General features: G+C 67.3%; 206 protein-coding genes (1 of these 206 only partly in view). 121 read left to right on the top strand and 85 right to left on the bottom strand.

Annotation, left to right across the window (positions count from 1 at the left end; genetic code table 11):
* A protein-coding gene (locus ABZS29_RS36745; RefSeq protein ID WP_355469380.1) for an aldo/keto reductase crosses the window boundary here: on the bottom strand, window positions 1-636 show its 5' portion. 339 nt of this gene lie to the left of the window's left edge; 636 of the gene's 975 nt are visible here — the first part of the coding sequence; its start codon is at window positions 634-636; its stop codon lies beyond the left edge, outside the window.
* Window positions 637-728: 92 nt separating this feature from the next.
* On the opposite strand from ABZS29_RS36745, the gene ABZS29_RS36740 reads away from it, so the two are divergent.
* Entirely contained in the window at window positions 729-1,451 is a 723-nt protein-coding gene (locus ABZS29_RS36740; RefSeq protein WP_355469378.1) for an alpha/beta hydrolase, read from the top strand.
* 115 nt (window positions 1,452-1,566) lie between these two features.
* Here the strand turns inward: ABZS29_RS36740 and ABZS29_RS36735 are convergent, their stop codons facing one another.
* The 6 genes from ABZS29_RS36735 to ABZS29_RS36710 form a co-directional block, all read right to left on the bottom strand.
* Entirely contained in the window at window positions 1,567-3,273 is a 1,707-nt protein-coding gene (locus ABZS29_RS36735) for a DUF1998 domain-containing protein (protein WP_355469376.1), read from the bottom strand.
* Complete coding sequence (locus tag ABZS29_RS36730; protein WP_355469374.1) at window positions 3,260-6,175, bottom strand: helicase-related protein; 2,916 nt, start codon at window positions 6,173-6,175, stop codon at window positions 3,260-3,262. Before ABZS29_RS36730 ends, ABZS29_RS36735 begins: the two co-directional genes overlap by 14 nt.
* A 307-nt stretch (window positions 6,176-6,482) precedes the next feature.
* Window positions 6,483-8,273: a UvrD-helicase domain-containing protein gene (locus tag ABZS29_RS36725; protein ID WP_355469372.1), complete on the bottom strand. Its 1,791-nt coding sequence runs from the start codon at window positions 8,271-8,273 to the stop codon at window positions 6,483-6,485.
* Window positions 8,270-13,012, bottom strand: coding sequence for a DEAD/DEAH box helicase family protein (locus ABZS29_RS36720; protein ID WP_355469370.1), 4,743 nt, complete (start codon window positions 13,010-13,012; stop codon window positions 8,270-8,272). Before ABZS29_RS36720 ends, ABZS29_RS36725 begins: the two co-directional genes overlap by 4 nt.
* A gap of 179 nt (window positions 13,013-13,191) precedes the next feature.
* The gene (locus ABZS29_RS36715; RefSeq protein WP_355469368.1) at window positions 13,192-13,524 is read right to left on the bottom strand and encodes a hypothetical protein; all 333 of its coding nucleotides are present in this window, start codon (window positions 13,522-13,524) and stop codon (window positions 13,192-13,194) included.
* A gap of 201 nt (window positions 13,525-13,725) precedes the next feature.
* Window positions 13,726-14,841 carry a DNA cytosine methyltransferase gene (locus ABZS29_RS36710; RefSeq protein WP_355469367.1) on the bottom strand — a complete coding sequence of 372 codons (1,116 nt, stop codon included), beginning with the start codon at window positions 14,839-14,841 and terminating at the stop codon, window positions 13,726-13,728.
* A gap of 121 nt (window positions 14,842-14,962) precedes the next feature.
* Here ABZS29_RS36710 and ABZS29_RS36705 point away from each other — a divergent pair, with 121 nt between their 5' ends.
* The 9 genes from ABZS29_RS36705 to ABZS29_RS36665 all read left to right on the top strand — a co-directional run bounded on the left by ABZS29_RS36705 (window position 14,963) and on the right by ABZS29_RS36665 (window position 25,646).
* Window positions 14,963-15,457, top strand: a complete 495-nt coding sequence (locus ABZS29_RS36705) for a very short patch repair endonuclease (RefSeq protein WP_355469365.1) — start codon at window positions 14,963-14,965, stop codon at window positions 15,455-15,457.
* Window positions 15,458-15,969: 512 nt separating this feature from the next.
* Window positions 15,970-18,117, top strand: a complete 2,148-nt coding sequence (locus ABZS29_RS36700) for a Z1 domain-containing protein (protein ID WP_355469363.1) — start codon at window positions 15,970-15,972, stop codon at window positions 18,115-18,117.
* A 5-nt stretch (window positions 18,118-18,122) separates the two neighbouring features.
* Complete coding sequence (locus ABZS29_RS36695; protein WP_355469361.1) at window positions 18,123-19,136, top strand: PD-(D/E)XK motif protein; 1,014 nt, start codon at window positions 18,123-18,125, stop codon at window positions 19,134-19,136.
* Window positions 19,137-19,201: 65 nt separating this feature from the next.
* Complete coding sequence (locus ABZS29_RS36690) at window positions 19,202-20,989, top strand: hypothetical protein (protein WP_355469359.1); 1,788 nt, start codon at window positions 19,202-19,204, stop codon at window positions 20,987-20,989.
* Window positions 20,990-21,057: 68 nt separating this feature from the next.
* Window positions 21,058-21,882, top strand: coding sequence for a hypothetical protein (locus tag ABZS29_RS36685; RefSeq protein ID WP_355469357.1), 825 nt, complete (start codon window positions 21,058-21,060; stop codon window positions 21,880-21,882).
* Window positions 21,882-22,658, top strand: a complete 777-nt coding sequence (locus ABZS29_RS36680; RefSeq protein ID WP_355469356.1) for a DUF6339 family protein — start codon at window positions 21,882-21,884, stop codon at window positions 22,656-22,658. The genes ABZS29_RS36685 and ABZS29_RS36680 overlap by 1 nt, the downstream gene beginning before the upstream one ends.
* Window positions 22,659-22,772: 114 nt before the next feature.
* Complete coding sequence (locus ABZS29_RS36675; RefSeq protein ID WP_355469354.1) at window positions 22,773-24,083, top strand: ATP-binding protein; 1,311 nt, start codon at window positions 22,773-22,775, stop codon at window positions 24,081-24,083.
* Complete coding sequence (locus tag ABZS29_RS36670; protein ID WP_355469352.1) at window positions 24,068-24,442, top strand: TIGR02391 family protein; 375 nt, start codon at window positions 24,068-24,070, stop codon at window positions 24,440-24,442. Before ABZS29_RS36675 ends, ABZS29_RS36670 begins: the two co-directional genes overlap by 16 nt.
* A gap of 196 nt (window positions 24,443-24,638) precedes the next feature.
* Window positions 24,639-25,646 carry a WYL domain-containing protein gene (locus ABZS29_RS36665; protein ID WP_355469350.1) on the top strand — a complete coding sequence of 336 codons (1,008 nt, stop codon included), beginning with the start codon at window positions 24,639-24,641 and terminating at the stop codon, window positions 25,644-25,646.
* Here the strand turns inward: ABZS29_RS36665 and ABZS29_RS36660 are convergent.
* Window positions 25,643-26,239, bottom strand: coding sequence for a hypothetical protein (locus tag ABZS29_RS36660; RefSeq protein ID WP_355469348.1), 597 nt, complete (start codon window positions 26,237-26,239; stop codon window positions 25,643-25,645). The two genes, ABZS29_RS36665 and ABZS29_RS36660, sit on opposite strands and share 4 nt — an antisense overlap.
* A complete protein-coding gene (locus ABZS29_RS36655) occupies window positions 26,236-26,592 on the bottom strand; it encodes a hypothetical protein (protein ID WP_355469346.1) in 357 nt (118 codons plus the stop codon). The genes ABZS29_RS36660 and ABZS29_RS36655 overlap by 4 nt, the downstream gene beginning before the upstream one ends.
* Window positions 26,593-26,680: 88 nt before the next feature.
* On the opposite strand from ABZS29_RS36655, the gene ABZS29_RS36650 reads away from it, so the two are divergent.
* A complete protein-coding gene (locus tag ABZS29_RS36650; protein WP_355469344.1) occupies window positions 26,681-26,998 on the top strand; it encodes a hypothetical protein in 318 nt (105 codons plus the stop codon).
* A gap of 149 nt (window positions 26,999-27,147) precedes the next feature.
* On the opposite strand, the gene ABZS29_RS36645 is transcribed toward ABZS29_RS36650, so the two are convergent.
* Window positions 27,148-28,278 (bottom strand): epoxide hydrolase family protein, encoded by a 1,131-nt coding sequence (locus tag ABZS29_RS36645; protein WP_355469342.1) that lies wholly within the window; start codon window positions 28,276-28,278, stop codon window positions 27,148-27,150.
* A gap of 61 nt (window positions 28,279-28,339) precedes the next feature.
* Here ABZS29_RS36645 and ABZS29_RS36640 point away from each other — a divergent pair, with 61 nt between their 5' ends.
* Entirely contained in the window at window positions 28,340-29,335 is a 996-nt protein-coding gene (locus ABZS29_RS36640; protein WP_355469341.1) for a WYL domain-containing protein, read from the top strand.
* Here ABZS29_RS36640 and ABZS29_RS36635 read toward each other — a convergent pair.
* Window positions 29,332-29,979 carry a response regulator transcription factor gene (locus tag ABZS29_RS36635; protein ID WP_355469340.1) on the bottom strand — a complete coding sequence of 216 codons (648 nt, stop codon included), beginning with the start codon at window positions 29,977-29,979 and terminating at the stop codon, window positions 29,332-29,334. The genes ABZS29_RS36640 and ABZS29_RS36635 overlap by 4 nt on opposite strands.
* Entirely contained in the window at window positions 29,976-31,961 is a 1,986-nt protein-coding gene (locus tag ABZS29_RS36630) for a histidine kinase (protein ID WP_355469338.1), read from the bottom strand. The genes ABZS29_RS36635 and ABZS29_RS36630 overlap by 4 nt, the downstream gene beginning before the upstream one ends.
* Before the next feature lie 152 nt (window positions 31,962-32,113).
* On the opposite strand from ABZS29_RS36630, the gene ABZS29_RS36625 reads away from it, so the two are divergent.
* The 3 genes from ABZS29_RS36625 (at window position 32,114) to ABZS29_RS36615 (ending at window position 34,053) form a co-directional block, all read left to right on the top strand.
* The gene (locus ABZS29_RS36625) at window positions 32,114-32,464 is read left to right on the top strand and encodes a hypothetical protein (protein WP_355469336.1); all 351 of its coding nucleotides are present in this window, start codon (window positions 32,114-32,116) and stop codon (window positions 32,462-32,464) included.
* Window positions 32,461-33,150: a hypothetical protein gene (locus ABZS29_RS36620; RefSeq protein WP_355469334.1), complete on the top strand. Its 690-nt coding sequence runs from the start codon at window positions 32,461-32,463 to the stop codon at window positions 33,148-33,150. Before ABZS29_RS36625 ends, ABZS29_RS36620 begins: the two co-directional genes overlap by 4 nt.
* 66 nt (window positions 33,151-33,216) lie before the next feature.
* Window positions 33,217-34,053, top strand: coding sequence for a methyltransferase domain-containing protein (locus ABZS29_RS36615; protein WP_355469332.1), 837 nt, complete (start codon window positions 33,217-33,219; stop codon window positions 34,051-34,053).
* A gap of 11 nt (window positions 34,054-34,064) precedes the next feature.
* Here ABZS29_RS36615 and ABZS29_RS36610 read toward each other — a convergent pair whose 3' ends face one another.
* The gene (locus ABZS29_RS36610; RefSeq protein ID WP_355469330.1) at window positions 34,065-34,616 is read right to left on the bottom strand and encodes a dihydrofolate reductase family protein; all 552 of its coding nucleotides are present in this window, start codon (window positions 34,614-34,616) and stop codon (window positions 34,065-34,067) included.
* Between the two features lie 263 nt (window positions 34,617-34,879).
* Between ABZS29_RS36610 and ABZS29_RS36605 the strand changes: the two genes are divergently transcribed.
* Entirely contained in the window at window positions 34,880-36,244 is a 1,365-nt protein-coding gene (locus ABZS29_RS36605) for an FAD-binding oxidoreductase (protein WP_355469328.1), read from the top strand.
* Here the strand turns inward: ABZS29_RS36605 and ABZS29_RS36600 are convergent.
* Both ABZS29_RS36600 and ABZS29_RS36595 read right to left on the bottom strand, forming a co-directional pair.
* Window positions 36,241-36,777 (bottom strand): dihydrofolate reductase family protein, encoded by a 537-nt coding sequence (locus tag ABZS29_RS36600; protein WP_355469326.1) that lies wholly within the window; start codon window positions 36,775-36,777, stop codon window positions 36,241-36,243. The two genes, ABZS29_RS36605 and ABZS29_RS36600, sit on opposite strands and share 4 nt — an antisense overlap.
* Before the next feature lie 15 nt (window positions 36,778-36,792).
* Window positions 36,793-37,356 carry an NAD(P)H-dependent oxidoreductase gene (locus tag ABZS29_RS36595; RefSeq protein WP_355469324.1) on the bottom strand — a complete coding sequence of 188 codons (564 nt, stop codon included), beginning with the start codon at window positions 37,354-37,356 and terminating at the stop codon, window positions 36,793-36,795.
* Between the two features lie 96 nt (window positions 37,357-37,452).
* On the opposite strand from ABZS29_RS36595, the gene ABZS29_RS36590 reads away from it, so the two are divergent.
* Together ABZS29_RS36590 and ABZS29_RS36585 are read left to right on the top strand one after the other, a co-directional pair.
* Complete coding sequence (locus ABZS29_RS36590; RefSeq protein WP_355469322.1) at window positions 37,453-40,488, top strand: BTAD domain-containing putative transcriptional regulator; 3,036 nt, start codon at window positions 37,453-37,455, stop codon at window positions 40,486-40,488.
* A 35-nt stretch (window positions 40,489-40,523) separates the two neighbouring features.
* On the top strand, window positions 40,524-42,047 hold the full coding sequence (locus ABZS29_RS36585; protein ID WP_355469320.1) for an LLM class flavin-dependent oxidoreductase: 1,524 nt from the start codon (window positions 40,524-40,526) through the stop codon (window positions 42,045-42,047).
* Between the two features lie 4 nt (window positions 42,048-42,051).
* Here the strand turns inward: ABZS29_RS36585 and ABZS29_RS36580 are convergent, their stop codons facing one another.
* Window positions 42,052-42,678, bottom strand: a complete 627-nt coding sequence (locus ABZS29_RS36580; RefSeq protein WP_355469318.1) for a DUF6308 family protein — start codon at window positions 42,676-42,678, stop codon at window positions 42,052-42,054.
* Between the two features lie 105 nt (window positions 42,679-42,783).
* Window positions 42,784-43,743: a transglutaminase-like domain-containing protein gene (locus tag ABZS29_RS36575; protein WP_355469316.1), complete on the bottom strand. Its 960-nt coding sequence runs from the start codon at window positions 43,741-43,743 to the stop codon at window positions 42,784-42,786.
* 91 nt (window positions 43,744-43,834) lie between these two features.
* Between ABZS29_RS36575 and ABZS29_RS36570 the strand changes: the two genes are divergently transcribed.
* Window positions 43,835-44,191, top strand: a complete 357-nt coding sequence (locus ABZS29_RS36570; protein WP_355469314.1) for a hypothetical protein — start codon at window positions 43,835-43,837, stop codon at window positions 44,189-44,191.
* A 191-nt stretch (window positions 44,192-44,382) separates the two neighbouring features.
* Entirely contained in the window at window positions 44,383-44,997 is a 615-nt protein-coding gene (locus ABZS29_RS36565) for a LysE family transporter (RefSeq protein ID WP_355469312.1), read from the top strand.
* On the opposite strand, the gene ABZS29_RS36560 is transcribed toward ABZS29_RS36565, so the two are convergent.
* From ABZS29_RS36560 to ABZS29_RS36550, 3 genes are all read right to left on the bottom strand, one after another.
* Complete coding sequence (locus ABZS29_RS36560) at window positions 44,994-45,845, bottom strand: serine/threonine-protein kinase (protein WP_355469310.1); 852 nt, start codon at window positions 45,843-45,845, stop codon at window positions 44,994-44,996. The two genes, ABZS29_RS36565 and ABZS29_RS36560, sit on opposite strands and share 4 nt — an antisense overlap.
* A 66-nt stretch (window positions 45,846-45,911) precedes the next feature.
* The gene (locus ABZS29_RS36555; protein ID WP_355469308.1) at window positions 45,912-49,325 is read right to left on the bottom strand and encodes a UvrD-helicase domain-containing protein; all 3,414 of its coding nucleotides are present in this window, start codon (window positions 49,323-49,325) and stop codon (window positions 45,912-45,914) included.
* The gene (locus ABZS29_RS36550; RefSeq protein ID WP_355469306.1) at window positions 49,318-52,401 is read right to left on the bottom strand and encodes a PD-(D/E)XK nuclease family protein; all 3,084 of its coding nucleotides are present in this window, start codon (window positions 52,399-52,401) and stop codon (window positions 49,318-49,320) included. The genes ABZS29_RS36555 and ABZS29_RS36550 overlap by 8 nt, the downstream gene beginning before the upstream one ends.
* A gap of 130 nt (window positions 52,402-52,531) precedes the next feature.
* Between ABZS29_RS36550 and ABZS29_RS36545 the strand changes: the two genes are divergently transcribed.
* The 10 genes from ABZS29_RS36545 to ABZS29_RS36500 all read left to right on the top strand — a co-directional run bounded on the left by ABZS29_RS36545 (window position 52,532) and on the right by ABZS29_RS36500 (window position 60,021).
* Window positions 52,532-52,729, top strand: a complete 198-nt coding sequence (locus ABZS29_RS36545; RefSeq protein WP_355469305.1) for a hypothetical protein — start codon at window positions 52,532-52,534, stop codon at window positions 52,727-52,729.
* 7 nt (window positions 52,730-52,736) lie between these two features.
* Window positions 52,737-53,132, top strand: a complete 396-nt coding sequence (locus ABZS29_RS36540) for a VOC family protein (RefSeq protein ID WP_355469303.1) — start codon at window positions 52,737-52,739, stop codon at window positions 53,130-53,132.
* 116 nt (window positions 53,133-53,248) lie between these two features.
* Window positions 53,249-56,050, top strand: a complete 2,802-nt coding sequence (locus tag ABZS29_RS36535; protein ID WP_355469301.1) for an FtsK/SpoIIIE domain-containing protein — start codon at window positions 53,249-53,251, stop codon at window positions 56,048-56,050.
* A complete protein-coding gene (locus tag ABZS29_RS36530; RefSeq protein ID WP_355469299.1) occupies window positions 56,047-56,724 on the top strand; it encodes a hypothetical protein in 678 nt (225 codons plus the stop codon). The genes ABZS29_RS36535 and ABZS29_RS36530 overlap by 4 nt, the downstream gene beginning before the upstream one ends.
* A gap of 18 nt (window positions 56,725-56,742) precedes the next feature.
* On the top strand, window positions 56,743-57,003 hold the full coding sequence (locus ABZS29_RS36525) for a hypothetical protein (protein ID WP_132414728.1): 261 nt from the start codon (window positions 56,743-56,745) through the stop codon (window positions 57,001-57,003).
* Between the two features lie 69 nt (window positions 57,004-57,072).
* Window positions 57,073-58,275, top strand: coding sequence for a hypothetical protein (locus ABZS29_RS36520; protein WP_355469297.1), 1,203 nt, complete (start codon window positions 57,073-57,075; stop codon window positions 58,273-58,275).
* A gap of 23 nt (window positions 58,276-58,298) precedes the next feature.
* Complete coding sequence (locus ABZS29_RS36515) at window positions 58,299-58,745, top strand: hypothetical protein (RefSeq protein WP_355469295.1); 447 nt, start codon at window positions 58,299-58,301, stop codon at window positions 58,743-58,745.
* Window positions 58,732-59,223, top strand: coding sequence for a hypothetical protein (locus ABZS29_RS36510; RefSeq protein WP_355469294.1), 492 nt, complete (start codon window positions 58,732-58,734; stop codon window positions 59,221-59,223). The genes ABZS29_RS36515 and ABZS29_RS36510 overlap by 14 nt, the downstream gene beginning before the upstream one ends.
* Window positions 59,224-59,443: 220 nt before the next feature.
* Window positions 59,444-59,629: a hypothetical protein gene (locus tag ABZS29_RS36505; RefSeq protein WP_355469292.1), complete on the top strand. Its 186-nt coding sequence runs from the start codon at window positions 59,444-59,446 to the stop codon at window positions 59,627-59,629.
* Window positions 59,630-59,673: 44 nt separating this feature from the next.
* Window positions 59,674-60,021, top strand: a complete 348-nt coding sequence (locus ABZS29_RS36500) for a hypothetical protein (RefSeq protein WP_355469290.1) — start codon at window positions 59,674-59,676, stop codon at window positions 60,019-60,021.
* Window positions 60,022-60,132: 111 nt separating this feature from the next.
* Here ABZS29_RS36500 and ABZS29_RS36495 read toward each other — a convergent pair whose 3' ends face one another.
* Window positions 60,133-60,444, bottom strand: a complete 312-nt coding sequence (locus tag ABZS29_RS36495; RefSeq protein ID WP_355469288.1) for a hypothetical protein — start codon at window positions 60,442-60,444, stop codon at window positions 60,133-60,135.
* A gap of 158 nt (window positions 60,445-60,602) precedes the next feature.
* On the opposite strand from ABZS29_RS36495, the gene ABZS29_RS36490 reads away from it, so the two are divergent.
* Together ABZS29_RS36490 and ABZS29_RS36485 are read left to right on the top strand one after the other, a co-directional pair.
* Window positions 60,603-61,592 carry an oxidoreductase gene (locus ABZS29_RS36490; RefSeq protein WP_355469286.1) on the top strand — a complete coding sequence of 330 codons (990 nt, stop codon included), beginning with the start codon at window positions 60,603-60,605 and terminating at the stop codon, window positions 61,590-61,592.
* Between the two features lie 11 nt (window positions 61,593-61,603).
* Window positions 61,604-62,095, top strand: a complete 492-nt coding sequence (locus ABZS29_RS36485) for a metallophosphoesterase (protein ID WP_355469284.1) — start codon at window positions 61,604-61,606, stop codon at window positions 62,093-62,095.
* Between the two features lie 121 nt (window positions 62,096-62,216).
* Here ABZS29_RS36485 and ABZS29_RS36480 read toward each other — a convergent pair whose 3' ends face one another.
* On the bottom strand, window positions 62,217-62,372 hold the full coding sequence (locus tag ABZS29_RS36480; RefSeq protein ID WP_355469282.1) for a hypothetical protein: 156 nt from the start codon (window positions 62,370-62,372) through the stop codon (window positions 62,217-62,219).
* Window positions 62,373-62,492: 120 nt separating this feature from the next.
* On the opposite strand from ABZS29_RS36480, the gene ABZS29_RS36475 reads away from it, so the two are divergent.
* The 4 genes from ABZS29_RS36475 to ABZS29_RS36460 all read left to right on the top strand — a co-directional run bounded on the left by ABZS29_RS36475 (window position 62,493) and on the right by ABZS29_RS36460 (window position 65,362).
* Window positions 62,493-63,026 carry a hypothetical protein gene (locus ABZS29_RS36475; RefSeq protein ID WP_355469281.1) on the top strand — a complete coding sequence of 178 codons (534 nt, stop codon included), beginning with the start codon at window positions 62,493-62,495 and terminating at the stop codon, window positions 63,024-63,026.
* Between the two features lie 87 nt (window positions 63,027-63,113).
* Complete coding sequence (locus tag ABZS29_RS36470) at window positions 63,114-64,349, top strand: exonuclease domain-containing protein (RefSeq protein ID WP_355469279.1); 1,236 nt, start codon at window positions 63,114-63,116, stop codon at window positions 64,347-64,349.
* Between the two features lie 9 nt (window positions 64,350-64,358).
* The gene (pyrE, locus tag ABZS29_RS36465; protein ID WP_355469277.1) at window positions 64,359-64,889 is read left to right on the top strand and encodes an orotate phosphoribosyltransferase; all 531 of its coding nucleotides are present in this window, start codon (window positions 64,359-64,361) and stop codon (window positions 64,887-64,889) included.
* Window positions 64,890-64,954: 65 nt separating this feature from the next.
* The gene (locus ABZS29_RS36460) at window positions 64,955-65,362 is read left to right on the top strand and encodes a hypothetical protein (protein WP_355469275.1); all 408 of its coding nucleotides are present in this window, start codon (window positions 64,955-64,957) and stop codon (window positions 65,360-65,362) included.
* Here ABZS29_RS36460 and ABZS29_RS36455 read toward each other — a convergent pair.
* The 4 genes from ABZS29_RS36455 to ABZS29_RS36440 form a co-directional block, all read right to left on the bottom strand.
* The gene (locus ABZS29_RS36455; protein WP_355469274.1) at window positions 65,351-65,956 is read right to left on the bottom strand and encodes a DUF6000 family protein; all 606 of its coding nucleotides are present in this window, start codon (window positions 65,954-65,956) and stop codon (window positions 65,351-65,353) included. The genes ABZS29_RS36460 and ABZS29_RS36455 overlap by 12 nt on opposite strands.
* A 9-nt stretch (window positions 65,957-65,965) precedes the next feature.
* The gene (locus ABZS29_RS36450; protein ID WP_355469272.1) at window positions 65,966-66,214 is read right to left on the bottom strand and encodes a hypothetical protein; all 249 of its coding nucleotides are present in this window, start codon (window positions 66,212-66,214) and stop codon (window positions 65,966-65,968) included.
* Between the two features lie 30 nt (window positions 66,215-66,244).
* Complete coding sequence (locus ABZS29_RS36445; RefSeq protein ID WP_355469270.1) at window positions 66,245-66,733, bottom strand: FBP domain-containing protein; 489 nt, start codon at window positions 66,731-66,733, stop codon at window positions 66,245-66,247.
* An 86-nt stretch (window positions 66,734-66,819) separates the two neighbouring features.
* Window positions 66,820-67,212: an SRPBCC domain-containing protein gene (locus ABZS29_RS36440; RefSeq protein ID WP_355469268.1), complete on the bottom strand. Its 393-nt coding sequence runs from the start codon at window positions 67,210-67,212 to the stop codon at window positions 66,820-66,822.
* Between the two features lie 165 nt (window positions 67,213-67,377).
* On the opposite strand from ABZS29_RS36440, the gene ABZS29_RS36435 reads away from it, so the two are divergent.
* Complete coding sequence (locus ABZS29_RS36435; protein ID WP_355469266.1) at window positions 67,378-67,863, top strand: hypothetical protein; 486 nt, start codon at window positions 67,378-67,380, stop codon at window positions 67,861-67,863.
* 96 nt (window positions 67,864-67,959) lie between these two features.
* Here the strand turns inward: ABZS29_RS36435 and ABZS29_RS36430 are convergent, their stop codons facing one another.
* Window positions 67,960-68,511 (bottom strand): hypothetical protein, encoded by a 552-nt coding sequence (locus ABZS29_RS36430; RefSeq protein ID WP_355469264.1) that lies wholly within the window; start codon window positions 68,509-68,511, stop codon window positions 67,960-67,962.
* Between the two features lie 186 nt (window positions 68,512-68,697).
* Here ABZS29_RS36430 and ABZS29_RS36425 point away from each other — a divergent pair, with 186 nt between their 5' ends.
* From ABZS29_RS36425 to pgm, 5 genes are read left to right on the top strand one after another with little or no spacing between them, the layout of a single operon-like run.
* Window positions 68,698-69,192 carry a hypothetical protein gene (locus ABZS29_RS36425; protein ID WP_355469262.1) on the top strand — a complete coding sequence of 165 codons (495 nt, stop codon included), beginning with the start codon at window positions 68,698-68,700 and terminating at the stop codon, window positions 69,190-69,192.
* A 12-nt stretch (window positions 69,193-69,204) separates the two neighbouring features.
* Window positions 69,205-70,386, top strand: coding sequence for a histidine kinase (locus ABZS29_RS36420; RefSeq protein ID WP_355469260.1), 1,182 nt, complete (start codon window positions 69,205-69,207; stop codon window positions 70,384-70,386).
* The gene (locus tag ABZS29_RS36415) at window positions 70,383-71,039 is read left to right on the top strand and encodes a response regulator transcription factor (protein ID WP_355469258.1); all 657 of its coding nucleotides are present in this window, start codon (window positions 70,383-70,385) and stop codon (window positions 71,037-71,039) included. The genes ABZS29_RS36420 and ABZS29_RS36415 overlap by 4 nt, the downstream gene beginning before the upstream one ends.
* A 4-nt stretch (window positions 71,040-71,043) precedes the next feature.
* A complete protein-coding gene (locus ABZS29_RS36410; protein WP_355469256.1) occupies window positions 71,044-71,400 on the top strand; it encodes an MmcQ/YjbR family DNA-binding protein in 357 nt (118 codons plus the stop codon).
* A gap of 34 nt (window positions 71,401-71,434) precedes the next feature.
* Entirely contained in the window at window positions 71,435-73,060 is a 1,626-nt protein-coding gene (pgm, locus tag ABZS29_RS36405) for a phosphoglucomutase (alpha-D-glucose-1,6-bisphosphate-dependent) (protein WP_355469254.1), read from the top strand.
* Here the strand turns inward: pgm and ABZS29_RS36400 are convergent.
* Both ABZS29_RS36400 and ABZS29_RS36395 read right to left on the bottom strand, forming a co-directional pair.
* The gene (locus tag ABZS29_RS36400) at window positions 73,057-73,440 is read right to left on the bottom strand and encodes a DUF3037 domain-containing protein (RefSeq protein WP_355469252.1); all 384 of its coding nucleotides are present in this window, start codon (window positions 73,438-73,440) and stop codon (window positions 73,057-73,059) included. The two genes, pgm and ABZS29_RS36400, sit on opposite strands and share 4 nt — an antisense overlap.
* Window positions 73,437-74,174, bottom strand: coding sequence for a HipA family kinase (locus ABZS29_RS36395; RefSeq protein WP_355469250.1), 738 nt, complete (start codon window positions 74,172-74,174; stop codon window positions 73,437-73,439). Before ABZS29_RS36395 ends, ABZS29_RS36400 begins: the two co-directional genes overlap by 4 nt.
* Before the next feature lie 43 nt (window positions 74,175-74,217).
* On the opposite strand from ABZS29_RS36395, the gene ABZS29_RS36390 reads away from it, so the two are divergent.
* Window positions 74,218-75,267, top strand: a complete 1,050-nt coding sequence (locus ABZS29_RS36390) for a glutamate--cysteine ligase (protein WP_355469248.1) — start codon at window positions 74,218-74,220, stop codon at window positions 75,265-75,267.
* On the opposite strand, the gene ABZS29_RS36385 is transcribed toward ABZS29_RS36390, so the two are convergent.
* The 4 genes from ABZS29_RS36385 to ABZS29_RS36370 form a co-directional block, all read right to left on the bottom strand.
* On the bottom strand, window positions 75,264-77,045 hold the full coding sequence (locus tag ABZS29_RS36385; protein WP_355469247.1) for a glycerophosphodiester phosphodiesterase family protein: 1,782 nt from the start codon (window positions 77,043-77,045) through the stop codon (window positions 75,264-75,266). The genes ABZS29_RS36390 and ABZS29_RS36385 overlap by 4 nt on opposite strands.
* Before the next feature lie 90 nt (window positions 77,046-77,135).
* Complete coding sequence (locus ABZS29_RS36380; RefSeq protein ID WP_355469245.1) at window positions 77,136-77,861, bottom strand: hypothetical protein; 726 nt, start codon at window positions 77,859-77,861, stop codon at window positions 77,136-77,138.
* Window positions 77,862-78,091: 230 nt separating this feature from the next.
* Window positions 78,092-78,706: a hypothetical protein gene (locus ABZS29_RS36375; protein WP_355469243.1), complete on the bottom strand. Its 615-nt coding sequence runs from the start codon at window positions 78,704-78,706 to the stop codon at window positions 78,092-78,094.
* A gap of 28 nt (window positions 78,707-78,734) precedes the next feature.
* Window positions 78,735-79,184: a pyridoxamine 5'-phosphate oxidase gene (locus ABZS29_RS36370; protein ID WP_355469241.1), complete on the bottom strand. Its 450-nt coding sequence runs from the start codon at window positions 79,182-79,184 to the stop codon at window positions 78,735-78,737.
* Between the two features lie 82 nt (window positions 79,185-79,266).
* Between ABZS29_RS36370 and ABZS29_RS36365 the strand changes: the two genes are divergently transcribed.
* The 4 genes from ABZS29_RS36365 (at window position 79,267) to ABZS29_RS36350 (ending at window position 82,331) form a co-directional block, all read left to right on the top strand.
* Window positions 79,267-79,761, top strand: a complete 495-nt coding sequence (locus ABZS29_RS36365; RefSeq protein ID WP_355469239.1) for a MarR family transcriptional regulator — start codon at window positions 79,267-79,269, stop codon at window positions 79,759-79,761.
* 16 nt (window positions 79,762-79,777) lie between these two features.
* The gene (locus tag ABZS29_RS36360; protein WP_355469237.1) at window positions 79,778-80,182 is read left to right on the top strand and encodes a hypothetical protein; all 405 of its coding nucleotides are present in this window, start codon (window positions 79,778-79,780) and stop codon (window positions 80,180-80,182) included.
* Between the two features lie 114 nt (window positions 80,183-80,296).
* Entirely contained in the window at window positions 80,297-81,409 is a 1,113-nt protein-coding gene (locus ABZS29_RS36355; RefSeq protein WP_355469235.1) for a GNAT family N-acetyltransferase, read from the top strand.
* Window positions 81,393-82,331: a potassium channel family protein gene (locus tag ABZS29_RS36350; RefSeq protein ID WP_355469233.1), complete on the top strand. Its 939-nt coding sequence runs from the start codon at window positions 81,393-81,395 to the stop codon at window positions 82,329-82,331. Before ABZS29_RS36355 ends, ABZS29_RS36350 begins: the two co-directional genes overlap by 17 nt.
* A 130-nt stretch (window positions 82,332-82,461) precedes the next feature.
* Here the strand turns inward: ABZS29_RS36350 and ABZS29_RS36345 are convergent, their stop codons facing one another.
* Window positions 82,462-83,601: an LLM class flavin-dependent oxidoreductase gene (locus ABZS29_RS36345; RefSeq protein WP_355469231.1), complete on the bottom strand. Its 1,140-nt coding sequence runs from the start codon at window positions 83,599-83,601 to the stop codon at window positions 82,462-82,464.
* 161 nt (window positions 83,602-83,762) lie between these two features.
* Between ABZS29_RS36345 and ABZS29_RS36340 the strand changes: the two genes are divergently transcribed.
* The 19 genes from ABZS29_RS36340 to ABZS29_RS36250 all read left to right on the top strand — a co-directional run bounded on the left by ABZS29_RS36340 (window position 83,763) and on the right by ABZS29_RS36250 (window position 103,420).
* On the top strand, window positions 83,763-84,752 hold the full coding sequence (locus ABZS29_RS36340) for a LacI family DNA-binding transcriptional regulator (RefSeq protein ID WP_355469230.1): 990 nt from the start codon (window positions 83,763-83,765) through the stop codon (window positions 84,750-84,752).
* Complete coding sequence (locus ABZS29_RS36335; protein WP_355469228.1) at window positions 84,749-85,633, top strand: sugar ABC transporter permease; 885 nt, start codon at window positions 84,749-84,751, stop codon at window positions 85,631-85,633. Before ABZS29_RS36340 ends, ABZS29_RS36335 begins: the two co-directional genes overlap by 4 nt.
* Window positions 85,630-86,463, top strand: coding sequence for a carbohydrate ABC transporter permease (locus ABZS29_RS36330; protein WP_355469226.1), 834 nt, complete (start codon window positions 85,630-85,632; stop codon window positions 86,461-86,463). Before ABZS29_RS36335 ends, ABZS29_RS36330 begins: the two co-directional genes overlap by 4 nt.
* Before the next feature lie 8 nt (window positions 86,464-86,471).
* Window positions 86,472-87,755: a sugar ABC transporter substrate-binding protein gene (locus ABZS29_RS36325; protein WP_355469224.1), complete on the top strand. Its 1,284-nt coding sequence runs from the start codon at window positions 86,472-86,474 to the stop codon at window positions 87,753-87,755.
* Window positions 87,755-88,885 (top strand): ADP-ribosylglycohydrolase family protein, encoded by a 1,131-nt coding sequence (locus tag ABZS29_RS36320; protein ID WP_355469222.1) that lies wholly within the window; start codon window positions 87,755-87,757, stop codon window positions 88,883-88,885. The genes ABZS29_RS36325 and ABZS29_RS36320 overlap by 1 nt, the downstream gene beginning before the upstream one ends.
* On the top strand, window positions 88,882-90,171 hold the full coding sequence (locus ABZS29_RS36315; RefSeq protein ID WP_355469220.1) for an ADP-ribosylglycohydrolase family protein: 1,290 nt from the start codon (window positions 88,882-88,884) through the stop codon (window positions 90,169-90,171). Before ABZS29_RS36320 ends, ABZS29_RS36315 begins: the two co-directional genes overlap by 4 nt.
* A complete protein-coding gene (locus ABZS29_RS36310) occupies window positions 90,161-91,060 on the top strand; it encodes a ribokinase (protein WP_355469218.1) in 900 nt (299 codons plus the stop codon). The genes ABZS29_RS36315 and ABZS29_RS36310 overlap by 11 nt, the downstream gene beginning before the upstream one ends.
* Window positions 91,057-93,045, top strand: a complete 1,989-nt coding sequence (locus ABZS29_RS36305; protein ID WP_355469216.1) for an SUMF1/EgtB/PvdO family nonheme iron enzyme — start codon at window positions 91,057-91,059, stop codon at window positions 93,043-93,045. Before ABZS29_RS36310 ends, ABZS29_RS36305 begins: the two co-directional genes overlap by 4 nt.
* Window positions 93,042-94,229 carry a CoA transferase gene (locus ABZS29_RS36300; protein ID WP_355469214.1) on the top strand — a complete coding sequence of 396 codons (1,188 nt, stop codon included), beginning with the start codon at window positions 93,042-93,044 and terminating at the stop codon, window positions 94,227-94,229. Before ABZS29_RS36305 ends, ABZS29_RS36300 begins: the two co-directional genes overlap by 4 nt.
* A gap of 17 nt (window positions 94,230-94,246) precedes the next feature.
* Window positions 94,247-95,065 (top strand): CoA ester lyase, encoded by an 819-nt coding sequence (locus ABZS29_RS36295; protein WP_355469212.1) that lies wholly within the window; start codon window positions 94,247-94,249, stop codon window positions 95,063-95,065.
* Window positions 95,066-95,097: 32 nt separating this feature from the next.
* Window positions 95,098-95,352 (top strand): type II toxin-antitoxin system Phd/YefM family antitoxin, encoded by a 255-nt coding sequence (locus tag ABZS29_RS36290; protein WP_355469210.1) that lies wholly within the window; start codon window positions 95,098-95,100, stop codon window positions 95,350-95,352.
* The gene (locus tag ABZS29_RS36285; RefSeq protein WP_355469208.1) at window positions 95,349-95,603 is read left to right on the top strand and encodes a type II toxin-antitoxin system RelE/ParE family toxin; all 255 of its coding nucleotides are present in this window, start codon (window positions 95,349-95,351) and stop codon (window positions 95,601-95,603) included. Before ABZS29_RS36290 ends, ABZS29_RS36285 begins: the two co-directional genes overlap by 4 nt.
* 2 nt (window positions 95,604-95,605) lie before the next feature.
* Window positions 95,606-97,201: an NAD(P)/FAD-dependent oxidoreductase gene (locus tag ABZS29_RS36280; RefSeq protein ID WP_355469206.1), complete on the top strand. Its 1,596-nt coding sequence runs from the start codon at window positions 95,606-95,608 to the stop codon at window positions 97,199-97,201.
* Window positions 97,198-97,602 (top strand): TIGR03668 family PPOX class F420-dependent oxidoreductase, encoded by a 405-nt coding sequence (locus ABZS29_RS36275; protein WP_355469205.1) that lies wholly within the window; start codon window positions 97,198-97,200, stop codon window positions 97,600-97,602. Before ABZS29_RS36280 ends, ABZS29_RS36275 begins: the two co-directional genes overlap by 4 nt.
* Window positions 97,603-97,613: 11 nt before the next feature.
* Window positions 97,614-98,639 carry a DUF4037 domain-containing protein gene (locus tag ABZS29_RS36270; RefSeq protein WP_355469203.1) on the top strand — a complete coding sequence of 342 codons (1,026 nt, stop codon included), beginning with the start codon at window positions 97,614-97,616 and terminating at the stop codon, window positions 98,637-98,639.
* 29 nt (window positions 98,640-98,668) lie between these two features.
* Complete coding sequence (locus ABZS29_RS36265) at window positions 98,669-99,904, top strand: sigma-70 family RNA polymerase sigma factor (protein WP_355469201.1); 1,236 nt, start codon at window positions 98,669-98,671, stop codon at window positions 99,902-99,904.
* Between the two features lie 103 nt (window positions 99,905-100,007).
* On the top strand, window positions 100,008-101,312 hold the full coding sequence (locus ABZS29_RS36260; protein WP_355469199.1) for an acyl-CoA dehydrogenase family protein: 1,305 nt from the start codon (window positions 100,008-100,010) through the stop codon (window positions 101,310-101,312).
* A complete protein-coding gene (locus ABZS29_RS36255; RefSeq protein WP_355469197.1) occupies window positions 101,312-102,523 on the top strand; it encodes an acyl-CoA dehydrogenase family protein in 1,212 nt (403 codons plus the stop codon). The genes ABZS29_RS36260 and ABZS29_RS36255 overlap by 1 nt, the downstream gene beginning before the upstream one ends.
* 126 nt (window positions 102,524-102,649) lie before the next feature.
* Window positions 102,650-103,420, top strand: a complete 771-nt coding sequence (locus ABZS29_RS36250) for a hypothetical protein (protein ID WP_355469196.1) — start codon at window positions 102,650-102,652, stop codon at window positions 103,418-103,420.
* Between the two features lie 59 nt (window positions 103,421-103,479).
* Here the strand turns inward: ABZS29_RS36250 and ABZS29_RS36245 are convergent, their stop codons facing one another.
* The 3 genes from ABZS29_RS36245 to ABZS29_RS36235 form a co-directional block, all read right to left on the bottom strand.
* Window positions 103,480-103,854: a hypothetical protein gene (locus tag ABZS29_RS36245; protein ID WP_355469194.1), complete on the bottom strand. Its 375-nt coding sequence runs from the start codon at window positions 103,852-103,854 to the stop codon at window positions 103,480-103,482.
* 115 nt (window positions 103,855-103,969) lie between these two features.
* Window positions 103,970-104,425: a hypothetical protein gene (locus ABZS29_RS36240; protein ID WP_355469192.1), complete on the bottom strand. Its 456-nt coding sequence runs from the start codon at window positions 104,423-104,425 to the stop codon at window positions 103,970-103,972.
* A gap of 20 nt (window positions 104,426-104,445) precedes the next feature.
* On the bottom strand, window positions 104,446-104,628 hold the full coding sequence (locus tag ABZS29_RS36235; protein WP_355469190.1) for a hypothetical protein: 183 nt from the start codon (window positions 104,626-104,628) through the stop codon (window positions 104,446-104,448).
* 518 nt (window positions 104,629-105,146) lie between these two features.
* On the opposite strand from ABZS29_RS36235, the gene ABZS29_RS36230 reads away from it, so the two are divergent.
* On the top strand, window positions 105,147-108,194 hold the full coding sequence (locus ABZS29_RS36230) for an RHS repeat-associated core domain-containing protein (protein WP_355469188.1): 3,048 nt from the start codon (window positions 105,147-105,149) through the stop codon (window positions 108,192-108,194).
* A 1,080-nt stretch (window positions 108,195-109,274) separates the two neighbouring features.
* On the opposite strand, the gene ABZS29_RS36225 is transcribed toward ABZS29_RS36230, so the two are convergent.
* Window positions 109,275-110,366, bottom strand: a complete 1,092-nt coding sequence (locus tag ABZS29_RS36225; RefSeq protein WP_355469186.1) for a serine hydrolase domain-containing protein — start codon at window positions 110,364-110,366, stop codon at window positions 109,275-109,277.
* A 200-nt stretch (window positions 110,367-110,566) separates the two neighbouring features.
* Between ABZS29_RS36225 and ABZS29_RS36220 the strand changes: the two genes are divergently transcribed.
* The gene (locus tag ABZS29_RS36220; RefSeq protein WP_355469184.1) at window positions 110,567-111,328 is read left to right on the top strand and encodes a MarR family transcriptional regulator; all 762 of its coding nucleotides are present in this window, start codon (window positions 110,567-110,569) and stop codon (window positions 111,326-111,328) included.
* A 22-nt stretch (window positions 111,329-111,350) separates the two neighbouring features.
* Here the strand turns inward: ABZS29_RS36220 and ABZS29_RS36215 are convergent, their stop codons facing one another.
* Window positions 111,351-111,668: a putative quinol monooxygenase gene (locus ABZS29_RS36215; RefSeq protein ID WP_355469182.1), complete on the bottom strand. Its 318-nt coding sequence runs from the start codon at window positions 111,666-111,668 to the stop codon at window positions 111,351-111,353.
* Between the two features lie 65 nt (window positions 111,669-111,733).
* On the opposite strand from ABZS29_RS36215, the gene ABZS29_RS36210 reads away from it, so the two are divergent.
* A complete protein-coding gene (locus tag ABZS29_RS36210; protein WP_355469180.1) occupies window positions 111,734-112,087 on the top strand; it encodes a MerR family transcriptional regulator in 354 nt (117 codons plus the stop codon).
* A 15-nt stretch (window positions 112,088-112,102) separates the two neighbouring features.
* On the opposite strand, the gene ABZS29_RS36205 is transcribed toward ABZS29_RS36210, so the two are convergent.
* Complete coding sequence (locus ABZS29_RS36205; RefSeq protein WP_355469179.1) at window positions 112,103-112,534, bottom strand: GNAT family N-acetyltransferase; 432 nt, start codon at window positions 112,532-112,534, stop codon at window positions 112,103-112,105.
* A gap of 70 nt (window positions 112,535-112,604) precedes the next feature.
* On the opposite strand from ABZS29_RS36205, the gene ABZS29_RS36200 reads away from it, so the two are divergent.
* Window positions 112,605-114,407: a ricin-type beta-trefoil lectin domain protein gene (locus ABZS29_RS36200; RefSeq protein ID WP_355469177.1), complete on the top strand. Its 1,803-nt coding sequence runs from the start codon at window positions 112,605-112,607 to the stop codon at window positions 114,405-114,407.
* 41 nt (window positions 114,408-114,448) lie between these two features.
* Here ABZS29_RS36200 and ABZS29_RS36195 read toward each other — a convergent pair whose 3' ends face one another.
* From ABZS29_RS36195 to ABZS29_RS36185, 3 genes are read right to left on the bottom strand one after another with little or no spacing between them, the layout of a single operon-like run.
* On the bottom strand, window positions 114,449-117,184 hold the full coding sequence (locus tag ABZS29_RS36195; RefSeq protein WP_355469175.1) for an alkaline phosphatase family protein: 2,736 nt from the start codon (window positions 117,182-117,184) through the stop codon (window positions 114,449-114,451).
* 5 nt (window positions 117,185-117,189) lie between these two features.
* Complete coding sequence (locus ABZS29_RS36190; protein WP_355469174.1) at window positions 117,190-118,512, bottom strand: ABC transporter permease; 1,323 nt, start codon at window positions 118,510-118,512, stop codon at window positions 117,190-117,192.
* Entirely contained in the window at window positions 118,512-119,429 is a 918-nt protein-coding gene (locus ABZS29_RS36185; protein ID WP_355469172.1) for an ABC transporter ATP-binding protein, read from the bottom strand. The genes ABZS29_RS36190 and ABZS29_RS36185 overlap by 1 nt, the downstream gene beginning before the upstream one ends.
* A 174-nt stretch (window positions 119,430-119,603) precedes the next feature.
* Here ABZS29_RS36185 and ABZS29_RS36180 point away from each other — a divergent pair, with 174 nt between their 5' ends.
* From ABZS29_RS36180 to ABZS29_RS36170, 3 genes are read left to right on the top strand one after another with little or no spacing between them, the layout of a single operon-like run.
* Window positions 119,604-120,914 (top strand): NAD(P)/FAD-dependent oxidoreductase, encoded by a 1,311-nt coding sequence (locus ABZS29_RS36180; RefSeq protein WP_355469170.1) that lies wholly within the window; start codon window positions 119,604-119,606, stop codon window positions 120,912-120,914.
* On the top strand, window positions 120,914-122,701 hold the full coding sequence (locus tag ABZS29_RS36175; protein ID WP_355469168.1) for a glycoside hydrolase family 15 protein: 1,788 nt from the start codon (window positions 120,914-120,916) through the stop codon (window positions 122,699-122,701). The genes ABZS29_RS36180 and ABZS29_RS36175 overlap by 1 nt, the downstream gene beginning before the upstream one ends.
* On the top strand, window positions 122,701-123,762 hold the full coding sequence (locus ABZS29_RS36170; RefSeq protein WP_355469166.1) for a glucose 1-dehydrogenase: 1,062 nt from the start codon (window positions 122,701-122,703) through the stop codon (window positions 123,760-123,762). Before ABZS29_RS36175 ends, ABZS29_RS36170 begins: the two co-directional genes overlap by 1 nt.
* A gap of 10 nt (window positions 123,763-123,772) precedes the next feature.
* Here ABZS29_RS36170 and ABZS29_RS36165 read toward each other — a convergent pair whose 3' ends face one another.
* Window positions 123,773-124,981 (bottom strand): GNAT family N-acetyltransferase, encoded by a 1,209-nt coding sequence (locus ABZS29_RS36165; RefSeq protein WP_355469164.1) that lies wholly within the window; start codon window positions 124,979-124,981, stop codon window positions 123,773-123,775.
* A gap of 42 nt (window positions 124,982-125,023) precedes the next feature.
* The gene (locus tag ABZS29_RS36160) at window positions 125,024-125,980 is read right to left on the bottom strand and encodes an RNA polymerase subunit sigma-70 (protein ID WP_355469162.1); all 957 of its coding nucleotides are present in this window, start codon (window positions 125,978-125,980) and stop codon (window positions 125,024-125,026) included.
* Between the two features lie 75 nt (window positions 125,981-126,055).
* Here ABZS29_RS36160 and ABZS29_RS36155 point away from each other — a divergent pair, with 75 nt between their 5' ends.
* Window positions 126,056-126,997: an LLM class F420-dependent oxidoreductase gene (locus ABZS29_RS36155; RefSeq protein WP_355469160.1), complete on the top strand. Its 942-nt coding sequence runs from the start codon at window positions 126,056-126,058 to the stop codon at window positions 126,995-126,997.
* 6 nt (window positions 126,998-127,003) lie between these two features.
* Here ABZS29_RS36155 and ABZS29_RS36150 read toward each other — a convergent pair whose 3' ends face one another.
* Window positions 127,004-127,492, bottom strand: a complete 489-nt coding sequence (locus ABZS29_RS36150) for a winged helix-turn-helix domain-containing protein (RefSeq protein WP_355469158.1) — start codon at window positions 127,490-127,492, stop codon at window positions 127,004-127,006.
* A 63-nt stretch (window positions 127,493-127,555) separates the two neighbouring features.
* On the opposite strand from ABZS29_RS36150, the gene ABZS29_RS36145 reads away from it, so the two are divergent.
* Window positions 127,556-128,524 (top strand): S41 family peptidase, encoded by a 969-nt coding sequence (locus tag ABZS29_RS36145; RefSeq protein ID WP_355469157.1) that lies wholly within the window; start codon window positions 127,556-127,558, stop codon window positions 128,522-128,524.
* Window positions 128,525-128,556: 32 nt separating this feature from the next.
* On the opposite strand, the gene ABZS29_RS36140 is transcribed toward ABZS29_RS36145, so the two are convergent.
* Window positions 128,557-129,171: a TetR-like C-terminal domain-containing protein gene (locus ABZS29_RS36140; protein WP_355469155.1), complete on the bottom strand. Its 615-nt coding sequence runs from the start codon at window positions 129,169-129,171 to the stop codon at window positions 128,557-128,559.
* Window positions 129,172-129,278: 107 nt separating this feature from the next.
* Between ABZS29_RS36140 and ABZS29_RS36135 the strand changes: the two genes are divergently transcribed.
* The 4 genes from ABZS29_RS36135 to ABZS29_RS36120 are packed head-to-tail and all read left to right on the top strand — an operon-like array spanning window position 129,279 to window position 132,061.
* Window positions 129,279-130,481, top strand: coding sequence for an alpha/beta fold hydrolase (locus tag ABZS29_RS36135; RefSeq protein WP_355469153.1), 1,203 nt, complete (start codon window positions 129,279-129,281; stop codon window positions 130,479-130,481).
* A gap of 43 nt (window positions 130,482-130,524) precedes the next feature.
* A complete protein-coding gene (locus ABZS29_RS36130) occupies window positions 130,525-131,205 on the top strand; it encodes a TMEM175 family protein (protein ID WP_355469151.1) in 681 nt (226 codons plus the stop codon).
* Window positions 131,206-131,223: 18 nt separating this feature from the next.
* Entirely contained in the window at window positions 131,224-131,349 is a 126-nt protein-coding gene (locus ABZS29_RS36125; protein ID WP_355469149.1) for a hypothetical protein, read from the top strand.
* Window positions 131,350-131,386: 37 nt separating this feature from the next.
* Window positions 131,387-132,061 (top strand): HAD family hydrolase, encoded by a 675-nt coding sequence (locus ABZS29_RS36120; RefSeq protein WP_355469147.1) that lies wholly within the window; start codon window positions 131,387-131,389, stop codon window positions 132,059-132,061.
* Window positions 132,062-132,197: 136 nt separating this feature from the next.
* On the opposite strand, the gene ABZS29_RS36115 is transcribed toward ABZS29_RS36120, so the two are convergent.
* Entirely contained in the window at window positions 132,198-132,818 is a 621-nt protein-coding gene (locus ABZS29_RS36115; protein ID WP_355469145.1) for a TetR/AcrR family transcriptional regulator, read from the bottom strand.
* Between the two features lie 145 nt (window positions 132,819-132,963).
* On the opposite strand from ABZS29_RS36115, the gene ABZS29_RS36110 reads away from it, so the two are divergent.
* Window positions 132,964-133,596 (top strand): NAD(P)H-binding protein, encoded by a 633-nt coding sequence (locus ABZS29_RS36110; protein WP_355469144.1) that lies wholly within the window; start codon window positions 132,964-132,966, stop codon window positions 133,594-133,596.
* Window positions 133,597-133,692: 96 nt separating this feature from the next.
* Here ABZS29_RS36110 and ABZS29_RS36105 read toward each other — a convergent pair whose 3' ends face one another.
* Entirely contained in the window at window positions 133,693-134,547 is an 855-nt protein-coding gene (locus ABZS29_RS36105) for an MBL fold metallo-hydrolase (protein WP_355469142.1), read from the bottom strand.
* 120 nt (window positions 134,548-134,667) lie between these two features.
* Here ABZS29_RS36105 and ABZS29_RS36100 point away from each other — a divergent pair, with 120 nt between their 5' ends.
* Window positions 134,668-135,096 (top strand): helix-turn-helix domain-containing protein, encoded by a 429-nt coding sequence (locus ABZS29_RS36100; protein WP_355469140.1) that lies wholly within the window; start codon window positions 134,668-134,670, stop codon window positions 135,094-135,096.
* On the opposite strand, the gene ABZS29_RS36095 is transcribed toward ABZS29_RS36100, so the two are convergent.
* Window positions 135,097-136,008, bottom strand: coding sequence for an SDR family NAD(P)-dependent oxidoreductase (locus tag ABZS29_RS36095; protein ID WP_355469138.1), 912 nt, complete (start codon window positions 136,006-136,008; stop codon window positions 135,097-135,099).
* Between the two features lie 102 nt (window positions 136,009-136,110).
* On the opposite strand from ABZS29_RS36095, the gene ABZS29_RS36090 reads away from it, so the two are divergent.
* A complete protein-coding gene (locus ABZS29_RS36090; RefSeq protein ID WP_355469137.1) occupies window positions 136,111-136,959 on the top strand; it encodes a helix-turn-helix transcriptional regulator in 849 nt (282 codons plus the stop codon).
* Here the strand turns inward: ABZS29_RS36090 and ABZS29_RS36085 are convergent.
* From ABZS29_RS36085 to ABZS29_RS36075, 3 genes are read right to left on the bottom strand one after another with little or no spacing between them, the layout of a single operon-like run.
* On the bottom strand, window positions 136,945-137,367 hold the full coding sequence (locus ABZS29_RS36085; RefSeq protein WP_355469135.1) for a VOC family protein: 423 nt from the start codon (window positions 137,365-137,367) through the stop codon (window positions 136,945-136,947). The two genes, ABZS29_RS36090 and ABZS29_RS36085, sit on opposite strands and share 15 nt — an antisense overlap.
* Window positions 137,364-138,020 carry a response regulator transcription factor gene (locus tag ABZS29_RS36080; protein WP_355469134.1) on the bottom strand — a complete coding sequence of 219 codons (657 nt, stop codon included), beginning with the start codon at window positions 138,018-138,020 and terminating at the stop codon, window positions 137,364-137,366. Before ABZS29_RS36080 ends, ABZS29_RS36085 begins: the two co-directional genes overlap by 4 nt.
* On the bottom strand, window positions 138,011-139,741 hold the full coding sequence (locus tag ABZS29_RS36075; protein ID WP_355469132.1) for a sensor histidine kinase: 1,731 nt from the start codon (window positions 139,739-139,741) through the stop codon (window positions 138,011-138,013). Before ABZS29_RS36075 ends, ABZS29_RS36080 begins: the two co-directional genes overlap by 10 nt.
* A gap of 148 nt (window positions 139,742-139,889) precedes the next feature.
* Between ABZS29_RS36075 and ABZS29_RS36070 the strand changes: the two genes are divergently transcribed.
* Genes ABZS29_RS36070 through ABZS29_RS36060 form a run of 3 tightly spaced genes read left to right on the top strand, consistent with a single transcriptional unit; the run spans window position 139,890 to window position 141,434 of the window.
* The gene (locus ABZS29_RS36070; RefSeq protein WP_355469130.1) at window positions 139,890-140,279 is read left to right on the top strand and encodes a hypothetical protein; all 390 of its coding nucleotides are present in this window, start codon (window positions 139,890-139,892) and stop codon (window positions 140,277-140,279) included.
* Complete coding sequence (locus ABZS29_RS36065; protein WP_355469128.1) at window positions 140,279-140,926, top strand: hypothetical protein; 648 nt, start codon at window positions 140,279-140,281, stop codon at window positions 140,924-140,926. The genes ABZS29_RS36070 and ABZS29_RS36065 overlap by 1 nt, the downstream gene beginning before the upstream one ends.
* Before the next feature lie 13 nt (window positions 140,927-140,939).
* Entirely contained in the window at window positions 140,940-141,434 is a 495-nt protein-coding gene (locus ABZS29_RS36060; protein WP_355469126.1) for an SRPBCC domain-containing protein, read from the top strand.
* A 3-nt stretch (window positions 141,435-141,437) separates the two neighbouring features.
* Here ABZS29_RS36060 and ABZS29_RS36055 read toward each other — a convergent pair whose 3' ends face one another.
* The 4 genes from ABZS29_RS36055 to ABZS29_RS36040 all read right to left on the bottom strand — a co-directional run bounded on the left by ABZS29_RS36055 (window position 141,438) and on the right by ABZS29_RS36040 (window position 143,958).
* A complete protein-coding gene (locus ABZS29_RS36055; protein WP_355469125.1) occupies window positions 141,438-142,142 on the bottom strand; it encodes a GAF and ANTAR domain-containing protein in 705 nt (234 codons plus the stop codon).
* Between the two features lie 202 nt (window positions 142,143-142,344).
* The gene (locus tag ABZS29_RS36050; RefSeq protein ID WP_355469123.1) at window positions 142,345-143,028 is read right to left on the bottom strand and encodes a GAF and ANTAR domain-containing protein; all 684 of its coding nucleotides are present in this window, start codon (window positions 143,026-143,028) and stop codon (window positions 142,345-142,347) included.
* A gap of 79 nt (window positions 143,029-143,107) precedes the next feature.
* Complete coding sequence (locus tag ABZS29_RS36045; RefSeq protein ID WP_355469121.1) at window positions 143,108-143,449, bottom strand: DUF5335 family protein; 342 nt, start codon at window positions 143,447-143,449, stop codon at window positions 143,108-143,110.
* 11 nt (window positions 143,450-143,460) lie between these two features.
* Window positions 143,461-143,958 carry a DUF2231 domain-containing protein gene (locus ABZS29_RS36040; protein ID WP_355469119.1) on the bottom strand — a complete coding sequence of 166 codons (498 nt, stop codon included), beginning with the start codon at window positions 143,956-143,958 and terminating at the stop codon, window positions 143,461-143,463.
* Between the two features lie 159 nt (window positions 143,959-144,117).
* Between ABZS29_RS36040 and ABZS29_RS36035 the strand changes: the two genes are divergently transcribed.
* From ABZS29_RS36035 to ABZS29_RS36020, 4 genes are read left to right on the top strand one after another with little or no spacing between them, the layout of a single operon-like run.
* Window positions 144,118-144,741, top strand: coding sequence for a hypothetical protein (locus tag ABZS29_RS36035; RefSeq protein WP_355469118.1), 624 nt, complete (start codon window positions 144,118-144,120; stop codon window positions 144,739-144,741).
* Window positions 144,662-145,810, top strand: coding sequence for a zinc-dependent alcohol dehydrogenase (locus ABZS29_RS36030; protein WP_355469116.1), 1,149 nt, complete (start codon window positions 144,662-144,664; stop codon window positions 145,808-145,810). The genes ABZS29_RS36035 and ABZS29_RS36030 overlap by 80 nt, the downstream gene beginning before the upstream one ends.
* A 15-nt stretch (window positions 145,811-145,825) precedes the next feature.
* Window positions 145,826-146,392 (top strand): hypothetical protein, encoded by a 567-nt coding sequence (locus ABZS29_RS36025; protein WP_355469114.1) that lies wholly within the window; start codon window positions 145,826-145,828, stop codon window positions 146,390-146,392.
* 57 nt (window positions 146,393-146,449) lie between these two features.
* A complete protein-coding gene (locus ABZS29_RS36020; RefSeq protein WP_355469112.1) occupies window positions 146,450-147,331 on the top strand; it encodes a manganese catalase family protein in 882 nt (293 codons plus the stop codon).
* Here the strand turns inward: ABZS29_RS36020 and ABZS29_RS36015 are convergent, their stop codons facing one another.
* From ABZS29_RS36015 to ABZS29_RS35980, 8 genes are all read right to left on the bottom strand, one after another.
* Window positions 147,332-148,294, bottom strand: a complete 963-nt coding sequence (locus tag ABZS29_RS36015; protein ID WP_355469110.1) for an arabinan endo-1,5-alpha-L-arabinosidase — start codon at window positions 148,292-148,294, stop codon at window positions 147,332-147,334.
* 51 nt (window positions 148,295-148,345) lie between these two features.
* Window positions 148,346-149,845, bottom strand: coding sequence for an alpha-N-arabinofuranosidase (locus ABZS29_RS36010; protein ID WP_355469108.1), 1,500 nt, complete (start codon window positions 149,843-149,845; stop codon window positions 148,346-148,348).
* Window positions 149,846-149,890: 45 nt separating this feature from the next.
* The gene (locus ABZS29_RS36005; protein ID WP_355469106.1) at window positions 149,891-150,718 is read right to left on the bottom strand and encodes a carbohydrate ABC transporter permease; all 828 of its coding nucleotides are present in this window, start codon (window positions 150,716-150,718) and stop codon (window positions 149,891-149,893) included.
* On the bottom strand, window positions 150,715-151,611 hold the full coding sequence (locus ABZS29_RS36000; RefSeq protein ID WP_355469105.1) for a sugar ABC transporter permease: 897 nt from the start codon (window positions 151,609-151,611) through the stop codon (window positions 150,715-150,717). The genes ABZS29_RS36005 and ABZS29_RS36000 overlap by 4 nt, the downstream gene beginning before the upstream one ends.
* A 10-nt stretch (window positions 151,612-151,621) precedes the next feature.
* Window positions 151,622-152,917 carry an extracellular solute-binding protein gene (locus tag ABZS29_RS35995; protein WP_355469103.1) on the bottom strand — a complete coding sequence of 432 codons (1,296 nt, stop codon included), beginning with the start codon at window positions 152,915-152,917 and terminating at the stop codon, window positions 151,622-151,624.
* Between the two features lie 84 nt (window positions 152,918-153,001).
* Window positions 153,002-154,006: a LacI family DNA-binding transcriptional regulator gene (locus tag ABZS29_RS35990; RefSeq protein WP_355469101.1), complete on the bottom strand. Its 1,005-nt coding sequence runs from the start codon at window positions 154,004-154,006 to the stop codon at window positions 153,002-153,004.
* A gap of 22 nt (window positions 154,007-154,028) precedes the next feature.
* Window positions 154,029-154,796 (bottom strand): GntR family transcriptional regulator, encoded by a 768-nt coding sequence (locus ABZS29_RS35985; protein WP_355469099.1) that lies wholly within the window; start codon window positions 154,794-154,796, stop codon window positions 154,029-154,031.
* A gap of 23 nt (window positions 154,797-154,819) precedes the next feature.
* Window positions 154,820-155,671, bottom strand: a complete 852-nt coding sequence (locus ABZS29_RS35980) for a glycoside hydrolase family 16 protein (RefSeq protein ID WP_355469098.1) — start codon at window positions 155,669-155,671, stop codon at window positions 154,820-154,822.
* Window positions 155,672-155,750: 79 nt separating this feature from the next.
* Between ABZS29_RS35980 and ABZS29_RS35975 the strand changes: the two genes are divergently transcribed.
* Complete coding sequence (locus tag ABZS29_RS35975; RefSeq protein WP_355469096.1) at window positions 155,751-156,569, top strand: glycoside hydrolase family 16 protein; 819 nt, start codon at window positions 155,751-155,753, stop codon at window positions 156,567-156,569.
* Window positions 156,570-156,578: 9 nt separating this feature from the next.
* On the opposite strand, the gene ABZS29_RS35970 is transcribed toward ABZS29_RS35975, so the two are convergent.
* Entirely contained in the window at window positions 156,579-157,742 is a 1,164-nt protein-coding gene (locus tag ABZS29_RS35970) for a serine hydrolase domain-containing protein (protein ID WP_355469094.1), read from the bottom strand.
* Window positions 157,743-157,873: 131 nt separating this feature from the next.
* Here ABZS29_RS35970 and ABZS29_RS35965 point away from each other — a divergent pair, with 131 nt between their 5' ends.
* Genes ABZS29_RS35965 through ABZS29_RS35955 form a run of 3 tightly spaced genes read left to right on the top strand, consistent with a single transcriptional unit; the run spans window position 157,874 to window position 161,717 of the window.
* Window positions 157,874-158,635, top strand: coding sequence for an ABC transporter ATP-binding protein (locus ABZS29_RS35965; RefSeq protein ID WP_355469092.1), 762 nt, complete (start codon window positions 157,874-157,876; stop codon window positions 158,633-158,635).
* The gene (locus ABZS29_RS35960) at window positions 158,632-160,815 is read left to right on the top strand and encodes an FtsX-like permease family protein (RefSeq protein WP_355469090.1); all 2,184 of its coding nucleotides are present in this window, start codon (window positions 158,632-158,634) and stop codon (window positions 160,813-160,815) included. Before ABZS29_RS35965 ends, ABZS29_RS35960 begins: the two co-directional genes overlap by 4 nt.
* A gap of 32 nt (window positions 160,816-160,847) precedes the next feature.
* Window positions 160,848-161,717 (top strand): alpha/beta hydrolase, encoded by an 870-nt coding sequence (locus tag ABZS29_RS35955; RefSeq protein WP_355469088.1) that lies wholly within the window; start codon window positions 160,848-160,850, stop codon window positions 161,715-161,717.
* A gap of 7 nt (window positions 161,718-161,724) precedes the next feature.
* Here ABZS29_RS35955 and ABZS29_RS35950 read toward each other — a convergent pair whose 3' ends face one another.
* Both ABZS29_RS35950 and ABZS29_RS35945 read right to left on the bottom strand, forming a co-directional pair.
* Window positions 161,725-164,382, bottom strand: a complete 2,658-nt coding sequence (locus ABZS29_RS35950) for a hypothetical protein (protein ID WP_355469086.1) — start codon at window positions 164,380-164,382, stop codon at window positions 161,725-161,727.
* The gene (locus ABZS29_RS35945; protein WP_355469084.1) at window positions 164,379-166,445 is read right to left on the bottom strand and encodes a glycoside hydrolase family 36 protein; all 2,067 of its coding nucleotides are present in this window, start codon (window positions 166,443-166,445) and stop codon (window positions 164,379-164,381) included. Before ABZS29_RS35945 ends, ABZS29_RS35950 begins: the two co-directional genes overlap by 4 nt.
* 91 nt (window positions 166,446-166,536) lie before the next feature.
* On the opposite strand from ABZS29_RS35945, the gene ABZS29_RS35940 reads away from it, so the two are divergent.
* The 4 genes from ABZS29_RS35940 to ABZS29_RS35925 are packed head-to-tail and all read left to right on the top strand — an operon-like array spanning window position 166,537 to window position 170,669.
* The gene (locus tag ABZS29_RS35940) at window positions 166,537-167,625 is read left to right on the top strand and encodes a LacI family DNA-binding transcriptional regulator (protein WP_355469082.1); all 1,089 of its coding nucleotides are present in this window, start codon (window positions 166,537-166,539) and stop codon (window positions 167,623-167,625) included.
* Window positions 167,622-168,941 carry an ABC transporter substrate-binding protein gene (locus tag ABZS29_RS35935; RefSeq protein WP_355469080.1) on the top strand — a complete coding sequence of 440 codons (1,320 nt, stop codon included), beginning with the start codon at window positions 167,622-167,624 and terminating at the stop codon, window positions 168,939-168,941. Before ABZS29_RS35940 ends, ABZS29_RS35935 begins: the two co-directional genes overlap by 4 nt.
* A gap of 10 nt (window positions 168,942-168,951) precedes the next feature.
* The gene (locus ABZS29_RS35930; protein WP_355469078.1) at window positions 168,952-169,833 is read left to right on the top strand and encodes a sugar ABC transporter permease; all 882 of its coding nucleotides are present in this window, start codon (window positions 168,952-168,954) and stop codon (window positions 169,831-169,833) included.
* Window positions 169,830-170,669: a carbohydrate ABC transporter permease gene (locus ABZS29_RS35925; protein WP_355469077.1), complete on the top strand. Its 840-nt coding sequence runs from the start codon at window positions 169,830-169,832 to the stop codon at window positions 170,667-170,669. The genes ABZS29_RS35930 and ABZS29_RS35925 overlap by 4 nt, the downstream gene beginning before the upstream one ends.
* Before the next feature lie 9 nt (window positions 170,670-170,678).
* Here the strand turns inward: ABZS29_RS35925 and ABZS29_RS35920 are convergent, their stop codons facing one another.
* Complete coding sequence (locus ABZS29_RS35920; RefSeq protein WP_355469075.1) at window positions 170,679-171,425, bottom strand: LacI family DNA-binding transcriptional regulator; 747 nt, start codon at window positions 171,423-171,425, stop codon at window positions 170,679-170,681.
* Window positions 171,426-171,570: 145 nt separating this feature from the next.
* On the opposite strand from ABZS29_RS35920, the gene ABZS29_RS35915 reads away from it, so the two are divergent.
* From ABZS29_RS35915 to ABZS29_RS35900, 4 genes are all read left to right on the top strand, one after another.
* On the top strand, window positions 171,571-172,608 hold the full coding sequence (locus ABZS29_RS35915; protein ID WP_355469073.1) for a glycosyl hydrolase 53 family protein: 1,038 nt from the start codon (window positions 171,571-171,573) through the stop codon (window positions 172,606-172,608).
* A gap of 13 nt (window positions 172,609-172,621) precedes the next feature.
* The gene (locus ABZS29_RS35910) at window positions 172,622-174,103 is read left to right on the top strand and encodes a family 43 glycosylhydrolase (protein ID WP_355469071.1); all 1,482 of its coding nucleotides are present in this window, start codon (window positions 172,622-172,624) and stop codon (window positions 174,101-174,103) included.
* 51 nt (window positions 174,104-174,154) lie between these two features.
* Entirely contained in the window at window positions 174,155-175,186 is a 1,032-nt protein-coding gene (locus tag ABZS29_RS35905; RefSeq protein ID WP_355469069.1) for a LacI family DNA-binding transcriptional regulator, read from the top strand.
* A 110-nt stretch (window positions 175,187-175,296) separates the two neighbouring features.
* Window positions 175,297-175,482 (top strand): hypothetical protein, encoded by a 186-nt coding sequence (locus tag ABZS29_RS35900; protein ID WP_355469067.1) that lies wholly within the window; start codon window positions 175,297-175,299, stop codon window positions 175,480-175,482.
* Between the two features lie 888 nt (window positions 175,483-176,370).
* Here ABZS29_RS35900 and ABZS29_RS35895 read toward each other — a convergent pair.
* The 8 genes from ABZS29_RS35895 to ABZS29_RS35860 all read right to left on the bottom strand — a co-directional run bounded on the left by ABZS29_RS35895 (window position 176,371) and on the right by ABZS29_RS35860 (window position 188,903).
* Entirely contained in the window at window positions 176,371-178,251 is a 1,881-nt protein-coding gene (locus ABZS29_RS35895; protein WP_355469065.1) for a DUF222 domain-containing protein, read from the bottom strand.
* 121 nt (window positions 178,252-178,372) lie between these two features.
* A complete protein-coding gene (locus tag ABZS29_RS35890) occupies window positions 178,373-180,826 on the bottom strand; it encodes a cellulase family glycosylhydrolase (RefSeq protein WP_355469063.1) in 2,454 nt (817 codons plus the stop codon).
* Window positions 180,827-180,835: 9 nt separating this feature from the next.
* On the bottom strand, window positions 180,836-181,717 hold the full coding sequence (locus ABZS29_RS35885; RefSeq protein ID WP_355469061.1) for an alpha/beta hydrolase: 882 nt from the start codon (window positions 181,715-181,717) through the stop codon (window positions 180,836-180,838).
* Window positions 181,718-181,855: 138 nt separating this feature from the next.
* Window positions 181,856-183,727 carry a rhamnogalacturonan lyase gene (locus ABZS29_RS35880; RefSeq protein WP_355469059.1) on the bottom strand — a complete coding sequence of 624 codons (1,872 nt, stop codon included), beginning with the start codon at window positions 183,725-183,727 and terminating at the stop codon, window positions 181,856-181,858.
* Window positions 183,728-183,751: 24 nt separating this feature from the next.
* Window positions 183,752-184,786 (bottom strand): rhamnogalacturonan acetylesterase, encoded by a 1,035-nt coding sequence (locus ABZS29_RS35875; RefSeq protein WP_355469058.1) that lies wholly within the window; start codon window positions 184,784-184,786, stop codon window positions 183,752-183,754.
* Window positions 184,787-184,800: 14 nt separating this feature from the next.
* Entirely contained in the window at window positions 184,801-185,703 is a 903-nt protein-coding gene (locus ABZS29_RS35870) for a dienelactone hydrolase family protein (protein ID WP_355469056.1), read from the bottom strand.
* Between the two features lie 158 nt (window positions 185,704-185,861).
* A complete protein-coding gene (locus ABZS29_RS35865; protein ID WP_355469055.1) occupies window positions 185,862-186,872 on the bottom strand; it encodes a LacI family DNA-binding transcriptional regulator in 1,011 nt (336 codons plus the stop codon).
* A gap of 3 nt (window positions 186,873-186,875) precedes the next feature.
* Window positions 186,876-188,903: a beta-galactosidase gene (locus tag ABZS29_RS35860; RefSeq protein ID WP_355469053.1), complete on the bottom strand. Its 2,028-nt coding sequence runs from the start codon at window positions 188,901-188,903 to the stop codon at window positions 186,876-186,878.
* Window positions 188,904-189,038: 135 nt separating this feature from the next.
* Between ABZS29_RS35860 and ABZS29_RS35855 the strand changes: the two genes are divergently transcribed.
* The 4 genes from ABZS29_RS35855 to ABZS29_RS35840 are packed head-to-tail and all read left to right on the top strand — an operon-like array spanning window position 189,039 to window position 194,419.
* The gene (locus tag ABZS29_RS35855) at window positions 189,039-190,400 is read left to right on the top strand and encodes a sugar ABC transporter substrate-binding protein (protein WP_355469051.1); all 1,362 of its coding nucleotides are present in this window, start codon (window positions 189,039-189,041) and stop codon (window positions 190,398-190,400) included.
* Window positions 190,400-191,323, top strand: a complete 924-nt coding sequence (locus ABZS29_RS35850) for a sugar ABC transporter permease (protein ID WP_355469049.1) — start codon at window positions 190,400-190,402, stop codon at window positions 191,321-191,323. Before ABZS29_RS35855 ends, ABZS29_RS35850 begins: the two co-directional genes overlap by 1 nt.
* Before the next feature lie 10 nt (window positions 191,324-191,333).
* A complete protein-coding gene (locus ABZS29_RS35845) occupies window positions 191,334-192,164 on the top strand; it encodes a carbohydrate ABC transporter permease (RefSeq protein WP_355469047.1) in 831 nt (276 codons plus the stop codon).
* Between the two features lie 41 nt (window positions 192,165-192,205).
* Window positions 192,206-194,419 carry a GDSL-type esterase/lipase family protein gene (locus ABZS29_RS35840; RefSeq protein ID WP_355469045.1) on the top strand — a complete coding sequence of 738 codons (2,214 nt, stop codon included), beginning with the start codon at window positions 192,206-192,208 and terminating at the stop codon, window positions 194,417-194,419.
* A 190-nt stretch (window positions 194,420-194,609) separates the two neighbouring features.
* Here ABZS29_RS35840 and ABZS29_RS35835 read toward each other — a convergent pair whose 3' ends face one another.
* Window positions 194,610-196,241: a cellulase family glycosylhydrolase gene (locus tag ABZS29_RS35835; RefSeq protein WP_355469043.1), complete on the bottom strand. Its 1,632-nt coding sequence runs from the start codon at window positions 196,239-196,241 to the stop codon at window positions 194,610-194,612.
* Between the two features lie 8 nt (window positions 196,242-196,249).
* Window positions 196,250-197,488 (bottom strand): SGNH/GDSL hydrolase family protein, encoded by a 1,239-nt coding sequence (locus ABZS29_RS35830; protein ID WP_355469041.1) that lies wholly within the window; start codon window positions 197,486-197,488, stop codon window positions 196,250-196,252.
* 225 nt (window positions 197,489-197,713) lie between these two features.
* Here ABZS29_RS35830 and ABZS29_RS35825 point away from each other — a divergent pair, with 225 nt between their 5' ends.
* Window positions 197,714-199,369 (top strand): right-handed parallel beta-helix repeat-containing protein, encoded by a 1,656-nt coding sequence (locus ABZS29_RS35825; protein WP_355469040.1) that lies wholly within the window; start codon window positions 197,714-197,716, stop codon window positions 199,367-199,369.
* A gap of 55 nt (window positions 199,370-199,424) precedes the next feature.
* Here ABZS29_RS35825 and ABZS29_RS35820 read toward each other — a convergent pair whose 3' ends face one another.
* Entirely contained in the window at window positions 199,425-199,856 is a 432-nt protein-coding gene (locus tag ABZS29_RS35820) for a VOC family protein (RefSeq protein WP_355469038.1), read from the bottom strand.
* 66 nt (window positions 199,857-199,922) lie between these two features.
* Here ABZS29_RS35820 and ABZS29_RS35815 point away from each other — a divergent pair, with 66 nt between their 5' ends.
* The 3 genes from ABZS29_RS35815 to ABZS29_RS35805 are packed head-to-tail and all read left to right on the top strand — an operon-like array spanning window position 199,923 to window position 203,361.
* Window positions 199,923-200,609, top strand: a complete 687-nt coding sequence (locus ABZS29_RS35815) for a GntR family transcriptional regulator (protein WP_355469036.1) — start codon at window positions 199,923-199,925, stop codon at window positions 200,607-200,609.
* Between the two features lie 40 nt (window positions 200,610-200,649).
* Window positions 200,650-202,878 (top strand): beta-galactosidase, encoded by a 2,229-nt coding sequence (locus ABZS29_RS35810; protein WP_355469034.1) that lies wholly within the window; start codon window positions 200,650-200,652, stop codon window positions 202,876-202,878.
* A 9-nt stretch (window positions 202,879-202,887) separates the two neighbouring features.
* Window positions 202,888-203,361, top strand: coding sequence for a pyridoxamine 5'-phosphate oxidase family protein (locus ABZS29_RS35805; RefSeq protein WP_355469032.1), 474 nt, complete (start codon window positions 202,888-202,890; stop codon window positions 203,359-203,361).
* A gap of 9 nt (window positions 203,362-203,370) precedes the next feature.
* On the opposite strand, the gene ABZS29_RS35800 is transcribed toward ABZS29_RS35805, so the two are convergent.
* Complete coding sequence (locus ABZS29_RS35800) at window positions 203,371-204,384, bottom strand: LacI family DNA-binding transcriptional regulator (RefSeq protein ID WP_355469030.1); 1,014 nt, start codon at window positions 204,382-204,384, stop codon at window positions 203,371-203,373.
* Between the two features lie 181 nt (window positions 204,385-204,565).
* Between ABZS29_RS35800 and ABZS29_RS35795 the strand changes: the two genes are divergently transcribed.
* The 7 genes from ABZS29_RS35795 to ABZS29_RS35765 are packed head-to-tail and all read left to right on the top strand — an operon-like array spanning window position 204,566 to window position 212,725.
* Window positions 204,566-206,230: an ABC transporter substrate-binding protein gene (locus ABZS29_RS35795; protein WP_355469028.1), complete on the top strand. Its 1,665-nt coding sequence runs from the start codon at window positions 204,566-204,568 to the stop codon at window positions 206,228-206,230.
* 3 nt (window positions 206,231-206,233) lie between these two features.
* On the top strand, window positions 206,234-207,223 hold the full coding sequence (locus ABZS29_RS35790) for an ABC transporter permease (RefSeq protein WP_355469026.1): 990 nt from the start codon (window positions 206,234-206,236) through the stop codon (window positions 207,221-207,223).
* Window positions 207,224-207,236: 13 nt separating this feature from the next.
* On the top strand, window positions 207,237-208,184 hold the full coding sequence (locus ABZS29_RS35785) for an ABC transporter permease (protein ID WP_355469024.1): 948 nt from the start codon (window positions 207,237-207,239) through the stop codon (window positions 208,182-208,184).
* Window positions 208,181-209,074 (top strand): ABC transporter ATP-binding protein, encoded by an 894-nt coding sequence (locus ABZS29_RS35780; RefSeq protein WP_355469023.1) that lies wholly within the window; start codon window positions 208,181-208,183, stop codon window positions 209,072-209,074. Before ABZS29_RS35785 ends, ABZS29_RS35780 begins: the two co-directional genes overlap by 4 nt.
* Window positions 209,074-209,880, top strand: coding sequence for an ATP-binding cassette domain-containing protein (locus ABZS29_RS35775; protein WP_355469021.1), 807 nt, complete (start codon window positions 209,074-209,076; stop codon window positions 209,878-209,880). Before ABZS29_RS35780 ends, ABZS29_RS35775 begins: the two co-directional genes overlap by 1 nt.
* A gap of 38 nt (window positions 209,881-209,918) precedes the next feature.
* Window positions 209,919-212,516, top strand: a complete 2,598-nt coding sequence (locus ABZS29_RS35770; RefSeq protein ID WP_355469019.1) for a glycoside hydrolase family 2 protein — start codon at window positions 209,919-209,921, stop codon at window positions 212,514-212,516.
* Window positions 212,517-212,521: 5 nt separating this feature from the next.
* Window positions 212,522-212,725, top strand: coding sequence for a hypothetical protein (locus tag ABZS29_RS35765; protein ID WP_355469017.1), 204 nt, complete (start codon window positions 212,522-212,524; stop codon window positions 212,723-212,725).
* A 4-nt stretch (window positions 212,726-212,729) separates the two neighbouring features.
* Here the strand turns inward: ABZS29_RS35765 and ABZS29_RS35760 are convergent, their stop codons facing one another.
* Window positions 212,730-213,731 carry an SDR family oxidoreductase gene (locus tag ABZS29_RS35760; protein ID WP_355469015.1) on the bottom strand — a complete coding sequence of 334 codons (1,002 nt, stop codon included), beginning with the start codon at window positions 213,729-213,731 and terminating at the stop codon, window positions 212,730-212,732.
* 61 nt (window positions 213,732-213,792) lie between these two features.
* Between ABZS29_RS35760 and ABZS29_RS35755 the strand changes: the two genes are divergently transcribed.
* On the top strand, window positions 213,793-215,466 hold the full coding sequence (locus tag ABZS29_RS35755) for an alpha-amylase family protein (RefSeq protein ID WP_355469013.1): 1,674 nt from the start codon (window positions 213,793-213,795) through the stop codon (window positions 215,464-215,466).
* Here ABZS29_RS35755 and ABZS29_RS35750 read toward each other — a convergent pair.
* Together ABZS29_RS35750 and ABZS29_RS35745 are read right to left on the bottom strand one after the other, a co-directional pair.
* A complete protein-coding gene (locus ABZS29_RS35750; RefSeq protein WP_355469011.1) occupies window positions 215,428-215,940 on the bottom strand; it encodes a DUF6328 family protein in 513 nt (170 codons plus the stop codon). The genes ABZS29_RS35755 and ABZS29_RS35750 overlap by 39 nt on opposite strands.
* A gap of 15 nt (window positions 215,941-215,955) precedes the next feature.
* A complete protein-coding gene (locus ABZS29_RS35745; protein ID WP_355469009.1) occupies window positions 215,956-217,407 on the bottom strand; it encodes a hypothetical protein in 1,452 nt (483 codons plus the stop codon).
* 167 nt (window positions 217,408-217,574) lie between these two features.
* On the opposite strand from ABZS29_RS35745, the gene ABZS29_RS35740 reads away from it, so the two are divergent.
* The gene (locus ABZS29_RS35740) at window positions 217,575-220,364 is read left to right on the top strand and encodes a hypothetical protein (RefSeq protein WP_355469007.1); all 2,790 of its coding nucleotides are present in this window, start codon (window positions 217,575-217,577) and stop codon (window positions 220,362-220,364) included.
* 141 nt (window positions 220,365-220,505) lie between these two features.
* Window positions 220,506-222,437 (top strand): glycosyl hydrolase family 8, encoded by a 1,932-nt coding sequence (locus tag ABZS29_RS35735; protein ID WP_355469005.1) that lies wholly within the window; start codon window positions 220,506-220,508, stop codon window positions 222,435-222,437.
* 55 nt (window positions 222,438-222,492) lie between these two features.
* On the opposite strand, the gene ABZS29_RS35730 is transcribed toward ABZS29_RS35735, so the two are convergent.
* Window positions 222,493-223,638 (bottom strand): hypothetical protein, encoded by a 1,146-nt coding sequence (locus ABZS29_RS35730; protein WP_355469003.1) that lies wholly within the window; start codon window positions 223,636-223,638, stop codon window positions 222,493-222,495.
* A gap of 49 nt (window positions 223,639-223,687) precedes the next feature.
* Here ABZS29_RS35730 and ABZS29_RS35725 point away from each other — a divergent pair, with 49 nt between their 5' ends.
* Together ABZS29_RS35725 and ABZS29_RS35720 are read left to right on the top strand one after the other, a co-directional pair.
* Complete coding sequence (locus ABZS29_RS35725; RefSeq protein WP_355469001.1) at window positions 223,688-223,909, top strand: hypothetical protein; 222 nt, start codon at window positions 223,688-223,690, stop codon at window positions 223,907-223,909.
* On the top strand, window positions 223,909-225,558 hold the full coding sequence (locus ABZS29_RS35720; protein WP_355468999.1) for a hypothetical protein: 1,650 nt from the start codon (window positions 223,909-223,911) through the stop codon (window positions 225,556-225,558). Before ABZS29_RS35725 ends, ABZS29_RS35720 begins: the two co-directional genes overlap by 1 nt.
* Window positions 225,559-225,909 lie beyond the last annotated feature (351 nt).

Raw genomic sequence — 225,909 nt, 5'->3', positions numbered from 1 at the left:
CGACCACGGGATGACGCCAAGCCCGTACTCCTGCGCAGCCGGCAACACCTCGCGCTCGACATCCCGCACGATCAGGTTGTAGATCGACTGCTCGCTGACCAGCCCGTTGAAGTTCCGCTTCTCCGCGGCAGCCTGCGCCTGCGCAATGTGCCACCCCGCGAAGTTGCTGCTCCCGGCGTACAGGATCTTGCCCTGTTGTACGGCGACCTCGATCGCCTGCCAGATCTCGTCCCACGGCGTCGCGCGATCCACGTGGTGGAACTGGTACAGATCCACATAATCGGTCTGCAACCGCTTCAGACTCGCATCCAGCGCCCGCCGGATGTTCAGCGCCGACAACTTGTTCGTGTTCGGCCAGTCCGACCCCATGTCGCCGTACACCTTCGTGGCGAGCACCGTCTTCTCACGGTTCTTCGGATCCTTGGCGAACCACTCGCCCACGATCTCCTCGGTCCGCCCCGGGTAGATCGACCGCCCGTACCCGTTGGCGGTATCGAAGAAGTTGATGCCCTTCTCATGCGCCGCATCCATGATCGCGTGCGAGTCCTCCACGCTCGTATGCGGCCCAAAGTTCATCGTGCCCAAACAAATACGGCTAACAGTGAGGCCGGTCCGGCCAAGATGAGTGAATTCCATACTGTCCAACCTGCTCCTCCGCCGGACGACTGTCCAACAGAAGAATCCACTCAGTCCGATCACTGACCGTTCTGAGTCCTAGGCTCATCACCATGTTCACCGTCGGCGACTACCGCCTCGCAGCCGAGCTCACCGGAGAAGGCTCGCCCACAGTCGTCTTCATCTCCGGCGCCAGCGGCGACCGACACGCCTGGGACGCCACCACCGCCGTACTGCGCTCCTCGACCACCCTGCTCACCTACGACCGAGCCGGCATCGGCGGCAGCGAGACCCCCGACCTAACCTCCCGCACCCTAGGCGCCGCCGCCGACGAACTCCGATGTCTGCTAGCGCACGTCCCAGGTCCCTTCATCCTGGTCGGCCACTCACTCGGCGGCCTCATCGCCCTCATCCACGCCGCCCAATGGCCAACGGACATCGCCGGCCTAGTCCTGGTAGACACCTCCGACATCCACCTCAACCTGGACATCGCCACCCCCATCCGCACCGCCCCCGACGGCACCCTCACCTTCGACCTCCAAGCCAGCGTCCCCGAAGTAACCCGCAGCCGACGCCCCCTCAACATCCCCACCACCGTCATAGCCAGCCGCCCCGGCCACTGGCAAGAAGACAAATCCCTCGACTTCACCCGCTGGCACCCCTTCACCCCCACCGAACTAGACGCCCGCTGGCAATCCCACCAACGCTCCCTAGCCACAGCCCTAAACGCCACCCACAAAATCGCCCGCCAAGGCGGCCACAACATCCAATCCGACGACCCAACCCTCGTCGCCGACTCCATAGACGACCTCGTCGACCTCGCTCGTAAGCACTGAGGACCCGTCGGCTGTTCAGATCGCAACAGATGCCAGATAGGCAATCGATCTGCCTCCGCCGCACGCTCGAACAGTGAGGTCATCGCAACTGATCCGACTGCAAAGTCGCCCGGTGCTACAAGCTGCTCACAAGTCCTCCCGTGAGCGATTCGATGTTGCCGACGAGACTCACACGGTCGAGGAAGATGTTCCGATGCTCGCAGCTGGTCTCGGGGAGCAGGAGGCACGCATGGCAAGCGGCCAGGTTGAGACCGTCGGTGCCGGAAGGTCCGGACTCGCTACAAACCGGGTCGTTGGAGCACCAGCCCGCGCGACTCAGGGCCGCGCTGAGCGTGTCAGCGAAGTGTTGCTCGTCGGCCAGCGCGGCGAGACCGCCGAGGCTCCCGGCCGCGTCCGAGGATGCCGTGTAGATCAGCAGACCGGCCTGGCTTTCCTCCGCATAGATACGCTCACGCAAAGATCCGATCGGATAGCCGGCATCGAGGCTGAGCTCCTGCAGAAGCGCATGCGCGAGGGAATGGATCGCGATGAACCTGGCCGACGGAGCAGACATGATCGGTGCGCCCGATTCGACAGCGCGCCGCTGGAGTGACTGGTCCAGAAGCTGATGACGCTGGCGGGCGAGCGATTGCTCCTCCCAGGTGGTGATTGCGTCCTCGGAAAGGCGGACGAATATCCCTTCGCCAAGGACCTCGGTCGCGGGCAACCACTGGAGATGAGTTTCGCTGAGCCTGGCCAGCCGGGGATTGGTGGTGTCGGTGATCATCGGAGTGACGCGCGAAAAGCCCTGCAATGCACGAACCTCCCGCAGCCTGTTCGCCCTCGACACCTGCGCGACCAGCGCCTGTACGCGCTCGTCCACATCGACAGGCACACACTGGAAGGTATCGAGCGGACCGCCCTCGTTCCCGTCGATAAGAGCCCGGTACTCCTCGTCCCGCAGATCCTGGTCGCTCGGCTGAGTTGTGGTCTCCAGCCCCTTTCGTTGCCGGACGACGTCGACGACGCCCTCGACCGACAGCCCAGGTCTGCCCTCGATCATCGCAGGCAGCGCCGCGGCGAGCGCGCTCTCCGGTACATGCTCGAGGACTGCCCAGTGCTTGGTGACAAACTGGGCGGTCGGACTCGACCACGGCGGAATCGAGATACTCGAGCGTACAGCTCCGAACCAGACGTTGGAGGATCCTCGTTGGAGCGCTCGCAGTGGCTTCTCGCATTGTTCGTCCGGTGCGTCAGGTAGCCATGGCCGCTTGCCATCGCATCCCTTGATCTTGCTCAGCGCGTTGCGGCCGAACGAGCCGTCGAGATCGTGCGCCGGCACGCCGCAGGAGCATCTGATGACGATATCGGCGAGAGAAGAGGAGGCACCTTGCGACTCGAGCATCATCCGATGCGGGCCGTCAGGAACATCGGAGCCGCGATGGGCCCAGTTGAAGTAGGGGAAATCCTCGATGTGACCGTTCTCGCAGCAAGCCACGAAACGCGACGGTGTCAGGTCCCGCAGACAGTCCGGGCACTGCATCTTCTTCGCATCGAACTTCCAGTGCCTGTCGAGTCGCCGACACTGCGGGCAGTAGTGATAGGTCGGAAAGCGGACGACCGGGACGTCGCCGTTCCTCTTTCCGGTGGAGGGGGCGCGAAAAGTGTGCACGCCGAGCGAGCGAGCCAAGCGCGGTTCTTCGACAGGGGGAGACCACTTCTCGTCCCACTCGTCGATCCCGCAGATCATGAAGCTCTGGTCACCGGCCGGAAAGAGGGAACCGACTCCGTAGGTCGTGACGAGCTGGCTCTGCCTCGCCTTCGGACGCTCAGCGGTCGCCATCGTCTGCCACCTTCTTGGTCTTCCTCGGTGAGATGATCTTCAACGTGCTCTCCCGGTCGACATTGCGAAGGCTTGTCAATGTCGGCCACGGTGGCTCGGACGGCGGGAAGATTGCCGCCAGCGGGTCGCCGGTGGATCCGTCCATCGCCGGGCTGCCGGCAGGAACCATCAGGCCTCTGACGTCGTGGCTGCCCTCGACCCAACGGGCGTACTGAGAGACGGTTCCAGCCTCGACAGCATCCCTCCAGCTCTCCACGAGGCCCTCCAGCGACGCACGGACGGCGGGCGCGGCGTCGGGCTCCACCTCGACGGCTCGAGCAACGATGATGTCGACGATCCGGTCGAGTTCGTCGCTCTCGACCGGTACCGTGACCGACTTGTCCCCAGCCGCGCCAGGGAGGAGGTGGCGCGCCAGGACGACAAGCAACCCGTGCAGCCCGCGATCCAGTGATCGGAGGGCGAACGGTGTTGCGCCAGTGGCCTCGACCTGGCTGTACAGCGCCCGGTGGTACGAGGTGAACGATTCGTAGTGCGAGAGATCGCGCGACCGTGACGCGTTGTAGAGAGTGAGCACGAGCCCCGGAAACCGGCGCCCGACACGGCTGGTTGCCTGGATGTACTCGGACGTTGTCTGCGGTTGACCCATCACTGCCATGAGACCCAGACGGTCGACATCGACACCTACCGAGATCATATTTGTCGCAAGTACGACATCCGGACTCCCCGGATCCGTGCACGGCGTCTGGAGCGCCTTCAGTTCATGCGGGATCTCGCTGGACTTCTTCCGGGAAGTCAGCTCCCGTGGATCTCGGATCTGACGGAGCTCGGTTTCCTTCCGACCCGCCACGACCTTGATCCGGTCACGCACGTCGTCGATCGACTGAATATAGGCAGCGCCGAGGACTCTGAGGCTGTTGAAGTAGCCGAGCAGAGTCCAATAGGCGTCCTTCACCTCGTCGCTTGCCTGGAGATCCTTTGCGCCCTGTAGTAGAGCGGCATAGGTACGGACAAGCAAGGTTGCATGACTGGTGCTCGTGGCCATCAACCCGACATATCGGCGGGTTCCCTTCACGCTCGCGGGGGCGTCGACGGCGAAGAACGAATCCGAGGCGTTGATCCCGGGCGGCGGAAACTGCCGTGCTTCCCGAGCGAACACTGCCCTGACCTGCTTGGACGCGCGCCGGATCGTTGCCGTCGATGCGACAAGCTTGGGCCTGGCCCCCGATTCACGGTCGGTCGCGAGATGGTCGACTGCCGTCTCGTAGAGACCGACCAGGGTTCCCAGTGGTCCACTGATCAAGTGGAGCTCGTCCTGCACGATCAAGTCGGGCGGTGCGTCATGTCCCGAGCCGAACAGTCGCCCGCTCTCCTCCCGCCAGGCAAGCATGGCGAACTTGTCGACAGTTCCGATGACGAGCGAGGGCCGTTCGCGGTACACATCGGAGTCGACCAGATGGACAGGGAGACCGTCGTTCTTACTGAACCGACACAACGGATCGGGGCAGCGAACGGTCACCCGATCGCGACGGACATCGGCCTCGTAGTGCTCCGGTCCGAGCTCGGAGCCGCACCACGGGCAGCGCAACAGTTGTACCGGATCACCCAGGTCGCCGGGCTCCTCGCCTCCACGTCGCTTCCTGATCGCCCTCGCTGCATTGGCGGCATTGTTCGGTGTCGCTCCCTGGCCGACCCACAGACCGATCGAGAACGGCTTGCCGTCTGCCAGACCAGGAATCGTGGGGCGCAGATCCTCGAGTGCGCAGATCAACCCTGCGGCGCGCTCGAACTGCTGCAAGGTCAGCAGCCGCAGGGTGTACCGCATGATGACGCCAACTCCGGCGCCGTCACCGTCCGCGCCGGCTCGTCGCAGGCGCCGGTGAACCAGCGCGAAAGCGATCAGGCCGAGGTATGCCTCGGTCTTACCGCCTCCGGTCGGGAACCACAGCAGATCGGCAAGGTCACGATCGGGAGCAGCCGGGTCCGAAAGGCCTTCGAGATTCAAGAGTATGAAGGCGATCTGGAAGGGGCGCCACTGGCCGACCACATCCGTCGGTGGCGTGCCGGATCCACTGCGGATCATCTCCTGACGGAGTCGCTGCTGTTGCATCGCAAGGTTCATGACCCTGAACGCCTGCGCTGCCCGTTGATCGGTACGGAGCAGCTCGATACCTCGACGCATGCGAGCGACAGCTAGTCTCGCATCGCGAAGGTGAGCGCGCGCGGTCGCCGCCTGATCTTTGGTAAGTGTGCCGAGCTCTTGCTCCTGCTCGTCGATCCACTCTGCATACGTGTCGACCAGATGGTTCAGCGGCCCACGCGTCTCTGGCTCGGCGAGCGCGACCATGCTGAGGTCTTCGACATCGTCGCGATCGGCCTGAGCCAACTGAAGGTCGTGCTCCGGAAAGAACGACGTCCCGACCTCGGTGACGTGATCGCTCTCGGTCCATGTGACGGCCACACCGTGCCCGACTGCGAGATGGCGCTGTTTGCGGTAGAGCAGCTCGCCGCCCAGTTCGTCCGCGTCCAGATGTTCGGGCGAGCGCTCAGGACTCCGATCGGCCAGTTCGCCGCCGATCGCCCGCACGCGGATCTGCGGTCGAAACCAGCACAGAGCATCGGTATGTCCCTTCTCAGGCCGTGTGAAGCTGTTGACCAGGACCAGGGTGGCGTTGACGACGCCATGTTGCGCCGGCCGAATCACGATGCGCAGCATCAGACCGTCCGCGATCTTGAGCTCGCCCGACGTTCCCGGGACAACAGTGACCGTCTCCTCCACGGGGCCGATCTGCACCCGTCGCCACAGGCTGGTCTGTTTGGAGCGGGCGCGACTGGCGATGCCCCCAACCGCCGCATCGATCGGACCGGCCTGCTCATCAGGCTCGTACCGGTCGGCGTCGATCACTACCTCGATCTGCTGGGTTCCCTCGGTCAGACCGAAGGTGAGCCCGACTGTCGAGGGGTAGCGGAGGTGGGCGAAGGACACTCCAGGGTCGAAGTCTCCGTCGAGCGCCGCACCGCCCTCTTCGTCGGGTACCTCGTTGGCCATCTCCACGACGGTTTGTGAGCCCTCGGCAGAGCGCGGATGCAGGATTCCGACGATGTACCGCTCCAGCGGCGCCTCGGACAAGGTCTCCTCGTTCGGGCCACCGTAAAGATCGTCGACAACTGCCTCGACCATCCGGTCGCGCGCTTCGTACCACGGGGCGAGGTCAGTCATCTTCCGTCGTTTCCTTCCAGTTGAGGTCGAGCAGCCCGGTCACTGTCGGCGCGAGACGGAACCCGTGTCGACTGGTGGATCCCGGCCGCGGATCGACAACCGCCGTAGCGATGCTCTCGACCTGCGCTTTCCCCAGAGACGGCCATGATCGGCGCCTGCGTTCGAGAGTGCCCGTACGAGATGCCAGGTCCTCACCGAACCGACGTGACGTGCGGCCAACGGGGATCCCGCTGTGTGTGATGACGTAGACCGGCACGGCGAGTGTTGATTCACGACGATCGAGGTTGATCTCGAGCGGGTCGCCGGCCGAAACGGCTGTCGCCAAGTGCAGTTCCGCCTCCGCGGCATCGGTGGAGACGGGCTCGACATCTCCGACCCCGATCTCGAAGCCGGACGTCTGCCAGTCCTTGTATCCGCCCTTGTACCAACGCTCTGCATGAAGACCCGGCTTGCGGAACCGGCGTAAGAACCGATCGTCAGGCCCGTTCGCGCGCACGAGCAGCCGTCGCGCGCGGGTCAGCGAGACGTAGCGAGCACGGAGCCGTTCGCCTGGATCCACGTCCTCTCGCCAGGCGTGCTCGGGGAAGTCGACAAGAACGACGTTGTCGAACTCGAGACCCTTCGCGCGGTGGACGGTCGAGACGACGACAGTCGTCGCCGGTTGATCCCCGAGTTCAGGGGGCAGCGGTCGCGAGCCACGAAGGCGCTGCGCGAGGCGCAACAGATCGATCTCCGTGCCTCTTCCCCGCTCCACTCCACGCAGCGCCCGCCAGATGAGCGCCGAGTCGAGCTCGGGAGAGCGCTCGGCAATACGCTTGTCGAGCTCGCTCCGGGCAATCGTGTCGGTCGCCACATCACCTAGCAGCAGAGCCACCCAACCGGCGATCACCCGCTGCCGAGTACTGCGACGAACCTCGACCACCGTGCGATTGCGCAGAACGCCTGCCACCAGGAGAGCCTGGCCGTTGGTCTCGGTCAAGAAGGCGGTCCGTCCTGTCCAATGCTCGGCGAGATCGATGACATCCTCAACGGTTCCCACCGGCACGACCGCGGCATAAAAGTCTTCGAGCAGGCGAGGGTCGCCACCGGGCAGAGCTGCCGAGCGCAGCGCCGCCGCGGCCTTGGTGTCGCGGCTTGCTGCACGGTACTGCCCGGTCAGGTGTCTGATCTGGATCTCAGGCAGGGTTTCAACGGCGGCCACCAGCGCGGTGGACGACATGGTCGAGAGCGGCTTGCGACCGTTGCCGTTCGCGCGCAGCTGGAAGTCGTAGATCCCTTGTGCCGGATCGCCGAGCAGCGAGAATCCGGCCGCTGCCGGTAACTGTTCGATGATCGCCAACAAGAACTCCGCTCGGACGCCGACGATGTCCTGTACCTCGTCGACGATCAGATGGTCGAGATCGTCGATCCGCCCCCAGGTCTCGTCGCGGAGCAGCCGTGTGGCGAGCGCGATACGTCGGTCGAAGCCGAGGTTCTCGAAATCCTCCGTGCTGAGCTCACGCAGAAGCTCACCTGCCAACGAATCCATCGTCTGAACACCGACCGGTCGCGTACCCACTCGGGCTCGAAGTCGGGCATCGGCAGCATGCACGGCGGCGTTGGAGAAACTGATGACCAGTATGCCGTCGACGGGATCGATGTCCTGGTCGTCGACGAGGTGCTCGATCAGGGCGGATACGACTTCGGTCTTCCCCGAACCGGGGCCGGCGATGACGATCTGACGCGTGTCGGCGGCGATGTCGACAGCTGCGAGCTGGCTGTCGTCCAGCTGGCGCTCGATCATCGCTTGCTCCACAGGTACTCGAACTCGTTGAAGGCGAGCAGATCGCCGTACTTCTCAAAGTTGTCCAGCACGTTGACGATCAGCACTTCCTCGGAGCCGCCGTTCTTCGGCCCACGGAGACCACGTCCGATCATCTGCTGATACACATTCGGACTGAAGGTCGGCCGCGCGACGTACACGGCCTGCACTCTGGGGGCGTCGAAGCCCTGCGTCAGGACGTTGTAGTTCGTCAGCACCCGGATGCGTCCGGCCTTGAACTCCTCGATGTAGTGGCGTCGGGCGGCGGACTCGGTGTCGGCCGACACGGCCATGGCAGGAATTCCCCGGTGCGAGAGCAGGGCGGCGAGAACGCGCGCGTTCTCGACCGACGGCGCGAAGGCGAGCACCGTCCAGTCGGCAGGCTGGGCTGCGATCGACTGCACGACGCGGAGGGTGCGCGTGAGGTCGGCACCGAGACGTTCGACAACTGCCGATGGGAGCCGCCGCGTCTGTTCGATCTCTGCCACGTCCGACTCGGTCAGGTGGACATCCGTCCCATCGAGAATTTCGTGTCGTACCTGGGCAAGTACGCCCATGTCCTGGAGTTCCTCGTACGGATCTTCCTTCCGAAAAGCTCCGCGATCGAGTCGGTTCTTGCCGTAACGACCCGCCAACCGCTCCGTTTGCTCCGCCGAGGTGCCACGGAACGGCGTCGCCGTGAGGCCTATCAACGGTTTCCGCTCTTCGGATCGCACGCGGCTGCTGCGGCCGAGCCATTCCAGCACTCGTGTGTACGACGGTGCGATCGAGGCGTGCGCCTCGTCGACCACGACGACCGAAGCCTCACGCAGCCAGTCGTACTCGTCGCCCGATCTCGTGGTCAACGAATTCAACTTGTCGATGGTCGCGATCACCAACTGAAAGACGCCTGGTTCTTCCGACACCTCGTTGGCCGCCCAGAGCCGACCGAGTCGCATCGGCAGCTGAGGACCGATGGCCCGCCACACGTGGGTCCAGGTTTCGGCAGCCTGCTCGCACAGTTCGTCGGTCTGGGCGATCCAGACCAGCGGAACTCTTGTCGAGACGTCCTGTTCGCGAACGGCGTTGACGAGTGCCTCGACCGTGACCCGAGTCTTTCCCGCACCCGTCGGCAGCGACACCATCCCGCGATCGGGACCTACACGCCGTAGCAGCCCGGTGATGCGCTCGGTGACGAATTCCTGAAAGTCGTGGAGGGGGCTGAGTACCGCCGGACCGTCGATCATCTCGACCGCTGCACGAGTGCCTTCGGGAAAGCCTGCCCAGTCGGGCGGGAACCCCAGCGAGGCGACCCACTGCCGTGTCACACGCCGCCCGGCCCACTCTCGAGGAGGCTCCAGCCCGCGGTCCTCGAGGGCCGGCCGCAGCTGCTTCAGGATGCCGACGCCGTGAACGGCGCGCGCCAATGCCGCGACCTCCATCGGGACGGCGCCGCCGCGATCCTGATCGAGGATCTCCAGCGCCTGTGCAGGCACGCAGCGCCGTAGGGCGTCAGAACCTACCGCGGCTACGAGACGTGCGTCGTCGTCGGCAGCACGCTTGATCTCGTTGCGCAGGTTGTTGGTGGCCGCCTGCTCCATCTGCCCGAGGACCTTCTCGATGCCTGCCTGACCGAGCTCGAGCCCGAGGACCGAGGAGATCTGCGCGAGCTGGTGCGGCGACGACGTTGCGGTGACAAGCAGCGTGTCGCCGTCGCGGCGGGCATGGATCGGGTGTGCAACTTGCCCTCGTGGGGTGGCGATCATTTTCACGATTCGACCCGCAGGCTGGAGCTTGAGTTCCTGGTCGGCCAGATCGAGATGGAGCTTCAGAGGCGGGTAGATGTCGGTGAGGTAGCTCCATTCACCAGATGTCTCGATGAGGATCTCCTCCTGTAGGAGATCCTTGCCCCTGGGCATTTTCCATGCCTCGACGAAGCGCTCGACGTCATCATGATCGACCGCCAACAGTGCAGGGACCTGGGCCTCGAGCATCGACTCGTAGACAGCTGGTTCGTCGGTGACACCGATGTTGCCGACATCGACCGACTGGAGTTGTGTTCCGACCCGAACCACCAACTTGTCGCAGGTCATCCGTCCGGGCAGCCAGGAGTAGAAAGCAGCACGCCGAGCGTCGTCGTCCGGTCCGCGCCATGTGTCAGCCGTCTCCTTGAGCGCCACCCATTCGGTGGTCGGCAGGTCCTCCGGGTCGGACTTGACGGCCAATGCGTTGGCCCATTCCTCGGACAATTCAACGGCCGGCAGAATCGCGGGATCCACGGCATCGCTCGCCCTCAGAACGGCTGCCACGGGGCGGATGCCGAACTTTGTCGGTAGGCGACCGTTCCGGGTGAGGAACCATGTCTCGGGGGCGCTCACCGTGCCTGATCCATACCCGGCGTTCGTCGCGTGGCGTACATGCCATCGAGTCGGAACCGGCCGGGACAGCAGATGTTTGGTTGCCGCCGCAACGCCTTCCAGGCTGAGCGACAAGAGGGGGGCCAGTGGCCAAGGTGGCGGCGCGCCCTTCATCCCAGGAGTGACCTGAATCTTCGAATGCTCCGGTTTGCTTGCGTTGCCGGATTGAGATTTGACGAAGACCTCTCGCATCTCGTCCTCGTAGACGCTGAACCAAGCTTCTCGTGGAGCCTTGTGGCGCCAAACCGGAGCGTCGACCGCTCCGAGCTCGGCCAGCAGATCCGTATCGTGAGCATGGAACCGCGGGTCGATGAGGCGGTCGCGGTCACGGGTGGCGTCCGCGGGGATGATTCGGCCTGCCAGATAGACCTGACCGACCGGGAGCCAGGTCCCGGCTGCAGTTCGTACTCGCACATGCTGTTCGAAGTTTTCGCCGAGATCCTCGCCGAGGATTCGGATCGCGGTCTCCATCGGGATCTCACGCAGCACACCGAAGATGCCGGGCCAGACACCTGCTGGGTTCTTGAGCCCCGCTGACGTCCTGGCCAGGGCGAGCAACCGGTGAAGTTCTCCACTCCGGTCCATGACGACGATTCCCAGCCTTTGCAGCGCATCGCGCACTGCCGGCATCGCAGCCAACTCGGGATCGACGAAGTCCACGTTCGACGTCTGGTCACCGTCGACGCGAACGAACACCTGCCCCTTGGCAGGCGCTCTCAAGTCGCCGTCCTCGAGACGAATTATTTCCGCTTTGCGCACACTGCCGAGCGCTTCAGCAACCCTTGGATCCCTCGCAGCCTGCGCGTCGTCCACGATGCGTGCTGCCAGGAGAATCGCTGCCGCCGAGGCAGCGACACTGCCGTCCGACACCAGGGCCTCGAGCCATTCGTCGACGCCGGTGGCACTCTGTGCGTCGCTGTCGTCCGGACGGTTCGAGAGCATCAGTCTGGCGACTTTCTTGCGACGCTCAGGACTGCTGTAGGCGTTAGGGTGCAGCCATTTGTCGACAGGAGCGTTGTCGATCGCGGCCCACTGTGCCAACCACTCCGCCGGAACGTCGCCGACCCACTTCAATGCCGCCGGCGTCTTCAGGACATTGTTGCCGTCGGGCAGGGACGGAACACTTCGCAGCCGGCGGAAAATCGGTTCGTTGATCTCGCGATCGACCCAGTTGCGAGGTTCCAGGCCTCGTGCCGGCATGGCGTCGATGGCCCCCACCGCCTCGGCGGTTCCGCTCATGACCTGGATCGCGTCGCTGAACAGCTTCGGCACCTTCTCGAGGAGCTCGTGATTGAACGCTCCTTCGAGCAGGCCGGTCCGGTCGTCGCTCAGCTTCCACGGCGCGTTGACCAAGCCTGACAACGTGGTTTCGAAGTGAGTCGGGAAATAGGCCCAGAACCTTCCGAGCCGAGCGCTCGGCGGAATTGGCAAGGCGTACTGCACCTCGACCTGCCGGCGAGCTGCGACATGTCCACCTTCTTCCCGCGCCGCTGGACTGGGGTGGTGAACCTCACGAGTCATCGACCAGCGAGTCGTTCGTCCACCGGATCTGAGCAGCACGGTCCGATCAGGCAGGACCTCCTGATTGATCGTGCGATCTGCCGGGCCGGGTTTCGCGCCGGCAACGGTGTTCCGGTCGCCGTGCGCGAGATTCCGCAGTCGTGCCTGGGCTATGTGGGGAGAGAACAACACGAACTCCGCGGGGAACTGGTTCAAGCGCTCCGACAGCCGGTGGCACGGCACCGACAAGGGAAGCACGATCACCGTGCTCGCCCACTCCATGAAATCGCGCAGATGACTGTCTCGCCCACTCTCCACACCCGGGTCGAGAGTGCGAGCCAGCCGCATCGTCGGATACCGAGGAAAATCGAAGCCGGCATCGCCAAGGGTGCGGGCTGCCCAAACCTTGTCGAAGCCGAACGACACCGTGCGACTGAGGACCGTCGGTCGTTCGGAGATCGCCAGGACCGACTTGAAGCCGATACCGAACTTGCCGATCTTCTGATCGTCCTTCGTGGAGATGTCCGAGGCCATGATCGACCGGACCCCTTGCTCGTCGAATGGCTCGCCGTCGTTCGCGACGTACAGCGTGTCCTCGGTCAGGAGCACCTCCACCCGCGCACCTCCTCGGCGGGCCGCATCGGACGCGTTTTGAAGCAGCTCCTCAAGTTGTCTGGTGGCGTATCCCCCCTCGGAGATGCGGCGCTCGTTGTTCGCGTCCTGGAGGACGCGGCTGCGGTCCTCGGAATACACGCTCAGGCAGGTCTCCGTCTGCTCGCGCACGATTTTCGCCAGTCCTGTACCGCCGCGCTCCCAACCCTGCACGCCGACCTCCGTCTACTACAACGAGCCCGTCACCGACCCCGAATCCTGTGCCCGCCCGGATCGATGACCCGATGCCGGCTCTGACATGAAATGCCGCACCGACGTCACGCGGCGCACACTCGGCCGAGCCCACAAGAACTCGGCATGAAGTCCGGCGCCGACAGGACGCGAATGCCGATCTACTCGTCGTCCGCAACCGCTAAGTTCGCCGGTGCCTCAGAGGCGGATACCGGAGCCTTGGGAGGCAGTGCACCAAGGCCGACTTTGTCGAGAGCCCGATGTATCGTCCCGCGGAGACTCTCCGTCATCTCGCTCACTGCCTGGAAGTAGGCGAGCTGCGCGGCGGCACCCCCGGCAGCTCCTGCCCGGCTGTAGCCGCCCCAGACCTCGAGCTGGTCGTACGTCTCACTCCTCAGGCGGAGCACCCAGAACGTACGACCGTGCTTGCGGACCGTCCAGTACGATCCGTCCGCGGTGTAGTTACGGTATCCGTTGGTCTTCTTCGCGGCCATTTGCTTTCCCCCCACAGGAATCGGCGCGACGGCGAGCGCTGGTCTCGCCGACTACCCCTGGCACTATGCACTGGCTACGTTGTGCTGCCAAGGGGGTAGTCACAGATAGTTATCTTCGACGCCTGGATCTTCTGAAGGGTCGCCGAGCGGCAGATTCGGCCTTCACCGAAACGTGTCCGAGCCCATCGAACACGGAGCTGCTCAACTCCCCGCTGGGGACTCTGCGGACCCGGCGCTCATGGCTGTCGAACGCACCAGTGGCGCCCCTGCTTTCGCGTCGGCCCAACTTCGGGTGACGGCGTCGTCGAGCGATCCGGCATCGATTGTTCGGCCGAGCGCGGAGGCCAAGACATGGACGGCCAGCCGGGGCGGTATCGCGTTTCCGATCTGCTGGGCGATGTCACTTCCCGACCACGGATAGTCGCTCGGGAACGTCTGCAACATCCCCGCCTCCGGAAGGCTGAATCGCTCGATGTTGCCATCAGCCGTCTGCACCCGGTTGCGAGAGATCTTGCCGGTCACGGTCGCTGCCGGCTCGTCGGATCTACGGCGACCGCGGAGCTTCGGATTTCCCCCGGTTCCGTAGTTCGAGATCACGGTGAAAGGTGTCGCCCTGTCCAGTGCCTCGCCCATCGTCTTCCATGGAAGAAGAGACTTGTCGCCTTCGTCGCGAGGAACGCCTCGCCTGTACTGGCGATGTGTCGGAACCGGCATTCTGGCCTCGGCGTTCCGGCGCGCGATCAGGATGGCGCGCCGTCGAGTCTGTGGTACTCCGAACTGTTCGGTCCGAAGAATTTCGCACTCACAGCTGTAGCCGATGTCTCTCAACACATCCCGGACGGCGCGCCAAACCGGCAGGACGGCCGGGACCTGCTCAAGAACGAGCGCGTCGTAGGGAGCGCCGTCCCTGTGCGCTTCGAGGACCCAACGAAGCGGTTCGAGCACCAACCCGGTTCGCTCGTCGAGATTGGTGAACACGTCCGTGACGTCTTTGCCGGACGCCATACTTTCGGCAGCCGTCAGAACCTCGTTCATGGCGCGGCGACCGACACCGCTACCGGCGACAGTGTAGGTCTGGCAGGGTGGCCCGCCGGTCAAGATCCTTGCATCAGGGAACTTCTTCGGGTTGAACTGGCGGACATCGCCCTGTTGGGTCTGAAGGTCGGCCGCGAACCGGGTCGCGCACGCGTTGCCGTCCCACTCGATGCCGTCGACGGCAACGCCGAGCCACTGTGCCGCTACGTCCAGTCCACCGGGTCCTGCGAACAGATCCACCATGTGCAGATTGAGAGGTAGACCGTGCTGATCCCGGGTCATAGCGGGCAAGTATAGGGTCCTTCCGGCGCTCGACGATCACGAAACGCCGGCGAGGGATCCGAGTCGGCTCGGCGGTTTCGAAAGACACATCCCGAGGCATCGTGAGAGGTTGGACCACGTCATGAACGTGGAGCGAGCGAGTGCCGAGGCGACCGGCGGAATCGCCGGTGAACCGCCGACGTCGCCGTTCGCGCTGGTGACCTCGGCGCAGACGTCGGCCAGGATGTCTCGCCAGGCGCGCCGCGACACGAAGCCCGAGGTCGAGCTCCGCCGACGGCTGCACCGTCTCGGCTACCGCTACCGCGTCAACAGTCCACTTCCTGGGATGCCTCGTAGGCGCGCGGACATCACCTTCGGTCCGAAGAGACTGATCGTGTTCGTGGACGGGTGTTTCTGGCACGGCTGTCCGGAGCACGGCACCAGTCCGCGCAACAACGCAGCCTGGTGGGCCGAGAAGCTGAGGAAGAACGTCGACCGTGATCGGGACACCGACATCCGCTTGAGGCAATCGGGGTGGACCGTCCTACGGATCTGGGAGCACGTGGAGCCGGAGGAAGCCGTCCGCCAGGTTGTCAATGCCTTGACTACCGAGGGGGATTCAGGTGACTGTACGTAACGTTCGAGCCTTTGCGGCGATATAGGTGCCGGGGCGTCGCGAGCCGGCGGAATCGTTGGGTGGATGAGAGAGATGTCGGTATGGGCGAGATGATCGATGACCTGGATGCCAAGTACGAGGTCTTCGTCGATCTCCTGGACACCAAAACGCCCGAGGACGCTGTCAAGGCGCTGGAGATCTTCCAGGTCGAGGATCAGGTGATCCAACGGATCATCGAGCGGCACGAGCAGCGGGTCGTAGCGATCCGTGAGATGGAAGAGCCTCGGGCCGTGGTGCTCGACAACCGGTACACCTGGTACACGGGTCTGCGTCCACAGGACAAGTGCTGGCCCGCGCTCGTCAAGCAGCTGGAGATGTCGGGGTGGAAAAAGGATCCTGCGATCGATGCGCTGGACGCTGCGTCGACGCGCGTCGTGTCCTTGCTGAACCACCCACGCGAGAAATTGTTCGCGACTCGAGGCCTGGTCGTCGGGTACGTGCAGTCGGGCAAGACGACGAACTTCACGGCCGTGATGGCGAAGGCGGCCGATCGCGGATACAAATTGTTCATCGTGCTGGCCGGTATCCACAACGGACTCCGACGTCAGACCCAGAAGCGCCTGGTGCAGCAGTTGGTGGAGCAGAATCCGACGCGTTGGGCGCAGCTCACCGACCTGGACAAGGACTTCGTTCCTCCGGCGAACGCTGCTTCCTTCTTCGGAAGGACGAACAAGACGCACGTCCTCTGCGTCGTCAAGAAGAACGCGACCGTGCTCCGAAAGTTCGCGGACTGGCTTGCATCTGCACAGGACTACCTCGCCGACTGTCCGGCGCTGATCATCGACGACGAAGCCGATCAGGCGACGGTCGCCACGAAGTCGATCAATCCGCTGATCCGCGAGATCCTCGGGACCCTCCCGAAGTCTGCCTATGTCGGGTACACCGCCTCGCCGTTCGCGAATTTGCTGATCGACCCGAGCGCCGAGGACCTTTACCCGAAGGACTTCGTCGTCAATCTGCCCAAACCACTGGGGCACTTCGGCACCGAGGTCGTATTCGGCCGCTATGCCTTGGACGGCGAGGACCCGGAGGATGTCGACGACGGGTACGACATGATCAGGACCGTTCCGGCTTCGGATGTGGAATGCGTTCGGCCGCTGAAACGGTTCGACGTCGACGGCTTCGTACCGGAGATCACGGATGCTCTGCGTGACGCGGTTCATTACTTCTGGCTCAGCACGGCCGCCCGCCGTGTCCGCGGCACCGGAGTCCCACACTGCACGATGTTGATCCATACCAGTGTCAACACCGTCGTTCACCAGCGGTTTCGGGCACCGTTGGAGGCACTGCGCTCGAAGCTGTCGGCGGATCTGCGCTCGGGCATGGTGCCAGGTGCCCTACGTACGCTGTGGGAGAAAGAGGTAACTCGGGTCTCCGCCGAAGCGTTCGGCGAGAGGACCATCCGGTTCGACGAACTGCTCCCTGAGCTCGCCGGTGTCCTCGACGACTGCCGCATCATCATGGACAACTCGAGCAGCGAGGATCGCCTCGACTACGACAGCGGACCCGTCGTAGCGATCGCTGTGGGCGGCAACACGCTGTCTCGAGGTCTGACGTTGGAAGGGCTGGCTGTCAGCTACTTCGTTCGAGCGGTATCGGCCTACGACACTCTTCTGCAGATGGGGCGATGGTTCGGCTATCGCGACGGATATGCCGACCTGCCGCGAATCTGGATGACCGAGGAGCTGCGGGACTGGTTCCGCCACCTGTCGACGGTCGAAGCGGAGATGCGTCGCGACATCGACGTCTACATGACCGAGGACAAGAACCCTCTGACATTCGCGGTCAGGCTTCGAAAACATCCTGCGCTCAGGGTGACAGCCGCAGCGAAGATGAAGGATGCGGTCCCGGCAGCGTCGGCGTACGGCGGACAGCGGGTCCAGACGCGCTACTTCCGGCTGGACGAAGCGTGGCTTCTGCGGAACCAGGATGCCGCGAACGAGCTTGTGGAGCGCGCGCTCGCCACGGGACGGCGCGATGCCCCGACCGAGGAGGGTCGCCATGTCATCAGAGGTGTTCACAGCGACGACGTGCTCACCTTCCTCGACGCGTACCAGTTCCACGAAAAATCCCAGGAGTGCGATTCCGGGCTTCTCAGGAAATACATCGAGAAGCGCCGAAGGACAGGGGCGCTTCACGAGTGGAACATCGCGATCGTCGGCAACTCCACCAAGGCGGCGCCGGGGACGTACACCTTTGCTTCGGGCGTTACCACGGGCACGGTGATTCGCGCCCAACTCGGAGCTCAGGACGACGCTGGTTCCAGTCTCGATCGTGCGACAGCTGACATCAAGACGCTGATGAGCCGGCGCGATGCAGCGATCGATCTGGATGGCGATACGAGCAAGTTCGACGAGCAGCGGATCAAGAAGGAGCGCCTGCGGCAGCTGCCCGACACGGGACTTTTGGTGCTGTATCCCATCGATCGGATCTCGCAGCCTGCACCGGGTCGTACATCGCGTTCGGCCTTGAAGGCCGATGTCGACGTCATCGGGGTCGGTCTGGTCTTCCCGCAGCCGGGGGTGGACAGCGAGGTCGAGTGGGACTACATCTCGGCAGATCTCTCCAAGATCGACATCGAGGTCGAGGACTTCGCTCCTCTCGATGCGCCTGCGGAGTGAGAACGATGTCGTTGCGGGCGGTCATGCAGGACCTTTGGATTGCGCTGGGCGGCAGTTCGACATCGAACGCTGATCGTCTACGCGTCGTGGACACTCCCGTCACATCTGCTGCAGGCACGCTTCTCGCCGCCTTGGACGACTCTGGGTGTCGCCACCTTCTAGTACCTGTGTCCGCGGACCGGGTTGTGCGCGGCGGCCTGAACGGCCCCGCGCTGGTCCTGCGCAAGCGCGCGCTCGAGGACGGTGGTGATCGGCAGACCTTTGCCGATCTCAGTTGTCTCCGTAGGGATCTCGACGACGTATTTACCGGCCTGTGCGCAGATGTCCTCCGAAATGTCGAAGAAGACCCACGGGACTCGCTCAAGGTTCTCTACGGGCGACTCGACAGTTGGCGGGCGCTCTTCCGGACATCGAGCCAACTGTTGGGGCCTGACCAACAGGCTGGGCTCTTCGCGGAACTGACTGTGCTCGTGGATCTCCTCCGCCGGGACCCGAGCGCTCACCGGACGTGGACCGGGCCGACGCGGTATCGCCACGACTTCCTCGGAGGCAGTCGCGCGATCGAGGTCAAAGCGACGACGGTTTCCGACGGGCGTCGAATCAGAATTCATGGGCTGGACCAACTCGAAGCGCCGACCGACGGCTTACATCTGTACTGGATCCGCCTCGAGAAAGGTAGCCGATCGGCTCGTAGCCTCAACAGCATCGTCGACGAGGCGCTGAAGCTCTGTGACGACGAGGCCGACCTGCGCACGCGACTGGCGGCTGCCGGCTATCAGGTCGTCGATCACCGGCATTACGACGAGCCACGGTTCGCGGTGGCGGAGCAGCGCCGGTACTTGGTCGGCCCGGACTTCCCCCGGCTGGTTGCTGGTGAGCTCCAGGAAGCCGGGATCTCGGTCAACGTCACCGACGTCCAGTACACGGTCGACCTGTCGAGCGAACCTCCACTTCCGCTGTCGGACGAGCAGGCCGACGAACACGCTGCCGCGATGCTGAAGGACGGCGAGAAATGGTGACTGGTTGGCTGTCCCAGACGTTTCCACCCGACGGCGCCAGCGCTGCCGAAGGGATCAGGAACCAGTTGGGGCGGCCGGAGCTGGACCTTCTGACGATCTTGGTTCGCGAGGCCGCCCAGAACTCGTGGGACGCGCGGGTCCGAGGGCGGAACGAGCCCGTCGATTTCGAGATGGAATTCGGATCGGTCAGCGCGGCTCACCTCGCGTCGTGGCGTGAGCTGCTGTTGCAGAATGCGCCGCTCGAGCACCAGTTGCCGCTCAGAGGCGCGTTGCGGCGCTCCGACATTCGAATTCTCAGCGTTTCGGACAGGGGAACGTCCGGTCTCGGCGGGCCTACGCGAGCGGACGTCGCCCAGGGCGAGAACCATGACTTCGTGTCGTTCGTTCGCAATATCGGCGAACCGCGCGATACCGAGCTGGGTGGCGGGACCTACGGGTTCGGCAAGGGGATCTTCTATCTCGTCGCAAAGGCCGGGGCGGTGCTCCTGCACACCCGATGTGCGACCGACGAGGGTCTGCAGACCCGCCTGATCGGCTGTGCATTGTGGAAGAGTTATATCGGTCAGGAGAATGCCGAGGAGAAGCGCTACACAGGACGTCACTGGTGGGGAGACGCGTCGAGCGGAATCGTCGAGCCGTTGATCGGTGAGGCAGCCGACCAGGTGGCGCAACGCCTCGGGCTGAGGCCGTTCGGCGTCGACGAGACCGGGACGACCGTCGTCATCATCGACCCTGTCCTGGACGATCTCGATCCGCAGCAGGCCGCGGAGTACGTAGCGGAGACGATCGCGTGGCACCTGTGGCCGAAGATGTTGGCAACCGATGGTCGGCGGCCGCCGATGAACTTCAAAGTTCGTTGCGACGGCGCTGAGGTATCTGTTCCCGATCCGGAGAGCACGCGACCGCTCGACCTCTTCGTCGCTGCGTACCGACAGCTCGCGGTAGGAGGGGCGCAGACCCTTGCATGCAGGAGCCCGAAGAGGACTCTGGGACAGCTGGGGCTCGCGAAAAGGCTCGGTCCGACCGTCGAAGCCACCATGGCCTCCTTGACCGCCGGTATCGACGGTCTTGTGCACCACGTCTGTCTGATGCGTCCGGCAGAGTTGGTGGTTACTTACCACAAAGGACCCAAGCCGCCCAGCGAGGTTCTTTCCTATGCCGGCGTGTTCCGTGCCGACACTGGCATGGACGATGTGTATGCCCGCGCTGAGCCGCCGACCCACGACAGCTGGAACCCCCAGTCGCTGCAACTCCCTGAGAGCACGTTCGTGCGCACCACGTTTCGCCGCATCGGAGAGGCCTTGGAAGGACTGCTCGAGTTAGGCGGGGCCGCCCGTGGCGGTTCTTCATCGATCTCCCTTGGGGCAGCAAGCGGCAGATTCTCCTCACTCGTAGCCGGTGCCGATGGCCTTGGTGGTGCATCGGACTTCAAATCCGGCACTGGCCGTGGCGGACAGCCTGCGGGCGGACGAGGATCGGGTGGTTCTGGGGGCGGCGGACGCGGCACGGCCCGACCGAGCCGGGTCGAGTACGTCGGCGACCCGTACCTCGACGAGCGAGCCGGCCGGACGGTGGTCGTTCAGGACTTCCGCCTCCCGGAGCAGGGAGAGTACGACGTGCAGGTCGAGACCGCCGTTCTCGCCGGACCCGGTACTCGGGAGACCGAACCGCCGATGGGCGCGGAGGTGCCTGAGCTTCTCGGATGGGAGCGAACCGACGGTCGGACCGTCGAAGGCCCGGTCCTCCGCGCTGTCGGTGGTGACGGGTCGACGTGGCGTGTACTGGTGCGCCCGGCCTCGGACACGGTGACCGAGCTCGACGTGACGGCACGATCCTCGGCGGGTCCGCGATGAGAAGACTCTCGCTGCCCTACCGACAGCCGCCGGCCGATGTGATTCGGGCCGGCGGATGGATGCTCGTGATGGACGAGGAAGAGATAGAACTGCCGAGCAGTCTGCCGGACTGGGACTATCGCACGAATCTCTGCCTTCGGCGAACTGTCGAGATCGACGCACGAGCACTGCGAGCGGGAGCAGCGCTGGCACCGGATGCACCGATCGCGCTCGCGGTCGTCTGGACGGCGAGTGGGTCCGGCCTGCGGGCATCGGCGTACCGAGCTCCGGTCAAGGCGGTGGACAACGAAACCATCGATCTCGAGGTGCGGATCGCCGGAGCGGACCTGGGAGGGCTGCTGGCGCTCGAGACCGTGGTCGTGCTGGACAACCGGACGGCAGATGCTCCGCCCGTCGCGCCTCGGCGTGCCGGCTCGGTCCTGTGGCGCGATCGTTGCGAACTCCGTCTTCAAGGGGATGCTCCTCAGTTCCCTTTGGCCGTCGTCGACTTCGGGAGAACCTCGTTCCCGAACGATGCCGGTTGGCATCTCCAGATCTCATCGAACTTCGCGGCCGCGACGATGGGCGCCATGTTGCTGCTGGTCAATGAGCGCAACACCGTGGCCATGTCGGCCTTCCGGAACGCTGCGAAACCCCGAGCCGTTGACAAGGTTGTGCTGTCCGCGGTTTACATGGACGTTGCTCGGACAATGATCGAACATGCGCTACGGTCGGATGAGTTCTCGGACACGTCCGAGTACGACGACGACACGTTGGGGGCAACGCTTCTGAGCTTGGTCGGGCAGCTCTTTCCCGGCAGTTCGATCGCTGATCTCAGGCTCCGTATGGAAAGCGCGCCGGCACACTTCGCATCCGAGATCCAGGCCGCGGTCAAAGTGTTCGGAGACGATTAATGGGCATTCTGTATCCGCGTCTTCTCGCAGAGCAGGCCAAGACGCTGCACGAGCTCTACCGGACGCTCGAGATCGTGGAACTCAGCAGACGTCACAGCACCACGCACGACCTGAGCATCTTTGCCGCCGTCGGCGGTGACAGGGCCGGCGCCGATGACCTGTCCGCGCTTCGCACCGGGGTTGTTCAGCTGGCCGCCGAGCACGGGTTCCCAGGTGAGTCATCGCGAGAAGCGCGCCGCGACTTCGACATTCGGCTGGCCGAGTTCCTGCATTCAGGAATGCGCATGGTCCCCGCTGAGGCCGCCGCAGGAGACGTGTGGGCGTTTCTCGCTCTGATCGTCCTCCCAGATGTCGCCTACTGGCGTTATCCACGTCCGCCCGGCGACCGGGTGCTGGCGACGGACATCACCAGGCACGTGTTCGGACGACTCTGGTGGCGAGCCCATTTGGTGTACTCGAGTGACGATTCCGGCCCGTACGACGCGCTGGGAATTCTCGGTGAGGCGGCGTTCGACCAGATCTACGCCCGACGGAGGGCGTTGGGAGGCAGCCCGCATTTGGTCAAGGCGATTCTGCGGACCTGGACAGGTCTCGACCTGGCAGATCTCGACGAACGAGACGTCCTCCGAGGGTTTCTCCAACGGCTGTTGCGACTGAGTCCGTTCCTGGCCTTCGACGCACTGGAGTCGGGCCCGCTCGATGCCGAGCTTCGTGTTGTCGCCCTGGAAACAATTGCCGCGATGCAGGCGCAAGCTGTCGCGGGCAAAGGTGCTTGACACGCCAGAGCGACGTATGTGTGAGATGCCCTTTCGATAGCTTTGGTCCGTCGACGGTGCAGTGGTCGTCGTGATCGGTACCGGAGTGCCTGTCCGAATTCGAGGATGACATCGGTGACTTCCCCTCTGACTCTGCAGTTCGACCCGCTCACCATCGAGCACCTGGGCTACAAGATGTACTCCCATCTGCCGAACGCTCTGGCAGAGTTGATCGCCAATGCCTACGACGCCGATGCGACAAAGGTCAAGATTCGTCTCCGCGACGCGAACGGTGAGCGGGCCGTCGTCGTCGAGGACAACGGGCACGGCATGGGACTCGGCGATCTCCAGGAGAAGTATCTCCGGATCGGTCGGAATCGGCGAGCCGGCGGTGACGATCGGTCCGAGTCGGGGCGCCGAGCAGTTGCCGGAAAGAAAGGGCTGGGAAAGCTGGCGCTGTTCGGTATCGGAGAGACGATCCTGCTGACCACGAAGCGGCAAGGAACGCCGGAGGAACTGCGGGTAGCGCTCAGCTGGTCGGAGATCAAGAACGCGACGGGTACGGAGTACCACCCGCATCTGTCGGCGCATGCGGCCGCGCCGGAGTCGCACGGTACGTCTGTCGAGTTGACGCGGTTGCACCGCCGTACGCCCGTCAATGCGCGTGAGCTTGCACAGAGCCTTGGCAGGTTGTTCGGCTACCTGGACGACGACTTCACCATCGAGGTCATCGACGCCGCAGGGACGAGCAGACCGGTCGACCGGGATGCACGGCTGGACTCGCTGGACCGAGACATCGAGTGGCGCGTACCCGAGGATCTCTCCGACGACCTGAAGGCGAAGCTGCCGAACGACCGGATTCGGGGCCGGATCGTCGCGGCGGCCAAGCCGGTTCCCGCCGAACAGCGCGGCGTCGCTCTGTACGCACACGGTCGACTGGCGAACGAGCCGGAGTTCTACGGCGTTTCCGAGTCGAGCTATGCCTTCTCCTACTTAACCGGCTACCTCGATGTGGACTACGTCGACGACGGTACGGCGGACGTCATCTCGACCGACCGCCGGTCGATCAGTTGGGACGGGGATCTGACGGTCGAGCTCAACCAGTACATCCAGCAGTTGTTGCGCTGGGCCTCGCTCGAGCGTCGAGCTGCGCGCAAGAAGGCGTCGAAGGAGCGGATCGAGGCGCGGCACGATGTCGACCTGGAGGATTGGGTCGGATCGATCCGAACCGAGGAACGTGACGCCGTCGGCCGGGCGGCTGCCGTTCTGACGTCCGCGGACTCGGCACTCGACGACCGGGATCGCGACGTTCTCTTCGAGAGTCTGAGGTCCATCGCGCCCGACTACGCAGATCTCCATTGGAGGCATCTGCACCCTGCGATCAAGCAGGTCTCTGAGGCGTACTACCAGTGGGACATTTCCATGCGGCGATGTCCGAAGCGTTGAAGCGGTTCGTCAACGACATCCGAAAAGCCATCGGGAGCGACGGAGAGAACGCGACAGCCATCGTCAACAAGGCGTTCAAGTTCGACAGCAACCCTCCTCAGATCGACGTTGCAGGTTCCTATGCCGCGGCCGGGTTCGACGGGAACACCTTGACCGCTCTCCGAAACGGACAATGGAGACTGTCCGACGGTGTCGTGGCGGCGTTTCGCAACCCTCTCGCTCATGAGGAGGAGCTGCTCCTGATCGAAACAGAGGCGATGACGTACCAGGACTGCCTGGACGCGCTGAGCATCGTCTCCCACCTCTACCGCCACTTCGAGCGAGCTCGCTCGTCTGCCGCCGACGAACCGTCGACCTGACGGGTTCGATCGTCTACTGGGCCAGCTCCATCTCCCGGCGTTGAGTTCGATCGCGGTTCCGCCTGCAGACCGATGGGACGCTTTCAGCAGGCCGGGCCGGCTTGGTGACGTGGGTGTGAACGGTATCGGCCCACTGCGCCGCGGTCCTAACAGATTGTGGAAGTGAGCTCGCCGCGATGGGTGGGAGGATCGGGCCATGTTGGAGACGTCGGCTCGGTTGTTGCGGTTGCTTTCTTTGTTGCAGGTGCGGCGGGACTGGGGTGGGGCGGAGTTGGCGGGGCGGTTGGGGGTTTCTGCGCGGACGGTGCGGACTGATGTGGAGCGGTTGCGGGTTTTGGGGTATCCGGTGGAGGGGCGGCCGGGGGTGGCTGGGGGGTATCGGTTAGGGGCTGGTGGGGAGTTGCCGCCGTTGCTGCTGGATGACGAGGAGGCGGTGGCTGTTGCGGTGGGGTTGCGGTCGGCGGCTGGAGGTGGGATTGCGGGGATCGAGGAGACGTCTGTACGGGCGTTGGTGAAGTTGGAGCAGGTGTTGCCGGCGCGGTTGCGGAGGCGGGTGCGGGCGATTTCGGCGGCGACTGTGGCGGTAGGTGGGGGCGGGCCGCAGGTGGATGCTGAGGTGTTGACGGCGGTGGCTGGGGCGATTCGGGATCGGGAGCGGTTGCGGTTCGAGTACGCGGGTGAGGCCGCTGCGGGGGCCTGGGGGACGGCGCAGGACGGTAGTAGTCCGCGGGAGGGGGAGAGCGTCAACCAGTCAGCCGCTCAGGAGGTGGAGCCGCATCGGCTGGTGTCGTGGGGTCGGCGGTGGTATTTGGTTGCTTGGGGCAATGAGGGGTGGAGCTCGTATCGGGTGGATCGGATGCGGATCAAGACGCCTAATGGGGCACGGTTCACGCTGCGGGAACTTGGCGAAGAAGAAGCAGGAGATCTAGTACGGCGCTCTGTCGGGGAAGCGTCGTGGCATTACCGGGCTCGGGTCAAGGTCAACGCGTCGAGTCTCTATGTGCAGAACCGGATGCCGATGCCGATCGAGCCTGAGGTTGTCGACGACGACACGTGCATCGTCGAGCTGGGTTCGGACAATCCGCATCAGTTGGCGCTGTGGTTGGGACTCATGGACGCGGACTTCGAAGTACTGGATGCGCCGGAGTTGGCGGAAGCCGTGCGGGCGGTCGGCGATCGATATCACCGGGCCGCGGGAGGTTAGCGGCTGCGCTCGGGTGGGTCGCCGCGGTGGCGGCCTGTCATCGGAGGGCCTGAGGGCTGCGGGCGGGTGACCGCACCTCGGGCAGATGCGACGTCGCCGGCGGCGGCGAGCGCCGTACGGATGTCTGGTGTGAGCGCGAAGCGAAGCGGCGCGGGCGGTGCGGTGTACGTGACCGGCTGCATGGAATGCAGACGAACTCCCCGCTCGCGGCCGAGGCGGTTGGCAGTGACCTCGAACGGGCGGTCGTCCTTGCGAGGTTCGAAGGCTAGGACCTGCCGGTACGGCGGGCCCCCGTCCTCCGCCTGGAACTCGCGGTAGATGAGCCGGTGTGACGGCCCGAGATCATGGTCGCCACGAGACTCGGGAATCGCGGAGAGCTTGATCTCGGCGCAGTCGCTGAGGTCGTGGGTACGAAAGCCGAGACGCTTGCCGGCGAAATGCTCCTCCTGCCCGTTGGCGATGGCTCGGAGCCCGAGTTCGAGGGTGCGGAACTCGCGGTCGCGCAGGCCGCCCGGCTGAGTCTTTGCAGCCAGGCGCAAAGCGGTCAGTTGGTGCAACACCTCCTGGCGGACTAGCAGGCGGTACGACGTCATCGCGGCTTCGGCAGGTCGGATTCGTCGATGGGGTCGAGGTTGAGCCCGAGTTCTTCGGCGACATCCTCGATGGGGATCGAGGGCTGCGGGTCGGCGAGTCGCTGACGAGCGGTCGTGTAGGTCGCGTCGAAGCCGTCCGAGTCTGTGGCCAACGCTTCGAGACGGCGCCAAAGCTCGAACGGTACGACGACCCCCTCCGGCTGGCCGGCGTCGCCGAAGATCAGCGGCTCGGAGTGACCAAGCCGGAAGCGTTCGAGCATCTGCGGGAGCAACCCACCGGCGACCGATGTCTTGATGACCCAGACTCGCTCGCCGTCCGGTAGCAGGTACGGCGTTTCGTCGTCGGTGGCCATGGGGTTCCTTCCAGTCGCGGAGCGTCGTCTCAGCATAGGAGGACCCGGCTGTGAGAGTTTGGAGTTATCCACAGGGTTGGAGGACTGGATGGGTGAAGGGCGCTGGGTGTTGGTGCGGGCGGGGGAAGGGTTGAAGCCGAAGGCGTTGCAGCTGCTGCGGCAGGAGTTGGCTGAGCAGGACTTGCCGACGCAGGCGATGCCGGGGGAGGCGATCGCGGTCGGGCTGGCGGGTGGGGTGGCGCCGACGGTGGTCGGTGTGTTGCGGGACTGGATTCATCGGCGGAAGAGTCCGGAGCTGGTGGTGTTGACGATCGGGGCGGATTCGCTTGAGGTACGGCGGGCCACTGTGGACGACCAGGCGCCGACGATCACGCAATTTCTCGCCGGCAGTCAAGGGAGCGCTTGAACGTTGTGGGGTGACCCACCCCGGCGTAGCGTCGAAGCGACGGCGGGGTGACTCGTCACAGAAAGCTTCGCCCGGAACTCCCCTCCAGATGGGTGGAGCCCAAAGGAGCCCGGAGTGCCATGCACCCCGGGCTCCCTCGTTGAGCGGTCCTACAGGTTGCGGAAGAACTTCCGCAGGTCGGCGGTGACGTCGTCCGGACGCTCGAGGGACGCGAAGTGGCCGCCTTGGGAGAAGGTGGACCAGTGGACGATGTTGGTGTTGTCGCGGTCGGCGAGTGAGCGGATAGTCTTGAAGTCGTCGGCGAAGACGGCGACGCCGGTCGGGGCGTGGTTGAGCTGCGGTTCGGCGGCGGCCTTGGCCTCTTCGTAGTGGTAGCGGCCGGCGGCGGCCGAGGTGTTGGTGAACCAGTAGAGCGAGACCTCGGTGAGGATCTGGTCGCGAGTGACCAGGCTGGTGCCGTTGCCGAAGCTGTTGAAGAGTTCGTTCCAGGCGAGCTGGCCGACCGGCGAGTCGGAGATGCCGACGGCAACGGTCTGCGGCCGGGTCGAGTTGATCGCGTTGTACCCGCCGACCGACTGGAACCACTGCAGGTGCTCCAGCGCCGCGTAGTCCTCCGGCGTGAACTTCTCGAACTCGGCCGGGTCACCCGACGGGAACGAGAACAGTTGCAGGACGTGCAGACCGAGGAAGCCTTCGGGGTTCATCAGGCCGAGCTCCCGGGCGATCATCGCGCCGCCGTCGGAGCCATGGACGCCGTACGACGAGTAGCCAAGCCGGCGCATCAAGGTGTCGAAGGTCTTCGCGGCCCGGGCCATCGTCCAGCCGCGGTCGACGAGCGGCGTACTGAATCCGAAGCCGGGGATCGACGGGACGACGACGGAGAACGCGTCCTCGTCCGAGCCGCCGTGCGCGGCCGGGTCGGTCAGCGGCTCGATCATGTCGAGGAAGTCGACGAACGAGCCGGGGTAGGTGTGGGCCAGCAGCAGCGGCGTCGCGCCCTCGACCTTCGACGGGACGTGGATGAAGTGCACGGTCTGGTCGTCGATCTCGGTCAGGTAGTGCGGGAACTCGTTCATCCGCGCTTCCTGGGCGCGCCAGTCGAACCCGTTCCGCCAGTAGTCGACGGTCTCGCGCAGGTAGTGGTTCGGGGTGCCGTAGTCCCAGTCGTCGCCCGGGGCCGGCTCGGGAAGCCGCGTCCGCTCGAGACGGGCTTGCAGATCGTCCAGGTCACGCTGGGCGATGTCGACGGTGAAGCTGCGGATGCTCTCGTTCGTGGTCATGGCTTTACAGTAGGATCCGTATAGGAACATTAGGTTCCTAATCATCCAGGGAGTTTGGCCGATGTTGGAGACGTCGTCGCGCTTGCTTTCGCTGCTGGCGCTCCTACAGACGAGGCCGGCCTGGACGGGCGCCGAGCTGGCCGATCGGCTCGAGGTCACGACGCGGACGATCCGGAACGACGTCGACCGGCTGCGCGAACTCGGGTATCCGGTGGATGCGATGCGCGGCCCGGCCGGTCACTACAAGCTCGGGGTCGGAGCGAAGCTGCCGCCCCTATTGCTGGACGACGAGGAGGCGGTCGCGGTCGCGGTGGGGCTGCGGACCGGCGCGGGGCTCGCCGGGATGGAGGAGAGCAGCGTGCGCGCTCTCACCAAGCTCGAGCAAGTCCTGCCGCATCGGCTTCGACGTCAGGTGAAGGCGGTTCACCAGGCGACATCACAAGGCCCGGAAAACACCGGATCGAACGTCGAAGCGCCGGAGATCGACCCTGCCCTGCTGAGCACGATCGCCGCCTGCATCCGCGATCAGCACTACCTGCGGTTCGACTACGAGGTCCCGCCGGAAGCGCTCTCCCGTGACGCCGGCTCCGGCCGTACGTCGAACCTCCCGCTGCTCGTGCAGCCGTATCGTCTCGTGAGCTGGCATCGCTTCTGGTACGTCGTCGCTCGCGACGAGCACAACGAATGGCGCACGTACCGGGCCGACTGGATGTCGTTGCGGATGGCAACGGGTATGCGGTACGACGCGCGCCCGATGCCGGACGACGACTACACCGACTTCGTCCTGCGTGACGTCGCGTCGACCGGCTGGAAGGTGCACGCGCGGATCACGGTGTTCGCGCCGGCCGCGGAGGTGCTGAGCCGGATCCACGCGGCCGTCGGTGTCGTGGAGGCGGTCGACGAGGAGACCTGCGTCCTGGTCACCGGTTCGGACTCGCTGGAGATGATCGCCGTGTACGTCGGGATGCTCGGACTCGACTTCCGCATCGATGGCCCGCCCGGTCTCGTGGAGCACCTGAGAACGCTCGGAGAGCGCTATCTCCGTGCGATCTCCTAGGCCGGATCAGTACCGAGGCCGGCGTTGCGGGCCTGGATGATGGCGGTGGCGCGGTCGGCGATGCCGAGCTTCGTGAAGATGGCCGAGACGTTGTTGGCGACGGTCTTCGACGCGAGGTGCAGGCGGTCGGCGATGGCCGGGTTGGACAGGCCGGCCGCGAGCAGGTTGAGGATCTCGCGTTCTCGGCTGGTGAGTTCTGGGAATGGTGCGGCGGGCCCGGCGGGTGGCGCCGCGAAGAAGCCGAGCACACGGCGGGCGACGCCCGGGCCGAAGATCGCTTCGCCGGCGGCGACCGCGCGGATCGCTCGGGCGATCTCGTCCTGCTCCGCGCCCTTCACCAGATAGCCGCGGGCGCCCGCCCGCATGGCTGCGAACACCGAGTCGTCGTCCTCGAACATCGTCAACACCAGTACGGCGACCTCGGGCGCGGACCGAGCCAGTTCGCGGGTCGCGGCGAACCCGTCCAGATCTGGCATCTGCAGATCGAGAACAGCGACGTCCGGCCGGTTCGTGACCACTTCGCGAACGGCTTCCCGTCCAGTCGAAGCAACCCCGACCACCTCGATTCCGGGCAGCGACGTCAGCAACGCCGCCAACCCAGCCCGAACCACCGGATGATCATCAGCCAGCACGACGCGGATCATGAGGCGTCCAAGGGAAAACGGGCGCGAACGAGGCCACCGGCGGGAGTCGGTCCGGCTTCGAAGGCACCGCCGAGTTCGGCGGCGCGTTCCCGCATGGCGTGCAGACCGACGCCGGGACGCCACGCGCCGTTGGGCGGACCGTCGTCGGTCACCTCGACCTCCAGGTCGTTGCCACACCGCAACGCTAGTACGGCGGAGGTCGCGTTGGAGTGCCGAACCACGTTGGTGAGCGCTTCCGTGGCGATCCGGTACGCCGCCACCTCCAGCGCCGCGGGCAGTGCGGGCAAACCCTCCGCCGCGACCTCGACCTGGATCGACGCGCCGTCCGCGCGGAACGTCAGCTGATCAGCTCGCTGCTGCAGCGCACCGACCAGTCCGAGCTCGTCCAAGGCCGGCGGACGGAGGTCGTCGACCAGACGCCGTACGTCGGCGATCGCCGTACGGGTGTCGGTGCGCAACGTTGTGAGCAGGTCTCGCGCTTTCAAAGTATCGACGTCGATGAGGTTCGCCGCAGCGTCCGCGGTGAACGCCACCCCGGTCAGCGTCGGACCGAGCCCATCGTGCAGATCCCGGCGAATTCGCCGGCGCTCCTCTTCCCGTGCTGCAACGAGTTTCTCGCGTGACGACTGCAGTTCGTTGGACAGCCGAGTCGCGTGGACCGCAACAGCCAGCGGTACGGCGACCAGTGCGAGCACATCGCGGTCCGCGGCCGACAACGCGGACTCTCCGGACCGTACCCCGATCAGCAGCTGGCCGACCGGCGTACCGGCGTACTCGAGGTTCAGCGGTACGACGCTCTCCGGCGCGGTGCCGTCGGCTGCGATCACCGTGCCGTCGACCGCGAGCGCGGTGTAGGGGAAGCGGAGGCCGGAGCGGATCGCGGCGACGACGCCGGGGAGACCGGCGGAGAGCTGGGCGCCGACCCGGGAGGCGATTCGGGCGGGATCGTGGCGATCACCATAGAGAGCGCGATCTACGAGTTTCTGAAGGCGGGGCAGGATCGGGGCGATGATCAGCGCCACCAAGACGGTGACCGCGGCCGGGCGGCCGACGCGGGACGGGATCAGCGCACCGAGGACGGCCGCGAGCCCTGCATAGGACGCGATAGCAACCAATGTCAGCAGACCCCAAGTCAACGCCCGGGATACGACCAGCCGGATGTCGAGGAGTTGGTGCCGGACGATCGCGACCGCGACGGCGATCGGAATCAGCGGGATCGCCAGCAGGACAAAGATCGGGGTACCGGCGATCAGGCCCCACGGGGTGATGAAGAGCAGCGCGATGACCGATGCCAGCAGCAACCATAAGAGTTGGCGGCGGCCGGCCTCGTCGGCGTGCCGGAAGCGGATCACCAGACAGGTGATCGCCAGCCCGACCGCGATCAGGTTGCGGATTTCGGTGGCGGTCCACAGCGGCTGCAGCGCGGCGTACGAGGGGATGGTCAGGTATCCGCGGGGGAGACCGTTGGAGATCGGCTCACCGCTTCCGACCATCTCGATCACGAAGAGTGGCGCGGTGACGATGATGCCGAGCGAGACCCAGCGCCAGCGCGGAGAGAGCGGTCTCCCGGTGGGAAACAGCAGCAGCGCGAGTGGCAGGAACAGCCCGATCGACCACGGCCACGCCAGCATGGCGACCGTGACGACCAGCCGCTGAGCCGGGAGCGGAGCACCTGCATCGGCCAGAACTGGTGCCAGCGGGCCGGTGAAGGTGGTCGTCGCGTGACCGATGCCGTCGGCAATGAAGAGCCAGCCGATCGGGTTGCTCGGTCGGTGCCACGCGATCACCGCGCCGCACAGCCCGAAGGTGACGCCCATCAAGCCGTTCGTCACCACGAAGCCGTCGAGCATCTGCTGCCAGCCCCAGCCGGCCATCGCCGACAGCACCAGCCCGAGCACGACCTCGGCAACCACCAAGGCAGCCAGGCTCCCGGCCAGACCGCGCCGGGAACGCGCTCTGGGTGCTCCCGCGCGATCGGTCATACCGGAAGTGTGCGCCCGAGACCGTCCCGGCGTCTCGGGATCACGATCCCGGATTCGGCGGGGAACCGCCCGAGAACGGGGGACCGCGCTCTCAGGCGGAGAACAGCGCGAGTCGCGACGGTGGTTCCAGGCGAACTGGAAGGAGTTCTGAAATGTCTGGAATGTACAAAGCCGGTCTGGTGGTGCTCGGCCTGGTGTCGGTGGCCGACCTGTCCACGCCGTTGCTGAGCGACGGTGAGCACCCACCGATGGCGGTCGCGATCGGTACCGCCGTGGTCGGCCTGATCAGCCTCGTTCTGATCGTGCTGGGCTGGCAAGGGAAGCGCTGGGTGCTGGGTCCGCTGATCGCCTTGCGACTCGCCTCGGCGCTGCTGGCGGTCCCGGCGTTCTTCGTGGCCGACGTACCGGCTGCCGCCGTGGCGGCGGCCGGCATCGGGGTCGCTGCGACGATCTTCGGCGTCATCGCGGTGCTGCTGCCCTCGCGGGTCCCGGTGCGTGCATGATGAGTCAGACGGTGGCAACAGCGCCACGCATCGACCTCCGTACGACGTCCCGCTGGTTCGCGGCGCTCATCCTGCCGATCGGCCCGGCCGCGGTCGCGCTGCTGCGGTACTTCCTCCCGTACGACACGGTCGACGACCCGGCGACGATCACCAGCAAGCTGATGGCCGATCCCGGCGGTACCTCGCTGATGCTGTGGCTGGGCTTCATCGCGATGCTCACGCTGGTTCCTGGCGCGTACTTCGTCGGCCGGCTCATCCACACGCGGGTTCCGCTGCTGACAGCACTGTCGCTGGTGCTCGTCGTACCGGGGTACCTGGTGCTGCCGTGGATGGCTTCTGGCGACGCCTTCACCTGGTCGGCCGGGCAGGCCGGCCTGGACAGCGCTTCGATCGCCAAGGCTGCCGAGCTGCCGCACGGATCGGTCAGCCTGGCCGGCGTGGTGTTCGTGGTGGGGCATGTGCTGGGCACGATCTTGCTGGGCAGCGCTCTCTGGCGTTCTCGGATGGTGCCTCGCTGGTCAGCTGTGGCGGTGGCGGTCTCGCAGCCGATCCACGTTGTCGCGGCGATTGTTGTGGTCAGTCACACGCTGGATCTGTTCGGTTGGGGTCTGCAGGCAGCTGGGTTCGCCGCGGTGGGGTGGGCGATCCTGCGACTGCGTGACGACCAATGGCAACCGCTGCCCTAAAGGGCCGACGTATCCACCGTCCGGCTCGTCCGGCGCTAGTCTCGAACTGCTGAAGGGGGATAGCAGATGAGCGAGATGGAGGCGCCGGGTGAGCCGGCGGCGAAGCTTCAGGTCGGTAGCTTCAAGGTCGCCGACGCGGCACGCACCGATTCCGCGGACATGGCGTTTGTGCTCGACCAGCTGGCGCAGCGGCCCGCCGTACAGACTTTGAAGGCTTGGGCGTTGGAGCAGCTGGCACCGAAGGCGGGCGAGACCGCGGTCGACGTCGGTTCGGGAACCGGTGAGGACGTGGTCGCGTTCGCCGACCTGGGATTGCGTGCGATCGGCGTCGAGCCGAGCGCGGGGCTGCGCGAGGAAGCAGTACGGCGCGCGCCGAGCGGCAAGGCGGAGTTCGTCGACGGCCTGGCGGACAAGCTGCCGCTCGACGACGAGTCGGTCGATGTGGTGCGGTGCGAGCGCGTTCTCCAGCATGTCGAGGATCCAGCGGGGGCAGTTCGGGAGATGGCTCGGGTCCTTCGCCCCGGCGGCCGAATCGTGCTCATCGACACCGACTGGCAGACCGCGATCGTGCACCCTGCCGATCCGGACGTTCTGCAGCGGATGGTCGACGGCTTCCTGTCCGAGGCGGCGAATCCGTATTCGGGGCGGCAACTGCGGGGACAACTCGTCGACGCCGGCCTCGAGATCACCGGAGAGAGCGCTGCCACCTGGCTCGAACCGCAGTCGTGTGCGCGACAAGGGTTCCTGTCGATGATGCACGTTCGTTCGCGGCAGAGCGGCGTGATCACCGCGGCCGAGGCGGACGCGTTCGTGAAGGGCATCACCGAGGCAGCCGACCGCGGCGCCTTCCACATGTCGCTGACGATGTACGCCGTGAGTGCGGTCAAAGCCCCTGTTGCTTGAGAAAGGCGAGCTCAGTCGACGTCGTGTCGCAGCAGCACCGTGCGTCCGTCGAACGGGCGCGTCTCGACCAGGCGCAGTGTCCGGCGTCCGAGCGCGGCGTGCACCGGCTTGCCGCCGCCGAGGAGCACCGGGTGGACGACGACGTGGTACTCGTCGAGCAGACCGAGCTCGGCCAGCGCGCCGGCCACGGACGCGCTGCCGGTGAGCAGGATGTCGCGGCCCGGCTCCTCCTTGATGGCGCCGATCTCGGCCGCCGTGCGCACGATCCGGGTCTCCCAGGGAGCGCTCTCCAGCGTGGTCGACAACACGACCTTCGGCGTCGTCCGCCAGATCGGCGCGAACGCCAGCGCGTGCTCGTCGGGATCCATCGACTCCGCCTCCGGCCAGTACGACGCCATCATGGTCCAGACCGTTCGCCCGTACAGGAAGGTGTCCGAGCGCTCAGCCAGACTCAGCGAGTAGTCGGACAGCTCCGGTCCGAGTTGCGCCCAGTCGAACTCGCCGTTCGGCCCCTCGATGAAGCCGTCCAGTGACTGGTGCACGTAGTACAGGATCCTGCGCATCGTTTCCTCCGGTTGATCGGTGCTTGTGCCGCCTGGTCGGAGCCGCCTGGCGGGTTTTGACATCTGCGTCGCGTGGCATTGACGAACCGGTGCCAGCGGGAGGAGGGTCGGGGAGAGCGGGCAAGGTCTGGGGGACGGCCGGCCGCCTGCCGGGGGTGGGGAAGCTCTGCGTGAGGCGTTGCACCCGGCAACGACCGGTCTGGGCGGTGGCGCGCCGGTGGGCGCACGCCGTCTCGTGAACAGCGACCGGCCGGGGAGCAGTCATGAGCACGATGGAGAACCTGAGAGAGCGCGTTCGCGGGCAGATCTTCACTGCCGGCGACGAGGGGTACGACGACGCACGCCGCGTCTACAACGCGATGCACGACAAGCGGCCGAAGGTGGTCGTGCGCTGCGAGAACGCCGGAGATGTGATGGCGGTCGTCGATTACGCCCGTACGAACGAACTGGAGCTGGCGGTCCGCGGTGGATCGCACAGCGTGCCGGGCTTCGGCACGGTCGACGAGGGGGTCGTGATCGACCTCAGCGGCCTGCGGAACGTCCGAGTGGACCCGGTCAGCCGGACCGCGCGAGCCGGCGGCGGAGCGACCTGGGGCGACTTCAACGCGGCCACACACGCCTTCGGGCTGGCGACCACCGGCGGCATCATCTCGACGACTGGAGTCGGCGGACTGACCCTCGGCGGCGGGATCGGCTACCTGGCCCGCGGTCTGGGCCTGTCCTGCGACAACCTGATCTCGGCCGACGTGGTGACCGCCGACGGTCAGTTCCTGATCGCCAGTGAGAAGGAGAACGAGGATCTGTTCTGGGCCCTGCGCGGAGGCGGCGGCAACTTCGGTGTGGTCACCGCACTCGAGTTCCGGCTGGCTCCGGTCTCGACCGTGTACGGCGGTCCGATGCTCTTCGAGATGTCGGACGCGGCCGCCGTACTGGCTGGGTTCCGGGACCTGATCGACGATGCGCCGGAGGAGCTCGGCGGCTTCCCGGCGTTCCAGCTGGCGCCGCCGCTGCCGTTCATTCCGGAGAACCGGCACGGGGAGCCGTTCACGCTGATCGTCGCCTGCTGGGCCGGCGATCCAGAACGCGGAGAGAGCGCTGTCGCGGCATTCCGGGAGTTCGCTCCGGTGGTCGCCGAGCACGTCGGTCCGATGCCGTACCCGGCGCTGAACAGTGCGTTCGACGGACTGGTTCCGGCCGGACTGCAGCACTACTGGAAGGCGAACTTCGTCACCGAACTCACCGACGAAGCGATCCAGGCGCACCTGCGGCACGCGACCGGCCTGCCCGCGGTCAACTCGACCGTGCACATCTATCCGATCAACGGCGCTTGCCATCGGGTCACTCCGGATGCCACCGCGTTCGCCTACCGCGATGCCAAGTTCGCCACGGTGATCGCCGGCATGTGGCCGGACCCGGCGCAGAACGCGGCCGGTACGGAGTGGGTGCGGTCGTACTACGACGACGTCGCCCAGCACTCCGAAGCCGGCGGCTACGTCAACTTCATGGCCGACGACGACCAGGGGCGGATCCGCGACAACTACAAGGGCAACTACGACCGTCTGGTCGAGGTGAAGCGCAAGTACGACCCCGGCAACCTGTTCCACCTCAACCAGAACATCGCACCCTAGGCCTTGGGAGCCAGCTTGTGCACGACGATGCCGGACTTGAATGTCGTCGTGCCAAGTAGCTCCAGATGGGTGATGTCCAGGCCCTGGCCGGCGAACATGGTTTCTCCGTCGGCCAGGACCGGGAAGACCCAGAAGTGGTACTCGTCGACCAGCTTGTTCTCCAGCAGTGTCTTGGACAGTGACCCGGTGCCGAATTTCAGCAGGTTCCCGCCGTCCTGCTGCTTGAGCTCGCGGATCGCTTCGACGGTGTCGCCTTCCAGCAGCTTGGCGTTCCAGGTGGTCTCGGTGAGTGTGCGGCTCGCGACGTACTTCGGCATGTTGTTGAAGGTGTCCGCCATTTCGCCGTCCCGGCTTGACCAGGCCTCGGCGAAGCCCTCGTAGGTCCGCCGGCCGAGCAGCAGGGCCTCGGTCTCGGCCATCAGCGCACCGGAGTAGCCGAAGTGTTCCTCGTCCCAGTAGGGGCCGGAGTAGTCCTGCGGGTCGCTGATGACGCCGTTCAGGGTGACGAAGGTGGACTCGATGAGCTTTCGCATGATGGTTCCTCTTCTTCAGGGTCGGTAGGGGTGTTTGGTGCGCGCATCGCGGAGCGCTTCGGCCCACCAGCTGAGCTGGTCGAGCATGAGCTTGGCCTGAGCCTCGTAGCCCGCGGACGGACGCGGCCAGTCGCCGTCGGCGGTGAACTGCTCCCAGTAGCAGGGGAGCGTGACTGTGTTGCGGATGGTGACGGCTTGCAGCTCGGTGAACACCTGTCGCAGCTGGGCGGCGGCCAGCAGACCTCCGCTCTCCCGGCCGTAGCTGACGATCGCAACCGGCTTGGCGTGCCACTCCTCGTAGTACCAGTCCAGTGCGGCCTTCAACGGAGCCGGATAACCACTGTTGAGCTCCGGAGTGACCACAGCGAACGCTTCCGCCGCTGCGAGCCGCGGAGCCAGTACGGCGACCTCCGCGGGTACCGGGTCGTCAGTATCCAGGAGTGTGGTCGGCAGGTCGGCGGCTGCGAGATCGATGAGGTCGATCGCGAACTGCTTCGCCGCCTGCGCCGCCAGCCAGTGAGCGACGGTCGGTCCGAAGCGCCCGTGGCGAGTGCTGCCGATGATGACTGCCAGTCGCATCTCCTGCCTCCTTCCTGGTGAGCAGAACTCTGCCGGAAGGCGTTTACGGTTTCTTTCCGGTCGGTCCGGTGACCGCCGGAAAGATAGGGTGCGGCCATGCGTTTCGGGGTGCTGGGACCGGTAACGGCCTGGACCGACGCGGGGGAGCCCGTGGTCATCCAGGGCTTGAAGGTCCGTGCGCTGCTGGCAGACCTGCTCGCACATGAGGGCCGGCCGGTCCCTGCGGATCGCCTGATCGAGGACCTGTGGAATTCACAGCTGCCCGGCAACCCCGCTGGGACGCTGTCCGCGAAGGTCTCGCAACTCCGTCGAGCCTTCGAGGACGCCGAGCCCGGCAGTCGCGCACTGGTCCGGTCGGGGCCGGCGGGTTACTCGATCGCAGTCGACAAGTCGTCGTACGACGCTCTGGCGTTCGCGGACCGGGTTGAGGCCGGGGCACTCGCCGAGGCGCTCGCGCTGTGGCGCGGACCGGCGTACGCCGACTTTGCGGACGAGGCGTTCGTGGAGACAGCCATTGCCCGACTGACCGAGCAGCGGCTGGCTGTGCTCGAGCGGGCGGATGTGCCGGTTAGTGAGCTCACTGCCCTCGTTGCTGAGCATCCGCTCCGCGAAGGGCTGCGGGCAGCGCAGATGCGTGCTCTGTATCGCGCCGGTCGGCAGAGTGAGGCACTGGACAGTTTTGATGAGCTGCGTCGGCTCCTGCTCGATGAGCTTGGTCTTGACCCCAGTCCGCCGTTGGTGGCGCTGCAGCAGTCGATCTTGGCGCAGTCGCTGCCGCAGGCTCGCAGCAATCTGCCGGCTCAGTTGTCAGACCTCATCGGTCGCTCGGACGCAGTGGACTCAGTCAGCAGCAGTCTCAGCACTGCTCGGCTCGTCACGCTGACCGGACCGGGCGGCGTCGGTAAGACACGGTTGGCTCTGGCGACCGCTGCCTCAGTTGCGGAGCGGTTCGCCGACGGTGTGGTGCTCGTGGAGTTGGCGGCAGTGACGCCGAAGGCTCTGTCTGTGCAGGATGCGTTGACCGACGCAGTGCACGCCGCTCTGGACCTTCGCGACAGCGCAGGCTCCACCGCGCCAACTGTTGAGCGGCTGGCTGCTGTCCTGGGCTCACGACTGCTGGTGCTCGACAACTGTGAGCAGGTGATCGCAGAGGTCGCAGACTTGGCCGATGAGCTGCTGGCTGCTGCGCCCGGTTTGCGGGTGCTGGCCACGAGTCGCGAGCCACTCAATCTGGCCGGTGAGGTCGTGTGGGCGGTACCGCCGCTGGACGTGCCTCCCGTCGCGGCGGATCCAGATGCGATGTCGGACTGCAGCGCCGTACAGCTGTTTGTGGCTCGTGCGTCCGCGGCGTCACGTGACTTCGCACTGACCGCCGAGAACGCTGCTGACGTGTCCGTGCTGTGTCGGCGGCTGGACGGCATCCCGCTTGCACTGGAGCTCGCTGCGACGCGGGTGCGGGCTCTGGGCATCCGCGGGCTGGTGTCTCGGCTGGGCGACCGCTTCCGGTTGCTGGCGACCGGACATCGCGGTGCTGCGCCACGGCAGCAGACCTTGCTCGCGATGATCGACTGGAGCTGGGAGCTGCTCAGTTCTGAGGAGCAGTCGGTACTGCGGCGCCTCGCCGTACATGCTGATGGCTGTACGGCGGAGGCCGCGTCGGCAGTGTGTGGGGACGACGTACTCGAGGTGCTGATTCGACTTGTCGACAGATCACTGGTCGTCCCGGTGCAAGGTGTGGAGGGTCCGCGGTACCGGCTGCTCGAGTCGGTGGCGGCGTACTGCACGGAGAAGCTGGTTGCTGCTGCCGAAGTGGAGTCCGTGCGGCAGCGGCACCTGGAGTACTACGTCGGCCTGGCCGAGTCCGCCCAGTTGTTCGGCGACGGCCAGAGCCGGTGGCTGCGGGTTCTGGACGAGGATGCGTCGAACCTGCGGACAGCTTTCGATCGGGCGGTCGCGACTGGGCAGTCCGATCTGGCTGAGCGGCTGGTCGATGCACTGGCCTGGTACTGGTTCCTGCGTGGACGGTTGACCGAGGCGGTGCGGTTCTTGAACGCAGTGCCTGATTCTGCGCGCGCTGGCGCGTGGCGAACTGGCTTCCTCTACCTGCAAGCGGATAGCTCGGCGGCTGCTGAGCGGGAGCGCTGGTTGCCGACGGCGGACGCTCGCGGGCAGTGGTGGATCGCGTTTACGAGCAGCGACATGGGAGAGCTTCAGGCTGGCCAGGTGCTCTTGGAGCGCGCTCTGAAGACCTTTGAGGCCGATGGCGACACTTGGGGCATCGCAGCGGTGCTGGGGGCACGTGCGAAACATGCGCACGTGCGCTCCGATCTGGCTGCGTTGCGCGCGGATGCGGGGGAGAGCCTCCGGCTGTTCAAGTCGCTGGGCGATCGCTGGGGCATGCTGCAGGCGACGAGTTGGCTCGGCGCCGCCGCTGAGCTGGGAGGCGACTTCGCTGAGGCCGCGCGGCTCCATGGTGAGTCTGCGCAGATCGCCGAGGAGCTGGAGCTCTGGCCCGACGTGGCCGGCGCGCTGGGGATGCTGGGCTGGACTGCTGTTCGGCAGGGCGACTACGCGACCGCTCGTGCCCACGGTGAGCATGCGCTGCGGCTAGCGACGGAGCAGGGCCAGCGGGCGCTCGAAGCACTGGCGGAGATCGTGCTGGCGTTCGCAGCTCGGCGTACTGGCTGTCTGGATGAGGCCGAGCGTCGCTTGCGCGTGTTGTTGGACGCTGCGCGGTCACAGAGTGAGGCGGTTCTCTATCTGGCCATGGTGCTGGGGGAGCTCGGCTTTGTACTCGAGCTCAAGGGCGATCTGGCCGGGGCGCTGAAGCTCCACGCCGAGTCCTTCGAGGTGGCAGCAGGACACGACTCCACCCGCAGCTTGTGTTGCGCTCTGGAGGGCATGGCTGCCTGCCTGCCGGACCGGAGCGCTGCGGCACAGCTCCTTGGCTCGGCGGCGGCCGCGCGGGCACGTGAGCAGCACCTGATCGCTGCGACCGAGGCGGACGACCTGGACCGCGCTGTCGCGACTGTCCGCGGGGCGCTCGGCGCGGAGGCGTACGAACTGGCGCACGCGCACGGGAGCGGGCTGACACTCCGGCAGGCGTTCGAGCTCGCCGGAAATGTTCTGTAGTTGAGATTATTTGCTGTCCTCAGTACTTTTGGGGCATGGACTACGGCCACGATCTGGTCTTCGGGACCTTCCTGACCCCCGCGATCGACGACCCAGAGCGTGTGATCGCGCTCGCGCAACTGACCGAGCAGGTCGGACTGGACCTGGTGACCTTCCAGGACCATCCGTATCAGCCACGCCTGATGGACGCCTGGACGCTGCTGTCCGTCGTCGCAGCGCAGACGCAGCGCGTCAAGGTCGCGACCAACGTCGCCAACCTGCCGCTGCGGCATCCGATCGTGCTGGCGCGCAGTGTTGCAACGCTGGACCGGATCAGCGGCGGACGTGTCGAGCTGGGGCTCGGTGCGGGCGGTTTCCTGGAGGCGGTCGCAGCCAATGGAGGCCCACGCCTCAGTGCCGGTCAGAGCATCACTGCGCTCGAAGAGGCCATCGCGATCATCCGAGAGGTCTGGGCGCCGACAGCAGGCGGTATCAAGCTCCCCGGTGAGCACTACGCCGTTTCTGGCGCCAAGCGCGGCCCGCAGCCGGCGCACGACGTACAGATCTGGCTGGGTGCCTACAAGCCGCGCATGTTGGCAGTCACGGGACGCCTGGCCGACGGCTGGCTGCCCAGCAGCGCGTACGCCGGCCCCGACCAGCTCGCCGCGATGAACAAGCTGATCGACGAGGCCGCTGTCGACGCGGGACGCGACCCGGCATCGGTACGGCGGCTGTACAACGTGTCGGGACGGTTCTCGGGCAGTGGCGGGTTCCTGGAAGGGCCTGAGCAGCTATGGATCGAGCAGCTGACCGAGCTGACCCTGGGCGAGGGGATGAGCACCTACATCCTCGCTTCCGACGACCCGACGGACATCCGGCGCTTCGCCGAGGTGGCGGTCGGCGTCCGCGAGTCTGTTGACGCTGCGCGGTCCGGTGCGGCCGCCCCGGTTACCCCGGTTGAGGTGGCGCCGCAGTCGTCGTCCGGGTTCGCCGTCGTACCGACTCCACCGCCTGCGGTACGGCGGAGCGCCGTACAGGTGCTTGACGAGTCGGACCGACCCACGGGGCCGGCGCTCGACCCGGAGCGCACGTACACGCCGTACCAGCTGTCGTCGGGGCAGCACCTGATCGACGTACACGACCATCTGCGGGCAGAGCTCGAGCAGATTCACGATCTGGTCGAGCAGGTGGCCGCTGGTTCGCTCGGCATCGGTCAGGCGCGCTCGCACATCAACACGATGACCATGCGGCAGAACAACTGGACGCTTGGCACCTATTGCGAGTCCTACTGTCGCCTCGTCACCACGCATCACTCCATCGAGGACGCGTCGCTCTTCCCGCAGCTGCGCCGAGCCGACCCCGCGCTGGCTCCGGTCGTCGACCGGCTGCAAGCAGAGCACCACATCATCCACGACGTACTGGAGGGTGTGGACAAGGCGCTGGTCGCTCTGGTCGACGGATCGGGCGCCATCGACGGACTGCGCGCAGCGGTCGACCTGCTGGACGACACGCTGCTCTCGCACCTGTCCTACGAAGAACGCGAACTGGTCGAGCCCCTGGCCCGGCTGGGCGTGATGTAGCGGACTACTTCGCCTCACCGAGCAGTGACGCGAGGATGTCGAGCAGGCGGAGCGTCGGCGCCTCGCCCAGCAGCCGGGCCGCCGACGTGGGCGGCTCGGCGATCAGTCGGACCTGCAGCAGCTTGAAGTCGCGCACGTTCGCCGGGTTCACCAGATCGGCGTGCACCGCGCCCAGCAACTCCGCACCAGCTGCGGCGTTCGTGTAGGTCATCCGGATGAAGCTGTCGCTGACAGGGAAGAGAAACGGCCGCTTCAGGTGCAGCAGCTTCGACTTCTTCGCCTGCCCGAAGCCCCGGTGCCCCGAGAACTTCTCGTCGAGCGCCATCGCCGCCTCGAACAGCTCACTGCCCGGCGCCGCATCCTCCAGCCGCGCGTCGACCGGCACAGCAGCGAACTCCTTGTCGGCCTCCACCTCCAGCAGCCAAGGAATGTCCAGCGCCCGCAGATCAGAGCCGATCACCATGGTGCGCGCCAGATCCTCCAGCGTCACCCGGTTCGGGTCGCTACCACCGACATTCGTCATCCCCGGCAGGCCGTCGTAGTACCGCAGCACGGCGCCGTTGCTCTCGGCATAGATCCGCAGCTGGGCGATCGCCTCGTCAACGACGATCTTCCGAGTACCGATGTTCATGGCCACACCCTCACACTCTTGGTGGCAGACCCGCCAGCAGGCGGACCATCATTCCTCACACTTCCGCAGATCGTAGGCGACCCCCCGCTCACCGCCACGCCAGGGTCACTTCCCGTTATCCACAACCCGTAACCATCCACCTCGACCCACCCCGGCCCGCCATAAACTGTCCGTAACGGATTCGCCACGCACCGGAGGCGAGGGTGCCGGGCGCGTGAGGTCGATCGTGGTCGGTGGGTCGCCGTACGGGGAGAGCTGGGTGATTGTCGGACCGGGCCGGAGTTTCGGGTCGGTTCGGAACCGATGGTCGAGGTGGTCTTCGGCCGCGGAGTCTCCGGCGTCGGCGGCCAGCAGAAGCGCAGCGAGCTCGTCGGCATCGGAGTCCGTGATGTTGGTGCCGACTTCGTCCCAGAGGAGAGCCTCGTGGCCGAAGCGGTGCAGGACCTCCATGGTCACGTACGTCCGGATGAATCCTGGACCGGACAACTCGGTGCCGGGCGCGACGCCATAGCGTGCGGGATCGAGGCGACCGGCGCGGTAACCGGCCCAGGCTTCGGCGGCGGTCTCGAACGGAGAACCTTCGCCGGTCGGCAGATCGCGGACGTCGAACGGTCGGCTCCCCGGCGCGAGCTCGGGATCGAACCGCTGCCACCGGGAGCCGTTCCACCATTCGGCGACCACGTGATCACCGCGGAAGCCCGGATCGAAGTAGTTGGTGAAGCCGACGCGGCTCCGGGCCGGGACACCGTGCTCGCGAAGCGCGGCGACGGCGAGCAGGGCATGGTCGCGACAGCATCCGGCGATTCGGTCGCCGGGTGGTCGTGGATCGAGCAGCCGGCCGGGATGCCGTTCCTGGTCGAGGTCCAGGATGGCCGAGATCCACCGCGAGTTGATCTCGCCCCGACGATCGTCGCGAAGGAGATGGGCCTCGGCGCGGTAGTGGAGCACGAGATTGCCGACCGCCGTGCAGATCTGCTCGATCCCGACCAGCTCACGAAGCAGTTGGCCGTGCCGGCCCGGGTCGGAGAAGGCCGAATGCCGCGCGAATCGGTCGAGAGTCGTCATCCCACGATCCTGCCGGGATTTCGGCTGACATTTCAGGTATTTTCGCCCACCTCGGAACGCGAAGTACCGGCTGGAAGGGGAGCTGAAGACGATGGTCACTTTGATCGGGATGCTGGATCTGCCGGACGGGTTCGCGTACCCAGCGTCTTTTCTGCGGGTGGTGGAGCTGGGGCTGGTTGACCTGGAGCCTTGGCAGGTTATGAGCGGAGAAATGCTCTACCTGCGGTACCGCGGATTGGGCGAGAGGTATCCGGAGCGGGCACTGGTTCCGTTTGCAGCCCGTCAGGACAACGACGACCTCGCTTGCTGGACAGTTGGGACTTCGGAGGTTTTGCTCATTCACGATTTCGCCAGCGCAGGGTACGAGTTGAGGGAGACGTTTCCGTCGTTCTACGACTGGCTGCGGCGGGCTGTCGAGGATCTCATCGAATTCGAACCGGACGACTGATGTCGTCGACTGTGGTGAGGAGGGCCGGGGCTGCGCTTGTGTAAATGGGTTGAGGTGGGTGGGGGTGGTCTGGATGATGTGGGGATGACTACGACCTTTGGGGTGTTGCTGTCGTACCTGGTTGCCGACGTGGCGGCTCGGGGCCAGCAGCAGGGTGGTCGTGGGTGGGGGTCTAGCCGCTTCCGGTTGTGATGGAGGTGGTGGTCGCCGGGGTGCTGGCTGGGTACGGGATTGCGGTACCGGTCGGGCCGGTGGGGACCTACTTGGTGGGGTTGAGCGCGCGGAGCTCGGGGCGGGTTGCGGCTTGTGCGGCGTTGGGGATCGCGTCGGCGGACGGGATCTATGCGCTGGTGGCTGCGGTTGCGGGGGCGACGTTGGCGCCGGTGCTGGTTCCGGTTGTGGTGCCGTTGCGGTGGGTTTCCGTGGTGGTCCTGGTCGGGCTGGCGGCGATGGGCGCGATCACCGGCGTACGGCGGTATCGGGCGCGGCGGCTGACCGGGGTTGCGCGGGAGACGCCGGTACGCGGGCGTACGGCGTACTTCGGGATGCTCGGGATGACGTTGCTCAGTCCGATGACCGTGATCTACTTCGCGGCGCTCGTGTTGGGCGGGTCCGGTAGGGGATCGGTGCCGCAGTTGGCCGTGTTTGTGGCTGCGGCGTTCGTGGCGTCGGCCAGTTGGCAACTGCTGCTCGCCGGTGGCGGGGTGCTGCTGGGACGCGTCCTGACCGGGAACGTCGGGCGACTAGTGACGGCTCTGATCTCAAGCGTGGTGATCGTGGTGCTGGCGGTTCGGCTGGTTGCCTAGGCGATGGCTTGCGTCAGCTCGGCGAGCTCCGTGGTCCTCAGCTCGCAGCGGGGAGATCTAGCCGGCCAGTCGGTCTGGCCGCACCACGCGATGATCTCCTCGGCGTCGGGTCGGGCGTCAGGGTCTTTGGCGAGCATGCGCATCAACTGACGGCCGACCCCGGGCTCGACGTCCGACGGAACCTCCGGTATGCCGTGCACGTGGCAGCGCAGCACGCCCGTCGGAGTGTCCGCTAAGAACGGCGGTGCGCCGGTGAGCAGCTGGTAGAGGACGCAGCCAAGGGAGTAGATGTCGGCGGCCGGGCCGGCGGGATCGGCGCGGGCGCGTTCGGGGGCGACGTAGAAGCTGGTGCCGACGAGGTCGTGGGTTTCACTGTCCTCGGACGTGTCGTCGAGGAAGCGAGCGATGCCGAAGTCGGCGATCTTGACGGTGCCGTCGTCGGCGAGCAGGAGATTGGCCGGTTTGATGTCGCGATGGACGACCCCCGCGTGGTGGGCGGCGAGCAGGCCGGCGGCGGTCTGGGCGACGATCTGCGCCGCGGTCGGCACCGGGAGCGGGCTGCTGCGACGCAGTTCGCCCGCGACCGTCGTACCGCTGACGAACTCCATCACCAGATAGTGCGAGTCGCCGTACGAGCCGAAGTCGTGGACATCGACGACATGCGGATTGTTGATCAAGGCACCGGCTTGCGCCTCGCGCTGCAACCGCGCTCCGGCATCCTGCTGATGGTCCGCCAGCAGCTTGATCGCCACCGGCCGCATCAGCACCGTGTCTGTCGCGCGCCACACCTCGCCCATACCGCCGCGCCCGACAACCTCCTCCAGCTCGTACCTGTCCGCGATCTTCATGACCTGGCTCCCCGAGTCTTTCCGAGCCAGTACCCAACCCTCCGGTGCGGCAAAACCCAAGATTGCCTAGGGCAACTGGCGGGCCACCGCTCCGGCGGGGTTGAGGAACAGCAGGACCGGCGGACCGCTGTTGGGCAGAATCTCCGTGTACGCCTGCAGTTGTGGGGCGTAGTAGGCGACTCGGCTGTCCAGCGCGGCGGTCGGGACTGCGTCGGTCTTGTAGTCGACGACGGTGAGCCGGCCGTCGTCCTCGCGGTAGATGAGGTCGACGAAACCTTCGAGGACGGTTCCGTCAGGCTGGACGGTGCCGACGTACGACTCGCGCCAGTGATCGCGGGCCGCCGCTCGCTGCACGACCTCCGCACCCAACGCCGAGCGGACCAAGGCAGTCACGACCTCGGTGAATTCGAGGACGCCTTCGGCCAGACACTGGGCCGCGACCGCGGATTCGAGCCCGGCGCCGGTGGCCAGATCGACCACCTGCAGTACGCCGTGGACCGCGCGGCCGATCGCGGTTCCGTACCGCCCCTTCGACCACGGCGGCAGTTCGAGATCACGCGGGGCCTTCGCCGTACCGGGGTCGACAGGCGCCTCGGCCAACGCAACCTCGGGCCCCGTGCCTTCGAGTCCCGAGGCACTGCGAGCCGACGGACGACGACTCGCCTGGCGGGCCGCGGTGATCTGCTCGTCCCAGTCGCGGCGGCTCATCGGCGGTGTGACGTCCGATGTCGAGCGCGGATCGCGATCGGCCGGCGGCGGACCGTCGAACAGTCTGACGCCGGGGATCTCCGCCGCACCGGCGGAAGCGAACAGCTCGGCGTTGCTCGAGTGCCGGCGGCTCCCTGACCGGTGTAGTGAGATGACCAGGTGGTCGCGGGCCCGGGTGGTCGCGACATACAGCAGGCGCCGGCGCTCGTAATCGTCCATCTGCTCGTCGACCGGCTGGACGAGATCGAAGTCCTCGGTCTGCACCGACGCCTTGAGCTTCACCGCATAACCACCGTCCGGCGGCCACAGCACCTGGACTCCGCGCTGACGGTTCGGTGCCGCGGTCATGCCGGACAGAATGACGATCGGGAACTCGAGCCCCTTCGCCGCGTGGATCGTCATCACCCGCACCGCGTCCGCGTCGGTCTCGGGCAGGACCGCCTCGGCGACGCGCGAGGCCTCCTCACCTTGGTGAGCGGCCCAGGCGAGGTACGAGCGGAGACCACCGTGCTCGACCTCCGACCAAGCGCGCGCCTGATCGACGACGAACCTGATCCGGCGCCACGCGTCACGGGCGCGCGGCCCGATCGCGGCGACCTCGAGCATCCGGCGATCGGCGACGATCTTGGCGAGCACCTCGCTCGGCGTGAGCCACCGCGAGGCGTAATACGTGCGGCGCAACCACTCCATCGCTTCACCGATGGGATGCGTCAGCAGGTCGTCGGGCACGGGGGCGGTGAGCGTGAACGAGCCGCCCGACCGCTTCCAGGTGAAGAGGTCGTCGTCGCCACAGCCGAAGAGCGGCGAACGCAAGGCGGTGACCAGCGCGAGCTGATCGCTCGGATCGCCGAGCGCGCGAGCACAAGCCAGCAGGTCACGGACCTCCGCGGTCTGGTAGACGAGCGAGCTGGCCTCGGCGCGATACGGGATGTCAGCGCGGTCCAACGCATCTTCGAGGAACGGCAGCGACGTACGCGCCGGAACCAGTACGGCGATGTCCCCGGCCGCCGCAGGTCGCCACGCCGACGTGCGCTCGTCGTACACGAGCCAGCCGTCGCGGAGCGCCTCCTCAATGGTCGCCGCGACATCAGTGGCCTCGCGCTCGCGCAGAACCGAGGCCTGCGCACGCGGCAGGTCGTCGTGCGGCACCGCGCCGAGGATCGTGACGGCGGGACCGGATGCCGAGTCGTCAGGTGCGGCCTCAACCTCGGCCGGTTCAGCTGCCCGCCGGAACGGCAGAACCGTCGCCAGCTCTGGCTCGGGCTCGGTCGGGTTGTCGTCGAGGAAGTCGAAGAGGGTGAGCTCGCCGTCGGGCTCAGCGGTGACATCGGCGGGAAGCGGCGCGGGCGGCGGTGGCGTCGCTGCGCTCGGTGTTGGGCTCCGATGCGGCGTCAATGCGTGGTACGTCGGCTGTGCGGCTTCCTGAGGCTCGATCAGCGTGGTGAAGACATGATTGATCCAGTCGAGGATCGGCGGCACCGTGCGGAAGTTGGTGGTCAGCGTGACGGTCTCACCGAGCAGGTCCTGCGCGGTCAGGTACGTCGCGATGTTGGCCCGGCGAAAGCGGTAGATCGACTGTTTGGGATCGCCGACCACGAACAGCCGGCCCTCCGGAACCTCGACGTCCCGCCAGTCCTCCGCGTCGCCGTCCGCGCCCGCCGCGATCCGGACCGCGAGCTCGATCTGGATCGGATCGGTGTCCTGGAACTCGTCCAGCAGCAGCCGCTCGTACCGCTCGTGCAGTGCGGTGCGGACCGACGCGTCACGCCGAAGCAGGTTGCGCGCGAGGACCAGCAGGTCGTGGAACTCCAGCCGTCCCTCGGCGCGCCGCGCCTCGGCGGACTCCAGCACCCGCTCCGCGATCCAGTGCGAAAGATGCCGAAGGCAAGCATCAAGGAGCAGCTCGACCAGCGAGCCGGCCACCTCGACGACCTCGGTGCAGTCCGACCGCAGCTTGGTGATGTCGGGCCAGTTCTCCTTGCGCCCGATCCGGCCGATCTTCAGCCCGCGCAGCGCCTGCAGATACGCGAGTTGCGATTCCTGGTCGGTCGCGGCCTCGAGCATCGTGCCGAGCTCGCGGATGCCGTGGATCTTCGGCAGCAGGCGGTCCTCGGGATCCAGGCAGGAATCGACGGCCGAGCCCAGCTGGGCCGCCGCGGCGATCAGCCCGGTCAGATCCGGCATCGAGACAAGCTCCGGCGGATCCACGAGGACGCGCTCGCCGATCAGGTCCCAGTCGTTGCCGAACAACCGCGCCAATGAGCGCAGATGTTTCAGCTCGACCCCGACCGCCATCGCGAGCAACAACGGCTCGGCGATCGAATCGTCGTCCAGCAGTTGCTGCTGCAACTCGGCCCAACGCTCCTCGAACGCGACCGACGACCCAACCTCGTCCAGTACGTCGATCAGCGGCGGCAACCCGGCCTCGATCGGATGAGCCAGCAGCAGCTGTTGCGCGAACGCATGAAGCGTCCCGATCGACGCCGAATCCAGGTCGTCGAGCGCCTCGTCCGCGAGCGGCCCGGCCGGCCCCTTCCGCGCCTTCTCGAACTCGACGCGTAGCCGGTCCCGCAGCTCCGCGCCCGCCTTCTCGGTGAAGGTCACCGCCGCGATCGTCCGCAGCGGTACGCCGTCGCGCAGCACCAGCGTCGTCACCCGGTCGACCAGCGCATGCGTCTTCCCGGAACCGGCTCCCGCCTCGACGAACAGCGTCGTCTCGGTGTCGGTCCTGATCCGCTCCCGGGCAGGCCCGTCGAGCAGTTGCTCACTCATCGCCCACCTCCTGGTAGACCATCGGGTCGATCAGCCGGACCAGCCGCTCCAGCGTCGGATCGTGCCGCTTCCGCTCCCACCGCGCCCGGACCTCGCTGTGTCCGAGCCCGTCGGGATTGCAGTACGGACATTGCACCCACAAGAAGTCCGGTATCTCCGGCGCCTTCGGCGGGAACAGCCCGGCTGCGATCGACGACACGATCACGTCCAGCGTCTCGACGTACCGCGCCTCGACCTCGGGCGTCAACGGCACCGGGATCCGTTTGCCACCGCGCCGAACGAACCAGTACGACGCCTCGACCGGCGTACCGGCCTCGCCCAGCCGGGCGCGCGCCGCGTACGCATAGACCGGGAGCTGGAGTTTGGTCCCGCCTGCCACCGGGTCGCTCTCGATCCCTTCGTAGCGTGAGAAGCCACCGGTCTTCACGTCGGTGACGTAGATCGTCCCGTCCCGGCCGAGGTCCACCTTGTCCGCCGACCCGCGCAGTAGGACGCGCCCCGACGGAACCGGAATCTCAACCGGAGGCTCGCCGTCGAAGCCGAATCTCAGCTCACTGGCGACCACCGAAGCATCACGCGACTCCCGCCAGCGCTCATCATCGGTCAGCAGCACCATCAGGTCGCCCAAGATCCGCAGCCGCTCACGCTGCCACAACCGCGGATGACCGGTCAGCCCTTCAGCTTCGAACTGATCGGCAAGATCCGCGCCGATCGCCAGCAACAACTGGCGTTGCTCGGCCGACCAAGGCTCGCCCCAGGACGGCAGCGACCCGGCCAAGCGGGACACGAAGGCATCGAGACTGTTGTGAATCAGGTTCCCGACCTGGATCGGTGAGATGACGAGCAGATCCTCGGGCGCCTCCAGCGGCTCGACCTGAAGCAGCCGCTCGACGAAGTACGCATGTGGACACGTCGCATACGCCTCCAGCGACGTCGGTGACGCGATCCGATCCTCCACCGCAAACTCCGGCAGCCCCGGAACGCCGGACAGGTCGCCGTCGAACCGGGTGAACGCAGGGGAGCCCCGCCCACGCAGCATCTCCCGAGCCCGCACCAGCACGCGATCGCTCAGCCAGAGTCCGGCCGCGGCTGACCGGACCTGCCACTCCTGCTCACTCGCGGGCATTGTTGCCGTGGTCAACGATCCCGCAAACGATGCCGACGTCCGGAGACGATCGCCGTACGCACCCTGGTCCCAAGCCGTCGCGGCGAGCGCGTGGTCACCGGTCAGCGCCCGCATCGAGCCGAGGAGCCAGCGGGTCGGCAATCGCCGGGACGAACGCCGCAGATCGCCGCGCGGGAACGACGCAACCACGCGCTGCGCACCCGCGGAGAATGCGACCAGCAAATGCCGTTGTTTCTCATCCAGCCGATCTCGGAAGGACGCCAACTCCGGTGCGGCCGCCTCGCGAACGCGATGGGGCAGCAAGGCATCTTCATGGACACGCCCCGGATAAAGATCCTCCGAGAGCCCAACGACATAAACGATGTCGGCCGCCAGCCCGACACTCGCTGACAGCGGAGCCACCAGCACGCCGGTGCCGAACGTCCCGACGCGAGGCAGCGACTGCTGCAACTCGAGATCGAGCACGTCGCGCAGCACCGCCAAGCTCGCCGGCGTCCCGAGCTCGTCCAACGTGGAGAGGCCGCGCAACGATCCCTCCACGGCCGCAGCAGCGTACTGCTCCTCGATAGGGAGGGAGGAGTAGTCGCCGAGCAAGTCCTGGAACAGCTGCAGAACTCCTGCGGCCAGCGCCGACCAGCTCTCCAACCCAGCGATCGTGTGGAGCCGTCGTCGAAGCTCGCAGGCGAAGACATGCAGGCCCTCGGCCCGCTCAGCATTGGCTCGCGCACGGCGGATCGCAGCCGGTCGTGGATCCTCGGCTGCCTCCTCCTGATTCGCGGTCCGCCGCTCGGACTCCGCATACCGCGCGAGACGCGTCTCCCAATCGTCGCCACGCACCACACCAGCCGCGCGCGACATCCGCTCCCACTGCGGCACCGGGATGCGCTCCCCGGCGAAGTCCCGGGTCGGTGCGTTCGCCAGTGCGCGGAACACGTCGGCACGCGGCAGATCCTGATCGACCAGAGCGAGCACCTCGAGCAGCGTCCGCGCGATCGCTCGCTCGTGCACCGGCCTCGTCCCCGGACCGTTGACGGCGATTCCGGCAGCCGCGAGATGCTCGTGCAGCAACCGCGCGTACGGCGTGATCGCGGAATACAGCACGGCGACCCGGTGTGCCGGAGTCTTCTTCAGCGACTCGACCACATCCCGCACCACGCAGCGGATCTCGTCGTCGGCGTCGGAGGCATTGAGGATCTCCGTCGCGACCGGATAGTTCCGCGAGATCGAGGTTGGCAGGTCGAACCCGATCCGCTCCAGCGAACGCCTGACGGCGCGGTCAGCCCGCCGTACGTCGGTGAATCCCACGATGACCGTGAGGTCGGCCGCGGCGGCCCCGAGCGCCTCGACGAAGGCGGCCTCGGCCTGGGTGAGCTCTTGGGGGAGGTAGAGCACGAGCGCGCCGAGCTCGCGGACGATCGCCGGCTGGGCGTCGACGCGTGCGGTGGCGGCTCGGAGCAGATCGGTCTCGTCGTACCAATCCGTGCCGAGATCAGAGCCGACCTGGCGATGCAGCCGGACGAGATCGGGGCCGAGCGCCGACGCCGCGGCGACCTTCGCCAACGCCGGCTCGGACAGATCGCGCAGCTCACGATGGGCTGAGGCAAGCGCTTGGATGGTGGACGGATGCTCGGCGACCTCCGCGAAAATGCCTGGTTCCTTGGACAATGCGGTCCGCCAGGTCGCCGCGACGATCGGCCGCGTGGCCGGCCGACGCGGCGACAGCACACCTGCCGCGAGCTGCTCGGCCAACCGCTCAAGGGTGGCGAGGAACAAGCCGGCGATGCCCGTCGTGGCGAGCTGTCGACGGGCGACGACACCGGCCAGGTTGTTCGGCAGCAGCAGGGTGACAGGCGCCATCGGATCGTCGGCCTTGAGCCGCGTCACGACGGCATGCAGACGGTTCAGCGCGGCCGCGCCGTACGCGGTGCTTTCGATCCGGGTGCTGCTCACGATTCCCCCGTCTCTCGACTGTCACCGCAGACGGTAGACCCTGCCACGGACAAGTTCCGAAAGCAGCGGCCGCGGACGCGAAACGCCAAGGTTTTCTGCGGGGTTCGCGGCAGGCTCGGACAATGAAGAGATGACCAGGCAGACGGCGATCGCGCGGGTGCTGATGGTGGCTGTCTTCGCGCCGTCCGGCGGGCTGTCGGGCCAGGCCGTCGCCGAGTTCTCGCAAGGCCGCGAGTGGTGGCCGTGGCTGGTCGCGGCCTTGGTCTGGCTGATCATCTCGGGGTCGATCTCGATGGCCGTGTCGAACCATCTCGACGAGCACAGATAATGCTCCGATGGCTGCTGCGGTGCATCACGTCGAGATCTGGGTCCCCCAACTGTCCCGCGCCCGGCAGAGCTGGGGCTGGGTACTGAACCGATTGGGCTGGAAGGAGGGCGACAGCTGGCCCGGCGGTACGACGTGGATCGCCGCCGACGGCAGCTACCTGGTCGCCGAGCAGAGCCCCGCGATGACGGCCGACGTCCACGACCGCCTCCGGCCGGGGATGAACCATCTCGCCCTGAACGCCGCGTCCCGCGCCGAGCTGGACGCGATCGTCGCCGAGGCCGCCGCCCACGGCTGGACGCTGATGTTCGCCGACCGGCATCCGTACGCCGGTGGGCCGCAGCATTACGCCGCGTTCCTGCACAACGAGGACGGGTACGAGCTGGAGCTCGTCGCCCCCGACTGAGGTCACCTGACTGATGCGTGAGACTACTGATGCCTGGAGTGACCACTGTGACTACTGGTGTGACACAGTTGTCCAGGCAGTAGGTGTCGCGGGGCAGAAGTGGAAGGACGGTGCTCGTGACGGAGAAGCCTGACGGGGCAAGTGCGCCCGGACCGGCCTCGGCGCGAGAGACGGAAGCAGCGCGTTCAGCGCGTCAGACCGATGCGGCACCGGAGCTTCTGGAAGCGCGGATCCGCGGTCTCCAGCACGCGTTGGGCCAGTTGCTCGAGCATGCGCGCAGGTTGACCCAGGGCGAGCACCAGCGCGCTGTGCAGCTGCATCGGCAGCTCCAGGAGCAGACTGCGATCGCACGCCGCGAGTCCCGGGCACAGGTCGAGGCAAAGACGGCTGAAGCGCTGGCTGAGGCCGAGCCGGCCGCACGGCTGCTGGCACACCGCCTTGCGCCCGGACTGGCCTCCATCCCGCCGAACGATGCCCGCTGGCGGTCGCGGCAACTCGTTGGCGCGGGTGTACCGCCGTACATCCGGGTGGGTGAGCTGGAGGGCGGCGTACCGGTCGCTGTGCCGCTGCTGCGCACCAACGGATGGAAGGTGACCGCAGACCGCAACGCTTCTGCCCGTGTGTTGCTGCAGAGCGTCGCGCTGCGCCTGGTTGCGGCGGCAGAGCCGTTCCGGCTACGGATCGACGCGTTCGACCCGAAGCTCACCGGCACCATGGGGCTGCTCGGACACCTGACTACGAAGTACCCGCAGTTGGTGCCTAGAGCAACGCACACTGCGGAGCAGCTGCACTCGGTGCTCTCCGGACTGGTCGATGTGTCGTCGCTGCGTGCCAGCCGGCAGGCACAGCTCGGCCACAAGCGGTTCGAAGACCTGATCCGGGAGACCGGTCGGGTCACTGATCCGTACCGGCTCGTCGTGCTCTTCGACTACCCGTCCGGCATCGACCAGCTGGCGCAGCGCGATCTGCTGCGGCTCGCGGCGACCGCGGGGGAGCGGGGCATCTGCTTCCTGGTCCACCACGACCCCTCGTCTCCGGCCGAGAGCGACGTCGACACGAAGCAACTGCTTGAGCTGCTCGACGCAGTCGTGGTGACCGGCGACAAGGTCGAGGCAGCGACGCTGCCAGGCGTGACCGCGAAGCTGGACCCGGCCTTCGACGCGAACGTTGCCGCAGGCATCTGTGACGTCGTGGCCGAGCTGGCGGACATCGCCGTCCTGCCGACCATCGACTTCGAGCGGACGCTACCGGACCGCTTGACGTGGTGGCAGCCGGTCAAGGACGAGATCGGCGCAGTGATCGGGTACGACGACCGCACGCCGGCGCTGGTGCGGTTGCGCAGCGGCAACCCGGCGCTGCCGCACGTACTGGTCGGTGGCGCGGTCGGACAGGGCAAATCGAACCTCCTGCTGGTGCTGATCCACGGACTGGCCGCGCGGTACGACCCTGCCGATCTGGAGATGTACCTGCTCGACTTCAAGCACGGTGTGGAGTTCTCTGCGCTCGGTCCGGCCGGAGAACGTGAGCACTGGCTACCCCACGTGCGAGTGCTCGGTATTCACAGCGACCGCGCGTTCGGTCTCGCCGTACTGCGTCATCTGTCGGACGAGCTGGCGCGGCGGAGCGAGATCTTCAAGGCGCACGGCAACGTTGCCGACATCGCTGAGCTGTCGCCGGGACCCGATCGGCCGCCGCGGATCCTGGTGGTGCTGGACGAGTTCCAGGTGCTGCTTGAGGACGACGACGAGCTCGCGGACGAGGCGGCCAAGCTACTGGAGCGCCTGGTGCGGCTGGGACGCGCGTACGGCGTTCACGTCGTACTGGCGACCCAGACGATTGAGGGCGTCAAGCGGCTGTCGACTCGTCGGGATGCGATCTTCGGCCAGGTGCCGTACCGGATCGCTCTGAAGACCACACCGGCTGATTCACAGGCGATTCTGCGCAGTGGGAACACTGCGGCCGCGGAGCTGCAGTTCCGCGGTGAAGCGGTGCTGAACGCGAACTTCGGCTCACCTGATGACAACCAGCACGTGCTGGTCAGTTTTGCGGACAAGGCAGTGCTGGACGACCTGCGGCGTGAGCTCTGGCACCGAGCCGGTACGGCGGCGCATCCGCCGCGAGTGTTCCACTTGGCGGAGCCGGCGCGGTTGGTCGACACGGCCGCCGCGGTGCGGCCCGAGCTGGGGCGGCCGTGGACCGGTCTGCCGATCGCAGTGACCGAGGAGCCGGTGCAGGTCGAGGTGCGGCCCGAGCCGGGAGCCGGCGTACTGATTCTGGGCGACGGTCCGGCGGATGCGCTCGGCGTACTGAGTGGGTTGGCGTTGTCGACGGCTGGGGCTGCGGTGGAGTCGCCGCGGTTCATCTTCATGGACGGGACCGACTCATCGCCTGCAGTTGCGGACGGCAAGGGTGCACTGGTGCATGCGCTGCGGTCGCTCGGTTGTGAGGTCGAGACTGTCGACAAGCACGACGAGATCGCTCCGCGCCTGTTTGCGCTGCGGAACGCGTTGCGGGACGGCCAGCTGAGCGGTCCGACGTACCTGCTCGGTTTTGGCTTCCATGGCGTGCCGCGGATGCAATTGCACGCGGAGGGCTTCTACGAGAGCCCAGCCAACGCGCTGCAGGACATCGTGCGCGACGGTCCGGCGCAGGGGCTCATCACCTTCGGCTGGTGGAACAGGCTGCACGTCTGCACCGAACACCTCGGCTATGGTCGCGCGAACGTCGCCACGCACCTGTTCCTGCGGCACCCACAGGACGGCGTACGCGCGGTCTGCGGACCACTGGTGCGGTGGGCGTCGGAACCGCACCGCGGGTTGCTGTGGGACGGACTGCATCCGGAAGCGCAAGTCGTCGTACCGTTCGCGGCACTGCGCTCGGACGAGGTAGAGCGTGCAGTGGAGTTGGTGCGGCGATGAAGACGGAAGAGCAGCAGTGGTCGCAGTACGCACGCGCCCTGAGGATCGTCGCAGGCGCCCGTACGGACGCCCAGCAGGCACAGGACCGGTTGACCGCCACAAAGTCCCGTGCGGAGGCAGCAGCGCAGGCTGAGGCCGCTGCGATGGCAGAGCGCGGCCGCCAGGTCGAAGAGCGGCTGAACGCGCTCGCCGAGAAGGCAGCGGTCAGTCTGCAGCGCGCTGGGCTGCCTGCTGACGGCCGGCGCGTGAACATCCCGTCCCCGGAGATCCGCGGTCTGAGCGACCTGGAGTCGGCAGCTGCCCGGCTGACCAAGCAGCTGGGCGAGGCGGTCGACCAGCTCGAAGAGCTCCGCGCAGCGGGGCGTGCGCTCCAGGAGCGACGCAAACGACGTACGATCAGCGCCGTCCTGACGCTGGTCGGGTTCGTACTGGTGTGGATCCTCACCGGCTCGTTCCTGGCCGGAGTCGAGGCGGCAGCGATCGGTGCGGTCACCATGCTGGCCGCATCACGAGTGCTGGGGCTGCCCCGGCTGCCCGGTGCTCGCTGGTGGGGCTGGGGCGGTGCCGTCGTAGCCGTGATCGCCATGGCGGCCGGTCTGCCGTGGTGGCTGGCCATCGTGGTCCCGGTCGTCGTGGCGGGTACGGCGATCGTGCTGCCGAAAAAGCGCAACTGACTTAGTGGAGTGGTCTAGGTGTCCGACGTACAGCGGCTCAAGGAACAGCTGTTTCAGGTCTCGATGGAGGCCAAGCAGGCAGCGGGCGGGCTGGCCGGGTTCAAACTGCGGTTCACCCAGCACAGCCAGCAGGTCGAGAGCCTGATCGCGGGAACGGCGACCGGCGTGGACCGGGACATCTCCGAGATCCTGGACGCGGCCGGCAAGGCTGTCGAGCAGGCCGCGGAGGCGCTGGAGATCGCCTCCGCCGGATGCAAGAGCTACGCCGACCAGATCTGATCTCCGATGCCCTCGGACTTGCAGCGAGTGGCCCGAGGGCTGGTCGACTGTCTGGACGAAGTACCGCAGGTGCTCCTGCACCTGCAACGGATGGCTGTCCGCTGCCGTGAAAACGCAGCCATAGCAGCGCAGGGCGGCGCCACCGTCGCCGCCCACCAGCTGGACGCGGCCGCGCGCGCCTGCGAAGCCGCAGCGCACTACCTGTCGATGGCACCGCCCAAGGCGCGCGTCTGGGCCGACCGCCTCGTCGGCGGCGGTCCCAGTACGAACCGCCCGTCGTCGGACTCCGCCGACCGCAACCCGACCACCAGCGGCGGCGGCGACATCGCCGTACGGGATTCTCGCGGCCGCACCAAACGCCTCACCGCGGCCTTCGAGGACATAGAAGTTGCCGAAGACAACGAACCCCCGCTGATCACGGTCGCCCGCAACGCCTTCGAGAAGTTCCGCAAGGACCACGAGAAGGACGACGAACAGGACCCCAACCCCGAAGAACCCCTCGAGGTCGAGATCGTCGTCACCGAGACCGGCGAGTTCGAGATCGAGGAACGCACCGAAAAGGAAGAAAAGGACGACGAGAAGCGCACCGAACGCCTCCTCGCCGACCACGAGTTCCTGATCGACCTCCAGGAGCCGATCAAACGCCTCCTCGAAGCCATGGCCGAAACCGCCGACCAGAAATGGGACCACGCCACCTTCACCATCACGGCAGGCACGGTAGAAGCCACCTTCGACTACCCGGAAGACGACGACAAGCCCCAACCCATCGTCGTCGACATCGACCTCCCGCCGCTGAAGAGCGCCGTACCGGAGTTTGATCCTGCGTTTGATTTGCGGCCTTTGGAAGTCGACTTCGCGCCGGGGGTGTTTGACCCATCGAGCAGTTTTGATCCGCACGAGCGGGTGATCGCCGATCGTCTGGTCGAGGAAGGGTGGCGGATCGATGTACGAGTCGCGGACCACACTCGGCAGAACCACAAGAACCCAGATGTGCTCGTGCGGAAGAGCGCGTCAGCTCGGGGCACAGTGGTCGAGTTCAAGACGCCGAAGAGCCCGAAGATGAGCGCAGTCAAACGCAACATGAACGACGGCAGCAAACAGTCCAGCGCCGATGGTGAAGTCGTCATCGATGGCCGCCCCATCGACCTGTCGGAGGATGACGCTCACCAGGCATACCGGCGGGCCTGCGGCCAACCAGGTTCGCAGATCGCGAAGATGGTGCACGTGATTTTGGGTAATGGGCGAATGGTGACCTACGTCAGGGAGTCGTGATGGCCGATAGCGATCAAATTTTCTTGGCACTTGACGGGGACCTGGAGGCGTCGGCTCGGCGGGTTGCCGAGGTGCTCGGGCTTGAGCAGAACGGTGGGTTGCGCGCTGATACCGGGGAGTGGCAGTTCAAGATGAACGCTCGGTCGTTCGATGGGGTGATCGGCGTGTACGTCGGGTCGAATCAGTACCTCCCCGAGCCGGGGGAGCCTCAGGCGATGGACGGGTACGCCGTGGTTGTCGACGTACAGGCGCGGCAGCGGAAGGACGCTCAGGGGGAGGAGGCTCGGCTCGCGTTCGAGACGCTGGTCGCAGGCTTGCCGGAGGTTCCGGCGCTGTTGTCGGACAACGTGGAGTTCCTGGTCGCGGCCTATCTGCCGGGGAAGGGTGTGCACGTCTTTCCGTCTGGTACGACGCTGGACGTCGATGATGCCGGCGTCTGGACGAGCTGGGTGGTGAATGTCGACGAGTGACAACGTATTTGTGGATGCGGCAGTGGAGGAGCTCGCGGGCTGGTTGCCTGGCGTTCTCGGCGCGCGGCCGCTGACGGCCGACTGGCTGACCGAGCAACAGCGCCTGTTCGTTGTGGCCGCCGAGTCGCCCGATCGGGAGCTGTCGCTTCTGTTGTCTCCGAACGAGTACGGCGATGCCGAGCCGGAACCCGAGCCGGAGGACTTCTCCGCCATTGATGGCTACCCGGCTGATCTGCAGGTTCGCTTGGTCGGGCCCAGGGACGACGAGACTCAGCAGCGGGAGTGTCGCGCGGTCTTCGAGCGACTGGTCGCGGCGCGGCCGGATGTGCCGATGCTGTTGGTGAACAACCTGGACACGCTGATCGCCGCCCATCTACCCGAGGCCGGCACTCACTACTTCGACAAGTCCATCACCCCTGATGACCCGGACATCGAGACGTGGCGGCCTTGGGTGCGGCTGCCGGCCGGCGGCAGCTGAGTGCTCGAACGAACATTCGAACGGGGTGCGGCAGAAAAGTTTCGCGGGATCGCGTCATGAAGCTGTGTGGGGGGCGTCACTTCTGTGAACCAACCCCACAGGGAAGTGGAAGTGATCGACGTGAACCGTAGGTCTTTGAAGCGGCTGGTGGGTACGACCTTGACGCGCCGGGTGCATTGAGATGGCCGGCGATCCTGGTCCGCAACGGTGCCGCGTACGAGTGTGGTTCGGGGACCACGTCGTCGCGGATTACAGTGCTGAAGTCGAGGCGGCCGAGCGGTATGCGGCGGCGATGTCGCGGCGGTTCGCGGGGTTGAAGGTGACCAGCGAGCCGATTGCCGTGACGGATCCGGGCCGGTACCGGTCGTTGCCGGGGGAGCGGTTGTGGGAGGTTGCTCCGAAATGAGCTCTCGTCGCTTCCGGCTGATTCGACATCATGATGTTTCGGGGGTGAGTGGTACCGGGCCTGTGGCCGAGGGGGTGCAGTTCACCGACGGGGCCGTCGCGCTGCGCTGGTACGGCGACTATCCGACGACGACCGTGTGGGACGGGATCGAGTCCGTCATCGCGATCCACGGTCATGGCGGAGCCACGGAGATCGAGTGGCTGGACGCCGAGACGGGGCCTGATCCGGGGCTGGTGCTGCCGCCGCGGGACACGCTGGCGGCGCGGCCGTGGCCGGATCTGCACTCCGCGCCGGAACCGCAGGATCCCGATCCGTTGCACCACGAGCGCGGTTCGGGCTCGTACGGCGGGGCTCCGCCGGGCGCGTGGTCGCCGGATCGGGTGTTCCGCTGAGACCTTGCTGAACTGGTCCGGATCCGGCGCCGCGGACCCGGGCCGATGCGGCCGCCACCGCTTCCCCTGCCTCGGGCCCAGCCGAATGCGAGTCCGGCTGGGCCCGAGCCCTCAGCTGAATTCGGACCCCTTCACGATGTCGAGGTCGTAGAAGGTCGGCGGACCGTCGCACAGCTCCATCAGCGAGGCCGCGAACTCACCGGTGTCGGGGCGGTCGGAGTTCTCCATCGCCTCCTCGTACGACGCGAACTCGACCACCGTGAAGTAGCGGTCGGTGTCGTTGCGGTCCGAACACATGACGGAGCGGACCGGCCGCGGACCGTCTTCGTTGGCTTCTCGCTTGCTCCGGTACGCCTCGGCGAGGGCTGCGACCTCGTCGGGTTTGGACGTCCGGTACTCGATGATCTGAACGAAACCAGCCATGTCTCCCCCTTGCCCTGGGCATCCGTTCTCGGATGCCCCTCACTGCCGACACTGCGCCTGGATCGGATGGTCGGCAAGGGCTCGTCGCTTACCGGATCCTTTCTGCCCTCGGCTAAGGATCCTGGGAATTGTCGGTAGGGCCTGATTGGCTTGCCTGCATGGAGATTCTGATCCTTGGCGGGACTGCCTGGTTGGGGCGCGAGATCGCACAGCAGGCGCTGGCGCGCGGGCACAGCGTGACGTGTGTTGCACGCGGTGAGAGCGGCGCCGTGGCCGATGGCGCGAAGCTGGTTGCCGTCGACCGAAGCCTTCCTGATGCGTACGACGCGGTGCCGGATCGCGACTGGGATGCCGTGTTTGAGGTGTCGTGGCAACCGGGGTTCGTGCGCGGCGCACTCGCGGCGTTCGGACCGAAAGCCAAACATTGGACGTACGTGTCCACAGGGAACGTGTACGAGAAGTTCGACACCCCCGGAGCAGACGAGAGCGCGCCGCTCCGAGCGCCTTCCGAAGAGGACTTCGCCGACCGCGAGCAGTACGGCGAAGCGAAGGTCGCGTGCGAGCTCGCAGCGGTCGATGCGGTCGGGGATCGCCTGGTGATCGCGCGGGCCGGCCTGATCGGCGGGCCGGGCGACGGGAGTGATCGAGCGGGCGCCTGGGTGGCGCGGGCCGCACGAGACCCGCTGGAGCCGATGCTCGTTCCGGATGCAGCGGATCTCCCCACGGCGGTGATCGACGTACGGGACCTCGCCGGATGGCTGCTGGACCTCGCGACCGAGGGCCGGACCGGGATCTTCGATGCCGTCGGACCGGTCGTGCCGTTCGGTGAGTGGATCGAGCTGGCGCGAGAGGTCGGCGGCCACACCGGACCGATCGTCCTCGCGAAGCCGAACTGGCTGCAGGAGCAGGAGGTCGGGCAGTACATGGGGCCGGAGTCGCTCACCCTCTGGATGAACGATCCGGAGTACGCCGGTTGGTCGTCCCGGAGCGGGGCCGCGGCGGCCGCGGCGGGGCTGGTGCATCGGCCGCGGCGCGAGTTCGTGGTCGACACGCTCGCCTGGGAGCGTGAGCTCGGGCTCGATCGTGAGCGGAAGTCGGGGCTCAGCGCCGAGCGGGAGCGGGAGTTGATCGCGGCCCTGAAGCAGTAGAGGGTGAAGGCATGCGGTTGGTGCTGATGTCGGACACACATCTGCCGGTTCGGGCGAAGCGGCTGCCCGATGCGGTGTGGGCAGCGGTCGAGAGTGCCGATGTGGTGATTCACGCCGGTGACTGGGTCAGCGTGGAGTGGCTCGACGAGCTCGAAGCGCGGTCCGACCGGTTGATCGGCTGCTGGGGTAACAACGACGGCCCGGAGCTACGAGCACGGCTGCCGGAGGTCGCGCGGGTGACACTCGACGGGCTCGAGGTGGCGGTGGTGCACGAGACCGGTGCGTCGAAGGGCCGCGAGGAGCGCTGCGAGAAGGCCTACCCGGGCGTTGACCTGCTGGTCTTCGGGCACAGTCACATCCCGTGGGACACGACGACGCCCGGCGGGTTGCGCCTGCTGAATCCGGGCTCGCCGACCGATCGGCGCCGGCAGCCGTACTGCACGTTCCAGACCGCCACGATCGCGGCCGGCCGCCTCAAAGATGTTGCCTTACACAACCTTTAGTGCGGGCCGGGCGTAGAATCAGGAGATGGCTTCGGCCGGGCGCGGAGGGGTGTCGCCGTACCACCGAGTTACGGCGTCCTCGCGCCCGGCCGAGCGTCGTACCGGGTGCTGAGCTGCTGGATCAGGCGTGCGCGGCTTGTTTCGCGCGCTCCTTGAGGCGATCCCGGACCTCGTCCGGCGTGTAGGCGCGACGCTTCCGCTCGCCCCGTGCAATCACTACGCCCGTTGCGGCCACGCCGACGAGCCCCGCAAGTCCTACGACCTTCCATACCTTCATGGCGACTAACCTAGCGACGTGGAGAGCCGGATTTCACTGGATGACGCTACGGAACTGACACGAACAGGTGACATTTGGCTGTTCCGCGGTGAGAGTGCCGCCGACCGGGCCATCCAGACGATGACGAACAGTCCTGTCAACCATGTCGGGATGGCGATCGTGATCGACGATCTGCCGCCGCTGATGTGGCACGCGGAGCTCGGGAAGTCGCTGCCGGACATGTGGACCGGTGCGCATCAGCGCGGTGTGCAGCTGCACGACCTGCGGGACTCGGTCACGGTGTGGGCGCGCAAGTACGGTCAGCGCGGCTGGCTGCGGCAGCTGGATCACCCGGTCACGCACGACATGGAGGACGCCGTACTGCGGACTGTGGCGCGGCTGGACGGTACGCCGTTCCCGTCGACCGCCCGGCTCGCGTCGCGCTGGGTGCGCGGCCGGATCCCGGCGTTCAAGCGCGGGCGGCGGGAGCTCGAGCTGGAGTTCGCGTACTGCGCCGAGGTCGTCGCAGTCACGTACGAGGAGATGGGCCTGCTGATGCCGGGGCGCCGGCCGAACTGGTACGACCCCGGCCGGTTCTGGAGCGGTGACGAGCTCGCCCTCATGCACGGCGCGAAACTCGGCGCTGAGATCGCCGTCGACGTCCCCGCGGAGTAGGCGCACCAAAGAGTAGGTGTACGGAAACTGTCGGTGGCCTCTGATTGGCTTGTGGTGGGTCGGAAACCGAGCACGAGGAGGCCCGCGATGTATGCCGTGATCGACACTGAGACGACCGGTCTGTTGCCGAGCCATCGGCATCGGGTGATCGAGATCGCGGTCGTGCTGCTGGACGCGCGCGGGCAGATCGAGGACGAGTGGGTCACGCTGCTGAATCCGCAGCGCGACCTGGGACCCCAGCACATCCACGGGATTCTCACCGCTGACGTGCTGGACGCACCGGAGTTCGATGCCGTCGCGCGGCGGCTGGGCGAACTGCTGGCCGGGCGGATGGTGGTCGGGCACAACGTCGAGTTCGACCTCGGGTTCCTGCGGGCGGAGTTCGATCGGCTCGGCGTCGCGGTGCCGTTGATCACCGAGCGGTCGATGTGCACGATGGCGCTCGCCGGCTATCTGTATCCGGGAGCCAAACGGACGCTCGGTGCGTGCTGTGCGGCAGCCGGGATCTCACTCGAGGGCTGGCACTCTGCACTGGCCGATACCCGAGCGACAGCTGAGCTGTTCGGTCAGTACCTGAAGGCTTTCCCTTCACCACCGCCGTGGCAGTGGGCATATGAAGAGATCCGCGACCTGCGCTGGCCGGAGCTGCCGGGGAGTGATTTCACGCCGACGATTCGGCCGGTGCACGCCGGTGGCCGGCATGGGTGGATGAGTCGACTCGTCGACCAGTTGCCGCGGGTTCCAGAACCGCCGCAGGCCGACTCTTATTTGTCGCTGCTCGACGGCATTCTGGCGAACCGCGAGATCACCGCCACCGACGCCGACCAATTGGTGCAGGTCGCGACCGAGCTCGGACTGACCCGGCTGCAGGTCCAGGATCTCCACTGTGGCTACGTTTCCGAGCTGGCCGATGCGTCCTGGGCGGCCGGTGGAATCACGCCGGAGCGGCGCAGTCATCTCGACCGGATCGCCGTGATGCTGGGCTATCTGGAGACCGATGTGGACGATGCACTACTGCGCGCTAGTGGCGGTCAGTACGTCGTTCCGTCGCGTCCTGGCGCGGACGGGTTTCCACTGGGGAGCACGCTGGTCTTCACCGGCGACATGATCGAGCCGCGCGAGGTGTGGTGGGATCGTGCGGTCGCGGCCGGGTTCGCGCCTCAGGAGGCCGTGCGGCCCGATACGACGTTCGTGGTCGCGGCGGACCCGGACAGTCTGTCCGTGAAGGCGCGTGCAGCCCGCGAGTTCGGCGTACCGATCATTTCGGTCGACGCCTTCCGGCGGCTGCTGCCGGCGCCGGAGCGGCAGCAGCACGCGAGTTAGGGTGCCGACGTGGAGATTGCTGAGCTGGGGCGACGGGTTTGTCAGACCGCGCATTTGACCGGAGAGTTCCTGCTGCGATCGGGGCAGGTGACGGGGGAGTACTTCGACAAGTACAGATTTGAAGCTGATCCCGTGCTGCTCGATGAGCTGGCGGCCGCGATGGTCGCCCTGGTGCCGACCGACACCGAGGTGCTGGCGGGCTTGGAGATGGGCGGGATCCCGGTCGTGACCGCCCTCAGCCGCCACACCGGACTGCCGTGCGCCTTCGTGCGGAAGAAGGCCAAGGAGTACGGGACCCGTCGGCTGGCCGAGGGCGCGGACGTGGCGGGCCGGCGGGTGGCGATCGTGGAGGACGTGGTGACGACCGGCGGTCAGATCGTCCTGTCCACCCAAGATCTGCGGGCAGCAGGCGCCGAGATCAACCACGCCGTCTGCGTCATCAACCGAAACCCCACCACCCCCGACCCGCTCACCGAAGCCGGGCTGACCCTCCACCCACTGCTTACCCCCGCCGACCTCACCTCAGGCAACCTCACCTGAGCCGACCTTGACGACTAAGGGGCATCGGTGAGTGAACCAGAGGTCGCTCAGGCCAGGAGGCTGACGTGACGCTCATCCTCGCGTTCATCGCAACGCACATGGGATTCCTCTGGGACGAAGCGCGCTTCCGCATCGCTGGATCCGAAGTCAGCACGGTCAACGGTGGCGACGCGTTGCTCGTGGTCGAATCAGATGTACTCCGCCTCCAGTTCGTGAGGGACCGCGGCCAGCTTTTCCTGGACTTTCAGCCGGTCTCAGGCGGTGCCGCATCGGAATGGTTCTCGGTGGATCTCCTCCGTCGGCTCATGAGCGGCCAGCCTGAGACCTCTGGGCTGCTCGATGAGGGCTACGCAGCTTTCATCGGGCAGAACCTTGACACCATCGAGGGGCTCTTCAGGACAGAGCGATGGCCGGAAACGCGTGCCGAGCTCAAGGCATTGGAGATCAAGCGCGCCAAGGAGCTATTCGGCTGAGGGGTCGCGGCCGGCGGCGAAGGCGACGTCAGCGCGGATGCTGTCCAGGTCACCGTCCCAATCGGGCGGTTCCACCGCAGACTCCGACCAGCGCTCCCAGGGACCGTCGGGGCCGAGGAACTGCTCGGCGTGGTTCGTGCCGAGTTGCTCGTCGAGGTAGATCAAGGTGTCGAGAGCCCGGGGCTGGCACTGTGAAGGCGCGTCGGGCGGCAGCGTGAGAGCCCGTTCGAGGTAGGTGACCAGGATCTGCGCGTCGTCCTTGGTGCCGAGGCTGGCCAGCGCCGGAAGGTAGCTCCAGCGCAGACCGGACGGCTCATCGCCGAGTAGGCCTCGCTCGATCACCGGACGCAGATCGGCTCGCTGACCGGCGGCGATCAGCCAGACGGCGGTGAGCCGCTCGCGCCAGTCGCCGTCGAGCAGCAGTGCCAGGTCTTCGGCCGGTGCCCGGCGGCCGTCCGTGCGTAGGCGCCACTGGAACCAGCGCTGACGCCAGCGCGGCATCACGGCCGCGTAGCCGGTCAGGTACAGGTAGCGGCGGCCCGGCGCCACCCACCGCTGGAAAGCCCGGCGACGGTCGTCTTCGGTCAGCCCCACTCGGGAAGGCTAGTCCCTGGCTTCTTCGATTTCGAAGCGGAGTTGTTTGCCGGAGCGGAGGCGTTCGATGGCGGCGAGGCAGGCGGCTTCGCTCATGTGGACGCCGATCTCGGCGAGTTTGTGCAGGAGGACGCGGGCGGCGTCCTCGGCGGAGCGGGCGCTGGACTCGTTGATCGCCTCGATCGTGGTGGCGGTGAGGCGCTCGCGGATGTCCGGGTGTGACTGGTGTACCTCGTGCGTGATCCTGAACTCCGTCATGCGGGTCAGCCTAGAGCCGACCCCTGGTGGTCAGGCAAGGACGCGCGTGACGAAGTTTTCCAGGCGGGTGGCCAGGCGCTCGACGCGGAGCTCGGGGGAGATGGTTTCGCCCTGGGGTACGTCGAGGTCGCGGAGGCCGCGCAGGTAGAGCGAGCAGGCCAGGTCGGCGCAGATGTAGGTGCCGACCGTGTTGCCCTCGCGGCCGGCGGTGCCGGCGCGGCGGGCGGCGAACAGGGCGACGTCGGTGATCTGGTGCGCGCAGTGGCAGAGGTCGCAGAGGCCGGTGCCGCGCCGGGGCTTGCTGCTCGCCTGGGTGTTCAGCGCGATCCCGGTCACGCCGCCAGCACGCCGTACGACGAGGTAGCCGCGGTTCGGCGCTTTCGGGTCGCGCCAGCCGAGGAAGTCCAGCGACTCCCACGGCAGTTCGCTGAACTGCGGCGGCGGGGTCATCGCCTTGACCAGACTCTTGGTCGAGTTGACGAACGAGCCTCTGATCTCGTCGATGCTGAGCGGTTCCACCTCGGTCCTTCCGTCGTTCCCGGCCCTATGAGACCTGGCCGGGACGCCGGGCCGCAACCGAAATACCGAGATAGTTGCCCAAGGCATCAGCCGTCGAGATAGCCGGTACTGCGGGTGCGGTCGTGGTTGCGGAGGTCGACGCCGAAGTCGACCCAGGCCTTGAGCCGGAGCAGGACCGAGATGTCGTCGCTGAGGTGTGGCCCGCTCTGGCCGACCACAGTGAGGTCGGTCCCGCCGGCCTCGTCCGGGGAGAGGTTGAAGGTCAGTTCGCGGCCCTCGAACCAGGAGAACCGGTACCGGCGGTTCTGCACCGCCTCCTCGATCCGGGCCTCGGTCGTCGTGCCGTCGGGGAAGGTGAAGTTGATCGTGCCGTCGGATTCGGGGGCATCGGCCCAGTACCTCGACCGGCCGCCCGGCGTACTGAGGGCGCGGTAGACGTCGCTGGGGCCGGACTTGAAGTGGAGTTTCCAGGTGGGCAACCCGAACACCTTTCGCTGGGGCCGACGGGCGGAAGTGATTGTGGCCTGGACCAAGATTAGTGCCGTTGTGTGGCGGTGCGATCACGATCGGAGTGCCCGGGGTTCGTCCACTCTCGCAGCTGGGGAGACTGACCACGAGTGTTGGCCAGTGCGAGGGGTCCGCCGATGATCGACACAAAAGTCACCCGTTGGCTGTTCGGAAGAGGGCGAGAGCGCCCGGAGCGGTTCCGCCCGCGCGGAACGAGCTCGAAGGTGAGCCGGCTCGCCGACCGGTACGACGCCGACGTGGATGCCGCGCTGCAGCGGCTCTGGCCGAAGGCGCGGATCTACCACGACCGCGAGTTCACCAGGGACCGCGCCGACTTCCTGCTCGTCGTCCGCGGGCGTGGCGTGATGGTCGAGACCAAGGTGAAGAGCGACCCGGGAGTGTTCCGCGGGTCCACGCTGCCGCCGCTGCTCGACCGGCTGCAGCGCGACGGGCGGCGGCTGGTCGTCGTACTGAATCAAGGTGACCCGACGCCGGCGCGTGAGCTTGTCGCGGAGATGCTCGGCGACAAGGGATGTGTGGTCGTCTGGTCGGGCCCGCGCCACGACGACGACCTGCACGGAGCCGTCGAAGCTCTTCTCCGGCAGATGGTCCGCCATCAATAGGCAGAGAAGTGAAGCAGCGCGGAGAGGGGCGTCTCCGCGCTGCCGGCTCCGGGACGCGAGGTGTGCCGGTTGGCGGCGAACCGAAGGTCTGAAGGGTCAGCAGGACGTCGGGGTGGTGGTGCCGCCGTCGACGATCCAGCGCGAGCTCTGCTGCTGGACCCGCATGTGGTCGAGCCAGCGGGTCGGGGTGGTGGTCGGGAGCACCGCGCGGCCGGCGGCGTTCACGGTGGTGGCGGCCTTGGTGTCGTAGCAAGCGGTGACGATGACGCCGTTCGACGCCAGCGTGCGCTTTGCCCACAGGACCGTGGTGACCCCGGTGTTGCGCAGCTTCTTGGTCCGGTAGTACTTCGCCTGGGCGCTGATCGACTGGAACAGCTTGGGCGTCATCAGCGGCTTGAGCTGCTCGGTCATGATCCCGCCGCTGCGCATCATGTCGTCGAGCGCGACGCGGTAGTCGTAGTACGCGTTGACGACCGGGTCGGCGGAGCCGACGGCCGGGCCGCTGACCTGCTCGGTGAGACTCTGTTTCGGCGCCTTGTGGGCGCCGGGGGAGGAGGCGGCGACGTTGGACGTCGCCTCCTGACCGCATCCCGCGAGAACCATCACCGGGACGAGAACCGCGGAAACTGCCAGACTTCGATTGCGCATGCCGAACCTCCACTCAGGCCGCGCGCCGCCGACGCAGAACGTCATTCGGCACTGACCGTGTAACGCCACGGCACGGACCGTGGTCACTGTGACCTGAGTCACATTCCACCCCCTACCGGGGTACCGGTCGGCAGTTGGCTCCCTGGCTGGAGGCGCGGCTCGCTCTGGATTTCTAGGCTCGACGACATGACACAAACGCTTGTCAACCACCAGGTCCGGGCGCTGCCGCGGCGCCGGGCGGGCCGGAGGCTCGGCCGGCCCTTGTGCCTCGTCCCGGTCGGTATCCAGGCGATGGCGGACGCGATCATCGGCCAACCGGCCGACGCGACCCCGCGATGGCGGCAGCCCGAGCTGGGGAATCGCCGGATCAACGGCATCGCGGTGTTCTGGACGGGTCTGGTCAGCTCGGTGCTGGGGTTGATGAACTGGTTCCTGCTGCTCCTGTTCGTGACGTCGATCGTCCGCGGCCCGACCCGGGCGGGCGCTTGGGCGGCGCATGCCGCGGTGTCGCTTCCGATCATCATCGGCATCCCGTTCGTCCTGCTCGGCATCGCCGCACTGCACGCGGCCTTCGTTCGCACGGTGTACGGCGTCAGCTCGTCGAAATGGGTGCTTCCGGCAACGATCGTGCTCTGCGCCGGTGGGATGCTGTTCTTCTGGTCGTGGATCCAGCAGCTGTGAAAGAGTCCGAACGTGACCACTGAACAGCGCGCCTGGCCGACCGGCCGCTGGGCGTGGGTGGCCGCCCTCAGCGTCGTCGTACTGTTCGCCCTCACGGTGGCTGATCTCGAGCAGCACTACTACGTGGAATTGCAGCCGCTGATCATCGGGCTAAGCCTGGCCCGCGCCTTCAGTCTCGCTCTGGCCTGGTTCCGGCCGCGGATGGCGCTGACCACCAGCCTGGCGGTCACGGCGCTCTCGGCCGCGGCCGGCGGAGCTGTCAGCTCCAGTGAGCCCTGGCCGTGGGCGGTCACCGCCGTCTTCGGCTACAGCGCCGTCCTCACCATCGCCGGTGCCCGCGGGTTGTCGCGAGAGCACCTCGTCAGATGGTGGATCGCCGCCCAGCTCCTCAGCTTGATCGCCTACGTGCCGGGGTTCGACTTCTCGTACACCAACTGGGCTTCCGGGGTCGTCATGGCCGTGGTGTCGGCGGCCGCTGCGGTGGTGGGTGACCTGCTGAGGTCGCGCGCCGAGGCGCGGCAGCGGCTGGCCGAGCAGGAGGTCATCAGCGAGACCGAACGCGCTGAGCGCGCCCGCCTTCAGGAGCGAGCCCGGATCGCCCGTGAGCTGCACGATGTCGTCGCGCACCACTTGTCGGTGGTCGTCGTCCGGGCGGACAGTGCGCCGCACCGGCTGGCCGACGTACCGGAAGAGGTGCAGAAGGAGTTCGCGGAGATCGGGGAGGCGGCCCGGGCGTCGTTGACCGAGATGCGGCGAGTACTGCGGCTGCTGAGGTCGGAGGAGCGCCAGGACCTCGAACCGCAGCCAGGGCTCGATCAGTTGCGCGATCTCGTCGAGACCGCGAGGCAGGCCGGCGCTGTGGTCGAGTTCGTGGCCGAGCCGCTCGACGAGATCGACCCTGCGGTCCAGCTCACGGCGTACCGGGTGGTCCAAGAGGCGCTGAGCAACGCCGTTCGCCACGCACCGCGGTCGGCCATCCTGGTCGAGGTACGGCGTGCTGACGCGCACTTGCAGGTCAAGGTGCGCAATGGCCCCAGCGCGACGCCGGTCCCCACAACAGGTGGCGGTCACGGCCTGATGGGCATGCACGAGCGGGTCGAGCTGGTCGACGGCGCGCTATCGGCCGGACCGACCCCTGACGGCGGCTACCTCGTGTACGTCGCCATCCCCGTTCTGGAAGAGGTGGCCGAGTGACGATCCGCGTGCTGATCGTTGACGATCAGGAGATGGTGCGAGCCGGGTTCGGCGCACTGTTGAACGCGCAGCCCGACATCGAGGTGGTCGGCCAGGCCGGTGACGGCGCCGAAGCGATCGTCAAAGCCGCCGAACTTCGCCCGGACGTCATCCTGATGGATGTGCGGATGCCGGTCCTGGACGGACTGTCGGCAGCGCGCGAGATTCTCGAGGGTCCAGAGCCGCCGCGCGTGATCATGCTGACCACGTTCGACCTCGACGACTACGTGTACGCCGCTCTGCGCGCCGGAGCGAGTGGCTTCCTGCTGAAGCACTCGACGCCGGACGAGCTGGCCGGCGCGGTTCGGGTCGTTGCGGCCGGCGATGCGTTGCTGGCGCCGTCAGTGACTCGGCGGCTGGTCGAGGACTTCGCTCGCGCCCAGCCCGTCGCCACGACTCCTCCGGAAAAGCTCACGCCGCGGGAGACCGACGTACTGCGGCTGGTCGCGCGCGGACTGTCCAACCGGCAGATCGCCGCCCAGCTGGTGCTTGCGGAGCAGACGGTCAAGACACACGTGAGCAACATCCTGGCCAAGCTCGAGCTGCGGGATCGCGCCCAGGCCGTCGTCTACGCCTACGAATCGGGCGTGGTGGTCCCGGGTCCGCGACACTAGGCGGATGGACGTCCTCGAGCAGCTCCGAGCGTTGTGTCTGGCGATGCCGGAGGCGACCGAGCGGTTGAGTCATGGCGAACCGACATGGTTCGTGCGCGACAAGAAGGTGTTCGTGATGTTCGCCAATCAGCATCACGACGACCGGATCGGTCTGTGGTGCGCCGCGCCACCGGGCGTCCAGGAGTCACTCGTCGCCGACGATCCCGAGCATTTCTATCGCCCGCCGTACGTCGGTCATCGCGGCTGGCTCGGCGTCTACCTGGACGTCGACGACGTGGATTGGGATCACCTGGCCGACCTGGTCGAGAACGCCTTTCGCCAGGTCGCGCCGAAGACATTGGTCGCTCGCCTGGACACCTAGTGCCCTGCGTGGGCAGGTGTGCTTGCATGTGGTCATGCACCCACGCGCAGGCCAGCCCGCCCAGCCCGGCGATCTCGTCGACGTCGACGCACTGCTCACGGCGTACGACAGCATCACGCCGGATGTCGAGAACCCCGCTCAGAAGGTCGTCTTCGGTACGTCGGGCCATCGCGGCTCGAGTCTCGACGGCGCTTTCAACGAGGCGCACATCCTGGCCATCACCCAGGCAGTCTGCGAGTACCGGGCCGGCGAAGGGACCAACGGTCCGTTGCTGGTCGGCCGGGACAGCCACGGCCTGTCCGAGCCCGCCTGGCGGACCGTCCTCGAGGTGCTCGCCGGCAACGACGTACAGACGCTCGTCGACAGCGAGGACCGGCTGACGCCGACGCCGGGCGTTTCGCACGCGATCCTGCGGCTGAACCGGGTCGAGGGCGCCGGTGCGGACGGCATCGTGATCACGCCGTCGCACAACCCGCCGCGTGACGGCGGCATCAAGTACAACCCGCCCCACGGCGGCCCGGCCGACTCCGACGCGACCGGCTGGATCGCGAACCGGGCGAACGAGCTGATCGCCGGTGGCAATCGCGAGGTCCGCCGCAAGCCCTTCGAGCAGGCGCGGCAGCACGCCGGTTCCTACGACTTCCTCGGTCACTACGTCGACGACCTGCCGTCGGTGCTCAACCTGGACGCGATCCGCGAGGCCGGGGTCCGGATCGGCGCCGACCCGCTCGGCGGCGCCAGCGTCGACTACTGGGCCGCGATCGCGGAGCGGCACCGCCTCGACCTGACCGTCGTGAACCCGCGGCTCGACCCGGCGTGGTCGTTCATGACGCTGGACCACGACGGCAAGATCCGGATGGACTGCTCTTCGCCGTACGCGATGGCTTCCCTGGTCGCCCAGAAAGACCGGTACGACGTCGCCACCGGAAACGACGCGGACTCGGACCGGCACGGCATCGTCACGCCGGACGCCGGGCTGATGAACCCGAACCACTACCTCGCCGTGGCGATCTCGTACCTGTTCGCGAACCGGCAGTGGGGTCCTGAGGTCGCGGTCGGCAAGACGCTGGTGTCGTCGTCGCTGATCGATCGCGTGGTCGCCGACCTCGGCCGCCGGCTGTGGGAGGTGCCGGTCGGCTTCAAGTGGTTCGTGCCCGGCCTGATCGACGGCTCGGTCGGCTTCGGCGGCGAAGAGTCGGCCGGTGCGAGCTTCCTGCGGTTCGACGGCACAGTGTGGACGACGGACAAGGACGGCATCCTGCTCGCGCTGCTGGCCAGCGAGATCACCGCCGTCACCGGCGAAACTCCCTCCCAGGCGCACGCGAAACTCGTCGAGCGGTTCGGCGCCTCGGCGTACAGCAGGGTGGACGCACCGGCGACCCGCGACCAGAAGGCCAGGCTCTCGGCGCTGTCGGCCGATGCGGTCACCGCGACCGAGCTGGCCGGTGAGCCGATCGTCGACCGGCTGACCAGCGCACCGGGCAACGGCGCGGCGATCGGCGGGCTGAAGGTGACGACCGAGTCTGCGTGGTTCGCGGCGCGGCCGTCCGGGACCGAGGACCTGTACAAGATCTACGGCGAGTCGTTCAAGGGCGCCGAGCACCTCGAAGAGGTCTTCGTCGAGGCGCGCGACGTCGTCTCGAAGGCGCTCGAAAGCTAACGCACGAAGGCTTCGAGCAATCGGTCCAGATCCGCGGCGGGCGCGTTGGTGAGCCCGCTGTGGATCGGGCTCGGGTGCACGACCGTACTGCGCGGTGCGGCCAGCCAGCGGAAACGTTCACCGATCCGGGTCGCCGCGGCGGGGCCGCCCGCCGGATCGCCGGCGCAGATCGATCGGATGTGCTCCAGCGATGCGCAGACCACGTCCACGTCCACGGCGGGGTCCAACGCGCGGAGGCGGGACGGATCGACATCCCAGGCGGCACCGAGGAAGTCGAGGGAACGGCAGTACAGCACCGCTCCCACGTTGACGAACTCACCACGGTGGATGCGCGGCGCGGCGCGCAGGATCACGTAGTCGAACGGCACCAGATCGCTCATGCCGCACCACCCGGCTGCCAGGCCGCCCGCTGTTCCAGCCGAGCCAGCAGATGTCCGAGATACCGCTCGCGATCACCTTCACCGAGCCACTCGTCCGGGACCAGATCGATCACCTCGGTGAGCAACTCCGGGGTGATCGCCGCGGCCAGGCCATCCGCAATCGCCGGTACGCCGGGAGCTGCGACCGAGAACACGTGATCGTCGGCGTCGTACCGGAGCGTGGCGAACTTCTCCGCGGACATCCACGAGTGGTGGAAGTAGAGGGCGGCGCCGTGGTCGATCAGCCAGAGGTCCTTGTGCCAGACCAGCAGGTTGGTGTTGCGCCACGATCGGTCGACATTCGCGACGAACGCGTCCAGCCAGAGGATCTTCGCCATCTCCGCATCACCGGGGTTGCCGGCCGATCCGTCGTACCCGAACGAGCCGGGGAGGAAGTCGACCGCGAGGTTCAGGCCGGCGCTGCGGATCAGCAGCTCCTGGATCTCGAAGTCCGGCTCCGATTTGCCGATCGCCGGATCGAGGTGGATCAGCTTCAGCTCCGGCACCCGCAGTCCGAGCCGGCGGAACAACTCGCCGACCACGACCTCGGCGACCAGTGCCTTCGGCCCTTGGCCGGCGCCGGTGAACTTGATCACGTACGTCCCGAGATCGTTGCCCTCGACAACACCAGGCAGCGACCCGCCCTCACGCAACGGCAGCACGTACCGGGTGGCAGTGACAATCGGCAGACTCACGGCGCCGAGCCTAACCGGGTTTTCCGGGGGGTACTCGACCAGGGTGAACATCCCGTCCATCGGAGTCGAAGAAGAGCTGTTGCTGGTTTCCGCCACCGGCAATCCGCTCCCGCGTAACCAGGCGGTGATCGACAGCCTGCCGGACCTCGACGTCACCCTCGAGTTGACTCGTGCGCAAGTGGAGCTCAACAGCCCGGTCTGTGATTCCGCTGCCGAGCTGGACCAGGCGCTGCGCAGTCTGCGGAGCGACCTGGCCGGAGCGGCTGCGAGCGAAGACGCCCGGTTGCTGGCGATCGCCGTACCGCCTCGCGGTGCGGCGGCGCAGCTGATCACCAAGAAGGCTCGCTATCGGGAGATGGCCGACCGGTACGGTCTGCTGGCCCGGGAGCAGGCGGTGTGCGGCTGCCACGTGCACGTCGACGTACCGGATCAGGAGGCGGCGATTCGGGTCTCGAATCACCTGCGGCCGTGGCTGCCGACGCTGCTGGCACTGACGGCGAACTCGCCGGTCTACCTCGATCAGGACACTGGCTTCGCGAGCTGGCGGTGGGTGATGTGGTCGCGCTGGCCGAGCGCCGGACCGCCGCCGTACCTGGAGTCGCCGGAACACTACGACGCGTTGGTGGCGATGCACCTGGCCGCCGGCACGATCATGGACGAGCAGATGGTCTATTGGGACGTCCGGCCGTCGAGTCATCTGCCGACGATCGAGCTGCGGGTGAGCGACGTACCACTGACCGTGGACGAGACCGTCCTGCTGGCGACGCTGGCCCGCGCGCTGGTGATGACCGGGGTCGAGGACGGTCCTGGGCCGAAACTCGAGCCGGAGATCCTGCGGGCGGCGTACTGGCTGGCGGCTCGGGACGGATTGACCGGCGGTGCGGTCGATGTCGCGACCGGGGAGTTGCTGCCAGTGGCGGAGGTGCTGGCGAAGTTGGTCCAGTACGTCGGTCCCGCGCTGCAGGAGCTCGGTGACGAGGACCTGGTGGCCGACGGAATCGCGCGAGCGCTCTCGGACGGCAACGGTGCGCTTCGTCAACAGAGGACGTTCCGTGAGGGCGGTGATGTCATCGCCCTCACGGAAGTCACTTAACGGTCGCGCAGGAAGTCTTCGAGACCGTGCAGGTCGTCGGTGTTGAGGTGGTCAACGCCGGCGGCAGCAAGCTCGGACCAGAGCGCGTCGCGAGCAGCGCCGCGGGTGTCCGGAGTGGCCCAGAACCGGACGCGGTAGCCGGCGTGATGGGCGGTCTGGACGATCTCGCGCAGCTTGGTGCGCTCCGCGGCCGGCATCGGGCCGACACCGATCCAGGTGAAGTTGTTGGTCCAGTTGTCGCTGACCAACGGCATCAGTGACGCCGGCATCCCCGAGTTCAGGTCGCTCAGGCGGCCGTCGTACCCGGCGTACCGGATCTTCTGCGCCTTCAGTACGTCGAGCGGGCGGTTGCCGCTGATCACGGACGTGACCGCGCCCTTGAAGACGTGGCCGTTCGCGAAGATCGTGCTGATCCCGCGGTACTTGCGCAGCGCTGCGTCGACGGCCGCGTACGTCGTCGGTCCGTCACTCTTGATGTCGATCAGGAGCTGGAAGTCGCGGCCGTGCCGATAGACCTGGCCGTGGTTCGCGCGGACCCGGTCGGCCAGCGGCTTCAGGTACAGACTCTCCAGCGTGCGGCCCGGCTTGGCGTCCTGCTCGTCATGAGCGACCCGTAGCTCGCCGTCGATCAGCCAGACATCCGCTTCGACGCTGTTGAACCCACGGTCCAAGGCATCCTGCAGCGGCCGCCGGTGCTCGTAGTCGTTGTGCGCGTGGGCCGACGGCAGCGCCCGGACCGCAGGAGCGTCGTACGCGCGCGGCAGCCGGAAGCCGTTGTCCCGTACGACGGAACGCAGCCGGTCGGGGTAGTCGGTGATGATCCCGTCGACGCCCTTGTCGATCAGCGACTGCATCGTGGCCGGGTCGTCGATCGTCCACGGGACCACCTTCATCCCGGCCTGGTGCGCCGACTTCACCATCTCGGCGGTCACGTACGGCGTGTAACCGGGGTCGGTGACCTTGCCGTTCTGCGGGAATCCGTGCACCGGCGAGATCGCCGAGGCGCCGAACGACTTGGTCGCCTTGACCAGGTCACCGCCGAAGTCGTCGATGTCGAGACCGCCGAGCCACGGCGACTTGCCCGGCTGACCGGTCTGCAGGAAGTCGTAGTTCGTCAGCGCGACCAGCGGCAGCTCGGGTGCGACCTGACGCATCCGCATCAGTGCGCCCCAGTCGAAGCTCTGGATCGTCACCTGGCGGCCGATGTGCGCCTTCCGGATCTCCTGTGCGACGACCTGGACGAACTGTTCCCGCGGCGCGGTCTCGCTCGGCGCACCGGCCTCGACCTTGGTCTCGATGTTCAGCTTCACGTCGTTGGCGTGGAAACGGTGAACGAGCGCGAAGACCTCCCGCAGCTCGGGCATCCGGGCGCCTGGATCGGGCTGCTGGGCCGGGTGTTCCGGCTGGGTCAGCGATCCGCAGTCGAGCTGCTTGATCTGACGGAGGTCGAGCGTGTTGACGTACTTGCCGACGTACGGGAACTCGGGGTCGTTCGGCGTGTACGGCGCGGTGTCGCGGCACTTGTTCGCGCCGATCTTGCGGTCGTGGGTGACCACGGCGTACCCGTCCTGGGTGATCTGGACGTCGAGCTCGAGCGTGCTGACGCCGACCTCGAGCCCGCGGGCGAACGACGCGATCGTGCTCTCGACGGTCAGACCGAGGCCACCGCGGTGACCCTGGATGTCGAAGGTGCCACGGGAGGCACTGGCCGGCGCCGCCGGCAGCAGCAGGCCGCCGATCAGGGCGACTGGCAGCAGCGCACGGGGAAGGCGGTGCATGAGGTTTCCTTCCGGGGGATGGTGGGCGGATGCCCCGAGAGTCTCCGAGGAAGGTAACCGACAAAAGGCTGGCAGGTAACCGTCAAGCATTCACGGAATCGACGTGATGTCGCGGAAGGACTGCGCCTCCGCGACGATCGACCCCTCCTTGTACGCCGGATCGAGCGCGCCGGTCGCGCGGCGGAAGACCTTGATCCGGACCGTGCACGAGGTGTCGGCGCTTTGCCCGGCCGATGGCGAGACCGCAGTGGGCTTGATCCGGCCGGCCGGGATGTGGGTGACGACCCCACCGGACGGCAGCTGGAACTCGCCGTTCTGGATGCACGAGCCGCTCCAGCTGACGGTGGTCGGCAGGTCGGTCGGTCCCGACTCGAACCGCACGGTGATCGGTGACTGGCGCGAGGCCGTCGTACCGACGGCGGGGGCGATCAGCTGCAGGCGCTCGGGCAGTGAAACGGTCGAGTGCGGCGCGGACTCGTTGTTGCTGTCCCGCCGCAGGTCGAAGGTGACCTCGGTACCGGCCCGCAGCTCGCCTTCGAGGCGTCCGGAGTAGTTCGTCACGCCCAGGGACTTGTTGCGGCGCAGCTCGGTTGAGGAGTCGCTGCTCGAGACGTTGATAGCCTCGTCGTCGCCGAGCTTGACGTAGGTCAAGGTGCCCGCGCGCAGAGTGGCGAGCAGTTCGGCGCGCCGGTCGTGGTCCTTGACCGTGACCAGCAGGTCGGCCTTGATGCCGCTGGTGCGGATGTCCTTGGAATCGGCGGTCGAGCAGCCGGCCAGAATCAGCCCGGCGGCGACCACGGATGCGATGAGCCTCACGCGCCGGAAGCTAGCACCGCGCGGGCTCACGCGAGCTGGAGGAAGTTAGGGGTGCCGGACCGGGAAGCGCCTCACGGCGCGTGGCCGCTCGTAGCGGCTTTATTTGGGACCCGGGGCTTGCACCGGCCCGACACCTCGAACAGTGTAACCGGTGCCCAAATCCCTTGTCCTGTTGAGATGTCACGCGCGCGAGACCCATAACACTTCAGGTCTCGTGATGCAACCACCGACTACCAGAGTTGGCCGGCGCGCTCGGACCGCGCGGCGGTCTGCAACTGGTCCGCCATCTCAACCAGCTTCGAGGCCGACAGCACCTCGTTGTGGCCCTCGTCGGCCAGATGTGCCCGGCCGGTCGCGATGATCCGCGCGAACGCCGCCGCCCGATCCAGCGTGGTCGCGAAGTCCCCGGTCGCCACGCCACGCAGTACGGCGTCCACCATGTCGCGCACCTCGGCCGGTCCAGGTGGCTCGGCGACACCGGCCACGACCGCGTGCACCTCGGCATACTTCCGGCCGGTGCTGAATTCGCGGGACACCTGGTCCGCATGCGAATGCACCCAGGAACGCAGCAGGTAGAGCCGCCAGAGCGCACCAGGCAGCGAATCCGACGGCGCGTCGGACCACAGCTCGGCGAGCTCGTCGAGACCGTAGTCGTCGGCCAGCTTCACCACCCGCGCGTGCACCTCGGTGTCCTCCGACGACCGCACCCCACGCACCAGCAGCTCGGCGGTCCGGTGCGCGACTTCGGTCACCGCCGCCGGGTCGACGGCACCGGGCAACGACTCGAACAGCTTGTTGCCGGGCATGATCGGGCGGCGCGGATTGGGAGAGCTCACGGCCTCCATGGTGCCTGACGCCAGAAAGCCGCGCACCTCAAGCGGGCTCGTCCGACAGATCGCTGCTGAACCATCGCTTCGGCTGCACGGTGTAGAGGATCGGCGCGGACTCGGGGTGGGCGAACTCGTTCTGCACGAAGCCCTGCGCGTACTCGGCCGGCATGTAGCGCTGGGCGATCTTCTCCATCTGCCCCGGCGTGGCCGGACCGGTGGAGACCACGGCGCCTTCGATGGTGACGTATTTGTAGGGCATCTCTTCGGTCTGCACGGTGAAGGTCAGTGCGTCGGTGCCGGCGAGCAGGTCGGCTTTGCGGCTCTTGCGGCCGAGTGTGTTGGTGAAGAAGGTCAGCTCGCCGCCGGGCTCGTAGTGGTAGAAGACCGGCGACGCCAGCGGCGGCCGCCCGTCCGGCTGGCTGATCGACAGGATCGCGATATGGGATGCGGCCAGGAAGGCCTCACGGCCGGCGGCGCTCATCGGTCCAGGCATTCGACTACTCCTCACGTTTGGCATAGACTTTGCTTGTCTAAGAGTTTGACTCTCAAAGTCTATGGCTGTCAAGGAGGCGCTGATGACGGATTCCGTCGAGGGCGAGCTCGACCACCATCTGGCCGGGCACGACCAGGCCGATCGCGTGATCGAGGCCGCGCTGTACCGGATCGTGGAGCTGGCCCGCCTGCATCGGGAGTGGCAGCGAGCGGTCGCCGCGGAGTCGGGCCTGACGCTGGCCGACTGCGAGGTGATTCTCCGGCTGGCGCATCTCGAGCCTGCCGAGCGCACACCGAGCCGGCTGGCCCGGATCTTCCACATCACCGCGGGCAGCATGACGGCGCGGCTCGGCCGGTTGGAGTCCGGCGGCTACCTGACCCGAACTGTCCAGCCGGAGAACCGGGCTCAGATCCAGGTCGAGCTCACCGGCAAGGGGGAGGTTCTGCACCACCGCTTCGCCGACAAGATGGTCGAGATCCACCACGAGATGTTCGCCGGCGCCCTTCCGCCCGAAGACCGCGAGACCCTCAACAACCTCCTCCAGCGCCTTCTCACCCATGTGGAGTCAACCAGCTGACCAGTAGGCTCGACCCATGGCGGCTGGACGGGGCCAATTGGCCAAGAACTTGATCAAGTACGGCGTGCGCTACGGACCGCTCGTCGCCGAGGCGGTGAAGCACGGGCGTGAGCCTGCCCAGCAGGCGGTGCAGGCGGCGGTGGCCCGGCGGACCGCCCGGAAGAAGGCGCTCGAGCATGCGCTGACCGTTCGCGACGGTTCGCTGCTCAAGGTGATCAAGGACGGTCAGTCGATCTTCTTCGTCTTCTCCGGGGACGCGATCGTGACGACGTACCCGTCGGTGCCGCAGGCGACCTATCCGGAGCTGTTGCGGCACGCGGATCTGGACAAGCGCGAGTCGGCCGAGCAGCTCGCGGCGGTGAAGGCCGCTCGCAGGCCGCGGATCGGCGCCCGGCTGCCCAAGGTGATCCGGCGCAAGTAGCCGGGCCCAAGTAGTCGGGCGGAGCGTTGACGTAGGCGTAACATCCGCGACCCGGCCAAGCAACAGGTCGCCCGCAGAGTAGAAGGACGAAGCTCCACGAGGGAGGGCGTCCGCATGCTCTGGAAAATCAGGACCGAACTCGCCGACCGGCCCGGTGCTCTGGCCGAACTCGCTGCACGGTGTGGTGCGGACGACATCAATATCCTGAGTCTGGAAGTCTTCACCGCCGAAACCGGTGCTGTCGACGAGCTCGTCGTGTCCACGGGCGTGGGTTGGTCCGCCGAGGACCTGGCCGCCCTGGTCGCCGAGGCCGGCTGTGTCCGGACCACGGTGCGGCCGTGTCAGGCCGACGTACTGAGTGATGGTCCGACGCGGTACCTGCGCGCCGTACTGCGGCTGGTCGAGGACCCGCTGTCGGTGGACGACGTACTGGAAGCGCTACAGGGGTTCGGCGAGTACACGCCGGCCGAGTGGGCGCGGGCTGATGTGCTGGTCGAGATCGCGGGCCGGCTCGCCGAGAGGCTGCAGGAGCCGGTGATCGACGGTCCGCGGCCAGGGAGCGGCGTACCGGAGTTGCGGCGGGCGACGGTCGAGGACGCCGACGCTGTGGTCGCGATGCATGAGCGTTGCTCGCACGAGAGTCGTACTCGGCGCTATCACGTGCCGATGCCGAAGCTGACCACCCGGACCGCGCGGCACCTGTCGGCGCCGGCTGGTGGCGTCTCGGTCGTGGCCGCTGTCGACGGCGCGGTGGTCGGGATGGCCACGGCCGCTCCGTGGGAGGAGCTCGGCAGTACGACGATGGAGGTCGCCGTACTGGTCGAGGACGGCTGGCAGGGGCGTGGTCTCGGTGCTCAGCTGTTGCGTCAGGTGATCGGCGCCGCTCGTGATCTGGGCGCCGACCGGGCGGTCTGCGTGGTCCAGCCGGAGAACGCGGCGATGCTGCGCACGATCGAGGGTCTGCGGATGCGGACCAGGGTCGTCCACGACGGCGACAACTTGATGGTCACTGTCGCACTGTCCACCGAAAGCCTGTCGCATGCGGTGGATCGGGCGTCGGTGCAATATGGTCGGTCCCGTGCCATCCCTGCCCGGTCGCAATCCGCACGGCCTACTGGTCAACCTGCCCGCGAGCACACGCTCGCCGCTCTTTCAGCTCTTCAGCCGGTTGCTGGTAGCGCTGGGACTGTTGACCGTGATGGTGCTGATCGTGGTGATCGACCGTGACGGCTACAAGGATTCGTACGACGGCACTGTCGGCTTGATCGACAGCATCTACTACGCCACCGTCACCCTCACCACCACCGGGTACGGCGACATCACTCCGGTGACGCCGTCGGCCCGGCTGGTGAACGCCTTCATCGTCACGCCACTGCGGATCTCCTTCCTGGTGGTACTGGTCGGCACGACACTGGAAGTCCTGGCCAACGAAGGTCGCCGGATCATGCGCGACACCCGATGGAGGAAGCGGATGAAGGACCACGTCGTTGTCGTCGGTTACGGCACCAAGGGCCGGTCGGCGGTGCAAACGCTGCTCAGCAACGGGGTGAAGCGCAACAACATCGTCGTGATCGACCCGCGTGCGCAGGCGATCGGGGACGCGGGCAATGATCAGATGGCCGCGTTCCACGGCGATGCGACCAACCGCACCGTGCTGCGCCGGGCCGAGGTGATGTCGGCCCGCGAGGTGATCGTGACCACGGACCGCGACGACTCCGCCGTACTGGTGACGCTCGCGGTGCGGCAGCTGAACCCGAGCGCGCACATCGTGGTCGCGGTCCGTGAAGAGGACAACGTCCCGCTGCTGCGTCAGAGCGGCGCCGACGCGGTCGTCACCTCGTCCGAAGCCGTCGGTCGCCTGCTCGGCCTGTCCGCGGTCAGCCCGAACCTCGGTGAGGTGATGGAGGACCTGCTCACCTACGGCGAAGGCCTCGAGGTCGCCGAACGCCCCGTCCTCGGCCGCGAGGTCGGCAAGCCACCGTCCGCCGTACCGGACCGGGTCGTCTCGGTCGTCCGCGACGGCAAGGTGCACCGCTACTACGACTCCAACGTCTCGGTCCTCGCGGCCGGCGACAAGCTCATCGTCGTCCGCCCCGCCAAGGAAACCCCCTGGGCCGAGCGCCCCGGCGCCGACGACAACGACGACTGACCCACCCGTACGCCGGCGACAACACGAGCGGATATCCGTCCGTGTTGCCCGTTCTTCCCCCTGTAGACGAGTGGAGAAGGGGCAGTGCGCGGGGATATCCGTTCTTGTGTGCGGGAGGTGGGGTGGCGGGTCAGGGGGCGAAGGGTACGGCGGGGGGCGGCGTGGTGAGGGTTGTGGTGGGGTGCTGCCAGAGGCTGTCGCGGGCGAGGAGTGGTAGGACGGATTCGCCGAACCAGTAGGCCTCTTCGAGGTGCGGGTAGCCGGAGAGGATGAACTCTTCGATGCCCAGGTCGGCGTACTCCTTGATGCGGTCGGCGACTTCGCGATGACTGCCGACGAGGGCGGTACCGGCGCCGCCGCGGGCGAGGCCGACGCCGGCCCAGAGGTTCGGGTAGATCTCGAGGTCTTCGGGGCGGCCTTCGTGCAGGGCGAGCATGCGCTTCTGCCCTTCGGATTCGCTGCGACGCAAGCCTTCCTGGACGCGGGCGATGGTCTCCGGCGGTAGCGCGTCGAGCAGTCGACGGGCCTCGCGCCAAGCGTCTTCGGAGGTGTCGCGAGTGATGACGTGCAGCCGGATGCCGAAGCGAACGGTGCGACCGGCGTCAGCAGCGAGTTTGCGAATCCAGGCGAGCTTCTCGGCGACGGCGGCCGGCGGTTCGCCCCACGTCAGGTAGACGTCGCTGTGAGCCGCGGCGACCGGACCCGCGGCCGCGGAGGAGCCACCGAAGTAGATCGGCGGCGTCGGGTCAGGCACTGACACCAGTCGGGCCTGCTCGACCCGCAAATGCTTACCTGCATAGTCGAACGGCTCGCCGTGCTCCCACAGCTTGCGCACGATCGTCAGGAACTCGTCCGTCCGCGCGTACCGATCGTCCTTGCTGAGGAAGTCGCCGAACGCCTTCTGCTCGGTCGGTTCGCCACCGGTCACCACGTTGAGCAGCAGCCGGCCGCCGGACTGGTTCTGGAACGTCGTCGCCATCTGGGCAGCGAGCGTGGGGGAGAGCAGCCCGGGCCGGAACGCGACCAGGAACTTCAGCCGATCCGTCGAATCCAACAATGATGCCGTTGACAACCATGCGTCGTCGCACCACAGACCTGTCGGAGTCAGCGCGCCGACGAACCCGAGCTCCTCGGCCGCGGTGACGATCTGGCGCAGGTACCGCGTGGTCACTCGGCGATCTCTGTGCACGACGTCCGCGCCGTGCCCGCCGCCGACGATATTGCGCGAGTCGCCCGAGGTCGGCAGGAACCAGTGAAAGGTCAGGGTCATCGAACTACTCCATCCGGAGGGCAAGAGTATTAAGTCGATGAGATTAGTTGGGTTTGTGATCGGGGAGTGCCGATCCCAGCATGTGGGCTGTTGACGACAGCGGGGCGGCGACTTTATGGTCGCTCTGTAAACGATTACAAGAACGATTACGGGAGCACCTGGTGAGTCGTCCGACGATTGCCGCGGTGGCTCGGGCGGCCGGTGTGTCGGTGGCCTCGGTCTCGCGGGTGCTGAACGATCTGCCCGCGACCGAGGAGATGGTCGAGCGGGTCCGGCAGGCGGTGGCCGAGCTCGGCTATGTGCCGGATTCGCGGGCCCGATCGCTCAAGGTCGGGCGGACGTTTCAGCTCACGCTGGCCGTGGCTGACGTCGGTAACCCCGTCTACGTGACGATGATGCGCGCGGTCGAGGAGGTTGTCTCCGCGGCCGGCTACCGGCTCGTCGTGACGATGACCGGGCCGGACGTGGTCGACGAGGTCGCGCTGGTCCGCGGGATGGCGCGCGGGTACGCCGATGGGCTGGTGATCAGCCCGCTGCGCGTCGACGACGACCTGATCAAGTCGATCCAGGAGTGCGACGTACCGGTGGTCGTCGCCGGTAACGTCCCGGCGCGAGCCGGGGTGGACACCGTGCGTGCGAACTCGCCGAAGGGCATGGCGCTGGCGGTGGAGCACCTGGTGTCGCGGGGGCGGCGGCGGATCGCGTTCCTGAACGGGCCTGCCGACACGGTGCCGGGCGAGGCGCGCGCGAAAGGTTTCGCCGATGCGCTGCGCGCCCACAAGCTGCAGCCGGTCGCCGCGGTGGAGGCCACGGACTTCACCTTCGCCGCCGGACGGGTCGCCGGCCGGCAACTCCTCGAAGGTCACCCTGGGTTTGATGCGGTGATCGCGGCGAACGACCTGCTTGCGGTCGGGCTGATGCACGAGCTCGCTGCGGCGGGACTCGCCGTACCGGACGATGTGGCGCTGGTCGGGATGGACGACAGTGAGCTGGCCGAGCAGTGCTTCCCGCCGTTGACGAGTGTGAACCTGGGCTCGGCCGAACGCGGGCGCCGGGCAGCTGAACTCTTGCTGGCCCGGATCGAGGACGGAGAGCGCTCGCCGCGCCGGATCATCGTCCAGCCGTCGCTGAGTGTCCGGCGGTCTACATGAAGACGACCAGGCCGAAGCAGAACCGCGAGGCGATCTTCCTCTTCCTGCCCGCGCTGCTCCCGGTGCTGCTGCTCAGCGTGTACCCACTGATCCGCGGCATCGTGCTCGGGTTCACCAACGCGCGCGCCGGGCTGCGCGTCGACACCGACTTCATCGGGCTCGGCAACTTCGGCAAGCTGCTGCACAACGACCTGTTCTGGGACTCGTTCCGGATCGGCGTGATCTGGACGCTGTCGGTCACGATCCTGCAGTTCGTCGCGGCACTCGGTCTCGCGTTGCTGCTCAACACCAACCTCAGGTTCCGCGGTGTCGCTCGCACGCTCGCGCTGATCCCGTGGGCGATGCCGCCGGTGGTGGTCGCGATCATGTGGCGGCTGCTGCTGCACCCGACCAACGGCCCGGTCAACAAGCTCCTCCAGGACCTGCACCTGACCGATCACCCGATCAACTTCCTCGGCGATTTCAGTACGGCGCTCCCGGCGGTGATCGTGGTCGGGATCTGGGTCGGAATGCCGATGACCACCGTGACCCTGCTCGCCGGGTTACAAGGGATAGACCGCTCGCTCTACGAGGCCGCGGCGGTCGACGGAGCGAGTGCGTGGCGTCAGTTCTGGAACATCACGCTGCCGCAGCTGAAGACCGTGATCGTCGCGATCACCAGCCTGGACCTGATCTGGAACTTCAACTCGTTCGGCCTGGTCTACGTGCTCACCGCGGGCGGGCCGGGCGGCAAGACCATGCTGCCGATGCTGTTCGCCTACAACGAGGCGTTCCGCTACGGGAACTTCGGCATGGCCGCCGCGATGGGTGACGTGATGGTCGTGGTGATCATCGTGTTCCTCGCCTTCTACCTGCGCAACCGGCTCCGGAGCCAAGCATGAGAACTCGTCCGGTCGCCCGCCTGTTCCAGTACGTCGCCGTCCTCGGCTACCTGGTGTTCCTCGCGTTCCCGCTGCTGTGGCTGATCTCCAGCTCACTGAAGTCCCCGCGCGAGTTCGCCGCGATCACCCCGACGCTGCTCCCGAAGGACATCGACTTCTCGAACTACACCAGCGCGCTGGAGGAGCAGGGTCTGGTCCGGTCCCTCGGCAACAGCCTGCAGATCTCGATCCTGACCACGATCCTGGTCCTGATCGTCGCGCTGCCGGTCTCCTACGCGCTGGCCCGGTTCCGCAGCCGGCTCCGGCCGATCACCAACGGCTGGATCCTGGTCAGCCAGGTCTTCCCGGTGATCCTGATCGTGATCCCGCTGTTCATGATCCTGCGCCCGCTGCACCTCACGAACACGATCCCCGGCGTCGTCCTGGTCTATCTCGTCTGGTCGCTGCCGTTCGCGTTGTGGATGCTCCAGGGGTACGTCGCCGCCGTCCCGCGCGAACTCGAGGAGGCCGCCGCGGTGGACGGCGCGAGCCGGATCCGCACCATCATCGCGATCGTGATGCCGCTGCTCCGGCCGGGGCTGATCGCGACCGCGATGTTCACGTTCATCTCGGCGTGGAACGAGTTCTTCTTCGCTCTGGTCCTGCTGCAGGATCCCGAGCTCAAAACGCTCCCGCTCGTGCTCGCCCGGTTCGTCGGCGCGGAGGGGCAGGTCCAGTTCGGCCCGCTCGCCGCCGCGTCGGTGCTCGCGACCGTGCCGAGCCTCGTCTTCTTCGCGTTTCTGCAGCGCCGGCTGACCTCCGGCCTGCTGAGTGGCGCAGTCAAAGGTTAGGAGAGGTCATGAAAAAGGTAGTAGTCACTGCGTTGCTCGCGGCAAGCGCTCTGGTGACGCTTGCGGCCTGTGGTGGCAACAGCGACAGTGGCGGCGGCGGTGGGGGATCGGACGAGAAGGTGACGCTGAAGTTCCAGAGCCTCGCCTTCCAGAAGACCACGGTCGCCGCGACCAAGAAGATCGTCGCGGACTGGAACGCCGCCAATCCGAACATCCAGGTCGAGTACGTCCAGGGCAGCTGGGACTCGGTGCACGACCAGCTCGTCACCCAGTTCCAGGGTGGGACCGCGCCGGACATCATCCACGACGAGTCCGCCGATATCACCGGTTTCATCAACCAGGGCTATCTCGCGGACCTGTCGCCGTACCTGAGTCAGGAGACCAAGGACGCCGTACCGCAAGGGGTTTGGGACACGGTCTCCAATGACGGCAAGGTGTATGCGGCGCCGACGCTCCTGCAGTCGTACGTCGTCTTCGCCAACACCGCGGCGCTGAGGCAGGCCGGTGTTACCGCGACCGGGGACTCGCTCAGCTGGGACGACCTGGCAGCCAACGCGAAGAAGCTCACCGCGGGTGGGAAGTACGGTCTTGGCTGGGGCCTGAAGAGTCCGACCGCGACCGTTCTCAACCTCGGGATGAACTTCGACGGTAAGTTCTTCGAGGGCACCGGGCGGGACGCCAAGGCTGCGATCGGTGACGCCGAGCTCGAGGTGCCGAAGCGGATCCACGCGATGGCCTATACCGACAAATCGATCGACCCGACCTCGCTGACGCAGAGCGGATCGGACGTCCTGCCGGGGTTCTACGCCGGCAAGTACGCGATGGTGGTCGGCGGCAACTATGCCGCGCAGCAGATCGTTGCCGAAGCACCCAAGGGCTTCCAGTGGGAGGTACTGCCGCCGCTGAAGGGCACCAGTGCCAAGCAGGCGGCCAACCCGCAGACGCTGTCGGTGCCGGCGGAGAGCAAGCACGTCAAGCAGGCCGCGCAGTTCATCGACTTCTTCATGAAGGCCGAGAACCTGGCCGCGGTCGGCCAAGGCGACTGGTTGATCCCGACCACGCAGGCGGCGCGGGACGCGATCCTGAAGACGACCGGTGGCAAGGACGGCTGGCAGCAGACACTGGCCAGCGGTGCCGAGCTGACCAAGGCGCCGTTCCAGAGCGTGGAGAACTACCCGAAGTGGAAGGACCAGATCGCGACGCCGGCGTTGCAGGAGTACCTGGCGAACAAGACCGATCTGAGTGCCTTGGGCAAGAAACTGAGCGACGGATGGGGTCAGGTCAACAGCTGATGCTGGAAGATAAATCGACAGGTGCCCTTGTCGGTTCCGCCGTCGGTGACGCGATCGGCGGTGCCGTCGAGGGCTGGACGCCGGAGGCGATCCGGGAGCGGCACGGCGGCTGGGTGACCGGGATCGTCGGTCCCTGGTACGACGACTGGCGCACCGCCCGGCCGATCGCGCCGTACCACAAGGGCGATGGGCACATCACCGACGACACCTTGATGACGCACGCACTCGTCGAGGTGTACGCCGAGCGCCGTACGCACCTGGACGCCTATGCGATCGCCGAATCGCTGGTGCCGAAGATGATCACGGGCCGCCGCTGGGTGCCGGAGCTGGAGGCGGAAGCGCTATTGCTGCAACGCGTCTTCCTGGCCGAGAAGTGGCTGGTCGCACGCTTGCACTATGGACATGTCGACCCGCGCGAGGCCGGCGTCGGCAACATCGTCAACTGCGGCGCGGCGATGTACATGGCACCGGTCGGGATCGCGAACGCCGGCGATCCGGAGGGCGCGTACGCGGAGGCGATCGACGTCGCGGGCGCGCACCAGTCGAGTTATGGCCGGGAGGCAGCCGGGGTGTTCGCCGCCGCCGTCGCGGCCGCAATGGTGCCGGGGGCAACGACATTCGACGTGGTGGAGACAGCGATCTCCGTTGCGAAGGACGGTACCCGGAAGGCGATCCAAGCCGTGGCTGAAGCAGCAAGCGAGGTGACCGACTGGGAAGAGGCGATTCCCTTGCTACGCACGGCGATCGAGCCCTTCGACAGCGTCGGTCCCGACTATCGCGATCAGTCACTGGACGCTCGCCGGCCGAGCCGCACCAAGGCGATCGAGGAGTTGCCCGTCGCGCTCGGCTTCGTGCTGGTCTCGGAAGGCGACGTACGGCGGGCTGTGCTCGGCGGCACGAACTACGGCCGGGATGCGGACTCGATCGCGTCGATGGCCGGTGCGATCACCGGTGCGCTCGGCGGACTGAGCGGCGTACCGGAGGATTGGGCGAACCAGGTCGCCGAGGCGAGCCGGACCGACCTGGTTCGGCCGGGCGTCCTGATGGCGTCGGTGGCTCGCGAACTGCACGAGGCCGATGCGCGGCGCTGGGCGCGGCGGAGCGACGTACTGGAGAATCTGACTCGATGAGATTGACGTGGGTGCAGCCGGAGGATCTGCTGCCGCACCAGCTGGTTCAGTCCAGATGCGAGGGTGTGGAGGTCGCTGACGTCCAGGCCCGCTGGGTCGCGGCGGGTGGGGCGGTGAAGGCCCCGGTCTCGGGCGCATCCGACAAGCCGGTGGGTTCGGAATTGCGCGCCTTGGCGCGAGTCCTCCTGGCCGAGCTCGATGCGCGGACCCCGGAGTGGCTCGAGCCCGTGATCCCCGAGTTGCCGAAGCTCGGCCGTTCCACGGAGCGGATCGGCGATGCTTGGCTCGGGCGGGCCGCCGGGAACCTGCTCGGCAAACCCGTGGAGAAGATTCCGCGCGAGGGCATCCGGGAGATCCTGCAGTCGTCGGGCCAGTGGCCGCTCACGCAGTACGTGACGGCTGTCGGCGTACCGGACGAGGTACTCAAGCGCTGGCCGTGGAACCGCACGTCGGCGCCGACCAGCCTGCGCGAGGTGATCGACGGGATGCCGGAGGACGACGACCTCAACTTTGCGATCCTCGCCCTGCGGATGCTCGAGCAGTACGGCGACAACCTGACCACCGAGGATGTCGCCCAGACCTGGCTGCGGGACCTCCCCGCGGCGCGCGTGTTCACCGCCGAACGGGTTGCCTACCGCAATCTCCTCAACGGCGTCGAGCCCGCCCGGGCGGCCGTCGTCGGCAACCCGTTCCGGGAGTGGATCGGCGCCCAGATCCGGACCGACGTCTACGGCTGGACCCACCCAGGCGACCGTACGGCGGCCGCCCGGCTGGCGCTCGTGGACGCGCGGCTGAGCCACACCGGGGCCGGCGTGGACGGCGCACTCTGGGTGGCTGCGATGTCGGCGGCCGCGATGGTGGTCGACTCGCCGGTCGAGGCTGCGCTGGCCGGGCTGGAGGTGATACCGGTGGACGGTGCCATCTCCCGTGCGGTCCGCTTCGGGCTCGCCCTGGCGGACCACTCGCTCGACGATGCACTCGATGCGCTCCACAAGGAGTACGGCGGTCTGCACTGGGTACATGCCGTGAACAATTCGGCACTGACCGGATTCGCCCTCACGGCGCCCGACTTCACGACCGCGGTTGGCCGCTCGGTCATGGCAGGCTGGGACACGGACTCCGTGGGTGCGACGGTCGGTGCTGTTTTTGGCGCCGTCGGGGGAGTTCCGGCAAAGTGGTCTGCACCACTGAAGAACCGGGTGGACACGAGCCTGCCGGGGATGCACCGAGTAGCGATCGACGAGCTGGCGGACAGGACTGTGGAGGTGGCCCGGGGTGGAGCCTGACGTTGTCGTCGTGGGGAGTGCGAACGTGGATCTCGTGCTCCCGGTGCGGCGCATCCCGCGCCCCGGCGAGACGGTGCTCGCGGGCGTGATGACCCGCGGCCCCGGCGGCAAGGGCGCCAATCAGGCCGCCGCGAGTGCCCGGTCCGGCGCACGGACGGCCATGGTCGTGTCGCTCGGCGCCGACGACGGCGGCGCGCTGCTCCGCGAGACGCTGGCCGACGCCGGGGTCGACCTGTCGCTGGTGACCACCTCCGACGCCCCGACCGGTACGGCGATCATCACGGTCGACGAGAACGGCGAGAACTCGATCGTCGTCGCGCCCGGCGCCAACGGCGAGCTGGCGCTGACGCCCGAGGCGGCCCACGTCATCGGCGGCGCGAAGATCGTGCTCGCCCAGCTCGAGATTCCGATGGAGACCGTCCAGGAGGCCGCCGCGACCAGCTCGTACTTCATCCTGAACGCGGCCCCGGCCGCCGAATTGCCGACCGGGCTGCTCGCCGATATCGATCTTCTCGTGGTGAACGAGAGCGAGGCCGAGGTGATCGCCGGTGCGGACCGGTCCGCGTTGCTGAAGCTGGTCCCGGCCGCGGTGGTCACCTTGGGCAGCGCCGGCGCGGTGATCCTGACTCGCGGCAACGACGAGATCGCGGTCCCCGGCGTACCGGTGGAGGTGGTCGACACCACGGCCGCGGGGGACACCTTCTGCGGGGTGCTCGCGGCAACCTTGTCTTCCGTCTCAGCTATCGACCCGATTACACCCCGCGACCTGACGAACGCGGTCCGACGCGCTACCGTAGCTGCTTCATTGAGTGTTCAGACCGCGGGAGCCATTGCCTCGGTGCCTCACGGGGATGCGATCGACGCGCGTTATGCGGAGGTGTATCTGTGAGTCCGCTCGAACCGAGGCCCATCGACCTGCCCGCCCGGGTGGATCTTGGGTTCCGGACCGATCTGTCCTTTCTCGACGATGCGAAGATCCTCGGTGCGCCGGAGGACCCGGCAGACCTGCCGCGCTGGCGCGCCAAGCTGGCCGAGTGGCTGATCGGCTCCTACGAGCGGACGCCGTACAACGACGCGCAGTACGCGGTGCCCGGTCGCGAGTGGACCCAGACGGCGTACTCGGTGGCGCTGGTCTGGCTCTGGGACGACCTGCTGTACGACGTCTCGACCGGCCGGTTCACGCCGGAGAAGTTCGTCCGGCACGGGGTCGAGGAGTTCGGCGGTCACGACGCGATCGTGCTGTGGCACGCCTACCCGGTGATCGGGATCGACTCGCGCAACCAGTTCGACTTCTACCGCGACGTGCCGGGACTGCGCGAGCTGATCGACGACCTGCATCGCCTTGGTGTGAAGGTGTTCTTCGACTACAACCCCTGGGATGTCGGGACCCGACGGGCTGCTCGATCGGACGCCGAGGAGTTCGCGGCACTGATCACGGACTACGACGTCGACGGCGTCTTCCTGGACACGTTGAAGGAAGGCGACCCGACCTTCACTCGCGCGCTGCGGGCCGCCAACCCGGCGATCGCCCTGGAAGGCGAGTCTCGGTTGCCGATGGCAAGGATCAGCGATCACGCGCTGTCCTGGGCGCAATGGTTCGCCGACACCCAGGCGCCTGGCGTGCTGCGAGCGCACCTGTTCGAGCGCCGGCACATGATGCACCACACGCGTCGCTGGCACCGTGATCACAGCGCCGAATTGCAGTCCGCGTGGATCAACGGCGTCGGCATCCTGGTCTGGGAGTCGGTCTTCTCCAGCTGGGTCGGCTGGAACGCGCGCGACCGTTCGACCTTGCGCCGGATGGTGACCGCGCAGCGCGCGTTCGCGCCGGTGCTGATCGACGGCGACTGGATCCAGCTGACGCCGGAGATCCCGGACAAGGCTCGCACGCATGGTGTCTACGGGTCGCGGTTCGACCTGCAGGACATCACGTTCTGGACGCTGATCAACCGGCACGAGGACGACTTCGAAGGCATCGTGCTGCGGTCGGAGGATCAGGTCGGCGACTGGTACGACGTGACCTCCGGCGTACCGATCACGGCGACCGACGACGGGGTTCATCTCGTGGTGCCGGGTCGTGGCGTGACTGGCATCGTCCGCGTCGGCGCGACCGCGGGAGCGAGTTGCCGCGCGACGGCACGCAAGCTGGGAACGATGCCACGCCCACATGTTGCCGATTCCGCCTTTCCGATGCGGCCGGCGGAACGGTTGCCGGTGCCAACGGTCTCCGGTACGGCGTCGATCGGGCCGGTGGTCGACGTACCGGCTGGGCCTTGCACGTTGACCGTGCGGCATCGGCGGCGGGAGACCGGTCTGTACGACCAGGCGCCGTACGTGGACGAGTGGAAGCCGCTGCCGCCTCGCTTGCACGACCTGCGCACGGTGGCGCGCGACGTCTCGCTGCCGGGGATCTCGGTGGCGGTCTCCGAGGTCACGAACGCGGAGTACTTCGAGTTCGTGAGGGCGACGGGGTATCGGCCGCTGGTTTCGAATCGGTTCTTGGCGCATTGGGTTGATGGTGCGCCGGCGCCGGGCACGCACGATCAGCCGGTGACGTACGTCGATCTGCCGGATGCGCGGGCCTATGCGGCCTGGCGTGGCGGTCGGCTGCCGACCGAGGACGAATGGCAGGTTGCCGCTGGGCTCGACGGGTTCACTCGCGCCGAACCGGTGGTCTGGAACCTGACCGAGAGCGAACACCGCGACGGCCGCAGCCGGTTCTGCATCCTGAAGGGCGGCTCGCACTATGTTGCCGAGGGCTCCGACTGGTACGCCGACGGCGGTCCGCGCGAACCGGAAGTGAGCTTCAAGCTGGTGCTGACCGGTGGTGGTCTCGACCGGTCGGAGACCATCGGCTTCAGGTGTGCGGGATGAGGTCTGCTCCACTCGACGGGGTGAAGGTGCTCGAGGCGGCGACGCTGTTCGCGGGACCGCTGGCGGCGACGTTCCTCGGTGATTTCGGGGCCGATGTCACCAAGATCGAGCATCCGGCGCGACCGGACGCGGCCCGGACCCACGGTGCCTCGAAGGACGGCATCGGGTTGTGGTTCAAGACGCTCGGCCGGAACAAGCGGCTCGCGACGCTCGACCTGTCGCAGGGGCGGGACGTGTTCCTTGAGCTGGTCCGGCATCAGGACGTACTGGTCGAGAACTTTCGGCCAGGGACGTTGGAGCGCTGGGGTCTCGGGCCTGACGTGCTGCTGGAGGCGAATCCGCGGCTGGTCATTGCGCGGGTGACGGCGTTCGGCCAGGTCGGACCGTGGTCTCGCCGGCCCGGGTTCGGATCGTTGGCCGAGGCAATGAGTGGGTTCGCGGCCGTGACTGGTGAGCCGGATGGACCGCCGACGCTGCCGCCGTTCGGGCTGGCGGACGGGATCACCGCGCTGGCCACGGCGTACGCCGTACTGGTCGCGCTGCGGGAGCGGGATCGGTCGGGGGCCGGGCAGGTGATCGATATGGCGATCATCGAGCCGATTCTGATGATGCTGGGTGGCGGGATCACGGCGTACCAGCAGACGGGGTACGTGCAGCCGCGGTTGGGGAATCGGTCGTCGAACAACGCGCCGCGCAACGTCTATCAAACCCTGGACGGGCGGTGGGTGGCGGTCTCGACCAGCTCGCAGAGCATCGCGGAGCGGGTGGTGGCACTCGTCGGCCGGCCGGACCTGGTGGCCGAGCCGTGGTTCGCGACCGGCCGCGAGCGCGCCGAGCACGCAGACGAACTGGATGAGGCAGTCGGATCCTGGATCGCTGCGCGACCGCTCGATGAAGTGATGGACGCGTTCGAGAAGGCCGAGGCCGCGGTCGGGCCGGTGCACGACATCCGGGGGATCGTTGCCGATCCGCAGTACGCCGCCCTGAAGACGATCGTTGCCGTTGACGACGATGAGCTGGGTGGCCCGGTGGAGATGCAGAACGTGCTGTTCCGGCTGTCGGAGACCCCGGGCTCGATTCGCTGGGCCGGGCGGCCGCATGGGGCGAACACCGATGAGGTGCTGGCGGAGATCGGGGTCACTGCCGAACAGGTCGCCGCGCTTCGTGCGGCTGGCGTGGTCTAGTGCTGACGGGGTTGTACGTGCCGGCGAATCGGCCGGAGCGGTTCGGCAAAGCGGTTGCCGCGGGCCCCGATCTGGTCGTGCTTGATCTGGAGGACGCCGTACCGGTTGAGGCGAAGGCCGCGGCCCGGGAGTCGGCGGTGGAGTGGATCGCGGCGCACCAGGATGTCGAGCTGCTCGAGCGCGCCCACCCGCGCTTGGAACTGCGCGTCAATGCGCCAGGGACTCCATGGCTTGCGGACGACCTTGCTGCGGTGGCCGCCATACCGGAGATTCGGTTGCGCGTGCCGAAGGTGGAGAGCGCTGCGGATGTCCACCGCGTGCTCGAGCAGGTGCCGTCGGCGCAGATCACCGCGCTGATCGAGTCACCGCTCGGGCTGGAGCGCGCCTTCGAGATCGCTACGGCGGATCCACGGCTGGTTGCGGTTGCGCTGGGCGAGGCGGACCTGCGGAGCTCGCTCGGCGTGGACGGGTCGGAGGGCTTGGCCTGGGCGCGCGGGCGGTTGGTGTCGGCGTCGCGAGCGGCCGGTCTCGGCGCTCCGATGATGTCGGTCCATGCGCGGGTCGATGACGTGGATGGGCTCCGGCAGACGTGTGCCGAAGGGCGGGCGCTCGGGTTCGTCGGCCGGATGGCGATCCACCCGAGACAGTTGGCGACGATCGTCGAGTGCTTCACGCCGAGCGCCGTACAGGTCGCTGCGGCCGCTGAGTTGCTCGCCGCTCTGGATGCGGCGGGTGGCGTGGTCGTGCTGCCGGACGGGCGGATGGTGGATCCGGCGATGATCGGGCGCGCTCGAGAGGTGGTTGCGCTCGCACGGGAGATCGAGCTCAGGCCTTAGCAGGCTGTGTCAGGAAGTGTACAGTTCTGTGCATGAGTGCCACCTTGCCGATCACCGAGGCCCGCGGCCAGCTCGGGTCGCTGGTGCGCCGTGCCTCGACCCGCCGCGAACGGACGACGATCACCGATCACGGCGAGGCCGCCGCGGTGATCATCTCCGCTCAGGAGCTGTCCGATATCGAAGACCAGTTGGCCGTCGCGCTGTATCAGGCCGCGAAGGCGACCGGGCAGGTGCAGACCGTCCCGCACGAGGACGTTAGGCGCCGGCTTGGCATGAGCCAGGCGTGACCTATCAGGTCGTCTGGAGCGAACGCGCTCTGGACCAGGCCGCGGGATACCTCGACGAGGACCCCGACGGGCTCGAGGAACTCATGTCCGCGATCGACACGCTCGCGGACGAACCGCGGCCCGATTGGTCCGTCGAGTTCGGCTCGCCCGGAATCCGGCGCCTCGACGTCGGCCGGTTTCGTGTCCTCTATGACATCTACGCCCAGTCTGTCGTGATCGTGGTGATTCACGCGGGCCAGCTAAGGTCGTAAGCATGCTGCCGCGCAGTGTTGACGCCGTGGTGATCGGTTCGGGCCCGAACGGGCTGGTGAGCGCGATCGCGCTGGCCGACGCCGGTTGGGACGTTCTGGTGCTGGAGGCCGCGGACACCTTCGGTGGTGCCGTCCGCTCAACCTCCGCCGACGGCTGGATCAGCGACCGGTTCAGTTCGAACTACCCGCTGGGCGTCGCGTCGCCGGTGATCCGGGCGCTCGAGCTCGAGCGGTTCGGGCTGAAGTGGGGGCACGCGCCGCTACCGCTGGCGCACCTGCTCGACGCAGACGAGGGTACGGCGGTCGCGATCCACCCCGACCCCGAGGACACCGCGAAGTCGGTCGGCGCCGACCACCCGGGCGACGGCGAGGCGTGGCTGCGGTTGTACCAGCAGTACGTCGCGCTGCGGGAACCGCTGCTGAAGTCGCTGCTCACGACGTGGCCGCCGGTGGTGCCAGGCCTCAAGCTGGCCCGCAAGCTGGGGTCGGCGGGAGAGCTGCTGCGGTTCGCGCGGTTCATGGCGATGCCGATGCATCGGATGGGGCAGGAGTTGTTCGCCGGGCCGCGCGGTGCAGCGCTGCTCGCGGGGAACGCGCTGCATGCCGACACCCCGTTGTCGGGCAGCGTCAGCGGGACAATGGGCTGGTTGCTGGCGATGCTGGCGCAGGACGTCGGTTATCCGGTCGCGGTCGGTGGATCGAGTGCGTTCTCCGGCGCTCTGGTGGCGCGGGCCGAACGGGCGGGCGTGCTGTTCGCCGCCGGTACGCCGGTCACGTCGATCGACGTTTCCGGTGGCCGGGCGACCGGCGTACGGACTGCGTCGGGGGAGCGGGTCGCGGCGCAGCGGGCCGTGATTGCGGACACCTCGGCACCCGCGCTGTACGACGTACTGCTGGCTGGGGCAGCGATCCCGGCCGGGCTCCGGCGGGACCTGGACGAGCGGTTCGAGTGGGACTATCCGACCGTCAAACTGAACCTCCGGCTCAGCGGGCCGATCCCGTGGACGGCCGCCGAGGCGCGAACGGCCGGCGTCGTCCACCTGGGTGGTACGGCCGATGAGCTGGTGCATCTGTCGGCCGATCTGGACACCGGGCGGTTGCCGTCGCAGCCGTTCCTGCTGATCGGGCAGACGACGAAGTCGGATCCGTCGCGATCGCCGGAAGGTACTGAGGCGGTGTGGGCGTATGCGCATCTGCCGCGCGGGATCGCCGACGACGAGGTGGCCGGGAAGCTGGCCGGGCGGATGGAGCGCGCGATCGAACGGTTCGCGCCTGGCTTAGGTTCGCTGATCATCGATCGCGAGGTGCAGCGGCCGAGTGCGCTCGAGGCGGGCAACGCCGCCCTGGGCTTCGGTGCGCTCGGCGGCGGAACCATGCAACTCCAGCAGCAGTTGATCTTCCGGCCGACGATCGGGCTCGGCAGCCCGCGCACCTTCGTCACCGGCCTGTACCTGGGTTCGTCGGCGATCCACCCTGGCGGCGGCGTCCACGGTGCCTGCGGTCACCTCGCCGCCCGGACAGCGTTGCGCGATGCGTCCCTGCTCGGTCCGGTCACCCGGTCGATCCCGGCCGCCGCCCTGCGCCGACTGCAGAAGTGAAGCTGCCCGAGCCGACCTGCCGAACCCGTTTCGCCGTCGCGCGGGTCGCCCGACTCGCGACAGTCGGCGCGGACGGCGTACCGCACCTGGTTCCGGTCACCTTTGCAGTCGCCGGCGACGAGGTCTTCATCGCCGTCGACCACAAACCCAAAGCCTCGGTGAACCTCCGGCGCCTGCAGAACATCGCCGCCAATCCTGCGGTGACGCTGCTGGTCGACGAGTACGACGACGCCGACTGGACGCAGCTCTGGTGGGTCCGCGCCGACGGGACCGCCGAGGTGCTGGAGGTCCCGGCGCCCGAGGTGTTGGTGGCGAAGTATCCGCAGTACGTCGCCGATCCGCCGCAGGGACCGGTGATCGTCGTGCGGGTAAATCGTTGGAGCGGCTGGGCGTTCGCCTGAATGATGGCCCGATGACCGGATTCAGATCGGCTCGGGAGCTCAGCGCGGCGTTCTACGCGGACGTGATTCGGCCGATGGTCGACGTACCGCATGCGGCCGGGCTGCTTGGCTGGGGATCAGATGTCCTCGGATATGACACCGAGCGGTCGATGGACCACGGCTGGGGACCGCGGCTGCAGGTGTTCGTGGACGAGCCCGCCATCGTGCGGGGCGTGATTGAGAGAGCGCTACCCGACTCGTACGACGGCCATCCGGTCCGGTTCGGGTGGGACACGCAGGAGCCGATCCACCACATCACCGTGACGACGGTCAGCGACTGGCTCGTCGGTCTGCTCGGATTCGATGCCTCGGCCGGAATCAACGACGCTGACTGGTTGATCACGCCACAGCAGTTGCTGCTCGGCGTCGTCGCCGGTCCCGTGTACGCCGACGACGGGCGCCTGGCGCGGATCCGCTCCACGGTGGAGTGGTATCCGGACGAGATCTGGCGGTGGTCGATGGCCTGCCAGTGGTCGCGAATCGGTCAGGAGGAGCCGTTCGTCCAGCGCACCAACGAGGTTGGGGACGAACTGGGGTCGCGGGTGCTCGCGGCTCGGCTGGTCCGGGACCTCATGCGGCTGGCGTTGCTGCAGTCCCGCGTCTACGCGCCGTACTCGAAATGGCTCGGTACGGCGTTCGCCCGGCTCGGTCACGCGGACGGTCTCGATCGCGCGCTGGCCGACGTACTTGCTGCTGACAACTATCCGGATCGCGAGCGTGCGTTGACGACGGCGTACCGGTTGCTGGGGGAGCGGCACAACGCGCTGGCGATCACGCCGGCTGTCGATCCCTCGGCGCGGGCGTTCCACGACCGGCCGGCGTTGGTGCTCGGTGCCGAGCGGTTCGCGGCGGCCTGTCTGGCGACGGTCGCCGATGCCAGGCTGCGGGGATTGCCGTTGGTCGGGACGGTGGATCAGTTCGCCGATAACACCGACCTGCTGAGCAACCCGTCGGCGTACCGTCGGCTGATCGGTGCCTACCGTGGGGTGGCAGACTGAGGACCGTCGAGTGAGCGCTGGAGGGTGGGATGACGGGCACGGAGGAGTTGCTGCGAGAGCTGACGCCGCAGGTGCTTGGGTTCCTGACGCGGCGTTACGGGCAGTTCGATCTGTGCGAGGACGCGGTTCAGGAGGCGTTGCTCGCGGCGGCGACGCAGTGGCCGACGGACGGCGTACCGGAGAATCCGCGGGGCTGGCTGATCACGGTCGCGACGCGGCGGCTGACCGACCAGTTCCGCAGTGAGAGCGCGCGGCGTCGGCGTGAGGACTCCGTGGCAGCGATGGCTGGGACGGAGGAGTTGGTTGCTCCCGGTGCTGACAGGCTTGATTCTCCTGAAGAGGATGACACGCTCACGCTGCTCCTGCTCTGCTGTCATCCGGCGGTCACGCCGGCCTCGCAGGTCGCGCTCACGTTGCGTGCGGTCGGCGGTCTGACGACGGCCGAGATCGCCCGGGCCTTCATGGTGCCTGAGGCAACGATGGCGCCGCGGATCAGCCGGGCCAAGAAGAGTATCAAGGCGGCCGGGAGCACCTTCGAACTGCCGCCGGCCGACGAGCTCGCGGAGCGGGTGCGCGTCGTACGCCAGGTGCTCTACCTGATCTTCAACGAGGGCTACACGGCGAGCTCCGGTGAGTCCCTGCAGCGGGTCGAGCTGACCGCCGAAGCGATTCGGCTGACCCGGATGCTGCGTGCCGCGCTGCCCGACGACGGCGAGGTCGCCGGTCTGCTCGCGCTGATGCTGCTGACCGACTCCCGCCGGGCCGCGCGCAGCACGGCCGACGGTTCGCTGATCCCGATCGACGAGCAGGATCGCGCTCTCTGGGACCGCGCCCAGATCGAGGAAGGCGCCACCCTCATTCTCGAGACGATGGCGCGCGGGGGAGTCGGGCCGTACCAGGTGCAGGCCGCGATCGCCGCCATTCACGCCGAGGCGCCCAGCGCCGACGCGACCGACTGGCCGCAGATCCACGCGCTCTACCTGATCCTCGAAAAGCTCACGCCCAACCCGATGATCACGCTCAACCGAGCCATCGCGCTCTCCCAGGTCGAGGGTCCGCAGGCTGGTCTGGATCTGCTGGCCACGCTGGACGACAACAAGAGCCTGACCGAGTCGCACCGCCTGGACGCCGTCCGCGCGCATCTGCACGAACGCGCCGGGAACCTCGCTGAGGCGCACGACCTGTACGTCGCGGCAGCCCGCCGTACGACGAGCTTGCCAGAGCAGCGCTACCTCACCGCCAAGGCCGACGCCCTCACCTCCTGAGCCCCCGGGTACTACAGATTCCGCTGCATGCCGGGTGAGCGGGCGCTTCGGTGTGGCCCGGGTCACGTGACTCCGGTTGTAACTTCGGTTTACAGTTGCAGGTATGAGCCTTCTGGAGCGAGAACGGCGCCGGGACGTCATCGGGGTCGGCGTTGCCTTCCTGAACCGACTGGCGAAGTCGCGGACGATCGACCGGTTCGGGTGGCGCAAGCAGACCGAGCGGGTGGTGTTCGAGGCGACGAAGAGCGGTTTCCGGACGGCGGGAGCGCTCTCCCGGAGTTTCTCGGCCGCCTCGAAGCTGGCGAAACCGTCTCGGCTGCCGTCGGCACGCGGGACCGGGAAGTTCGACCTGACGCCGACCGAGGACCAGCAGACGGTCGTCGAGGTGGTGCGCGAGTTCGCGGCCGAGGTGCTGCGCCCGGCCGCTGCCGTCGCGGATACCGACTGCGCGACCCAGCCCAAGGTGTTGACCGCCTCATCCGAGCTCGGGCTGAGCCTGATCGAGGTGCCGGAGGAGCTCGGCGGCATCGTCACCGAGCGATCGGCGATGACCGGCGTACTCGTCGCGGAAGCGCTCTCCCACGGAGACATGGGCCAGGCGGTCGCGTGCCTCGCCCCGGCCGCGGTCAGTACGGCGATCTCCTTGTGGGGCGACGAGACCCAGCAGGCGACGTACCTCCCGGCCTTCACCGGCGACTCGGCGCCGGCCGCCGCGCTCGCGATCCTGGAGCCGCGTCCGCTCTTCGACCCGTTCGACCTGCAGACCCGGGTGACCGGCGGCAAGCTGACCGGTGTGAAGTCGCTGGTCCCGCGTGGCGCCGACGCCGAACTGTTCGTCATCGCGGCGCAGGTCGAGGACCGCGGTCCCGCGCTGTTCCTGGTCGAGTCCGGGCACCCCGGCGTTACGATCGAGGCCGAGCCCTCGATGGGCCTCCGCGCGGCCTCACTCAGTCGCCTGATCCTGAACGACGTACCGGCTGTGCAGCTCGGCACCTTCGAGGACTACACCGAGTGCGTCCGGCTCTCGCGACTCGGCTGGTGCGCGCTCTCCCTCGGTACGGCTCAAGCGGTGCTTGATTATGTGACGCCGTACGTGAATGAGCGCACGGCGTTCGGTGAGCCGATCAGCCACCGTCAGTCGGTCGCCTTCATGGTGGCAAACATCGCGATCGAGCTCGAAGGCATGCGTCTGGTCACGTACCGCGCCGGATCACGTGCTGAGCAAGGACTCCCGTTCGCCCGCGAGGTCGCGCTGGCCCGTCGCCTCTGCTCCGACAAGGGCATGCAGATCGGTACGGACGGCGTACAGCTGCTAGGTGGGCACGGATTCGTGAAGGAACATCCGGTCGAACGCTGGTACCGCGACCTGCGGGCCATCGGCATCATGGAAGGCGCGGTGCTGGTCTGATGATCAACCTCGAAACGCCCCGCAAGTTCCGGGCCTTCGTCAACCAGGCGCACCAGGTCGCCGCCGAGATGCTCCGGCCGAACTCCCGCCGCTACGACCTCGCCGAGCACGAGTACCCGGTCGAGCTCGACATGCTCGCCGCTATGGTCGACGGCTTAGGGGCCTCGGGCAACGGATCCGGCGCCGGCGCGTCCGGCGTCCGCCGTACCGAAGGCAGTGAAGACTCCGGCGTGAAGAACGGCTCGAACCTGTCCTCAGTGCTCTCCATCATGGAGATGTGCTGGGGCGACGTCGGCCTGCTGCTGTCGATGCCGCGCCAGGGCCTCGGCAACTCGGCAATCGCATCGGTCGCCTCCGACGAACAACTCCGCCGCTTCGACGGCGTCTGGGCCGCGATGGCCATCACCGAACCCGAATGCGGCTCCGACTCCGCCAGCATCCGCACCACCGCCCGCCGCGACGGCGACGACTACATCATCGACGGCGAAAAGATCTTCGTCACCGCCGGCGGCCGCTGCGACGCCGTCGTCGTCTGGGCCACCCTCGACAAGTCCGCCGGCCGCGCCGCGATCAAGTCCTTCGTGGTCCCCAAGGACACCCCCGGCGTCACCGTTGAGCGCCTCGAGCACAAGCTCGGCATCCGCGCCTCCGACACCGCCACCATCCGCTTCGACAACTGCCGGGTCCCCGCCGCCAACCTCCTCGGCTCACCCGACATCGACCCCGGCAAAGGCTTCGCCGGCGTCATGCAAACCTTCGACAACACCCGCCCCCTCGTCGCCGCCATGGCCGTAGGCGTAGCCCGAGCCTCCCTAGAACTGACCCGCGACCTCCTCGCCGAAGCCGGCGTCGAGATCGACTACGACCGCCCCACCCACCGCCAACCAGCCGCCGCGGCCACCTACCTCCAGCTCGAAGCCGACTGGGAAGCCGCCCACCTCCTCACCCTCCAAGCCGCCTGGATGGCCGACAACGCCCGCCCCAACTCCCTCCAAGCCTCCATGGCCAAAGCCAAAGCCGGCCGCACCGCCAACGAAGTAACCCTCCGCTGCGTAGAACTAGCCGGCACCCTCGGCTACTCCGAGTCCCACCTCCTCGAAAAGTGGTCCCGAGACTCCAAGATCCTCGACATCTTCGAAGGCACCCAGCAAATCCAGCAGCTCATCGTGGCCCGCAGGCTCCTCGGGAAGACGTCCGCCGAGCTGAAATAGCCGCAGGGATTTGCACCAAGCTGCAACGAACATCCGTCAGTTTTCGGGATATGGTGTGGCTCAGGTGCGCCGGGAAGTCTGGTCGGCAATCGTTTTGTCGTGTCCCGAACCCGGAGGAATAGCCCCATGGTGCTCAAGCGATCTCTTGTCTCCGTCACCCTTGTCGCCGCTCTGGTGACCACGGCGGCCGCCTGTAACGGCGACGCTGGCAAGGCCACCACCCCGCCGAGCACCACCACGACATCGCAGACGCCGACACCGAGCGACACTCCGTCGTCCGCTGCGTCGGCCACGCCGTCAGTGGTCACGCCGCCGGCCGCGAAGCCGCGGACCAAGGCAGAGCTGACGAAAGCGCTGCTGGCTCTCTCGGACCTCCCGGCTGGTCTCTCGGTCGACGACAGCTCCGAAGAGGACGGCTCCAAGCTCTCCTCGAAGGACGCGGGCTGCAAAGATCTCGTGACGCTGTTCAACGCGCATCCGTCGCCAGGCGCGAAGGCCTTCGCCGAGCGCAGTTTCACCGGTGGCCAGAGCGGGCCGTTCTTCGACGAGACGCTGGATGCCATGGGCTCGCCTGCGGCCGTGACCGCGCTACTGAGCCGGACCCGTACGGCGATCAAGTCCTGCAAGCAGGCGAAGCTGACCATCCCCGGTGTCGGAAGCTCGACGATGGCGGTCAGTGAGATCGCCGCGCCGAAGGTCGGCACGAGTCCGGTCGGTGCCCGGTTCACTGCCGACGGTGGAGCGTTGGACGGTCTGGAGGCTGTCTTCCTCTTCACTGGGCTGGACGATGTGGCGCTTGCGATGAGCTTCGACAGCGCGGACGGCATCGAGGAAGCTCTCGGCGCAGCGGCCGCCAAGGCGAAGAAGGTACTCGGTACGGCGAAGTCCGGCACCTGATGACGTCCGAATGCGCCCGCATGGTCTGAGGGGCGCGATGAGCTCCCGCCGGCCTTGAGTCACGTCGAGAGGAGCAGCGGCATCGTGAGGGCGTAGGTGGCAAGCAGGGCTAGCGCTTCGACTCGGGTGAGGGTGAGTCCTCGGCGGAGCAGTGCCCAGGCGAGGCCCGCGGTGAGGGTCATCGTGATGCTGAGGGCAACAGCTGCTCTGCCAGGCGCGGATGAGCCTGATGCGAAGCCGACGATGACCTGAGGGACGCCGAGGTCGGAGGCGATTGCCGAGGCGTTGGTGACCATGAGTTGCGCGCCGGCCAGTACGCCGGCCAGGCCGAGGACCGCTCGGATCGGCTCGAACCAGTTCGGCAGCCTGGACGGAGTGACGGGAAGGTCGACGGTCGCCATGTTCTGGCTGAACGCCATGGCGTCCTTGGACACGCGCTCGTTGGTGCGGTCCGGACGAGCCCAGCGGAGGAGAAGGTCTCCAGATCCACGGTGTCGCCCACTTCTACCCGTCGTAGAACCGCGGCGACGAGGCGTCACGATCGGTCGGTCAATCTCGTGGCATGCCGGGATCGTCGGCTGACTCGACCGCGGCGGCCAGATCGATCAACCGCTGGGCGACCGTCGCACACCGGGACTCGACCTGTGCTCGGCCCGGACCGACGTACCGGAGGAGCGCCGATGCGCTGGCGGCCCTGGCCCAGACCTCGACCAGGCACCCGCCGGGCCGGGGCTGCAGCTTGATCGTCAGTCGGACCCAGCCGCCGAGGCTGCTGCGCTGCCGGAGTCCGAGTTCCTCGTCGCCCCGCCAACTGTCCGAGATCGCGACGACCAACTGGGGAATGTACGTATGCCGGCCGCGCGCGTCGCGACCGTCGTCGCGCTCGACGACGCTGCCCGCGGCGGGCCAGTTCGGCGGAACGCGGACCTTGGCCGGAACCGCAATCATCCACTCGGTGAACAACGCTGGATCGCTGATCACCGCGGTGACGGCTTGAGTGCTCACCGCGCCGAACCGCCATGCCATCACCACAGGGCGATCCGAGTGCGGGCCGCGAACACCTTCACGCTGATCATGGTTTGGTCGATGATCCCACAGCCGCCGAACAGACCGCAGATCACGTCGTGGCGCCCTTCGAGATGTGGTGGTGGCGCGCGGGTCGCGACGGGTTCCCGGTCGCGGGCACCGGACGCGGATCGGCGACGCATAATCCCGCTTATGCGCCGGATTGGCCGTTGCTCCCGCTTCCTTCGTCCGCTCTCGCGAGGTCAGCTTCGGATCAGCTGATGGAGTTCGCGTGGATCGGCTGGGCTGAGATAGCGAAAGTGTGGCTGCGCAAGTTGTCGCCGGCCCAGATCGACCAGAGGATCAGCGAGCTGATGGTGGTGCTGCCAGAGCACCTGGGACTGGAGCCTCAGTTGGGCTTTCGACGTACTCAGCTGCGAGCCGGGTCGACATAGACAGTTCGGAGGCGTCGTACCCGGATCGTTCGAATGACGATGGCACGTCCAGGTTGCAGGTTGTTGCAATTGCTTTTCGGCCTTGGCCGGTAGACCAGTGGTGGTCGACGTGTGAGTGTTGTGGTCTCTGCTCGGCTTCAGCAGCGAGGCTTTGAGTGGGTCTTCTTTTTTGCTGGGGGTTTGGCATGTCTGTGGGGCGTTCACGCCTGCGCGCTGCCGGTGCGGCGGCGGGTACGGCATTGATGTTGTTGTGCACAGGGTTGGTGATGGCACCGGCGCAAGCGGCGGTGTCTGCAGTACAGACCGCGCAGTTCACGGGGGCTCGGCCGTCGGCGACGCGGGTGCCGTTCTCGATCTCGGACAAGGTGTCCGCGTCGGTCGATGTCGCGACCGGGAACCTGCTGGTGACGACGTCGGATCTGAGTTTGCCGGGGATCCAGAACGATCTGCAGCTAGGACTGGTGTTCAACAGCCTGCGGCTGGCCTCGGGTGCGGCGTTGCCATCCGGTTCGGCCGGTGCCGGGTGGGCGATGAGGGTCGGTCAGGACACGAAGCTGATCGCGAACAGCGACAACTCGGTGCTCTACCTGGCTCCCGAGGGCCGTGAGGGACTGTTCCAGCCGGCGACGTCGACGACCTATACGCCACCCGCGGGTTTCAAGGTCGCGATGGTCAAGACCAGCTCGGGCTGGACGATCACCGACCACTCGAGCAACACGGTCTCAACGTTCAACTCGTCGGGGACTTTGCTGTCGGTCAAGGACCGCAACGGTCAGACCGCGACGTTCAGCTACACCTCGGGGAAGCTGTCGCAGGTTGTCTCGACGCGGGGTGGTGCCGGTGCGAAGACCGCGAACTTCACGTGGTCGGGCAATGTGGTCACGATCGCGCAGGCCGGTGACGACGGCACGCCGCGCGATGTCGCCTACACCTACACCAACGGCAAGCTGACCAAGATCTCGGATCCGACCGACAAGCCCACCTCGTTCGGGTACGACGCCACGACCGGTGATCTGGTCACGATCACCAACGGCGAGGGCAAGCAGACCGCGATCCAGTACGACTCCTCGCACCGCGTCAAGAAGGTCACCCAAGACAACCCGGCCGGCGGCGCGGCGACCCGGTTCACCTACTACTCCAGCGGCGAAACCTACGTCGCGGACCCGAACAACACCGCCTCCAACCCTGCCGACGGTCCACAGACCTACTACACCCTCAATGCCCAAGAGTTGGTGACAAAGGTCGTCGACCCGATGAACCGGGTCCGGTCGAAGACCTACACACCGTTCAACGACACCGCGACCTCGACCAACGGCACCGGTGGTGTCACCACATTCGGGCACAACCCATCCGTCAACGGTGGTGAGTCCCTCACCGATGTCACCGCGGCCACTGGCGCGAAGGCGACCGCGGCCTACGCGAACACCGGTGCGTCGAAGTACCTGCCGTCGGGTGGTAAGGACACGCAGGGCAACGACTCGTTGTTCACCTACGACGGCGCCGGTAACCAGCTCACGTCCGCCAACTCATCGGCCAGCTCCACCTCAACGGTGACCTACAACCCTGACGGAACCCTGGACACCTCCACCGATCCCCGCAACAACGTCACCAGCTACGGGCGCAACGCCGATCACCAGATCACCGGCATCACGCCACCGACCGGTTCGTCGCTGGCAGCGATCGTGGTCGACTACGACGGATTCGGACGTCTGCACTCGGTGCGTGACGGGCGTGGGCTGCGCACGATCTACGCCTACGACCGCGCCGACCGGATCAAGACCATCCAGTACTCCGACACCACCCCCGACGTCGCGTTCACCTACGACCGCGCCGGTAACGTCACCACCCGCACCGACGCCTCCGGCACCACCGCCTGGACCTACGACGCGCAGAACCGCGTCACCTCCCGTACGTCGTCCTCCGGCGGCGGAACGCTGAGCTACGGCTACGACAAGGCCGGAAACCTCACATCGAAGACCGACGCCCGCGGCACCACCAGCTACACCTACGACAAAGCCAACCAGGTGGTCGAGATGGCCACCCCGAACGGGCAGAAGACCGCGTTCGGCTACGACGACAACGGCAAGCGCACCGACACCTGGTTCAACACCAACACCGCACACACCACCTTCGCCGCACACACCAAAACGACGTACGACAAGTCCGGCCGGATCTCGCGCACCTGGACCTCACGAGCCGCCAACGACGCGACCAAGGTCTACGACACCGGGTTCTGCTACTCCCCGTACGTCGCCGGCCAAGCCTGCCCGTCGGCGTCGGCCTCCACGGACACCGGCCTGATCAAGTACTCGACCAACAACCTCACCGCCGCCCGGTCCGACTACACCTACGACACTTCCAACCGGCTCACGGCGGTCTCGAACTACAACGGCCACTCCTACGCGTACACCTACGACAAAGCCGGCAACCGCCTCACCGCCAAGGTCGACGGCACCACTACCCAAACCCTCACCTACAACTCCGCCAACCAAATCAGCTCGACCGGCTACGCCTTCGACGCCGCCGGCAACCGCACCACCGACCCGAACCAGGGCACCCTTATCTACAACGCCGCCGGCCAAACCACCGCTCGCACCAAGGGAGGCGTCACCACCACCTACACCTGGGGCGGCGGAGATCAGAACGAACTCGTCTCGACGACGACCGGCACCGCGAGCACGTCGTACGTCTACGGGCGCAGCGACCGCAACGGCGTCCCCATGATCGAGTCGTTCACCAAGAACGGCCAGACCAGCTACGTCGACACCGACCCCACTGGATCGCCAATCGCGCTGACGACTGGCAGCGGTATCGACTATTACACCCTCGATAACCAAGGCAGCCCCGTCGGCCTCACCAACTCCGCCGGCACCGTCACCGCCACCTACACCTACGACCCCTCCGGCCAGCAAACCGCCGCCACCGGAACCTCCGCAGCCACCAACCCCCTGCGCTACACCCAAGGCCTCCTCGACGAACAAACCGGCTGGCTCAAACACGGCGTGCGCTACCACGACACCACCACCGCCAACTGGACAGCTCAAGATCAGCTCAGTCAACTCTTGGCACCCAATGCGCCGAGTCGCTATGCGTACGCGGACTCGAATCCCGGCAACCGACTCGATCCATCTGGAAAGGGATGTGGAGACGACCTGCTGACGTACGGCGCTATTGGCTCGTTTGTCACAGGAACAGTTGAAGGTGCGGAGGTCGCTTCGGCGGCTTTGGTCGGTGAAGTTGCGCTTGGTCCGGCAGGTCTCATCGTTGGAGGCGCATTTCTTGTCGGCGCAGGGGTAATAGCACTGACATGTTGACGGAGCGAAGTAAGAGCTGGCACGCCTTCAGCATCGCGATTGCGCTCGTTTTCCTGGTCGCCATGCTGGTCGGTGCTGTGTTCGCAGCGACTTCCGGGAGGTGGATTTTGCTCGGGGTGTTCGCAGCAGCGTCGATCTTCCAAGTCATTTTGATCGTCTACGTCGTGAGGGGGCGAGGGCAAGCACGCTGAGAGCGTCCTGTCGCTCGGCACCTGTGCCCACCTAGGTCAACCCCGATGGGCACAGGTGTGCGGGTAGAGTGACCTTCAGTTGGATTCAACTTCGGCCAGTGCGGTCGGTGACAGAGGCCGACTCGTCGGCGTTGAAGGTCTCCTTGGTGGACTTGTCTCGATGCCATAGAAGAAGTTCGCGCTGCGGACGTCGCCGACCAGGCGCAGGTCGAGCAACTTGGCCAGGGTTGCAGGAAGTCCCCTCGTGGTTCCGGGCGTACATCGTTGATGCGTTCGCGCTCAAAGATCTCCAGGTTGGCCAGCGCGACCGCGGCGGAGGCGGGGCTGACCACCGAAGACCACCGAAGACCACCGAAGGTGTCACCGTGGGACGAGGGGCTACTGAAGTGTCACCACCAAATATCGACGAGATCTCGCAGCCGCACCGCTTCGCCGAGCATTGCTGGTAGTCGACATGCCTCGGCTGAGCAGATCTGGCTCCAGATCGTGCTGGCGCTGTTCGCGCATCCGGTCGCTGGGGATGCCCGCCGGACCCGTTGATCCGCTCCTTGAACTGGCTGGCCGACGTCGTCGAGGCCGCGTTTCTCGAGGACTACAGTGGCCTCGATCTGTCGAGCATCGTTTCGGACGTCGAGATTGTGCCGGATGCGACCGTTGCCAACGGCCGCTCAACCTCAATAGCCCTTCCCGCGCGAGCGGCCAGCTTTCGTGGAGTGCTGGTGTGGCTTCGTTGGGGGAGATCGAGCGCACGCCCAGCAGCTAATCCAACGAACTTGTCTTTTCTCGGGTTTGTTGTCGTCGGCACCGATCACCAGGCGCTGCTCGGCTTTGCTTCGTACGTCGTGGCGTCAGCCGGGTCGCGCGGGCCGCCGCGGTCGGTCGCTGAGGGTCAGCCGGCTGTGCCGGGTGCGGAGCCGGTCGGGCAGAACTCCGCGGCGAGCAGCTCGTTGAACGGGCCGAGGCCGCTCCAGTCGCCGTTGAGGTTGCTGACGAGCAGGTGCGCGCCGTTCTGGGAGCCCATCGCGTATGTCCAGGAGCCGTAGTGGGCGCCGCCGTTGCCCCAGAGGTCGACGCCGCAGGGCAGTTGCTGGGTGAAGATGCCCAGGCCGTAGCGGGTGTTGGGGATCCAGTTCGATCCGTCGGTGGAGACGGTAGTGAACAGTTCTTCCTGCTGCGCGGCGGGAAGGAGGCGCCCGCCCAGGAGGGCGCTGAAGAATCGGTGCAGGTCAGTGGTGGTGGAGATGATGCCGCCTGCGGACCAGGCGAAAGACTGATCCATCTCGGTGGCGTCGTGGATCGTGGGCTCGGGGTCCTGGGAGAACAGCGTGGAGTAGTGGACGGCGTGAGTCCCCTGGATCGTGGGGTCGTCGTCCGGTAGCGAGGTGTCGGTCAGACCGAGAGGGCTGATCACGCGCTGGGTGAGCTCCTGGCTGTAGGTGTGGCCGGTGACCTTCTCGATGATCATCGCCGCGAGGATGTAGTTGGTGTTGGAGTAGGAGAAGGTCTCGCCGGGTGCGGCGTGGGGCGGGTGAGCCAAGGCCACCTTCACCAACTGCTCAGGGGTGTAGCTGTCGTAGCGGTGCTCGAACCACGCGGTGCCGACGCCCGTCGCGAAGAACTCCGGGTCGTTTCCGTAGCCGAAGACGCCACTGGTCTGGTTGAGCAGCTGCCGGACGGTGATCTTGCTGCCGTCATTGCCGTTCCCGTGCACCAGGCCGGGCAACCAGTGTTCGACCGTGTCGTCGAGGCTCACCTTGCCCTCGGCCGCCAGTTGCAATACGACCGTGGCTGTGAAGGCCTTGGTAGCGCTGCCGATCCGGAATCGGTCTTCCGGCCGGCGCTGCCGTCCGGTCGTGGTGTCCGCTGCGCCCGCCGAGCCGAACCACTGCCCGCCGTCGTCGTGGATCTCGGCCACGATGCCGGGAGCGCCGGCTTGAGCGGCGGCGGCGAGGACGTGCTGCACAGACAACTTGAGGGTCATGCGGTTCCTTCCGGGAGGGTCTCCAGTAGCGTTCAAACTTCGCCAAAGGCTAATTTGCGTTCACGAAACTGTCAAACCTCGGCTCTTCAAGAAAACCCTTCTGTACAAGCGATGTCAGTCGCATTTGCAATGATTATGACCTTGAATGCAAAGATGGACTGAGCGCTGATTTGCAATGAACTGAGGACGAACGCAAGACTGTGCCGATCGCCGGACGAGAGGAGGCCAGGTCCGTGCCTGGAGGAAGACTGACCGAGCGGGAGCGCCAGGAGATCGCCGAGGGACTGGTCCGTGGACTCACCTACTCCGAGATTGCCGAACGGCTGGGACGCCCGCCCTCGACCGTCACCCGGGAAGTGGCCCGCAATGGTGGACCCGGCGACTACCGAGCCGGCCATGCACAGCAGGCAACGCAAGAGCGTGCTCGCCGGCGCCGCCGCGCATCCGTGCGGACCGATGCGTCCGAGCTCAGCCACGGGGCTGCCCATGACCTGGAGGAACAGTTCACCGTGCTGATGATCAGCACGGGCCTGTCGCGCATGACCGCGCGCGTCCTCGCTTGCCTCTACCTCACCGACAGCGGCAGCCTCACCGCCGCCGACCTCACTCGAACTCTGCAGGTCAGCCCCGCCTCGATCTCCAAGGCCATCGGCGAACTCGAGCAGCAGGAACTGATCCGTCGGGAGCGCGATCCGCGCCGGCGGCGCGACCGGTACGTCATCGACGCCGACGCGTGGTTCCGCGGCTGGATGGCCAGCGCTCGCCAGAACACGGTGCTCGCCGAGTTCGCCCGTCATGGGGCGGAAACGCTCGGGGCCGATTCTCCCGCCGGTGCCCGGCTGCGGGACATCGGCCAGTTCTTCGAACATGTCGGCCACGCCATGCTCGAGGCCGCCGAGCAATGGCGCCAGACCCAGCTACCCGATCAACGGTCGACGCCAGGCAAACAGCGCGACTCCTGAGATCGGGGCCGACGGGCCTACGTCACGCCGGGTACGGGCTGCGCATTGTGCCGGAATAGGCCTGCGGGGGTTCGCTGATGTGGTTGGGAAGCTCGGTCATCAGGGCACGCAGTTCCGGGCTCTGGTTGTGCCGGTCGAGGTCTTCTTGGGTGCGCCAGACCTCGTAGAGAAAGAACCGGCCGTCTTCCTGCTCGTGCAGGTGGTACTGGAGGCTGCCCTCGTGGCTCCGCGAGGGCTCGACGAAGTCGGTCAGGAGCTTTCTGACGTGGTCGGCGTGTCCGGGCTTGGGGGTGAGAAATCCGTAGAGCGCAACGGGGGTCGGTGTGGTCGATGTCGTCATACCTGCAACGCTAGAATGTGACAGTGATGTCAGCTTCAAGACCGCCGGAGCATGAGGTGGGTCACATGAAGATCGGAGAGCTGTCCCGGGTCACCGGTGTCAGCGTCCGCCTGCTCCGCTACTACGAGGCCCAAGGGCTGCTGACATCGGACCGCAGCGAAGGCGGTCACCGCCTGTACGGTGCCGCAGTGCCCGCCGCGGTGGCCCGGATCCGCACGCTGCTCGCCGCGGGCCTGCCCACCAGGGTGATCCGCGATCTGATGGTCTGCTTCATCGGCGACGGCACCGAACTACAGGCCTGCGTTCTCGACCACCTCAAGACCCAGTACGCCGAACTCGACGCGCGCATCGACGACCTCTCCCGGGCCCGCGCCGCTCTTGGTGACATCCTCGAGGCATCCACCCGCGCCCTCGCCTGAATCCATCCGCGCGATCTACGCCTGCGGTTGCGTCCGTCCCAACTGCTTTTCATAGAGCCGCGCAACGCTTTCCACCGTGTCGTGTTTGTAGGGCTTGACCTCGCCCGTTGCCTCGAACCCCTGCCGAACCCAAAACCCTTGCGCCTGCTGGGCATTCGTATCGACGACGGCCAGCCTCAGCGTCCGCACCTCCAGCCATTCCCGTTCGACGTACCGCTGCAGCTCCCGGTACGCCGCTGCGCCCGTGCCGTGGCCTTGCCGCAGACCGTGGACTTGGAGCAGGCCGATGGAAGCCGTGTGCTCGTGGGGATATCCGCGCAATAGGTCGGCAATCGCGACGAGCTGGTCGCCGTCCCAGAACCCGAGAACCTTCTTCGATTCCTCCGGCAGCGCAGGCCCAGGCTGCGCCAGCCCTTGACAGTGCTTGAGGGCAGCCTGATGATGCATCTCACTGTTGATAGTTGCTCATAACGGACAGTTTGAATCATTAATGAGCAACTTTTCCGAACGGAGTTTCATGAGGCCGCACCGAAGACTGATCGCGCTCGCAAGTGCCGCTGTGATGACCGTCGCCGGATCGGCGCTGTCGGTCTCGCCGGCTGTCGCGGACAGCGTCGCCGCCAACACCAGTACGGCGATCGGTGTGAAGCCGATGATGGGCTTCAATAACTGGGCCCGCTTCACGTGTGCCGCCCAGGCTCGGCTCGACGGCACTCGCACCGGGTACTCGTTCCAGCAGTTCATGCAGGATCAGGCCAAGGCGATGAAGGACACCGGACTCGTTGCCGCCGGCTACACCAACCTCACTGTCGATGATTGCTGGATGCAACGGACGAGCGCGGGCTATCTGCACGGAGCGGCGACGTGGGGGAGCAGCAGTCAGCCCGGCTTCGACTGGGAGTTGACCGACTACTCCAACTACGTCCACAGCCAGGGCATGGAGACCGGGCTGTACAGCACCTCGGGAGTGAACACCTGCCAGGGTGTGCCCGGCGGCGTACTGGGTCACGAACAGGCCGACGCCAACTCGCTCGCGTTCTGGGGTGTGGACTCGCTGAAGGTGGACAACTGCGGGACCACCATCGCCAACCGGCAACAGGTCCTCACCACGATGGCCAACGCCTTGAAGACGGCAACCGCCAACACCAGCCGCAAGATCCTGTTCAACGAGTCCGCGCCGGCTGGGTACGGTCCCACCAGCACTGAGAAGTACAACTCGCTGGACTGGGTCCGCACGCTTGGGCAGATGTGGCGGGTGAGTCCGGACATCGCCGTGTGGCACGGTGACAACGCCTCGGCCTGGAACTGGCCGCACGGCGGCGACTACTACGAGGGCGGCGTCTACCAGAACCTGACCGACACCGTGGCGCTTGCCCGGTACAACGGTCCGGGCAACCACAACGACGCGGACATGCTGCTGATCGGTGACAACCAGCAGCTGACCCTGGCCGAGCAGCGCAGCCAGTTCGCGCTCTGGTCGGCGATGGGCTCGCCGCTGATGATCAGCTCCGACATCCGCAAGCTCGCGGCCGACCCCACGACGTACGCGCCGCAGCTGGACATCCTGAAGAACAGCGACATCATCGCCGTCGACCAGGACGCGCTGGGCGCCGGCGGTTACCTTGCCTCGCGCAACAATGCCTCGGCCACGGCGGGGATCGACGTCGTCGTCAAGCCACTGGCCGGCGGTCGGCGCGCGGTCGCCGTACTGAACAAGAACGCGACCGCGACCAGCTACACCCTGGATCTGGCCCGGGTCGGCTTCGGCAACACCAGTTGTGCCCGCACGGCACGGGACCTCTGGACGCACAGCAACTTCACGGTCCAGTCGTCGATCACCACAACGATCGCGAGCCACGACACCGCGATGTACACGATCGATCCCGGTACCTGCGGCAGTGCGCTACCGGTCGGCCAGATCCAAGCGCCGCAAAGCGCGTTCCAAGCGACCGCCCTGTGCTTGGACGCGTACGGCGGCGCGACGGCCGGCGCAAAGGTCGCGCTCTACTCGTGCACCGGAAACAGCAACCAGCAATGGCAGCGGCAGAGCACCGGCCTGATCGCGTCGTTGCAGAACACCGCCCTGTGCATCTCCGGCGACTCGACCGGCCTCCGCCTCGCCACCTGCAACAGCACCGACACCAAGCAGAAGTGGACCTACAACCGCTCCGGCCAGCTCCGCCAATCCACCGGAGCCTGTATCGACATCACCGGCAGCAACTTCGCCGACGCGAACTCGACCATCGCCACCTACGCCTGCGGCTCCCACCAACCCAACCAGTCCTGGAGCGCCCCGTTCGACACTCCACCCGCAGCGTAGGTCGAAGGCCCTCCGACCTCGATCGGTCGGAGGGCCTTCGGTCACTCGGAGTCCGGAGCCGGGAGGTAGGAACCGGGGACGTCGGCCGGGGCGAGGATCTTGCTCTCACCCGGGTACGGCGTCGACCAGTCGTGTGCCTGGTACCAGTCGAAGTGGTTCATCTGCGCGGGATTGGCGAAGTCGGCCCGGGCTCCTGGTCCGGTGAGCCGCTGCGACTTCTTCCAGGTCTCCCATTGGGCAGCGGTCGCCTGCTGCTCCGCCGGTACGACGGCCTTCGGTGCCGGCGCCGCCGCCGGGTTCTGCGCGGCCGGAACGTCAGCCCCACAAGGCGGCAAGGTGCTCAGGCCCGCGGTGAGCGACGTCCGGTTGGGCACCGCCGTGAACGGGGTGTAGTCGGGCCGCGTGGTGAACGCGGTCGCCATCGGGGTGGCCGCGGTGTCCTTCTGGTTCATCGGCTTGATCCCGAGGATCTGCTCGATCGTGCGGATCATCGTGATCTGCGTGTAGAAGCGGCTGTCCACGGCGCCGTGCTGGGCCCACGGGCTGATGATCTGGATCGGCGCCCGGTGACCGTCGATGTGGTCGAGGCCCGCCTGCGAGTCGTCCTCGACGATGAAGATCGCCGAGTCCTTCCAGTACTTGCTGTGCGAGATCTCGTCGACGATCCGGCCGGTGGCCAGGTCGTTGTCCGCGACCTGAGCGGCGCCGCTCGGCGGCCCACCCGTGTGGTCGTTGGACAGCCAGAACATGTTCAGGTTGGCCGGGCCGGACTTCTCGAAGTCACGCTTCCAGATCTCGGCCTTGTAGACGTCCGGGACGCTGGTGTCGAAGAGCGGGAAGCCGGGCACCGAGACGGCGTTGAGCGACGGGATCGCCGAACCGGTCTTGATCGGGTAGGCGGTGTCCTGACCGGTGCCGGCCATGTTCTTGGTGTCGCAGTACAGGTTCTGCCAGGTCGCACCGGCCGGCTTGGCCTCGAACGACTGGAACTCGCCGTAGTCCTTGACGGTCTTGCCGGCCGCCTGCGCGCCGGTCCAGATGAAGCCGCTCTTCTGGTGGCCGAGCGCGTCGTTCTCGGTGTCGTAGCTGCGGGTGTACTCACCGGCCGAGGACTCGGTGTACTCCGGGTTGTCGGCCTGCATCAGCCAGTTGTGCCCCTCGGCGGAGTTCGTGCCGATGTCGTAGGTGTTGTCGTACAGCCCGAACTGCTTGGCCATCGCGTGCTGGTTCGGCGTCACGTTCTCGCCGTACTGCGCCAGCGCGGGGTCGCCATTGCCTTCCGGGATGTCGCCGTACAGCTGGTCGTAGGTGCGGTTCTCCTTGACGATCAGGAAGACGTGCTTGATCGTCGAGGGCTCACCGAGCCGGTTCGGTACCGGCACCGGCTTCTTGTGGCTGGTGCCACCCTGCGCCGAGCCCTTGGTCCAGCCGTTCTGCTGGAAGACCTTGCCGGTGTCCTTGCGAATGTCGTGGTCGGACGGCAGCCGGAACCGGGTCAGGCTCGAGGTGGTGTCGTGGGTGCTGTGGCCGGCGGCGGTCGTCGTACGGCGGGCGTCGACGCCGCGGGTGTTCGAGACCACGATGTCTTTGCCGATGGTCGCGATCTCCGCCGGGAAGTAGTCCGTCGGGAGCAGGCCGACGTAGCTCACCGGCTCCAACGGGTTGCGGAACTTGTAGACGGCGACCGCGTTGGCCCTGCCGAGCGATACCAGCAGATGGCCGTCGTCGGTGAGTGTCACGCCGTCGGGCTCATAGCCGACAGACGCCTCGGGCCACGGCTGGGTGGCGATGGTCTGGACGACCTTGCCGCGTCGGGTGTCGATGACCGAGACGTTGTTGGTCGCGGTGTTGGTGACGAACACGACGCCGTTCTTCGCGTACATCGCCGTCGGATGCAGGCCGACGCCGATGCTCGCGGGGGCGTCGCCCGGCTTCGCCAGGTCGATTACGCTGACCGTGCCAGTGGTGGTGGCGGCCGTGATCTGCGACGCCGGTACTTGGGTGCCGTAGGACTCGATGGTCGGCTCGCCAGGCTTGGCCGGCCGGCCGCCCTCGTTGCTGACGTAGAGCTTGTCGCCGACCATGACCAGGTCACGCGGCGCGTTGCCGACGGCCCAGGTCTGCTTGACAGTGCCGGTGGCGGTGTCGATCGCGACGACCTTGTTCTGGCCGTTCACCGCGGAGTACACGGTGGAACTGTCGGCCGAGAAGACCGCCTCGCCTACGAGTGCGCGCTTCGCGCCGTCCGCGGCGATCGTGACGAACGTCGGGTTCGCGAGGCTGCCGTCGGGGTTCACGGTGAACCGGCGGTAGCCGTCGGACTGACCGAGCCACAGCTGCGTTCCGTCGGGCGAGTACGTCGGGCCTTCCTGGCCGACGTCGTTCGCCGGGATCTTCAGGTCCGCAGCCGCGTTGTTGCCGACGTACTGCTGGACCTTGTAGGTCTTGAGGTCGACGATCGCGAGCGCCATTCCGCCGTCGGCCAGGGAAGCAGCCAGATGGCTGCCGTCCGGGCTGACGGTCGACGACATGATCTTCCCCTTCTGCAGAAGGAGACGGTCGCCCAGCGGGGCGACGTACTGGTCGGCGGAGACGACCTGGCCTTGGTCGGTGACCTGACCGACCTGCTGGGTGCCGAACTGCCGGGTCGAGGCGACCGCAGTTCCGGCGAGGGCCACGGCGACCGCGGTGGTGCCGGTCGTGACCAGAGTTGCCCGGCGGCGAAGAAGGCGGGTGAGGCCCTTCTCGTCACGCCTTCGGCGGCGTGTTACCTGCATGGGGCTTATCCCTTCGGGGTGGACGGAAGCAGTTCGATGGTGCCGTCGAACTGCCACAACGGGTTCGGTTCGTCACCTGCCGGGGTCCGGACCAGGAAGAAGCCGTTCACTTCTTTCGGTCCGTCCCCGTCGGCGACGTACCGACCGAGCGGGTTGATGTCGAGCTGGTAGATGGCCGAGCCGGCCGCTTCGACACCGGGGAGGTGCCAGCTCACGACGCAGCGCCAGTCGTTGCCGGGGCCGTCGGCGGCCACCTGATCGGCGCCCTTGGTACAGACGGCCGACGTGGCCAGCTGCTCCTCGGTGACAGCGGGCCGGTTGAGCTGCTGGGTTTGGAGGCGATACAGGTGCGCAAAGGAGGTGGCGACTGAGCGCTGCACCTTCTCCTGGCTGATGCCGGACCCGGGGGCGCCGACGACCACAGTGGTCGCGCCGAACAGTACGACGAGTGGCAGCAGGCCGGCGGTGATTGCCAGCCGGCCAGAGCCGTCGTGAGCGGGATTGGTGAAGTCGCGCCGCAAGAAAAGGAACAACGCCGAACCGGTCGCAGCGATCGCCCAGATCAGGCTGACCGCGATACTGATCAACAGTGGTTCCAGCTGTGCCGGACTGGTGAACAGACCGTTCCAGGTGATGAAGGCATAGCCAGGCAGCGCCAGGCGGACCGCGACCGGCACCGGCAGCATCTGAACGAGTTGCATCGCGAGTGCGACCAACGCGGGCAGGAGCAGGCCCATGGGAGAACGCCCGAACGCGACGGAGCCGAGCAGCCCGATCGCGGCGAGCGCAAGAGTCGGTGCGAGCGCGCAGAGCCAGGCGAGCACGATCTTGCCCGCAGCGTCGCCCGGCGAGAGCAGCGTGCCGTCGAGCCCGATCAGAGATCGGCTACCCACCACGGCGACCCCGCTGATCGTGCTCGAAACAGGCAGTCCGATCACCAGCACGAGGATGACCGTCAGACTCGCCAGCGCTTTCGAGACGAAGATCCGTCGCGGGGACCGAACCGCCACCAGCAGATGACGCCAGGTGCCCAGCCGGTCCTCGGACGCGAACACGTCACCGGCCACGAGCGAGGTCAGCAACGGCAGTGCCCACGAGCCCGCGAAGCCGAGGACCACCAACGGCCCTGCCCACCCCGTGGCGTGCAGCCAACGGCCGAACAGCGTGTCGGCCGGAAGCGACGACTGCCGGCTGATCACCGCGACGAAGAGCGCCGGCGCGAGCCAGCAGGTCGCGATCAGCAACCGCACCCGCCACTGCGACAGCAACTTGATCAGCTCGAAGCGGTAGGAGCGCGTCAAGGTGACAGGGACGGCGATCGACGTCATCAGTTCGTCTCCGGCTGTTCGGTCAGAGCCAGGAAGGCTGCCTCCAGCGGCGACACCACCGGCGCCAGCTCCCGTACGGCGATGCCCGCGTGGACGAGTTTCTTCACCAGCTCGTCCATGGCCGGCACCGACGCGGAGACCACCAGCGGTTCTCGTACGGCGATGATCCGGATCCCGGCTGTTTCACCGGCCAGCCGCCGCGCCGCCTCGACGTCGGACGTGCCGAGCCGGTAGTCGAGCTCGGGGGTTTCGGCGGCGAGCTTCGTCAGCGGGCCGGAGAAGGCGACCTGCCCGGCGGACAGGATCGTGACGTCGGAACACAGCGCCTCGACGTCGTCCATCCGATGGCTGGACAGCACCACGGCGGTTCCTTCCGTGGCGAGCCGCGACAGTACGCCGTACACGTGCTTCTTGCCGGCCGGATCGAGGCCGTTGGAGGGCTCGTCGAGGACGAGCAGCCGAGGCATGGTCAGCAGAGCCGCGGCGAGACCGAGCCGCTGGCGCATGCCGAGCGAGAACCCACGCACCCGGTCGTCGGCCACATCGGTCAACCCGACCTGGTCGAGAACATCGGGGATTCCCGCGGTCGCGGCCTTCGGTCGCAGGGAAGCCAGTGCGGCCAGGTTCTGCCGGGCCGTGAGCGACGGGTAGAGACCGGGACCGTCGACGAAGCCGGCGACACCCTCCGGAGCGGCGAGCGCCCGGCCGACCGGCGTACCGAGGATCTCCAACCGGCCTGCGTCAGCGACGGCCAGACCGAGCAGCAGACCGAGCAGCGTGGTCTTGCCTGCTCCGTTCGGTCCGACCAGGCCGTGGATCTGCCCGGCCGCGACCGTCAGCTCGATACCGTCCAGGGCAACGACCTCGCCGAACGTCTTGGTGATCGCCCTCGCCCGGACAGGCGCCGGTGCGTGCATGAGCTCCCTCTTTCCTGGTCTCTGAGGAAACATAATTTCCCAATACAGTTCCGTCCAGCGGCCCGCGGTTGAACGCTGCGAGAACGCGAGACGACCAGCGCGGGGTGGCCGCGCATTTTCCGGCCGCATCGGGGTACTCGGCTGAGCACGTGATCACCCGAGCGGGAGGTACGCATGGCGACCGGCGATGGGCGGCCTCAGGTGGTCGTGGTGGGTGGCGGCTTCGGTGGATTGCAGGTGGTCAAGGGCCTGCGTCGTGCCGATGTCGACGTACTGCTCATCGACCGGACGAACCATCACCTGTTCCAGCCCTTGCTCTACCAGGTGTCGACCTCGTTGCTCGCGCCGGGTGACATCGCACCGCCACTGCGCGGGATCTTCGCCGGCCAGCGCAACGCACGGGTTCTGCTGGGTGAAGCGACCGCGGTGAATCCGATCGGCAAGACGGTCCACGTGCGATTGGCCGACGGCACCGGCCGAGATGTCCCGTACGACGACCTGGTGCTCGCGACCGGGTCTGAGCCGAGCTACTTCGGTCATCCGGAGTGGGCGCGCGACGCGTTGCCGATGAAGACGATCGATCAGGCGGTCGAGCTGCGGAACCGGCTCATTCACGCGTTCGAGGCGGCGGCGGTCGCGGGTGATCGCGAGGAGCGGCGCGAGTGGCTGACCTTCGTGGTGATCGGTGCGGGGCCGACCGGCGTCGAGCTGGCGGGGCAGTTGGCCGCGATGGCGAAGCGGACCTTGCGCGACCAGTTCCGCGATCTCGATCTGAGCGAGGTGCGGATCGTACTCGCCGATGGCGCCGACAGCGTGCTCGGCGCGTTCCCGGAGAAACTGCGGCGGCACACCCAGCAGCGGCTGCAGAAGCTCGGCGTCGAGATCGTGCTGGGCGCGTTCGCGACCGCTGTCGATCCCGAGCAGGTCACCTTCACCGCGGACGGGTCCGAGCGGAAGATCCGCGGCCGGACCGTCCTGTGGACCGCGGGCGTGCAGGCGTCGTCGCTGACCCGCGATCTGGCCAAGTCGCTCGGCGTCGAGACCGACCGCGGCGGCCGGATCGTCGTGGGTCCGGACTGCCGGCTGCCCGGGCATCCCGAGATCTTCGTGATCGGCGACGCGGCCAACCTGAACAACCTTCCGGGAATCGCCGAGCCCGCGATGCAAGAAGGCAAGTACGTCGCCAAGGTCATCCGTCGCGCCCTCGCCGGTGCAGGCACGGTCGAGCCGTTCACCTATCTCGATCTCGGGACGATGGCGACCATCTCGCCCGGCGACGCGGTCGCCGACATCCGTGGGCTGCAGCTCAGCGGCCTGATCGGCAAACTCGCCTGGGCCGGCGTCCATCTCGCGTTCTTGGTCGGTTGGGGCAACCGAGCTTCGGTCCTGGCCAGCTGGTTCGCCACCACCGTCAACGGCACCCGTCGTCAGCAAGTTCTGCTCGACGGCCCGACCAGCACCGCTCCCGACCGCCAGGGGAAGTAGTGGCGCTACGGATCGAGGACTACGGCCTGATCGGCGACCTGCACACCGCGGCGCTGGTGGGCCGGGACGGGTCCATCGACTGGCTCTGTCTGCCGCGCTTCGACGCACCAGCGTGCTTTGCCGCGCTCCTAGGCGACGAGGAGGCTGGGTTCTGGCGGCTCGCGCCGGCTGCAGGCGGACTGTGCACGCGACGCCAGTACCGCGGCGATTCGCTCGTACTGGAGACGGAGTGGGAAACGCCGGACGGATCGGTGCGGGTGATCGACACGATGCCTCCGCGCGGAGAAGCTGCTGATGTCGTCCGCGTCGTCGAAGGCCTGAGCGGCAGGGTGTCGATGCGGATGGCACTGCGGCTGCGTTTCGACTACGGGCGGGTCGTTCCGTGGGTGCGGCACAGGAACGGCCAACTCGACGCGATCGCCGGACCGGACGCAGTGTGGCTGCATACCCCGGTGTCGTTGCATGGCGAGGACTTCACGTCGTACGCCGAGTTCACGGTGTCAGTGGGACAGCGGGTGCCTTTCGTTCTGACCTATCGCCCGTCGCACGAGCCGACGCCGCGGCCGACAGACGCGGAGCGGGCCATCGCCGATACCGAGGCGTTCTGGACGTCATGGATGCGCGGCTTCCGCTACGAGGGCAGCTGGCAGGAGCCGGTACGCCGTTCTCTGGTGTTGCTCAAGGCCTTGACCTACGCACCGACCGGCGGGATCGTCGCGGCGGCGACGACGTCGCTGCCAGAGCAGTGGGGAGGTCCGCGGAACTGGGACTACCGCTTCTGTTGGTTGCGCGACGCAACATTCACTTTGCAGGCACTGTTGGGGACCGGGTTCGTCGCCGAGGCCAAGGCCTGGCGCGAGTGGCTGCTCCGGGCGGCCGCCGGCGATCCGGCCGACCTGCAGATCATGTACGGCATCGACGGCACGCGCCGGCTTCCGGAGTACACGCTGGACTGGCTGTCCGGCTACGAAGGCGCGAGCCCGGTTCGGGTCGGAAACGCTGCCTCCGGCCAGTTCCAGCTGGACGTTTGGGGAGAGGTCCTCGACGGACTGCACGAGGCGAGGTCTGCCGGTCTGGAGAGCGAAGAGGACGCGTGGGATCTGCAGCGTGCACTTTTGGATTACCTGGAAGGCCATTGGGCCGATCCGGACAACGGGTTGTGGGAGGTCCGCGGCGACCGTCGGCACTTCGTGCACTCGAAGGTGATGGCGTGGGCCGGGCTGGACCGGGCGGTCCAGGCGGTGGAGCGGTTCGGGCTCGATGGTCCGGTCGATCGCTGGCGGGCGACCCGTGACGCCGTACATGCTGAGGTCTGCGACCGTGGGTTCGATGCCGAGCGCAACAGCTTCACGCAGTTCTACGGTTCCAAGGGCCTCGACTCCGCGCTGCTGCTGATTCCCCAGGTGGGGTTCCTGCCGTGGCGCGACCCGAGGGTGGCCGGAACTGTCGACGCGGTGCAGCGCGAGCTGTGCCACAACGGGTTCCTGCTGCGCTACCAGCCGCAGGCCGATGGAAACGTCGACGGCCTTCCAGGGGCCGAAGGCGCGTTCATCACCTGCACGTTCTGGCTCGCCGAAGCCCTGTACGGCATCGGCCGCGAGCAGGAAGCCCATGAGCTGTTCGAACGGCTGGTGGCCCTGCGCAACGATCTCGGCCTGCTGAGCGAGGAGTACGACCCGGCGACCGGGCGGCAGCTCGGCAACACGCCGCAGGCGTTCAGCCATGTCGGCCTGGTCAACGCCGCCCGGCATTTGTCGTCCATGCGTTCCACGAAAGGTGAGCACTGATGCGTGCCCTGACCGTGATCCCTTTGCAGCAAGGCTCTCTGGCGGTGTCCGACGTCGCTGAGCCGCAGGCTGGCGCCGGTGAGCTGCTGGTCGACGGACTGGCTGTCGGCGTCTGCGGCACCGACAAGGAGATCGCCGCCGGCGACTACGGGTGGGCGCCGCCGGGCCATGACCGGCTGGTGATCGGCCACGAATCCCTCGGCCGGGTGCGCACCGCTCCACCGGACAGCGACTTCAGTCCCGGCGATCTGGTGGTCGGTGTCGTGCGTCGCCCCGACCCGGAGCCCTGCGGGGCCTGTGCCCACGGGCAGTTCGACATGTGCCGCAACGGCCGCTACACCGAACGCGGGATCAAGGAACTCGACGGCTACGCCTCCCAGACCTGGGCCGTCGAGGCCGAGTACGCCGTCAAGCTCGATCCAGCGCTCGCTGACGCCGGCATGCTGATGGAGCCGACCAGCGTCGTCGCCAAAGCCTGGGACGAGGTCGACAAGGTCGGGGCCCGGGCCTGGTACGAACCCCAGCGCGCGCTGGTCACCGGCGCGGGCCCGATCGGGCTCCTCGCGGCGCTGCTCGGCGTACAGCGCGGCCTCGAGGTCCACGTGCTCGACCGGGTCACCGACGGCCCGAAACCGGGGCTGGTCCGCGATCTCGGAGGGACCTACCACCACGGTGACATCAACGACGTGGCCAGCAAGCTCCGGCCCGATGTCGTCATCGAAGCCACCGGCGTTGGGCCGGTCATCTACGGCTGCCTGGCGAACACCGCGCCGTACGGAATCGTCTGCTTGACCGGCGTGTCGTCTACCGGCCAGCCCCTCACCGTCGACGCGGGCTCCCTGAATCGCGCCATCGTGCTGGAGAACGACGTCGTCATCGGTTCGGTCAACGCCAACCTGACCCACTACGCCGCCGCCGCGGACGCGCTCGCCAAGGCCGACCTCAACTGGCTCACGCGCCTGATCAGCCGCCGCGTGCCGCTGGAACGCTTCGCCGACGCCTTCGCCGCCCAGGACGAGGACGTGAAGGTCGTCATCACCCTCGACGGAAGCTCGTCCTGATTCGTGGAAGCTAGAAGATCTCGATGCTGGTGGGGGCGATCGGCCAGGTCAGGGCTGTGGCGGTGGTGAGGAGCGCGCCGGGGGAGTGTTCGGTGACTCGGCCGGTGGCAGCGAACTCTGCGAGGGAGCGGCCGCCGAGGTAGGTGGCGGAGAGTTCGCTGATCGACAGGGTGAGGTCGGGAGAGGCCTCAGTGCGCTCGCAGGTCGCGGTGTCACGGTTGCCGATGAGGTGGAAGCGGCCGTTGTTGTGTTCGATGAGGTCGTCGGTCACCTCCAGTACGACGTCCACCGCGACGGCGTAGCGGCGTTGCGCCAGGGCTCGCGGCACGTCGGTGAGGCGGACCCAGAGGGACTCGCCGAGACTCCGGACCAGGGCGGCCGGGTTGGCGACTAGTTGCTGGACGGGCTCGTCGAGGCCGGCGTGGTTGTAGTCGACCTTGCCGGTGAGGTCGAGGGTCAGCACGTGGTGCCAGAGTGCGTGGTAGGCGGTTGGGCTCACAGCGACCAGCTCTTCCAGGGTGACGTCGTTGGCGGCGCCCGCGGCGTCCCAGTTCATCTTGCCGCGCCAGAGCGCGTAGCCGTCGAAGGCGCCGGTGGCGTCGCGGTGGATCAGAATTTGTCGTGGCGTGGCGCCGCCGCGGTTCTCAGGCTTGTCTTCGAGACGCTTGCGCCAGAGCAGGTCCGAGCGGCCCGAGACACCAGGGCGGCTCTCCTGCAGAGCCCGGAGCAACGACGGCAGCACGCCGGCCGCGTCCTCGGCGGTCACCTCTTCGATGCGGCCGGCGTCGTGCGGTGCGGGGTGTGGCTTGAGCCGGCGGAGATTGATTTCGTACGAGACGTTCCGTGCGGCCGCGCTGTAGCCGAAGCGGCCGTAGATCGCGGCTTCGCTGGCCCACAGCACAGCCAGCGCCTCCGGCGCCTCGCGCAGTTGCCGGGTCATCAAGCTGGACAGGATGCCTCGCCGCCGGTACGTCGCGCGTACGCCGACCCCGGTCACGTGCGCCGCCGGTACGACGGCACCCGGGACCGACAGGTCGCGGGTCAGAGCCCTCGCCGTACCGACGGTCAGGTCGCCGTCCGTCGCGGCCAAGGCGCGGTCGGGTTCGAACAGTTCGCGGTCGAGGTCGGACGACGTACTGCCGAACATCATCGCCGTGGCGAACAGGCTCGACAGCTCGTCGTGGTCGTCACTGGTCGCCTTGCGCAGCTCAATTCCCATGACGGCATCGTCACACGTCAGCGCAGGTGTTGCCTCCAGTTTTCAGCGGTCGAGTAGCAGTGGGAGGCCCGCGCGCTCCACCAGGGCCGGGTCGCCGAAGGACGTGACGCCGACGACCCCGTCGTACGTGATGTCGAGGACGACCAGCCCGTACGCCGCGTAGGTGCCGTCGGGTTGCCGCCGGTAGCCGGCTGCGGCGGGTTGTCCGTTGGCGGCGGTCGGGAGCATCCGCCAGCTGCCCGGGCCGAGGATGACGTGGTCGATGAGGTAGCGCAGGCAGGTCTTCAGGCCGGCGAACCACGTGCTGGTTCCGGCAGCCTGGAGGACGGCATCGTGGTGGAGTACATCGGCCAGCGCCGCGGCGTCGCTCGCTTCGATGGCGGCGATGTAGCGGTCGAGCAGGTCGGTGAACACCGGGTCGGTCGGTTCGACGACCTCTTCGAGTTGCGGAGCGACCTCGGCCATCTTGCCGCGCGCTCGCTGCAACGTGCTCTTCACCGCGGTCGTGGTCGTGTTCAGGACCTCGGCGGTGTCGGCGGCGGAGAACGACAGTACGTCGCGCAGGATCAGCACCGCCCGTTGCGAGACAGGCAGATGCTGAAGGCTCGCGATGACGCCGAGCCGCAAGGTCTGCCGCGAGGCAACGATCGTCGCCGGATCGAGCAGCGCGTCCGGAATCGGCTGCAGCATGGCGACCGAGGCATCGAACTCCTTGATCGGCGCGTTCGGATCGTCCGACGGCGCACCGAGTCCGGACGGGAGGAACCGCCGGCTCCGGTGCTGCAGTGCGGTCAGGCAGGTGTTGGTGGCGATCCGGTAGAGCCACACGCGCAGCGACGCCCGGCCATCGAAATCCTGGTAGCCCTTCCAAGCGCGCAAGGAGGTCTCCTGGACCATGTCCTCGGCCTCGTCCAGCGAGCCCATCATCCGGTAGCAGTGCGCCAGCAGCTCGCGCCGCAGTCGCTCCAGTTCCTGCAGCAGCAGGTCGTCGTCGGGCATGGTCACATCGTAGGGTCCAAAAATTCCTGCCCACCTCGCGATTCCTTTGGGTGCGAACCCGTGTCAGTACACGACATGAAGTTCACCTTGTTTCTTCCCACCGGCTTCGGCGCCGACTTCGCCTCGATCAACGATCCGACCGAAGCCGCCGAGCGCATCATCGAGCTGGCCCGTACGGCGGAGGACGCCGGATTCAGCGAGGTCTGGCTCCCCGACCACCTGCAGACCATTCCGCCGTCGAACGGACTTCTCTTCGAGGCCTGGACGCTGCTGACCGCGGTCGCCCGGGCGACCAGCACGATCCGGGTCGGCCAGCTGGTCACCGGCAACGGTTATCGCAACCCGGCACTCCAGGCCAAGATGGCGTCGACGCTCGACGTACTGTCCGGCGGACGCCTGACGTTCGGCATCGGCGCCGGCTGGTACCAGGCCGACTACGACGCCTTCGGCTACGAGTTCCCCGGCGCTGGTCAGCGGCTTCGTGAGCTCCGCGAAGCAGTGCAGATCATTCGGTCGCTGTGGACCGAGGAGGTGACCGACTTCGACGGCGAGTTCTACCGGCTGAAGGGCGCCTACTCGCAGCCGAAAGGCGTTCAGGAACCGCATATCCCGCTGCTGGTCGCCGGCGGCGGCGAGAAGGTCACGTTGCGGATCGTCGCCGAGTACGCCGATGCCTGCAACCTCATGACGTCACCCGCGGAAGTCGAGCGCAAGCTGCAGATCCTGCGCGATCACGCCGCTGCCGTCGGCCGAGACTTCGACTCGATCCGAGTCAGCGTCACGACCGCCGCCCTTCTCGCCGACAGTGATGAAGCCGCACTGGCCGCACTGCAGCCGAGCATGGGCGCCTTCTATCCAGGCGATTTCGGCTCGTACCTGCTCTACGGCACGGCCGACACCGTCCGGGCCAGAATCGACGCCTACGCCAGAGCCGGTGTCACCGAACTCGCCGTCGGTTTCCACAACTCGCTCGACCCGGACGCGATTCGCCAGTTCGCCAAAGTCGTCGGCCTCTGACCGGCGTCAGCTCTCCGGGCGATAGACGGCCACGACCACGCCGTACCGGGCCTCGCCGGGGCCGGCGTCGTCGAGGCCGGTGACGATCTCGTCCAGCCGGGTCGCCAGCTCGGCTGCCTGAGCCGCGGTGAGGCGGAGGTTGCGGATGTTGACCCGTGGGTCGGTCGCCGTTCCCAGATCGGCGGCCGCCGCCTGCAGCGCGGTCGCATAGGCCTGGTGGGCGCCTTCGCCGGTGAAGCTGAACCGGCGAGCAGTACGCCGGTAGTACTGCTCGGTGCCGCCGCGAACCTGACGGGTCTCGGTGACCTCCACCATGCCCGCCTCCCGCAGCACACCCAGGTGATGGGCGACATTGCCCTTCGCCGTGCCCAGTGAGGTGGCTAGCTGGCTGATCGTCGCCGCCTCCTGCCCGAGCGCGAACAGCAGCCGGTGGCGCAACGGGTGCCCCAACGCCTTGAACTGGGCCGCCGTCGATACCTCGAACTCCTCGTTCATCGCCACAAATCAAGAGTCGAGATTTCTTGACGCTTTGTCAAACCTCGTGCTTGACTCACCGCCATGAACAGCGACGAGATCACATCTGTGCTGGAGCGCCTGGCCGCCCTGGTGGCCGAGCAGTACGTCTTCCCCGAGGTCGGCCGCGAGGTCGCCGACCGGCTGCGGACCGCCGCCGCCGAAGGCCGGTACGACGACCTGACGGACCCCGAGCGCCTGGCCGCTCAAGTGACCGTGGATCTGCAGGAGGGCAACCAGGACAAGCATTTGCGGCTCAAGTTCCATCGCACCGAGGTTCCCGACGAGACCGATCCGGCCGCCGAGGAGAAGTACTGGGTCGACCGCGCCCGGCTCGACGCCGGCGGTGTCGCTCGCGTCGAACGCCTGCCCGGCAACATCGGCCTGCTCGAGATTCGCCCGCTGCTCTTCGACCCCCACCACGCCGGCGCCGCAGTCACCGCCGCCATGACGCTGCTCGCCGGAACCGACGCCCTCCTTCTGGACCTGCGTGGCTGCCTCGGCGGCTCACCCGACCAGGTCGCGCTCGTCTGCAGCCACCTCTTCGACGGCGAGCCAGTGCACCTGAACGACCTCGTCAGGCCGGCCACCGGTGAGGTCCGTCAGTTCTGGACCTTCCCGCACCTCACCGGCCCCCGGTACGGCGGCGCCAAGCCGGTCTGGGTGCTCACCAGCGGCACGACGTTCTCCGGTGGCGAGGAACTCGCCTACGACCTCCAGCAACTCGGCCGCGCCAAGATCGTCGGCGAACGCACGGGCGGCGGCGCCCACCCCCGCGACGGCATCAAGCTGCACCCGCACCTCGAGGCGACCATCCCGGTCATGCGCGCGATCAATCCGATCTCCGGCACCAACTGGGAGGGCGTCGGCGTCATCCCCGACCTCGAGGTCCCGGCGGCCGACGCGTACGACGTCGCCTACCGCGAGGCCGTCGACCACATCCTCGGCCTCCCCGCCGCCCCGGAACGGCTCGCCGTACTGGACGAGGCCCGAGCGTCAATCGCCGGCCTGTAAAGACGAAAAGCTTCGAAGGTTCTCCTTCGGTGTCAGTCGCCGGAGCCTGGCGCGGCGGCGATGGCGCAGATGATCTTGTCGGTGAGGCGTTCGATGCGCACCGGATCCATCGGGTCGTGCAGGACGCCGATGCGCCAATAGAGGGGGCCGGCCAGGAAGTCGAGGCCGAGCTCGATGTCGGTGTCGGCGGGCAACTCGCCGCGTTCGATCGCCCGGCGCAGGATCGCGGCGACCTTCTGCCTGCGGGTGCCGCCCACCTGTGTCAGCAGAGTCGCGGCCATCTCGGGATTGCGAGATCCCTCGGCCAGGAGGTCCGGGACGATCCTGGACGCCAGGGGATGGTTGAGAGCCGCGGCGGTACCGGAGAGGTAGGCGAGCACATCGCCGCGGAGCGTGCCGGTATCCGGAGTATCGGCCGAGCTGACGGCGACCTGGGTGACCAGGTCGAGGACCATGGCCTGCTTGGAAGGCCACCGCCGGTACACGGCGGCCTTGCCCGCACCGGCTCGCTTGGCGACGGCCTCGATGCTCAGCTTCCCGTAGCCGACAGCGGCGAGCTCTTCGAACATGGCGGTGGCGATCGCCGCGGTGACTGCGTCCTGGAGCACCGGCCCACCGGGGGCCCGTCGTACGGGTGAGCTACTCATACCGCGACCCTAACACGAGACGGAACGGTTGCGTCTCGACAGCGACCGGGTTACTGTCGCCTAGTCGATACGGAAGCGTTCCGTCTCGGTTAAGGGAAGAGGTCGAGATGAAGTTTCTGTTCGAGGACGAGTCGATGTCCATGGAGACGCTGCGGACCGCGTGCTTCGCCGCTTACGGTGGCGCTGATCTGGGCGAGGTGCTGGTCACCGCGCGGGCCATCGGCGACGGCGACGAGCTCGCCTGGCGCCGCGAATGGGCGGCCACCGCCGCCCGGGTGCACGCCCTGGGCGACGCGGCACTCGAGGCGGGTCATCGGGTCAGCGCTCGGGAAGCGTTGCTGCGGGCCTCCAACTACTACCGCAACGCCGAGTTCTATCTGCGCGACGACCCGTTCAACGACCCGGAGGCCAAAGAACTGTCCGAGCTGTCCCGCTCAACTTTCGCCACCGCCGCCGGCCTGCTGGACACCCCGGTCGAGGCGGTCGCCATCCCCTACGAGGACACGACACTTCCCGGCTATCTGTTCCTGGTCGACGATTCGGGACGCCCGCGCCCGACCGTTGTCTTCACCAGCGGCTTCGACTCGACCCTGGACGAGGCCTACGTGGCCATCGCCGCCGCGGCGCTTCGAAGGGGTTACAACTGCCTGGCGTACGACGGTCCCGGTCAGGGCGCTGCCCTACGTCTGCAGCGGCTGTTCTTCCGGCACGACTGGGAGAACGTGGTCACCCCGGTCATCGACTACGCCCTGACCCGCCCCGAGATCGATGCGGACCGGATCGCCTTGTACGGCTACAGTCTGGGCGGTTTCCTGGTAGCCCGGGCCGCGGCCTACGAGCACCGGATCGCCGGTCTGATCCTGGATGGCGGCTTGTACGACTACCACGGCTTCCACCTCCGGGCCGTCCCGGAATTCCTGTCACAGTGGATCCTGGACGGCCGCGACGAGCTGGCCGAACCCGTCGCCAGAATGATGATGGCCCACAACACCAGCATCCGCTGGGCTCTGCGCAACGGCATGTGGACCTTCGGCGCGGCCTCGGTCTGCGACTACATCCGCCATACCAAGCCCTTCACGCTGGAAGGCATCGCCGACCGGATCACCACCCCGACTCTGGTCTTCGATCCCGACCAGGACATGTTCCAAGGCGAACCCGCGCGAGTTCACCAGGCCCTGCGCTGCCCGGCCACGCTCATCACTCTTCACGAAGCCGACGGTGCGGGCGAACACTGCGCGTACGGCGCCCGCTCCACGCTGCACCAGCACACCTTCGACTGGCTCGACGAGACCCTGCCGACCCATCCGTGACAGCCCCGCAGCACTCCGCCATCGCCGCCCACCAGGAGATCCCGTGACCACCATCGCCACATCCGCGGTCGCCCCCGGACTGACCTCCCATCGCGTGGGAATGTTCACCGACGCCGTCTTCGCCATCGCGATGACGCTGCTGGTGATCGAGCTCCCCAAGCCGGCTCGGAACACCGATGGCGCCGACCGGATGGCGATGGCCTCGGAGCTGTGGCGGTTCCTGGGCGACAACGCCGGGTCGTTCCTGGCCTTCGTCGTCGCCTTCCTGATGCTGTGGGCCGCCTGGCGCCAGCATCACGCCGTCTTCGATCAGCTCGACCGGGTCACTCCCGCGATCATGTTTCTCCATATCCCGCTGCTGATCCTCGTCGTACTGCTGCCGTACCCGACAGCGCTGGTCGGAGAGTCACTGGCCGGTGAGCTCGTCGACAACCCCTTGTCCATCTGCCTTTTCGCCGGCACCGAGGCGCTGCTCCTGCTGTGTCAGGCCGCGCTGCTGTCCGTCGTGGTGCACAGCGGCGTACTGAAGCCAGGCTCGGACGACCGGCCGTTGCGAATCAAGGCGATCATGCTCGCGGCTTTCGGCCTGTTCTGGGCGCTCACCGCTGTCCTGACCTGGTGGTTCAGTAAGGTCCCAGTCGTCTGGCTGCTGTCCCCGGTTGTCGCCACCGGAAGCAGCAAGCTCGCCGACCGGCTGCTCCCCAAGGCGAGCTCGCCAACGTGAGGGGCTTACGGCTCCGACATGTCGCTGTACAACAATGAGCTCAAGTCGCCGGTTGCAGTCACCCAGTACGGCGGCACCTACCTGCAGGGCACCGCGAGCAGCGGCGTCTACACCGTCCTGATCGCCCTGACCCCCACTACCTGACGATTCACGGGTCGGTACGGCGGGTACCCGGTTCAACGTGGCCAACTCGACGATTGCGGTTCTGGACATCGATGGGACACTCATCGACTCCAACTACCATCACGCCATCGCGTGGTACCGGGCCCTGCGCTCGGTCGACGAGATCTACCCGGTGTGGCGGCTGCATCGGCTGATCGGGATGGGCGGGGACCAACTGGTCACCACCCTCGGAGGCGAGGACCTGGAACGCCGGGTGGGTGATCAGGCGCGCGAGCAGCAGGGCCGGGAGGTCGATGCCCTGCTGGACGAAATGGCGCCGTTGCCCGGCGCCCGGGAGCTGCTCGTCGCCATCAAGGAACGCGGTCACCGGCTGGTCCTGGCCAGCTCGGCTCAGGAGCGCCACGTCGACGTCTTCCTCGACAAGCTGAACGCCCGCGACATCGTCGACGACTGGACCACCAGCGCCGATGTCGAAGCCTCCAAGCCGGCGCCTGACTTGTTGCAGCTGGCATTGAAGAAGCTGGGCGCACCCACGGATGCGCCGAGCGTGATGATCGGCGACTCGGTCTGGGACATCGAGGCGGCGTCGAAGGCCGGGATGCCGGCGATCGCGGTCCGCTCCGGCGGTTTCGGCGACGACGAGCTTCAGAAGGCAGGCGCGATCGCCATCTACGACACTCCCGGCGACCTCGCGGAGGCGCTGGACCAGACACCCCTCGCCCGCAACTCCTGAGCCTTCGCAAGCGCTTGCCTAGGGCAACACCAGGGAGAACGAAGGTCTTCAGGTTGTAGCTCAGGACGGCGAAATCGCCGCCGCGGGACCGGGAAATACGTCGTCGACCTACCCACAATCTGAGGCCCGCTTGGGGTCAGCGGGCCGGCCGAGGCTGGCATGCGTCGAGCAGTAGGTCGGTGATACGCGAAGAGGCCTCCGTGTCCGGTCCGGGCTGGGTGAGGACGCCCTCGTGGGCCTTGAGTAGCAGCTCGACGTCTTCAGCTGCGAAGTCGTCGCGCACAACCCCTGCGGACTTGGCCCGTGCCACGAGCTGGCTGAACCCGGCCATCGCCCGCTGACGTTCCTGCTCCATTCGCCCGGTCTCGGGGTACGAGTGCAGCAACGCCGCGGTGAATGCGCGATCGGCGCGCTGGAGGTCGAACAGCTGGCGAAGGTAGCCGGAGAACGCACCCCATGGATCAGTGGCGGCCTGCGCCAGGAATCTGTCGATCGTGGCCGCGCACTCTTCGATCCGGTCCTCGAAGACCAGTTCGAGCAGGTCCTCGCGGGTGGGGAAACGGCGGTACAGCGTGGCCGCGCCGACCCCGGCTCGCCGGGCGATCTCGACCATGGGGGCGTCCGCGCCGAGTTCTGCGAACGCTTCACGCGCCGCGGCCGCGACTCGTGCCCGGTTGCGTGCAGCGTCGACGCGCAGCGGGTCCGACCGATCCTTGTCCGCTGCCGTCTGCGTTGCGTTCTCCGTCACGGCATCCATGGCGCCAGTGTACGCAACTGGACAGCCCTATTCAGTTCGCTGCTACAATGGAGAAGAACCGGACAGGGGTATCCACTTGGGAGTCCCTGGCCGCTTGGCCGCCGACCGGCGCCTGACGAGACCCACACGAGAGACGACACTGACGATGCGCTTGACGATCTTCGGCGGCACCGGCCCGACCGGCCGGCTGCTCATCAACCACGCGGTCGAGGCCGGCCACGACGTGGTCGCCTACGCCCGGACTCCGAGCAAACTGCCGACGCACCCGAACCTGACCGCGGTCGAAGGAACGCTCAAGGACGAGGACGCGATCGCGGCCGCGGTCAAGGGAGCCGACGCGGTGCTCAGCGTCCTCGGTCCGACCCGTGACAAGTCCGACTCCGAGACGCTGGTCGAGGGCTACCGCCAGATCATCGCCGCGATGCACGCCCACGGGGTGGAGCGGCTGGTCGCGATGGGCACCCCCAGCATGAAGGACCCCGCCGACGGCCGCGACCTGCGGGTCTCGGCCCTGGTCGCCGCCATCCGCCTGACCGCACGTCCGGCGTACGACGCCCTCGTCGAGATCGGCGGCGTCATCCGCGCCTCAGGCCTGAAGTGGACCGTCATCCGGTTGCCGCTGCTCCACGACGGCCCGGCCACTGCGTCGTTCAATGCCCGCAGCATCGGTCAGAAGGGCGGCCTGAAGCTGTCTCGCGCGAACGCCGCGGCCTACTACCTCGCCCAGGCCACTGCGACCGACCAGGTTGGCCGCATGCCGTTCCTCACCGACAAGTAGCCCCAGCCGACCCACTCAGCGTCGCCCACGAAGGAGTCCCATGAGCGTCGCCGTCTGCCGGTTCGGCCCGTACTCGTTCTGACCCACCCCCTTCCGTCAGATTGATCCGGCGGCCCAGCGGTGCTGAAGCCTGGCTGGGAGGAAACGGCCGAAGACGGTTCCCGCGAAGTGGCCGCCGGCAATCGTCGTACGTTCGTCGTGGTAGTTCTCCAGCACTGCGATCCGGGCCTTGGTTCCGGCTTCGGCGTCGACGTCGAAGCGGAAGTTCCAGTGGGTCTCGCTGATCTGCGCCTGCGTGTGCATGACGTCGCCGAGAATCAGCAGTCGTTGCTCAGTGCCCGGATCCGTGACGAGCAGACTCGTGTGCCCCGGTGTGTGTCCGGCGGTGGCGATCGCCCGAACTCCCGGTACGACGTACTGGGCGGCCGCGAAGAACTGGATGACCGAACTCAGCGGCTTCTGGACCGACTCCGGGTCCGGCCCGGTGAGCTCGGCAGTACCGTTCCAGTAGTCCCATTCGGCTCGGTCGACGAGATGACGTGCGTGCTCGAACGTCAAGCCTGTCGAGGATCCGTCGGTAGTCCACCCGACGTGATCGTGGTGAAGGTGGGTGAAGACCACCGTGTCGATATCGGTCGGCCGGAGGTGTTCTTCGGCGAGGCTCTCCAGCAGCCGGCCGCCGGTGAAGGTGCCCATGCCGGGAATCTCGAAGTCCACGGGTCCCAGTCCCAGATCGACCAGGACCCGGTGCTCGGGCGTGCGAATCAAGAAGGAGCCCACGCTGATCGGCAGCCGGCCGTCGTCGTCGAGATAGGGCGTGTACGCCGCCCACCCGTCCGGCGCCGACGCGGGGAAGAACGCGGTGGGGTCCAGATGAACCTCGCCGTCCGGGAGGTAGGTGATCGTGGTCGATCCGAGGGTGAGTTGGGTTCGTGCTGCCACGGTGAGCATGGGGAGCCTTCCTTTGAGAGCTGACACCACTAACCGTTGGTTAGCCGCTCGCGAGTCGCAAGTACGCACTTGCAAGTGCGCTCGTTGCCCATGAGGCTCTCCATTGGTTAGCGTGATCGCATGGCGCGTTCCCCGATCAGACCCCGGCCCCGTGCTGGGACCCGGCGGCCGGCCCGGGCCCGGCTGGCCGACGGTCACCTGGCCAACGTCTACAGCGCGGCGTGTCCGTCGCGGCAGGCGCTGGACCGGCTGGCGGACAAGTGGAGCGTCCTGCTGATCGGCGCGTTGGAGGCCGGGCCGCGACGATTCGGGCAACTCCGGGACCAGGTCGACGGGATCAGCGAGAAGATGCTCGTGCAGACCCTGCGCAGTCTCGAACGGGACGGCCTGGTCGCGCGCGAAGCGGATGCCGCGGACCGAACCGTCACCTACCAACTGACCGAGCTGGGGCGGACGCTGCAGGCGCCGGTCGCAGCCGTCCGGGCCTGGGCCGAGCAGTACATCAACGACATCGAAGACGCTCGCGCGGCTTCGGACGCCCCGGGCTGACTAACGGGAAGCGGCGGCGCGATCCAGCAGTTCGGCGGTCGCGTCCCACAGGCGGCGCTCGCGGTCGACGTCCTGAGCGATCGGCTGCACCTCGGTCAGCTTGGTCTTCACCACGAATGCGCCGTCGCGAAGGTTCGCCCACTTGTCGTCGACGGCCATCGCCGCCAGCAGCGGCCCGGAGCGCTCCGGCGTCGACACGCCTGGAACGCGGCCCAGGGCCCGGCCGATCGCCTGGAACGCTGCCGGGGCACCGCGGCCGAGCGCCGTACCGGGCATCCAGCCGGGCTCGAAGACCGACACATTGATGCCGGGGCCGGCTCGGCGCTGCAGGTCGTGGGCGTAGTACAGGATCGCCAGTTTGGCGTTGGAGTACGCCGTCATGCTCGGGGAGGCGGTGGACGGGTGAGCGAGCTCGAGGGCATCGGCCCACTGGGCGCCGGCCACGCCGAGCAGCTTGCGCCAGATGTTGGCGTGATAGGTGTTCGAGCCGATCGGCACGATCCGCGCCGGGGCGGCGAACGCGCCGAGCAGGTCGCCGATGAGCTGCGCGTGGGCCAGATAATTCACGGCGAACGTCAGTTCGTAGCCGTCCGCCGAGGACAGCCGGGGGTCGGACGAGATGAGGCCGGCGTTGGCGACCAGTGCACGGAGCGGTCGAATGGTGCCTGCGGCAAGCAATTCTCGTACGGCGGTCGCGGCGGCGCGCACGTCGGCCAGGCTCGCCAGATCGCACTCGATCTCGTGGACGGTCGCCCCGAGGGCACGAGCCTCGTCACCGACGGCGGTCAGCTTGCGGCCGACCAGCAGCAGGTCGGGGCGCTGCCCGTCCGGGCGACCCGCCAGAGCGAGCGTCGCGTGGCGGCCCAGGTTGCGGGTCGGGCCGGTGATCAGAACAGTTCCAGGTTCGGTCATACCTGCAGCATGCGAGCGCCGGCAGGCCGCAACCAGCCGTCCGGTTGTCGTAGGACTGCCAGGGCCAGGACAACTCCGCGGCGCCTCGCGCACACTGGAGTCGTGGAAACGTGGGAGTTCGGCCGGACGGTACGGCGGTTTCGCGACCGGGTGGCGCCCGACGTGGTCGGCGTACCGGTGGGCCGCCGACGTCGGGCGAGCGGGCTGCGCCGGGAGGAGCTGGCAGGGCTGGCAGGTATCTCGGCCGACTACCTGACCCGTCTTGAGCAGGGACGCGCGACCGCGCCGTCGGCGCAGGTCGTGGAGTCGCTCGCCCGGGCACTGCGCCTCGCCGATGCCGAGCGCGACCTGCTCTACCGCTTGGCCGGGCACGCCGCTCCCGGCCCGGAGATCGTGCCGTCCCGCGTTACCCCGAGCGTGCAACGGCTGCTCGACAGGCTCTCGCACACCCCAGTCGTCGTGTACGACGCCAGCTGGACACTCGTGATGGCCAACGCGCCGTACGACGCGCTCATGGGACCGACGACGACCTGGCGCGGCCTGGAGCGCAACGCCGTCTGGCGCAATGTCACCGGCCTGCCGTCTCGGGTGGTGCACACCCCGAAGGAGCAGGCCGAGCACGAGGCCCGCCTCGTCGCCGACCTGCGCCTGACCGCTTCGCGCTATCCGGCCGACCGCGCCTTGCGGCGCCTGATCACCGATCTGACCTCTGGCAGCGAGCGGTTCGCAGAGCTCTGGGAGGCCGAGGCGCCGCTGCCCCTGACCGAGCCCTCCCGACACAAGACCATCGACCACCCGACGGTCGGCCTGATCACCCTGGACTGCGACACGCTGCTCGTCACGCTCGACGACCTCCGCATCGCCGTCTACACCGCCGAACCCGGCACCGAAGACGCCAGCCGCCTCGACCTCGCCATCACCCTCGGCACCCAGTCGCTAGGCGTCGTGTAGCTGGTAGGACTCGTAGCGTTCCAGCCAGGCCGCGCGGACCTCGGGGGAGTGCGCGTCCTGGACGCAGAAGACGTTTCCCTCGGGGTCCGCCATCACTACCCACGGCTGATCGCCTTGGCCGATGTCCACCCTCGTCGCTCCCAGGGCTTCCAGGCGCTTGATCTCCAGCGCTTGGTCCTCGGGGCGCAGGTCGAAGTGCAGCCGGTTCTTGCCTGCTCGGCCGTCCGGCACCTTAATGAACAGCAGGTCCGGTACGACGCAGTCCTCGCGAGTCCCGGCCGCGGGCTCGACCACCCATTCGGGGTCCTCGGCGTGGCTGATCACCCAGTCGAGAGCGGCGGCCCAGAAGCGGGCTACCGGTTCGGGGTAGTGGCAGTCGACGACGACGGCGCCGATCCGCAGGCTCATGTGCGTCCTCCGTCCAGATAGGTGATCACGGCAAGCACTCGGCGGTGGTCGTCGGCAGTGGCCGAGATCTGCAGCGTCGACAGGATGCTGCCGACGTGTTTCTCGACGGTGTGTTCGCTGATGAACAGACGGTCCGCGATCGCCTTGTTGGTCAGGCCTTGGGCCATCAGCGACAAGACGTCGAGCTCCCGCGCGGTGAGGCGGTCCACCGGGTCGTCGGCGCGCCGGCGGTCGGCGACCAGTTGGGTGACGACGGACGGATCCAGGACGGAGCCGCCGGTGGCGACGGTCCGGATGCTCGCGGCGAGTTCGTCGAGTTTGCCGACCCGGTCCTTGAGCAGGTAGCCGATCCCTTCGGTCCCAGCCGCGAGCAGCTCGACGGCGTACGACGCCTGGACGTGCTGGGACAGGATCAGGATGCCGACTCGCGGCCACCGCTCGCGGATCGTGCGCGCCGCGCGCAGACCCTCGTCGGTGAAGGTCGGCGGCATCCGGATGTCGATGATCGCGACCTCGGGCTGCGCGGTCGCGACCAGTTCGAGCAGTTCGTCGGCGTCGGCGGCCAGGCCGGCGATCTCGAAGCCGGCCTCCGTCAGGAGGCGCGCGACGCCCTCCCGCAGGATGACCGCGTCGTCGGCGATCACTACGCGCATGGCAGCTCCACGGTGAGTGTCGTCCCGGCACCGGCCGGACTGTGAATCGTCAACGTTCCTCCGAATCCTTCGACCCGGTCGGCCAGCCCGCGCAGGCCGCCGCCGTCCCGTGCCGAGGCACCACCCACGCCATCATCGGTGATGCGCAGGAGCAGCCGGCCGTCGCGCGTCTCGGCAGTGACGGTCGCTTTGCCGGCCCGAGCGTGTTTGGCCGCGTTCGTCAGCGCCTCGCCGACCACGAAGTACGCCGCGGCTTCGATCTCGGCCGGTACCTCGTCGGTCAGTCGCGTGTCGGCAGTCGCTGGTACGACGGAACGCCGTACCAGGTCGTCGAGCGCCGCACCGAGCCCGCGCTCCATCAGTACGGCGGGCCGGATGCCCTGGCTGAGCGTGCGTAGCTCACCCATCGCGACCGTCAGGTCATCGCGCGCAGCCGCCAGTGCCGAAGCAGCAGTCGTCGAGGAGTTCTCGAGCGTTGCCTCGGCCAGCGCGATCGACAGCGCGATGGAGACCAGTCGCTGCTGAGCGCCGTCGTGCAGGTCGCGTTCGATCCGGTGCCGCTCGGCTTCGGTTGCACGGACGAGGCGCTCCCGCGACGCGCGGAGCTCGGCGAGGCGTGCTTCGAGGTCGGCACGCAGCCGCTCGTTCTCCAGCGCCATGGCCGCCGCGGCGCAGACGGAATTCACCAGCTCGGGCTCGTCCTGCAGCGCGGCGTCGTGGACGAGCAGGGCGACCGGCTGCCCGTCGCGCTGGACCATCGTGGTCGCCCGATCGTTGTCGGGGGCAAACGGTTGGCCGGCCGCGTCGACGTACGTCGAGGTGTCTGGAAGCCAGTAGGCGACCTGGAGATCCGGATCGCCGAGCGCGCGACTGAGCGACTCGCGCAGGTCGGCCGACGGCCCGTCGAGCTCGACCACGAGTTGCGCGACGGCTCCGCGCGCGAGCTGTCGCTGCACCAGCGAGGCCAGAATCGCGATCGGTACGGCGGCGAACACCAGCCCACGCATGAAGTTCGGAGCCGGCCCCAGCGGCTCGCCGGCCACGTCGTTGACGATCGTCAACGCCAGGGCCGCGCAGAATGCGCCACCCGTCCACAGCACGGGCGCCACGGCCCGTCTGACCGGCAGGGTCGCGCGACGAATCCGCCGGACGAACAGCACCGCCGTGAAGACACTGATGACGAGAGCCGCGCTGCGTTGGAACTGCAGAATGCCTTCGGCCAGCGCATCGTCGCGGACGATCTGCAGCGCGTTCCGGGGACATCCGCCGCAGACGGAACTGCCGGAGTCGGCGAAGACCAGCCACCCGACTTCGACCACCGCGCCCAGCACCAGCGCGGCGAGGACGAGCGCCCGGTCGAGCCATCCGCTCAGCGCACCGCGCGGGAAGACGAGGATCAGATAGATCACGCCGATCAGGTAGCCGTCCTCGAGCGCCGTACCGAGAGTGAACCAGCCACTGTTGTTGCTATAGGCAAGGTACGTCGCGAACCATGCGAAGCCGATGAACACCAGCACGGCGCCGATCCGGCGGCTCGTGCGGTGCCACGACACCAGGCCGCTGCCGATATAGGCCCAGCCGACGGTCACTCCGAGGACAGCGGACATCGCAGCCTCGGCACCGGCCTCCTGACGGCTCTGACCGACGAGGGCGATCACCCCCAGACCGGCCACGAAGGCCAGTGATCCCCACAGCGCAGTACGCAGCACGGTCCTGAGCATGCCTGCAATCGGGGGTCGGCGCCACACCCGCTGGCCACCACTGCGACGTACCGGCTGGCCGGTACGCCGAACTCCGGGTCGCCGTCTGCCGCGGCGGCCGGCCGACGACCAGAGTTGAGGAAAGACAGCAACCAGGACGGAGCAGGCCATGAACACCACCTCGCAGCGACTCCTCGCCGCAACGCTGGCGACCTTCGGCATCGTGAGTGCCATTCCCATTCCGCTCGCCGGGCTCGACTTCGCCGGCGTGCTCGACGTCTTCGGCATCGACGGCGGCGACAGCCCGCGCGGTGTCGTCGGGCTGGTGATCGCGGCCGCCGTACTGACGATCGCGGTCCTTGGACTCGCCTGTGTGGGAGTCGTGCTTGCCGCGCTCGGCTCGGCGGCCGCTCGCCCGATCCTGATGGTGGCCGCGCTGGCAGGTGTCGTCACCGCTCTGGCCAGCTGGTTGCCGGCCGGACTGCTGCTCGGCCTCGCCGCCTACCTGTGCGGACCGGAGACGTCTCCGGTCGGGGTCCGCCGCCCGGCGGTGAGCTGATGACCGCCGTGCGCCTGCCCGCGGAGCGTCGACGGGGTCTGCTCGTCCCAGGTCCGCCCGGTGGTGAGCTGGTAGCTACCACCGTGCAACCGCCCACGCATCGTCGGCGGGGTCTGCTCGTCCACACGATCCTCCCGGTGACAATCGGCGGCTTGGCCGCCGTCGCGATCGGCGCTGAAGGCGGCACCGCCTCGGCCGTGATGATGTGCGCCGCGATCTATCTCGCGGCGGCCGTCATCGGTCGTCCGAACGCCGCTTGGTGGAGTTTCGCCGCCGGGCTCCCGCTGATCGGGCTCGGCGCCGTGCTCGACAACGAGTGGGTGACCCTGGTCGTGCTCGGACTGGCCCAGGCTGTCCTGTTCGTGGTCGGCCTTCGCCGGGGGAGCTGGACCCAGCGTCACAATCGCCGGCAACTGGGGGCCGCCGTCGGCTTCGGCACCCTCGCCGTCGTCATCGGCGCAGCGACCGCGGGCGGTGGCTTCACCGTGATCGCGTCGGCTCTCGTGATCGCCGGACTGGTCGGTCACGCCCTGTGGGACTCGATCCATCACCACCGCGACGTGGTGGTGTCCCGCTCGTACTCCGCGTTCTGCGCGGGCCTCGACGCGGCCCTCGCCGTCGTCGTCATCATCTCGATCCTTGCCTAGGAGGCAGTCAGCCATGAACGACTACACCACCACCGTCACCATCCGCCGTGACCCGGCCGACGTGTTCGCGGCGATCCTCGACACCCGGGCCTGGTGGAACGCCTCGATCGAAGGCGCCACTACCGAGCCGGGTGACGAGTTCGCCTTCGAGGTCCAGAACCTGCACCGGACCCGGATCCGCGTGACCGACGTCGTACCGGGCCGTCGCGTCGAGTGGCTCGTCGTCGACAACGCCTTCGGCTTCGTCAGCGACCAGACGGAGTGGATCGGCAACCGGATCGTCTTCGAGCTGAGTCCCGCGCCGGAGGGGACGGCGGTCACCTTCACTCAGCACGGTCTGGTCCCCGACTACGAGTGCTACGACGTCTGTTCCAACGCCTGGAACTTCTTCGTCGCCGACAGCCTGCGCAATCTCGCCGAGACCGGTCGGGGGCAGCCCGAAGTCACCGCGGCCGACACCGCCGACGTCCCCCGCGACGACTTCTTCCAGCCCAATCCGCCCGCCTGAGAGCTATCCGGTGGCGGCGGCCTTCTTGACGACGTCCTGGATGATGCGTTCGGCAACGGTCCGCAGCTTGGTGTTGGTGTCCTGGGAGATCCGGACCAGGAACGCGAACGCGCGGTCCGGATCGATCGTGTAGCGCTCCATCACGATGCCGACCGCCTGGCCGATCACGTTGCGGGTGATCAGGGCCGCGTTCATGCTGGCGTCCTGGCGGGCCCAGCCCATCGCGACCGCGATCAGGCCGGCGAACAGCGCGCCGAGCGCTCGGGTGTCGTTGTCGATGGTGTGCGGCTGGTCGGAGTACAGGTTCAGGGCTCCGCGGGCATGGGGTTCGGCGCGGAACTGGAACGCGATCTGCGCTCCGAAGCCCAGGGCCGCGGCCTTCGGTCCGTACTGCGGCCAGCGCGGATCGGTGGCGAGATCGCCGGCCTCGACCACCGGCTCCGCGAGCGCGGCCTCCAGGCACGGTCCTTCCCGCAGCTCGTACTGCAGCTGATCGGCCTGGACGACGCGTTGATCGGTCGGCGCCAGGGTCTCGATCGTGCCGTCCCGGCTCGTGATCGACAGGCTCGCCTGGTCGATGCCCGGGACTGTGTCGATGACGCTGGCCAGCAGTTGCTCGAGCGTCTTGTCCAGATCGATCGGCGCCCGCAGCGTGGCGGCGGCCGCCGTCATCACGGCGGCAAGATCATCGGACGGATCCGAGGTCATCGACTCTCCTATCGGTGCCCGCAGCCGGGCTCACTCACAGTTGTGCACCAGCAGCGTGCCAAGCGCCAGCCCACACGGCAACTATCACTCCGCGTAGCGGTCCGACCCCCGATTCACCGCTGGGCACTCCGCGCTCACCGAAGTATCCGATCTGGTCGACCGGGTGTTACAGAGTCGAAGGTCCCGAATCCGGCGGCGATGGCTAGCTGGCTCGGCGGGTGGTGTCTTCGATCAGGCCAGCGGCGACGTCGCGGAGTTTGAGGTTGCCGGTCTGGGAGGTGCGGACCAGGAAGGCGAAGGCACGGTCCGCGTCGAAGCGGTAACGCTCCATGACGATGCCGATGGCTTGGCCGATCATGCTGCGGGTGTCGAGGGCCTGGTGGAGGCTGGCGTTCTGGCGGCTCCAGCCGAGGGCGACGGCGACCAGGTCGGCGAACAGGATGCCGAGCCGGCGGGTTTCGAGATCGAGGCAGTGCGGCTCACTGGCGTAGAGGTTGAGTGCGCCGCGGGCGTACGGCTCGGCGGCGAATTGGAAGCCGATCTGCGAGCCGAGGCCGAGGGCTGCCGCCCTGGGACCGTAGAGCGCCCAGCGCAGGTCGTCGGCCAGGTCCTCGCCCTGCGCCACCGGCTCGGTGAAGGCTGCCAGGCAGGGGCCTTCGCCGAGCTCGTACTGCAGCTCGTCGGCCCGGACCGCGATCGCGTCGGTCGGGGCGAGCGTCTGGATCCGGCCGTTCTTGTCGGTCACCGAGATGCTGGCGTGCTCGACGGACGGAATCGTGTCCACCGCGGCGGCGGTGATCTGACGCAGCGTGTCCGCTTCGTCGATCGGGCAGCGCAGTGCGTTCGAGACCTGGTCCATCGCCTCGAGCAACCGCGGCAGCTCCATGCCGAGACCCTTCACCGGGACGTCTGAACGCCGCCCACGCCAAACAGTCTGCTCCTGCCGCTCCGGTGTGTCGACCCTGCTAGTCGCCGCGGTAGAACGTGACCAGCGTCGACGTGGAGTCCGCGTCGATGATCAGCAGCGAGGGCGGTTCGAGGTCCTCGTCGATCGAGACGGTGGCCGGCTTGGCGATCAGATGCCGCAGTACGACGTCCGCGGTCGTCCCGCCGACCGCGATCACGACGGTGTCGTCGCGCCGGTCGTAGGAGACGTAGCGGAACGGCAGCCGCTCGACCTCCAACTGGTCGCCGAGGCTCGGGTCCAGCACCTCGATGGTCACGTAGTCACCCTCGTGCCGCCAGGTGTGTTGATCCAGGGCGGATTCCCACTCCTCGCGATCGATCTTGTTCCTCGCCTCGATCATCCTGGTCAGCCTCAGAAACCCTTGCTCTGGGTGGTTTCGTCCGCAACGCGAACGCCGTACGTATAGGCGAGCTTGCCGCCCAGCCAGCCGGACGCACCCAGGATGGCCAGCGCGATCAGGCTGAGCACGAACCCCAGCACCGTCGCCTCGTCAGCGTCAGCGGCGGCGCGCACGAAGAAGTTGACGACGAACAGCACGACCGCGACCAGATTGAGCATCATGTGCGTGATTCCGGTCGTGAACGCCCGAGTGCCGCGCGGGATCGTCAGCAGATCCATCAGACCGAAAACAGCAGCCAGTACGGCGCCCACGATGCCGATCCCGATCAGCCAATAAGCGCCCTCGGCAAACGCGCTCTCCTTGTCGTCCGCCGACAGCGCGACAATGTCGAAGACCACACTGGCCACCCAGGCGCCGATCGGCACCGTCACCAGCACCGGATGGAACGGATGCCCGTACGGCCCCGCCAGCGCCGTCTTCGGCCGCTTGGCCCGTTGCGTGGTGTCCATGCTCTCCTCCTCGAAGACCTGAAGCCGGCAGGTGCCTACCCGGTACGGGATGCGCCGCCGGTACCCCGGCAGGAGCGGCGTAACCCGGTGGGTCCGCCTCGCATACGACCCCCTCGGCGGGGTACCTCCGGCTAGCTGGTCACTCGCCGGGAGGTTCTCATGGCCGACAACATCGAGGTGGTGCCGATCCTGTCCCGCGGGCGGCATCGCAATCCGCGGCGCGGCGGTTGTTTCATGGAGTACGCGTCGTACCTGGCCGGGGTCGCCTGGTCGGACCGGCCGGAGTGCACGCATCCGCTGCTGGCGCTGATCGCCCGGGAGGTCAACGACGAGATCTCCGATGCGGGCCGGGTGACGCTGGTGCCGCTGATTCCCGACGTGATCGGGTTGACCACCGACGATGCGCGGCTGATCCCGGCGGTGGTCGTGCGGTGCGTCCGGCCCGTCGTACCGGTGGTGTCGGCGCGGTTCGGCGCCAAGCTCGCCGCCGCTGTGCGCAAGGCGGAGACGTACGCCGGCCGGCCGCCGGTCGGCTACGAGTGGGAAGCGCCGCTGGTGGTCGCGGGCGCCATCCGCGCGATCACCGACTTCCGGGCCGCGGACGGCGATGCGCTCCTGCGCTACGTGCTGACCGAAGCCATCGCTGAGACCCGCAACTGGCTACCCAGCAAGCACGACACCGATCGTTCGAAGGGAGAGCTCCATGCGGGCAATGGTCTATCGAGGTCCGTACCGGGTCCGGGTCGAGGAGAAGGAGCGGCCCAGGATCGAGCATCCCGGTGATGCGATCGTCCGGGTGACCCGGGCCGCGATCTGCGGCTCGGACCTGCATCTGTACCACGGGATGATGCCGGACACCCGGGTCGGAATGACGTTCGGGCACGAGTTCGTCGGCGTGGTGGACGAGGTCGGGCCGGCGGTCCGGACGCTGCAGCCGGGCGACCGGGTGATGGTGCCGTTCAACATCTTCTGCGGCACCTGCTATTTCTGCGCCCGCGGCCTGTTCGCCAACTGTCACAACGTCAACCCGAACGCGACTGCGGTCGGCGGCATCTACGGCTACTCCAACACCTGCGGCGGGTACGACGGCGGCCAGGCCGAATACGTCCGGGTGCCGTTCGCCGACGTGGGACCGAGCGTCATCCCCGACTGGATGGACGACGACACGGCAGTCCTGCTCACCGATGCGGTCGCGACCGGGTACTTCGGCGCGCAGCTCGGCGACATCGTCGAAGGCGATGTCGTCGTGGTCTTCGGCGCCGGGCCGGTCGGCCTGACCGCTGCGGCGTCGGCGTGGCTGATGGGCGCTGGCCGGGTGATCGTGATCGACCACCTGGAGTACCGGCTGGAGAAGGCTCGTACCTTCGCGCACGCGGAGACCTACAACTTCGCCGAACACGCGGACATCGTTGTGCTGCTGAAGAAACTCACCGATCATCTCGGCGCCGACGTGGTGATCGACGCGGTCGGAGCGGAGGCGGACGGCAACCTGCTCCAGCACATCACCTCCGCGAAGCTCAAGCTGCAGGGCGGTTCGCCGATCGCCCTGAACTGGGCGATCGACTCGGTCCGCAAGGGCGGCACCGTTTCGGTGATGGGTGCCTACGGGCCGATGTTCAGCGCGGTCAAGTTCGGCGACGCGATGAACAAGGGCCTCACGCTGCGGATGAACCAGTGCCCGGTGAAGCGGCAGTGGCCACGGCTCTTCGAGCACGTCCGTAACGGCTACCTGAGGCCCGCGGAGCTGATCACCCACCGCATCCCGCTCGAGCACATCGCCGAGGGCTACCACCTCTTCTCGGCCAAGCTCGACAACTGCGTCAAACCGCTCATCGTCCCCACCGCCGCCTGACCCCGGGAGTCCGAGATGGCCTACACCTCCGAACGTCCGCCCATCGCCGAGTCCACCGACAAGCTCCGCGCCCGGATCCCCGGCTGGGGCGCCGACCTCGACCCGAGCGTCCGCCCCGCCGTACCGAAGGAGGTCTACAACCCCCACCCGTACGGCGCGGTCTGGGACTTCCCGGAGCGGCAACCCGAGCACTGGCCCCGCGAGCGGTCGAACGAGCACGCCTTCGTCACTCCCGTCTTCGGTACGTCGTGCCCGCCGCGCGGCGTCTCCGGCGCGATCCGCAAACTCGCCTATCGCCGTTACAGCGAAGGCCGTGCGGCGCACTGGCTGCTCCTGCTCGGCGCCGACCGGGTCGACGCCTTCGGCAGCACGATGCGGTCCTTCATCAGCAGGCATCCCGACAATCCGATCGCCGAGACCGGGATCAAGGCGGAGCTCACGTACCACGGTCTCCGGTCCCGTCGTGGTCAGAAGCGCGCCGATCTGATCCACCAGCCGCTGGACCTCGTGATCGTCAGCTGGCCGTGGATCGCGGCCGCCGTACTGGGATTCCGCGCAATACGGCGGCTGTCCCGACGTTAATAGGCCGCTGGGGCGGGCACCTCGCAGGCTCGAACGCATCCACTTGAGGAGAAGCGAATGTTCTTCCACCGACAGGAACTGCAGTTCAAGGCCACGCCGGAACGCGCGGACGCGGTCTACGCCCGCAAGCTGCAGGAGGTGCTCGGCGGTCAGTACGGGGAGATCACGGTCGCGATGCAGTACATGTTCCAGGGCTGGAACATGCACACGCCCGGGAAGTACCGGGATCTGGTCTTCGGGGTCGGCGCCGAGGAGGTCGGTCACGTCGAGATGCTCGCCACGATGATCGCGCAGTTGCTGGAGAAGGCGCCGCTGGGCATCACCGAGGACGCCGTCCAGGAAGACCCGACGGTCGCGGCCGTGATCGGTGGCACCGACATTCAGCACGCCATCGTGGCCGGGGCCGGGGCTCGCGCGGTCGACAGCATGGGCAATCCCTGGCAGGGCAGTTACATCACGGCCAGCGGCAACCTGCTGGCCGACTTCCAGGCCAATGCCAACGCCGAGATGCAAGGCCGGGTGCAGGTCGCGAGGCTCTACCACATGACCGACGACTACGGCGTCCGTGACCTGCTGTCGTTCCTGCTCGCGCGCGACACGATGCACCAGAACATGTGGCTCGCCGCGGTCGCCGAACTGCAGGAAGAAGGCGCCGAGCTGTTGCCGGTCCCGAGCAACTTCCCGCAGAACAAGGAACACACCGACGTCTCGTACCAGTATCTGAACTTCAGCGACGGCCCGGCCGCCGGCGAAGGGACCTGGGCGAAGGGCCCGACGCCGGACGGGAACGGCGAGTTCACGTACCACGACGGACCCACGACCACGGCTCCGATGCCCGCGCCGACCCGGCCGGACGCACGGTTCTACGGCACGACCGACCTGCCGAACCTGGTGGAGAAGACGGCCGGGAAGGTGCAGGACAAGCTCAAGAAGGAGTAGTCAGCTGACGACCGGCCAGCCGGCCGAGTCCCAGATCAGCCAGTTGATGCCGAGGAAAGGTGTGCCGTCGTCGGCGTAGTAGTGGTAGACGAGGATGTCGTGGTCGGTGTCACCGAAGACGTCTTGATGACCGGGACCGTGGATGGAGCCCTGGGAGGCGAGGATCTCGGTGCCCCCGCCGGAGGTCATCGCGGCGCCGTTGCGATCGCGGAACGGGCCGTTGACCGAGGTGGAGCGGCCGACCATGACCCGGTACGTGCTCTGGGCGCCGCGGCAGCAGTAGTCGAAGGACACGAACAGGTAGTAGTAGTTGCCGCGCTTGACCATGTTCGGTGCTTCGATCGGACCGCCGCCGCGGCCGGCCAGGGCGCGCAGGCTCGAGTCGGAGCGCAGGCCACTTGAGGGGGAGAGGGCGATCTGCTTGATCCCCGACCAGAACGACCCGAAGGACAACCACCATCGCCCCTGGTCGTCGACGACGAGGTCAGGGTCGATGGCGTTGAAGTCGTCGGTGCTCCGGGACTCGATGACGAGACCTCGATGCGTCCAGGTCCCGGAGTTGCCGCTCGGACTGGTCGCGAGGAAGATCGCCGACTTGTTCGAGCCGAAGCTGGAAGCCGAGTAGTACATGTAGTACTGGCCGTTCCGGTACGAGATGTCCGGCGCCCACAGGTTCTTGCTGCCACCTGTGTACGCCGTCGTCCAGGGCGCACCGCCCGGGAACGCCGAGCCGGCGTTGCGGAAGGCGGTCCGATCGTCGGAGGTTTTCAGCGCGATGTTGTCACCGGTGTGGGCTACCAGGTAGCCGCCCCCGGGTCGCTTGACGACGCTGGGGTCGTGGACGACGGTGTCCCCGGTGACCCGGCCTGGTCCTGGATAGGACCAGGCGTTGGGAGCCAGCGCGGTGGTGACCGCAAGGGCTCCCGCGAGCAGGAAGGCCAGCTGTTTCGTCAAGCGACGCATGGTGATCTCTTTCCGTTGAAGTTGCGGGCGGGCAACGGGTGGAGCTGACGGTCAGACAGACAGACTCACGGCGCTCCAGCTGATGGCAGGCAACGTGAGCGTGAGCTTGCCGTCGATCAGTCGGGCCGAGTCGAACGGCTGAGCGGTGACGCGGTCCGGTGTGGTGGCGGAGTTGGTGGCGAGTGGGTCGGTGTCGTGGATGATCACGGCTTCGTCGATCGAGGTCACACCGGCCCGGCTGAGGTCGACGGTGATCTCGATCGGCGCTTCGGTCGAGCGGTTGACGACGAAGAGTGCCAGCCGGCCCTCGTCGTACGTCGCGACCGCGTCGATGGCGGTGACGTCACCGTGCTTGGCCGTGGTGACGATGGGGGAGTCGGTCTCGACGCGCAGCACCTGCCCGGCCGCGAGCCGCGAGGTGATGGCGAACGGGTGGAAGGTCGGCTGCCGCCAGGCGGCGCCACCGGGCTCGGTCATGATCGGGGCGATCACGTTGGCCAGCTGCGCGAGACAGGCGACCGCGACCCGGTCGCTGTGCCGCAGCAGCGAGATCAACAGGTTGCCGAGGACAACGGCATCGGTGACGTTGTACTCGTCCTCGATCCGTCGCGGCGCGACCTCCCACTGGTCGGCCGGCCCGTCGGTACGCCGGGAGCGGTCGCCGTACCAGACATTCCATTCGTCGAAGGAGATGTCGATCCGCTTGCGGCTCTTGAGCTCGGCGCCGACGTGGTCAGCGGTGGCGGTGACGGAGTCGACGAAGTGATCCATGTCGACGGCGGAGGCCAGGAACGACGCGGTGTCGCCGTCGTCGTTGCCGTAGTAGGCATGGCAGGAGATGTAGTCGACGAACTCGTAGGTCTCCCGCAACACCTCCCGCTCCCAGGTGCCGAACAACGGCATCTTCGACGACGACGAACCGCACGCGACGAGCTGCAGGTCCGGCTCGACCATCCGCATCGCACGCGCAGTCTCGGCCGCGAGCCGTCCGTACTCGGTCGGCGTCTTGTGCCCGACCTGCCACGGCCCGTCGAGTTCGTTGCCCAGGCACCACAACTTCACCCCGTACGGCGCCGCTCCGTGCTGCGCTCGCAGGTCGGAGAGCGCCGTACCTCCCGCGTGGTTGCTGTACTCGAGGAGGTCGAGTGCTTCCTGCACCCCGCGGGTGCCGAGGTTGAGTGCCATCATCGGCTCCACACCGGCCTTCGCGCTCCAGCGCATGAACTCGTCGAGACCGAACTCGTTGGTCTCCACGCTGTGCCAGGCGAGGTCGAGGCGGCGCGGCCGGTCCTCGCGCGGGCCGACGCCGTCCTCCCAGCGGTAGCCGGAGACGAAGTTGCCGCCGGGATAGCGAACCACCGAGACGCCGAGCTCCCGCGTGAGTTCGAGGACGTCCTTGCGGAAGCGGTCCTCGTCGGCGGTGGCGTGGCCGGGTTCGTAGATCCCGGTGTAGACGCAGCGACCCATGTGTTCGACGAAGGTCCCGAAGGTGCGGCGGTTCACCGGCGCGATCGGGAAGGCGGGATCGATGGTCAGGTGGGCAGTGGGCACCAGAATGCTCCTGTCATGGTGGCAGTGTTCTTTGTGGAGGACGAGTCATCCCTTGATGCCGGCGTCGCCGACGCCACGGACCACCTGGCGCTGGAACAGCGCGTAGACGATCAGCAGCGGCAGGCCGCCCAGCAAGGCCGAGGCCATGATCTGGGCGTAGCGCAGGCCGTAGGAACCTTGGACGTTCGCGAGCCCGACCGGGATCGTCATCATCGACGGGTCGGTGGTCACGATGAAGGGCCAGAGGAAGTTGTTCCAGGCGCCGATGAACGTGAAGATGCCGACGGCAACCAGGATCGGCCGGGACATCGGCACCATCACGCTCCAGACGATCCGCCAGCGGGAGGCGCCGTCGACGCGGGCGGCGTCCTCGTAGTCGCGGGAGATGCCGTCGAAGAACTTCTTCAGCACGAAGACCATCACCGGCGCGACGACCTGGGGGAGCACGATGCCCCAGTAGGTGTCGACCAGGCCGAGCCCGGTCATCTCCTGGAACAGCGGCACGATCAGGACCTGCGGCGGCACCAGGATGCCGGCGACGACCAGGCCGAAGATGATCCGGCGACCCGGAAACTCGGTGCGGGAGAAGCCGAACGCGGCGAGGACGGAGACGAGCAGGGTCAGGACGGTGACCAGCACCGAGACGACGCTGCTGTTGACGAACCAGCGGATCAGGTCACCCTGGTCGAGGATGCTGCGGTACGCATCCACGGTCGGTGCCTCGGGCAACCAGGTGATCGGCGATCGGGTGGTCTCCGGCTCCGGTTTGAGCGAGGTGGACAGCGCCCAGAGTAGCGGGACCAGCCAGATCACGCCCAGGATCGATGCACCGACCGCAGTGGCGACCTTCGGAAAGGTCCAGGTGGCCTTCATGCCGCGTCCTCCTTCGAGCCGGAGAACAGCTTGAACTGGAGCACCGCGACGACCACGATGATCGCGAAGAACATGTACGAGATCGCGGAGGCGTAGCCGATCCGGTAGTTCGTGAAACCGTTCTGGTAGATGTACTGGATGATCGGCCGGGTCGCGTAGTTCGGTCCGCCGTTGGTCATCAGATAGATCTGGTCGAAGATCTTCAACGACGCCACGAGTTGCAGGACGGCGATCAGTGCGGTCGTCCGGCTCAGCAGCGGCAGCGTGATCCGGAAGAGTTTCTGCCGTTCGCTGGCGCCGTCGATCGATGCCGCCTCGTAGACCTGCTCCGGAATCCCTTGCAGGGCGGCAAGATAGAGCAGGAAGTTGAACCCGACCGTCCACCAGACGGTCGTAATCACGACGGCGAGCATCGCCCGGTTCTCCGTGTTCAGCCAGTCGATCTCCGCGAATCCGCCGGCCGTCAGCAGCCCGTTGATCAGGCCGAATCCGGGCTCGTAGATCCAGACCCAGATCAGGGTGACGACCGTGGCCGGCAGGACGAACGGAGCGAAGTACGCGAACCGCAACAGCCAGCCGAGGAGGCCGGTGCGGTTGGCGAGGAGCGCCATCACGAGCGCGATCAGCACCAGCGGTGGCGTGCTCATCGCGGTGAAGACCAGCGTGTTCTTCAGCGAGGACCAGACTGCGGAATCGCCGAACATCTCGCGCCAGTTCTGCAGGCCGAGGAACTCCTGGCCGACACCGGCCAGGCTCGTGTTGAAGAAGCTGTTCCACAACCCGGAGATGGTCGGCCAGATCAGGAACACCGCGAACAGCAGCAAGAACGGGCCGACGAAGAGCAGGCCGGCCCAGCGCTCCTGCCAGGGCTTTCTCGAAGTTGGTAATGACACGACTGGCCTCCTAGACCGGGGACGGAGTGTCGAGGAGCTTCTGGGTCGCCGCTTTGAACTGCGCGAGCGCGGCTTTCGGCGTCGCCTGACCGGAGAAGACACCGCTGAAGGCGGCGCCGGCCTCGTTCTGCAGCTGCGCTCCCGAGCCGCTGAACCAGGCGTCGGGATCGAACAGGACATCGGGAGCCACGCTGCGGTACTCCGCCTGCGGTTTGAGGCTCAGATACTCCTTGCTCTTCACCACTGGCTGGTACGCCGGGATGTGGCCGCCGACCGCCCATTCCGTGCTGTTCTTGAGCATCCAGGCGATGTACTCCACGGTCGCTTTCGTATCGGCGCGGTTCCGGTTCGCCTGATGCGGCAGGACGAATGTGTGCGCATCACCGGCGTACTTGGGGACGTCGTACAGGACCGGGAAGGGGGCCATGCTGAACGGCATCTTCGCGGTCTGGTACGTCGTCACCTCCCACTCGCCGTTGAAGCTCAGACCGGCCTCGCCGTTGCTGAACTGGGCGACCAGTGCGGCGTAGTTGGACGAGCGCGGGGTGAGACCGTCGGCCGCGAGCTTCGCCATCAGGGTCAGCGCTTCGAGTGCCTTGTCGTCATCGAGCACCAGGCGCTGACCGGACTCGTCGAAGAACTTGCCTTCGAGCTGTCCGTAGAGCGTCCACCACATCCGCCACGGGTTCGTGGTCTCGATCGAGGCGGCGAACTTGCCCGTCGTCTCCTTGACCGCCTTGAGCATGTCGAGGAACGCGGGGACGCCGGTCACCGGTTTGATCCGCCCATCGGGGGCGAGCAGCCCGGCCTTCTCGCAGATGTCGGTGTTGTAGTACAGGACGAACGGGTGCTGGTCGAGCGGAACGGCGTACAGGACGCCGTCGACGTGGCACTTCTGCCAGATCTCCGGGAGGAAATCGGACTCGCTGATACCGGCCTCGTTGAGCAGGTCGACAGGGATCGGATCGAGCATCGTCGTCGGGCTGAAGCCCTTCAGCCGGGACAGGTGCAGGGTCGCCACCTCCGGCGCGCGCCCACCGGCCGCCGACATCGCGAGCTTGGTGTAGAACGGCGGTCCCCAGGCGAGGGTGTGGGCCTCGAACCGGACGTCAGGATGCTGCCTGACGTACTCCTGGTGGATCTGTTGCAGGCGGGCGCCGTCACCGCCGCCGAAGAGGTTCCATTCGCGGACCCGGGCGTCCGGGCGCGCGGTGCTACAACCGGTCAGGGCGAGTGTTCCGGCGCCGAGCAGTCCACCAAGTACTGCTCGACGGCCTGGGCGTGCGGGGGCGGAGCCGTCGGACATGCAGGGTTCCTCCGACCTTCTACATCGGTGTACTACATCGGTGTAGAAGAGAGGATGCCTGCCGGCGACCGGTCGGTCAAGACGTCAGCCGGCGGTGGATTCCCGGATGTGCAGCTGGTACGGCGCCACGAGTTCCTCGTGCTCGGACTCGTCACCGCCCATCCGCCGGACCAGCAGATCGACGGCCGTGCGCGCGATGTGCACCCGGTTCGGGTCGACCGTCGTCAGCGTCGGAGTGCTGTACTCGGCCTCGTCGATGTTGTCGAACCCCGCCACCGCGATGTCGTCGGGAATCCGGATGCCGTGCGCGGTGAGCGCACGGATCGCCCCGAGCGCGAGCGTGTCGTTCAGGGCCAGTACGGCGTCGAAATCACGGGTCCGCGTGAGCAGGGCGTTCAAGGCCTCGGCACCACTCGAGCGATGCCACTGACCACCCGAAACGGCCAGATCCTTCGGTACCGGTACGCCGTACTCCGCGTGCGCGTCGAGGTACGCGCGGTACCGGATGGCCGCCGTACCGATCTGCTCGGTCGGCTTGCACCCGACCACCGCGATCCGGCGCCGGCCCTGTTCGAGCAGGTGCCGGACCACGGCCTTGGTGCCCTCGACGTTGTCGATCATCACGTGGTCGACCGGGCCGTGGAAGATGCGCTCGCCGAGCAGCACCATCGGGCTGCCCGAGCGCAGGACGCCGACGTCCTCCTGGCCCAGCCCGAGCGGGCTGTAGAGCAGACCGTCGACCAGGTGTCCGCGGGGACGGGCGAGCGCGGTGAGCTCGCGCTCACGGTCGGCGTTGGTGGTCTCGATCATCACCGTCAGTCCGTGCCCGCCGGCCGCCGCGATGGCCGCGTCGGCGAGCTCGGCGAAGTACGGATTGCTCAGCTCGGGCAGCACCAGCGCGATCACACCGGTCCGGCCGGACTTCAGCGTCCGCGCCGAGATGTTCACCCGGTAGCCGAGGTCGTCGATCGCCGCGAGCACCCGGACCCGGGTCTCCTCCCGGATGTACGGATACCCGTTCATCACGTTCGACACGGTCTTCGGCGACACCCCCGCCTGGCGCGCGACATCACGCATCGTCACCGCCACCAGCGCACCTCCCGACCCCCGCTCATGAAGACTTACGGTAATCCACGTCCACGGCGGTGTGCTGCACGGCGTCGGTGAGGGTGAGCTGAGAGGTGACGCGATAGCGGTCGCCGCGGTAGGCGGCGCGGGTGTACTCGAAGAGGCGTCCGTGCTGGTCGCGGGTCAGCCGCTCCAGGGTGAGGATCGGCGCGCCCGCGGTCAGTCCGAGGAGCTCTGCTTCGGCCGGATCCGCTGCGGCGGCTTCGTGGGTCTGTTCGGCATCGGTCGGGATGACGCCGTACTGGTCGCGGAGCAGGGCGTAGAAGGAACCGGTCTCCAGGGCGGCGATGTCGAGACCTGGGACCAGCTCGTCGAGGACATGGATGGTCTCGACCGACATCGGCTGGCCGTCGACGAGGCGCTGGCGGGCGATCCGCAGTACGGCGGTGGTGGGTTCGATGCGCAGTCGGCTGCCGATCGCCATGCCGGCCGGGATGACGGAGTGGCTCAGGATGCGGCTGGTCCAGGTGCCGGGAGCCGGGGGATAGCCGGCCCCGCCGGAGCGGGCGGGACCGCCGACGATCTCCTGCGCGATCTTCGGCGAGCCGACGAACATGCCCCGGCCGTGCTGGCGGACCAGCCAGCCGTCGCGGACGAGCTCGTCGACTACCGAACGCAGGGTGGGGCGGGAGATGCCGAGGTCCGCGGAGAGCTGGCGCTCGGACGGGATCGCCTGACCGATCGCCCTGGCTTCGATCAGGCCGATCAGGTGCTCCCGGGCGCGATCGCGCTTTCGCAGACTGGCTGTCACTACGCTCCCTCGAGCTGACGCTGTTAGCTGTAGACGCGAACGTAGTCGACCAGCATCTTCGCGGGGAACCGGGTGGAGGAGTTCGGCGGGCCGGGCCAGACGCCGCCGACGGCGAGATTCAGCAGCAGGTAGAACGGATGGTCGAAGACCCAGTCCGCACCGGCCGGGATGTCCGCCGGTGTGACGGTGTGGAACGGCTGGCCGTCGACGGTCCAGACGACCTTGTTCGGCGACCACTCGACGGCGTACAGGTGGAAGGCATCGGCCCACTTCCGGCTGCTGGTGGTGCTGCCGCCGGGGCCGTTCTCGGAGTGGTAGCCCGGACCGTGCACGGTGCCGTAGAGCGTGTACGGCTCGTTGCCGACGATCTCCATGATGTCGATCTCGCCGTTGTTCGGCCAGTCGACCTCGTCGATGTTCGCGCCCATCATCCAGAACGCCGGCCACAGGCCCGCGCCGTCCGGAATCTTGATCCGGGCCTCGAACTTCCCGTACGCCTGCTCGAACTTGGCCTTGGTGGTGATCCGGCCCGAGGTGATGTCACAGGTGCCGTACTGGCAGTTCTCCATCCCGGCCAGCCGCTCCTTGCGCGCCTGGATGACGAGATTGCCCGCGCCGTCGGTCGAGACGTTCTCCTTGCGGCTCGTGTAGTACTGCCATTCCTCGTTGCCCCACTGGGGTTCGCCCCCGGTCTCCAGGTTCCATCGGCTCGCGCTCGGTCGGGTTCCGGCGGGCGAGTTGAACTCGTCCTGCCAGCTGATGGCCAGGGCTTGTCGCGGGTCGGGCTTCTCGTAGGCGCCGGCCGGCGCGGTGGTCAGGGCGGGTGAAACGACGGCAGCCGCGAGCAGTGCGGCCACCAGGCGGGTTCGTCTCATGACACCTCCGATGTAGGGATGCCGAGGACCGTCTCACACTGGACAAGAAGTGGTCAATAAGTTGCTGTAGACTGCCTCGATGGTGATGAAGAGACTCCTGCTGGCGGTGGGCCTGCTCGCGGGGCTGAACGCTTGTGCGGATACCGGCGACGACGGGGGCCGGCCGGAGCTCGTCTGGGCCGACGAGTTCGACGGCTCGGGACCGGTGGACGCGAAGTCCTGGAACGTTGTCACCGGCAACAAGGAGTTCGACGGCTGGGGCAACGAGGAGCTGCAGTACTACACCGCCGACAGCCTGGCCCGCGACGGCAAGGGCAATCTCGCGATCACCGCCGCGAAGGCGGATCCCGCAGCGGACCTGCCCTGCTGGAACGGGAAGAACTGCGAGTACACCTCGGGTCGAATCACCAGTGAGGGCAAGGTCTCGCTGCAGAACGGGCGGGTCGAGGTGCGGATGAAGGTGCCGGCCGGCGTCGGGCTGTGGCCCGCGTTCTGGATGCTCGGCTCCGGCGCGGACGAGTGGCCGAACGGCGGCGAGATCGACGTGATGGAGTGGGTCGGCAACGAGACGAGGACGATCTACGGCACGGTGCACGGACCCGGCTACTTCGACGACGCCGGCATCCAAGGGGAGATCGAGCTGCCTGCTGAGCTGAGCGACGACTTCCATGTGTTCGCCGTGCAGAAGAGCCCCGAGCGGATCGCCTGGGAGGTCGACGGCAGGACGTTCTTCGAGATGACCCCGGACAAGCTGCCGAAGGGCAAGCAGTGGGTCTTCGAACGGCCCTTCTACCTGCTCTTCAATCTTGCGGTCGGCGGCCCGTGGCCCGGCAATCCGACCGACGAGACAGAGTTCCCCGCAACTCTGCTCGTCGACTACGTGCGGATCTACCGGTAGTAGCAGGCGTCAGCTGCAGAGGGCGGTGTCGAGGGTCTTGGCGACGCGCTTGGCGTCGTCGATGGTGGTCGGCATGGCTGTGACCACCAGGGCTGCCTCACGGCCGTCGGTGGTGACGGCGTTGCGGGTCTCGAAGCCGAAGATGTCACCGCCATGGGTCCAGGCGAAGCCGCCACACGACAGTGGGAGCTTGGCGATGCCGAGGCCGTAGTCGCCGTCTCCGTTGACGTCGAGGTCCGGCGCCGGGACCGTGCTGAGCATCTGCTGCAGCTGCGCGGGCTTCAGCAGCTTGCCGTCGATCACAGCGCTGAAGAAGCGGTTCAGGTCGCCGGGGGAGGCGATCATCTGGCCCGCCGCCCAGCCCAGCGAGGGCTCCATCTCGGTGACGTTGACGGGTTTCCCGTCCCGAGTGGTCTTGAAGTAGCCCTGCGGATGCGGGCCGAGGATCCGCTGGTCGCCGACGGCCGGCCAGTAGGTGTCGCGCAGCCCGATCGGCTCGATCACGCGCCGGGTGATCTCCTCGGCGATCGGCCGCCCGGTCACCTTCTGCACGATCAGTCCGGCCAGGATGTAGTTGGTGTTGCTGTACTCCCAGCCCTTGCCCGGCGGGAACAACGCCTTCTTGGCCAGGGCGACGTCGACCATCTCCCGGGGTTCCCAGTAGGTGTGCTGCAGCTCGGGATAGCCCGCGGCGAGGAGTTCGTCGTAGTCGGGGATGCCGCTGGTGTGCTGGAGCAGTTGCCGGACAGTGATCTTGCGGCCGTCGATCCCGTCACCGCGAACCATGCCCGGCAGGTACTTCTCGATGGCGGTGTCGAGTCCGATCTTCCCTTCACCGACCAACTGCAGGACGACCACCGAGGTGAAGGTCTTGGTGTTGCTTCCGATCCGGACCCGGCTGGCTCGCGGTACCGGCGCCTTCGTGGCGAGGTCACCGACACCGGCGGTGTAGGTGCGGGCCCGGCCGGACCGGTCTCGCACCGTGACGATCGCGCCGGGGAAGCTGGGACCCGCGACAAGTCCGTCAAGACTCTTTTGTACGGCGTTGTCCGGGTGGCGGGCGCTGTCGATCGCGGCCGGTGCGGCGGTGGTGCCCAGACCGGCGATCGCGGCGACCGACACCGCGGTCATGGTGAGCCGGCCGAGCCGGCGACGGGAGGATTGATTTGTCATGACCGCAACGCTAGAAGCGCGGCGACCGCCGATCGATGGAGCTAGCAACCCGATCGTGGTAGAGCCTGCTGTACCTCGAGTGGCCAGCTGGCGGGATGTTGGCGGCGCGGCGATCTTCCTAGCGTTGAGGCATGACGAAAACGATGCCGTTGCCCGCCGCCGTTCGGGTGCAGGAACTGACCAGGACGTACGACGTCGCCGGACAACCGGTCCACGCCCTCGCCGGAGTCGACGCGACCTTCGTGCGCGGAACCTTCACCGCGGTCATGGGACCGTCGGGCTCAGGTAAGAGCACGCTCCTGCAGACCGCGGCCGGTCTCGACCGTCCCACCTCCGGCCGGGTGTTCGTCGGTGACACGGAACTGTCGGGGTTGTCGGAGACCGCGTTGACCAAGTTGCGCCGTACCAAGATCGGGTTTGTCTTCCAGCTGTTCAACCTGATCGGCGCGCTGAGCGTCGAGGAGAACATCACCCTGCCGCTGCGGCTCTCCGGTGCGCGGCCGGACCGCCGCTGGCTGAGCGAGGTCGTCGACCGGGTCGGTGTGACGTCGTTGCTCCAGCGGCGACCCTCCGAACTGTCTGGTGGCCAACAGCAACGAGTTGCGATCGCCCGTGCGCTGGCGGTCCGCCCGGACGTCGTCTTCGCCGACGAACCGACCGGCGCGCTGGACGGTCAGACGGCATCCGACGTACTGGCACTGTTGCGGTCGATCGTCGATGACCACGGTCAGACGATCATCATGGTGACCCACGACCCGGTGGCGGCGTCGTACGCCGATCGCGTGCTGCTGCTCGCCGACGGCCGGGTCGTTGCCGACACGCCGCGACTCGGTGTCGACCGGATCGCCGCACAGCTGGCCTCGCTCGGTCGCAGGCAGGAGACGGCGGCATGACCGGGATCGCGCTACGTCTGGTCAGGCACCGGCCAGGCAGCGTCCTGGCAACACTGATCGCGCTGATCGCGGGCGTGACGATTCTGACCAGCATGGGCGCGTTGGTGGAATCCGGACTGCGTCCGCCGCCCGCGCCGCAGCAGTACGTGAACGCCGAGATCGTGGTCGCCAAACGCGAGCTGACCATCACGGGCAAGCAGTTGGGCGATCCCTACACGGCGACCGTTCAACTGCCCGAGCCTGCCTCGCTGCCGGCTGGTTTGGCGACCGAACTGCGGAAGGTGCCTGGCGTCGAGCGGGTCGAGACGACTCCGGCCGGCGCTGGACGGGCGGACGCCTTTGCCGTGTCGGTGGAGCGGCAGGCCGACCGTGCTGCCGTCACCGACGCCGTCGACAAGGTCGCCGGATCCGTGGGCGCCACGGCGTACACCGGCCGCGATCGGGCGCTCGTCGAGCGGCCGGATATCGCTACGGCGCGCGGACTGCTGGTGCAGATCGGTGCAGCCTTCGGCGGGTACGTCGTTCTGCTCGTGGTGTTCGTGGTCGCGGGAACCATCGGGCTGTCGATTCGTGGTCGGCGCCGCGATCTGGCGTTGCTGCGGGCAACTGCCGCGACGCCGGGGCAGGTTCGGCGGATGCTGATGGCGGAGGCCGCCGTACTGGGTCTCGCGGGTTCGGTGATCGGCGTACCGGCTGGGTTGCTGGCGAGTCGATGGCTGGGGGAGCAGTTGGTGGTGCGCGGGTTTGTGCCGGCCGACTACACGCTTGCGATCGGCCTCCTGGCTGCGCCGGCCGCTGTCCTGCTGATCGTCGTGATTGCGCTCGGCGCAGCGTTGCTGGCCAGCCGGCGGCTCTCCGGGATTCGCCCGGCCGAGGCGCTGTCGCAGATCGCGGTCGAGCCCGCGCGGCTGAGCAAGGTGCGTCTCGGCTTCGGGATCGCGTCCCTTGCCGGAGCGATCTCGTCCAGCGCCGTGTCCGTCGGAGCAGGTGGACAAGCAGCGCTGGCCGGGGCGGTCGGCATGCTGTATCTGTTCGTCATCGCGGTTGCCTTGCTGGCGCCGTGGATCAACAGCCTCACTGCGCGCTACCTCGCGCCGATTCTTCAAGCAGGCTTCGGGACCAGCGGCTATCTCGCCGCGAAGAATCTCGCTGCCAACGCGCGCGGCGGTGCCACTGTGCTGACCGCTCTGGTGCTCTCGATCGGCTTCGGTGGGTCGGTGTGGTTCCTGCAGGACAACGTGGAGCGGCAGACCGTTCAGCAGTTGGCGGCGGGGACGCTCGCGCAGTACACAATGCTCGCGCCGGAAGGCGTCTCGAATGCCGAGGTCGAGAAGCTTCGCCGGGCCCCTGGGGTCGAAGCTGTCACGGCGATGCGTCCGACGTCGGTGATTGTGAAGGTGATGGACACCCTCGAGGTCGTCCCGGCCCAGGCGATCGACGTGTCCGACAGCAAGACGACGCTCGACCTCAAGGTCAGCGACGGCAGTCTGGCTGATGTCGGGCCGGAGAGCATCGCGGTCTCGGCGACACAGGCATCGTCGCGGAACTGGAAGGTCGGCGACCAGGCTGACCTCTGGCTCGGCGACGGAACGGTGAAGAAGCTGCGGATTGCGGCGATCTACGAACGCGGTCTTGGGTTCGGCGACGTCGTCCTGTCTCCGGCGACGGTCGGTCGGCCGCCGACCAAGCTGCTCATTCGGGCGACGGCGGACGCCGTACCGGCGCTGAAGGGTGCCGTTCCTTCCGAGCAGTCGACGGCTGCGGTCTCCAAAGACCTGGCGATCAGTGCTTGGCTGAACAAGTTGCTGATCACGGTGATGGTTGGCTTCGCCGCGTTGGCGGCAGCGAACACCATGACGATGGCTGCTCTCGCCCGCCGCCGCGAGCTGGCCGTTCTCCAGTTGGCCGGTGTCACCACTCGCCAGCTGAAGCGCATGGTCCGCGCCGAACAAGCCGGCCTGCTGGGCGTCTCGGTCCTGATCGGCGGCGCGATCGCGGCCGTCACTCTCACCGCGGTCGTCTACGCCCTGACCGGCGGCGCAGTTCCATACGTGCCGCTGACCGGCGTACTGGCAATCCTCGGGGGTGCGACGCTGATCGCGATGGCGACCACGATCGTCCCGATCGCCCGGCTGCTCCGGCAGTCGGCACTGGCCGGGGCATCGACTCGGACCGGCTGATTCGGGATCGGCGCCGCGGGTACCAGCGACGCATGTTCGATGGCTTTGAGCTGGAGCGGATCAAGGTCGGCGAGGTCAGTCTGCGAGTGCGTCACGGCGGCTCCGGGCCGCCGGTCGTGCTCCTGCACGGACACCCCCGAACCCACACGACCTGGTGGCAGGTGGCGCCGCGCCTCGCGGAGGACTTCACCGTGATCTGCCCCGACCTCCGCGGGTACGGCGAGTCGGACAAACCGCCCGCTGACGACGACCACTCGCAGTACTCGAAGCGAGCGATGGCAGGCGATATCGCGCACCTGATGTCCGAGCTCGGCCATGAACGCTTCGCCGTCGTCGGCCACGACCGAGGCTCGTACGTCGCCTACCGGACCGCGATGGACTGGCCGGACCGCGTCAGCAAGCTCGTGGTGATCGACAGCGTCCCAGCCGTCGAGGCCCTCGAACGCGCTGACGCCAAGTTCGCCGCGGCCTGGTGGCACTGGTGGTTCTTCGCCCAGCAGGAGACGCCGGCTGAACGAGTGATCTGCGCCGACCCGGAGACTTGGTACAACGCCTGGACCTCGAACGGCCCGGACCACCTCGGCCCGGAGAACCACGCCGACTTCCTGGCCGCGATCCGCAACCCCGCCACCGTGCACGCCATGCTCGAGGACTACCGAGCCGGCCTCGGCGTCGACCGCCAAGCCGACGAGGACGACCGAGCGGCCGGCCGCACGATCACCTGTCCCATGATGGTCTTGTGGTCGTTGCAGGACGACATGGAGGAGATCTACGGTGACCTGCTCGAGGTCTGGCGCCCTTGGGCGCCGGACCTCGCCGGCCACGGCATCGACTCACCTCATCACGTAGCCGAGTACGCTCCGGCCGAACTCGCGCAGAGTCTGCGGAACTTCTTGCGGTGAGCAACCATCAGGCCGTCCTACGGCGGCCTGAGATCGCGATCGTCACCGGGGAGCCGACCACGACCGGAGCGATCGTGAGCTTGTCGACATCGGGCGCATAGGCGTCGGGATTGCCGAACACCAGCGATCCGCCTGCGGTCTTGAGCTCCACCGGGACCGTTCGTTCGAGGAAGCTGTCCCAGGCGTAGGTGTAGCGGAAGTAGGCGTGCCCGGCGGGAGTCGCGGTGCCGGTCTCGGTGACGTCGAGGCGGCGATCGACGACCTGGGGGTTGTAGGCGTGCGGGCCGCCGAGTTCGGCATTCGCGTAGCTGACGGCGATGTCGTAGGCGCCGGGTTTGTCGAAGCCCGGTCCGCGGGGGACCTCGAAGGTATTGGCCGCGCCCTTGCCGATGAAGCCGAGTGCCTTCAGCCCGGAGGCGTTGCTTCCCGATGCGGTCGAGTAGGTGTTCACCACCGTCGTACCGTGCCGGACGGCGTTCTCGGCTTCGATCGTGACGGCAGCGCTGTCGGCGGCCGCGGCTCGGGTGGTGGTGACCTGCTTGAGCAGGATCCCGGCGGCCGAGCTCAGCTCGAGCTCGTTGATGCCCTGGGCCAAGCGGACGCGCGCAGTGGATCGCCAGACACCGGCTCGAGGTGCAGTGAGCTTGGCGACGGAGCGACCGTTGACCTGGAGGTCGGTGGTGGCCGCGGCCGAGGTTCGGTAGTCGAGCGAGATGTCGTAGTACCCGGTCTCCCAGGCGTTGGCGTACACGTCAGCACGCTGACCGGCACCACGCACCGAGCCGAAGCCGCGAGCTCCGGTCGTCCCGTACGTGACCTGCGCACCACCGGCGTACCGGAGAGTGGAGGCCGGGTAGACGGTCGGCTCGCCGTCGGTGACGTCGGTGAGCAAGAACTTGTCGAGAGTGATGTCGGAGTTCGGCAGTACGGCGACGCCGTCCGCGCTTGCTCGCAGCGACAGGACGTGCTGCCCGGCGGTCAACGGGATCGTCACCTCGGAACTGCCGCGGTACTGCCACTTCTGGTAGTCCGTGAGGGCGAGATCGGCGGTGTACCGGACGAGCGTCGACTGGGATCCGTCCACGAACAGAGCGTGTTGTCCCGGCTTGCCAGGGGTCGCGCCGATGACCTGGAATCGGTACTTGCCGGTCCGCGGCACGATGACCGTCCAGTCCGCCTTCGAGCTCGGCTGGTTGAACGAGCCGACATCGCGGCCGCCGGAGGCGAGGAACTTCCAGCCGCCGCCCGCCTGTGGGTCCTGCGTGTACACGGTGGCGGCGGTCAGCGCGGCGTTCTCGGCTTCGGTCCGGGCCGTCCAGACCGCCCCGGCCGCGAGGGTGCGGTCCTGCTCGGGCGTGATCACGACCTGATAGGCGGCGTACCGGTCGTAGGTCGGTACGTCGACGGTGACGGCGCCGTTCACCAGGGCGACACCGTCGAGAACCTTGATCACCGGCGGCGTTCCAGCCACACCTTCGGCGCCGGACAAGGTGTTCTCGCGAATCTCGATGTCGACCTTGCTACCGAAGGTCGCCGGATCGAGGCCGGTCAGCTGGAGCGACACCGGCTTCGAGCCGCCGCCGTACAGGACGGTGGCGCGCTTGTTCGTGGCGTCGACGGCGGCGATCGCCTGCAGGGTATCGACCGTGTTGAGGGCCGGCGGGGTCACCTTGACGGTCCGGCTGCCGGCGAGATCGCCGTACCACTTGTAGAGCCACCAGCCCGCGTTGGCGGAGTTCGTCCGGGCGCTGTTGTCGTTGAAGTTGCCGGCATAGTTCCAGTACGCCGTCTGGCCGTCGACCTTGAGGTCTTCCATGATGGAGAGCCACTGGACGAGCTGGCCCGGCGTCCCCATGTCGCGCAGCATCCCGTACTCGGTGATGTTGATCGGGATCGGCCCGACGCCGAGGCTGCTCTCCAGCCGGCGGTAGTCGGCCGCATGCGAGCGGAACGTCCGCAGGTTGTCGATCCCGAGCTCGTGCCAGATGAACACATCAGGCAGAACGGCGTTGGCCTTCGCATAGCTGAGGAAGTCCGCGGACCTGGTCGGCTGCCAGCCGGTGTCACCGGGGCCGCCGATCCGCGCGTGGCCGAGACCGTGCCGCGCGTACACCTCCTGGATCTTGGTGTACGCCGCCTTCCAGTCCGCCAGGAAGGTGTTCTTCATCGTCGACCAGTCGGCGTACCAGTTGCCGCCGTCCGGCTCGTTGAACGGGATGAAGACGTAGTCCTTCGGCCGCGCGGACTTGGTCGCGACGGCCTCCGCCACGGTCTCGACGATCTCGAGGTAGTTGTCCGGCCGGACGCCGCCGTGGTACGGCCAGTCGGGGTAGTAGTCCTGGACATAGATGTACATGTCCTGGCCGTGCTTGGCGAAGAAGCCGCCCTCCACCTTGAGCGCGTCGCCGCTCGGATGCTGAGTTCCGTACGGCGCCTTCTGCGAGGTGTTCGTGATGGCGGCACCGTTGATCAGAGCCTGGGTCGGCGTGCCCTCGTCACCGAACCCGTACAACGTTCCGGTCGCGCCACCGCGGAAAGCCCCGGTGGACTGCGCGAAGTCAACTCCCAGTACGTCGGTCTCCGCAGCGGCGGCCGGGACGGACAGCCCGGCGGCGGTGATCGCGAAGGCAGCTGTAGTGGCCATGAACCTGACAACACTCCTCATTGCACGCTCCTCAGTACGACGGCCTGGTGGGTGTGGGGAAGGGCGATGCGCAGCGCGGGTACGCCGTTGTGCTCGATGCGCTCGATCGTCGCGTCGGTCGCTTTCGGATAAAGCACCTCAAGGTCAAGGGCGGTCGGAACGATGCAGCTGTCCGAGCCACCGCGGCGCCAGACCGCCAGCAACGCTTGCTGATCGTCACGCAACCCGTGCGCGACCCACGGGTCCTCCCACCCCGGCAGACCGAGCGGCCAGAACGGTACGGCGGTAGCGACGAACGGGCGGTAGCTCCGATAGGCGGTGATTGCTTCGGCGACAAGCGCTCGCTGAGCGTCGGTCATTGTGTCCAGATGCCCCGACAGATGCAGGCGTCCGAGCATCCCAGCCGTCATCGTGAAAGCGATGAGCTCGTCCGAGAAGGTGGGCTGGGGATAGGTCCAGCTGGCCGCCTGCTCGGGCGCGACCGCGGCAGCGGCCGCAGCCGCCACCGGCGGGTAGTACAAGGGATCCTGCTGATCGCTGGTCGACTGCACCTGCAGGTGCGACAACATGGCGTAGTCCACGCGCATGCCGCCCGACGAGCAGTTCTCCAGAGTGAGATTTGGGTAGCGGTCGAGGATGCCGTCGATCCACTGCAGCAAGGCGCGGTTGTGGCCGAGCAGACCAGCACCGGCAGAGATCGCGTCGTGGTCGGTACCGACGCCGATGTTGATGTTGTGGTCGAGCTTGAGGTAGCCGACGCCGAGACCGCCGACGAGCCGGTCGATGACCTCGTCGAGGTGCTTGCGCGCCAGTGGGTGTCGCAGATCGAGGTGGTACCGGCCGTGCTCGACCACGCGGCGGCCGTGCCGCAGGAAGAAGGCCTCGTCCGGCAGACTCTCGGCGATCGGACTGCGAACGCCGACGACCTCCGGTTCCAGCCACAGTCCGGGCACCATGCCGCGGTCCCGGATGTGGTCGAGCACCTCACTCAGGCCACCGGGGAACCGGTTCGGCGCCGGCTCCCACGCTCCGACGCTGTCCCACCAGCCCTGCGCATCGTCGTCGTACCAGCCGGCGTCGATACAGAACGTCTCCGCGCCGACCTCGGCCGCAGCGTCGATCAGCGGTAACAGCTTGGCCGTGGTGGGATCGCCCATCAACGTGTTCATGTAGTCGTTGAAGATGACCGGGAGCCCGGTGTGGTCCGGGTGCGGCCGGCGGCCCTGGCGCCGGGCCGCGGTCAACGCGGCGACAACACCTTCGAAGCCATCGGTGGCGAAGGCAACGGTCACCGGAACGGTCGTGAACTCCTGACCAGGTGCCAATCGGCCGTACCAGTCGTGCTCGGTCTCGGTCGGGCCGAGCAGGCTGACGTAGAGCCCGTCGGCGCGTTCACCGGCTTGCCAGTGCCAGCCGCCGTTGTGCTCGAGCTGCCACCCGACCGCCAGGCCGTTCGTCTCGTCGGTGACCACACCAAGGGGCAAAGTGCCGTCGGTCGACCATGCTCCGAGAGCGGTGCGGGCGAAGGTGCCGCGCGGGTCGATCTTGTGCGCCTGCCAGCTGAGGTCGGGCAGGAGCTCGCGGGTCGTTGCCGAGGTCCAGCGGTTCTCGGCGAGCCAGTCGTTGTCGGCCCACCAGACCCGCAGCGATTCGAAGGGAGCGCCGGGCAACGTTCCGCCCCAGACCGCTGAGGTGACCCACGTCAGGTCGATCTCGCGTACGCCGGTGTTCACGAGACGAGAGCTGATCCGCAGCGCACCGGCGGCGGGCACCGCGGAGAGGGTGGTGATGACGGTGAGGCCGGTGCTCTCGTCCAGGCTGGTGACCACGAGCTCAGCACCATCGGCCTGTACGACGTGCTTCTGGAACAGCAACCGGCGGCCGGCCAGCGAATCGACGTACCGGCGGGCCGACCAGGAACGGCCGGATCCGGCGACGCCGACCTCGACCAGGGGGAGTGGATCGGCGGGGCGGATGACGTCCTGGCCGCCGACTTGGATCCGGCTCAGCCGGGCGACGCCGTCGGCCAGGGAGAGAGTGAGGGTGAAAGCACCAGGGGACCAGTGAATCTCGTCGAGCGACATAGGGCTCCAGAGGGCGGGATGGCCGGCGGGGACGGGACCGACTTCGGCACGAGGTCTTGCGCTCGTGGGTGTTATCGCTAACACTCTAGCCATGATTGTGACCGGTCACAATGGCGAGAAACAAGGCAACCCGGACGGCGCGACCGCGTCCATCCGGGATGTCGCACGGGCCGCCGGCGTGTCCTACCAAACCGTTTCGCGGGTGATCAACGACCACCCGAACGTCAGCCAGAAGGCCAAGAAAGCCGTGCACGCGGCGATCGCCGAGCTCGGCTACCGGCCCAGCCGGGCCGCCCGGGCGCTGGCGCATGGCGTCGCCGACGTCGTCACCGTGCTGACGTCGAACACCAGGCTCTACGGGTACGCCGAAACCCTCGGCGGCATCGAGGAGGCGGCCAGGTCGGCCGGTGTCCAGGTCGCGATCCGGGTCCTCGAATCCGATGGCCCGAATGATGTCGCGGCCGCGGTCGAAGCAGTCGCCGATCCGCGGGCGGGTGCCGTCATCGTGCTGGCCTTCGATCGAGCCGGAGCGCGTGCCCTGCAAGCACTTCCGGCGAATGTGCGGTCGTCCGCGGCCGCCGAGTCCTACCTGGGCCGGCGTACGGCGGCAGCGGAGAGTGCGCGCTGGATCTGGTTCGACGACATCGCCGCCGCCCAGACCGCGACCGAACACCTGTTGAGTCTTGGGCACCGCACAGTGCATCACCTGGCCATCCCGTCGACGACCGCGGTCGGCGATCGGCAGCGTGGCTGGAAGCGTGCGTTGGTCGCGGCCGGCGCGCCCGTTCCAGATGTCGTCCGTCCGCAGAGTTGGAGCACCGCCGGTGCTCATGAAGCTGCGTTGCAACTCCTGCTCGACCCAACGGTGACAGCGATTCTCTGCGGGAACGACGACCAGGCGTTGGGGGTGATGCGGGCCGCGCACGATCGCGGCCTGCGGATTCCCGACGACCTCAGCGTGGTCGGTTTCGACGACATCCCTGCTGCCGCTTATCTCACCCCTGCTTTGACCACTGTCCGGTTCGACTTCGCAGCGCTCGGCCGGCAGGCGTTCGAGCTGCTGGGCAGCGATCCGGATCCGGCATCGGTCGCCGTACCGACTCTCGTCGTCCGAGAGAGCACGGGTCCCGTTGCGCCACACCGTCGACCAGTACGTCACCCAGACAAGGACCACCGATGAACAGACTCCGCAAACCTCTGATCGCCGCCGCGGCGATCGCGCTCCTGGTGACCTCCTGCAGCGACCCCGGCGCCGGATCGGCGGCCAACGACACCGGTACGCCGGCCTCGTGGCCGGCCGAGACGACGAAGCTGGACGGGGTGAACCTGACCATCTGGGCGGCGCAGAACAGCAATGCCGTCGCCAAGAAGGTCAGTGCGGACTTCCAGGCGGCCACGGGCGCGAAGGTGAACATCCTGACCGTCCCGGACCCCTACGAGCAGAGCGTCCAGACGAAGGTTGCCTCCGGCGACAAACCGGACCTGGCCTTCTGGCAGCCGACGGCGTCCCAGCTGACCGCGATCAACGCCAAGCAGAACCTGCAGCCGCTCGACGGAGCGCCGTTCGTCGACAAGTACACAGCGGCGCTGAAGGACTCCACCGGCATCCTCGACGGCACCCGGTATGCGGCCCTGGTGACCGTTCCCGCGGTGGAAGGCGTCTGGTACAACAAGGAGGTCTTCGCCAAGTACGGCATCGCCGCGACGCCGAAGAACTTCGACGGCATGCTCGCCGACGCCCGCAAGATCAAGGCCCAGGGCGGCGTGCCCTTCTACGAGATGGGCGGCGAGAAGTGGGCCACCCAGTGGTGGGTGCAGGTCCAGCTCGCCGAGGCCGCGAAACAAGGCCTGTGGGACAAGGTGAACAATGGCGAGGAGAAGTTCACCGGGCCGACGATCCTCGGCGCGATCACGAAGTACAAGAGCCTGGTGGACGAGGGACTCTTCAACGAGAACCTCACCTCGGCCACCTTCGTCGACCAGGGCAAGGCGTTGCTGTCCGGCGAGGCGGCGATGGCGATCCAGGTGAACACGTTCTTCAGCCAGTTGCAGGCGCAGTCCTCGACGGCCGAGCTGAACAAGAAGATCGGCTTCTTCCCGATCTCGCCGGGCGGCAACGTCGGCACCGTGATCCCGGACCAGTCCAACGCGCTGATCGCCTTCAAGACCGGCGACACCAAGCGCGAGGCAGCTGCCCGGCAGTTCCTTTCCTACTGGCTCGGTACGGCGTACCCGGGGTTCGTGAAGGACCTGAACACCGTCTCGATCCAGACCGGCGTGGAGACGCCCGCGACCGTCCCGGATGCGCTGAAGGCGAACGCCGCCTCGCTCGGCGACTCCGTCGGCTCGATGCAGGTGCTGGCGATCGTCAACCCCGACCTGTATCTCAACCTCGCCAACATGCTGGCCGGGCAGGCGACGCCGGAGAAGGTGGCATCCGCGACCCAGGCCCAGTTCGACCAGCTGGCCCAGGCCATCGGCGCACCGGGCTTCTGAAGGGAATCAGATGTCCGCGGCCAAGACCCAGCGACCGGCACAACCCCTGACGTTCCTCGTGCCGGCGCTGGTGATCATGCTCATCTTCTTCCTGGTGCCGAGTGTCTACAACCTGGTTTACGCCTTCACCGACTGGTCGAGCTTCAAGAGCTCCATCACCTTCGTCGGTACCCGGAACTTCAGCAACGTGCTGCACAACGGCGTACTGCTCGGTGACCTCAAGGTCAACGTCATCTACGCCGTCCTGGTCGCGCTCTTCCAGAACCTGTTCGGCCTCGGGCTGGCGCTGCTGTTGGAGCGCGACACCAGGATCAACCGGTTCGCCCGCACGATGATCTTCATCCCGGTACTGATGTCGGCCCTTGCCGTCGGCTACATCTTCCAGGCCCTGCTCAAGCCGACCGGCCCGGTGAACGCGCTGTTGTCGTTGGTCACTGGGAACGACGTGGGGTACGCCTGGCTGAACGATCCTGACCGCACCCTGGTGTGGCTGACGCTCATCCATGCCTGGAAGTGGATGGGCCTTGCGATGCTGATCTATCTGGCGGGGCTCAAGACGATCAGCCCCGAGGTGCTCGAGGCGGCGCGGATCGACGGCGTGAGCAGGTGGCAGGCCTTCCGCCACGTGAAGGTCCCGTTCCTCGCACCCGCGGTGACCTTCAACGTGGCCACCGCGTTGCTCGGCTCGATGAACAGCTTCGACATCGCGCAGGCCACCACCGGCGGCGGTCCCGGCCAGACCACCGAGATCCTGAACATCTTCATCTACCGCACCTTCGGCCAGGGACTGTTCGCCCAGGCCACCACCATGAGTCTGGTCCTCGTGCTCGTCATCTCGCTGATGGCGTTCCCGACGATCATCCTGTTACGCCGTCGGGAGCGTGTGCTGTGAGCCGCACCATGGATCGCTCGCGCTGGACCTTGCTGCAGCCCGTCGCCGCACTGGCGCTGGTTGCGGTCGTCGTCGGAGTGCCGCTTTGGCTGGTCGTCGTGACGTCGGCCAAGTCCCAGGGCGATGCGCTGAACCCGTCGCTGGCGCTGCCCACCGACGGTTGGCACTTCGCCCAGAACTACGCGCGAGCCTTCACCGAGGGCCGGGTCGTCCGCGCCTTCTTCGGTAGCGCCTCGATCGTCGTACCGGCCGCGGTGCTGGTGCTGCTGTTCGGGTCGATGGCCTCGTGGGTGCTGGCCCGCCGTACCAGCCGTTGGCTGGCGGCCGTGTACGCCGTCGCGATCAGCGGGATCGTGATCCCGCCGGCCGTGATCACGCTGGTGCTGCTGCTGCGGCAACTCCGGCTGGCCGGCACATTGTCCGGCATGGTCCTCGTGTACGTCGGCATCTACCTGTCGACCGCGATCTTCTTCATCACCGGCTTCGTCCGGACGATCCCGCAGGAGGTGGAAGAAGCGGCTCGCGTCGACGGAGCCGGACCGGTTCGCACGTTCTTCACGATCGTCCTGCCGCTCCTGCGCCCGGTGCTGGCCACCGCGACCATCCTGATCTGCCTCTACATCTGGAACGACGTGTTCTTCGCGTTCTTCGTGATCGGCGGCCGGATGGACACGCTGCCGCTCAACCTGTTCCAGGTCGCCAGTGCCGGCGTCTACCTGAACAACTGGAACCTCATCTTCGCCTACATCGTCCAGATGAGTGCGCCGCTGCTCGTCGTCTTCGCGCTCGCCCAGCGCCGCATCATCGCCGGCATCACCGGCGGCGCCGTGAAGTAGTGACCGGTATCAGGTCGAGTCGCGGCGGACGAGGGCGGTCGGCAGGATGATGGCGGCCGGTTGCTGGCCGCTGACAATCTCTTCGAGCAGGCTGACCATCGCGGTGGTGATCCGCTCGAAGGGCTGCCGCATCGTGGTCAAGGCGGGTGTGAGGGTGGCGGCCAGCCAGGAATCGTCGTCGTACGCGCTGCCGAGCTCGTCGCGGTAGCCCTTCAAGCGCAGGACGCCGCCCGGAGTGTCGAGCGGTCCGGTGATGGTGGCGATCTGCCGTCGACCGGTGTCGCGGAGGTGCCTGACCATCTCGCGGGCGCCGGCGACATCGTCGGCGGCGACGTAGCCCACTCGTCCTTCGTAGCCCAGCGGTAGGCCGCAGGCCACGACCGGAATCTTCTCGCGCAGCAGTGCGGCGACCATCGGATCGTCCGCATGCGAGGAGATCACCAGTACGCCGTCCACGTGACCGGCGGTCACGTAGTCCGTCACCCGACGGCGCTCGGCCGGCGTCCCGGCGGTCATCAGCAGCAGTGGGATGTCCCGCTGGGCCAACGCATCCGCCGCCCCGCGCAGCAGGACCGAGAAGTTCGGGTCCTCGAAGAGGAGCTGGTGTGGCTCGGTGAGCAGGAAGGCCACGGAGTTCGCTCTGCCGGTCACCAGACTTCGGGCGTGCCGGTTGGCGGCGTACCCGGTGGACTTGATGGCGGCCTGGACCGCGGTGAGGGCATTGGGGGAGACCCAGCGGCCGCCGTTGAGTTCCACAGGTCTGAGTCTATGCCCTGTGTACGTTCACAGAAGGTGTCGCCGAGGTCTTGTCAGCCGTTCCGATCTGCGCTTTTATCGTGATGCTGTGCACGTGCACAGTGCTGTGCTTCCTACCGCCCCCTCGAGGAAGAGGTACCGACCCATGGCCACGAACAACCCCGAACCACCACCGGTTTCCCGGCGCACAGTGCTGCTCGGTGCGGCTGCCGGCGCCGGAGCGCTCGCGCTGGGTGCCGGCAGCCTGGCGGAGGCGGCTCCGGCCGCGACCTTCGTCAAGGGTGCCGACATCAGCTGGATGCCGCAGATGGAGGCGAACGGCTACTACTGGAACAACAAGTCCGGTCAGCGGCAGGATCTCTTCACGATCCTGAAGAGCTACGGCATCACCGCGATCAGTCTGCGGACCTGGGTGAACCCGTCCAGCAGTCCCGCCAATGGGCACTGCAGTATTCAGGAGACCGCCCGGATGGCGGCCCGCTGTCGCGACGCCGGTCTGCAGGTTCTGCTCGGGTTCCACTTCGGTGACACCTGGAACTCTGTCGGCGTACAGAACCCGCCGAAGGCCTGGGCCGGCATGAGCTACGCCCAGATGCTCACCGCACTGCGCAGCTATGTCACCAACTCGCTCAACACCATCAAGGCTGCCGGGGTGACGCCGGGCTGGGTCAAGATCGGGAACGAGCAGAACAGCGGCATCTGTCACCCGATCGGCAGTGTCAGCCGGCCGGCGCAGATGACCGGTCTGCTGAACGCGGCGTACGACGCCTCCAAGCAGATCTTCCCCACGACTCCGGTGCTCATCCACCTCGCCCAGCCGCAGAAGATGGACAGCATCCGCACCTTCATGAACGCTTACCGCGGCAACGGCGGCAAGTGGGACATCACCGGCCTCTCGTCGTACGCCGGGGGCAGCAACGTGGCGCCGATCATCGGCAACATGAAGACGATCCAGACGACGTACGGCAAGCCGATCATGCACGTCGAGTTCGGGGGACCGGTGAGCAAGGCGACCGCGACCCGCGACGCGTTGCGGCAGTTCATCTCCGGCACCAAGAGCTTCGGCGGGCTCGGCACCTTCTACTGGGAGCCCGAAGGGTATTCGCCGTTCACCGGCTACGACATGACAGCCTGGAACTCCAGCACCAGGCGGCCGACCGCGGCCCTCGACGGATTCCTGTAACGGGAGAATCACCATGCTGACAAAGATGTTCAAGCTCGCCGCGGCGGCCGTCGTACTGGCCGGAAGCCTCAGCACTGCCTACGCCACCGAGTCGCCGCAGGTGAACGCGGTGGCCACGATCCAGAACGACGTGTTCTGGAAGGACACGTCCGGCAACCCGATCTACTCCCAAGGTGGTGGTGTGCTGAAGGTCGGCAGCACCTACTACTGGTACGGCGTGAAGTACAACGGCGCGGTCAGCTACTACAACAACCCCGCCGGCGGGAAGAACAGCAACAGCTCGTTCAGCGCGATCACCATCTACTCTTCCAGTGACCTGGCGAACTGGAAGTTCGAAGGCAACGCGATCACCTCCGCGGAGCTGAGCGGCGGCTGGATCGGCCGGGTCGGTGTGGCCCGCAACCCGAACACCGGGAAGTACGTGCTGGTCTCCCAGCTCGACAGCGGTCTGGTCTTCCTCACCAGCAGTACGCCGAACGGCCGCTTCCTGCGGGCGGGTACCCAGTCGAGCATCGCGAACGTCAGCACCGGCATGTCCGGTGACCAGTCGATCTTCACCGACGACGACGGCAAGGCGTACGTGATCTACAGCAACAAGAGTGGCCGCTCGCACCTGTACGTCTCGGCGCTGCGCACCTCGGACTTCCTGCACGTCGAGGCGGCCAAGAACATCTTCAACAGCCCGGTCGGGCGTGAAGGCAACATCGTGTTCAAGAACGCCGGGACCTACTACTTCTGCTCCTCCGACCTGCACGGCTGGAACTCGTCACAGACGTACTGCATCTCGTCGCGGAACATCATGGGCCCGTACTCGTCGGAGTTCGTGCTGCAAGGGACGAGTGCCGACTTCTCGCACGTCACGCAGACCGGTCTGGCCTTCACCGTCACCGGTACGTCGGGATCGTTCGTGATGTTCGGCGGTGACCGGTGGAGCGACTTCGCCGGGAACGGTCTGGGCTACAACGACTGGGTGCCGGTCACGTTCAACGGCACGACCCCGGTGTTCCACTCGCTGAGCCAGTGGAACGTCGACGCGGCCGCCGGTACGTGGTCGGTCGGAGCCGGGAACAACTACGTGATGAACCCGGGCGCCGAGGCCGATCGGGTCGCGCAGAGCGCCCTGGCGGGCTGGACGAACGTCGGTTCGGTGAACAACAACAAGCTCGGCGGTCACACCGGCCGCTGGTCGTTCAACCAGAGCTCGTCGTCGGCGTACAACGCGACCAGGTACCAGAACATCTCGGTGCCGAACGGCACGTACACGTTGTCGGCCTGGGTGAAGAGCAGCGGTGGTCAGCGGAAGGCGACCGTGTTCGCCCGGAACTTCGGCGGGAGCGAACTGAGCTCCTCCATCAACCGGTCGATCGGTTCCTGGACGAAGGTGACCGTTCCGGGGATCACTGTCAGCAACGGGACCGTTCAGGTCGGCGTACAGTCGGACGCGAACGCCGGCAACTGGGTGAACGTCGACGACTTCAGCCTGGTGCGCAGCTAAATCGTGGTCCGGGCGTAGAGTTTGGTCACTATTCGCCGCAGTTGAGGACTGATGACCGACACCGTGCCCCAGCAGAACAAGCGCCCGCCGACCATCCACGACGTCGCCGCTCAGGCCGGGGTCTCGCGGGGCACGGTGTCACGCGTCCTGCAGGGCGGGCACAACGTCAGCCCGGCCAGCCACCGAGCCGTCGAGGCCGCCATCCGCAAGCTCGGCTACGTGGTGAACCGGGCAGCCCGGAGCCTGGTGACGCGGCGTGCCGGGTCTGTCGCCTTCCTGCTGTCGGAGACGCAGGAGCGACTCTTCGAGGACCCGAACCTGGCGACCCTGCTGCGGGGCTGTACGACGGCTCTCGCGGCGCACGACATCCCGCTCGTACTGATCGCCGCCGGGACCGAGGACGAGCGCCGCCGGATCGCGCCGTACCTGTCGGCGCACCAGGTCGACGGCGCGCTGCTGTTCAACTCCAACCGCGGTACGCCGATGATCGACCTGCTGCAGCAGGCCGGCCTCCCGTTCGTCTGCTGCGGCAAGCCCCAGGATCAGAGCGGGGCGATCGCGTACGTCGTGGCCGACGACCGCGAAGGCGCCCGGACGATGATGCGCCACCTGGTCGACTCCGGCCGCAAGCGCATCGCGACCATCGCCGGTCCTCCCGACGGCCCCGGCGGCGCCGAGCGACTGCAGGGCTACCGCGAGATCCTCGCCGAACGCAAGATCCGCTTCGACAAGCGCCTGGTCGCGACCGGTGACTACAGCCGCGCGAGCGGCGAAGCCTGCATGCGCGAACTGCTCACCCGGGCACCGGACCTCGACGCGGTCTTCGTCGCATCTGACCTGATGGCCGAAGGCGCCCTCCGCGCGATCGAACGCGCCGGCCGCAGCGTCCCCGACGACATCGCCGTCGGCGGCTTCGACGACTCCTCCGTCGCGACGACCACCAATCCGCCGCTGACCACGATGCGCCAGCCATGGCAGCGGATCAGCGAAATGATGGTCCGCCAGCTGCTGGCGCAAATCGAAGGCGACGGCCCAGCCACGGTCATCCTCCCCACGGAACTGGTGATCCGCGAGTCAGCCTGACCGGATTCTGGGTGTGGGCTCAGCCGGCGATGTCCAGTGGTGGCTAATCGCCGCTCCGGCCGGCCAAGGACTCGATGGCTGGGCGGTTCAGTGGCTGAGGTGCGGTTGCTGTGCGCCTCCAGCTTCGCGTGGTCTGGCCCGACGGGCTGCGGTTGCTCCTCGAGGATCGCTTGTGGCTGACCGGTTGCGTATCTGGTGCCCCAGGAGTCATGCATCGCCAGCTGGCACCGCAGCCGGTCAACCTCAGACGCAAGTACGCGGTCGCCGAGCTCGCCGCCGCTGTCGCAGGCGAGTAGCGACAGCTGGGTGTGGACTCGGCCGGTGACGTGTCCGCTGGTTGCTGGCCGCTGCGGCCGACTGAAGGGCAGGGTGGCTGGGCGGTTCGGTGGCTGAGGGGCATGGTTGCGGCGCGCATCCGGTTTCCCGTGGTCTGGGCCGACGGGCTGCGGTTGCTGCTCGCGGCATGACCTGCTTGCGGCTGACCGGTTGTACAGCTGCAGCCCGAGGAGTCGTGTTACCGGTTGCGTAGCTGCGCCGCGGACTCATGTGGCTTGCGGCTGGCTCGCCGCTGTGGCTACCACCCCGCGACCCGCGACCGCGACTCGCGACCCGCGACGGCGACCTGCGAGCCGCGACGGCGACCCGCGACCTGTGACCTGCGACGGCGACCTGTGACCTGCCACCCGCGACCGGCCACCCGCGACCCGCGACGGCAACCCGCGACCTGTGACCTGCGAAGGCGACCCGCGACGGCGACCAGCGACCTGTGACCTGCCACCCGCGACCGGCCACCCGCGACGGCGACCAGCGACCTGCGACCTGCCACCCGCGACCGGCCACCCGCGACCGCGACGGCGACCTGCGACCTGCCACCCGCGACCGGCCACCCGCGACCCGCGACGGCAACCCGCGACCTGTGACCTGCGACGGCAACCCGCGACCTGCCACCCGTGACCGGCGACGGCGACTCGCGACCCGCGACCCGCGACGGCGACCTGCGACCCGCGACGGCGACCCGCGACCTGTGACCTGCGACGGCGACTCGCGACGGCGACTCGCGACCAGCGGCTGACCAGGATCCGGCGATCCATGTGGTGCTGGCTGAATAGAGGCTGACGCGTGGTTGCGAGCCGGCCCGATGAGCCGGCTGTCGCGGTGGCGTTGGCAATCTGGAGTGGGGGGGCTTACGGTCCGGCTGTCGCGGTGGAGTTGGCGGACCACGGGTCGGAATGGCTGGGCGCCAGGGAGATCAGCCGGGCCCGGAGAGCTTCACGGGCGGCGGCCAGCGCTGGACTTGAGACGGTGCTGGCGGCCGGTAGCCGATCCGGCTGCTCGTGAGTCGGGTCGCTGCCGACAGCCGCCCGCAGGTCACCTGGCCAGTCAGCACTGGCAGTGCTGGAACCGGCAGTGCTCGAACCGGCGCTGCTGGCGCATACGTCGCTAGCACTGGCATTGTCCGCACTGGCGCTGCCACTGCTGGTGCCAGCGGCGCGGCCACTGCCGGTGTGAGCGGCGCTGCGACCGCTGGTCCCAGCACTGGCGCGGCCACTGCTGGTGTGAGCGGCGCTGCGACCGCTGGTCCCAGCACTGGCGCGGCCACTGCTGGTGTGAGCGGCGCTGCGACCGCTGGTCCCAACGCCGCTGCTGCTGTTGGCGTCAGCAGTGCTTTGGTTGGGGGTGACTCGGGCGATCACCTCGGCGAGCGCGGCGGGATCGGTCACGGGTGGCGGGTCGGCCCAGGTGGGGCGGGCGACCTGGACGACGCCGCCGGTGATCGAGAGGGCCCATTGGCCGTTGTGGACGGCGCGGTGGTGGGCTGCGCAGAGCAGGGCGAGGTTGTTCAGGCTGGTGGGGCCTCCGTCGGCCCAGTGGATGAGGTGGTGGGCGTGGCACATCCATGGTGGTGCGTTGCAGACGACGCAGCCTTTGTCGCGTTTGTTGAGGGCTCGGCGTAGGTAGCGGTTGACGAAGCGTTGTTCGGTGCCGACGTCGAGGGGTTGGGAGTCTCCGCCGAGGACGATGGGCAAGACTGCGGCGTCGCAGGCCATGAGGCGGACGGCGGCGGCTGAGAGGTTGCCGCCGAAGACCAGTTCGCCGACCGCAGCAGACCTGCTGGCCGCGCCTGCCGAAGCATGCGCGCCGAACGCGCCAGGTGTGCCAGGCGTGCCGATCGCACCAGGTGTACCGAGCGAGGCGGGCATACCGAACGCGCCGAGCATGTCGGGCGCACCAGGTGTACCGGGCGCATTGGGCGAGCCGCCGCCGACTGCCGCGGTTGCGGCTAGTGCGGACTTGAGGTCGTGGAAGTCGATGGTGACGGTGAGGTGGGGGACGCCGGGGTGGTCGGGGTTGCCGGCTGCGGCGTCCAGGATCGTCCTGAGGGCGTCGGCTTGGCGCTTGTCGCGGGGGCGCGGGTCGGGTTCGCCGTCGATGGTTTTGTGGGGCTTGGAGAGTTTGTGGATCTGGGTCTCGAGCAGTTCGGCGCTGTCGCCGGCCAGGAAGCCGTTGAACTTCACGCCGCCGTCGGTTCGCCGTAGCCGCAGCGATTCTTTGGTGCGGGCTTCTTCCTCGGTTGGCTTTGGGCCGTCGGTGTCGAGGGTGGCCAGTACCTTGTGGGCGAAGCGGGTGAGCTCGCGGGGGTTGGTGATGCGGGCCGCTTCGATCAGTTGTTCTTCGGCGACCGTCAGGGTCTCCACGGGAACAGTCGAGGGAGCCTTCTCGAGGGTGGTGACGATGACCTTGGCCTGGTCGGGGGAGACTGTTGCCGGTCGCAACGGATCTGCGGGGTCGGGGAGGGCGGCTGTGACGGCCAGATATTTGGGCAGTGCCGCGGCGAAGGCGAGGTCTTTGCGGACCTCGGTTCGATCGAGGCGGTAGCGCTCTGAGAGCAGCTCGATGGTGTCTCGGGCGCCGAGTTCTTGGGCGGTGCCCATCTCGTCGAGACGGCCGGTGATCTGCAGTTCCTCGGTCTTGATCAGGGCGGCGGCGGCCTTGAGCGTGTCGAGGCGGGCCAGCAGTTCGCTGCCGCTCTGCGACCACACCGGGGGCGCTGCCAAGATCTCCATACCCCAAGCGTAGGCATGGCCACCGACAGTTTCGAGCTCGAAAGGCCTTATTTGCAAGGATGGTGTGGGCAATTGTGTGGACTGGTTGCCCACTCAACTTGCCCACACACATCCTGCGGTACTACGTGCCGGAGCCGCTCCGGATGGCGTTGATGATGCCTTGCTGGGTCACCGCGGTGTTGCCGCGGTTGAAGAGGCCGAAGCCGTACCGCCCGTTGACGCCGTTGTCCCAGTAGACGGCGGCGGCGCCGTACTTCTTGGAGGTGGCGGCGATGGCCCGCGCGAAGTCGGCGCGGTACCGGTTGTTGGAAGAGTCGAACGAGCTCTTGTCGATCGCGCCGTACTCACCGACAACCACCGGATAGCCGCGGACGACGAACTTGTCGTACATCAGCTTCAGTTGGGCGTCGAGATAGTCCTCCTGTCCCCAGGTGGACCTGCGGGACGGGTTGGTCGCGCCACGGCCCCACTGGGTGATCTTGCTGCTCTCCTCCCCGGCGAAGTCCCAGGGTGCGTAGTAGTGCACCGAGATCATGATCCGCTGTTCGCCGGCCGGAATGCTCGACGACCGGTACTGATCGGTCGGTACGACGAAGCCGTAGTTGCCGGCGGTGTAGTCGATGTTGGTGTTCCAGCCCGGGACCAGCAGCCAGCGTGAGCTGTTGTTGCCGCCGGCCCGGCGGACGGTGTCGACGAAGATCTGGTTGTAGGCATTGATGTTCGAGTAGCACGGCTGCGTCGGCCGACCGTACTGGCCGTCGAACTCCTCGTTCATCGACTCGAGGATCAGCCGTGAGTCGTACCCGGCGAAGCGGGTCGCGATCTGCTGCCAGACCTTTTGGTACTTCGCTTTGATCGTGGTCTGGTTGCTGGAGTCGCAGATCAGCCACGAGCCGGGAATGCTCTTGTAGCCGTCGCCGTGCATGTTGAGGATGACGTAGAGCCCGCGACTGTGCGCGTAGTTGACCACCTGCTGAACCCGGTTCAGCCAGGAGGCGCTGATCGTGTAGTTCGGACCGGCCCCGATGGTGCGCAGGTAGGAGACCGGGATCCGGATCGACTTGAACCCGGCGGCCTTGACGCGGTCGATCAGCGCTTGGCTGACCGTCGGATTGCCCCAGGCGGTCTCGCTGGGGTAGCCGTCGGAGTTGGCTTCCAAGGAGTTACCGAGGTTCCAGCCGGCACCGAGGTCGGCGACGATCTGCGCGGCGTTGAGCTGCGAGGCGGTGGCGTTGGAGGGGGTTTCGAAGGCGCCGAGATCGGGGGCGCGGCCGGTGAAAGGCAGGCCAACGTCGGTGCCTTTGTCGATCAGGGTGCTGGCGGAGGCGAGGTGGAGGTACGGCAGCGAGGGCAGGCTGCCGTCGGCCTGCCGCGGAGCGTCCCAACCGGTGGTCGAGACGCTCCGGAACTGGGCATCGGACAGCGTGACACCGAGGTTCCAGGAGTTGTAGGCACTGTTGGTGCCGGTCATGTTCGACGTCAGGGTGCCGGTGTAGGCGAGGTTGTTGCGCAAGTTGCCCAGGCCGACGGCGGCACCCCGGGAGTTGATGCCGAGCATGTTGAAGTCGGGGTGGTTGCCGTAGCTGGTGTTGCTGAAGTAGTCGTTGGCTACGGTGTGATGGTTGGCGTAAACGCCGGAGGCTCTGTTGAGGAAGGCCGTGGAGAGGCGGAGGGTGTGTTTCACGCCGTTGGACACGTACTTGCCGCCGTAGCCGCCGACCTTGAAGCCGTTCCCGTTGCCGGACGCTGTCGTGATTCCTGGCAGGTAGCCGTTGCGCCAGGCCCAGCTGTTCTCGATGGTCACCGGCGAGAAGGCGTTGATCAGGTCGAAGCCGTCGTCGGAGTTCCACCACGCTCGGCACCCACGGAACACGTTGCCGGGGTGACCGGCTGAGATATGCGCGCCGAAGCCGTCGGCGCTCTCCCCGGCCCCGTTGGAGGTACGGGGGTCGTAGTTGTCGTGGGAGTCTGAGTTGAGGACGAGGTTGTTGCCGCCGTCCTGGATGAACAGACCGGGTCCCATGTTGTGGTGCAGGTTCAGCTGCTCAAATCTGTTGTTGCTTCCGGAGATCCAGATGCCCCAGGATTCGTGGTTGCGGTTGTTGTTCTGCCGGACTCCGGTGACCTCCAGGCCCTTGAGCTGGATCCAGTTGCCGGTGACGTCGATGCCCTTGATCCGGCAGTTGTCGGTCATCCGCGAGAAGTCGAGGACCGGCCGCTCGCCCGCGTAGGCGACGTACTTGATCGGACTTCCACTGGCCCCGCTCTTGTTCAGCGTGATGGCATCGACCGACGCCGTTTCGCTTGCACAGCTTCGGGTCGCGCGAGTGTAGGAGTAGGTGCCACCTCGCAGGTAGACGGTGTCGCCTGCCTGTACGACGGCCTGCGCGTGCGCGAGCGATGCCCACGGGGAGTTGATCGTGCCGGCGGCGCTGTCGCTCCCGTTCGGAGCGACGAAGTACGAGGTCGAGGCGGTGCCGGCGGTGTCGGGTAGAGCGGTGAGTGCGACAGCACTGGCCGAGACGGACAGCGTCAAGAGCGTCCGTCCCAGCTGTGCGAACAGCATTGGCAGCATGTGCACTCCTCAGCTCAGGACGGATTCCCAGATGGTGCCGCTTGACGTGGCATCGGTGCGCAAGCGGTCGCGGGCGGCGGTGTCGGAGTACAGGCCCCAGCGCATCCAGTCCACGAAGGTGTTCCGGGCCCGGGAGTCGCTGAAGTAGCTGCTGTGGGTGCCGCCGCGGAAGGTGAGGAACGCCTTGGGTGCGGGCAGTTCGCGGTAGGCCTGGCGGGCCGAGGAGTAGGGGCAGGTCGTGTCGCGGTCGCCGTGGATGAACAGCACCTTGGCGTGGATCGAGGAGGACGGATTGCCCATGTCCACGCAGGCCCACGGGGCCGCCGCGATGATTCGTGAGTCCGGTGCGATGGTCAGCAGGCCGTGGGTGGTCATGCCGCCCATCGAGTAGCCGGAGACGCCGACGCCGATCGAGGTGTTGATGTGGCCGCGCAACGGGTCGTTGGCGGAGGTGTTCAGTGCGATGGTGCCGGTGATGGCCTGCGAGGCGTCTCGGGAGAGGTTGCCGTTGTAAGCATCGCCGATGCCGTTGCGGAAGTACGGCGCGGGCACGATGAATCCGGCCGCCGCCAGCGGTTTGATGTGCCCGAGCGCGCCCTGCGGGCTGGCGCCGGAACCATGCGTGTACTGGCAGATCGGGAAGACGCCGTCGGCGACGGGTGCGTTGGTGGTCGGGCCACTGCCGGGCGTGCCCTTGGCGGGGTAGTACACCCAGGTCTCCACCCGGCGGCTGCCGCGCCACCAGGTGTACTGGCGGAGTCCGACGGCGTACGGCGTGGTCGGTGCGGCGGTGAGGGCGCCGAGGGCCTGGCCGGCGCCGAGGGCGGTGAGGCCCGCGCCGGCAATGCCGGCGGCGCCGAGGCCGAGGAGGGTACGACGGTTCATGGTCATGAGAACTCCAAGGGAGTAGGGCGGTGAGGTCCGCCGCCGCGGACGGGCGGCGGCGGACCGGTATCAAGGTCTCGGTCGCGGATGGCGTACCGAGGAAGTACGGCGATGCGTGCTCAGGGGACTTGCAAGGGGGGCAACTCAGTTGCCGATGGCAAAGCTCGGGTGCGGCGGCTGGTTGTACGCCGTGTTCTGCCACGCGACTGCCAACCTGTACTGGCGGTCCTGCATCAGCGACGGTCGGGTGATCGACGTGCTGTCCGTCGTGGAGTAGATCCGGAGCGCGCGGTTGTCGGACGTCCGCCAGATCACTTCTTCCCGCCAGTCGCCGAGGATGTCGGCCTGGAGCGCGGGCGTCGACTTGGTGCTGTTGTTCGACGAGACACCCGAGCCGGTCAGTAGCCGGGTGTCGCCGTTGGTGCCGTACTTGTCGATGTGCGTGCCGTCCAGCAGTTCGCGCTGGGCGTCGCCGTCCCACCAGATCACGAAGTTGGTCGAGCTCGGCTTGCGCGACGCGACCTGACCGCCGGAGGTCGCGGACCGCAGTCCACCCACCGATGCCGACCACGCCTCCGCGCCACGGTTGCCGGCCCAGATGTCCGCGGCGACCCCGCGTCCGTTGTCGCAACCGCAGGACGGAGCGCTCCAGATGATCTGGCCGGTGCGTGCGTCAGCCATCCAGTGGCTCGGTTCGTTGGTCCACTCCGACACCTTGAAGACCTCGAGGCCAGGCCGGGTGGGGATGAAGTCGCTGACGTGGTACGCGTCGCCGTGGTGGTAGGGGGTCTGCCAGAGTCCACGGCCGTTGTCGTCGATCGCCATGCCCCCGTACAGCACCTCGTCACGGCCATCGGCGTCGACATCGGCGATCGAGAGCTGGTGATTGCCCTTGCCGGACCATTGGCTTCCGGCGCTGTTGGAGTCGAAGATCCAGCGCTGGGTCAATGCGCCGTTGCGGTAATCCCACGCGGTGATGACGGATCGCGTGTAGTAGCCGCGGGCCATGATGATGCTCGGGCGCGAGCCGTCGAGATACGCCGTACCGGCGAGGAAGCGGTCGACGCGATTGCCGTAGCTGTCGCCCCAGGACGACACGTTGCCTCGCGGCGGCTGGTAGTTGGCGGTCGCCAAGACAGCGCCGTCGGTACCGCGGAATACCGAGAGGAACTCCGGCCCGGTCAGGATGTAGCCGGTCGAGTTGCGGTGGTCGGCCGAAGCGTTGCCGATCACTTGACCGGTGCCGGAGCGCGTACCATCCGCGGTCTTGACCGCGACCTCGGCCTTGCCGTCGCCGTCGTAGTCGAAGACCTGGAACTGCGTGTAGTGCGCGCCGGCCCGGATGTTGCGACCGAGATCGATCCGCCACAGCCGCGTGCCGTCGAGCTTGTAGGCATCGAGGTAGACGTTGCCGGTGTAACCCTGCTGGGAGTTGTCCTTCGCGTTGCTCGGATCCCACTTGAGCACGATCTCGTACTGACCGTCGCCGTCCAGGTCGCCCACACTCGCGTCGTTCGCGACGTAGGTGTAGTTCTCGCCGGACGGTGTCCGGCCGCCGGCCGGGACCTGCAGCGGGATGTCACGGCTGCTGGCCTGGATGCCGTTCTCACCAGGGACGGCGTTCATCGTCAACGACTCGTCTTCACGAGCTTTGGCCAGGCGCTCGACGCCACCCACCACAGCCCGTACGACGTACTTCGCGTCGGCGGGGCCGCCGGCGTCGACGTACGTGGTCGGGCCGCTGATCGGCTTGCTGTTCACCTTCACGCCGTTGCGGTAGATGTTGAAGGTGGTGCCGGCCGGGTCGCCGGCGAGTTGCCGCCAACTGATCCGGTTGCCCTGACCGGTGCGGACGTTGATCACACCGCGGTCCAACTGGTCGGCCTGGGCGACCGCTGCTGCTGCCGGGGCGGGCGGAGAGCTGATGGCGCCGGCGGCCAAGGTCGGCGACAATCCGGCGGCCACGACACCCACGACTGCGAGGGCCAGCTGATGTCGGATGCTGAATCTGGACATGAGAAATCCCTTCGGGAGAGTCTGTCAGCGCAGATAGCCGGTCAGCGAGAGGTTCTGCTCGCGAACCCCCTGAACGACCAGGTTCGACATCTGCGTCGCGCCGTACACGGAGAAGTGCGTGTTGTCGCCGGCTTCCCTGGTGAGGAACAGTTGCTGGGAGGCCGACGGGCCGAGCGACTCGACCAGTGCCTTGCTCTTCGCGGTCAGATCGATCACCGGAACGTTCGAGCTCCGGCCGAGCGTGCGAATCACCGCGGGCAGGTCGACGCCACGACCGTTGACGTGCAACGCGGTCGCAGTGAGCTTGCTGCCGCTGAACAACCGTCGTACCGGTGGGGTGACCAGGACCGGTACGCCGCCGCGCTCGCGAACGCCGTTGACCATCCGGGCAAGATTGTCGCGGAAGGCCGTCGCGGTGGTCTGCTTGTCGTTGTGACCGAACTGGATGAAGACCAGGTCCTTGCTCTTGATCAGCGGCTTCATCCGCGGGAACAGCGCGCTGTTGCTCAGGAAACTGCCCGAGCTCTCGCCGGAGTCGGCGTAGTTGGCGATCACGGCACCGCTGCGGACGCGCGCTGGGAACATCTGACCCCAGCCGGTGTAGGGCGCGGTCGACTGGTCGCAGACCGTTGAATCACCGGCCAGGTACACGGCCAGCGGCGCGACCGCCGGCTTGACCGTGAGCGAGCCGATCGCCGGCGCGCTGCCGTCGAACGTGATGCTCAGTCCGGGAGTTCCAGCGGTGCTGGTGGGCTGGCCTTCCGGGTTGCGAACGTTGACCGTCGCGGTCGTGCGGACGACCTGACCGGCCGTGGTCGCGACCGCGCTCAGGACCTGCCGGCGCGCTTCGACTGACATCGCCGTACTGGCTGCTCTGGCTGAACTGCCGAGATCGACGGTGACGTCATAGTTGCCGGGGGCCACATCGAAGTGACAGCGGATCGGCGCGGTGCCGGAGCATTGCGGCGGCAACGCCGACCCCGCCGCCATACTGGGTGCCGGGAGCAACACTGCTGCCGCCGCGGCCGAAGTGAGCGTGACTATCCACCTGCTGTACATAGGGTTCTCCGGTCCTAGATGAAGGGGCAAGTGCCGCGGTACGACGTGATACCGGTCCAGTCCTTCAGCGACGGGCACAGGAACTGCGTGTAGCGGCTGTCGCGGTCGACGAAGATCTTGATCCAGGGGATGACCTTGCGCATCATCACGGAGTTCGCCGAGGTCGGGAAACCGTGCCCGGCGCCGGTGAGCTCGAGGTACGCCTTCTCCGTCGTGGCAGGAATCGAGTTGTACATGCTGCTGACGCTCGACGGCGGCACCGTGCCGTCACGCTGGCCCGCCATCAGCATGGTCGGCACCTTCATCGTGGTCGGCCGCTGCGACGGGCTGAACGGCGCGAGGCCGATCGCCGCCGACAACGACGGGCGACGCAGCGCGGCGGAGATCGCTCCGCCACCGCCCATCGAGTGACCCATGACGGCCAGCCGCCTCGCGTCTACCCGGGTTCGGACGGAACTGCGCTGAGTCAGATAGTCCAGTGCGGTCAGCAGTTGCGTGCCGCGGGCGGTGTCACCGTCGTTGCGGTTGATCGTGTCGATCCCGATCACCACAAAGCCGAAGGACGCCAGCCACGGGCCCATCCAGGCACCTTCGGCAGCCCAGGTGGCGGTGTAGCCGGGCACGATCGCGATCGCGCCGAACGTGCCCTTGCTGGTGTCGGTCGGGTAGTAGATCTTGCCGCCGCCCAGGCCGCCGCCGCGCGGGACGGTGACCTCCGCGGTGGCGAACGTACCGCGCGATGCGGCGATACTGGCTTGGGTCGGGGCCGGTCCCCGTTCGTAGGGATTGTCCGCACCGGTCGCCGGTACGGCGGAGATCACCGACGTGACGGCGGCGACGACGGCCGCGAGCGTGACCGCCGTACGGCGGATCAGCGAACCGCGAGACGTGGCTGGTCGAACGATGTTTCGGGGCATGGGGCGATACCTCGATCGTGTGGGGGGCGGAGCTCGGCGCTATACCGTGAACGTGCACAGTTCATGACGCCAAGTGATTTCCCCACGATGAAAACTGATCTTGCCCACCGTGGCAAGACCTCGTTCACAGGAAACTGTGAACGTGCACAAATTCCCGCTCAGGCGGAGTCGCGGACCACGAGCTCGGTGGGCAGGATGACGGCGGCGCGATCGCCGGAGGTGATGCCGTCGTGGAGCAACCGGACCATCTCGGTGCTGACCCGGACGAAGTCCTGCCGGATCGTGGTCAGCAGCGGCGGCGCGCTGACGGCGACCTTGGAGTCGTCGAAGCCGCCGACCGCGACGTCCTCGGGGATCCGCTTGCCGGCCCGCCGGAGCGCGGTGATCGCGCCGCGGGCCATCAGGTCGGAGCAGACGAAGACGGCGTCCAGATCCGGTGCCCGGAGCAACAGCTCGTCCATCGCCCGCGCGCCGGAGTCCTCGGTGTAGTCGCCAGTGGCAACCAGTCGCGGATCCCCGTCACCCAGTACGTCGTGGTACCCGGCGAGCCGGTCGACGCCACCTGGCGTGTCGATCGGGCCGGTGATGATGCCGATCCGCTGGTGTCCGCGCGAGCGCAGGTAGGTCACCATCTGCCGAGCGCCGTCCCGGTCGTCGGCGGCGACGTACGAGATGTCGCGCTCGTAGCCGATCGGCCGCCCGGCGGCCACGATCGGGAGGCCGCGCGAGCGCAGTTCGTCGATCAGCGGGCTGCCCGCGTGCTCCGACACCAGCAGCACGCCGTCGACGTGGCCGGCGGTCACCCAGCGGCCGACCCGTTTGCGGTCCTCGAGCGTCCCGGCGATGGTGAGGACCAGGGTGATGCCGCGCTCGGCGAGGGCTTGCGTGCAGCCCTTCAGCAGGATCGCGAAGTTCGGGTCCTCGAAGAGTCGGTCCTGCGGATCGGACAGGATGAACGCGACCGAGTCCGACCGCTGGGTGACCAGGCTCCGAGCGTGCTGGTTCACGACGTACCCGGTTTTGCGGATCGCTCGCTGCACGGCGGCCAGCGCGTCGGGGGAGACGTAGTGGCCGCCGTTGAGCACCCGGGAGACCGTGCCCCGGGAGACGCCGGCCACGTCGGCGACGTCTTCCATGGTCGGGCGCCGGGACGCACTGGAGGAGCTCATGGTCTACATTCTGGCCCGCGGTGACCGGAGCACCCGCACCCCACCCGCCGGTACGGCGAACTTCCCCACGACCGCTGCGCCGGTGAGCAGCTCGTCGCCGTCACCCGGCAGCACGGCATCGCGGTCGTCGTGGTTGATTGCGACCAGGTAGTCGTGCTCGGGTCCGCGGCGCCGGACCACCTCCACCTCCGGCGAGACTTCGTCGTACCGGGTCGGCAATCCGGCCTCCCGAAGGACGGCGGCGAGATCGTCCCCACCAAGTCGGGTCGAGATGTACCAGGCGGTGCCGGCGCCGTAGCGGTGTCGCGTCACGGCGGGTGCGCCGGCCGCCGGCCCGTCGGTGTAGTGCCGGGCTGCCTCCGCGCCCTCTAGTACGAGGTGTTCAGCCCAGACATCGCCGATCGCGCCGTCGTCGATTGCGACTCGTTCGTCCGAGCGCAGTGGCAGGAATTCCTCGACCGTCAGGCCCAGTACGTCGCGGAGCGCGCCTGGATGGCCGCCGGGGTGCACGGTGTCGTTGTGGTCGACGATGCCCGAGAAGTACGAGACCACCAGCGTGCCACCGTGATGCACGTAGGCGGCAAGGTTCTCCGCCGCGCTCGCCGTGGTCAGGTACAGGCTCGGCACCAGAAGCACGGGGTACTGCGACAAGTCGCCCTCGGGGTCGACGAAGTCGGTGGTCAGATGCTCGCGCCAGGCCACGCCGTAGAAGGCCTCGACGCGCTCCAGATAGGACAGATCCACCGATGGCCGCCACTCCAGATCAAGCGCCCACCAGGACTGCCAGTCCCAGAGCAGGCCGACGTCGGCGACCACCTCGGTCCCGCGCAGCTCGTCGAGTCTGGACAGATCGGCGCCGAGCTCGCAGACCTCTCGCCAGACCCGGGTCGAGGTGCCGCCGTGCGGCAGCATCGCCGAATGGAACTTCTCGCCGCCGAAGTGCGACGCCCGCCACTGAAAGAACAGTGCGGACTCGGCGCCCCGGGCGAGGTGGCTCAGGCTGTTGCGGCGCAGCTCACCCGGCCGCTTCGCAAGGTTGCGGGGTTGCCAGTTCACCGCGCTGGTCGAGTGCTCCATGAGCATCCAGCCGCGACCCCCGGCCACCGATCGGGTCAGGTCGGCTGCCAGTGCGAGCTCGACGTGACTGTCGCGACGTTCGGCAACCAGGTAGTGGTCGTTGGCCACCATATCGACCTCGGCGGCCCACCGGCGGTAGTCGATCCACTTGCAGTTCTTGATCATGAAGTTGGTGGTCACCGGTACGCCGGGCGCCAAGCGGTGGATGATGTCGCGCTCCGCCACGAAGTTGGCCAGATGCGCGTCGGAGCTGAACCGGAAGTAGTCCAGCTGGTGCGCCGGGTTGACGGCCACCGGCGCAGCGAGCGGCGGCTCGATCTCGGCCCAGTCGCCGTACAGCTGACCCCAGAAGGTGGTGCCCCAGGCATCGTTCAGATCGTCCAGGTGACCGTAGCGCCGCCGTAGCCAGCTCCGGAACGCCGCTGCGCACGTCGCGCAGTAGCAGTGGGCGTTGGCGCCGCCGTACTCGTTGTGGACGTGCCACATCGTCACCGCCGGGTGGCCCGCGTAGTGCGCGGCGAGTCGTTCGGTGATCGCGGTGGCGGCCTGCCGGAATTCGGGGGAGCTCGGGCAGAAGGCCTGCCGTCCGCCCGTGCCGAGGATCCGGCCGTCCCGGTCGGTGATGCGTGCTTGCGGGTTCTGCCGGAAGAACCACGGCGGAGGGGCGGCGGTCGGAGTGGCCAGGTCGACGGCGATGCCCGCCTCGTGGAGCAGGTCCAGCACGCGGTCCAGCCAGCCGAAATCGTAGCTGCCGGGCGACGGTTCGAGCAGCGCCCAGGCGAAGATCCCGACGTTCACGAAGTTGACCCCCGCCTCGCGCATCAGCGCGACATCTTCGTGCCATCGCAGTTCGGGCCATTGCTCGGGGAAGTAGTCACCGCCGAACGCGATGCCGGTCAGTTGCGGCAGAACAGGCTCGCCACGGCCGGCTTGGACCGGTACGACGATGCTCATCGGCGGACACCCCAATCTGGGAGCGCGAACAGAAACCGCATCATCATGACACGGTCAGACCGACGCTTGTGGAGTATTGACAGGGATATCTCGCACCCAGAGACTGTGAGCGCTCCCAGAATCCAGGAGGACGAGATGAACGGATCCACTCGGATCAGCAGGCGGCGACTGCTCGCCGGAACCTCCGCGGTGGTCGGCGGCGCGGCCGCCGGCGGCCTGCTGAGCGGCTGTAACGCCAACTCCTCGGGGACGTCGTCCGGGGGCGGCAGTGGCGGCACCGTCACGCTGACCGTGATGTACGCGAACAACGAGCTCACCAAGGAGCACATCGCCGATTTCGAGGCGAAGAACCCCGGGATCAAGATCAACTTCCTGGAGAACGACGCGACCCGGCTGAACGCGATGCTCGCCTCCGGGACCCCGCCGGACTTCGTCCGCGGTGCTGCCGTCGGCAGTGCGAACAACAACGCCCGCGGCCTGGCCACCGACCTGACGCCGTACCTGGAGAAGAGCCAGCTGCTGAAGAAGGACGATCTGCTCGCGGTCAACGACAACTTCCGCTGGGACGGCAGCAAGATCGGTCAGGGCGCGTACTACGGGATCGTCAAGGACTGGAGCCAGGACGCGACGCTCTGGTACAACGCGCAGCTGTTCGACCAGGCGAAGGTCCCGCACCTGAGCGAGACCGAACCGATCGGGTACGACGACCTGCTGGCCATCGGCAAGAAGCTGACCGTCAAGCAGGGCGGCAAGACGAAGGTCTACGGCCTCGGCGTGGAATGGGCGTGGAGCCTGTACTCGCCGATCGCGACGATGATCCTCCAGCAGGGCGAGAAGGTCTACAGCGACGACCTCACCCAGACCGACTTCAGTACGGCGGCCGCCCGCCGGGCGGTGGCCTGGTACGTCGACTTCGCCCAGGCAGGCGTCGGCCCGACCTCGCTCGACCCGCTCCCGGACGGCGCCGACCTGTCGACGTTCATGGCCAAGCGGATGGCGATCAGTCAGGACGGCTACTGGTACGGCGGAAACTTCGTCAAGGAGACCGCTCTGCAGCCCGCGATCCGGATGGCGCCGGCACCGATCATGGGTGATCAGCGGGTGAGTCCGACGTACGCGGGGATGGGTGCGTGGATTCCGGCGAAGTCCAAGCACAAGGACGAGGCCTGGAAGCTGATGGAGTACTTCATGGCCGGCCCGCCCGCGGTGGAGCGCGCGAGCAGTGGCTGGGGCTTGCCGGCTCTGAAGTCGCTGTTGCCGAAGCTGCCGCAGGAGCTGCCCTACCAGAAGCAGGCGTTCACGACGGCGCAGAACGAGCTGCAGTACACGACGCCGCTGCCGGCGTCGCCGTACGTCACCGGCGATGCCTGGAACCTTGCCCTGGACAAGCATCTGCAGCGGGCGATCAAGAAGCAGGCCACGGTGGACGAGGCGTGCAAGGCCATCACCGAAGAGATCAACAAGGTGCTCAAGCAGGGCAAAGAGCAGATCGGCTGATGGCCAAGACCAGCTGGACGCGCTACTCCAACCGCACGTTCTACCTCTTTGTCGCACCGTGGGTGCTGGGGTTCCTGCTGCTGACGGCGGTGCCGCTCGGCTACGCGTTCGGGGTGAGCCTGACCAACTTCGACGGCAGCTCACCGCGGTGGCGGTGGGTTGGTTTCCGCAACTACGGCGAGCTGTTCGGCGACAGCGAGGCCTGGCACGCTCTGCTCAGGACCGTCGCGTACGCCGCGATCGCCGTACCACTGAGTGTTGCCGGAGCACTCGGGCTGGCCGTGCTGCTCAACCGCCGGCTGCGGGCGGTCGGGTTGTGGCGGACGATCTTCTTCCTGCCGTCCGTGGTTCCGGTCGTCGCGATGGCGATCATGTGGAAGCTCGTGCTGAACCGGAACGCCGGCATCCTGAACGCGATCCTCGAGATCGTCGGGATCCGGCCGATCGCCTGGCTGATCGATCCGATGGCCTTCTACGCGTTGATCATCCTGACCTTGTGGGGGCTGGGCGGCGGCATGGTGATCATGCTCGCCGCCCTCCAGGGGGTACCGGCGGAGCTGGAAGAGGCCGCGGTGGTCGACGGCGCCAACCGCTGGCGGGTGTTCCGGCACATCACCGTGCCGATGATCTCGCCGGTGATCTTCTTCCAGGTCGTGACCGGAGTGATCGCGACCCTGCAGATCGTCGTCCAGCCGCTGCTGCTCGCCGAGACCAACAGCATCGCCGGGGTGGGACAGGTGCCGCAGAGCACCCACCTCTACATGGTTCAGGTCTACCAGGAGTTCTTCAACAGCAACCGGTTCGGCTACGGATCGGCGATGCTGTGGGTGTTCTTCCTGGTGATCCTGGTCTTCACCCTGCTGATCCAGCGGTCGAGCCGGTCGTGGGTGCACTACGAGGTCGACACCGACTCGGACCGATAGGAGAACGTCTGTGCCCGTCCGCCGATCCGCGCCCGGAGCCGTCTACCTGCTCCTGATGGCGCTCGCCGTTGTCTTCGTGGGCCCGTTCGTCTGGCTGATGCTGGCAGCGCTCAAGACCCGGGACGAGTGGGCCGCCGTACCGGCTCGCATCCTGCCGCGGCAGGCGCAGTGGGAGAACTTCACCCACGCCCTCACCGACATCAACTTCCCGGCGTATGCGATGAACTCGCTGTTCCTGTCGACGCTGTACGCCGTCCTGATCACCGCCTCCAGCGCGGTGGTCGGCTTCGGGTTCGCCAGACTGCGGGGGAGTGGCAAACGCGCGCTGTTCCTGGTGCTGCTGTCGACGATGATGCTGCCGCAGATCCTCACGCTGCTGCCGACGTACGTGCTGTTCTCGCGGTTGGGCCTGGTCAACACCTACTGGCCGTGGGTGCTGTGGGGACTGGCGGCTTCCCCGTACCTGATCTTCTTGTTCCGGCAGTTCTTCGCCGCGATCCCACGCGAGCTGGAGGACGCGGCGATCATCGACGGTTGCGGCTGGGGGCGGATCTTCTGGGGGATCTTCCTGCCGCTCTCGCGACCGGTCCTGCTCACGTCGTTCGTGCTGTCGTTCGTCTGGACGTGGGGCGACTACATCGCGCCGGCGCTGCTGCTGGACGTCGACCATACGACGCTGTCGGTTGCCATCACCGCCTGGTACCGCGATCCGCATGGCAACGCGGTCCCGACTGTGCAAGCAGCCGCCGCCGCGCTGTATGTCCTGCCGACGCTGCTCATCTTCCTGTTCGCTCAGCGCTACTTCATCCGCAGCGTCGTGGCCTCGGGGGTCAAGGGCTGAGAGTGTTGTGCACGTTCACAGAATGAGTGAGGTATCGCCCCATGCCTACGAACCTACGGCGGATGCTGGTGGTCCTTGCCGTCGTCCTCGCCGTCCTGATGCCCCAGGCGACGACGGCGTTGGCCGCCGACAACCCCTACCAGCGCGGACCGGACCCGACCCAGGCGAGCATTGCGGCGTCGCGCGGCACCTTCGCGACGGCCGAGGTGAGCGTCGGCTCCGGGAACGGTTTCGGCGCTGCGAAGATCTACTACCCGACCGACACCAGTCAGGGCACGTTCGGCGCGATCGCGATCGTGCCGGGGTACACGGCCACCTGGGCGGCCGAGGGTGCCTGGATGGGACCCTGGCTGGCGTCCTTCGGCTTTGTGGTGATCGGGATCGACACCCTCAGCCGCAACGACTTCGACACCGCCCGCGGCACGCAATTGCTGGCGGCTCTCGACTACCTCACCCAGCGCAGTTCGGTGCGGAGCCGGGTGGACGCGAGCCGGCTGGCCGTGATGGGCCACTCGATGGGCGGCGGCGGTGCGATCTCCGCTGCGTTGCGCCGGCCGTCGTTGTCGGCAACGGTCGGACTGGCGCCGTACAGTCCGTCACAAGGCACGTCCGGGATGAAGGTCCCGGCCATGTTGCTCGCTGGGCAGCGCGACGGCACGGTCTCGCCGTCGAGCGTCAAGAGCCTGTACAACGCCGTGCCGGCGACGACGGAGAAGGCGTACCTCGAGCTGACCGGCGCCGGCCACGGGTTCCCGACCTCGGCGAACTCGGTGATGATGCGCAAGGTCGTTCCGTGGCTGAAGATCTTCGTCGACCGCGATACCCGCTACACCCAGTTCCTCTGCCCGTTGGTCGATCGGACCGGCATCACGTCGTACGAGAGCAGTTGTCCGCTGGTCCCGCCGGGCGGCGGGCAGGTCAACCAGAAGTGGACCCAGACCGCGGCCGCGGAGCTGCGGATCTACAACAACACAAAGTGCCTGGACGCAGCTACCGGCAGGGTGGTGATCAGTGCCTGCAACGGGAGTGCCAATCAGAAGTGGGCGGTCAACGCCAATGGCACGGTGACGTCGTCGGGCCGGTGCCTCGACACGGCCGGCGGGGCGACCGCTGACAACACCGCGGTCGTGGTCGCGACCTGCACCGGTGGCGCCGGCCAGTCGTGGTCCAAGACCGCCGCCCTGGCCACGCTGCTGGCAGCTGGTGACGGGTCGCCGACGGACTCCAACATCAAGTACGTCGGGCGCTGGGACACGCGCTCGTCCTCCGCCTACGTGCCGGGCTGGGCCGGTGCCTACGCGGTGGTCGGCTTCACCGGCACCACGGTGAAGCTGCGTCAGCGAAACAGCGTCGACCTGTACGCGAGCATCGACGGCCGCCCTTGGGTCTCCTACCGAGGCGTCAGCGGCCTGGTGAACCTGACGCCGACCCGACTGACGGCCGGGACGCACACGCTGCGGGTCTCCTACCGGCAGGCCACCGGCTCGTACCGCGGTGACCTGGTGTTCCAGGGGGTGACGCTGGATGCCGGTGCGCGCACGGTGGCGGCCACGGTCCCGTCGCGGACCATCGAGTTCATCGGTGATTCGATCACGGCCGGCGAGAAGGCGTCGAAGATGGCGGTCACGTCGTACGGGTGGTTGACGGGAGAGAAGCTGGGGGCCGCGCATGTGCAAGTGGCGCGGGCCAGCGTCTGCCTGTACCCGGCGTCCGGATGCATCGGTCTGCGCGACCGCTATCTCAAGACCACGGTGGATGCCACTTCGCCGGACTGGGACTTCTCCCGCTACCAGGCCAGCGACGTACTGATCAACCTTGGTACCAACGACCGCGGGCACGGCGTCTCCAGCGCGCAGTTCCAGAGCGCTTACATCACGCTGATGCAGCGGATCCGGGCGAAGTATCCGAACGCCACCATTCATGCGATGGAGACGTTCCAGAAGCTCTACGTCAACGAGACCAAGGCCGCTGTCGCCACCCGCAATGCCGCGGGCGACAGCAAAGTCCGATTCATCAACACCGAAGGCTGGATCACTGTGTCGACCGACACCGCTGACGGCACTCACCCCAACGACGCCGGTCACCAGAAGATCGCGAACCGCCTGGTCCCGCTGCTCACTGCCAGTGCTGCGGCGGCACCGGAGGCTGCCTGCAGCAAGGGGTACGTCGGGCTCACCTTCTACGACGGGCCGACCAGCAACACCCCGGCGCTGCTCCGCGCACGGACGGAGAACGGGCTGCGGGCAACGTCCTGATGCACGACGGCCCGCCCAACACGGTGGCCGCGATCCCGCGGATCGCCCAGGTGCTGGCGCGGAACGGTTTGTGTGCGGGCATGATCTCGCCCACGACCGGCCGTGCCGTCGCTCCTAGCTGACCGGCCTGCTGAAAACACTTCGCCCTCGCGGAGAGGCCGACTTCCGCGAGGGCGAAGTGCTGTGGTGATCAGTTGTAGATGGTGGCTTGTCTGGAGGTCTGCCGGATGCCGTTGGCGCCGTTGATGATGCGCTGACCCCACGGGGTGAGGTTGGCCGGGTTGAAGCCGTAGACCATGTCGAGGTATTCGACGCCGCCGCCGTTGCCGCTCCACGACCAGCCGAGGTAGCCGAGACCGCGGGCCTGCGCCTGGGCCATGATCGTGTTCTCGTCCGGATCGCCGTCGGTGTGCATGTGCCCGAACTCGCCGACCAGCAGCGGCAGACCGGCGTTCCGGAACGCATCGAAGTACGCGTTGATCTTCGCTGCGGTGTTGTAGACGCCGTACATGTGGATCGAGAAGACGGTGTTGTGCTGCGGGTCGGCGGCCAGCACCGAGGCCCCGTTGTTGCGCATGATGTTGCCCCAGTCCTGCCCCCACATCGGACCGTCGGCCATCAGCAGGTGCTGAAGCCCGGCCGACCGCAACCGCCGGATCGCGTTGCTGGTCGCGCTCGCCCAGCCGGCGCTCACCTGCTGGTTGTTGCCGAACGGTTCGTTACCGAGGTTGATCACGACGTAGTTCTCTTGGCCCTTGAGGACACTGGCGACGCCGATCCAGTAGCTCGCCATCTGATCCAGCGTCGCGGCGTTGCTCTGGTCGCCGTACCCGGTGGTGTCGTGCACCTCGAGGACGCAGATCAGCCGGGACTGTTTGCACAACGTGATGATGGTCGTGATCTCGCTTGCCGACGTCGGCGCTGACTGATGGCCGCCGCTGAGAACGACTCGTATGGTGTTGGCGCCGGTCGCCTTGATGTTGGCGAACGAGCTGTTCTGGCTCCGGTACCAGGCGTACGGGTGGTTCACGCCGCGCATCACCAGGTTCGCGCCGTTCGCCTCCACGATGCGGGTGCCGCTGACGCGCAGGCCAACAGCCTCGGGAGCCGCGCTCGGCAGCGCCGCCCCCACGGCGGGGTACCAGCGGCGCTCGATCTTCTGGTTGCCACTGGAGTTGGGATGTACGCCGTCACTCGTATCGGTCGCGGTGTTGAATCCGCTCCACTGGTCGACGACCGTGATCGGTGAGGCCGCGGTCGTGTTGGCCTGCGCCCAGCCGGGGATCGCGTTGTTGAGGGCAACCACCCGCTGACCGCAGGCGCTGCAGTTGGACGGGTTCATCGGGAGGATGCGCGCGACGATCAGCTTCATCCTGGGATTCGAGCCGCGCATCTGCCCGAGCAAGGTGGTGTAGGCGTTCAGGATCGTGGTTGCCGGGATGTTGCTCCAGACATCGTTCGTGCCCAGGTGCATCAGCACAATGTCGGGACGGGTCGCCGACAACCATCCGGGGAGCTGGTTGTTGCGGGCGATGTTCGTGGCGAGGTAGCCGCCGTGGCCCTCGTTCTCGCCGTCGTAGGCGAATCCGCACCCGGGGGCGGGCAGCGTGCCGACGAAGTCAAGGTTCGTGTGACCGGTGTCGCGCAGATGCTTGGACAGCAGTGCTCGCCAGCAGCCGGGGGAGCCGGTGATCGAGTCGCCCAATGGCATGATCCGGGTCGCTGCTGATGGTTCGACGGCCGCCGCCTGAGCTGGTGGCAGGGCGCAGAACAGTGCTGCGAGGAGTGCGAGAACGGTAGTGAGACTTAGTCTTCGAGCCATGCTTCCTCCTACTGTGGTGGGGCCAGAGCGGCGGTCAAGATCGGGACGTAGAACTTGGTGATTCCGGCGAGGTTCGGGTGGGTGCCCGTGCCGCCGGTACCGGGGAATCCGTTCACGAGGCTGTTGAAGGTGTAGGCGACCCGCTGGCTGTCGCTGCGGGTGTCGAGGGCGGCGTCGTTGAAGACATCGGCGACGGTGACGTTCCATCTGGCGCTGGTCTGCAGGGTCGCCGAGCGGATGGCGAGCTGGGTGTTCCAGTCGCGGGACCCGAGTTTGTGGACGGCCACGTAGACGATCCGGGCGGTCGGCCACTTGGACCGCATGGCCGCCAAGGTGGTCTCCAACGAGCTCGCGTACGTCGACACGCCGTACTGGCCGTTGGTGATGTTCTCGGCGTCGTTGGTGCCGCCGTTGAAGACGACGTAGTCGGGGGATCGAGTCGGGGCGTTACGCACCTGGGTGATGATCTGTTTGCTGCTGGGGCCGATCGAGGCGCCGTTCACGGCGTACTTCGACAGGGTGATCAGCTCGCGCTCGGCCAGGAGGTTCACGAAGCTGCGCGAATAGGTGTGGCCTTGGACGATGCTGTCGCCGAAGGCGTACATCGTCTTGCCTCTCAGCTGACCGTTGATGGCCTTGGACAGTGCACTGAGCCGGAAGTTGTCGATCGATTGCACACCGGTTCCGTAGTAGTTGCAGGCAACGAACTTGGCGAGATTCTTGCCGCTGACGGGCGCCGTACCGGAGGCGAGAACGCGGGCGGCGGTCTCCTTGGTGGCGATCAGGTACTGCACTCGCTGCAGGGCGAAGTCGAGGTGCAGATCGACGGTGTACCACCTACTGCGGTCGTAGCCGACCTTCGTCCAGACGGGACTGAGCGACTCCGGGGCTGTGGTGGAGTCGGACGCGGGGCCGGTCACGCCGTACCGGAGCTCGGTCGTCGTACCGGCGAGGGCGAAGACCAGGTTGCCTTGGCTGTCACGGAATTCGAGACCGGTCTTGTTGCCGGCGGCGGAGATCTGGGTCTTCCAGTCGAAGGCCAGGTCGAGCGTCCGCTGCTGGGTGATCGCGGTGTCGAAGGTCTTGATCGCGGTGGTGTAGTTGTTCATGGCCTTGGTGACGTTGAGGACGCCGCCGGCTATGTCGGCGCCGGCTGGGAAGCCGAAGTTCGGCGGGGTGGTCTGCGCGGTGAACGACTGATCGATCAGCAGCAGCGCAGTGGCGAGGACGGAAGAGATCATCGGCATGGGTGATCGACTCCAGGGGGCGGGATGTCGGCGTGAGATCGAAGCGCTTCGACGGGGGAGTAGACCGAGAGTGGCATTCCGGAAACCGAGGGTCAAGAGCTCGTTGACAGATAGTACTGGGAGCGTTCACAGTCCCTAGTGGCAAGCAAACCGCCCCATACTCAGCCGCTGGCGAATTCGTTATGTGTACGTTCCCAGCGCTGCTCACCCATCGGAGGATGCGGAATGAGACTAGTACGTGCCCTACTTGTCCTGGCCGTGGCAGCCGGCCCGCATGTCCTGGTGGCAGGCTCGGCGAATGCTGCCGCCGCGACCACCTACTATCTCGACGCGGCGAACGGCAACGACAATGCCGCCGGTACGACGTCGACGACCGCCTGGCGCTCGTTGGCCAAGGTGAACGCGACCACGTTCGGCCCCGGCGACCGGGTTCTGCTGCACGCCGGGCAGCGGTGGACCGGTCAGCTGTGGCCCAAGGGCTCGGGGACCGAGGCGCAGCCGATCGTCATCGACCAGTACGGCGCCGGCGCCAAGCCGCAGATCGACGGCGCGGGCCAGGTCGCGGACGCCGTACGGCTGCACAATCAGCAGTATTGGGATCTCAAGAACCTGCAGGTGACCAATGCGCGACCGCTGAACGGAGGAAGCCCGGGCAGCAACCTGCGGGACCTGCGGGGGATCGGGATCAGTGGTAGCACCGGCACGCAGCTCAACCACTTCCACCTGGACAGCGTCGACGTTCACGATGTCACCGGTGAGGTGAACTGGATCGGCGGCGACACCGCGGACAACCGGACCGGCATCACCTTCAAGACCGGCTGGGATCGGTCGAAGAACACCGGCGGCATCGTCTTCCGCGGCCTCGTCGCCAATCCGGCGAGTCCGGGGCGGCCGACCGTCCTGCACGACATCCTCGTCGAGCGCTCGACCGTCCGGAACACGTCGTTCGGCGGCATCACCGTCAAGCAGTACACGGGTTCCACCAGCGGTTCCGTGCACACCGGCTGGGGTGAGCGGAGCAGCGCGACCGACGCCGCGTTCGCACCGCATACCCAGGTCGTGATCCGCAACAACTACATCTCCCAAGCCGACTCGGGCTACGCCGCGAACGGCGTCTACGTCACCGACACCCGCGGCGGTCTGATCGAGCGCAACGTGGTTCAACGCGCCGGTACCTCCGGGATCGAGGTCTACTACGCCGACCAGGTCACGATCCAGCGCAACGAGGTCTACGGCACCGAGCCGAAGGCCGGCGGCGCCGACTCCAACGGCATCGATGCCGACAACGCCACCACGAACGTCGTCGTACAGCAGAACTTCGTGCACCACAACGGCGATGGCATCCTGCTCTGCCAGTGCGGCCGTAACTTCGGCTCCGTCCGTGTCCGCTACAACGTCATCGCCGGCAACACCCGCTACCAGCTCTACCTGCACTCGAATCGCGGTACGACGGCCCACGTCTACAACAACACGTTCTACAACGACCGCAGTAACAACCTCGTCTATGGCTACGGCACCAGCCTGCAAGGCACGTACCACCTCTGGAACAACATCTTCTACTCCACCCGTGCCGGAGCCTCCCTGACCACCAGTTCCACCATCGACTACAACGCCAACCTGTACGGCGGCGCCACCCTGTCCATCCCCTCCTCCGATCGCCGCCCCACAACCGGCAACCCGCGCTTCGCCGGTTCGATCACCGGGCCCTACGGCACGCCCCAATCCGGCCCAGCCCTCGATGCGGCCCTCCCGCTACGAGTCACCGCCGGCTCCCCAGCCATCAATACCGGCATCGCCATCGCCGACAACGGCGGAACCGATTACGCCGGCGGCGCTGTCTACAACGGCCTCCCCGACATCGGCGCCTTCGAATACCGCTGACCCACCACGACCGGTGGCGCCCGGAGGGATGGCGCCACCGGTGCGGGCGGCGTAATTAGGCGGCGAAGACCTGGGAGTCGTCGGCGAAGGCCTTGAACTCGAGGGCGTTGCCGGCGGGGTCGAGCAGGAACATCGTCCACTGCTCGCCGGTCTGGCCCTCGAAGCGGACATAGGGCTCGATGACGAAGGTGGTGCCGGCGGCACGGAGGCGGTCGGCGAGCTGTTCGAAGGCCGGGACGGTGAGGACCAGGCCGAAGTGCGGGACCGGTACGTCGTGACCGTCGACCGGGTTGTGGATGCGTTGAGCACGCTCCGGGGCGAGGTGAGTGACGAACTGGTGGCCGTGCAGATTCCAGTCGATCCAGGTGTCCGAGCTGCGGCCCTGCGCGAGGCCGAGCACCTGGCCGTAGAACTGCTGGGCCGCGGCCAGGTCGTCGACCGGTACGGCGAGGTGGAAGCGGGGGATCGGGGAGTCGAGCACGCTCATGGCAACGCCTTTCGTGGGAACAGTGTCCTAATGTTAACATTAAGACAATCAGGCGGAGGGGTGGAGATGAGCGAGCAGAGCATGGTGAGCCCGGCTCGGCGCCGCGGGTTGGCGGACGAGGTCGCGGACCGGATCCGCGAGGCGATCTTCACTGGCGCCTACCCGCCGGGAGCCCAGCTGCGCGAGGTGGAGCTCTCCGGCGTGATGGATGTCAGCCGAGGACCGGTGCGGGAAGGATTGCGGATTCTGGAGCGCGAAGGGCTCGTTCGTTGTGCCTGGCATCGCGGCGCGACCGTGATCACCCTGTCGGCGGCCGACGTCACGGAGTTGCACACCTTGCGCGGCGCACTGGAAGACCTGGCCGTTCGTCATGTCGTCGACCGGGCGTCGGACAGCGACCTGGATTCGCTGGCGAAGACCGCGGCAGCAATGGAGCGAGCGGATGATCCGCACGAGATGGTGCGCTGTGACATCGCCTTCCACGATGCCGTCTTCGCCGCGGCCGGGCATCAGCGTCTCGCCGAGGCATGGGACGCGATCCGCTGCCAGGTGCACCTGTTCCTGTTGACGCGCATCAACGTGAGCGTCGAGGGTTACCTCGGCGGCATCCCCCGCGAACACCAAGAGCTTGTCACTGCACTTCGCACCCGCGATGCCGACGCAGCGCTGGCGCTCTTCGCCGTGCACCGGCACAACGCCTTCGACATCCTGACCGCCGGCACCGACGAAGCAAGCGCCCCGACTCACCGCTGAGCCCGGCACGGTACACCGACGGCCCGCGAGGATGGTTGCTGTGTCCAACGAAGAAGCCCGAAACAATGGCCCGCACCGGATCACCGTGTCGCCATGGCCGACCGAACCGCTGCGGCCGACGATGGCCAACGTCGAGGACCGGCGGCCCGGGCTGGGGCTGTCGAGCCGCGGTCTCGAGCGGGACGGCGTACCGTTCGTTCCGATCTCCGGCGAGCTGCACTACAGCCGGATTCCCAGGCATCGTTGGGAGGCGCGGCTCCGGTCGACGGTGGCCGGTGGTGTGACGACCGTGTCGACGTACGTGCCGTGGTTGCATCATGTCCCGGAGCGCGGCGAACCGCGGTTCGACGGCAACCTCGACGTCGGCGCGTTCATCGATGCCTGCGGCAACCATCGGCTCGACGTGGTGCTGCGGATCGGGCCGTGGTGCCACGGCGAGCTCCGCAACGGCGGCTTCCCGGACTGGGTAGCGGCCGCGGACGTCGAGCATCGCACCGACGATCCGAAATATCTGGAGTTGGTCGAGGAGTGGTTCGGTCAGCTGGCCGGGCACCTGGGCCGCCGGGCCGGCCCGGATGGCGTCTTGCTGGCGATCCAGCTCGAGAACGAGTTGTACGACCAGCCCGGCCATCTGCGCACACTCAAGACCATGGCTCGACAAGCAGGCCTCGCTGCTCCGCTCTGGACCGCCACCGCTTGGGGTGGTGCGCAACTCCCCGCCGACGAGGTCTTCCCGCTGTACGGCGGCTACGCGGACGGCTTCTGGGTGGACTCGGAGGCGGGTTGGGACCCGACGTTCCGGGAACACTTCTTCTTCAGCCACACCTGGGACGATCCCGGCATCGGCGCCGATCTGCGGCACAGTGAGCTCACCGCGCCGGCCGACCCGACCGCCGCCGGCTTCCCGCCCGCCACGTGTGAACTCGGCGGCGGCATGGCGACGGCGTACCATCGCCGCCCGGTGCTCGCGCCGCTCGACATCGCGACAGTGGCGTTCTGCAAGATCGGCAACGGCTCGGCCTGGCAGGGCTACTACATGTACGCCGGTGGGACGAATCCGCCGGGCGGTTTGCAAGAGTCCCATGCGAGCGGATATCCGAACGACCTGCCGAGGCTGAGCTACGACTTCCATGCACCGATCGGCGAGGCAGGCGAGATCAACGGCTCCCACGCCGAGCTCCGTCGCCAGCACGCCTTCCTGACCGCCTTCGGCGCCGGTCTCGCGGAGCTGCCGTCCTGGCTGCCGGAGGTCCGTCCGGCCGACGCCCACGATCGGACGACACCGCGGTGGGCGGTGCGGTCCGACGGCACGAAGGGCTACCTGTTCCTGGCCTGGCACCAGCCCTACGATCAACTCGATCCGCTGCCCGATGTCCAGTTCGAGATCGCCGGTACGACGGTTCCCTCCGAACCGATCACCGTTCAACCCGGAACCCTGGCGTGCTGGCCGTTCTTCCAGGAGTACGGCGGCATCCAGATCGAGTGGATCACCGCCACGCCGATCACCCTGCTCGACGGTCCTGATGCGCCGGTGCTCGTCCTGCTCGCAGATCATTCCGTGCCCGTCGAGCTCCAGTTGCCGAACGAGAGACCCACGAAGCTGACTCCTTCCGAGCACCCCGTTCGGTTGCTCTCGGCAACGGGTGCGCTTGATCTGCTCGTCCTCCCGGCGGCCCTCGGGCCAGACCTCTGGGTGCGGGAGCACCCTGAGCGGACGCTCCTGATCTCCGGCTGCGAGATCTCCTGGTACGGCGAAGATCCGGTGCAGGTCGTCGCCGCCGGAACGGCCCCGCAGCTGCGACGCTACGACCCAGCCGACCGACGCTTCGTGGAGGTACCTGTCAACGCAGCCCAAGCCCGAGCCGCGACAGCGAAGGTAGACCTGATCCGCCCAGCCGCCGACGTCCCGGCGACCTACGGCGAACGCGATGGCAGAGCCTCCAGCCCGAAGCGGTCCGACATCGACCGACTCGCAGCCCGTTATCGCATCACCTTGCCGGATTGGGTTGCCGATGTGGGGGAGGGTCGCCTGCGCATCACCTGGGCCGGCGACGTCGCTGAACTGGAGGTCGACGGTACGACGGTCGCCGACCGCTTCTGGGACGGAACCGTTTGGACGGTCGACCTCCAAGATGCAGGCCTCGCTGCCGCGACCGACGTCGTACTGCACGTCCTCCCGCTGTCACCGGACAGCCGGGTCTGGCTGGCATCAGAGGCACGTCCGACCCGCACACCCGAAGTTCTGGTCGAAGAACTGGCCGTCGGCTAGCTTGCCGGGATGGAACCAGACGCGCTGGCCAAGGAACTGATCGACAGCAACCGGTACATGGTGCTCGGAACCGTGGATCCGGACGGACGGCCCCGGGTCTCGCCGGTGTATTTCGCGCCGGACGGCTACTCGACCGTCTACTGGGTGTCGTCGATCGAGTCGCACCATTCGCAGAACATCGCTGACCGGCCGGAAGTCAGCATGGTGGTGTTCAACTCCGCGGCGGAGATCGGCAGTGGGCAGGCTGTCTACTTCATCGCCAAGGCGGAGGTCGTGCCGGACGACGAGTTGGAGAGCTGCCTCGACCGCGTCGCCTGGACGCGCTTCCCCGGGCTCAGGCAGTTCGCGCCTGACGAGCTGCGAGCTCCCGAGGTCTGGCGTCTCTACCGTGCACCGATCACCGAGCACTCCGTGCACATCCCCGGCCGGGACCCGGAGTACGGGACGGGCACCGACCGGCGAATGACAGTCAATCTCGGTTAGCCCCCGGAATCAGGGGGCGGCGGCGGTGCTGGCGCGGGGGACCAGGGTCGCGGTGGGGACCTGCTGGGCTTCGGTCCGGCCGTCTGACACCAGGTCGAGCATCGCCTGCGCCACGCGCGCGCCGTAGTCGACGATGTCGCGTGCGAGGGCAGTGACGGAAGGATGCTGGACCAAGCAGAGCTGGGAGTCGTCGCCGGCCACGATCGAGAGCTGGTCGGGGACCGAGATCGCCAGTTCGTGCGCGACGCTGAGTGCGGCGACGGCCATCACGTCGTTGTCGTAGGTGATCGCGGTCGGCCGGTCGGCGGAGGTCAGCAACCGGCGCGTGGCCTGAGCACCCTCTTCCCACGTGTAGTCCGTGCTGATCACCGGCGCCGACTCGAGGCCGTGACGGTCGGCGGCCGCCTGGAAGGCCGCCGTACGGATCTGGGTGTGCTCGAGGCTCGGCAGACCGGCCACCCGCGCGATACGGCGGTGGCCGATGGTGACGAGATAGTCGACGACGGCATCGACCGCGGCCGCGTCGTCGCTCCACACGGCCGGCAGATCCAGACCTTCGCGGGGAGAGCCGACGATCACGCCGGGAATGCCCAGCTGGGCAAGCAGTTCCGGGCGTTGGTCGTGCGCCCACAGGTCCGTCACCAGTACGCCGTCGATGCGACGCTCGGCCCACCAGAACCTGACGGCTTCGTCGGCCGCGTCGTGATCGGGGACGACCTGGAGCAGCAGCGCGGTCCGGTTCGCCGACAGCACGGACTCGACACCGGAGATGAACTGCATGAAGAACGGTTCCATCCCGAGGACGCGCGCCGGGCGGGCCAGGATCAGGCCGACCGCGTGCACGCGAGCGCCGGTCAGCGAGCGGGCGGCGATACTCGGTCGCCAGCCGATCTCGGCCGCGATCGCGAGGATCTTGTCGCGAGTGGCGGGCGAGACGCCGGGCCGTCCGTTCAGCGCGTACGACACCGCCCCGGTGGAGACACCGGCCCGGGTCGCGATGTCGGCGATGGTCGGTCGCTTCACCAGTTCCTCCTTCGGTCCGGCCCACGGTATCCCGGCGGCGGCCGGAGTCCCTGCATTACTCAACTTAAGTGATTAAGCAGAAAGCTCGCTCTGAGGTATTGACCTGCCCGATTCCGCAGCTTACGTTCATGCGCACTTTACTTAAGCGTTTCATGTGCGCCGCTGCGAAGGGACCGACGACATGGGTTTCACGAGGATCACGGCAGGTGCCACGGCCGCCGTACTGCTGCTCGCCGCCTGCTCGGGGAACAGCGCCGGCGGCGGCGGCGCCAAGGCGGATGCCAAGTCTTCGATCACCGTGGGGGGAGGCACGATCAGCAAGAACTTCAACCCGTTCAGTACGACGGCCCTCCAGCCCACGCTCGGGGCGCTCTACGAGCCGCTGTACTGGTACAACTTCGCGAAGAAGCAGGATCCGACGCCGGTCCTGGCCAGCGGCTTCTCCTGGAACGACGCCGGTACCGAACTCACGATCAAGACCCGTCCGGGCGTGAAGTGGAACGACGGGCAGCCGTTCACCGCGAAGGACGTGGCGTTCACGTTCAACCTGATCGCGAAGACCCCGGCGCTGAACCCGTCCGGTCTGGCCGCCACCGCGAAGGCCACCGCGGACGACACCGCCGTCCTGACCTTCAAGTCGAAGTCCCTGATGCAGGAGCCCGCGGTCCTCGCCAACCAGGCGATCGTGCCCGAGCACATCTGGAAGGACATCAAGGACCCGGTCACGAACCCCAACGAGAACCCGGTCGGGACCGGCCCGTTCAAGCTCGGCACGTTCAGCACCCAGAGCTACACCCTGGTGAAGAACGACTCGTACTGGGAGGCCGGCAAGCCTGCCATCAAGGAGGTCCGCTACATCCCGCTGGAGGCCGCGGATGCCGCCAGTGCCGCCCTGGTCGCGGGCAAGGTCGACTGGATCAGCGCCTACCTGCCAGGCGTCGACCAGATCATGAAGTCGAAGAAGGAGCTCACCTACGTCAACACGCCGGTGATGACGACCGTCCTGGTGACGTGCTCGAACGCCGCCCGCGGGTGCTCGGGTCCGCAGACGGATCCCGCGGTCCGCAAGGCGATCTACTACGGGATGAACCGTGAGCAGCTGATCAAGCTCGCCGGTGGCGGCGTCGCGTCCGACGCGTCGCCGACGCTGCTGCTGCCCGGCCGCGACGACAGCTGGATCACCGATCCGAACCTGCAGAAGATCCCGCCGGCTGCCGATGCGGCGACGGCGAACAAGCTCCTCGACGAGGCCGGCTGGGCCAAGGGCGCGGACGGAATCCGGGCCAAGGGCAACCAACGCCTGTCGCTGACGGTCCAGACGGTGACCGGCTGGAGCGACTACATCTCGATCAACGACACCCTGAAGCAGCAGCTCGCGCAGATCGGGATCGAGCTGAAGCCCAGCCAGGTCTCGTGGAACGAGTGGAACGCCGCCCAGACCAACGGCAAGTTCCAGCTCTCCCTCGACTCCGTCGGGCTCGGCGCCTCGACCAACCCGTACTTCACCTACAACGGCCGGCTGGCGACCGAGAACACCGCCGATGTCGGCAAGTCCGCGAGCGCCGGCAACTTCGCCCGGTTCTCCAACCCCAAGGTCGACGCGGCGCTCAAGACCGCGGCCGGCACCTCGGACGAGGCCACCCAGAAGGCGCAGTACGCCGAGATCCAGAAGGTGTTCGCCGACCAGATGCCGTACATCCCGGTCTACGTGAACTCGATGCTGACCGAGTTCAACACCTCGCGCGCGGCCGGCTGGCCGACCAAGGACAACATCTACGCACTGCCGGCCTCGTGGAAGGCCTGGGACCTCGGCGTGGTCCTCAAGACGATCACCCCCGTGGGCTGAGCCGTGCGGTATCTGGGGCAGAAGCTCGTCTTCTACGCCGTGGCGTGCTGGGCGGCGCTCACGCTGAACTTCCTCATTCCCCGGCTGATGCCGGGGAACCCGGTGGACCTGATGCTGTCCAAGCTCGCGACGAAGGGCCCGGTCACGCCCACGACCCGGGCCGCGATCGAGGCGATGCTCGGGACCGAGTCGAACGTGTCACTGTGGCGCCAGTACGTGACGTACCTGCACCAGCTCGTCTCCGGCGAGCTGGGGACGTCGATCGCGTACTTCCCGACGCCCGTGTCGACGGTCATCGGTCAGACGTTGCCGTGGACGGTCGGGCTGATCGGGCTGGCCGCGGTGATGTCGTTCGTCATCGGGGTCCTGCTCGGTCGCGCGGCGGGCTGGCGGCGCGGGTCGTGGGTCGACAACCTCATTCCGTTCACGACGATGCTGCAGTCGGTGCCGTACTTCTGGCTCGCGCTGCTGTTGCTGTTCCTGCTCGGCAGCACCTGGCCGGTCTTCCCGCTCAGCGGCGGGTACGACGTGTACTCGGTCAGTCCCGGCTGGAGTCTGGCGTTCCTGCAGTCGGTGCTCTATCACGGTGCCTTGCCGGCGTTGACGATCGTGCTGTCCTCGATCGGCGGCTGGATGCTCGGGATGCGGAACATGATGGTCTCCACGCTGTCCGAGGACTACATCGTGACGGCCGAGGCCAAGGGACTCACCCCGCGGCGGATCCGCTCCCGGTACGCCGCGCGGAACGCCGTACTGCCGTCGATCTCGGGGTTCGCGATCTCGCTCGGTTTCGTGGTCGCGGGGTCGATCGTCACCGAGGCGGTCTTCTCGTACCCCGGCATCGGCTCGGCGCTGTTGCTTGCGGTCGGCAACAACGACTACGCGCTGATGCAGGGCGTGTTCCTGATCATCACGCTCGCGGTCCTCGGCGCGAACCTGCTCGTCGATCTCCTGTACGGCGTCATCGACCCGCGCACGCGTGCGCGCTCCTAGGAGGGAGAGCCTGATGGCCATCACCACCTCGGCCGCGCAAGCGCCGACCGATGCCGCACGACGGCGTCGGATCCTGCCGCCGATGACGTTGAAACTGGGAATCGGTCTGGGGCTGACCGGCCTGATCACGTTGTTCGGGCTGATCGGCCCGTTGCTGGTCGGCGATCCGTCGGCCGTCCGGGACATCGGCCTGACGCCGCCGGGGAACGGCTTCCTGCTGGGTACGACGCAGACCGGTCAGGACGTGTTCGCCCAGCTCGCGCACGCGACTCGCGGGTCGCTGACCATCGGCGTCGTGGTCGGTGCGATCACGCTGGTGCTGTCGGCGTTCTTCGGGGTGGTCGGTGCGTTCGTCGGCGGCTGGGTCGACGAGGCGTTCTCGCTCTTCACCAACGTCATGCTGGTGATCCCGGGGCTGCCGCTCGTGATCGTCATCTCGAGCTACGTTCCGGACAAGTCGGTCTGGCTGGTTGCCGTCGTACTGGCTGTCACGAGTTGGGCCGGATCGGCGCGCGTACTGCGGGGGTTCACGCTCAGCGTGCGTAGCCGGGACTACGTGCTCGCGTCACGGGTGAGCGGTGAGCGGCGCTGGCGGATCCTGCTGGTCGAGATCTTGCCGAACCTGATCCCGTTGCTGGCCTCGCAGGTCGTCTTCGCGGTGATCTTCGCGATCCTCGGTGAGGCCGGCCTGTCCTTCCTGGGCCTTGGCGCCTCCGGATCGTTCACCTGGGGAACGATGCTTTTCTACGCGCAGAACGGATTGTCGCTGCGGCTCGGCGCGTGGTGGTGGTTCGTCCCGCCGGGCCTGGCGATCGCGCTCTTCGGCGCCGCGTTGTCGCTGATCAACTTCTCGATCGACGAGATCATCAACCCGAAGCTGCGCTCGCAGACCCGCGCCGACCGCAAGCGCTGGAGCATGACCCGCGAGCAGCTCAAGCACGCCCGGGAGGAAACAGCATGACCGCCCACCCCGTGCTGACGATCGAAAATCTCAGTGTCGACTATCTCGCCGAGACCACGGTGGAAGCGGTTCGGGACGTGTCCCTGGAGTTGTACCGCGGGGAGATCCTCGGCCTCGCGGGCGAGAGCGGCTGCGGCAAGTCGACCCTCGCGTACGCGATCACGCGGCTGCTCAAGCCACCGGCGTTCATCACCGCCGGCCGTGTCCTCTTCTCGTCGCGGGAGGGCTACGACCTCGATCTGTCGGAGCTCAACGGCGACGACCTGCGCGCGTTCCGCTGGGACAAGATCGCGATGGTGTTCCAGGGCGCGATGAACTCCCTGAACCCGGTACTGCGGATCTCCGAGCAACTGGAAGACGTCTTCAGTACGCATCGGCCGGGAATGACGAAGACCGAGCGCCGCCAGCGCGCCGGGGACCTGCTCGAACGCGTCGGCGTCGACCGCCAGCGCCTTCGCGCCTATCCGCACGAACTGTCGGGCGGGATGCGGCAACGCGTCATGATCGCGATGGCGCTCGCCCTCGAACCGCAGGTGCTGGTGATGGACGAGCCGACCACCGCGCTCGACGTGGTGGTGCAGCGCGAGATCCTGCAGGAGATCACCGAGCTGCGGTCGGAGCTCGGTTTCGCGGTCATCTTCATCACGCACGACCTGCCGCTGCTGCTCGAGATCAGCGATCGGATCGCAGTCATGCGGACGGGCCGGATCGTCGAGCTGGACGCAGCGCCGGTCCTGTACACCCAGCCGAAACACCCGTACACACAGCGACTCCTGTCGTCGTTCCCCAGTCTCACCGGAGCTCGGGGCGACTTCGTCCGGACCGGATCGCTCGGGGCGGACACATCGTTGGACGAGACCGTGCCGGACCCGGAGGAGGTGGCGAGCTGATGACCGTGCTGGAGCTGCGGGACGTGGTCAAGGAGTACAGGTTGCACGGCGGTCTGCGCGCCGGGAAGCTACGCGCGGTCGACCAGGTGAGCTTCCGGCTGGAGCCCGGGCGAACGATCGCGCTGGTCGGTCAGTCCGGTTCGGGGAAGTCCACGATCGCCAAGCTGCTGATGCAGCTCGAACGGCCGACCGCCGGCGCGATCCTGGTCGACGACGAGCCGATGGTCTACCGGGGCCCACGGGCGGCGGCGTACCGGAAGGCCGTGCAGATGGTGTTCCAGGACCCGTTCGCCTCGCTGAATCCGTACCACACAGTCGGGCATCACTTGGCTCGTCCGATCCGCTTGCATCACCGCGGGCTGTCGCGCGGGCAGGTGGAACAGCGGGTGCTGGAGTTGCTGCGACGTGTACGGCTCGATCCCGCCGAGGACTTCGTGCAGCGCAAGCCGCACGAGTTGTCCGGTGGTCAGCGGCAGCGCGTCGCGATCGCCCGGGCGCTCGCGCCGTCGCCGGGGATCCTGGTCGCCGACGAGCCGGTCTCGATGCTCGACGTCTCGATCCGGCTCGGCGTGCTCAACCTGCTGGCGACTTTGCAGCGGGAGGAGAACCTCGGCGTCCTCTACATCACGCACGATCTGGCGACCGCGCGGCACTTCAGCGACGAAATCATGGTCCTGTACCGCGGCGAGGTGGTCGAGCACGGTCCGGCGGACGACGTGATTCTCAAGCCGCAGCACGAGTACACCCGGCTGCTGGCCGAGGCTGCGCCCGATCCCGAACGCCGTCTCGCGGAACTCCGGCGTTGACCGGCTCTGTCTACCCGTCCATCCGTCAGGAGCTTCACTTGCGCACCGACCCGATTCACGATGCCTGGACCGTCACCGCGTTACCGGCCACCGTGCCGGCCGGTGCGCCCGCCGCCGCGCGGGCTGCTGTGGTCCAGCCCGTACCGGCGCAGGTGCCGGGCAACGTTCACACCGATCTCTTGGCGGCCGGCATCATTCCGGATCCGTACCTCGATGCGAACGAGTCGGCGCTGCGGTGGATGTTCGGCGTCGACTGGCAGTACCGGCGTCCGCTCTCGCTGCGGCCCGCCGTACTGGGGGAGCGGGTCGAGCTGGTCTTCGACGGGCTCGACACCGTCGCGACGATCAAGCTCGGTGGCGCCGAGCTCGGGCGCACGGTGAACATGCATCGTTCGTACCGCTTCGACGTGACAACCCTTGCCGATGGCATCGAACGTGATCTGGTCGTCGACCTGGCCTCGGCGACCAAGTACGCCGCCGAGCAGCGGGACCGCTTGGGCAACCGGCCGAACCCGTACGGTACGCCGTTCCAGTTCGTCCGCAAGATGGCCTGCAGCTTCGGCTGGGACTGGGGACCGGACCTGCGCACGGCCGGAATCTGGAAGGGTGTTCGGGTCGAGCGCTGGCACACCGCACGGATCGCCCAGGTGCGCCCGCTGGTCTCGGTGGACCTCGGAGCCGACGGAGCGTTGGCGCCGCGTACGGCGGTCGCGCCCGGTCGCGTCGAGACACACGTAGAGATCGAGCGGGCCGGCGCTTCCGAGACGACGTTGGTGGTCAGCGCTGAGGTCGTCGCGGCCGGCCGAACTCACCGCGGTACGGCGACCATCGGGCTGGGCGAAACGTCGGCGGTGCTCGTGGTCGACGTACCGGAGGCGCCGGTGTGGTGGCCCGTCGAGTACGGCGAGCAGCCGCTGGCCGACCTGACGGTCACGATCACCGACGGCGACTCACCGCCGCTTGATCGGTGGGAGCGCCGGATCGGCTTCCGGACGGTCACGGTGGACACCTCCGAGGACGAGATCGGGTCGGCGTTCACGCTGGTCGTCAACGGCCGGTCGATCTTCGTCAAGGGCGTCAACTGGATCCCGGACGACCACTTCCTGCCGCGAATCACCCGCGAGCGGCTGGCCCGCCGACTCGAGCAGGCCGCCGGTGCGCACGTGAACCTGGTGCGGATCTGGGGCGGCGGGGTGTACGAGTCGGAGGACTTCTACTCGCTGTGTGATGAGCGAGGGCTCCTTGTCTGGCAGGACTTCTTGCTGGCTTGCGCCGCCTATCCGGAGGAGGAGCCGTTGCGCAGCGAGCTCGAGGCGGAGGCCCGGGAGAACATCGTCCGCCTGATGCCGCATCCGTCGCTTGCGGTGTGGAACGGCGGCAACGAGAACCTGTGGGGGCACGAGGACTGGGGCTGGAAGCTGTTCCTCTGGCGGCCGCTCGGGCGCAGTTTGAGCTGGGGCGAGTCCTACGCTCGCGAACTGCTGCCTGGGCTGGTGCGTGAACTCGATCCGACCCGGCCCTATACCGACAACAGCCCGTCGAGTCCTGGTCGCGTGCATCCCAACGATCCGGACCGCGGCACGCATCATCAGTGGGAGGTGTGGAACCGCGTCGACTACTCGGTGTACCGCAGTGAAGTGCCGCGGTTCTGCTCCGAGTTCGGCTTCCAGGGACCGCCGAACTGGCGCACCCTCGACGACTGGGTGCATCCGTCCCGCCCCGGTCCGCTGACCAAGACCGACCCGGTCTTCCTCGTGCATCAGAAGGCGGCGGACGGCAACGGCAAACTCGACCGCGGGATGGCGCCGCACCTCGGCGTACCGGACGACTTCACCGACTGGCACTGGGCGACGCAGCTCAACCAGGCGCGAGCTGTTGCCTACGGCATCGAACACTACCGGTCCTGGTGGCCGCGGACGGCGGGCTCGATCGTGTGGCAGCTCAACGACTGCTGGCCGGTCACGTCGTGGTCCGCGATCGACTCCGAGGAGCGACTCAAGCCGCTGTGGTTCGCCCTGCGGGACGCCTATGCGCCACGGTTGCTGACGGTGGTCGACCGGGACGGTGTGCTGTCGGTCGCGGTGGTCAACGACACGGACGAGCCCCTCGACGGCATGCTCGTGCTCAGTCGGCAGAAGTTCGACGGCGCCGTACTGGCCGAGGCATCGCTCCCGGTCGCGGTCGGGCCACGCGCCGTACAGGTGCTGCCGTTGAGTGGCGATGTAGCGGCCGCTGACGACGAGCGGCGGGAGACGTTGATCGGATCGCTGGGCGAGCTGTCGTTCGTGCACCTGTTCGTCGAGCCGGTGGCGGCCGAGCTCGATCCGGTGCCGCTCGATGCGCAGGTGGTCCGCACGGACAGCGGCTATCGCGTCGACGTCACCGCCCGCAGCCTCGCGATCGCCGTCCACCTGCACGCCGACCGCGTCGCCCCCGACGCGACCGTCGACCGCGGGCTCGTCGACCTACCCGCAGGCGGTACGGCGTCCTTCGTCGTGACGACAGCGTCACCCGATGTTGCCGTCGACCTCACCGCGCCGCCGTTCCTCCGAACCGCCAATGATCTAACGGCACAAGGACTTTTCGACGCGACCGCGGTGGGCACCGGGGAAGGAGACAATCAGCGAAAGAAGTGAGATCGATGGTTCTGCCGCAGTCCGTCAGCAACGCGGAGAAGCCGTGGACGGAACAGGAAGTAGCGCGTCTCGGCGAGTACGCCGAGCTCAACATCCCGCCCTGTGTGATCGGTATCAAGCTCGGCCGCCCCGAGATCGCCGTTCAGCAGAAGGCGACGGAGGCCGGCATCACGCTGCAACCAGCGCACCGACCTCCGTACGGCGGGTAAGCCGCTACGACCTGCGGGCGGCGCGGAGCAGCAGGGCTCCCGCCGCCGTCGCTACGGTGGCGCCGACGGCAGCGAGCGTGTTGCGGTGCCGGGACGACCAGAACTCGTAGCTGCGCGTGGTCGCGCGATCGTCGAAGGCGCCGTGCGATCCGAAGTCGCGGTCCGCGTCGGCGGGATGCCAGAGGTTCTCGGCATCCGGCTTCTTGAGCTGGTCGGTCTGCTGGGACTTGTAGCCAGTACGTCCCAGATAGTGATCCAGAAGGCCGGGCGCGAACTTGTTGGCGATCAAGGTGGCCATCGTGGGACCACCGATCCAGTACTCGCGGCGGCGCGGATGGTCGGCCGCGAAGACGACGGCGTCAGCGGCCACCTCCGGCTGGAAGATCGGCGGCACGGGCTGCGGGTGATGCGGTAGCCGGGACAGCACCCACGAGAACTGCGGTGTGTTGACGGCCGGCATCTGCACCATCGTCACGTGCACGTTCGCCTTGTCGTGCAGCAGTTCGGAGCGCAGCGAATCGTGGAACCCCTGGATCGCGTGCTTGGCCCCGCAGTACGCCGACTGCAGCGGAATCCCGCGGTACGCCAGCGCCGACCCGACCTGGACGATCGTGCCGCGATCACGCGGTTTCATCCGGTCCAGCGCGGCCCGGGTGCCGTAGACGTAGCCGAGGTACGACACCTCAGTCGCTCGTTTGAACTCCTTCGGCTCGATCTCGGTGAACGGCGCGAACACCGTCGTGAACGCGACGTTGACCCAGACATCGATCGGGCCCAACTCGTCCTCGACCCGGGCCGCGGCCGCCTCGACGGCGTCGTACTCCGCGACATCCACCGGGATGGTCAACGCCGTACCGCCGGCCGCCTCGACCTCGCGAGCGGCGGCCCGGAGGCCTTCCTCACCACGCGCCAGCAGCGCCACCTTCGCACCGCGTCGCGCGAACGCGACCGCGCTCGCGCGGCCGATTCCTGCACTGGCACCTGTCACCACCACAACCTGGGTCATGGCGGCCCAGTACCCACCCCCTCGACGTGTACGCCGGGCCGGGCGCGGGAACGGGAAGTGAATGCGACTGACCGAGACAGCAGATGTGTGGTGGAAGAACGCGGTGATCTACTGCCTCGATGTCGAGACTTTCTTCGACACCGACGGTGATGGATCGGGTGATCTACGCGGCGTGGGCCAGCGGATCGACCATCTGGCCGATCTGGGGGTGACCTGTCTGTGGTTGATGCCGTTCTATCCGACGCCGGATCGCGACGACGGGTACGACATCACCGACTTCTACGGTGTCGACCCGCGGCTGGGCACGCACGGTGACCTGGTCGAGCTGCTCACGCTCGCCCAGGACCGCGGTATCCGGGTGATCGCGGACCTGGTCGTCAACCACACCTCGGACCAGCACCCGTGGTTCCAGAGCGCTCGCTCGTCGCGGGAGTCGCCGTACCGGGGGTGGTACGTGTGGCGGGACGAGCCACCGGCGAACCAGCACGAGGGCATCGTGTTCCCGGACCAGGAGACGAGCCTGTGGCAGTACGACGAGGAGGCCGGCCAGTACTACCTGCATCAGTTCTACAAGCATCAGCCGGACCTCGATATCGCCAACCGCGAGGTGCGCGAGGAGATCCAGCGGGTGATCGGCTTCTGGTCGGAGGTCGGAATCTCCGGGTTCCGGGTGGACGCCGTACCGTTCCTGCTCGACACCTCCGGCGCGGTGGATGCCGGCAACCTGCCCGATCCGCACGACTACCTGCGCGACCTGCGGGCGTTCCTCGAGCGCCGGCGCAGTCAGTCGATGCTGCTCGGCGAGGTGAACCTCGAGTATCCCGACGTCCGGCGCTTCTTCGGTGACGAGGACGGCGACGAGCTCACGATGTGTTTCGACTTCATCGGGATGCAGAAGCTGTACCTGTCGCTGGCGCGCAACGATCCGGCCGAGCTGGTGAAGTCGCTGCGCGAGCGTCCGCCGGCCGCCGAACAGGGGCAGTGGGGCACCTTCGTGCGCAACCATGACGAGCTCACCCTGGACAAGCTGTCCGACGCGGAGCGGCAGGAGGTGTTCGACGCGTTCGGCCCGGACAAGGACATGCAGCTCTACGGCCGTGGTCTGCGGCGACGCCTGCCGCCGATGCTCGGCAACAACCAGGCGCGGCTCAAGATGGTCTACAGCCTGCTCTTCTCACTCCCTGGTACGCCGGTGCTGTTCTACGGCGAGGAGATCGGGATGGGGGAGAACTTGGCGATCGAAGGCCGACAGGCTGTCCGGACTCCGATGCAGTGGACCGCCGGCCCGAACGGCGGCTTCTCCACGGCCGACCCGTCGAAGCTCGCCGCTCCCGTCACCGAGGGGGAGTTCGGTCCCGAGAACGTCAACGTGGCCGCTCAACGCCGCGACCCCGACTCGCTGCTGAACTGGATCAAGCTGCTCGTACGGCGCTATCGCGAGTGCCCGGAACTGTCGTGGGGCGAGTGCACGATTCTCGATCACGATGCGCCTACGGTCTTCGCGCATCGATCGGAGTACGAGGACGGCGTCATGATCACCGCGCACAACTTCGGCGCGGAAGCGGCTCAGGTCACGCTGAAGATCGCCGACGACGCAGGTGAGCTCAGCGCGGTCGATGTCCTGCGCGACAGCACCACCAAGCTCACGGACGAAGGAACGCTGGAGTTGGAGCTGGAACCCTACGCTGCCCGCTGGCTACGTATCGTCAGCCCGGTCGACCGCTACCTCATCTGACTTCCGGCGGACGCCGAGCGGAATCAGCCACCAGAACGTCACGAACCAGATCAAGATGCCGGCCACGATGCAGAACGCGACCGGACGGGACAGGACGACGTCGAGCGCGAGCAGTACGCCGCCGGCCATCGCCGCGACCAGGAAGGCGAGTCCGGCCTGGGCCAGCCGGTCGGCGGCGATGACCAGGCGGTCGCGCAGACCCTGGCGATGCACGATCCGGTGGAACGACACCGGCGCCAGGAAGAGGGCGACCGCCAGTGCGGAGGCGATCAGCGTGCCGGCGTACACGAGGTGGGTGAACTGGTCGGCCGCCTGGAACTGGCCCTGGAAGCCGATGCTGAGCAGGAACGCGAACAGGATCTGCGTCCCGGTCTGGGCCAGGCGCAGTTCTTGCAGCAGTTCGTTCCAGTGCCGGTCGAGGCGCTCGCCGGAGTCCTCGTCCTTGCGCGTGTACGGAGCAGGTCGGCGCGTCATGGCACCTCAATACCCTCAGACGAGCTGCGGCAAGCCCCTTGACCGCCGGAACAGCCGTACGGCGATCAGACAGCTGACCGCGATGACCGCGACCAGGACGAGCCGGTCGGGGAAGGTCTTGGCGCGGGTGAGCAGGCCGAAGAGCGAGTGGCCGACGAGTGTCGCACCGAGCGCGGCGATCCGGTGCCGCTCGCTCCAGGCCACGGCCGCGCTCCAGCGGGCGAGCTGACGAACGGTGCCGACCGCGATGACCGCGGCCACCACCATTGGCACCAGCACCCAGTTGCCGTGGGTGAACGACGACTGGCGGGCGTCCCCGAGCGGGAAGAGCAGAGCCAGGAAGAGGAGGGTGGCGACCCCGCAGAGCGCGCCGACCAGAGCGGGCGGCGGTACCGAGGCCGCGGCCTGCACGCTCAGCGCGCGCCGCGGCAGGATCCGCAGCGCGACGAACCCGAGGACGACGATCAGCCCGAGCACGGTCAGGATCGCAGCCGCGGACATCTGGTAGCCGGGGTCCTCGGACAACGGCACCGCCAGTCGCAGCAGTACGGCTCCGAGGACGGTCACGAACCCGGTCAGCACCATCCCGCCACGGCGCAGGTACGGCTGCTTGCCGACCCCGCGGAACAGCAGTTCGACCAGGGCGATCGGCACGACCACGCTGAAGACCACGTGGTACGGCAGATTGAGTTCCGTGTACGTCGTGTTGATCCCGAACCAGCGCGGTCCCCACTCGGCGGCGCCGTACAGGTGGGGGCTGGTCAGGCTCTGCAGGGCGAGCCCTTCCTCCAGCAGGCCGTAACAGACCCCGAGCAACGCGATCGTCGGCCAGCCGCCGCCGACCCGACGGGCCAGCTCCCGGATCAACAGGGCGCCGGCGCCGTAGATCGGGATGTACATAAGGACCAGATAGAGCATCCGGACCGGCACGGTTCCGAGGGCGAACTCCGCGATCAGCGGCGTGATCACGACCAGCGTCCAGGCTGCCTTCCCCGACCGAGGCTCGCGTGGCTGCTTCGGCGGTCGCGGGAAGGCCGCGCGGACCGGCCGGAGGTTGGTGATGACGACCAGCGTTGCCAGCAGCAACCATTGGACCACCTGGACGCCGCGCAACCACAGCGGATACGCACCGGTCGCGAGGAGGTAGCTGACGGCAACAAGTCCGGCGATCGCCAGCGTCCGCACCCGGACATAGGCGCCCCGCCGCCCGCGCCGCATCCGCCGGGCGAGGAAGACGTAGAACGCCGCGATCACCAGCACCATCGACGCCCGGATCCAGATCGAGATCTCCAGCTCCTCAGCGGTCTTGGTGCTCCCCGCCGCGAGCTGGTAGTCCACGACCTTTCCCAGGAAGGCGACCGTGAGGACGGCGAAGAGTGCGCTCGCGGCCAGGTTGGCGAACAGCACGATCGTTGCCCGCCGCACCCAAGTGGCCGCGATCGGCGCCAGCGGCTCCGTTGTCTCCATACCGGCAACCTAGCGATCACGGTGGGTCGCCGGCATCAGACCAAAGTCGAACCAACTCTGAGCGTGGTGGTGCCCGAAAGGGCAACGATCCGCTTTGTGTCCCACCTGGCGCTTAGGATGATCCCCGCCTGATCCGGTGTAGGCCGGAACACAGTGGGAGGGGTCCCTTGAAGCTTCACGCCGCCGCGGTCGCTGCCGCCTGCGTCCTCACAGCTCTCACCGCCGCAAGTCCGGCCGTGGCCGCCGATCCGCCGCTCGCCGAAGGCGTTCTGCTCGGCCCGCGCCTGGAGCCCGACCCGGGCCTGCAGATCCTCGCGGCCACCCCCGACTACTACCTCACCGACTACGGCTACCCCACCGACCGCACGCCGGCGCCGTGGACCGTCCGCAGCACGACGGACGGCAGTGCGCAGGGCGAGTACCGGCGGCTGGACATCCAGATCCATCGCTCGCCGGAGATCGTCGGCGACTACGCCTTGGAGTGGAGTGCGACGGGCGTCGCGCCGCGCAAGCTCGGTACCGACGAGGTGCAGTTCATCGACGCCCCGGCCGGTAGCGAGGTCAGGAACGTTTATCCCGGCGGCATGCTGCTGGCCCGAGGAGACGCCTTCGTCCTGCGGACCTATGCGGGCGCCGAGACGCCGGTCGCCGGAGTCCAGACCGATGCCCAGGTCCTCGACCGCACCGACACGGCCTTCCTGCTCGGCTCGGCAAGTGGTCTGTTCGTGCTCGACCTGACCACCGGTACGGCGACGCAGGTAGCGACGCTCACGGGGCCGACGACCTGGGCGCAGCTCACGCCGGGCCGAGTGATCTGGCAGCTGGCGCACACCGACACGTCGACCACGCTCGCGTGGAAGAACCGGACCGGCACCGGCGATGGCACGGTCGTCGTACCGTACGGCCGGCCGCTGCTCCCGCTGGGTAACGATCTCGCGGTGCAGCTTCCGGACACCTACGAACTGGCCAAGATCGACGTCCAGAGCGGGACGGTGGTCAGAGATTTCGTCACCGGACTGCACGACGCCGAGGACCAGGGCAACGGCCGCCTGCTGGTCACCGCGCAGGCCCAGGTGGCGAGCGTCGGTGCGGATGGCGTGCTCCGGACGATCACCGAAACACCGCCGTTCCGCGGCCAGTCGGGCGAGGTGATGCTCGCGGGCGATCGCGTCGTCACGACGGTGTCGAGAGTCCCGCAGGACGGCGGCGACCAGGCATCCGACCGTCCGCTCGACCAGACCACCGATGGCGGCGCCACCTGGACCCGGTTGCCGATCAAGACCGACGACCAGCTCACCCCGCGACTGTCCACCGACGCGATGCTCGCCTACCGCCGTACGACGGAAGGCGCGGCGTACGACGCTGTCGTCGTCGACGAGCGCGGTGAGTTGAACCTGGGCCACGGCGACGCCCGGCTCGGACGGGGTGGCAAGCTGGCCGCCAGCGCCCCGAGCTTGAGTGGTGACCTCGAGGTGTACGACGTGGCGACGCGCAAGCGGATCGGCGGCTTCGACCAGTCGGTCGGCCTGTCCGGGTCGACGATCTGGCGCGGACCTGACCGCAACAACAACCTCGAAGCGATCTCCGGCGGCTTCTCGCACCAGGTCCGCGCCGGAGCCGGCTGCGGGACGCCGCAGAGCATCCAGGCGGCCGGCCGCTGGGTGGTCATCGACTGCACCGGCCCCGATCAGATCGTCGACAGCCAGGGCCAGATCCCGGTCCGCACGATCACGCTGGAGAAGGAGTGGAAGCTGGGCTTCAACTTCCTCGTCCAGCGACAGCCGTCGGCGCTGCGGCTCAAGGTCACGGATCTGAACACGCTGACGCTGCCCGAACGCTGGTACGGCCCGATCACCGGGTACTTCTGGAATCGGGCGTCGTTCGCTCCGGATGACGCGGACACCGCTCGGCTGATCTACAAGGACGTCAATCTCCAGCCCCGGATCGCCACCTTGGACTGGGTCGCGCCAACGCCCAACTTCGACGCCGACCAGGCGGCCCCGACGGTCACCATGGGCGATGCGGGTCCGCGCGTGCGCTCCGAGCCGAGCGTCACCTTCCGGTGGGCGTTCACGGATCCCGCGCCGGCCAGCGGCATCACCGAGTACGACGTTCGATACCAGGAGCGGCCGACGCCGACCGCGCCGTACGGCGAATGGGTAATGGGCTGGCCGATGCTGAGCAGCCAGATGAGCGGAGTGCAGTACACCGCAGCCCGGGGTGTCGACACCTGCTTCCAGGTCCGAGCGCGGGATCGTGCCGGCAACGAGAGCGCGTGGAGCCAGTCCTTCTGCTCCGAGTACGACGGTACGGCGCCGAAGCTGACCGCCGCGACGGCCGGAGGACCGCTGATCCTGACCGACACTGGCAAGTTCGAGTACACCTTCGCCGACAACAGCGGCGCGATCGCGTCGTACGACGTGGCGATGCGTGATGCCCCGGTGGGACGGGCTGCCGGCCCGTGGCAGTACCCCGCGGCGTGGCAAGCGACGAAGGCCAGTTCGGTCACCTGGAACACGGTGCCCGGCGTGGACCGGTGCTACCTGGTGCGGGCCCGCGATGCCGTGGGCAACGAATCGCCGTGGTCCGCGCCCACCTGTGCGATGGCGCCGCAGGACGATCGCACGCTGACCGCAGCCGGCACCTTCACCCGAACGGCGAACTCGACCGCCTACAAGGGGACCGTCACGACGCTGAAAGCAACCGGCGCGACGCTGACCAAGTCCGGCGAGGCAGGCGTGCGGGTCGCGTTGGTGACCTTCAACGGTCCCGGCCAAGGCAGCGTCGACGTCTACCACGCCGGTGTGAAGGTCGGCCGGGTCTCGCTGGCCTCGGCAACCGCCAAGCGAGCGATCACCACATTGCCGGTGACGCCGTACCGGGCCGGCGAGATCAAACTCGTCGCGGTCAGTGCTGCTCCGGTGACGATTGACGGAGTCGCCGTACTGCGTGGCTGAGGAGGGTTAAAAACAAGCGATTGATCCGGGCGCGACATCTTGCGCTTCTCCGGGACTGGATCTACTTTCGGTCAACCAATAGGAAACTTTCCTAACTGTTGGAAAGTGCAGCTTCCTTTCACCGCCCGGAGGACACCGCTGATGCCGTATCTACTTCGAGGGCTGACCGCTGCCGCGGTCGTTGCCTCTGCCTTGTTCGTGCCAACCGCTCTCAGTGCCTCCGCCGCGGAGACCCTGCTCTCGCAGGGCAAGCCCGCGACCGCCTCGTCGGTCGAGGGCACCGGGTTCGAGGCTGCCAAAGCCCTGGACGGGAATTCGTCCACCCGATGGGCCAGTGCCGAAGGACATGATCCCGAGTGGATCCGGGTCGACCTGGGGACCGCGGCGAACATCACGCGGGTCAAGCTGAACTGGGAAGCCGCTTACGGAAAGTCCTACAAGATCCAGACCTCGGCCGACGGTTCGACCGGCTGGACCGACGTCTTCTCGACCACGACCGGGAACGGCGCGATCGACGATCTGACGCTCTCGGGCAGCGGCCGGTACGTGCGCGTCTACGGCACCGCGCGCGGGACGGCGTACGGGTATTCGCTGTTCGACCTCGAGGTCTACGGCACCACGGGCAGCGACCCGGGCGACACCACGCCGCCGAGTACGCCGACCGGTCTCGCGGCCACGGGGACCACGTCGAGCAGCGTCTCGCTGGCGTGGAACGCCTCGACGGACAACGTCGGCGTCGCCGGGTATGTCGTCTACCGCAACGGCACCGAGGTCGCCACGACCGGAACCACGAGCTACACGGACACCGGCCGGACGGCGTCCACCAGCTACACGTACACGGTCAAGGCCCGTGATGCCGCGGGCAACCTTTCCGCGGTGAGCAACGCGGTGACGGCGACCACGCAGGCCGGTGGCGGCGGTGGAGTCGCCGTACCGTTCGGGAGCCACCAGTTCCCGTACGCCGCCGGCATCCTCAAGCCGACCGGCAGCCAGGCCACCCTCGACCAGAAGGTGGTCGACTACTACCAGCAGTGGAAGTCGGCCTTCGTCAAGCAGAACTGCGGCAACGGCTGGTACCAGATCATCTCGCCGGACGCCGATCACCCGTACGTCGCCGAGGCTCAGGGCTATGGCATGGTCATCACCGCGACCATGGCCGGCGCGGACCCGGCCGCGAAGACGATCTTCGACGGCCTGGTCAAGTACATGCTCGCGCACCCGTCGGTGAACAACGCCGACCTGCTCGCCGCCGAGCAGGACACCTCCTGCAAGAGCGTGAACGGCTCCGACAGCGCGACCGACGGTGACATGGATGTCGCCTACGGCCTCCTGCTGGCCGACAAGCAGTGGGGGAGCACCGGCACCTACAACTACAAGGCGCTCGCGATCAAGCACATCAACGCGATCAAGGCCAGCGAGATCAACCCGAGCACGAACCTGCTGACCTTCGGCGACTGGAGCCAGTCGGGTGACGCCACCTGGAACATGTCCCGGAGCTCGGACTGGATGGCCGACCACTTCCGTGCCTTCAAGACGGCCACCGGCAACTCGGCCTGGGACACCATCCGGGCCAAGCACCAGAGCGTGACGACGTCCCTGCAGAACAACTACGCGTCGACCACCGGCCTGCTGCCCGACTTCGTCATCAACACCAACTCGACCCCGAAGCCGGCCGCCGGTCAGGTCCTGGAGGACCCGAACGACGGACAGTTCTGGTGGAACGCCTGCCGTGACCCGTGGCGGATCGGCGCCGACGCGGTGACCAGTGGGGACAGCGCGTCGCTGGCCTCGGCCCGCAAGCTCAACAGCTGGATCAAGTCCAAGACCGGCGGTAACGCGAGCAGCATCGCCACCGGCTACAAGCTGAACGGTACGGCGATCCAGTCCGGTAGCGACGCCGCCTTCTTCGCGCCCTTCACCATCCCCGCGATGACGGACTCCGGCAGCCAGGCGTGGCTCGACGCGCTGTGGAACAAGATGCTGTCCACGCCCGTCGACACCAGCAGCTACTACGCAGCCAGCATCCAGCTGCAGGTCATGATCACCGCCACGCACAACCACTGGGTCCCGTAACCACGACTGCCCGCGCGGCCGGCCAACCACCTCAGCCGCGCGGGCAACGGGATCGTCACCAGGAACCGCTCACCCAGCTCGTCGGCCAGCTGCCGACCGCGCCGTGTGGGCGGTCGGTCTGTGCGGACGGGTCCGGTGGCGGCAGCTTCGGGCAGGGGTTCGGTCGGCCGGAGATCTGGGCCGCCAACTCGATCTGGTGGCGATAGGTGCCGACGTACGGGCGGGCGTATTTCGCGCAGTACGCCGTCATCCGGGAACCGTCCGGGTCAGCGGCGTCGTACCGGTCCCACTGCCTGGTGATGTAGAGGAAGGCCAGGGCGTCGCGCTCCTCGGCCGGTGCGTAGCCGGCGTCGGCCGCGGCGGCGATCGCCTCGGGCTGGTTGTGGAGGGCCGCCTGGACGACCTGTTCCCGAGCGATCCCCGGCGGCAGATTGCGCAGGGCCTGCCGGCTCCGCTCGACGAAGTCGGCCGGAGCCGGAAACTTGACGGCTTCGAGCAAGCCGCTGACGACCGCATAGCTCAGCTGTGGGGTCAGGTAGTCGGCGAGCTTGTCGAGGCGATCCTTCAGTACGGCGACGATCGCCTCCGGCGCATAGACCGCCTGGCCGCTGCGCTGTCGTTCGGTCGGCGGCAACGGAAAGTTCGGATTCGCCAAGATGATGCGGGTCAGGTCGGTCGGTACGCCGTCGTCCCACAACCGGACTTTGCTCGGATGCCCGTGTTTCTCGTTCTCCAGCGCCTCCCAGACCGCCTTGTCCAGCCGACCGAGCAGGTCGGGATGGGCGGTCTCGCTCAGCAGGCCCGCGAGATCGCTTCGGGCCTCCGCGTCGGTCGAGTGCAGCGCGGCGTCGATGAGCCACTCGGCCAGATCTCGGTGGCCGGTCCCGAACTTCGGCTCGGCGTGGCCGAAGTACTCCTTGATCCGGTCGTCGGTGAGCAGGAACCTCGTCACCGAATGGGGGAGGTCCGGCACCGGTCGATGGCGTTCCTGCTCCCCGGTCCGGCAGGCCTCCCTCAGTCCGTACAGGACGCGGTCCTGGAAGTCGCGGTCGCGCCATTCACCGAACGCGCGCAGGACCTCGTCGCGCGCTTCGTCGTCCGGTGGCGCGGACAGGATCCGGGCAGCCTGGACGAACGGTCGCCGGTCGGTGGTCCGGCGTACCTTCCGGCACAGCCACCAGGTCGAGCTGAAGTACTGCATAGCCGTCATTCTTCCCCGGCTCGGCCCCTTCGGTACCTAGACTCCTCAAATGCAGTACGCGAACGAGCAGGACCGGTACGACGCCATCCGCGCGAGCGCGGTGGCCAAACTTCGGTCGCGGCGCGCCGATCTCGCCGTACTGGAGGGTGAAGCGTTGGTCCGGAAGCTGACCGAAGAGGCGCTGGCCGAGTACTACACCGATCAGATCGCGGCGAACTACGCGTGGGACTACGTCGAGCGCGAGGTCCGCCGGGCGGTCGCCGAGGCGTAATGCAGGACGTCGGGAGCATCCTCGCGCAGCACCGCACGCCCGCGGAGCGCTTGGCGGCTCTCGAACGCAGCCACGCACCCGAACTCGCCTACGGACTGCATCCTGGCAACGACGAAGCGGCCGAGATCGCCGGCGCAGCGAGCTTCCTGCAGGTGATGAAGCGCAACTGGCGCGCTGAGCTGGCCAGCCGGGACGCGGGCAACCCGCCGCAGCGGCCGGGGTGGGAGGCCTTCCAGCGCGCGATGGACGCCTTCGTCCCGGAAGTTGAGCGCACCCAGCCGGTGTGGTTCCTGCAGGACAACGGCTATCAGGTCACCGGCGCCAACCAGGACGAGCTGAACGCGATCGCCGCTGCCCGCGAGCGCGCGCCGCGCGACGACCCGCAGCAGCAGCTCGGCATCACCTATCAGCGCGACACCATGTACGGGGTGCTGTCCGACGGCGCGATCTCCCGGCACACGGGCACCTTCGACTCCGGTACGACGGCCGACGCCGCTGCCGGCTGGGTCGATCACGTGGTCCGGGTTCAGGTGGATGCCGACGAACTCCGGATGCGGGTGACCGCGGTAGCCGGCGATCTGACCATGCAGGGGACGGTGCTGGACGGTCCGGTAGGCAACCGCGGGCTGCCGGTCGGGTCAGCGGCCGAGCTGCAGCTGGACCAGTCGACCGGTGAGCTGGCAATCAATGGGGAGAACGTCGGCGCCTGGAGCGGATCGTTCGAGACGTTCGGGTATCACCAGGGGCGGACCCGAGTGAACGAAGGCGCCGGTATGCACGTTCCCGGCGGTGGTACGCCGGAGGCGCGCAACCGCGGGCCGAGTCTCGCGGTCGACGATGTGCTGTTCGAGCGGATCCGGGACCTCTATACGAACGTAGAGGACCCTGAGCAGGGATACGCCCGAACGCTCGGGCCGACCCGGACCCGGCTCAACTTCAACGAAGCCGGGTGGGAGGTGCGGGTGCCGCCGTACCGGCGACTCGGTGGGGACGCGATGTTCACCGAAGCCGGGCACCCCGAGCGGGCGCCGTACAACCCGAATCTGCCGACGCCGGACTCGGTCGACGTCAGTAACCCCAGCTGGTACCGCGACATCACCAACGCGCTGCCGGACCGGTTCGTCGGCGGCCGATCGAGCAGCGCGACGCTGTACATGACGGCGGCGACCATGCTGGTGCACGAGGAACACTTGTCACTCGACGACGCGAAGGACGTGATGGCCTTCGGCGTCGCGGACATGGTGGTGAGTGGGGAGCACAGCATGCCGGAGTGCATGACCCCGGTCGTGCTCGCCGCGCACAGCTCGCAGCCCTGGCAGGAGACTCCGCTCAACCTCACCAAGGAGACGCCACCGCTGACCGCGTGGATGCATCTGGTGAGTCCGGAGACCAGGAACGAGATGCGTACAGAGGCTCGAGCGGCTCTGCAGCAAGTGCTGAGTAGTCCGTCGCCTGACCCGAAGGTGGTCACGGGGCTCACCATGGTGGTGAAGGCGACCAACGACTTCGAGCGGGACACCACGGAGCTCACGAAAGCGCTGAGTGCCGGCCTCAATCCGACCCCGGCCGCGGCCCAACGCGTCGCCGTCGCGGCGGATCCACGTCCGCGCGCGGCGGGCGCCGTACGGGAGAACGACCGGGACCGATAGGCCCGGAATGCCGCTGGGGACCCCGATTTGCATCCGGCTGGTGAATCACAGTAATGTTCTTCTTGTTGGGAGCGAGTGCAGGACGCGAAAGCGGCCGGACCTCCTGACCACCCCCGAAGGTACAGCAGCTGAAACGCGTCTCCGGACTCGGGTCGGCCGCTGAAACACGGGGAAACTGCGAAGAAAGTGGCCGATTTGACCGGCCGCGGACGGAACAGTAAAGTTTGGCGGGTTGCCCCGGAAGCCCTGAACCGTAAGGTTCGGCTGCGGTGTGCGTCCGATTCTTGAGAACTCAACAGCGTGCCGAAAGTCAATGCCGAAATTTAGCATTTACCCCGTGCAGACATCTTT

Source organism: Kribbella sp. NPDC005582, assembly GCF_040605415.1.
Taxonomy (GTDB): Bacteria; Actinomycetota; Actinomycetes; order Propionibacteriales; family Kribbellaceae; genus Kribbella.
The sequence above is the reverse complement of the archived record's forward strand: the minus strand, read 5'-3'. Positions and strand labels throughout refer to the sequence as shown.

What these genes read in the sequence shown, in the direction of transcription:
- ABZS29_RS36740 (WP_355469378.1), top strand. Translation starts at nt 729, where the DNA reads ATGTTCACCGTCGGCGACTACCGCCTCGCAGCCGAGCTCACCGGAGAA.
- ABZS29_RS36735 (WP_355469376.1), bottom strand. Translation starts at nt 3,273, where the DNA reads ATGGCGACCGCTGAGCGTCCGAAGGCGAGGCAGAGCCAGCTCGTCACG.
- ABZS29_RS36725 (WP_355469372.1), bottom strand. Translation starts at nt 8,273, where the DNA reads ATGATCGAGCGCCAGCTGGACGACAGCCAGCTCGCAGCTGTCGACATC.
- ABZS29_RS36715 (WP_355469368.1), bottom strand. Translation starts at nt 13,524, where the DNA reads ATGGCCGCGAAGAAGACCAACGGATACCGTAACTACACCGCGGACGGA.
- ABZS29_RS36710 (WP_355469367.1), bottom strand. Translation starts at nt 14,841, where the DNA reads ATGACCCGGGATCAGCACGGTCTACCTCTCAATCTGCACATGGTGGAT.
- ABZS29_RS36705 (WP_355469365.1), top strand. Translation starts at nt 14,963, where the DNA reads ATGAACGTGGAGCGAGCGAGTGCCGAGGCGACCGGCGGAATCGCCGGT.
- ABZS29_RS36700 (WP_355469363.1), top strand. Translation starts at nt 15,970, where the DNA reads ATGGCGAAGGCGGCCGATCGCGGATACAAATTGTTCATCGTGCTGGCC.
- ABZS29_RS36695 (WP_355469361.1), top strand. Translation starts at nt 18,123, where the DNA reads ATGTCGTTGCGGGCGGTCATGCAGGACCTTTGGATTGCGCTGGGCGGC.
- ABZS29_RS36685 (WP_355469357.1), top strand. Translation starts at nt 21,058, where the DNA reads ATGGACGAGGAAGAGATAGAACTGCCGAGCAGTCTGCCGGACTGGGAC.
- ABZS29_RS36680 (WP_355469356.1), top strand. Translation starts at nt 21,882, where the DNA reads ATGGGCATTCTGTATCCGCGTCTTCTCGCAGAGCAGGCCAAGACGCTG.
- ABZS29_RS36670 (WP_355469352.1), top strand. Translation starts at nt 24,068, where the DNA reads ATGTCCGAAGCGTTGAAGCGGTTCGTCAACGACATCCGAAAAGCCATC.
- ABZS29_RS36665 (WP_355469350.1), top strand. Translation starts at nt 24,639, where the DNA reads ATGTTGGAGACGTCGGCTCGGTTGTTGCGGTTGCTTTCTTTGTTGCAG.
- ABZS29_RS36660 (WP_355469348.1), bottom strand. Translation starts at nt 26,239, where the DNA reads ATGACGTCGTACCGCCTGCTAGTCCGCCAGGAGGTGTTGCACCAACTG.
- ABZS29_RS36655 (WP_355469346.1), bottom strand. Translation starts at nt 26,592, where the DNA reads ATGGCCACCGACGACGAAACGCCGTACCTGCTACCGGACGGCGAGCGA.
- ABZS29_RS36650 (WP_355469344.1), top strand. Translation starts at nt 26,681, where the DNA reads ATGGGTGAAGGGCGCTGGGTGTTGGTGCGGGCGGGGGAAGGGTTGAAG.
- ABZS29_RS36645 (WP_355469342.1), bottom strand. Translation starts at nt 28,278, where the DNA reads ATGACCACGAACGAGAGCATCCGCAGCTTCACCGTCGACATCGCCCAG.
- ABZS29_RS36640 (WP_355469341.1), top strand. Translation starts at nt 28,340, where the DNA reads ATGTTGGAGACGTCGTCGCGCTTGCTTTCGCTGCTGGCGCTCCTACAG.
- ABZS29_RS36635 (WP_355469340.1), bottom strand. Translation starts at nt 29,979, where the DNA reads ATGATCCGCGTCGTGCTGGCTGATGATCATCCGGTGGTTCGGGCTGGG.
- ABZS29_RS36630 (WP_355469338.1), bottom strand. Translation starts at nt 31,961, where the DNA reads ATGACCGATCGCGCGGGAGCACCCAGAGCGCGTTCCCGGCGCGGTCTG.
- ABZS29_RS36625 (WP_355469336.1), top strand. Translation starts at nt 32,114, where the DNA reads ATGTCTGGAATGTACAAAGCCGGTCTGGTGGTGCTCGGCCTGGTGTCG.
- ABZS29_RS36620 (WP_355469334.1), top strand. Translation starts at nt 32,461, where the DNA reads ATGATGAGTCAGACGGTGGCAACAGCGCCACGCATCGACCTCCGTACG.
- ABZS29_RS36615 (WP_355469332.1), top strand. Translation starts at nt 33,217, where the DNA reads ATGAGCGAGATGGAGGCGCCGGGTGAGCCGGCGGCGAAGCTTCAGGTC.
- ABZS29_RS36610 (WP_355469330.1), bottom strand. Translation starts at nt 34,616, where the DNA reads ATGCGCAGGATCCTGTACTACGTGCACCAGTCACTGGACGGCTTCATC.
- ABZS29_RS36605 (WP_355469328.1), top strand. Translation starts at nt 34,880, where the DNA reads ATGAGCACGATGGAGAACCTGAGAGAGCGCGTTCGCGGGCAGATCTTC.
- ABZS29_RS36600 (WP_355469326.1), bottom strand. Translation starts at nt 36,777, where the DNA reads ATGCGAAAGCTCATCGAGTCCACCTTCGTCACCCTGAACGGCGTCATC.
- ABZS29_RS36595 (WP_355469324.1), bottom strand. Translation starts at nt 37,356, where the DNA reads ATGCGACTGGCAGTCATCATCGGCAGCACTCGCCACGGGCGCTTCGGA.
- ABZS29_RS36590 (WP_355469322.1), top strand. Translation starts at nt 37,453, where the DNA reads ATGCGTTTCGGGGTGCTGGGACCGGTAACGGCCTGGACCGACGCGGGG.
- ABZS29_RS36585 (WP_355469320.1), top strand. Translation starts at nt 40,524, where the DNA reads ATGGACTACGGCCACGATCTGGTCTTCGGGACCTTCCTGACCCCCGCG.
- ABZS29_RS36580 (WP_355469318.1), bottom strand. Translation starts at nt 42,678, where the DNA reads ATGAACATCGGTACTCGGAAGATCGTCGTTGACGAGGCGATCGCCCAG.
- ABZS29_RS36575 (WP_355469316.1), bottom strand. Translation starts at nt 43,743, where the DNA reads ATGACGACTCTCGACCGATTCGCGCGGCATTCGGCCTTCTCCGACCCG.
- ABZS29_RS36570 (WP_355469314.1), top strand. Translation starts at nt 43,835, where the DNA reads ATGGTCACTTTGATCGGGATGCTGGATCTGCCGGACGGGTTCGCGTAC.
- ABZS29_RS36565 (WP_355469312.1), top strand. Translation starts at nt 44,383, where the DNA reads ATGGAGGTGGTGGTCGCCGGGGTGCTGGCTGGGTACGGGATTGCGGTA.
- ABZS29_RS36560 (WP_355469310.1), bottom strand. Translation starts at nt 45,845, where the DNA reads ATGAAGATCGCGGACAGGTACGAGCTGGAGGAGGTTGTCGGGCGCGGC.
- ABZS29_RS36555 (WP_355469308.1), bottom strand. Translation starts at nt 49,325, where the DNA reads ATGAGTGAGCAACTGCTCGACGGGCCTGCCCGGGAGCGGATCAGGACC.
- ABZS29_RS36545 (WP_355469305.1), top strand. Translation starts at nt 52,532, where the DNA reads ATGACCAGGCAGACGGCGATCGCGCGGGTGCTGATGGTGGCTGTCTTC.
- ABZS29_RS36540 (WP_355469303.1), top strand. Translation starts at nt 52,737, where the DNA reads ATGGCTGCTGCGGTGCATCACGTCGAGATCTGGGTCCCCCAACTGTCC.
- ABZS29_RS36530 (WP_355469299.1), top strand. Translation starts at nt 56,047, where the DNA reads ATGAAGACGGAAGAGCAGCAGTGGTCGCAGTACGCACGCGCCCTGAGG.
- ABZS29_RS36510 (WP_355469294.1), top strand. Translation starts at nt 58,732, where the DNA reads ATGTCGACGAGTGACAACGTATTTGTGGATGCGGCAGTGGAGGAGCTC.
- ABZS29_RS36495 (WP_355469288.1), bottom strand. Translation starts at nt 60,444, where the DNA reads ATGGCTGGTTTCGTTCAGATCATCGAGTACCGGACGTCCAAACCCGAC.
- ABZS29_RS36490 (WP_355469286.1), top strand. Translation starts at nt 60,603, where the DNA reads ATGGAGATTCTGATCCTTGGCGGGACTGCCTGGTTGGGGCGCGAGATC.
- ABZS29_RS36485 (WP_355469284.1), top strand. Translation starts at nt 61,604, where the DNA reads ATGCGGTTGGTGCTGATGTCGGACACACATCTGCCGGTTCGGGCGAAG.
- ABZS29_RS36480 (WP_355469282.1), bottom strand. Translation starts at nt 62,372, where the DNA reads ATGAAGGTATGGAAGGTCGTAGGACTTGCGGGGCTCGTCGGCGTGGCC.
- ABZS29_RS36475 (WP_355469281.1), top strand. Translation starts at nt 62,493, where the DNA reads ATGACGAACAGTCCTGTCAACCATGTCGGGATGGCGATCGTGATCGAC.
- ABZS29_RS36470 (WP_355469279.1), top strand. Translation starts at nt 63,114, where the DNA reads ATGTATGCCGTGATCGACACTGAGACGACCGGTCTGTTGCCGAGCCAT.
- ABZS29_RS36450 (WP_355469272.1), bottom strand. Translation starts at nt 66,214, where the DNA reads ATGACGGAGTTCAGGATCACGCACGAGGTACACCAGTCACACCCGGAC.
- ABZS29_RS36435 (WP_355469266.1), top strand. Translation starts at nt 67,378, where the DNA reads ATGATCGACACAAAAGTCACCCGTTGGCTGTTCGGAAGAGGGCGAGAG.
- ABZS29_RS36430 (WP_355469264.1), bottom strand. Translation starts at nt 68,511, where the DNA reads ATGCGCAATCGAAGTCTGGCAGTTTCCGCGGTTCTCGTCCCGGTGATG.
- ABZS29_RS36425 (WP_355469262.1), top strand. Translation starts at nt 68,698, where the DNA reads ATGACACAAACGCTTGTCAACCACCAGGTCCGGGCGCTGCCGCGGCGC.
- ABZS29_RS36410 (WP_355469256.1), top strand. Translation starts at nt 71,044, where the DNA reads ATGGACGTCCTCGAGCAGCTCCGAGCGTTGTGTCTGGCGATGCCGGAG.
- pgm (WP_355469254.1), top strand. Translation starts at nt 71,435, where the DNA reads ATGCACCCACGCGCAGGCCAGCCCGCCCAGCCCGGCGATCTCGTCGAC.
- ABZS29_RS36400 (WP_355469252.1), bottom strand. Translation starts at nt 73,440, where the DNA reads ATGAGCGATCTGGTGCCGTTCGACTACGTGATCCTGCGCGCCGCGCCG.
- ABZS29_RS36385 (WP_355469247.1), bottom strand. Translation starts at nt 77,045, where the DNA reads ATGCACCGCCTTCCCCGTGCGCTGCTGCCAGTCGCCCTGATCGGCGGC.
- ABZS29_RS36375 (WP_355469243.1), bottom strand. Translation starts at nt 78,706, where the DNA reads ATGGAGGCCGTGAGCTCTCCCAATCCGCGCCGCCCGATCATGCCCGGC.
- ABZS29_RS36370 (WP_355469241.1), bottom strand. Translation starts at nt 79,184, where the DNA reads ATGCCTGGACCGATGAGCGCCGCCGGCCGTGAGGCCTTCCTGGCCGCA.
- ABZS29_RS36365 (WP_355469239.1), top strand. Translation starts at nt 79,267, where the DNA reads ATGACGGATTCCGTCGAGGGCGAGCTCGACCACCATCTGGCCGGGCAC.
- ABZS29_RS36360 (WP_355469237.1), top strand. Translation starts at nt 79,778, where the DNA reads ATGGCGGCTGGACGGGGCCAATTGGCCAAGAACTTGATCAAGTACGGC.
- ABZS29_RS36355 (WP_355469235.1), top strand. Translation starts at nt 80,297, where the DNA reads ATGCTCTGGAAAATCAGGACCGAACTCGCCGACCGGCCCGGTGCTCTG.
- ABZS29_RS36345 (WP_355469231.1), bottom strand. Translation starts at nt 83,601, where the DNA reads ATGACCCTGACCTTTCACTGGTTCCTGCCGACCTCGGGCGACTCGCGC.
- ABZS29_RS36335 (WP_355469228.1), top strand. Translation starts at nt 84,749, where the DNA reads ATGAAGACGACCAGGCCGAAGCAGAACCGCGAGGCGATCTTCCTCTTC.
- ABZS29_RS36330 (WP_355469226.1), top strand. Translation starts at nt 85,630, where the DNA reads ATGAGAACTCGTCCGGTCGCCCGCCTGTTCCAGTACGTCGCCGTCCTC.
- ABZS29_RS36325 (WP_355469224.1), top strand. Translation starts at nt 86,472, where the DNA reads ATGAAAAAGGTAGTAGTCACTGCGTTGCTCGCGGCAAGCGCTCTGGTG.
- ABZS29_RS36320 (WP_355469222.1), top strand. Translation starts at nt 87,755, where the DNA reads ATGCTGGAAGATAAATCGACAGGTGCCCTTGTCGGTTCCGCCGTCGGT.
- ABZS29_RS36315 (WP_355469220.1), top strand. Translation starts at nt 88,882, where the DNA reads ATGAGATTGACGTGGGTGCAGCCGGAGGATCTGCTGCCGCACCAGCTG.
- ABZS29_RS36300 (WP_355469214.1), top strand. Translation starts at nt 93,042, where the DNA reads ATGAGGTCTGCTCCACTCGACGGGGTGAAGGTGCTCGAGGCGGCGACG.
- ABZS29_RS36290 (WP_355469210.1), top strand. Translation starts at nt 95,098, where the DNA reads ATGAGTGCCACCTTGCCGATCACCGAGGCCCGCGGCCAGCTCGGGTCG.
- ABZS29_RS36280 (WP_355469206.1), top strand. Translation starts at nt 95,606, where the DNA reads ATGCTGCCGCGCAGTGTTGACGCCGTGGTGATCGGTTCGGGCCCGAAC.
- ABZS29_RS36270 (WP_355469203.1), top strand. Translation starts at nt 97,614, where the DNA reads ATGACCGGATTCAGATCGGCTCGGGAGCTCAGCGCGGCGTTCTACGCG.
- ABZS29_RS36265 (WP_355469201.1), top strand. Translation starts at nt 98,669, where the DNA reads ATGACGGGCACGGAGGAGTTGCTGCGAGAGCTGACGCCGCAGGTGCTT.
- ABZS29_RS36260 (WP_355469199.1), top strand. Translation starts at nt 100,008, where the DNA reads ATGAGCCTTCTGGAGCGAGAACGGCGCCGGGACGTCATCGGGGTCGGC.
- ABZS29_RS36255 (WP_355469197.1), top strand. Translation starts at nt 101,312, where the DNA reads ATGATCAACCTCGAAACGCCCCGCAAGTTCCGGGCCTTCGTCAACCAG.
- ABZS29_RS36250 (WP_355469196.1), top strand. Translation starts at nt 102,650, where the DNA reads ATGGTGCTCAAGCGATCTCTTGTCTCCGTCACCCTTGTCGCCGCTCTG.
- ABZS29_RS36235 (WP_355469190.1), bottom strand. Translation starts at nt 104,628, where the DNA reads ATGCGTCGCCGATCCGCGTCCGGTGCCCGCGACCGGGAACCCGTCGCG.
- ABZS29_RS36230 (WP_355469188.1), top strand. Translation starts at nt 105,147, where the DNA reads ATGGCACCGGCGCAAGCGGCGGTGTCTGCAGTACAGACCGCGCAGTTC.
- ABZS29_RS36225 (WP_355469186.1), bottom strand. Translation starts at nt 110,366, where the DNA reads ATGACCCTCAAGTTGTCTGTGCAGCACGTCCTCGCCGCCGCCGCTCAA.
- ABZS29_RS36215 (WP_355469182.1), bottom strand. Translation starts at nt 111,668, where the DNA reads ATGACGACATCGACCACACCGACCCCCGTTGCGCTCTACGGATTTCTC.
- ABZS29_RS36210 (WP_355469180.1), top strand. Translation starts at nt 111,734, where the DNA reads ATGAAGATCGGAGAGCTGTCCCGGGTCACCGGTGTCAGCGTCCGCCTG.
- ABZS29_RS36205 (WP_355469179.1), bottom strand. Translation starts at nt 112,534, where the DNA reads ATGCATCATCAGGCTGCCCTCAAGCACTGTCAAGGGCTGGCGCAGCCT.
- ABZS29_RS36200 (WP_355469177.1), top strand. Translation starts at nt 112,605, where the DNA reads ATGAGGCCGCACCGAAGACTGATCGCGCTCGCAAGTGCCGCTGTGATG.
- ABZS29_RS36195 (WP_355469175.1), bottom strand. Translation starts at nt 117,184, where the DNA reads ATGCAGGTAACACGCCGCCGAAGGCGTGACGAGAAGGGCCTCACCCGC.
- ABZS29_RS36190 (WP_355469174.1), bottom strand. Translation starts at nt 118,512, where the DNA reads ATGACGTCGATCGCCGTCCCTGTCACCTTGACGCGCTCCTACCGCTTC.
- ABZS29_RS36185 (WP_355469172.1), bottom strand. Translation starts at nt 119,429, where the DNA reads ATGCACGCACCGGCGCCTGTCCGGGCGAGGGCGATCACCAAGACGTTC.
- ABZS29_RS36180 (WP_355469170.1), top strand. Translation starts at nt 119,604, where the DNA reads ATGGCGACCGGCGATGGGCGGCCTCAGGTGGTCGTGGTGGGTGGCGGC.
- ABZS29_RS36170 (WP_355469166.1), top strand. Translation starts at nt 122,701, where the DNA reads ATGCGTGCCCTGACCGTGATCCCTTTGCAGCAAGGCTCTCTGGCGGTG.
- ABZS29_RS36165 (WP_355469164.1), bottom strand. Translation starts at nt 124,981, where the DNA reads ATGGGAATTGAGCTGCGCAAGGCGACCAGTGACGACCACGACGAGCTG.
- ABZS29_RS36160 (WP_355469162.1), bottom strand. Translation starts at nt 125,980, where the DNA reads ATGCCCGACGACGACCTGCTGCTGCAGGAACTGGAGCGACTGCGGCGC.
- ABZS29_RS36155 (WP_355469160.1), top strand. Translation starts at nt 126,056, where the DNA reads ATGAAGTTCACCTTGTTTCTTCCCACCGGCTTCGGCGCCGACTTCGCC.
- ABZS29_RS36150 (WP_355469158.1), bottom strand. Translation starts at nt 127,492, where the DNA reads ATGAACGAGGAGTTCGAGGTATCGACGGCGGCCCAGTTCAAGGCGTTG.
- ABZS29_RS36145 (WP_355469157.1), top strand. Translation starts at nt 127,556, where the DNA reads ATGAACAGCGACGAGATCACATCTGTGCTGGAGCGCCTGGCCGCCCTG.
- ABZS29_RS36140 (WP_355469155.1), bottom strand. Translation starts at nt 129,171, where the DNA reads ATGAGTAGCTCACCCGTACGACGGGCCCCCGGTGGGCCGGTGCTCCAG.
- ABZS29_RS36135 (WP_355469153.1), top strand. Translation starts at nt 129,279, where the DNA reads ATGAAGTTTCTGTTCGAGGACGAGTCGATGTCCATGGAGACGCTGCGG.
- ABZS29_RS36125 (WP_355469149.1), top strand. Translation starts at nt 131,224, where the DNA reads ATGTCGCTGTACAACAATGAGCTCAAGTCGCCGGTTGCAGTCACCCAG.
- ABZS29_RS36115 (WP_355469145.1), bottom strand. Translation starts at nt 132,818, where the DNA reads ATGGATGCCGTGACGGAGAACGCAACGCAGACGGCAGCGGACAAGGAT.
- ABZS29_RS36110 (WP_355469144.1), top strand. Translation starts at nt 132,964, where the DNA reads ATGCGCTTGACGATCTTCGGCGGCACCGGCCCGACCGGCCGGCTGCTC.
- ABZS29_RS36105 (WP_355469142.1), bottom strand. Translation starts at nt 134,547, where the DNA reads ATGCTCACCGTGGCAGCACGAACCCAACTCACCCTCGGATCGACCACG.
- ABZS29_RS36100 (WP_355469140.1), top strand. Translation starts at nt 134,668, where the DNA reads ATGGCGCGTTCCCCGATCAGACCCCGGCCCCGTGCTGGGACCCGGCGG.
- ABZS29_RS36095 (WP_355469138.1), bottom strand. Translation starts at nt 136,008, where the DNA reads ATGACCGAACCTGGAACTGTTCTGATCACCGGCCCGACCCGCAACCTG.
- ABZS29_RS36085 (WP_355469135.1), bottom strand. Translation starts at nt 137,367, where the DNA reads ATGAGCCTGCGGATCGGCGCCGTCGTCGTCGACTGCCACTACCCCGAA.
- ABZS29_RS36080 (WP_355469134.1), bottom strand. Translation starts at nt 138,020, where the DNA reads ATGCGCGTAGTGATCGCCGACGACGCGGTCATCCTGCGGGAGGGCGTC.
- ABZS29_RS36075 (WP_355469132.1), bottom strand. Translation starts at nt 139,741, where the DNA reads ATGCTCAGGACCGTGCTGCGTACTGCGCTGTGGGGATCACTGGCCTTC.
- ABZS29_RS36070 (WP_355469130.1), top strand. Translation starts at nt 139,890, where the DNA reads ATGAACACCACCTCGCAGCGACTCCTCGCCGCAACGCTGGCGACCTTC.
- ABZS29_RS36065 (WP_355469128.1), top strand. Translation starts at nt 140,279, where the DNA reads ATGACCGCCGTGCGCCTGCCCGCGGAGCGTCGACGGGGTCTGCTCGTC.
- ABZS29_RS36060 (WP_355469126.1), top strand. Translation starts at nt 140,940, where the DNA reads ATGAACGACTACACCACCACCGTCACCATCCGCCGTGACCCGGCCGAC.
- ABZS29_RS36055 (WP_355469125.1), bottom strand. Translation starts at nt 142,142, where the DNA reads ATGACCTCGGATCCGTCCGATGATCTTGCCGCCGTGATGACGGCGGCC.
- ABZS29_RS36050 (WP_355469123.1), bottom strand. Translation starts at nt 143,028, where the DNA reads ATGGAGCTGCCGCGGTTGCTCGAGGCGATGGACCAGGTCTCGAACGCA.
- ABZS29_RS36045 (WP_355469121.1), bottom strand. Translation starts at nt 143,449, where the DNA reads ATGATCGAGGCGAGGAACAAGATCGATCGCGAGGAGTGGGAATCCGCC.
- ABZS29_RS36040 (WP_355469119.1), bottom strand. Translation starts at nt 143,958, where the DNA reads ATGGACACCACGCAACGGGCCAAGCGGCCGAAGACGGCGCTGGCGGGG.
- ABZS29_RS36035 (WP_355469118.1), top strand. Translation starts at nt 144,118, where the DNA reads ATGGCCGACAACATCGAGGTGGTGCCGATCCTGTCCCGCGGGCGGCAT.
- ABZS29_RS36030 (WP_355469116.1), top strand. Translation starts at nt 144,662, where the DNA reads ATGCGGGCAATGGTCTATCGAGGTCCGTACCGGGTCCGGGTCGAGGAG.
- ABZS29_RS36025 (WP_355469114.1), top strand. Translation starts at nt 145,826, where the DNA reads ATGGCCTACACCTCCGAACGTCCGCCCATCGCCGAGTCCACCGACAAG.
- ABZS29_RS36020 (WP_355469112.1), top strand. Translation starts at nt 146,450, where the DNA reads ATGTTCTTCCACCGACAGGAACTGCAGTTCAAGGCCACGCCGGAACGC.
- ABZS29_RS36015 (WP_355469110.1), bottom strand. Translation starts at nt 148,294, where the DNA reads ATGCGTCGCTTGACGAAACAGCTGGCCTTCCTGCTCGCGGGAGCCCTT.
- ABZS29_RS36005 (WP_355469106.1), bottom strand. Translation starts at nt 150,718, where the DNA reads ATGAAGGCCACCTGGACCTTTCCGAAGGTCGCCACTGCGGTCGGTGCA.
- ABZS29_RS35995 (WP_355469103.1), bottom strand. Translation starts at nt 152,917, where the DNA reads ATGTCCGACGGCTCCGCCCCCGCACGCCCAGGCCGTCGAGCAGTACTT.
- ABZS29_RS35980 (WP_355469098.1), bottom strand. Translation starts at nt 155,671, where the DNA reads ATGAGACGAACCCGCCTGGTGGCCGCACTGCTCGCGGCTGCCGTCGTT.
- ABZS29_RS35975 (WP_355469096.1), top strand. Translation starts at nt 155,751, where the DNA reads ATGGTGATGAAGAGACTCCTGCTGGCGGTGGGCCTGCTCGCGGGGCTG.
- ABZS29_RS35970 (WP_355469094.1), bottom strand. Translation starts at nt 157,742, where the DNA reads ATGACAAATCAATCCTCCCGTCGCCGGCTCGGCCGGCTCACCATGACC.
- ABZS29_RS35965 (WP_355469092.1), top strand. Translation starts at nt 157,874, where the DNA reads ATGACGAAAACGATGCCGTTGCCCGCCGCCGTTCGGGTGCAGGAACTG.
- ABZS29_RS35960 (WP_355469090.1), top strand. Translation starts at nt 158,632, where the DNA reads ATGACCGGGATCGCGCTACGTCTGGTCAGGCACCGGCCAGGCAGCGTC.
- ABZS29_RS35955 (WP_355469088.1), top strand. Translation starts at nt 160,848, where the DNA reads ATGTTCGATGGCTTTGAGCTGGAGCGGATCAAGGTCGGCGAGGTCAGT.
- ABZS29_RS35950 (WP_355469086.1), bottom strand. Translation starts at nt 164,382, where the DNA reads ATGAGGAGTGTTGTCAGGTTCATGGCCACTACAGCTGCCTTCGCGATC.
- ABZS29_RS35945 (WP_355469084.1), bottom strand. Translation starts at nt 166,445, where the DNA reads ATGTCGCTCGACGAGATTCACTGGTCCCCTGGTGCTTTCACCCTCACT.
- ABZS29_RS35940 (WP_355469082.1), top strand. Translation starts at nt 166,537, where the DNA reads ATGATTGTGACCGGTCACAATGGCGAGAAACAAGGCAACCCGGACGGC.
- ABZS29_RS35935 (WP_355469080.1), top strand. Translation starts at nt 167,622, where the DNA reads ATGAACAGACTCCGCAAACCTCTGATCGCCGCCGCGGCGATCGCGCTC.
- ABZS29_RS35930 (WP_355469078.1), top strand. Translation starts at nt 168,952, where the DNA reads ATGTCCGCGGCCAAGACCCAGCGACCGGCACAACCCCTGACGTTCCTC.
- ABZS29_RS35915 (WP_355469073.1), top strand. Translation starts at nt 171,571, where the DNA reads ATGGCCACGAACAACCCCGAACCACCACCGGTTTCCCGGCGCACAGTG.
- ABZS29_RS35910 (WP_355469071.1), top strand. Translation starts at nt 172,622, where the DNA reads ATGCTGACAAAGATGTTCAAGCTCGCCGCGGCGGCCGTCGTACTGGCC.
- ABZS29_RS35905 (WP_355469069.1), top strand. Translation starts at nt 174,155, where the DNA reads ATGACCGACACCGTGCCCCAGCAGAACAAGCGCCCGCCGACCATCCAC.
- ABZS29_RS35895 (WP_355469065.1), bottom strand. Translation starts at nt 178,251, where the DNA reads ATGGAGATCTTGGCAGCGCCCCCGGTGTGGTCGCAGAGCGGCAGCGAA.
- ABZS29_RS35890 (WP_355469063.1), bottom strand. Translation starts at nt 180,826, where the DNA reads ATGCTGCCAATGCTGTTCGCACAGCTGGGACGGACGCTCTTGACGCTG.
- ABZS29_RS35885 (WP_355469061.1), bottom strand. Translation starts at nt 181,717, where the DNA reads ATGACCATGAACCGTCGTACCCTCCTCGGCCTCGGCGCCGCCGGCATT.
- ABZS29_RS35880 (WP_355469059.1), bottom strand. Translation starts at nt 183,727, where the DNA reads ATGTCCAGATTCAGCATCCGACATCAGCTGGCCCTCGCAGTCGTGGGT.
- ABZS29_RS35875 (WP_355469058.1), bottom strand. Translation starts at nt 184,786, where the DNA reads ATGTACAGCAGGTGGATAGTCACGCTCACTTCGGCCGCGGCGGCAGCA.
- ABZS29_RS35870 (WP_355469056.1), bottom strand. Translation starts at nt 185,703, where the DNA reads ATGCCCCGAAACATCGTTCGACCAGCCACGTCTCGCGGTTCGCTGATC.
- ABZS29_RS35865 (WP_355469055.1), bottom strand. Translation starts at nt 186,872, where the DNA reads ATGAGCTCCTCCAGTGCGTCCCGGCGCCCGACCATGGAAGACGTCGCC.
- ABZS29_RS35860 (WP_355469053.1), bottom strand. Translation starts at nt 188,903, where the DNA reads ATGAGCATCGTCGTACCGGTCCAAGCCGGCCGTGGCGAGCCTGTTCTG.
- ABZS29_RS35855 (WP_355469051.1), top strand. Translation starts at nt 189,039, where the DNA reads ATGAACGGATCCACTCGGATCAGCAGGCGGCGACTGCTCGCCGGAACC.
- ABZS29_RS35850 (WP_355469049.1), top strand. Translation starts at nt 190,400, where the DNA reads ATGGCCAAGACCAGCTGGACGCGCTACTCCAACCGCACGTTCTACCTC.
- ABZS29_RS35840 (WP_355469045.1), top strand. Translation starts at nt 192,206, where the DNA reads ATGCCTACGAACCTACGGCGGATGCTGGTGGTCCTTGCCGTCGTCCTC.
- ABZS29_RS35835 (WP_355469043.1), bottom strand. Translation starts at nt 196,241, where the DNA reads ATGGCTCGAAGACTAAGTCTCACTACCGTTCTCGCACTCCTCGCAGCA.
- ABZS29_RS35830 (WP_355469041.1), bottom strand. Translation starts at nt 197,488, where the DNA reads ATGCCGATGATCTCTTCCGTCCTCGCCACTGCGCTGCTGCTGATCGAT.
- ABZS29_RS35825 (WP_355469040.1), top strand. Translation starts at nt 197,714, where the DNA reads ATGAGACTAGTACGTGCCCTACTTGTCCTGGCCGTGGCAGCCGGCCCG.
- ABZS29_RS35820 (WP_355469038.1), bottom strand. Translation starts at nt 199,856, where the DNA reads ATGAGCGTGCTCGACTCCCCGATCCCCCGCTTCCACCTCGCCGTACCG.
- ABZS29_RS35815 (WP_355469036.1), top strand. Translation starts at nt 199,923, where the DNA reads ATGAGCGAGCAGAGCATGGTGAGCCCGGCTCGGCGCCGCGGGTTGGCG.
- ABZS29_RS35805 (WP_355469032.1), top strand. Translation starts at nt 202,888, where the DNA reads ATGGAACCAGACGCGCTGGCCAAGGAACTGATCGACAGCAACCGGTAC.
- ABZS29_RS35795 (WP_355469028.1), top strand. Translation starts at nt 204,566, where the DNA reads ATGGGTTTCACGAGGATCACGGCAGGTGCCACGGCCGCCGTACTGCTG.
- ABZS29_RS35785 (WP_355469024.1), top strand. Translation starts at nt 207,237, where the DNA reads ATGGCCATCACCACCTCGGCCGCGCAAGCGCCGACCGATGCCGCACGA.
- ABZS29_RS35780 (WP_355469023.1), top strand. Translation starts at nt 208,181, where the DNA reads ATGACCGCCCACCCCGTGCTGACGATCGAAAATCTCAGTGTCGACTAT.
- ABZS29_RS35775 (WP_355469021.1), top strand. Translation starts at nt 209,074, where the DNA reads ATGACCGTGCTGGAGCTGCGGGACGTGGTCAAGGAGTACAGGTTGCAC.
- ABZS29_RS35765 (WP_355469017.1), top strand. Translation starts at nt 212,522, where the DNA reads ATGGTTCTGCCGCAGTCCGTCAGCAACGCGGAGAAGCCGTGGACGGAA.
- ABZS29_RS35760 (WP_355469015.1), bottom strand. Translation starts at nt 213,731, where the DNA reads ATGACCCAGGTTGTGGTGGTGACAGGTGCCAGTGCAGGAATCGGCCGC.
- ABZS29_RS35755 (WP_355469013.1), top strand. Translation starts at nt 213,793, where the DNA reads ATGCGACTGACCGAGACAGCAGATGTGTGGTGGAAGAACGCGGTGATC.
- ABZS29_RS35750 (WP_355469011.1), bottom strand. Translation starts at nt 215,940, where the DNA reads ATGACGCGCCGACCTGCTCCGTACACGCGCAAGGACGAGGACTCCGGC.
- ABZS29_RS35745 (WP_355469009.1), bottom strand. Translation starts at nt 217,407, where the DNA reads ATGGAGACAACGGAGCCGCTGGCGCCGATCGCGGCCACTTGGGTGCGG.
- ABZS29_RS35735 (WP_355469005.1), top strand. Translation starts at nt 220,506, where the DNA reads ATGCCGTATCTACTTCGAGGGCTGACCGCTGCCGCGGTCGTTGCCTCT.
- ABZS29_RS35730 (WP_355469003.1), bottom strand. Translation starts at nt 223,638, where the DNA reads ATGCAGTACTTCAGCTCGACCTGGTGGCTGTGCCGGAAGGTACGCCGG.
- ABZS29_RS35725 (WP_355469001.1), top strand. Translation starts at nt 223,688, where the DNA reads ATGCAGTACGCGAACGAGCAGGACCGGTACGACGCCATCCGCGCGAGC.
- ABZS29_RS35720 (WP_355468999.1), top strand. Translation starts at nt 223,909, where the DNA reads ATGCAGGACGTCGGGAGCATCCTCGCGCAGCACCGCACGCCCGCGGAG.